Here is a 184,245-nt window from a genome sequence, read left to right as displayed (position 1 = left end):
TTGGCGCCGGCCCCCTTCGGCATCAGCGCTTCCACAAAGCTCGGCTGTCCCGTCTGCTTAACCGCCATCGCTACCCTCCAAGGCTTTGCCCGAGGGAATCACAATTGACGAATTACGCAACAGGCCCACAAGGGGAGAAGGAAGGAGTCCTGGAACGACGATGCTTCGTTTACGGCTTCGGCGGGTGAATGAACGCCCAGGGGCTGACCTCCGAATCCCGCGTCACCTCGATCGAAATCAGATACGGCCCGTCATGGGCCAGCGCCTTTTCCATCGCTGCCTTGAACTGGTCCGGCGCGGTGACGCGCGCAGCAGCCACACCAAAGGACTCCGCGAGCTTGACGAAATCCGGATTGACCAGATCGGACGCCACCACGCGGCCGTTAAAGCGCTCGCGCTGGTCGCGGCGGACATTGCCGTAGGCGTTGTTGTTGAACACCAGCGTCACTACGCCGATGTTGAACTGCACGGCGGTGGCAAGCTCCTGCACGCCGAACATGAAGCCGCCGTCGCCGGTGATCGCCACCACCGGCTTGTCGGGGTTGGCGACCTTGGCCCCAAGCGCTGTGGGAAAGCCCGAGCCGAGCGTGCCCTGATACCCTGACGTGATGAAGGTGCGCGGCTCGTAGATCGGAAAGCCGTACCAGGACGCGAAGCCGAATTGCGACAATTCATCGGTGACGATCGCGTTGGCCGGCAGCACCTCGCGCAGGATGTTGAGATACGCCATCTGCGGCTGGATGCTCTGGATATCCGCCAGCGCGGTCGCGGTGGCCTCGCGGATCGCGGCGCGGCGGCCGGCGGTCTTGCTGTAGCCGGCCTTGCTGACCGCTTCGATCAGATCGGCGGTCGCGGTCTTGGCATCGGCGACGATGGCGGTGTCGGAGATGAAGCGCCGCATCTCGACGGGATCTATGTCGATCCGGATGCTCTTCAACCCGTCGGGCCGATACGGCCAGCGCGACATGGTCGGCAGCTCCAGCCGCGAACCGATGCCGATCATGAGATCGGTCTTCGGCCATAGTTTGTAGGCGGCAGCCATCGTGAGCCCCAGCTCATGCGCGTTGGAGACGATGCCGCGCCCGCTGCGGAAGGCGACGACGGGTGCATCGATCATCTCGGCGAGCTCGAGGATTTCGTCGCGCGCCTCGATCGCGCCGCTGCCGACAAAGATCATCGGCGCCTTGCTGCTCCTGATCACCGCAGCCGCCTGCGTGATCAGATCCGGATCGGGCAGCGGCGCGGGCAGCGGCTCCAGCACCTTTGCGTCACATGTGTCCGCGCGCTGGGTGAAGACGTCCCAGGGCATTTCGACAGAGGCAGGGCCACGACGGCCGGACGTCATCTCCTGGAAGGCGCGCGACACGGTGGTCGGCGCGTTGCCGGGCGTTTCGATGCGATCGGCCCATTTGACATAGGTGCGCAAGGTGGCGAGCTGGTCCGGCATCTCGTGCAGATGGCCGCGGCCCTTGCCCAGAAACTGCGTCGGCACCTGGCCGGTCACGCACAGCACCGGCTCGTTGCAGCCATAGGCGGTCAGCAGCGCCGCGCTGGCGTTGAGCACGCCGGGGCCGGGCACCACGCTGAACACGCCGGGCCTGCCGCTGGAGCGTGCGTAACCAAACGCCATGTAGCCGCAGGCCTGCTCGTGCCGCGCGCCGATCACGTTGAGCCGGGCCTGGTGGAAGGCGTCGAACAGACCGTAGACCTGCGCGCCGGGCAGGCCGAACACGGTGTCGACGCCATGGGCGACAAGGCCGCTTACGATCGCTTCGCCGCCGGTGAGGGTGGTCATTGCACTATTCCATTTCGATTGTTGTTCAGGCTTCGTCGACGACGCCATTTCGTAGCATGCCGATGCCTTCGGCTTCGACCTCGATGACATCGCCGGGCTTCAGATAGCGCGGCGGATCGAACCGCGCGCCGGCGCCGGTCGGCGTGCCCGTCACAATGATGTCACCGGGGACAAGCGTCGCGAAGGTCGAGATATAGCTGATGAGATAGCGGAACGGAAACATCAGCCGGCTGGTCCGGTCCTCCTGCCTGAGCTCGCCGTTGACATGCGTGGTCAGACGAATGTCGGCGATCTGCGCTTCCTTGGTGTAGGGCACGAGCCACGGGCCGAGGCTGCCGCTGGAATCAAAGTTCTTGCCCTGCGTGACGTTGAACTTGGCGTGGCGCAGCCAGTCGCGCACCGAGCCTTCGTTGCAGAGCGTGAGGGCCGCGACGTGATCTAGCGCGGCGCTTTCCGCGATGTGCCGGCCGGGCTTGCCGATCACCAGCACGATCTCGCCTTCGTAGTCGAGCTGCGCCGATGCGCGCGGGCGCACCAAAGGCGTGTCGTGGCCGACGAAGGAGCGGGGCGAGCGCATGAACATGCTCGGATATTTCGGCGCCTCCTGGCCGTCCTTGTACTCGGCATTGCGGTCGGGATAGTTGACGCCGATGCAGATGATCTTTTCCGGCGCGGGCACCGGCGGCAGCCAGGTGATCTCGCCGAGCGCGTGAACCGGCGTGCGGCCGGCGGCCTCTTCGGCGAGGCTCACGAGCTTCCCGGCCGCGATCACCTCGCGCAGCGTTGGATAGTCTTTTGCGTGGCGTGCGGAGAGATCGACGATGCCGCCCTCCAGGACGGCGCCGTAGCGGATTTCACCCTTGACGGAATAGGTGGCGAGGCGAGGGAGCTTCATCTCTTAATCCGCCACCAGCACGTCGGCCACGAACTTCGGCTCGCGCACGGCTTGCCCGCTGAACGGCGAACCCTGCTCGAACCACGAGCGCGGCGCCGGCGCGCCCCACAGCGTCTGGCGGCGCGGATCGCGCAGCGACCAGCGCAGCGGCTCGTGGTCGTGATCGCCCGTAAAGTAGTCGCTGGTGTAGAGCTCGAGACGGTGCCCGTCGGGGTCGCGCACGTAGAGGAAGAACGCATTCGAGATGCCGTGGCGTCCCGGGCCGCGCTCGATGTTCTTGACGAAGCCTTGCGAGGCCATCACGTCGCAGAGATGGATGATGTTCATCGCCGTCGGCGTCCAGTAGGCGAAGTGGTGCAGGCGAGGGCCCTTGCCGTTTGTGATGGCGAAATCGTGGACGTTGCCCTTGCGGTGCATCCAGGCCGCGGCGATGCGCCCGTTCGGTCCGTCCTCCTCGGCATATTCGGTCAGGCGGAAGCCGAGCCGCGCGTAGAACTCGACGGTGTCCTGCACCTCGGCGGCGAAGACGTTGAAATGGTCGAGCCGCTGCGGGTGGCATCCTCTGTAGAGGTCGTAGCGGCGAAGCAGATGCGGCCGCCGGTCCATCGCGGCGTACAGCTCGATCTGGAAGCCGAAGGGATCGGTGAACTGCAGCGTGCGGCCCTGGAAGGGCTGGTCGACGAAGGCGTAAGAGAGACCGTTCTCCGAAAGAAAGGAGGCGGCCTTGTCGAGGTCTTTGTCGTTACCGACCTTGAAGCCGAGCCTGTTACAGGCGGGTACCGACGCCTTGCGCAACACCAGCGAGTGATGCTGGTGCTCCTCGGCTGCGCGCAGATAGACGACCTTGTCGTCGGCATCCTCGACATGCAGCCCGACGGTGGTCTCGTAGAACGCGCGGCTGAGCTTCAGGTCGGTCACGTCGAGCACGACGTGGCTGGAGCGGATGATGTTGAACGGCGGTTCGAAGATGTGTTGCGGTACGGGCATTGGCGTTTCCCCTCTCGGCTCGACGGGCGTCAGATTCCCAATTTCTGAATCTTGTGCGTGCCCCGCGCCAGCGAGACGTGCTTGGTTTCCATGTAGAAGTCGAACGAGTAGTCGCCGCCGTCGCGGCCGATGCCTGAGGCCTTCATGCCGCCGAACGGCGTCGGCAGATGGCGAACGTTTTCCGAGTTGAGCCAGATCATGCCGGCCTCCAGCGCGTCGGCAACGCGCAGCGCGCGGCCGACGTCGTTGGTCCAGACATAGCCGGTCAGGCCGTAGCGGATGTCGTTGGCGATCTCGATCGCGTCGGCCTCGTCCTTGAAGGGCAGCACGGTGAGGAAGGGGCCGAACACCTCCTCCTGCGCCACGCGCATCTTGCCGGTCGCGCCGGTCACCAGCGTCGGCTCGACGTAGTGTCCGCCTCCCGGACCATCGAAAGCTTTGCCGCCGACGGCAATCGTCGCGCCGTCCTGTCGCGCGACGTCGAAATAGGAGCACACCTTTGCCAGGTGCCGTTCGTGGATCAGCGGTCCGATCTCGGTGGCGGGGTCGAGGGGATGGCCGACCCTCAGCGTTTTCACGCGGGCGGTCAGCTTCTCAATGAATTTCTCCGCAATGCTGGCCTGGATCAACAGGCGGCTTGACGATGTGCAGCGCTCGCCGTTGAGCGAGTAGATCATGAACACGACCGCATCGAGGGCGCGGTCGAGATCGGCGTCGTCGAACACGATCACCGGGTTCTTGCCGCCGAGCTCGAAATGCACGCGCTTCAAGGTCGGCGCGCCCTGAACCATGATCGCCGAGCCCGTCGCGCTCTCGCCGACGAAGCCGATCGCCTTGATCGCGGGATGCTCGGTCAGGGCCTTGCCGGCCTCCTCGCCAAAACCGTGCACGGTGTTGAGCACGCCGTCGGGAACGCCGGCTTCCTTGACGAGCCTTGCCAGAACGGCGGCGGTCACCGGCGACCATTCGGCCGGCTTGTGCACGACGGTGCAGCCCGCGGCCAGCGCCGGCGCGATCTTCCAGGTCGAGAGCATGAACGGTGTGTTCCACGGCGTGATCACGCCGACCGGGCCTATCGGCACGCGGGTCGAGACGTTCCAGTGCTCGTCGCTCGGCGTGTTCTGGCCGTCGCGCGCCTCGGCGCATTTGTCGGCGAAGAAGCGGAAATTCTCGGCGGCGCGGATCGCGGCCTTGGCCATGAAGCGATAGGCCTGACCGGTGTCGATGCATTCGAGCACGGCGATGTCGTCGGCATTGTCCTCGATCGCGTCGGCGACGCGGTGCAGCAGCTTCTTCCGCATCGCCGGCCCCATGTCGCGCCACGACTTGAAGGCCAGCGCAGCGGCCGTGGCCGCGGCGTCGATGTCCTCGGCGCTGCCGCGCGCGACGCTCGCGAGCGTGGCGCCATCGACCGGGGACTTCGTCTCGAAGGTCTCACCGGAGATGGAGGGGACGATCTTGCCGTCGATCATGTGGCCGATGCCGTCGCCCCGCAGCGTCTTCAGCAGCGGTGCTGCGCGGTCGCGATTGGCCTGGAACACATCGGCTTTCGGCGTGGGCTTATCCATGGGCAGCCTCCACTTTCAGGGCGTCGTGGATGTTGTTGCGCTTCCAGCTGGTGTCCTTGTCGTTGATCTGCATGTCGAACGACAGGGCGAACTTGCTGGCGGCGAAGACGGGATCGAGATGTTTTGAAAGCGCCTGGAAGACGTGCTCGCCTGCCTTCTGGCGCGTGGGAAGGTCGCGTCCTTCGCCGATGCGCAGCACCATGTCGAGAAAGCCGTAGTCCTGTCGCGCGTCGGCGATCGCATAGTGCTCGCACCTGACAGCGCGGACGCGGATGCCGCCGAGCGGGAAGATGCCGGTCTCGACCGCTGCCTTCCGCACCACCTCGCAGACGGCGCCGATGTCGAGGCGGCCGTCGAGATTGGCCGAATATTCGATCGTGAAATGCGGCATCGCGGTTTCACTCCCTGTCTTTTTGTTCGTCTAAGCGAAGTAGCAGCTCACCGAGCCGTAGGCGCCATAATCGGCCTGAATTGTGTCGCCCTTGCGGGTCTCGATCGGACGGATGAAGGAGCCGGCAAGCACGATCTGGCCGGGCTCCAGCGCAAGGCCGAGCGGCGCGATCTTGTTGGCGAGCCAGGCCACCGCAGTCGCGGGATGATTGAGCACGCCGGCGGCAAGGCCCGTCTCTTCGAGCTGGCCATTCTTGAAACAAAGCGCGCCGATCCAGCGCAAATCTGCGTCCAGCGGGCGGATCGGCCGTCCACCGAGCACGATGCCGGCATTCGCCGCATTGTCGGCGATGGTGTCGAAGATTTTTCGCGTCGCCTTGGTGCTGGGGTCGACACGTTCGATGCGCGTGTCCAGGATCTCCAGCGCCGGCACCACGAAATCGGTGGCGTTGAGCACGTCGAACATCGTGCAATCCGGCCCCGCGAGGCGCCTGCTCATGACGAAGGCGAGCTCGGCCTCGACGCGCGTGGCGATGAAGCGCTCGGTCGGGACGAGGCCGCCATCGGCAAAGAACATGTCGTCGAGCAGCACGCCGGAATCCGGCTCGTCGATATTGAGCGCGCTCTGCATCGCCTTCGATGTCAAGCCGATCTTGTGGCCCTTGACGATGCGGCCCTCCGCGAGCTTGAGGTCGACCCAGGCCTTCTGAATCGCGTAGGCGTCAGCGATGGTAATGCCTGGAAAATCCTGCGAGAGCTGCCGGATCTGAGTGCGGGTCTTCTCCGCCTGATGCAGACGGCTCGCACAAGCTTGGATATCGTCGTTGGAAAGCGCCATCTGTGATCTTACAAATCGTGGTGCCTGGAGATACTTAACATGTTAAGTGAACGCGTCAAACACAATTTGGGCTTGCTGCACTGCAAACATTTTGCGGCTTGAAAGGGCGGCTTTGAAAGGACGACATGGCGAAGAGACCGGCTGACCCCGCGAACGGAAGTGAGCCCGCCGCACGGCAGGTGCCGATGCGCGACTTCTCGCGCTCGCTGCCGATGTCGCTGCTCAGGGCACGTGAAGCGGTGATGCGGCAATTTCGTCCCAAGCTGCGCGAGCACGGCCTGACCGAGCAGCAATGGCGCATCCTCCGCGCATTGGCAGCCATCGAGGCCGCGGAGGTGACCGAGCTCGCGCGCACGGCATTTCTCCTCGGGCCGAGCCTGTCCCGCATCCTGCGCGATCTCGAGGCGCGGAATCTGATCGAGCGCAGGACGGCGAAGGCGGACCAGCGCCGCAGCATGGTCTCGATCTCGAAAGAGGGCGTCAAGCTGATGGCCGCGGTCGCCCCATCCTCGGAAGCGATCTACGCCGAGATCACGCAGCGCTTCGGCGCGCGCAAGCTCGCTGAGTTGCAGGAAATGCTCGGTCAGTTGGAATTGTGTCTCGCTTCCACGGACGCGAGTGACGAGGTCACGGATGAAACGTAACGGCAAATTTGCATGATCACTTTCCAACTACGCATGACTGTCGTCATTGCATAACGCGTGGGCAGCGCGGTCGCCGCGAAATGCGTGAAAATGCCGTGAAAAATCGCTGAGAATAGACAGCCGTCGCGGGTGTTGATCACTATTGGGTGCGCGCTCTGCGCAGTTAGTCGATGTTGGCGCAATATCAATTTACTCGTATCGGCAGAATTCGTAAGTAGCATCCGGTTCTGTATTCAGCGATAGAGCCAAGACATAGATCCAAGACAAAGAAGGGCCGACAAGGATGCCCGGCCCCAGGGAGGAATGAATGAGACTGACGAGACGCGACTTCGCTGCCGGAATTGCTGCCGGCATTGCCGCGCCATACCTCATCAAGAGCGCGCATGCGCAAGGCGCCACCATCAAGATCGGCATGTGCGCGCCCGTCACCGGTCCCGCCGCCGAGTCCGGCGGCTACGCCGTCAAGGGCGCCAGGCTCGCGCTCGAAGCCGTCAACAAGGCCGGCGGTATCCTGGGAAAACAAGGCGAGTTGATCGTCGAGGACGACCAGACCACCAATCCCGGCATCGTGCTCGCCTTCTCGAAACTCGCCGCGCAGTCCGACATCGTCGGGTTCCTTGGCTCGATTCGTTCGACCCAGGTCCATGCGATGGCGCCCGACGTCACCAAGCTCGGCAAGCCCGTGATGATCGGCGGCACCGATCCGAATCTCACCCATATGGGCAATCAGTGGCTGTTCCGCTGCCGCCCCAATGACAGCTATTCCGGCCGCGTGATCGCCGAATACGGCGTCACCACGCTCGCCAAGAAGAAATGGGCCGTGCTGCACTCGACCGATGCGTTCGGCACCGCAGGCGGCAAGGCGCTGACCGCCGCGCTCGAAAAGCTCGGCGCGCCGCCGGTGCTCGATCAGGGCTATGCCAACCAGAGCCAGGACTTCACCCCGGTCGTGCTCGCGATCAAGCAGTCCGGCGCCGACATCCTCGGTTCCTACTTCACGTTCGAGAACGATCTCGGCATCTTTGCTCGCCAGCTCCGTCAGCTCGGCGTCAGCATCCCGTGGGTCGGCTCGCCCTCGATCGTCAACATCACCGCGCTGAAGCTCGCAGGTCCCGCGCTCTACAATACGTATGGCGTGGCCGACTATGCCGAGGATTCCAGCGCAGGCTCGCAGGCGTTCGGCAAGATCTACCGCGACGCGGTCAAGGTCGCGCCCGACAACCAGAGCTCCTGGACCTTCGACGCGATCAACGTGCTCGCGCAGGGCATCAACAAGGCCGGCACGACCGATCCGGCCAAGGTCCGCGAGGCCATTCTCGCGATCAAGAAGTTCGCGGGCGCCGAGGGCGAATACAATTTCGACCAGAACGGCGACGGTCTGCACGGCTACAACATCGTGAAGAACGACAAGGGCAAGATCGTCTTCGACAAGCACATCGAGTTCAACGACTGACGTTTCAACGGCCTCCCCGATTTCGATCGGGGAGGTCGAACCGTCTTTCGGCGAATGCATCCGACCTCCAACAGAAGCTTGTCATGGATCTCGCCCTGCAACTCCTTTTTACCGGCATCGGCATCGGCGCCGTCTACGCGCTCGTCGCGCTCGGCTTCGTGCTGATCTTCCGTGCCACCAATGTGGTGAATTTCGCCCAGGGCGAATTCTCCATGGTCGCGGCCTATCTGATGGTCGTCGCGGTCGAGGCAGGTCTGCCCTATTGGGCGGCCTTCATCGTCGCGCTGCTCGGCATGGCGCTGCTCGGCGTCATCTTCAATCTCGGCGTCTATTATCCGCTGCGCCACCGCACCTATCTGCCTGTCATCATCGCCACCATCGGCGCCTCGATCCTGCTCGCCAATTCCGTGCTCGCGATCTACGGCCCGCAGCCGCAGGTGCTGGAAGGCTGGTTTGAGACGCCGGGCATCCAGGTCGGCCCGGTCTATCTCGACAGCCAGTATCTGCTGATCATCGGCGTCACCATCTGTCTCGTGATCTTCAATTTCTGGTTCTTCGAGAAGACGTTGCTCGGCAAGAAGCTGCAGGCGACCTCGCAGGACAAGGAGATGGCCTCGCTGCTCGGCATATCCGTCTCCACCATGATCATGATCACTTTCATCTATTCGGCGGTGCTCGGCGGCCTTGCCGGTATTCTGGTCGCACCGGTGCTGTTCGTCTCGATCCAGATGGGCTCGACGATCGCGCTGAAGGCGTTCGCGGCCACCATCATCGGCGGCTTCGGCGACGTGGCCGGCGCCATCATCGGCGGGCTCTCGCTTGGGGTCATCGAAACCTTTGGCGCAGCCTATATCTCGGTGCCCTATAAGGACGGCTTCGCCTTCCTGGTGCTGATCGCCTTCCTGATCTTCCGGCCGCAGGGCATCTTCGGCGAACGCGTGGCGGAAAAAGCATGAGCGCTCCCAGCGACAACATGCCGATTCCGGCGCCCGGCATCCATTCGAAACCGCTGCTGGTCCGGCACCTGCCGTACTTCATCGGCGCGGCGATCCTGGTCTGGCTCGCGGCGACCATGCGCTTCGACGGATACGTCCACAACATCCTGCTGCAGGCCACCACGTTCTCGATCGCGGTGTTCGGCCTCTCGGTCGTGCTCGGCCTGTGCGGCCAGATCAATCTGGCGCAGGCCGCGTTCTTCGGCCTCGGCGCCTATGCGGTCGGCATCGGCACGACGGACCTGCAGGTCAGCTTCTGGGTGTGCCTCGTCGGCGGCTGCCTGATCTCGCTGCTCGCCGGCGCGTTCCTGGGCATGTCGACGCTGCGGCTCGGCGGTCATTATCTTGCGATGGTGACGATCTCGTTCCAGCAGATCGTCACGCTGGTGATGATCAACGCGATCTGGCTGACGCGCGGCCCCGACGGCGTCCCCAACATCAAGCGACCCGAGCTGTTCCAGTCGTCGCAGAGCTATCTCGCTTTCTGCGTCGCGATGCTGGCGATCGTCGGCTACCTGGTCTGGCATCTCGCGGATACAAAACTCGGCCGCGCCATGCGTGCGGTGCGCGACAACGAGCTTGCGGCCGGCGTCAACGGCATCGACGTCTTCCGCACCAAGATCTACGCGTTTGCGCTCTGTGCGCTGCTCGGCGGTCTCGCGGGCGGATTGTTCGCCGGCGGCTTCGCCTATGTCAGCCCCGATCAGTTCTCCTTTGCGGAATCGATCGTGTTCCTGACCATGTCGCTGCTCGGCGGCGTGGCCTCGCCGATCGGTTCTGCCATCGGCACGGGTCTCTTGATCCTGATCCCGGAATGGCTGCGCTTCCTCAAGAGCGTGCCGGGCCTGTATCTCGCAATCTACGGCCTGTTCGTGATCCTGATCATCCGCTTCATGCCCGACGGCATCTGGGGCTTTGTCGCGGACGCCTTCACGCGTTGGCGCGCCAAGATCAAGGCGCCGCCGGCAGCGGCTGCCCTGCAATTGAAGCCGGCGACGATCGGCGGCGACACGGTGCTGGAAGTCACCGGCCTGTCGAAGCATTTCGGTGGCCTCAAGGCCGTCGACGGCGTCGACATCGCCGTGAAGCGCGGCGGCGTGCATGCGCTGATCGGGCCGAACGGCTCGGGCAAGACCACGACGCTCAATGTGCTCTCGGGCCTCTATGAGGCAACGTCCGGCAGGATCGTGCTCGACGGCACCGACATCACGCATATGGCGCCGCATCAGCGCACGGCTGCGGGCCTCGGCCGCACGTTCCAGAACATTCGCCTGTTCCGTTCGATGACGGCGCTGGAGAATGTCGAGATCGGCGCCGAGCGGCCCGGCAACACCATGGTCGGGAAGGGCGACGACGCCCTGACCGAGCGGGCGATGGAGGCGCTGACCTTCGTCGGCCTCGGCAGCCGCGCCAACGAGCTGATCTCGAGCTTCTCCTACGGCCATCAGCGGCTGATCGAGATCGCCCGTGCGCTCGCGTCGAACCCGACGCTGCTGCTGCTCGACGAGCCGGCGGCCGGCCTCAACTCGACCGAGAAGCTGGAATTGCACGAGCTGCTCAAGCGCATCGCGGCGCAGGGCCTGACCATCCTGATCATCGATCACGACATGACGCTGGTCTCGGAAGCGGCCCAGCACATCACCGTGCTCAACTTCGGACGCCGTATCGCGGACGGCGAATCCATGGCCGTGCTGCGTCATCCCGACGTCGTCTCCGCCTATCTCGGGAGCGAATGATGCCGTTGCTCGAAATCCGCAATCTGGTGGTGCGCTACGGCGAGATCGAAGCGCTGCGCGGGGTGACCTGCGCGGTGGAGCAGGGGCAGGTGGTGACGCTGCTCGGGGCCAACGGCGCCGGCAAGTCCACGACCTTGCGCGCCATCTCCGGCCTCGCCAAGCCGACCTCCGGCGACATCCTGTTCGACGGCAAGTCGATCGCAGGTCTTGGTCCGGAAGCGATCGTCCGCATGGGCATCTCGCACGTGCCGGAAGGCCGCAGGGTATTCCCGGGTCTCACCGTGAAAGAGAACATCATGCTCGGCGCGTCCAATCGCCGGGCGCCGACCTCGGAGATTTCGCGGGAGGCGGACGCGATGTTCGACCTGTTCCCCGACATCCGGAAGTTCACCAACGCGCTCGGCTGGACTCTTTCCGGCGGCCAGCTGCAGATGGTGGCGGTCGCGCGCGGCTTGATGGCCAAGCCGCGGCTGCTGCTGCTCGACGAGCCCTCGCTTGGGCTAGCGCCCGTCATCGTGCAGGCCGTGTTCAAGATCATCTCGGAGATCCGGCGCAACACGACGGTGCTGCTCGTCGAGCAGAATGCGCGCATGGGCCTGTCGGTGGCCGATTACGGCTATGTGCTCGAAACCGGCCGCATCGTGCTCGGCGGCAAGCCCGACGCGCTCTGGGGCAACGAAGCGATCCGCGCCGCCTATCTCGGCGGCCATGCCAAGGTGAGTGCTTAAACGGGAGATATTTCGCGATGGTCACGATCCAGGTCCAGAACCTCATCGATTTCGTCGGCGAGGTGTTCGGCCACGCAGACTCCTCGCCGGAGGAGGCCAAGCGGATCGCGACCTATCTCACCACGGCCAATCTCACCGGCCATGACAGCCACGGCGTGATCCGCGTGCCCGTCTACATCCGCTGGCTGAAGACGGGTTTCGTGGTCCCGAACCAGACCGCGGAGGTCGTGGTCGACACGCCTTCGCTCGCGGTGGTCGACGGCAAGTTCGGCTACGGCCAGACCGTGACGCCGCAGGCGGTCCGGATCGGCATCGAGAAATGCAAGAAGGCGGGCCTTGCCGCTGTTGCGCTGCGCAATGCCGGCCATATCGGCCGCGTCGGCGACTGGGCCGAGATGGCCGCCGCCGAAGGGGTGGTCTCCGTGCATTTCGTCAATGCCGCGGGCTCGCTTTTGGTGGCGCCGTTCGGCGGCGTCGAGAAGCGGCTCTCCACCGCGCCTTATTGCGTCGGCATCCCGCGCACGGGGCAGGATCCGATCGTGCTGGATTTCGCAACCTCGGTCGTCGCCGAAGGCAAGGTGCTGGTCGCAAGCCGCGGTGGCAAGAAGCTGCCGAAGGGCGCGCTGGTCGATGCCGACGGGACCCTCAGCGAGGACCCGACCGTGCTCTACGGGCCGTTCACGCCGGAAGGGCCGCGCGATCACACCAAGGGGACGGGGGCCATCCGCGCTTTCGGCGATCACAAGGGCTCGGGCCTTGCGTTCATGTGCGAGCTGCTCGGCGGCGCGCTGACCGGAACCGGGGCCACCTCGGGCGGCCGACGCTTCGCCAACGGCATGCTGGCGTTCTATGTCGATCCGAAGGTGATCGATACCTCCCATGTGTTCGATGCAGAGGTGTCGCGCTATACCGACTTCATCCGCGCCACCAAGCCGATGGCGGGGGTCGATCAGGTGCTGATTCCAGGCGATCCCGAGCGGAAAACCCGGGCCGAGCGCACCAAGAGCGGCATCCCCTTGCCGGATGACACCTGGGCGGCGATAGTGAACACCGCCCGCGAGGTCGGCGTCAGCGAAGTCAGCATCCAGCGGGCGACCGCATAGGTCTTGCGTCATTGCGAGCGTAGCGCGGAGCCCCGGTTCGCGGTAACAGCAGAGCCGTGCGGTCGCGGCGCTCGTCATGGTGACGAAGGTCCAAACAACGGTCCAAGCAACAAAAGAAGGAAGGCAACGTGGCGAACAAGGTCAAGGAAATCTGGAAGTCGGGCAAGGCCGTGGTCAACGCGTGGCTCGCGATTCCCTCCGGCTTCTCGGCCGAGATGATCGCGCAATGCGGCTTCGACAGCGTCACCGTGGACATGCAGCACGGCGTGCAGGACTATCTCTCGATGGTGCAGTGCTTCCAGGCGATGGATAAGCATCCCGTGACCCCGATGGTCCGCGTGCCCTGGAACGAGCCCGGCATCATCGGCAAGGTGCTCGACGGCGGCGCCTATGGCGTGATCTGCCCGATGGTCAACACGGCGCAGGAGGCCAAGAACCTCGTCTCGTATTCCAAGTATCCGCCGCAGGGCGTCCGCTCCAACGGCCCGATCCGCGCCGGCATGTACGGCACCGCAGGCTCCTACCAGAAGACCGCGAATGCCGACACCATCCTGCTGCCGATGATGGAGACCAGGACCGCGGTCGAGAACATGGAAGCGATCCTCGACGTCGAGGGCATCGACGGCGTCTATATCGGCCCGTCCGATCTCGGCTTCTCCTACGGCCTCGAGCCGAAGCTCGACCGCACCGAGCCGGAGATCCTCGCGATCTACGACAAGATCATCAAGGAATGCGCCAAGCGCGGTCTCAACCCGGGCATCCATTGCAGCGGCGCGGAAGGCGCGGCGCGCGCGATCAACATGGGCTTCAAGCTGGTGACGTTGTCCAACGAAGTCGGCCTGATGACGACCTACGCCAAGATGCAGGTCAACGCGACCCGCAAGGATTCGGCCGGGAAGGCCTAAGACACTCGCGAATGGCGGATGGGGAGTAGCGAATAGTGCTGCTCCCCTTTTTCCATTCGCCACTCACCAACTCGCTATTCGCCTCCGAAGGAGACCTGCCATGACCATCAGCCCCGTCATTCGCCTCCATCCCGATGATGGCGTGCTGATCGCGCGCGCGAGCCTGCCGCCGGGAACATTGGTTGCCGACGGCGTGACCACGGTCGAGCGCATTCCCTCCGGCCACAAGGTCGCGATCAAGCCGATCGCATTGGGCGAGCCGGTGATACGCTACGGCCAGATCATCGGCTTTGCGACGGTGCCGATCGCACCGGGCCAGCACGTGCACGTGCAGAATTGCGGCATGGGTGATTTCTCGAAGGACTACGCCTATTGCGCCGACGTCAAGCCGACGCCGAATTTCGATCTGCCGGCGACCTTCGAAGGCATCCGCCGCCCGGACGGCCGCGTCGCCACGCGCAACTATATCGGCATCCTCACCTCGGTGAATTGCAGCGCGCATGTCGCAAGCCTCGTCGCCGACGTCTTCAAGAAGAATCCGTTCACCGGCGACAATCCGCTGGCCGACTTTCCCAATGTCGACGGCGTGGTCGCGCTGACCCACAAGACCGGCTGCGGCATGACGCAGAACGAGCCCCTGGCGCTGCTCCGCCGCACGCTCGGCGGCTATGCGCGTCACGTCAATTTCTCCCACGTCATCGTGCTCGGTCTCGGCTGCGAGGTGAACCAGATCGGCGGGCTGATGGAGGAGCAGAAGCTCGCCGGCCGCCTCCGCGCGATGGACATCCAGGAGGTCGGCGGCACCCGCAAGACGGTGGAGGCCGGCATTGCGTTCGTGCGTGAAGCTCTCGCAGACTCCAACAAGGTCAAGCGCGAATCCGTACCGGTGAGCGAACTCACCGTGGCCCTACAATGCGGCGGCTCGGACGGCTATTCCGGCGTATCCGCAAATCCGGCGCTGGGGGCCGCCAGCGATCTCATCGTCCGTCACGGCGGCACCGTGATCCTGTCCGAGACGCCGGAGACCTACGGCGCCGAGCATCTGCTCACGCGCCGCGCCGTCAGCCGCGAGGTCGGCGAAAAGCTGGTCGATCTCATGCGCTGGTGGGACGAATACACCGAGCGCGAAGGCGCCGAGATGAATGCCAATCCGAGCCCCGGCAACAAGGCCGGCGGCCTCACCACCATTTTGGAAAAGTCGCTCGGCGCGATGGCCAAGGCCGGCACCACCAACCTCGTCGACGTGCTGCGCTACGCCGAGCCCGTCACGAAGCGCGGTTTCGTGTTCATGGACACGCCCGGCTATGATCCGGTCGCCGCGACCGGTCAGGTCGCCGGCGGTGCCAATCTGGTCTGCTTCACCACCGGCCGTGGCAGCGTGTTCGGCTGCAAGCCGGCGCCGTCGATCAAGCTCGCCACCAACACGCCCATGTACAAGCGCATGGAAGAGGACATGGACGTCAATTGCGGCACCATCCTCGAAGGCGAGGAGAGCGTCCAAGAGTGCGGCCAGCGCATCTTCGAGCTCATCCTGAAGACGGCTTCGGGACAGCCGACCAAAAGCGAGAGCTTCGATTTCGGCGGCGCCGAGTTCGCGCCCTGGGTGCTCGGGGCGACGATGTGAGGCTACGCGGCAGCTACGGAATGGTGACCGACAACGCCCGGAAGTAGCTTGCCGGAACATGGTCGCGCACGACGCCGGGCAGTATGTCGGATTGGTCGAGCGTCCGCGGGTCGATGTCGCGGAGCTCCTCGATGCTTGGGATCTTCAGGTGGAAAATGTCCGCGGCACCAAGGGTACGAAGCCCGATTTGGATGAGGCTGGGGTCGTTTCCCTCTTTCGACTCCGGCACCTGACCTGCGAAGGTCGAGCCAGACCCGCAACGCACCATTTGGCCGACGTGGCGGAAATTGCCTAGCGGCAGGCTGGGTGGAACGGCCGGGACGATGTCGTTACCGTTGACGAGCCGGAACGTGCTTTCGCCGAGAGGCTCGTAGGCTTCAAAGAAACGCTGACCGCCGGTTCGCGGCCCGCCAAACGTGTAAATGGCGGTTGCCCGCAAGCCAGCATCCAACGCCCGCAGTGCTGCGATATTTGCCAAGGCGCCGCCCATGCTGTGTCCGGTAAAGAAGAGCGGCTGTCCGGCGCCGCCGCTCCTGATAGCAGCTTCGATGTCTGATCGGACTGCACCGACGGCTTCGGCAAATCCCTTGTGAAAAACATTTGGACTTGGTTCGAGGGTGAAGTCGGTGATCCAATCCTTGATACTGAGCGGATCGGTGCCGGACAGTGTGACGAATGTCGCGTCGCGTCCGACGGCGACAATGAAGCGGGCTTTTGGTGGCACCAAACCTGTAGCGGGGGTGTCGGCACCGAAGCCGCGCATCTCCAGCCCCAGTGCCTTCAGAATATTGTCTACCTTGTCGCGGTCGTCGGTCTCGTAGGCGAGCTGCGACAGCCACATCATGGCTTGCGCGTTTCCCGGTGTGAAACCTGGAGTGACCGTGAAACCATCGAGCGCGTCGGCGCGATAGGAAGCCTGCGGGAATCTGACCAGAAAGCTCATCGGAAACATCTCCTCTTTCAGGCCGCGCCACGCGTCGATACGTTGCGCGGCAACCATTACGAACGGGAGAGTCCATCATGCGCAAAGCGGCGCGTCGGGCGCGGCTTGTGCAGGCAATGGTTCATTCGATCATAGGTAGATTACTTCGGCAAGTGTAACTCGCAGATCAGCCCGCGGCGTAGGCAACCCGTGCCCGTTGTTAGTGCTTGATCCCACCCGGAACCGGTGTTCTGCTCAAAAAAGCTGCTGGAGCACCGCACCCCGTGTCGATCTACGTCGCACTACATCACGTCACGCACTACAAATACGACCGCCCGATCGATCTTGGCCCGCAGACCATCCGGCTGCGGCCGGCGCCGCATACGCGCACGCCGGTTCTGAGCTATTCGCTCAAGGTCACTCCGGCCAATCATTTCGTGAACTGGCAGCAGGACCCGCAAGGCAATTGGCTGGCGCGCTACGTCTTTCCGGAGAAGACGACCGAGCTGAAATTCGAGGTCGACTTCACGGCGCAGATGACCGTGGTCAACCCGTTCGACTTCTTCGTCGAGCCCTATGCCGACAGCTTTCCGTTCGAATATCCGAAGGACCTGAAGACGGAGCTTGCGCCTTATCTCGAGACCATCAAGCCCGATCGCCTGTTCGCGAAATTTCTCGATACGATCCCGCACGAAGCCCCGAACACCGTCAACTTCCTGGTCGATCTCAACCGCGAGCTTCAGAAGCACGTCCGTTACATCATCCGCATGGAGCCCGGCGTGCAGACGCCGGAGGAGACGCTCTCCTCCGGGGCCGGCTCGTGCCGCGACTCTGCCTGGCTGCTGATCCAGACCCTGCGTCATCTCGGCCTCGCGGCGCGCTTCGTCTCCGGTTACCTGATCCAGATCCGTCCCGACATCGATCCGATCGAGGGACCACCCGAGGTGGAAAGCGATTTCACCGATCTGCACGCCTGGGCCGAGGTCTATCTGCCGGGCGCGGGCTGGATCGGATTTGACGCGACGTCCGGCATGCTCGCGGGCGAGGGGCACATCCCGGTTGCGGCCACGCCGCATTATCGCTCGGCCGCGCCGATTTCCGGCGGCGCCGGCTTTGCCGAAGTCGAGTTCGCCTTCGACATGAGCGTCAAGCGCATCCGCGAGGCGCCGCGCATCACAAAGCCGTTCTCCGACGAATCCTGGACGCGGCTCAATGACCTCGGCGAGCAGGTCGACGGCGATCTCGCCGCGCAGGATGTCCGGCTGACCATGGGCGGCGAACCGACCTTCGTCTCCGTCGATGATCTCGAAGCGGCGGAGTGGAACACCGAGGCCGTCGGCCCGACCAAGCGCGCATTGGCCGACGATCTGATCCGCCGCCTGCGCACGCGTTTCGGGCCGGGCGGCCTGCTGCATTACGGCCAGGGCAAATGGTATCCCGGCGAGAGCCTGCCGCGCTGGGCCTTTGGGCTTTATTGGCGCAAGGACGGCGTGCCGATCTGGAAGAACGCCGACCTCATTGCCAGCATCGAAAATCCGCGCCGCGCCGAGGCCAAGGACGCCAAAGCGTTCGTGGAAGGCGCGGCGGCACGGCTCGGGCTCGATCCCGGCTACATCATGCCGGCCTACGAGGACACCGCGCTCTGGCTTCAGAAGGAAGCCGAGCTTCCCGTCAATGTCGATCCGTCCGACTCCAAATTGTCCGATCCGGAGGCGCGCGTGCGGATCGCGCGGGTGTTCGAGCAGGGCCTCGACACCCCGCGCGGATTCGTGCTGCCGGTGCAGCGCTGGAACGCGCCGCCGCGCTGGCGCAGCGAGCGCTGGCAACTCCGGCGCAATCATCTGTTCCTGATGCCGGGCGATTCCCCGCTCGGCCTGCGCCTGCCGATCGGTTCGCTCGGCTACGTTCCACCCGATCAATATCCCTACATCGTCGAACGCGACCCGATGGAGGGGCGCGGCAAGCTGCCGGTGTTCAGCCTTCCGGCGCGTCCGGAAGCGCCGCCGCGGGCCGCGCCCGAGAAACTCAACACGTCGGTCCCGGTCCGCACCGCGATGTCGGTCGAAGTCCGCGACGGCGTGCTCTGCGCCTTCATGCCGCCGGTCGAGCGCATCGAGGATTATCTCGAACTGGTCGCGGCGCTCGAAGCCACCGCCGAGGAGATGCAGCTCCAGGTCCATGTCGAGGGCTACCCGCCGCCGTTCGACCCGCGCGTCGAGGTCATCAAGGTGACGCCGGATCCCGGCGTCATCGAGATCAACATCCAGCCGGCCAAGAGCTGGCGCGACGCGGTCGACATCACCTCCGGTCTCTATGAGGACGCCGGCAAGGTGCGCCTCGGTGCCAACCGCTTCCTGGTCGACGGCCGCCACACCGGTACCGGCGGCGGCAACCACGTCGTGGTCGGCGGCTCCTCGCCACAGGACTCGCCGTTCCTGCGCCGTCCCGATCTGTTGAAGAGCCTGGTGCTGCACTGGCAGCGGCATCCGTCGCTGTCCTATTTCTTCTCGGGCCTGTTCATCGGCCCGACCAGCCAGGCGCCGCGCATCGACGAAGCCCGGCACGACAGCATCTACGAGCTCGAGATCGCGCTCGCGCACGTGCCGCCGCCGGGTTACCAGACGCCGCTCTGGCTGGTCGACCGGCTATTCCGGCATCTGCTCGTCGACATCACCGGCAACACCCATCGCGCCGAGATCTGCATCGACAAGCTCTATTCGCCGGATGGGACCACAGGGCGGCTCGGCCTCGTCGAATTCCGCGCGCTCGAAATGCCGCCCGACCCGCGCATGTCGCTGGCGCAGCAGCTCCTGATCCGCGCGCTGATCGCAAAATTCTGGCGCGAGCCGCAGACCGGCAAATTCGTGCGCTGGGGCACCGCGCTGCATGATCGCTTCATGCTGCCTCACTTCATCTGGCAGGATTTTCTTGATGTGCTTTCTGAGTTGAAGCAATCCGGCTATCCCTTTGAGCCGGAATGGTATCTGGCCCAGCTCGAATTCCGCTTCCCCGCTTTCGGCCGTATCCATCATGGCGGCGTGACGCTGGAGCTGCGCCAGGCGCTGGAGCCCTGGCATGTGCTCGGCGAGGAGGGCTCGGCCGGCGGCACGGTGCGTTATGTCGACAGTTCGGTCGAACGGCTTCAAGTGAAAGCTGAGGGCTTTGTCGAGGGCCGCCACGTCGTGACCTGCAACGGCCGCCGCCTGCCGATGACGTCGACCGGCCGCTCCGGGGAGGCCGTGGCCGGCGTCCGCTTCAAGGCCTGGCAGCCGGCCTCCGGCCTGCACCCGACCATCCCCGTTCACGCGCCCCTGACCTTCGACCTGATCGACACCTGGAACGGCCGCTCGCTGGGCGGCTGCGTCTATCACGTCGCCCATCCCGGCGGCCGCAGCTACGACACCAAGCCCGTCAACACCTACGAGGCCGAGGCGCGGCGGCTGGCGCGCTTCCAGGACCACGGCCATACGCCGGGTCCGATGCAGCTCCCGCCCGAGGAACGCACAAATGAGTTTCCGCTGACCCTCGACTTGCGGACCCCGCTCCTGCAATGAGAATGATGGTGGGGCAGGGAGAGGCGCATGGGCGAGGGCGCAGCCGAACAGGACGACAAGACGGGTAAGGCGCAAGGTCAGCGCGAAGGCCAGCGCCGCCTCGCGCAATGGGTCCGCGACTATAGCCGCCTGCCTGGCATCCCCGACGAGTTCCTGGGGCCCGACGGCGCCCCCCGCGCGGTCTGGAGCCGCTTCTTCGACGCCTTCGGCGCGCTCGCGCCGGACGAGATCGAGCGGCGGTTCGGCATGGCCGACCGCCATTTGCGCGAAGCCGGCGTCACCTACCGTGCGCCCGGTGACAGCGCCGACCGGCCGTGGTCGATCAGCCATCTGCCGCTGCTGATCGACGAGGCCGACTGGAAGCAGCTGTCTGCCGGCATCACCCAGCGCGCCGAGCTGCTCGAGCTCGTGCTGCGCGACATCTATGGCGAGGGACGGCTGGTCGCGGAAGGCGCGCTGCCGGCCGCCGCGATCGCCGGCAGTCCCGAATATCTCCGCCCCGTCTGCGGCGTGCCGCCGCCGGGCGGGCGCTATCTCTCGCTCTATGCCGCCGATGTCGGCCGCGGGCCGGACGGGCGCTGGTGGGTGCTCGGCGACCGCACGCAGGCGCCGTCGGGGGCGGGCTATGCGCTGGAGAACCGCCTGGTGCTCTCGCGCGCCTTCTCCGATCTCTACAAGTCGATGAACGTGCCGCGCGTTGCGCCGTTCTTCGAGGCGTTTCGCGACAGCCTGCGCGCGCGCGCCGATCGCGACGAGCCGCGCATCGGCGTGCTCACCCCGGGCAGCTTCAGCGAGACCTATTTCGAGCACGCGACCCTGGCGCGCTATCTCGGCTTTCTGCTGGTCGAGGGCGACGATCTCGCCGTCAGCGACAACCGCATCCACATCCGCACTGTTGCCGGCCTGAAGCGGCTCGACGTGCTGCTCCGCCGGGTCGATTCCAATTCGCTCGATCCGCTCGAGCTCGATGCGTCCTCGCATCTCGGCGTGCCCGGCCTGATCGACGTGCTGCGCAAGGACGGTGTCGTCGTCGCCAACATGCCGGGCTCGGGCGTGCTGGAGGCGCGCGCGATGCTCGGCTTCCTGCCGGCGCTGAGCCGTCGCCTGCTCGGCGAGGAGCTCAAGATGCCGCATATCGCGACCTGGTGGTGCGGCCAGCGCATCGCCCGCGACGAGGTGCTGTCACGGCTCGATGAGGTCGCGATCGAGGGCGCCTATCGGCGCGGCGTTCCCGGCTTCGACAGCAATGGCCCGGTGCTCGCGAGCGAGCTCGACGCCGCCGGGCGCCAGCGTCTCGTCGACGCCATCAGCACGCGCGGCATGGATTATGTCGGCCAGGAGGTGGTGCGGCTTTCGACCATGCCGGTGTGGGAGCAGGGCCAGCTCACGCCGCGTCCCTTCGTGCTGCGCGTGTTCGCGGCCGCGACCCCCGACGGCTGGGCCATCATGCCCGGCGGCTTCTGCCGGATCGCCGAGCAGGCGGACGCGCGCGCGGTGTCGATGGGCGACGGCGCGCGCGCCGCCGATGTCTGGGTGGTCTCGGACAAGAAGGTCTCGGTCGCGACGCTGCTGCCCGCGACCGACAAGGTGCGGATCCGCCGCATCGCCGGCGTGCTGCCGAGCCGCGCCGCGGACAATCTGTTCTGGCTCGGCCGCTATCTCGAACGCGCCGAGGCAACGCTGCGGCTGGTGCGCGCGCTGGGTTCGCCGAGCGGGCCCAACAAGGGCACCGCGGCCTCGCTGCAATCGGCCGACCGCATCCAGCGCCTGCTGGTGGCCTGGGGCGCGATCTCGCAGGCCTCGCGCACCGCGCCGGGGCGTATCGTCGCCGAAGCGCTGCAGAGCCCGGAGCGTTTCGGCTCGGCGCTGTCGCTGGTGCGCGCGGCGCAGCGTACGGCGACATCCTTGCGCGAGCGGCTGTCGCCCGACGCCTGGCAGGTCATCACCGAGATGGCCGATCGGCTGGCCTACGAGGTCGAGGACGACGACGATGTGCTGAGCGCGGCCGAGCTGACCTTGCAGGAGCTGGCGAGCTTTGCGGGGCTGGCGCAGGAGAACATGAACCGCGCCGCCGGCTGGCGCTTCCTCGATATCGGCCGCCGCACCGAGCGCGCCATCAACACCACGCGCTTCGCGCGCCAGTTCGCCTATGACGAGGCCTGCGACGAGGATCTCGATATCCTGCTGACGCTGGTGGATTCCCAGATCACCTACCGCTCGCGCTATCTGCTGGCGCCGATCCTCGCGCCGGTGCGCGACCTCGCGGTGCTCGACAGCTACAATCCGCGTTCGGTCGCATTCCAGGTGACGACGCTGAACGAGCACATCGCGTCGCTCCCGAGCCTGAAGGAGCACGGCCTGATCGAGCAGCCGCAGCGGCTCGCGGTGGCGGTGCAGTCCATGCTGGCCACTGCCGAGGCCGAGAAGCTCGAGGTCAAGACCCTGTTCTCGCTGGAGCAGGACCTGCTCAGCCTCGCCGAGGCGATCGGGCTGCACTACTTCCCGCACGGCCCCAATGCGAGCCGGCCGGAAAAGCTGACGGGGCTGGCGTGATCTACGACATCCGTCACGTCACGACTTACGAATACGAGAGTCCGGTCAGCTTCGCCCGCTGCACGCTGCGGCTGGAGCCGAAGAGCGGCCACGGCCAGGAGCTGATCTCGCACAAGGTCGAGATCCGGCCGCGCCCGTCCGAGCGCCACGTCCGCCGCGACTTCTTCGGCACGCTCACCGAGAGCGTCGTGATCGAAACCGCACACCGAAACTTGCGCATCGACTCGCGCTCGCGCGTCTCCGTCTCGCGACAGCCGCCGGCGCGCGATGCCGTCAGCCCGCCCTGGGAGAGCATCCGCGACATCGCGTTTGAAGCGACGAGCCTCGGGCCGTCCTCGCCGGTCGGCTACGTCTTTGCGAGCCCGCTGGTGCCGGTGCTGCACCCCGTCAGCGCCTATGCGGGCACGAGCTTTGCGCCCGGCGCAGGGATCCTGGCCGGCGCGGCCGATCTCATGCATCGCATCCGCACCGAATTCCGCTACGATCCGAAGGCGACGGTGATCTCGACGCCGCTTGGCGAGGTCTTCGACAAGCGCCATGGCGTTTGCCAGGACTTTGCCCATGTGATGATCGCAGGGCTGCGCGGGCTCGGCCTTCCGGCAGCCTATGTCAGCGGCTATCTCCGTACCATCCCGCCGCCGGGCCAGCCGCGTTTGCAGGGCGCCGATGCCACCCATGCCTGGGTGTCGCTGTGGTGCGGGGCTGAGCTTGGCTGGGTCGATTTCGATCCGACCAATGATTTGCTGGTCGCCAACGATCACATCGTGCTCGCGGTCGGCCGCGACTTCTCCGACGTCTCGCCGGTCGACGGCATCATCGTCGGCTCGCCGAAGCAGAAGCTCGGCGTCGCCGTGGACGTGCTGCTGGTGGAATAAAAGCGGTCTTGCCGGCCCGGCGCCCGCTGCCGCCAAGCTGTGTCGCGCCCCGACCGCAACCGTGATGTCGCAGGGCACAACAGCAACATATTTCCGTAAATTCGTCCCGGCGTTTGGTCAGGTGGCCCAAGATGGGCTATGCTGGCCGTTGCGTCGAGGACACGAATGAGACGTCGGGAGCTGGCGTGGGACACCACCGACGAGCGGGGCTGCATCCATGATGACGTTACCGAGACTGGCGGCTGAATCCCTGGAGAAGGTGCTGGGCTCGTTCATGCGTCGCAGGTACGGCGAGGCTCCCGCGAACATCGTCGAAAGCGCGACGCGCACCGCGATGGAGTGCATTGGCAATAGCGACGCGCTCTACCACAATGTCGAGCACACGATGCTGGTGACGCTGGCGGGCCATTCCATCCTCAGCGGCCGATATCTCCACACCCACCTCGAGGCCGCGGATTACGTCCACATTCTGATCGCGTGCCTCGCCCACGACATCGGCTATGTCCGGGGCCTGTTCGAGGAGGATGACAATGACGGCTTCGTGATCGACGCGGCGGGCACCAAGGTTTCATTGCCCCGCGGCGCCTCGGATGCCAGCCTGATGATGTATCATGTCGACCGGTCGAAGCTCTATGTCATGCGGCGGTTGCAACATATCCCGGGGCTGGACCCGGAACGCATCGCCAGCGCCATCGAGGGCACCCGCTTCCCGGCCCGTGAAGGGCAGGAGTATGACGACGAAGCCTCGATCCTGCGCGCCGCGGACTTCATCGGCCAGCTCGGCGATCCCAACTATCTGCGCAAGGCCAACGCGCTCTATTACGAATTCGAAGAGGTCGGCATCAATCGCCAGCTCGGCTACGACTCGCCCGCCGACATCGTGAACCGCTATCCACAATTCTACTGGAACAGCGTCGCACCGCACATCCAGACCGAGATCGGCTATCTCAACAAGACCGAGATCGGTCGGCAGTGGATCGCCAACCTCTACAGCAACGTGTTCCGCGCCGAACGCGAGATCTCGCTGTCAGGCCCGCAGAAATAGGCCCCGTAGCCCGCATGGAGCGAAGCGGAATGCGGGGACGCCTGCATCCGCGAATCCCGGATTGCGCTGCGCTTCATCCAGGCTACGGCCTCTCAACTCCGTGAGCAAATCATGCAACAAAAAACCATCACCACGGATATCCTCGACATCGCCTATCTCGAATACGGCGCGCCGGATGGTTGGCCCTGCATCATGGGCCACGGCTTTCCCTACGATGTGAGCGCCTATGCCGAGACCGCGCCTCTGATCGCGGAAGCGGGCGCGCGGGTGCTTGTGCCGTGGCTGCGCGGCTACGGGCCGACGCGGTTCCGGTCCGCCGCGACGCTGCGCTCCGGCGAGCAGGCGGCGCTCGGCGCCGATCTGCTGGCCTTCATGGATGCGCTTCACATCGGGCGCGCGGTCGTCGGCGGTTACGATTGGGGCGGGCGGGCGGCCTGCGTGGTCTCGGTGCTGCATCCCGAGCGCGTGATCGCCCTCGTCTCCGGCAATTCCTACAACATCCAGAACATTGCGCGCGCGCTGGAGCCGGCTTCGCCACCGGAGGAAGCGGCGCTCTGGTATCAATATCTCTTCCACAACGAGCGCGGCCGCCGCGCGCTGGAGCGCAACCGGCGCGGCTTTGCGCGCCAGCTCTGGGCGATGTGGTCGCCGAAATGGGGCTTCGACGACGCCACGTTCGAGACAAGTGCGGCGTCGTTCGACAATCCTGATTTCGTCGATGTCGTGATCCATTCCTACCGTCACCGTTATGGGCTGGTCGAAGGCGATCCCGCCTATGCCGCGATCGAGGCCAAGCTCGCCGCGCAGCCGCCGATCCGTGTCCCGACGATCGCGATCGACGGCGACAGCGACGGCGTCAATCCCGGCACCATCAGTCACGCGCCCAGGTTCGAAGGCTTCTTCGAGCGGCGTGTCTTCGCTGGGGCCGGCCACAACCTGCCGCAGGAGCGGCCTGCCGAATGGGCGCAAGCCGTGCTCGACGTTCGCAAGGCGGCCGCCTGACCCCGATTTTCGACGTCGCGGGGAACTTTTCGCTGACGGCGCCGTCCAAGTCCTGAGCGAGAGCTGTGAAGGAGTTGATCATGGGCGAGGAAAGCAAGCCGAGCGGGCCGGACCTGACCAAGGGCGTATCGCTCAACCAGTTCAAGGACGGCAAGCTGCTCGGCCATGTCGGCGAGGAAGACGTCTTGCTGGTGCAAGCCGGCAGCGAAATCTTCGCGATCGAGCCGTCTTGCAGCCACTACCACGGCCCGCTCGCCGAAGGGCTGGTGGTCGGCGACACGATCCGCTGTCCCTGGCATCACGCCTGCTTCTCCTTGCGCACCGGCGAAGCCACCCGACCGCCGGCGCTGAACGCGCTCGCGGTGTGGGAGGTGACGCGCGATCGGGACAAGGTCATCGTTCAGCGCAAGCGCGAGATGCCGCAGCCTGCAGCGTCACATCGCAGCGCGCCGACGCCGGAAAAATTCGTCATCGTCGGCGGCGGTGCGGCCGGCTTTGCGGCCGCCGAGACGCTGCGGCGCGAGGGCTTTGCCGGCGCCATCACCATGTTGAGTAATGACGCCGCGATGCCGGTCGATCGGCCGAACCTTTCCAAGGATTACCTCGCCGGCAATGCACCGGAGGATTGGCTGCCGCTGCGGGGCGAGGACTACTATCAGGACGCGGGCATCGATCTCAGGCTCAACACGAATGTTGCCGCAATCGATCCGAAGGCGCGCAGCGTCACGCTCGGCAATGGCGACACGCTGCCGTTCGACCGGCTGCTGCTTGCAACCGGCGCCGAACCGGTCAAGTTGCAGATTCCGGGCGCGGACCAGCCACATGTCCATACCTTGCGCAGCGTTGCCGACAGCCGCGCCATCATCAAGGCGGCCGGCAGCGCGAAGCGCGCGCTGGTGATCGGCGCCAGCTTCATCGGCCTCGAAGTCGCGGCCTCCTTGCGGGCGCGCAAGCTGGAGGTGCATGTGGTTGCCCCCGAGGAGCGGCCGATGCAGCGCGTGCTCGGCTCCGAGATGGGTGATTTCGTCCGCGCGCTGCATGAAGACAACGGCGTCCACTTTCACCTCGAGGACACCGTCGAAAAGCTCGACGGCAAACGCGCCACGCTGAAGAGCGGCAGTGTGATCGAGGCCGATCTGGTCGTGGTCGGGATCGGCGTCAAGCCGCGCCTTGCGCTCGCCGAGCAGGCGGGGCTCGCCATCGATCGCGGCGTCAGCGTGAACGAGTATCTCGAGACCAGCGCATCAGGCATCTTCGCGGCCGGCGACATCGCGCGCTGGCCCGATCCGCATTCGGGCCAGAACATCCGCGTCGAGCACTGGGTAGTGGCGGAGCGGCAGGGCCAGACCGCGGCGCGTAACATGCTCGGCAAGCGCGAACGCTTCGACGCCGTGCCGTTCTTCTGGTCGCAGCACTACGACGTTCCGATCAACTATGTCGGCCATGCCGAGAGCTTCGACGAGATCGCGATCGACGGCAGCATCGACGGCAAGGACTGCGTGCTGAGGTACCGCCAGGGCGGGCGCGTGCTGGCGGTCGCTTCAATCTATCGGGACCTCGACAACCTCAAGGCCGAGCTCGAGATGGAGCGGTCGGGCGGCTGACGCGCCGCATTCGATCTTGATTTACGTCAATGTTGCTGCGGCTGCGGCTGCTTTGCTGGCTGTCGTCCCAAGGTGGCCCGTGCTATCCTGAATTGTGCCTCCGGGCTCCGCATGCAGGAGTGGCGTCATGACAAGTGCCTCGGATACGTCTCCTCAATCAAGCCTCGGCTCGGGCATTGCGGCGTTGCATCCCAAATGGGGCTGGATCGTCGCGCTCGGTGTCGTCTACCTCATCGCCGGATTCGTCGCGCTCGGCAGCGTGATGTTGGCGACAGTGGCGAGCGTGATCGTGGTCGGCGCCATGATGATCGTGGCTGGTGCCACCGAGATCATCGGCGCATTCCAGATGAAGAGCTGGGGCAAGTTCCTGATCTGGGCCTTGCTCGGCGTGCTCTATGTCATCGCGGGTTTCCTGACCTTCGAGAACCCGCTGTTCGCGGCAGTGCTGCTGACGTTGTTCCTGGGCGCGTCGCTGATCGCCTCGGGGGCCGTCCGGCTGTTTCTCGCCTTCAGCATGAAGCGCGAAAGCCCGTGGGTATGGGTCGCGCTATCTGCCGTCATCACACTGCTGCTTGGTTTCTTGATTCTGGCGCGCTGGCCGGTGAACAGCGTCTACATCCTCGGCCTGTTCCTCGGCATCGACCTGATCATGGCGGGCGCCGGCTGGGTCAGCCTGGGCTTCAGCCTGCGGCGGCGCCACTAGCTGACCAGCAACTCGACGCAAGACCGTCTCGCGGAACTCCGCTGAGCTGACGCGCTGACAAAAAGGCAGCACGCCGCGCGGTCGCCTCGCGCGGACGATCATCACCGGGGAGAAACCATGAGAGCCGCTTTGGCCCTGGCCGCAGCGCTGGCTGCCGCCTGTCTGTCCACGCCCGCATCAGCGCAAAGATCCTACGGCCCTGGTGTCAGCGACACCGAGATCAAGATCGGCAACACGATGCCCTATAGCGGCCCCGCATCGCCGCTCGGCATCACCGGCAGGGTCATCTCCGCTTATTTCGACGAGGTCAACGAGAAGGGCGGCGTCAATGGCCGCAAGCTCAATCTGTTGTCGCTCGACGACGCCTTCTCGCCGCCGAAGACCATGGAAGCCGCGCGACGCCTGGTCGAGGGCGACGGCGTCGCCTTCATCTTCGCGACCATGGGCACCGCGCCGAGCTCGGCGATCGCAAAATATCTCAACAGCAACAAGGTGCCGCAGATCTTCCTGATCAGCTCGGCCTCGAAGTGGAACGATCCCGCCAACATGCCGTGGTCGATGGCGCTGCCCTGGGCGCCGAACTACACCAGCGAGGCCGCGATCGACGTCGCCTATGCCCGCGCCAAGAACCCGAACGCGCGTTTCGCGGTGCTCTATCAGAACGATGACGCGGGCAAGGAATATTTTCGCGGTGTCAAGGAAGCGCTTGGTGCCGACGCCGACAAGGCGCTCGCGATGGCCTCGAGCTTCGAGGTCACCGATCCCACCGTCGATTCCCAGGTGCTGACGCTGGCCAACACCAAGGCCGATGTCTTCATGATCTATTCGGTGACGCCGCGCGCTTGCGCGCAGGCGATCCGCAAGGCCCATGAGGTCGGCTGGCAGCCGACGCGCTTCCTCGCCAGCGGCTGCGCCAACAAGGCGACCGTGATGGTGCCGGCAGGTCTCGATGCCGGCAAGGGCGTGCTGTCGCTCGGCTCGCTCAAGCCGTTTGTCGAGCAGCCGAAGGACGACCCGTCGATGACGGCCTATATCGACTTCATGAAGAAGCGCCTGCCCAATGCCGACATCAACAACGTCGCCGGTCTCTACGGCTACACCGTCGCCGAGGCGTTGGTGGTCCTGCTCAAGCAGTGCAAGGACAACCTGACGCGCGAGAACATCATGGCGCAGGCGGCGAACCTCAAGAACGTGCCACTGTCGCTGTTGCTGCCCGGTATCACCCTCAACACCACACCGCAGGATTTCCGCCCGATCAAGGACGGCTACATGCTCCAGTTCGACGGCAACGACTGGATCGTGGCGAGCGAGCTCTTGCGCGGAACCTAACGTGCGGCAGAGACAGTGCACCCTCTCCCCTTGTGGGAGAGGGTGGATCGCCGCGAAGCGGCGAGCCGGGTGAGGGGTTTCTCTCCGCGAGTCGTCTCTACATTTGAACTCGCGGATACAACCCCTCATCCGGCGCTTCGCGCCACCTTCTCCCACAAGGGGAGAAGGGAAGAGCTAAGCGCAGCGAACAGGAGACCACCATGGACTTTCAACACTCCGCCCGTTCGCTGGAGCTGCAGGAGCGCGTCCGCCAGTTCATGCTTGCGCATGTCGAGCCGGTCGAGGAGCTCTACTACGAGCAGGTCAAGCCGGAGGCCACGCGCTACAAGACGCCGCAGGTGCTCCAGGACCTGAAGCGGCTGGCGCGGGAGCAGGGGCTCTGGAACCTGTTTCTCTCCGGCGAGCACGGCCAAGACCCTAACAACATTGGCCTGACCAATCTCGAATATGCGCCGGTGAAGGAGATCATGGGCCGTATCCTCTGGGCGCCCGAAATCTTCAACTGCTCCGCCCCTGATGTCGGCAACATGGAAGTGCTGGCGAATTACGGCACGCCGGCACAGCAGGAGCGCTGGCTGAAGCCGCTGCTGGAGGGGCGCATCCGCTCAGGCTTCTCGATGACGGAGCCGCAGGTCGCCTCCAGCGATGCCACCAACATCCAGTGCGAGATCAAACGCGACGGCGGCGACTACGTCATCAACGGCCGCAAATGGTTCACGTCGGGCGCGATGAACGAGGATTGCGAGATCCTGATCGTGATGGGCAAGACCGCGCCCGACCATCCCGACCGCCATCGCCAGCAGTCCATGATCCTGGTGCCCAAGGCGACGCCCGGCGTGCGCATCGTCCGCGACATGCTGACCTACGGCTACGACGACGCGCCGGTCGGCCATCCCGAAATCGTCTACGAGAATGTCCGTGTACCGGCGGAGAACATCCTGCTCGGCGAAGGCCGCGGCTTCGAGATCGCGCAGGGCCGGCTCGGCCCCGGCCGCATCCATCACTGCATGCGGTTGATCGGCTGCGCCCAGCGTGCGCTGGAATTGATGTGCCAGCGCTCCGTGTCGCGCACAGCCTTCGGCAAGCCGCTCGCCGAGCAGGGCTCTGTGAAGGAGGACATCGCGCACTCCTTCTGCGAGATCGCGCAGGCGCGGCTCCTGACGCTGCAAGCCGCCGACAAGATGGACCGCGAAGGCAACAAGTCGGCGCGCGACCTGATCGCCGCCGCCAAGATCGTGGTTCCCAGCATGGCCGCGCGCGTCATCGACCGCGCCATCCAGATCCACGGCGCCGCCGGCGTCTCGCAGGATACTTTCCTCGCGCGAGCCTATGTCTATGCCCGCTTCATCCGCATCGGCGACGGGCCGGACCAGGTGCATCTGGCAGCGGTCGGCAAGGAGCTGATCAAGCGCGGCGGACAGTTTTGAATTTGGTTGCGTTGCTTCCTTCAGTACGCACGCCATTGGGCAATGGAACTACTGCCGCGGAACCCACTACGGTGTTACCCATACGCATTTTGCAATTGTCTGCGGCCTCACAAATCTTGCTAACTCTTTCAGCGGCCCGCGCAGAATAATTGCACTGGTGTTGTAAGCGTTTGGAGTTTCATTGTTGAGATTAATAACGACTGCAAGCGAATTCGGCTGCGTTGCGCCTAGGGAACACAGGTTCAAACAACCCCTGAAGCCGCCTTTCCGGCCGGAATGGACAAGCCGGGAGATGCCTTGTCCAAGAGGCTTCCTGACGTGATTTCCCCGGGGCGAATTCGCAACCGCCTCCTGGCGGCAGTGCCGCCAGCGGACTTCGCGTCGCTTGCATCCGACCTGGAGACGGTAGCACTCGACCAGGACGCGGTTCTCTCGCGCACGGGCGATCGTCTTGAGCACATTCTCTTCCCCGATAGCGGGGCCGTTTCGCTGATGGTCAACATGGCAAGCGGGCAGACGGTTGCCACGGCCGCTGTCGGCCGCGAGGGCGCTGTCGGCATGCTTTCGGTGCTTGGACCGTCGCCTTCGGCAATCACCGCCATCGTCCGCGTGACGGGCACCGCCTCGCGGATTTCGGCCTCGCGGTTTCACGCTGCCTTCAATCGAAGCCCCGCGATACGGCAGGTCGTCCAGCTTCACGTCAGGGCGATGCTTGCGCAGTTTCAACTCGGCGTGGCATGCAATGCGTTACATCCGGTCCAGGCTCGGATCGCCCGCTGGCTGCTCCAGTTTCGCAATCGGACCGACCACGACGTCCTTCCGCTCACCCAGGAGGCGCTGTCGCAGATACTCGGCGTGCGACGAACCACGGTGACTCTCCTGATGCGCAGTCTGCGCGCGTCCGGAGCGATCCGATCGGAGCGACGAGGTCAAATCGAAGTCGACCCAATGCGGCTTGCTGCGGCCGCTTGCGAATGCCACAGCACCATGTCAAGCGAACTCGAGGAGATTTTGTCGATCGGCGTGCCCGGATCCCGCGTTCCGGTCGCCACCTGATGTGATATCGCGGTGATTCCTTGTGAGCAGCTGATGCTTCGCGTCGGTCAGCTTGTCTTCGCTCGACCAGGGCCCGGCACGGAGTCAGCCTCAAGCTCCGCAATTTCGCGCAGCACGCGCGCCGTCTCACGCAATTCGTTGCGGGCAGGGCCCGGCTTCAGCCGTCGTGCCTCGATAAGAAATTCCTTTGCCTGCAAGAGCCAAGCGGACGTTTCCCGCGAAATTTGCATGTGCGCCATGGTGTCCCTCCATCGCGATCATCGATGCATGTTTGGTCGATCATGCCTGCAAGCGGGCGATCCGAGGCGCAAAGGTGCCGGCCTCGTCGACCCAGGCTTCCCGAGCGAACCAGTTGTGATTGGACCGGCAAATCGGGCAGCGGGTGTGCGCAAAGAAAACGGGGCTGCGCCGAAAGCTCTCGCGATCGGTCTTGATGCCGGTAGGGATCGCGCGTCCGGTCTGCGGACACTTGATCATGATCATGCCCATGTAAGCCTCCCCTGAACTTGATTTTTCAAAAACAACCCGGCCGATTGGATTGCGCCTCTTGTTGGTGCGGTGGGCTTGGGGGGCATCGCGCACCTGCCTGTTCTTCGACCGAGCATGAGGTGGGCATGCTCGTGGCGGAGCTTGGTCCAACCGGCCGGATCTCCCTCTTGAACGAACCTGGATGTAGTTGACTGCGGCTTAGCTGCCCTGGTGAAGCACCTTGGCGACGCGCCTCCTGAGCGGCTCGCCAGTTTCTGTCGCGAACTTCTGCGTCAGAACCCACAGGTCCTTGCTCTGGGCGGATGCGGTATCGAAAGTCCTGCGCGCCTGTTCAGTCGACACGGCAACGACATCGCTCGTCGACCTGCTACCCAGGAGGTGAATGAAGAAATCGATCGCGGAGGCGGTATTGGCGTTCGAGATCTCGATCATCTTGAGGCCGTAGTCGGTCGCGCTCCTTGCGTTGGTCGAATAAGTCTCGCGCAGTGCTTCGGCCATCTCTTCGGTCGCAGCTTTGATCTTCTCGCAGCCTTCCCGCGCGCGGGTCACGCCCTGGTCGGAAACTTCCCTAAGCACGCCGTGCAGAGCAAACTTCGGGAATTCGAACGACGGCATCGCAAAGCCGTTCCTTCCGTTCGGTTCAGCTTTCATTTCACTTTCACTCACGACTATCCCCATACTCAAGTGACACCGTTTCCCGCGACGCTGGTTTGCGCCGCAGGAGTTCGTGGAGGCGGGATGCCCGCTTCCGTATCCGATCGATTTTTGATGAGCTTCTGTCCAGCCCGGTTACCACTATGTCCCAAGTGATATGAGGTGTCCGTTCGCTTTGCGACTCTCGACAAAAATTCTTGGGACGATGTCAAGTCACACAATTGTCATATCAACAGAAGGTGCTGTGCAAATATCCGAAGCACGGAATAGATCGGCAGCAGTAGCGGACAGGATTATCCCAATCGCTCCCCAATTTCGGCTTGACCGGCCGCTTGCAGCGCAGCGCCGGTCGGTGGCTGCGCGGCCTCGTCGAAAAATTTCGTCGGCGCAAGCCGCGTAGTAGCCGACGACATCGTGGAATTGCTGCGGCTCGACGCATTTGTTGAGGTCGATGTCTGCGTAGGCGATGCCTTCTTCGTCTTGCAGCGTGTCGCCGAAAACGTCACCGGTCGGATCGACGAAAAAGCTCGCCGCGCACTTGGTGGGTCATGGTGATGTCGTTGCTCCTTGAACATGGACAAGCGGCGAGCCTTGTCACGGCGGACGGACATCGGTGGCTGGCGCTCGCCTACACAGTCTTCATCGGACGAAGCGCTTGGGGGGAGAAATGTGGCTCCGCGGCCTCAATTTGGAAGACCGTACCGGTGCGACGGCGCGCAGGATGCCGCGCGCAGCCCCCGGCGTCTCGCCATTCGACCTGACATTTAACCATGAAACGGCACTGTTTCAGGTCGCTGCGGTATTGTTTCAGATCATTGTAGCACAATAGTAACGACTCTCGATTGAAAGTGGCGCTGAGTGCGCGCTGCGGCAGGTCCGCGCACGGGTGAGAGAATAGACCGCTTCCGTCGAGGAGAGGGCCTTTGCCGGCGTCAAGAGAGGCGGTCACGCCCCTGGCCATGTCAGGAAGCACGTTTAGCATGAGCTACCGCTGGATCATCGTGTCGGCGATCCTGCTGATGGCCTTGCTCGTTCAAATGCCTGTCGTTCTCAACGCGGATTTGAGCTGCCTGCTGACCGAAGGCGAGAAAGTTCTCGATGGCGGAAGGCTCGGCGTCGACGTCTTCGAGCTGAATCCACCGCTGTCGGTCTATTTGTACATGCCGGCGTTGCAGCTTGCGCGCGTCACCGGCATTGCCCCCGAGATCATCGTGATCATCCTGGTGATGATCGAGATCGTTGCCGCGCTCGCCATCATCGATCGCGCCGCTGCGGCGGCAAAGCTGGAAGCCGACGAGAGGAGCATTACGGCGTGCGTGCTCGCATTCCTGTTCGCGATTTTTCCCGGCGCCGTATTCGGACAGCGTGAACACATCGCCGTCATTGCGATGACGCCGTTCGTCGCCATCGCTGCGATCCGCTGGCGCGGGCTTGCGCCCGGACCGGTTGCGATCCTGGCGGGACTGGGTGCCGGGTTGGCCATGAGCCTGAAGCCCTACCTGACCCTCGTGGTCGGTCTGCCGATCATCATCTGCGTCCTCCGTCAACGCTCCATCAGACCCTTGTTCACCCCCGAAGCGTGTGCGGCCGCTGCCGTCGTCATCGGCTACGGAGCGGTGCTCGCCATCTTCTTTCCGGCTTATCTGTTGACCTTTGCCCCGATGGTCACTGCCGCCTATGTGCCATTGAGGATGGATTTCGGCGGTCTGCTGTTTTTCCCGGCCGTTATGCTGGTCGCTTCCGTCGGCCTCGTGCGCCTGTTGGCTCCGCACGACTTCAAATGGGAAGGCGGCGCAACGCCGTGGCTGGCCGCAGCGGTTGGCGGAGCGGCGAGTTTCATCATCCAGGGCAAGGGCTGGACCTACACCGCATTTGCGCTTTGCATGTTTGCGAGTGCCGCGCCATTGCTGCAGGCTCGCACGAAGACGTTGCGCCTGCCTGTGATGATCTGCGCTCTTGCTGCGATTGTGTGCATCGGCTCCCGTTTATCCCTTCAGGTGCGGCCGTTCCCGCCACTGGAGGGGCGTATCCTGGCCCTTGCAAAGCATCCGCGGCTGATCACGATCGGCGATCACGTCGCTCTCGGGCATCCGCTCGTCCGTCAGATCAATGCGACCTGGGCGGGCAACACGTGTGGGCAGGCGTTGGCGGCCGGCTCGATGCTTCAACAGAAGAGCTCGCAACTGCCCGAGGATGAGCGAGCGAAACTGGACGGCATCATCAATTTCGAGCGGCGGCTGCTGCTCGCGGACCTGCGAGCCGGTCGGCCGAACGTGATTCTCGTGGATACCTATCTGCTGAGCTCAATGCCGTTCGATTGGCTGGCCTGGGCCAAATCGGACCCCGACCTCAAGGCGGAGTTGAGCCGTTATCGTGAAGTCGAGGATGCCGACGGCCGCGTTCGCATATTGGTCGATCCATCGAGTTCGGAATGATAGTCCCGTCTCGCTTGGGGGCTGAATGCGCCATGATGACATCATGCCAGTGTTTTGCCCGACGCGTCAAACACATTTCGTAAAATCAGCAGGCGTTCGCGCCGGCGATCAAGCCATTGATTCAGCTATCCCTGCCTACTGTGCATGGGGTTGTTTTCCGGATTTTTGTTGGGCAGACCCCACCGCCGCCTTCGGCCGCGGTGGACGCGCCGTCACCCGGCCTTGGCGACGCGGCTGTCCGCCGCGCCCGAACGCAGGTTCTGGAAGAACTTTTCCACCTCGCGCGACAGCGTGTCCGCCGTGTCCGTCAGGCTGCTCGCCGCCGTCAGCACGGAGGTTGCCGCCGTGTCGGTCTCGCCGATGGCGTCGCGCAGCGAGGTGATGTTGGCGACCAGGGTCTCGTTGCCCTGCGCGGCGCTTTGCGCGTTGGACGAGATCTCGCGCGTGGCGGCGTCCTGCTGGCCGATGGCGCCGGCGATTGCCGAGGTGACGTCGTTGATCTCGCGCACGGCGCCGCCGATCTCGCGCACGGCATCGACCGCGTTGCGAGTGGACGCCTGGATCATCGAGACGTTCTCGCCGATCTCGGCGGTCGCCTTGGCGGTCTGACCCGCCAGCGCCTTCACTTCGTGCGCGACCACGGCAAAGCCGCGGCCGGCGTCACCGGCGCGCGCGGCTTCGATGGTGGCGTTGAGCGCGAGCAGATTGGTCTGCTCGGCGATCGCCTGGATCAGATTGAGCACGCCGTCGATGCGCTGGGTGGCGGCCGCGAGGCTTTCGATCTCGGAGATCGACTTCTCGGTGCGCTGGCCGGTCTGCTCGACGGCGCCTGCGGACTGCCGGACCTGGCGGCCGATCTCCACCACCGACGCGGACAGCTCCTCGGCCGCGCCTGCCACCGCCGTGACGTTGCGCGAGGCCTGCTCGGTGGCGTTCGCCGCGGTGCCGGCGCGGCTGCTGGCATCCGCCGTGACACGGGTGATGGTCTGTGCCGTCTCGCGCATGACGGAGGCGTTGTCGCTGAGGCCGCGCATGATCGCGCCGATCGCCTCGCGAAACGCCTCGACGGATTGCTCGATGTGGCGGGCGCGCTGCTCGCGGGCCGCGGAGTCCTGCGAGACCTGCGAGGCGAGATTGCGGTTGCGGCCCATCGCGTCCTGGAAGATCTGGATGGCGCGTGCCAACGCGCCGATCTCGTCGGCGCGGTCGGAGTGCGGCACCACGACATTCTCGGCGCCGTCCGCGACCTGCTCGATGGTCGCGGTGATGGCGGAGAGGGGACGGGCGATCGAGCGGGCGATGATGACGATGCCGATCACGACGAGGGCCAGCGCGACGCCGCCGAGGCAGGTCAGCACGAAGGAGAGGGTGCGATTGGTCTCGGTCTCGTGCGCGATCTGCCTGGCGCGTTCGGCATAGACCTTGGACAGCGCCTCGAGATCCTTGTTCAGCGCCGAGCGCACGGCGCGATTGGCGTCGTTGTCGCCCCATTCGCGGCCCGCGGCCGCATTGATCTCGACGCCGCGGCGCACCAGCTCTTTGCGGAATTCGACGAACTGCTCGATGCGCTTCTTGAACGTGGCGAACTGCTCGGCATCGTCGGCTTTGACGATGGTCTCCCAGCGCTTCACGACGTCGAGGATCTGGGCGTTGAACTTGAGCAGGCCTTCGCCGTATTTCTTCACGACGGCCGGTTCGGTCGTCATGTAGACGCCGCGCGATTCCATCACGACCGCGTAGACCAGCGAGTTGACCCGCTCGACATTGAGGGCTGCGGCGTTCGCCGTCTCGATCGCGCTCGTCAACTCGGCGCTGCGGCGGCTGTTGTAGTCGGACAGCAGCGCGATCGCCGCCGTGAGCAGCGCGAACAGCGCGAAGATCGCATAGAGCTTGGTCGCAAGCGTGAAACGGCCTGCCAGCCCCGTGGCATTCCCAGAACGGTCGGTTGTCATGCTTTTCAGAGGCCCCAATGGCCGGCAGCGGCCGGAGAGCGCGGTCGTATAGAATTGATGCAAAACTATGCAGAATGAAGATGGACGCCGTCTTAACGCCGTGGCCCGGCCCCTTCGTCCTTAGTCGAAAGAAAAGTAAGATATTTCAGTGTCTTGATCTGGGTATAGTTTGGGATCGCGCTGATGTCGGCCACTGGCCGATGAACCCCGGAGGGGCCTTTGGTCTACCGCCACACAATCGACGCCACGACCTACACATTCCCGGACCTGCGCGACCTGCTCGCCAAGGCGACACCGCCGCGCTCCGGCGACCGGCTGGCCGGGATTTCCGCCGCAAGCGCCGAGCAGATGATCGCGGCGCGGATGGCGCTCGCCGACGTCCCGCTCGGGCAGTTCTTGCAGGAAGCGGTCATCCCCTACGAAGCCGACGAGGTCACCCGCCTCGTGATCGACAGCCACGATGCCAAGGCATTCGCGCCGGTGGCTTCGCTGACGGTCGGCGCCTTTCGCGACTGGCTGCTGTCGGACGTGGCGACATCAGAGGTTTTGCGCGGGCTGGCGGGCGGCATCACCCCGGAGATGGCGGCCGCGGTCTCAAAGCTGATGCGCAACCAGGACCTGATCCTGGCGGCGCGGAAATGCGAGGTCACCACCGCCTTCCGCAACACCATCGGCCTGAAGGGGCGGATGAGCACGCGGCTCCAGCCCAACCATCCCTTCGACGATGCCAGGGGCATCACCGCCTCGATCCTCGACGGCATCCTGTTGGGGGCCGGCGATGCCTGCATCGGCATCAATCCGGCGAGCGACGATCCCGCTGTCATCGCGCAATTGCTGCGGCTGCTCGACGAGATCATCGCCCGGCTGAAGATCCCGACGCAAGCTTGCGTGCTGACCCATGTCACGACGACGCTGTCGCTGATCGGGCAGGGCGTGCCGGTCGACCTCGTCTTCCAGTCGGTCGCCGGCACCGAGGCCGCCAATCGCAGCTTTGGCGTCGACCTCGCGCTCCTGAAGGAGGCGCAGCAGGCCGGCCTGTCGCAGAAGCGCGGCACGGTCGGCGAGAACGTGATGTATTTCGAGACCGGCCAGGGCTCGGCGCTGTCGGCGGGCGCCCATCATGGCGTCGACCAGCAGACCTGCGAGGCGCGGGCCTATGCGGTCGCCCGCGCCTATGCGCCATTGCTGGTCAACAGCGTGGTCGGCTTCATCGGGCCGGAATATCTCTACGACGGCAAGGAAATCATCCGCGCCGGGCTGGAGGATCATTTTTGCGGCAAGCTGCTCGGCCTGCCGCTCGGGATCGACATCTGCTACACCAACCACGCCGAGGCGGACCAGGACGACATGGACAATCTGCTGACGCTGCTGGCGGCCGCCGGCGTCACCTTCATCATGGGTGTCCCCGGGGCCGACGACGTCATGCTGAACTACCAGTCGACCTCTTTTCACGACGCGCTCTATGTCCGCGACGTCTTCGGGCTGCGCCGCGCGCCGGAATTCGACGACTGGCTGGTGCAGTCGGGGATTGCGGGCGCCGATTTCCGTCTTGCCGGCGATGCAGGCCTGCTCCCCGATTTTGCCTCGCGTCTGATCGCCTGACGCGGCGGGAGCGCCCGGGCTCATAGGAAACCATTGGTCCCTCTCGGAATTATCGTCCTGCCACAATATTGAGAAATTCCGCCGACAGCATTACGCTATGGTCTGGCTGGCAATTTCCGCAGCTATGTCGACCGTGGCGGGGGAGCTTTGATGCGAGCTGAAAGTAACGGTACGGCCCGGCGGATTCTGTGCGTGTTTCCGCGGTACACCTCGTCGTTCGGGACGTTCGAGCATTCCTATCCATTGACCGACGGCGTCCGCGCCTTCATGCCCCCGCAGGGGCTTTTGCTGCTCGCGGCCTATCTGCCCGAGGACTGGGAGGTCAAGTTCGTCGACGAGAATCTCCGTCGCGCGACCAACGAAGAGTTCGCGTGGGCGGAGGCGGTCTTCGTCAGCGGCATGCACATCCAGCGCCAGCAGATGAACGACATCTGCCGCCGCGCCCATGAATTCGATCTCCCGGTCGCGCTCGGCGGTCCCTCCGTCAGCGCCTGCCCGGACTATTATCCGTCGTTCGACTATCTCCATGTCGGCGAGCTCGGCGACGCCACCAATCAGTTGCTCGAGATGTTGGCGCGCGACACGTCGCGTCCCGGGGAGCAGGTGGTGCTCACCACCAAGGACCGCGTGCCGATGACGGAGTTTCCGATCCCGGCCTACGAACTCGCCGACGTGAAGAAGTACTTCCTCGGCAGCATCCAGTATTCCAGCGGCTGCCCCTATCAGTGCGAGTTCTGCGACATCCCCGGCCTCTACGGCCGCAATCCACGCCTTAAGTCGCCCGAGCAGATCATCGCCGAGCTCGACCGCCTGCGCGAATGCGGCATGACCGACACGGTCTATTTCGTCGACGACAATTTCATCGGCAACCGCAAGGCGGCGATGGACCTGCTGCCGCATCTGATCGAATGGCAGAAGCGGACCGGCTATGTGGTGCGGCTCGCCTGCGAGGCGACGCTCAACATCGCCAAGCGGCCCGAGATCCTCGAGAAGATGCGCGAGGCCTATTTCATCACCATCTTCTGCGGCATCGAGACGCCCGATCCCGACGCGCTGAAGGCGATGCACAAGGACCACAACATGATGGTCCCGATCCTCGAGGGCGTGCAAACGATCAATTCCTACGGCATGGAGGTCGTGTCCGGCATCATCATGGGGCTCGACACCGACAAGCCGAACACCTCGGAGGCGCTGCTGGCCTTCGTCGAGGAGTCCCGGATTCCGCTGCTCACGATCAACCTGCTCCAGGCGCTGCCGAAGACGCCGCTGTGGGACCGTCTGGAGCGCGAGGGACGCCTGATCGAGGATGACGGCCGCGATTCCAACGTCGACTTCCTGTTGCCCTATGACGAGGTCGTCGCATCCTGGAAGCACGCCATGAGCGTCGCCTACGAGCCCGAGAAGGTCTACGCGCGCTTCCAATATCAATGCGACAACGTCTATGTGCACCGCCTGAAGATGCCGACACCGGACGAGATGAAGACCTGGCCCAACATCCGGCGCGGTCTCGTCATGCTACGCAACATCTTCTGGAAGGTCGGCGTGCTCGGCGACTACAGGCGCGTGTTCTGGAAGTTTGCGCTCGGACGCATCAAGCGCGGCGACCTCGAAGGGCTGATTGGCTGCACCTTGATCGCGCACCATCTCATCACCTTTGCGCGCGCGGCCTCCAGCGGCAAGCAGAACGCCTCGAACTATTCGCTGCGGCTGCGCGAGGCCTCCGTTCCCGCCGAATGACGCGACATGTCTGACCCGGCCGTCCCGCGCCGCCCGACCCTCGATCTGCGGTCGCTCACGCCCGCGCGCGTCGCGCTCGGCCGAAGCGGCGCGAGCGTGCCGACAAGGGCCTTGCTGGATTTCACGCTGGACCATGCCCGCGCCCGCGATGCCGTGCATGCAGTGTTCGACGCGCCGCGTCTGGTCGCCGATCTCCGCGCGCTTGGCCTCATCGTCACCGAGACGCGGAGCCAGGCGGTCGAGCGCAGGGATTATTTGCGGCGGCCGGATCTGGGACGACAACTCGATGCCGGCTCGGCCGAACTGTTGGCACGACATGGCTCGGAGCCGTGCCAGCTCGCGGTCGTGATCGGCGACGGCCTGTCGGCGGCGGCGGTCCATGCCCATGCGGTGGCGCTGGTGTCTCACCTGCTGCCGCTGCTCGCGGAAGGCGACGACGTCGCGATCGGACATGTCGTTGTCGCCTCAGGCGCGCGCGTCGCGCTCGGCGACGAGATCGGCGCCATTCTCGGCGCGCGCATGGTGGTGACACTGATCGGCGAGCGGCCGGGCCTGTCCGCGCCCGACAGCCTCGGCGCCTATCTGACCTTCGCGCCGAAGCCGGGCCGTACCGATGCCGAACGCAATTGCGTCTCGAACATCCACAAGGCCGGGTTGAGCCATGACGAGGCCGCCTTCAAGATCGCCTGGCTGGTCCGTGAGGGGATGGCCCGGGAGGTCACCGGCGTGGCGCTGAAAGACGAGAGCGGCGATCCTCCCGCTCGAATCGGGACGATTCGGCCGGAATGACCGATATCAAGGGTCGAAATCGCCGCATGTTGATCCAATTTGTGCGCTTGCGCGCGCTTGCGAGAGGGCGTTTGGACCTGCTAAACCCCTCGCGGCGATTTTCCGCGCATTTTCAAAGGGCAAGCCTCCCATTGGTATGGCATTTTCAAGCCGTTCGCGGGACGCAATAAGCTCACAGACCCGAGCCGATTTAGGAACTGGACAAGGCATGCTCGAAAAGCACCGCGAGAATGAGGTTCATGTCGACAAGGTCGAGCAGGGACCGACGTCCTCGATCGCCTTCGGGCTCGAGCGCATCGGGCTGATCGCCGTCCGGGCCCCGATCGTCTCCTGCATCGTTCTGCTCGCCCTGATCGTCGGTGCCGTGTTCGGCATTCACCGGATCAAGATCGACGATTCGCTGTCGCAGCTGTTCCGGTCCAACACGCCGGAATTCCGCCAGTATGAAGCGGTGACAAAGAAGTTTCCGGCCGAGGAATTCGACGTCCTCGTCGTGGTCGAGGGCAAGACCCTCCTGGCGCGGAATAACCTCGAGAAGCTGCGCGACTTCGTCACCGACATGCAGCTGGTCGAAGGCACGCGTGGCCTCGTCTCGCTGTTCTCGGCGCGCCAAGCGCCGGCGCCGGGCAAGCTGCCGGCGGCGCTGTTCCCGCCCGAACTGCCCGAGGGCGCGGCCTATGACAAGTTCATCGAGACCGTCAAGAACAACGAGATCATCCGCGGCAAGCTGTTGTCGGAGGACGGCACGCTGGCGCTGATCGTGCTCTCGCTCGATCCGGAGGTGGTCGCCTCCAGCAAGCTGACCAAGACCGTCGGCGACATCCGTGCGCTGATGAAGGAAGACCTCGGCGATACCGGCCTCAACGTGCAGCTCTCCGGCGTGCCGGTGATGCAGCTCGAGATCCGCAACGCGGTCGAGCGTGACGGGCTGACCTACAACATCCTCGGCATCCTGGCCGGCTGCGTTATCGCCATCATCTTCTTCCGCAAGATCTCGTTCATGGTCGCGGCGGCGTTTCCGCCGATGATCGCGATCCTGCTGGCGCTCGGTGCGCTCGGCTGGGCCAATTTCAATCTCAATATGTTCCTGAACGTGATGACGCCGCTCATCATGGTGATCAGCTTCTCGGACTCGATGCAGTTGACGTTCGCCGCGCGCGACCGGCTGATCGCAGGCCAGGACAAGTTCACCGCGTTCAAGAACGCGGTGCTGGTGGTGGGCCCGGCCTGCGTGCTGACGCACGGCACCGCCGGCATTTCCTTCATTGCGTTGCAATTCTCGGACTCCGACCTGATCCGCAAATTCGGCGAGGCGGGCCTCGCCGCCACCATCATCGCGCTGGTCGCGGTGCTGTCGCTGGTGCCGGTGTTCGGCGTGCTGCTCGTGCGCAACGAGAAAGTCTTTGCTTCCAAGTTCCAGAGCGCGGATGCCGGCGTGCAGGCGCTGCGCAATTTCTGCTACTGGATCGCGGTCCGCATGGTGGGCCGTCCCGGCCTGTTCAGCCTGATCGCGGTGCTGTTCGTCGCCGGCCTCGGCGTCATCTACGCCAATCTGGAGCCGCGCTACCGGCTCGCGGATCAGGTGCCGGACAAGCGCCAGGCCGTTGCCGCCAGCGACCGGCTCGATGCCAAGCTCACCGGTGCCAATCCGGTCAACGTGCTGGTCCAGTTCCCCAAGGGTGAGACGCTCTACTCGCCGGAGACGCTCCAGACCATCGCGGACGTACATGCGACCGTCGAGAAAGCCGCCGGTGTCGGCAACGTCTGGTCACTGGAGACCCTGCGCCGCTGGCTTGCGGACAAGGCCGGCAGCGCCGACGTCGCGACGCTGGAGGAATATGTCAACGTCATCCCCGAGCATCTGGTCCGGCGCTTCATCGACGCCGAGCAGGATGCCGTCGTAGTCGCAGGCCGCGTGCCGGACAAGGATTCCAGTCAGCTGCTACCGATCGTCGACAAGCTCGATTCCGAACTTGACGCCGTCCGCAAGAAGCATCCCGGCTACGAGATCGCGGTAACGGGTCTTGCCGCGATTGCCGCGCGCAATTCGGCCGGCATGATCGAGAAGCTCAACCGCGGCCTCACCGTCGAATTCGCGCTGGTCGCGATCTTCATCGGCCTGGCCTTCCGCTCCTGGGTCGTGATGTTCGCCTGCATCCTGCCGGGTATCTTCCCGGTGGTGATGTCGGGAACGGTGCTGTGGGCGATGGGCGAGGGCCTGCAATTTGCCAGTGTCGTGGCGCTGACCGTTTCGTTCGGCCTGGGCTTGAGCGCGACGATCCACTTCCTCAATCGCCTCAGGCTGGAGAGCAAGCCGGGCGTCGGCGCGGCGCTCGCGGTGGAGCGCGCGACAGTGCTGGTCGGCCCGGCGCTGATCCTGACCACGCTGGTGCTGGCCTGCGGTCTTGTCGTCACCGTGTTCTCCGACCTGCCGTCGCTGCGGCTGTTCGGCTGGCTCAGCGCCTTCTCGATGGTGATGGCGCTCGTCGCCGACCTCTTCATCCTGCGGCCGACGGCGATGTGGCTGATCAATTTGCACGCCAGGCTTCAGGGCCCCGACAAGCCGGCGATCTGAGCGGGCGGCGGCATACGCCGCCCTTTGATCACGCCTCGACGCGGACGATCCCGCACGGATTGAACTTGAAATCGTCCTCGGCGTAGTCCTGCTCCCGCGAGAGCGTAAGCTTGCGATCGCGTAGCGTCGCTTCGATGCCGTGTTCGGCCATGGCGTTGGCAATCTCCTCCATGAGCATCACCGCCGACCATTCGTTGCCGCGCGATTTCGCGACATAGATCTCCGGCAAGCCGACGAGGTGATAGCCGACGGTCTCGTAATAGCGATCGCCGCCGAGCGGACGCTTGGCGAAAGCAAGACGACACGCCTTGGCGACGGCGAGGGTCATGCCAAGGCCCTGACTGGTCTTTGCGCCCTTGCGTGCCTGATCGCCGAGACTGCGCCACCGCTCGAGGCCGTGGGCAACGCCTGCGCTTTCGCCCTTCACGGCGGTGGCGCCGGCCTCGATCATCTCCTCGACGATGCGCAAGGCCGCCGCCGAAAAGGCGACTGCCTTCTGCTGTTCCAGCGTCGGGCTCAGCAAATAGAGCACCGCTTTGTGGTTGGCCACGGCCGCTTCGTCCGCGGCAGACCAGGCTTTCGGGAAGACGCGATCCCAGCACACGCCGAACGACCGCTCCATGTGCGGATCGGGTTTGGCCTGCGAATAGGTGTGGTCGATCTCGAAGTTGAAATCCGCGATCGTCTTGGCCACCGCCTTCGGCGGATGCAGCAGGCTCTCGTCCTTGCCGAGGAAGCAGAGCACGTGACGCGGTTTCACCGACGAAGGCTGCATGCTCGCTCCCGGCTGGTCATTGGCGAAGGCGCGACTGGCTACGAAGAGCCCGGCGGCCTTGAGCAGATGTCTGCGAATTGGGTCCATGTCCGTGTCAGCAAAAAGCCCCCGGCTCGCGAGAACCGGAGGCGTATTCCTCTCGAAGCGGGAAGGGCGTCAGCCCTTCGTCATCGTGATGTTGACGCCGCGGATCTCGCCCTTCGAGCTGATCTGCACCGTCTGCTTGGTGCCGTTTGTGCGCAGCGACAGGTTGGCGGCGAAGCCGTTGGCCTCGACGAACACCTCGATCTGGCCGCCGCCGGCGGTGCCCTGGAGGTTGCCGAAGATGTTGCGGTTGGTCTCGCTCCAGTTGCCGGAGATTCGCTCGCCCTGGCTCGTCACGTCGCTGGTGAGGTCGAACTTGTAGCTGTCGGACGCGCAGTGCAGGGCCTGCTTGAGGCTGAGGCCGGTGCCTGCGACCTTGTAGTCGGCCTTGCAGCGGATGCGCTCAGTGCTGCCATCGGACAGCGACACCGTGCCAGTGCCGCTCCATGCACCGTCGAAACCTGCAAACGGTCCGGACGACTGAGCATGGCTTGTCGAGACTGAGAAGAGCAGCGCAGCCCCGATGCCGGCCGCCTTGATTGCCTGTCCAGATCGCCCAAAGAATTGCATTTTTGAATATCCCGTTTTCGAACGACGTTCGCTTAGGATGAACGTCTCGCCACATCGAAAGTTTAGTGTTCCGAGCCTGTGTCTGGTTCAAAGCCTGACAGCCAGGGACGGCGGTTCACGACGCCCTCGCGCCAGGTCAAGCTGCGCGATTCTCTCTGTTTCGCTGTGTTTCTGGCGGGAAAAGCAGGGCGGAGAGATGCAGCTCTGCAACAGGTGCGCATCAAAACGCGGTGTGCCAGAATTATGACGTAGTATCAAACTCTTACATCTGCCAATGAAGAGCGAGGGAAGACCTGATTTGGTGGCTGTGGCGCCAATTTGGCCGCATTTGCCAGTGCTTGTGCCTTCTCCGAGGCCGCACGTTCCGCGGCGACTTGCCATCAGAACAATCCGTTCCGGTCGTCCGCCTGTGCTGTCCGGGATCGGTGCGGTTCTGCCGTCAGAATGAAGGAATACAATGCGTAAGCTTCTCGTCGCTCTCACCCTGCTGTCGGCCTCCCTTTCGACGGCGGCATTCGCCCAGGCAGGACGCGGCACGGACGCGGAACAGAAGGCCTGCACGCGCGATGTGCAGAAGTTCTGCCGTCCGGTCATCGACCAGGGCGATTTCACCATCTTGGCCTGCCTCAAGGAGAACCGGGCCAAGATCTCGCAGGCCTGCGACCAGGTCCTGAAGACCCACAACCAGTAAGCTCGGCCACTGGCCCACCGAGGGCGGCCCCGGGGCCGCCTTTTCGGGCCGGATCCGGAAGGGCAGCCATCGAGAGACAGGATTGGTTTTGCGGCCGTATTCCCCTATATGGGGGCCGCGGCGGCATCGCCGGCATGAGCCCGCGCGAGCGAAAAAGCCCTTCCTGTCCAAACGATTGTAAACCAGCCCTCGATGACCTCTGCGAGCGAATTGCGATCCGGCAAGGGTGACCGCGACGAGAATTTTCCCGTCGCGTCCTGGATCATTCATCCGCGCCATCGCGCGCTGATCCTGGCGTACTACAATTTCGTCCGCACCGCCGACGACATCGCCGATCACGCGACGCTGCCGCCCGACCAGAAGCTCGCTTATCTCGACCTGCTCGAGGCGGAACTGCTCGGCGAGGGCGACACCCAGGCCGAAGCCGTCATTCTGCGGCGGGCGCTGGCCGAGCGAGGCATGGCGCCGCGCCACGCGCTCGACGTGCTCATCGCGTTCCGCATGGATGTCACCAAGCTGCGCTACGAAAACTGGGACGAGGTCATCCACTATTGCCGCTACTCGGCGATGCCGGTCGGCCGTTTCATGCTCGACGTCCACGGCGAGAGCACGTCGACCTGGGCGGCCTCGGACGCGCTCTGCGCGGCGCTCCAGATCAACAACCACCTCCAGGATTGCGGCAAGGATTTTCGCGAGCTCAATCGCGTCTATCTGCCGCGCGACGCGCTGGCCGCGAGTGGCGCCTCGGTCGAGCAGCTCGGGCTGACGCAGTCGCCGCCGGCGATGCTGGCCTGCCTTCATGCGCTCGCCGTGCGCAACGCAGCCCTGCTCGACGAGGGCAGGTCGTTAGCTGCGGAGATCCGCGATGTCCGTCTCGGCGTCGACGTTGCGGTGATCCAGGCCTATGCCGACCGCATCGTGCGCCTGCTCAAGGTGCGCGATCCCCTGCGCGAGCGCGTGCATCTGAACAAGTTCGAACTTCTCACTTTCAGCCTCGCCGGCATGATCGGCGAAGTCGGCCGCCGCGCGATCGGACGCAAGGCCATTTCAAGACCGGGGACTGCACATGACGCTTGAGGCGACCTCGCCCAGCGCCAATTACGGCTCGACGGCATCGAACAGCTCCTTCTACGCTGCGATGCGCATCCTGCCGCATGACCAGCGCGAAGCGATGTTTCAGATCTACAGCTTCTGCCGACAGGTCGACGACATCGCCGATTCCGACGGCCCCCGCGACGAGCGGCTTGCCGCGCTTCAGGAGTGGCGCAACGATATCGACGCGCTCTATCAGGGCCATCCGCCGCCGCGGCTGAAGGACTACGTCGGCTCGGTGAAGACATTTGGGCTGAAGCGCGAGGATTTCCTCGCGATCGTCGATGGCATGGAGATGGACGTACCGCAGGACATCCGCGCGCCCGACATGGCGACGCTCGATCTTTACTGCGATCGCGTCGCCAGCGCCGTGGGACGGCTGTCGGTGCGGGTGTTCGGCCTGCCCGAGGAAGACGGCATCCAGCTCGCCTACCATCTCGGCCGCGCGCTCCAGCTCACCAACATCCTGCGCGACATCGACGAGGACGCTGGCCTCGGCCGGCTCTATCTGCCGCGCGAGGCGCTGCTCCACGCCGGCATCACATCGAACGACCCGAACCGCGTGATCACCGAGCGCGCGCTGCCGAAGGTCTGCCAGCCGCTGACGCAGCGTGCGAAGGCGCATTTCGAGAAGTCTGACGAGATCATGAACCGCAACAAGCGCCGCGCCGTGCGCGCGCCGCGGATCATGTCGAAGTACTACCATTCCATCCTGGACCTCCTGATCGCGCGCGGCTTCAACGCGCCGCGCGAGCCCGTGCGTGTGTCGAAGGTCACGCGCATCCTGATCCTGCTCCGTTACGCTTTCATCTGATGCAAAAGACAGCTCACATCATCGGTGCTGGAATTTCCGGCCTCTCCGCCGCCGTGCGGCTCGCCAATGCGGGCTTCAAGGTCGCCGTCTACGAGGCGACGCACCAGGCCGGCGGCCGCTGCCGCTCCTATTTCGACGGCGCCACCAATCTCACCATCGACAACGGCAATCATCTGCTGCTGTCGGGCAACAGCCATGCGCGCACCTATGCCCGCTCGATCGGCACCGAGGCGGGCCTCGTCGGCCCCGAACGTGCGCAGTTTCCGTTCGTCGACATCAAGACCGGGCAACGCTGGCAGATCGATCTCGGCGATGGCCGGCTGCCGACCTGGGTGCTCGACGAGAGCCGCCGCGTTCCCGATACCGGCCTCGGCGATTATCTAAAGCTGGCGCCGCTGATCTGGGCGTCGGAGGAGACGCTGGTCGGCAAGTCCATTCCCTGCGAAGGCATCCTGTATCAACGGCTGGTGCAGCCGCTGCTGCTTGCGGCACTCAACGTCGATCCGCCCGAGGGCTCGGCCGGGCTTGCCGGCGCGATCGTGCGCGAGACGCTGCTTGCCGGCGGACAGGCGTGCCGGCCGCTGATCGCGCGCGACGGCCTGAGCGCCGTGCTGATCGAGCCTGCCGTCAAGTTCTTGCAGGAGCGCGGCCACACCGTTCAGCTCGGCCATGAGCTGCGTTCGTTTACGACCGGTGACGGCAAGGCCAGCGCGCTGAATTTCGGCGGCGAGGATGTGATCCAGCTCGGTGAGGGCGACGTCGTCGTGATGGCGGTGCCGCCGCGTGCCGCCGCGAGCCTGCTGCCCGGGCTGAAGACGCCGACCGAATTCCGCGCCATCGTGAACGCGCATTTCCGGTTCGAGCCGCCGCCGGGCTCGGCGCCGATCCTCGGCGTGATCGGCGGCGTCGTGGAATGGCTGTTCGCGTTCCCGAACCGGCTGTCCGTGACCATCAGCAATGGCGACCGCCTGGTCGACATGCCGCGCGAGGAACTCGCGCAGGCGATCTGGAACGACGTCTGCAAGGCGGGCGGGGTTTCCGGCGAGCTGCCCCCCTGGCAGATCGTTCGCGAGCGCCGTGCCACATTTGCGGCGACGCCGGCCCAGAATGCCCTGCGTCCGGGGCCGGCGACTGCGCTGAAAAACCTGTTTCTTGCCGGCGACTGGACTGCTACGGGATTGCCTGCAACCATCGAGGGATCGGTACGGTCCGGTGATCGCGCCGCCGATCTGGTTTTGGCCGCAAAGCGGCCCTGACGGGCAAAGTCCCGGTCAATTTCAATCGACTATCGGAGCAATCGAGCGACATGGATGCCGTGAACGCGACCAGCCGCGAAGCCCAAGAATCCGGGGCCTTGGAATCGAGCATTGCGTCGGCGACGGATGGCGTTCTCGGCTTCCAGCAATCCGACGGCCATTGGGTGTTCGAGCTCGAGGCCGACTGCACGATTCCGGCCGAATACGTCCTGCTGCGCCATTATCTCGCAGAGCCCGTGGACGCCGTGCTCGAGGCCAAGATCGGCAATTATCTCCGCCGCGTGCAGGGCGCCCATGGCGGCTGGCCGCTCGTGCATGACGGCGAGTTCGACATGAGCGCGAGCGTGAAGTCCTACTTCGCGCTCAAGATGATCGGCGATTCCGTCGACGCCCCGCACATGGTGCGTGCGCGCGAGGCGATCCATGCCCGCGGCGGCGCGATCAACAGCAACGTCTTCACGCGCTTCCTGCTTGCGATGTTCGGCGTGGTGACCTGGCGCGCGGTGCCGGTGCTGCCGATCGAGATCGTGCTGCTGCCGTTCTGGTCGCCGTTCCACCTCAACAAGATTTCCTACTGGGCGCGCACCACCATGGTGCCGCTGATGGTTCTCGCCGCGCTGAAGCCGCTGGCGAAGAATCCGAAGGGCGTCGGGATCGACGAGCTGTTTCTCCAGGATCCGCGCTCGATCGGCATGACCGCGAAGGCGCCGCACCAGAGCATGGCCTGGTTCGTGCTGTTCCGCGCGCTCGACGGCATTTTGCGCGTGATCGAGCCGATGTTTCCGAAGAGCCTGCGCCAGCGCGCGATCGATGCGGCGCTCGCCTTCACCGAGGAACGCCTCAACGGCGAGGACGGCATGGGTGCGATCTATCCGCCCATGGCCAACATCGTCATGATGTATGACGCGCTCGGCAAGGACGAGAATTATCCGCCGCGCGCGGTCACGCGCCGGGGTATCGACAAGCTGCTCGTGATCAAGGGCGACGAGGCCTATTGCCAGCCCTGCGTCTCGCCGGTGTGGGATACGACGCTGACCGCCCACGCGCTGCTCGAAGCCGGCGGTGACAAGGCCGTGCCTGCGGCCAAGCAGGGCCTCGACTGGCTGATCCCGAAGCAGGAGCTCGAGGTGAAGGGCGACTGGGCGGTGAAGCGGCCCGACGTGCGCCCGGGCGGCTGGGCCTTCCAGTACAACAATGCCTATTACCCCGATCTCGACGACACCGCGGTGGTGGTGATGTCGATGGACCGCATGCGACGCGAGCACGGTGCGACCGGCTATGACGTCGCGATCGACCGCGCCCGGGAGTGGATCGAGGGCATGCAGAGCGACGACGGCGGCTGGGCCGCCTTCGACGTGAACAACCTCGAATACTATCTGAACAACATCCCGTTCTCGGACCATGGCGCGCTGCTCGATCCGCCGACCGAGGACGTCACCGCGCGCTGCATCTCCATGCTGGCCGAACTCGGCGAGACCGAGAAGACCAGCAAGCATGTGGCCGACGGGGTCGCCTATCTCAGGAAGACCCAACACCCGGAAGGGTCCTGGTACGGCCGCTGGGGCATGAACTTCATCTACGGAACCTGGTCGGTGCTCTGTGCCCTCAACATGGCCGGCGTCCGCCATGACGACCCCATGATTCGGAAAGCCGCCGACTGGCTGGCCTCGATCCAGAACAAGGACGGCGGCTGGGGCGAGGACGCGGTCAGCTACCGCCTCGACTACAAGGGCTGGGAGGCCGCTCCCTCGACCGCCTCGCAAACGGCATGGGCCTTGCTTGCCCTGATGGCTGCTGGCGAGGTTGATCACCCGGCCGTCGCCCGCGGGGTGGAGTACCTGATTGCAACACAGAACAAAAAAGGACTGTGGGACGAGCAGCGGTACACCGCCACAGGCTTTCCCCGTGTATTCTATCTACGGTATCATGGTTACCCGAAGTTCTTCCCGCTGTGGGCGTTGGCGCGGTATCGGAACTTGCGGAGCACCAACAGCAGGGTGGTAGGGGTCGGGATGTGACTTTGGGGACGGGGGACTATCTTACCGTGGGTAATGCCATCGACCCGCGGCCGATATTGATCGTGACTGGACTGGTTCAGGAGGCCCGTATCGCGGCTGGGCCCGGAATGGCGGTCATTTGCTCGTCGAGCAGCCCGGCCCAGTTGCGGGCGCTGCTGACGGTGGTGGATCCCGAGACGATTCGCGGTGTGATCTCGTTCGGCGTAGCCGGCGGGCTCGACCCGACGCTGCGCTCCGGCGACGTCGTGCTGGCGACCGAGGTGCTCTCCGGCGATACCCGCTGGGCCGCAGGCCTCTCGCTCGGCGACGACCTGATCGACCGCCTGACGTCGGGACGCCGCCGTGTGGTGCGCGGCAGCCTTGCCGGCGCCGAGGAGGTGGTCACGAAGCGGTCCTGCAAGGCAGCGCTGCATTCGGAAACCGGAGCTTCTGCCGTCGACATGGAGAGCCACATCGCGGCCGCCTACGCCGCCGAGGCCGGGCTGCCCTTTGCCGCGGTCCGCGTCATCAGCGATCCCGCCCATCGCGCGCTGCCGGCGCTCGCCCGAGCCGCCATCAAGCCGAACGGCCAGATTGATCTCGCAGCCGTGCTGCGTGGCATCGTGCGCAATCCGACCACGCTGCATGCGCTGGTCTCGACCGGCATCGACTTCAACCGCGCGCTGCGTTCGCTGCGCGGCTGCCGCGACTATTTGATCGGCACCGAGCTCGTCGACAGCGAGGCCCTGGTCTCCAAGGCGGCCTGACCTCCTGATGCGATAAAACAAAGGGCCCGGTCGCCATTGGCGACCGGGCCCTTTGCGTTTTGGTGCCTGCTCACTCGGTCGCCTCCATGCGGTTTCGGTCCACGACCCACAGCGTCCGTCGCATCATGCCCTCGACGATTGCCGCCGACTCACTTGGACGCAGATAGATCGCCGTGGACTTGAGCAGCCATGGCAACACCGCTTGCTCGAGCCGCTCCTCATAGGCGCGGCGCATCATGTCGAATGCCTGCAGGCCGGGTCCCGCCAGGATCACATGGTGTGGGCGCAGCACGGATATCGTTGCCGCGACCGCCTCGGCAAGCGCACGACCTGCCTGCTGGAATACGTGCTCGAGACGGGGATCGCCGCCCCGCGCCCGCTCGCGCAGGAGGGCCATCTGCGCCTCGGAAGGCTGCTGCGACGCCGCCGGCGGCAAGTCGAGAAAGGTGCGGGCGTCGCGGTAGAGCGCGTAGTCGGCGAGATGGGCCTCGATGCAGCCGCGCTGGCCGCAGCGGCATTGCGGCCCGTTCGATCCCAATTTGATATGGCCAATCTCGCTGCCGGCGCCGGCGCCCCAGCGCGCTTCACCGTCGACAACGACGCCCATGCCGACGCCGTGGCCGACCATGATCGTTGCCGAGAGGCCCTGCGCCAGTGACGGCTCCGCGGCGGAGAGGGCGAGCGCAACCGCGACGGCATCATTCGCCATCACGACTTCAGCGCCGAAGGCCTCGCGCACCGGCTTCACCAGATCGATATCGGTGACGGACAGCGCCGGACTCCACAGATGCCGGCCGGTGTCCGCGTTCACGATGCCTTGGAGGGCAATTCCTATTCCCAGCAGGCGATGGCGCGGTGTGGCCGTCGCCTCGAGCATCGCATCGATCTGCGCGATCACGAGATCGCACAATGCGCCTGCATCGAGAGCCCGCGTCGCGATTTCGAGCCGCGATTGCGCCAGGCTGGAGCCGCTGAAATCCGCGATCAGTGTTTCAATCAGATTCATGCGCAGCGAGACCGCGATGATGCGGCCGAACTCCGGGTTGAGGGTCAGCAGCACGGCGGGCCGGCCCCGGCGGCGGCTGTTCAGCCCGTCCGCATCGTCTTCGTCCGTGTCGTCGGGCCACGAGCTTGCCGGTGTCTCGGTCTCGCACAGCAACTCTTCCGCGATCAGTCGCGACGTCAGGCCGGAAACGGCGGGGAAGCTCAATCCCGTACTCCGGGCGAGCTCCACACGCGGCAACGGCCCCTGGCGTCGCAAGACTTCGACGAGGCGGCCGCGGTTCGAGCCGCGGGCGATGCTTGAGGTACGTCTCGGCGGCTCAATTTGGTCAACCATGTTGTCTCTTTAATTTATTACGTGAAGTTAATGAGCGGGTGGTCGGGTGATGTGATCGAAAAAGCACAACCGGAAGACGTTGTCTGCGAGCCATATTTACTATTATCATACCTCATGTACTATCTCCGCTTGAAGAAGGAGCCAGTACATCCCGATTTCGATGTTTTTGCTCTGCGACATTTCTTCGCTACGTAAATAAAATAAGGCGCAGAAGCGCCCTGAAGGCCCCATCCGGGGTGACCCAAGGGAGGTGAACATGAACGGATCGATGAAGAAATTGCTAGTGCCGCTGCTCGCGACTGCCGCGTTCGCGATGGCGACGGGGGTGGCGCAGGCCCAACAGAAAAAGACCATCGCGCTGGTCACCAATGTTGCGGCCGACTTCTGGACCATCGCCGGCCGCGGGCTCGAAAAGGCGCAGAAGGAGCACCCGGAATACAATATCGAATTGATCGTCACCAACGAAGGCACGGCGGCGGGCCAGCGGCGCGAGCTGGACGACCTGCTGGTACGCGGCGTCGCCGGCATCTCCATCTCGGTCGACGATGCGCCGCACGCGACCGAACAGCTCAACAAGGTTGCGGCCAAGACCGTGTTGATCACGACGGACAGCGACGCCCCGCAGAGCAAGCGTCTCGCCTATATCGGCACCGACAACGTCGCGGCCGGGCGGCAGGCAGGCGAGGAGATCAAGAAGGCGCTGCCGAACGGCGGCAAGATCGCACTGTTCGTCGGCACGATGGACGCCGACAATGCCCGCGAGCGGGTGCAGGGGATCAAGGAAGCGATCGCCGGCACCAAGGTCGAGCTGGTCGACGTGTTCACCGACCAGGTGGACTTCGCCAAGGCCAAGGCGAACATGGAGAACGTGCTCGTCAAATATCCGGACATCGCGCTGTTGTCCGGCCTTTGGAGCTACGAGACACCGCTGATCTATGACGCGGTCAAGGCGGCGGGCAAGGCCGGCAAGGTGAAGATCGTCGGCTTCGACGAGGACCAGCGCACGCTGCGGGGAATATCCGACGGCACGATCGAATCCACTGTCGTGCAGCAGCCGTACGAATTCGGGTATCTCTCCGCCACCAACATCATCAAGACGCTGAACGGCGACAAATCCTGGATTCCGGCTGACAGCAAGCTGATCGTGCCAACCCAAGTGATCAGCAAGTCGAACGTCGCCGAATTCACCGCAAATCTGAAGGGGCTGCTGAAGAAGTGACTTTCAGCGCCTTTCGACGCCCGGCTGGCACAGTCGGGCGTCGTGCGGGAGGAAATGAATGGCGGAAATCCTGTTCGAACTCGCCGGGATCAGCAAGTCCTATCCCGGGGTCATGGCCCTCGACGACGTCAGCCTGCGTGTGTACCGCGGCGAGGTGTTGGGCCTGATCGGCGAGAACGGCGCCGGCAAATCGACGCTGATGCGCGTGCTGGGTGGCGTGATCGCGCCGAGCGAGGGCGTGATCCGCATCGGCGGCATCGACCATGCCGGTATGACGGTGAACGAGGCGACGCAGGCCGGCATCGCCTTCGTGCATCAGGAACTGAACCTTTTCGAAAATCTCGACGTCGCCGCAAACGTCTTCATTGGGCGCGAGCGGGTTGTCGGCGGCCCGCTGAAGCTGGTGGACAATGTGGAGATGCGCGCTCGCGTGACGCCGCTGCTGGAGCGGCTGGGCGCCGATTTCACCCCGGACACGCTGGTCGACAATTTGTCGATCGCCGAGCGTCAGTTGGTGGAGATCGCCAAGGCGCTCTCGATCGATGCCCGCGTGATCATCATGGACGAGCCGACCTCCAGCCTGACGATTTCGGAAACTGAACGGTTGCTGGAGGTGATTGCCGATCTGAAGGCGCATGGCATATCGGTGATCTATATCTCTCACCGGCTCTGCGAGATCATGACCTGCGCCGACCGCGTCGTGGTGCTCCGCGACGGGCGCACGGTGGGAGAGCTGGCGCGCGACAGGCTGAGCCATGCCGCAATGATCCGGCTGATGATCGGTCGCGACCTGAAAGCGCTGCATACGCCGCCGAAGCGGCCGCCGCAGCCGGGTGGCTGCGACATTGTCGGCCTCGTGACATCGGCCTTTCCCGACCGGCAGATCGATCTTTCCGTGCGGCATGGCGAGATACTCGGACTGGCAGGGCTCGTGGGCGCCGGTCGCACCTCCTTGGCTCGCGCGGCTTTCGGCATTGACCCGCTGCTGGGCGGCGAGATCAGGCTCGACAACGCGCCGGTCGATGTCGCCTCGCCACAGGACGCGATCAGGCAAGGCATCTATCTGATGCCGGAGGATCGCAAGAAATCCGGGCTCGTGCTGGAGCTGCCGATCCGGGAGAACGTGACGCTGGCCAGCCTGCTGAATTATGCGCGGATGTGGCTGGTCAGCGGCCCGGCCGAGCGCAAGGTCGCGAAAGAGCAGGTGAGGCGGCTCTCCATCAAGGTGCCGAGCATCGATATGGAGGCCGTGACGCTCTCCGGCGGCAACCAGCAGAAGGTGGTGCTGGGCAAGTGGCTCTCCATGCAGCCGCGCGTGATGTTCTTCGACGAGCCGACCCGTGGCGTCGATGTCGGTGCCAAGAGCGAGATCTACGCGCTGATGCGCGAGCTCGCCGACCAGGGCGTCGCGATCGTGATGATTTCTTCGGACATGGAGGAGGTCATCGGCGTCTCCGACCGGATCGCGGTGATGCATGAAGGGAGCGTCAGCGGCGTGCTGGAGCGCCCGCAGTTCAGCGAATACAACGTGTTGCAGCTTGCAATCGGCCAGGCGCCAGAAACCGTGGAAGCCGCTGCGCCATGAACAAGAAGGAACTCGGCCTCGGCCTGCTGCTCCTGGTGATTTCCGCCGTCACGGGCGCGATCAATCCGGCCTTCCTGTCGCTGGTGAACTTGCTGAACATGGCCAATCTGATCGGCCTGTTCGGTGTGTTTGCGCTTGGCGAGGGGCTCGTGATCATCACCGGCGGCATCGACCTCTCGCTCGGCTCGATGTTCGCGCTGCTCGGCGTCGTCTTCATCGACCTTCTGACGACTTATCAGGTTCCCTGGCCCCTGGCGCTGCTGGCGGTGTTGCTGGGCGGGCTGGTGCTGGGAGGCATTCAGGGTTTCCTCGTCACCCGGCTGAAGATGCAGCCCTTCATCGTGACGCTGTGCGGGTTGCTGATCTATCGCGGCGCCGCCCGCTACTATACGAGCGACTCGACACGCGGCTTCGGCTACGGCGACGAGGCCGGGACGCTGAGCAGCATTGCCTCCGGCAATGTGGCGGGCATCCCGAATACGTTCATCCTTCTGATCATCCTTGCGCTCGTCCTCGGCGTGCTGCTGCACCGCTCGGTCTACGGGCGCTGGCTTTATGCCGTCGGCAAGAACGAGGAAGCGGCGCGCTTCTCGGGCATCAACACGAATGTCGTGATCGCAACCGCCTACATCATCAGCGGTGGGCTCGCCGGCGTTTCGACAGTCTTGTTCGTGTTCTACACGAACTCGGTGTCGCCGAGCTCCTTCGGCAATTTCTATGAGCTCTACGCGATCGCGGCTGCCGTCCTGGGCGGGTGCAGTCTGCGCGGTGGCGAAGGCTCCATTCTCGGCATCGTGCTGGGGACTGCGCTGCTGCAGGTGCTGCAGAACCTCGTGAATATCCTGGGCATCCCCAATTCCCTGAACTTTGCGGTGATGGGGACGGTGATTTTGATCGGCGTGTTGGCGGATCATCAGTTGCAGGCCCGGCGGCGACGAAAGCAGGCGCTGGCCGGCCTCGCCCGTACGGCGCCGAGATCGACGTTTGAAGGACAGCAGGGCGCAGCACCGCGCGGCGTGGACGCGCTGCCGGTGAGAACGGGCGACCAGGCATGACGGATCCAGGCTCCAGTTGACACAAGGCAGCTTCGTGGGTGGGCGGCTGCGACGGTGTGTGCTGGGGAAGGAGCGCGTTCCAGGCTCGAGGGCTTGGCAGGAACGCGAGGCAAGAATGACAAAGCCTGAGACGGCGGGAGGACGAAGAAGATGTTGCGCAGGTTTGTGAACACCGCACGCGCGTGCGGTGTGGGGATTGCTTTGTCATCGCTGTTGGGCGGTGCGGTACATGCGGCCGATTTTTCAACGAAAGCTGCGCCTCTGCCTTATGCGCAGGCCGACGACTTCTGGACGAGACCGTATCTGTTTGGCGATCTCGGCAGAACGAGGCTGAAGGAGCAGGGCATCGATCTGGGCTTGACGCTGGGTAATGAAACCGTCGGCAACCTGTCGGGAGGAGATAGGAACACCGCGGCCAACGCTGGACAATTGTGGTTCGGTGCCAAGCTCGATATGGCGAAGCTTGCCGGCATCCCGGGCGGCACGGTCGGCCTCACGCTGGTCCAGCGTTTCGGCGACAACCTGAATACCGAGGCAGGCATTCCGGCCTTGCAGCTGACCAACGAAGTTTTCGGCCGCGGAAATATCTTTCGCCTGACCCAACTCTATTACTCGCAGAAACTTTTCGATGATCGCCTCGAACTCAAGGGCGGCCGTCTTCCGGTCGGCTCCGACTTCTTCTTCGGTCTGTGCGAGTTCATCAACCTGACCTTCTGCGGCGGTCAGCCCGGCAACATCCAGGGTGGGTACATCTATAACTGGCCGGTGAGCCAGTGGGCCGGTGTCGTCCACTACAAGCTGGCCCCGGAATTCACGATCTCGGTCGGCGTCTACGACGCCAATCCGAATTATCTGACGACGTCAGACTCGACCGTCTACTTCTTGCCGGGGATTCCCGCCTCAACCCCCGCCAGCGGCGTGATGGTGCCGGTGGAGTTGGTCTGGGCGCCGAAGGGGCCCTTGAACGGGACCTGGAGATTTGGCGGCTGGTACGACAGCGCATCGACCATTGATGGTGGCCTTCCCGGTGTTGTCTCCACCATCCCCGGCATTGGAGGCGTCCCGGATCAAAATCTCGGGGATCAACGCGGCCGCTACGGCGTCTACGAGTCCATCCTTCAGCGCTTGACCGTCGACGGTCCGGACGCGCAGGGTTGGTACACCTTCCTCAATACGACCGTTGCCGATCACCGGACGTCGTACCAGGACTACCAGATCGCCGGAGGCTTCCGGCATACCGGAACGTTCAGCTGGCGCCCCCAGGACGAAGTCGGCTTCGCGGTGGGCACGACACATGTGAATTCGGCGGCGCTCAGCCCCAATGCCGGCGGCAACGAAGTTCCGATCGAAGTCTGGTACGGCTGGCAGGCAACCGGCTGGCTGAACCTCAAGTTCGACGCGCAATATGTGATCAATCCCGGCGGGCGCGGCTATAACGCCGCGGGCGTGAAGACCGACAATGCCGTGGTTCTCGGCATGCGCACCGAGGTCCACTTCTGATGTGACGCTAACCGGTCTGATGCGTGAGGGCGGAGCGTAGCCCCGCGCATCACTCCGCTCTTCCTCCCGGCGCGTGAGCTGAACAAAAGAAAAGGCCCGGTCGCGGTGGCGACCGGGCCTTTTTCGTTCGTACCGACTCGCGTGCTTACGCGGCAGTCGAAGCCTTCCGAGCGGCCTTCTCCTGCGCGGCGGCGGCCTCGTCCTTGCGGATCTCCGACAGGCGCTTCTGCACTTCCGCCGAGAAGATGTACTGCGCCGGGCGCTGCTTGCTCATGTCGATCTCGGGCGCCATCGGACCCGTGGTCCTGATGCCGCGCAGCGACACCCACATCGCCTTCAGCGGGTTGTTGAAGGCTGCGGTCGCCGCCGTCGGCTCGTAGCCGCAATGGGCCATACAGTCGGCGCATTTCTCGTACTTGCCGGTGCCGTAGGTCTCCCAGTCGGTGGTGTCCATCAGCTCCTTGAAGGTCTTGGCGTAGCCTTCACCGAGCAGATAGCAGGGCTTCTGCCAGCCGAAGATGTTGCGCGCGGGCATGCCCCACGGCGTGCACTCGTATTCCTGGTTGCCGGCGAGGAAGTCCAGGAACAGGCCGGAATGCATGAAGTTCCACTTCTTGCCCTTGCCCATCGCGAAGACGTCGCGGAACAGCTTCTTGGTCTTGGTGCGGTTGAGGAAGTGCTCCTGGTCCGGCGCACGCTCATAGGCATAGCCCGGCGACATCGAGACGCCGACACCAAGCTCGACGGTGAGGTCGAGGAACTTCGCGATCTCCTCGGCCGGATGGCCGTCGAAGATGGTGGCGTTGACGTTGACGGTGAAGCCGCGCGCCTTGGCCGCCTTGATCGCGGAGACGGCGCGGTCGAACACGCCCTTCTGCGACACGGCCTTGTCGTGATGGTCCTTCAGGCCGTCGAGATGCACCGAGAAGAACAGGTACGGGGAGGGCGTGAACAGGTCGAGCTTCTTCTCGAGAAGCAGCGCGTTGGTGCAGAGCGAGACGAACTTCTTGCGTTCGACGAGGCCACGCACGATCTCGCCGATCTCCTTGTGGATCAGCGGCTCGCCGCCGGGAATCGCGACCATCGGCGCGCCGCACTCGTCGGCCGCGTCCCAGCACTCCTGTGCGGTCATGCGGCGGTTGAGGATCGCATCCGGATAATCGATCTTGCCGCAGCCGACGCAGGCGAGGTTGCAGCGGAACAGCGGCTCCAGCATCAGCACGAGCGGATAGCGCTTGCGGCCAAGCAGTTTCTGCTTGAGCAAATAGCCGCCGATACGCATTTCCTTGAAGAAGGGGATAGCCATTACAAGTTTCTTTCTGGGCTTGGAATTCGGGTGGGTCAGCTCGCAGCCAGTTCGGCCGGAAGCCGGAATTCAATGTTTTCCTCGCGGCCCGGCAGCACCGAGACCTTGACTGGTCCGATCCGCCGCATCGCTTCGATCACGTCATCCACGAGTACCTCAGGCGCCGAAGCGCCGGCCGTGACGCCGACGGTCTTGGCATCTTTCAACCACTCCGGATTGAGCGCGCTGCCGTCGGCAATCAAATAACTCGCGACGCCGGCCTCAGTGCCGATTTCGCGGAGCCGGTTCGAGTTCGAGCTATTAGCGGCGCCCACCACCAAGATCACGTCGACCAGCTTGCTCAAGTCCCTTACCGCAGATTGGCGGTTCTGTGTCGCATAGCAGATATCCCGGATATCCGGACCTTGAATATCTGTAAAGCGGGCCTGGAGGGCCGCAATAATGTCCTTGGTGTCGTCGACCGACAGGGTGGTCTGGGTGATGTAGGCCACTGGCGTATCCGCCTGCAGCGTCAAGGCCTTAACCTCTTCAACGCTTTGGACAAGCAGCACCGGGGCGGGAACCTGGCCCATCGTACCCTCGACTTCGGGGTGGCCGGCATGGCCGATCAGGATCAGGGTGCGGCCCCTGGCGATGTAGCGCTTCCCCTGATTGTGAACTTTCGTGACCAGGGGGCAGGTGGCATTGAGCACCGGTAGGTCGCGCGCGGCAGCCTCTTCCTCGACGCTGCGGGCGACGCCATGGGCACTGAAAACGGTCACGGCCTTCGGCGGAACCTCGGATAATTCCTCGACAAAGATCGCGCCCTTGTTCTTCAGGCTCTCGACCACGTACTTGTTGTGCACGATCTCGTGGCGCACGTAGACGGGCGGGCCGTACTTCTCCAGCGCCCGTTCCACGATCTCGATCGCACGCACCACGCCTGCGCAAAAGCCGCGCGGCTGCGCTAGATAAACTTCCATAGGACGCCCATCACGCAAGTTGCACCAATCCGCTTCTCAAGTCCCCGGCGGCACCTCGATACTGCCCAATGAGTTGCAATAACCGCACCATTGGTTTCGCGCACGCGGTAACCGCCCACCCCAGTTGGGGCCCGGCGCATGGAGGCACAGCACTTTGTGTCAAAAAATCGGCAAAAAGGAAAGACCGGATGAAACCCTGGTTCCGTGACGGTACGAATCCACGGTATTATAATAGGGTATTCGCCCTGAGCAAAATGGCGACATTTGTGCTCAGCTCTTCGCCACTTTCCCGCCTCAAGTCACCGGCTATACCGACCGCCCCGCATGATTTTGCCACGGTCTGTCGCCGTTTACCTCGAACCTTCGTGCGGCGAGAACCACTCAAAACAGCAATAGGTTTCGCTGGGGAACTCCGATAAACAGCGGGCGTTTCCGGCAAGCTGTTAACCGCAGAAAGAAAAGATGCTGCAAAGCGTAGTCGTTGCCATCGTCAGGGCCTGCACCCGGTTTGCCTCCCTCGTCGTCGTTCTCGGGCTCCTGCTTTCGGTGGGGGCGGGCTATTACACGTCTAAGCATTTCGCCATCAACACCGACATCAATTCGCTGATTGCCCAGAATTTGGACTGGCGCCAGCGCGACCAGCAATTCGACCGTGCCTTCGACCGCGACGCGACGATTCTCGCGGTCGTCGAGGCCAGGACGCCGGAGATGGCGACCGCGGCGGCGGATGCGCTCTTCGCCAAGCTGAAGGACAACAAGACCGACTTCCAGTCGATGCAGCAGCTCGGCACCGGCGAGTTCTTCGAGAAGAACGGCTTGCTGTTCCTGCCGACCGAAGAGGTCGGCAAGATCACCAGCCAGTTCGAATCCGCAGCGCCCCTGATCGAGATCATGGCCGGTGATCCCTCGATCCGCGGCCTGACCGGCGCGCTGGAGACGGGACTTGCCGGCGTCAAGCGCGGCCAGGTCAAGCTCGACAATACCGCGCGGCCCTTCAATCAGATTGCGCAGACGGTCGAGACCGTGCTCAACAAGGGCAAAGCGAGCTTCTCCTGGCGTGAGCTCGTCAGCGACGAGCCGCTGACGGATTCCGATAAGCGCGCCTTCATCGAGTTCAAGCCGATCCTCGACTACAACGCGCTGGAGCCCGGCAAGGGCGCCACCGACGCGATCCGCAAGGCGGCAGTTGATCTGGATTTTGCGAACAAATACCAGGCCCGAGTGCGACTGACCGGTCCGGTCCCGATCGCCAACGAGGAATACGCCACCGTCCAGGAAGGCGCCGTCGTCAACGGCGTCGGGACTGTGCTGGTCGTGCTGCTTATCTTGTGGATGGCGCTGCACTCGTCGAAGATCATTTTCGCGGTGTTCGTCAATCTCTTCGTCGGCCTTGCGCTGACGACCGCTGCCGGCCTGATGATGGTCGGCTCGTTCAATTTGCTGTCGATCGCGTTCGCCGTGCTGTTCGTGGGACTGGGCGTCGATTTTGGTATCCAGTATAGCGTCCGCTACCGCTCAGAGCGCTACAAGCACAACGATCTCTCCGGCGCGCTGGTGCTTGCCGCCAAGCGCTCCGCGGTGCCGCTGTCGCTGGCGGCCATGGCGACCGCCGCCGGCTTCCTCTGTTTCCTGCCCACCGATTACAAGGGCATCTCCGAGCTCGGCCAGATCGCCGGCGTCGGCATGCTGGTGGCGTTCCTCTCCAGCATCACCGTACTGCCCGCAATGCTGAAGCTGTTGAATCCGCCCGGTGAGCAGGAACCCGTCGGTTATGCCTTCCTGGCGCCGCTCGATTACTTTCTGGAGAAGCACCGTGTGCTGGTCGTGGGCGGCACGTTGCTGCTGGCGCTCGCCGGCCTGCCGCTGCTCTACTTCCTGAAGTTCGACTTCAACCCGATGAACCTGCGCAACCCGCACGCGGAGTCGATCGCGACGTTCCTCGATTTGCGCAAGGATCCGAACACCGGCGCCAATGCCATCAACGTGATGACCACGTCCGAGGAGCAGGCGAGGCAGGTCGAGGCGAAGCTGGAGAAGGTGCCTGAGGTGCTGCGCGTGATGTCGCTCGACAGCTTCGTGCCGCAAGACCAGCCGCCGAAGCTGAAGCTGCTCGCGCAGGGCGCCAAGGTGCTGAATCCCGCGCTCAACCCTGATCAGGTCGACGCGGCGCCGACCGACAAGGAGAACGTCGATTCGCTGAAATCCTCGGTCGACAATCTGCGCCGGACCGCCGGTGACGCGAAGGGCCCGGGCGCCGTCGCCTCGCGCCGGCTGGCGGACGTGCTCGAGAAGCTCGCCAATGGCGACGAGGCGACGCGGAACAAGGCTCAGGACGTGTTCGTCACGCCGCTGAAGATCGTGTTCGACCAGCTCAGGAACGCGATGCAGGCCGGGCCGGTCACCCTGGCCTCACTGCCCCCCGAGCTCGTCAGCGCCTGGAAGAGCAAGGACGGGATCATCCGCGTCGAGGTGCAGCCGAAGGGCGATCCCAACGACAACGACACGCTGCGTAAGTTTGCAGCCGCCGTGCTCGCTGCCGAGCCGACCGCGATCGGCGGGCCGGTCTCGATCCTGAAATCCGGTGACACCGTGGTGAAGGCGTTCATCCACGCCGGCATCTACGCGTTGCTGGTGATCGGCCTGTTGCTTTGGATCACGCTGCGGCGGTTCGTCGACGTGCTGATGACGCTGGTGCCGCTGCTGGTCGCCGGCGCGGTCACGCTCGAAATCTGCGTGTTGATCGGCCTGCCGCTCAACTTCGCCAACATCGTCGCGTTCCCGCTGCTGCTCGGCGTCGGCGTCGCCTTCAAGATCTATTATGTCGTGGCCTGGCGCTCGGGCAGGACAAACCTGCTCCAGACCAGCCTGACGCGCGCGATCTTTTTCAGCGCGCTGACGACGGCGACCGCGTTCGGCAGCCTGTGGCTGTCGAGCCACCCTGGAACGTCCAGCATGGGCAAGCTGCTCGCACTCTCGCTGGTGACGACGCTTGCCGCAGTGCTGCTGTTCCAGCCGGCCCTAATGGGCAAACCCCGCAATCTCAGGGAGTAGGCAGATGTCGCCGACCAGGTCGGCGGCGTTCTTCTGACCGGGCTTGGCGGTGGTCGCGGTCTTCTGGGCCGCGGGGGCAGGGGCAGGCGCTGTGGCGCTGGCGGCGGTCGTGCCGCCTGTTGTGGCGCCGCCTGTGGTGCCTGGGGCTTTCGGCGCCGCGCCGGTGGGCTTCGGCGCGCCCTTGGCCATGGCGTTGGCGGTGCTCAAAGGAATCGGCGGGGCGACGCGGGTCCAGGTCTCGCCGCCGCAGAGGAAGCCCATCACGCAGCCCTTGATTTCGAGCTGGTCGGTGCCGACGGGCGTGATGGTTGCGCTGTAGAGCTGGCCGTCCTTGGCGTTGTAGACCTGCCCTTCCCACTGATCGACGCCGGGCTTCTTCTTCATGTCGATCAGGGTCGCCATGCCCAGCGTCGGCCTGGTCTTTTTCGACTGATCCGGATTGTATTCATCGCGGCCGCCGGGCTGCTTTTCCCAGGAAACCGCGCCCCACATGCTGCCATTGCATTGGGCGACACGAATATTGGCGACGGCGTCGGCGACCCGCCAGTCGCCGGTCGGATCGGCGGCGAGCGCGGGTGTCAGGCAGGTGTAACCACCAGCCAGTATTAGTCCGGTGTAAAGGGCTAAACGCATGATAGTTCCTTGGCAGTGCAACATGGTTTAAAGCTGTGCTTGCGAAGATGGTCCGAAAAAGGGCAAAAGGCCGCACAGACCGTTTTCAGCAACGGTCCCTTTTCAGTTGACGAGCCGGCCCTCAAGCGAAGTATGTAGCGGATGCACAGCCCAAATCCAGACATGTCTCAGCTATTCGCGGACCGTCAGGCCCAGCGCAGCACCCTGCATAATCGGTATCTGAACGAGCAGTTCGTTCGGGTTCTCAAGACCATCGGCTACGATGTCGGCTTCCAGAAGGGGCAGGGGCAGTACCTCTACGATCGCGAGGGGGCGCGCTATCTCGACCTGTTGTCCGGCTTTGGCGTGTTCGCGATCGGGCGCAATCACCCTGTCATGCGCGAGGCGCTCAAGAGCGTGCTCGATGCCGACCTGCCCAATCTCGTCCAGTTCGACGTCTCGGTGCTCGCCGGCGTGCTCGCCGAGCGGCTGCTGAAATACGTCCCCTATCTCGACAAGGCGTTCTTCGCCAATTCCGGGGCCGAATGCGTCGAAGCGGCGATCAAGTTCGCCCGCGGCGCCACCGGCCGTCCCGGCATCGTCTATTGCGCCCACGGCTATCATGGCCTGACCTACGGCGCGCTGTCGCTGACGGGTGATTCGAACTTCCGCACCGGCTTCGAGCCGCTGCTGCCCGGCTGCACCTCGATTCCGTTCAACGACCTCGCCGCGCTCGAAAAGGCGCTGGCCTCGCGCGAGGTCGCGGCCTTCGTCGTCGAGCCGATCCAGGGCAAGGGCGTCAACATGCCCACCGACGAGTTCCTGCCGGGTGCTGCCGCACTCTGCAAGAAATACGGCACGCTGTTCGTCGCCGACGAGATCCAGACCGGCATGGGCCGCACCGGCCGCTTCCTGGCGGTCGAGCACTGGAACGTCGAGCCCGACATGGTGCTGCTGTCGAAGTCGCTGTCCGGCGGCCACGTGCCGGTCGGCGCCGTGCTGACGCGCAAGAGCATCTTCGACAAGATTTTTAATCAGATGGACCGCGCTGTGGTGCACGGTTCGACCTTCTCGAAAAATGACCTCGCCATGGCCGCGGGCATTGCCACGCTCGACGTCATGGAGTCCGAGAAGCTGATCGAGTCCGCCGCCAAGCGCGGCGCCGAGCTGCGCCTGGCGCTGACGCGCATGGTCCCCGGCTACGAGTTGATGAAGGAAGTGCGCGGCAAGGGCCTGATGATCGGCGTCGAGTTCGGCCCGCCGAAGTCGCTGCGGCTGCGGGCATCCTGGAACGTGCTGGAAGCTGCCAACAAGGGCCTGTTCTGCCAGCTCATCACCGTGCCGCTGTTCAAGGACCACAAGATCCTCACCCAAGTCGCCGGTCACGGCAGCCACACCATCAAGCTGTTGCCGCCGCTCACCATCACCGAGGAAGATTGCGGCTGGATCGAGCGCGCCTTCGACGACGTCATCGCCGGCAGCCACAAGGTCCCCGGCGCGATCTGGTCGCTCGGCAAGACGCTGGTGGACAACGCGGTGCGGCGGTCGGCGTAAATTCGCCGATCTATCTCAGCGATCGTCATTGCGAGCGAAGCAATCCAGTATCCCTCTGCGGATGCGGGCTGGATTGCTTCGCTTCGCTGGCAATGACGGTGATGCCAGCTACCCCTCCACATTCGCCTTCATCGCCGCCTCGAACTTGTCGACGAACTCGGCGAGCTCGTCGGCGCCGATATCGCTGACGGCCCAGAAGTTCAGGCCGCGATTGCCCCAGCGGCGGCAGTTGAAGCCCTGCATGGTCTCGGTCTTCGGCGCGCGATATTCCGCGTTCGATGTCTGCGATACGAACAAATTGATCACATGCTGCCGGCGCTTGTAGACGACGGCACCGATGGCGCGGGCGTCGATATAGTCGAGCCGGCCGCCGACCAGCGTGAAGCCTTGCGCGGTGAGATCGATCACGGGCGGGGCGACGTCGAGCTTGCCGTTGAACCACGGCTTCACGGTGTGCTGGTCGGTCGAGACCACGTCGATGAGATGGCCGGCCTGGAGCGAGCGCAGATGCGCGGAGACGACCTCCGACAGGATGCGCTGCTGGTCGTCCTGGCGCAGCACCACGGCGACGACGCCGGAGGCGGCGAGCGCGGAGACGGCAGAGCCCATCGCGAAGCCGCGCAGCACGGAGCGGCGGGTCGGTTGCCGGCGCTGCGGCTGCGGCAGCGCGGCTTCAATCCGGGCGCGCAGGCTTGCCGGCGCGGTATAGCGCAAATCGGTGTCGGCGAGCACGCGCTGCATCTCGCGTTGTGCGGCAAACTCCGCGGCGCAGTCCGGGCAGCTGGCAATGTGGGCTTCGACCTCGCGCGCGTGGCCGGCATCCAGCTCGTTGTCGAGCAGCGCGTGAAGCAGGATTTTTGCTTCGTCGCAGGTCATCTCGAGTGCTCCTCTTCCGCCGTCCAGGCCGCGCGCAGCATGGCGCGGGCGCGGGCGAGGCGGGACATCACGGTGCCGACGGGGGCGCCGACGGCCTCGGCGATTTCACGATAGGACAGGTTGTTGATCTCCCGCAGCACGAATGTTTCCTTGAACGGTTCGGCGAGCGCGTCGATCAGCTTGCGGATGGCGCCAGCATCGCGGCTGCGCAGCACCTCGGTCTCGGGGCTCGCCTCGCTCTCCTGCCAGATCGGCGTCTGCTCGGCGGCGCCGGGCGTATCCTCGATCGCGCTGGGCCTGTGTGCGCGGCGCGCATATTCGGCGTTGCAGACGTTGCGCAGGATCGCGAACAGCCAGGGCTTCATCGCCGGCCCGCGATAGCTGTCAAAATGCTTCAGCGCGCGCAGATAGCACTCCTGCACCGCATCCTCAGCGTCGGAGGCATCGCGCAGCAGATAGCGCGCGAGCGTGTAGACGTCGTCGAGATAGGGCAGCGCGGCTTCGCGGAAGCGCTGCGCCTTCTGCAAATCGTCGTTGGCGGGCATCGCTCCTCGCTTTGCCTCTTGTTCTGCGCGTCGCGTTGTTTCGTCCCTGTTCGTTTCGTCGGGGTGTGTGACCGAAGGCACACGAGCCCGGCCGGCGTGGGACCACCGGCCGGGCAAGACGTTGATGCCTTGGTTCGAGACGTTACTCAACCTTGATCATCCCCGTCATGTGCGGGTGCAACGAACAAAAATATTTGTAGTCGCCCGCATTGGTGAAGGTGAACGAGAACTTGTCGTCGGTGTCCAGGGTCTTCGACCTGAACTTGCCGGCCGAAACGATCGTGTGCGGGATGTCGTCCCTGTTGGTCCAGGTCACGGTGGTGCCGAGCTTGATCTTGAGCTCGGCCGGCTGGAAAACGAAATTGTCGATATGCACTTCCATGTCGTCGGCACGGGCCGTCGTTGCGGGCAACAGGATGGCTGCGACCAAAGCGAGACCGAAGTCGACACCGAAGTCGCGGCGATTGAGTGTTTTCATTGTCAGCTTCCGTTCAGCCTTTTTCGGTTCACTCTTGGATCAACCCTGCAGCGGCGTGTCGATGATCGCGAGCCGCTGCTCGTTCTGCTTGAAGTTGACGCTGGCGACGCCGAGCATGGAGCGCAGTCTTGCGTCCTCGACCTTCATTGGTCCGGGCGAGGGCGCGGCCCCCGGCGCCGGCTGCGGGAACGCAGTCGACCGCGCGGTGTGGAAGGTGACGTTGCCCTCGACCTTCTGCATCACCTGATGGATATGGCCGTTCAGCACGGTGACGGAGCCGAAACCTTTCACCTGTTCCAGCGCGCGGCCGCCGTCCTCGGTGCCCCAGCCCCATTCGGGATAGACCGTCCAGAGCGGGATGTGCGCGAACAGCACGATCGGTGTCGATTTCGACCTGCCGCGCAGATCGTCCTCGAGCCAGGCGAGTTGCTCGGCGCCGAGATTGCCGAGGCCGCCGGCCTTGAGGTCGACGACGTTGACGAGGCCGATGAAGTGTACGCCGCCGGCGTCGAACGAATACCAGCCTGCACCCTTGGTGCCGCGGCCGTAACGCTCGCGATAGAACTTCACCTCCTCGTCGAGGAAGTCATGCTCGCCCGGCACATAGTGCACGTCGAGCTTGCTCTGCGAGATGATGCGGTCGGCATTGTCGAACTCGGCGGCCTTCGACAGATGCGTGATGTCGCCGGTGTGGATCATGAAGGAGGGTTTTGCCGGCATCGCGTTGATCTTGTTGACGGCTTCCTCCAGCGTGCCGAGCGCGTTGGGATTGGCCGGCTTGTCGAAGCCGACATGGCTGTCGCTGATCTGGAGGAAGGTCATGCCGGGCGCAGCTGCCGTGGCGGCCTGCGCGGAATCGATGATACCGAGCGAGCGCGGGACGCCGCCCGTGATGGTCCAGAGCACCCCGGTGCCGGCCCAGGTCATGCATTCCAGCACCTTGCGGCGGCTGACGCCGTCCCCGTGATCGTGTCCGCTCATCGCACGTCTCCACTTCGCCCGGAATTGGGCTTCGGGGAGTTGATTGGGGGAGGGCGAGGCTTATTCCCGGATGCGATGACGTTTTCGTGAGGTCGAGATTGGAGCGCAGCGGAATGCGGGGGCGCGGCTATCCCCGGATTACGCTTCGCTCCATCCGGGCTACGCAGGGGATTTGGCGAACTCCCGCACGGCGGCCACCACGCGCTCCGGCACTTCCTGCGCCACGCAGTGCCCGGCGCCCTCGAAGACCATCGTGCTGACGCGCGGAATCAGCGACACGGCGCGTGACGCCATCTCCTTGTAGATCGGTCCCGATTTCGCGGCAGTCGCGACGCGGACGGGGCATTCGATCTCGGTGAGCCCTGCAAACGGGTTGCCGCGGGCATCGCCAACGTAAACCTGCTCCATCGCCTCGTAGATCGGACGCAGCATCGCGTACTCGATCTCGGGCGTGCAACAGAGCCGGACACGGCCATCGTCGAGCGGCACGAAGCCGTGCTGCACATAGGCCCGGAGCGAGGTCTCGGTCCAATCGGCAAACGCCGGCGCAGCGCGGTAGCGCTCGAACACCGTGTAGGCACTGTCGAACTCGGCCCGCCTGCGCAGCGTGCCCTGCACGCGGGACAAGGAGTCTTCGCTCAAGCCTCCGGGCCGCGCCGCGCGCGGATCCATCGCCGTCGGCTCCATCACGAACAGGCGTGTGAAGCATCCGGGCAAGAGTTTTGCCGCAAGCAGAAGATCGGTCGCACCTGCGCTGTGGCCGATGCCGTAGACGTCGCGCAGATCGAGCGCATCGATCACCCGGCAGACATCCTCGGCATAATCAAGGAAATGATAGGCATCGGGCTTGTGGCTCGCGCCATGGCCGCGGCGGTTGAGCGCATAGACGGTGTAGGTCGATACAAGCTCGCGCGCGACCTCGTCCCAGACGTCGGCGACGAAACCGGTGCCGTGCACGAGCAGCGCGGGCGGCCTCCCGCTCTCGCCCCATTGCAGCATCGCGATCTGCGCGTCAGTGGGGCCGATGGAGAAGCGATGTGGATTGATCATGGGGACAGGATGCTACTTCGCATCCTCCAAAATCATCGTCGCGCCCTTCTCGGCGATCATCGCGGTCGGCGTGTTGGTATTGCCTGACGTTATCGTCGGCATGATCGACGCGTCGATAATGCGCAGGCCGCTCAGGCCGTAGAACCGCAACCGCTCGTCCACCACCGCCATCGGATCATTCGCCGCGCCCATCTTCGCGGTGCCGACGGGATGGAAGATGGTGGTGCCTATGTCACCGGCGGCCTTGGCGAGAGAGGCGTCGTCGTCGCCGACGGTGGGACCGGGCAGATATTCGCTCGGGCGATATTTCGCGAGCGCCTTCTGCTGCATCAGCCGCCGCGTGGTGCGGATGGCGTCGGCGCCGACCTGGCGATCGTCGTCGGTCGACAGATAGTTCGGCGCGATGATCGGCTTCTCGTCCGGGCTTGCCGAGCGCAGCCGTATCGTGCCGCGTGAGGTCGGCTGCAGATTGCAGGCGCTCACCGTGATCGCGGGGAAGCGGTGCAGGGGATCGCCGAACTTGTCGAGCGACAACGGCTGCACGTGGAACTGGATGTTGGCGCGGGCGCGCGTCGCGTCGGAGCGCGTGAAGATGCCGAGCTGCGACGGCGCCATGGTCAGCGGGCCGCGGCGGCGGAAGGCGTAGTCGAGCCCCATCAAGCCACGGCGGAACAGGTTGTAATAGGTCTCGTTCAGCGTGCGGACACCCTCGACCTTGTAGATCGCGCGCTGCTGGAGATGGTCCTGGAGGTTGCGGCCGATTCCAGGCTTGTCCATCACGATGTCGATGCCGAGCGGCGACAGCCAGTCGGCGGGGCCGATGCCGGAGCGATGCAGCACCTGCACTGAGCCGATGGAGCCTGCCGAGAGGATCACTTCGCGCTTGGCACGCGCCTCGATGACCTCGCCATTCTGGATGAAGCGTACGCCGACGGCGCGGCCCTGCTCGATGATGAGACGATCGACCAGCACGTTCTTCTCGAGCCGCAGATTTTGGCGGTTCAGCGCCGGCTTGAGGAAGCCGCGCGCCGACGACCAGCGCCGGCCGCGCTTCTGGTTGACGTGGAAATAGCTGGTGCCTTCGTTGTCACCGGTGTTGAAATCCGGGATGCGCTTGATGCCCATCTCCTCGGCGGCGTCGCCGACGGCGTCGAGAACGGCCCATGACAGCCGTGGCGCCTCGATGCGCCAGCCGCCGCCGGTGCCGTGATGTTCGCTCGCGCCGAGGAAATGATCCTCGAGCCGCTTAAACAGCGGCAGCACGTCGTCATAGCCCCAGCCGGTCATGCCGAGCTGGCGCCAGTGGTCGTAATCGGCGGCCTGTCCGCGCATGGAGATCATGGCGTTGATCGCCGATGAGCCGCCAATCACCTTGCCGCGGGGATAGGCCAGCGAGCGGCCGTTCAGGCCCGGCTCGGCCTCGGTCTTGAACATCCAGTCCGAGCGCGGATTGCCGATCGCGAAGAGATAGCCGACCGGAATGTGGAACCAGATCCAGTTGTCGTCGCCGCCGGCTTCGAGGATGAGGACGCGATTCCCTGGCTCGGCCGAGAGGCGGTTGGCGATGATGCAGCCGGCCGTGCCGGCTCCGACGACAATGTAGTCAAACTCACCTTCGAGCCGCCTCGGCATTCTGCTGCTTCCACCCAAACAGGCGTCATGCCCGGGCTTGTCCCGGGCATCCACGCGCTTTCCGTCCTAATAGTCAGACGTGGATGGCCAAGACAAGCCGGTGACAGGCCCGGCCATGACGAGAGCACAGGGGACCCTCGATCCGCGGGAGTTAGGTGGACTGGTGCTTGCATGGTAGACAGTCCTGTATTCCCAACAAAGCTTGAGACCCTCCATGCCCATCGTGAACCGCGTCGCCGACCTCCAACCCGATATTCAGGCCTGGCGCCGGGACATCCACCAGCACCCGGAGCTGCTGTACGACGTTCACCGCACCGCAGCATTCGTGGCGGACCGACTGCGCGAGTTCGGCTGCGACGAGGTCGTGACCGGCCTCGGGCAGACCGGCGTGGTTGGCGTGATCAAGGGCAGCAAGCCGGCCGGCGATGGGCTCAAGGTGATCGGCATGCGTGCCGATATGGACGCGCTGCCCGTCGACGAGCAGACCAACCTGCCTTACGCCTCCAAGATTCCGGGCAAGATGCACGCCTGTGGCCATGACGGCCACACCGCGATGCTGCTCGGTGCGGCCCGCTATCTCGCCGAGACCCGCAACTTCGCCGGCGATGCTGTCGTGATCTTCCAGCCGGCCGAGGAGGGCGGCGCCGGCGGCGCGGCCATGGTCAAGGACGGCCTGATGGAGCGCTTCGGCATCGAGCAGGTCTACGGCATGCACAACGGCCCGGGCATTCCGATCGGCTCGTTCGCGATCCGGCCGGGCCCGATAATGGCGGCGACCGACGAGGTCGACATCATGATCGAGGGCCTCGGCGGCCACGCCGCGCGACCGCACAAATGCATCGATTCCGTGCTGGTCGGCGCGCAGGTGATCACCGCGCTGCAGTCGATCGTCGCCCGCAGCGTCGATCCGCTGGAATCGGCCGTGATCTCGATCTGCGAATTCCACGCCGGCAATGCCCGCAACGTCATTCCGCAGACCGCGACGCTGAGGGGCACCATCCGCACGTTGTCGCCGGAGGTGCGCAAGCTGGTCGAGAAGCGCGTGCACGAAGTGGTGGCGGGCGTGGCGCAGATCACCGGTGCCAGGATCGACCTGCACTACAAGCGCAACTACCCTGTCGTGAACAACCACGCCGCGGAGACCGAGGTGGCGCGGCGCATCGCCAGGAACGTTGCCGGCGAGGCCAATGTGCACGAGATGCCGCCGCTGATGGGTGGCGAGGATTTCGCCTACATGCTGGAAGCGCGGCCCGGCGCGTTCATCTTCTGCGGCAACGGCGACAGCGCCGGCCTGCATCACCCCGCCTACAATTTCAACGACGAGGCGATCGTGTTCGGCACGTCCTATTGGGTCAAGCTGGTCGAGGAGTCGCTCGCGGCGTCTTAACGCCGAACCGAAGCACAAACGAAGAGGGCCCGTGCATCGCACGGGCCCTTTGTCTTTGCGGAATGATCGGCTCAGAAAATCCGCGAGAAGATCACATACAGCGTGGCCGACAGCGCGATCGCGCAGGGCAGCGTCAGCACCCAGGCCATCAGCAGGTTGCGGATGGTCGCCATCTGCAGGCCCGAGCCGTTCGCGGCCATGGTGCCGGCGACGCCGGACGACAGCACGTGGGTGGTCGAGACCGGCAGGCCGAACACGTCGGCGGCGCCGATCGTGGCGGCGGCGACCAGCTCGGCGGAGGCGCCCTGTGCGTAGGTGAGATGGGTCTTGCCGATCTTCTCACCGACGGTGACGACGATGCGCTTCCAGCCGACCATGGTGCCGAGGCCGAGCGCGATGGCGACGGCGACCTTCACCCAGGTCGGGATGAACTTCGTGGCGCTATCGAGGCCGCCCTTGTAGGCGTTCAAGGTCGCGACCTCTTCCTTGTTGAGGTCGTTTTCCTTGTCCTTCATCAGGAAGCGGATCGCTTCCGAGGTCAGGTACATGTCGTTACGGGTGTTGCCGACCACTTCCGCCGGCACCTTGTTGAGCGAGCCGTACTTCGCGACCTGGTCGCCGACATCCTTCACCAGCACCGACAGCGAGGGGTAGGTGCCTTCGCTGATGTGGTGCGAGGTGATGTACTGTGTCACCGCAGGACGGGGATCGCCGATGATCGAGTGACCGGCGCCCTTGGCCGCGATCACCTTGGAGGCGGCCTCCGAGACCTTCTGGAACTGGGCGACCTGGCTCTCCGGCAGCGCGCGGTTGAGCGCGTAAGCCGTCGGCACGGTGCCGATCAGGATCAGCATGATCAGGCCCATGCCCTTCTGGCCGTCGTTCGAGCCGTGGGCGAAGCTGACGCCGGTGCAGGTCGCGATCAGCAGGCCGCGGATCCACAGCGGCGGCGCCTTGTTGCCTTCGGGCGCGGCGTACAGGGCGGGGTTGCGCACGATGAACTTGAGCAGCAGCAGCAGCACGGCGGCACAGATGAAGCCGAACAGCGGCGACAGCAGGAGCGCGTAGCCGATCTCGGTGGCCTTGCTCCAGTCGACGCCCGAGGTGCCGTCGCGGCCGCGCATCATTGCGTTGGCAATGCCGACGCCGATGATCGAGCCGATCAGCGTGTGCGAGGAGGAGGCGGGCAGGCCGAAATACCAGGTACCGAGGTTCCAGATGATCGCGGCGATCAGCAGTGCGAACACCATGGCGAAGCCGGCGCTCGAGCCGACCTGGAGGATCAGCTCGACCGGCAGCAGCGAGACGATGCCGAAGGCGACTGCGCCGGAGGACAGCAGCACGCCGAGGAAGTTGAAGAAGCCCGACCACATCACCGCGACTTCGGCCGGCAGCGAGTGGGTGTAGATCACGGTCGCCACCGCGTTGGCGGTGTCGTGGAAGCCGTTGACGAACTCGAAGCCGAGCGCGATCAGCAGCGCGACGAACAGGAGGATGTAGGGCAGGAAGGTCGTCACCTTCGTGCCGGTCGCGTTGACGTCGACATAGATGCTGTAGGCAACGAACAGCAGGCCTGCGGCAAGGATGCCGAAGAACAGGATCATCGTTAGCGGGTTAAAACCCTTGTCGAGATTTGGCCTGGAAGCCGGCTGGACAGGCGTCGGATCGCCTACCGCACGGTCGAATGCAATATCTGTCATTTTTGGACGCCCCTTAACTAATTTGAAGGGCTATTGTCCGCGATGGATTTGAAGGCTGGATGACAACTGCGTCGTAAAGTCGCTTTCCCTCCAGTATTTGCCAGTATTTAGGCGGCGCGCGGGGCTTTCTTCTGCAAGCCGGCGGCAATCTTCAGGTCATCGACAAAGCGCTGATATTCCAGCACCTTGGCTTCCGGATCGGGCAGTCGCAGCAGATAGGACGGGTGCACCGTCACCAGCGCCTTGCGTCCGTCGGGCAGGTCTATGAGCCGGCCGCGGGTCTTGCCGATCGGGGTGATCTTGCCGAACACGCTTTGCGCGGCGGTGGCGCCCATCGCCACGATGAGCTCGGGCTGGATTGCCGAAACTTCCCGCTCGTACCATTGCCGGCACGCCCGGATCTCCGGCGTCGCCGGCTTCTGGTGCAGGCGGATCTTTCCGCGCGGCACGAATTTGAAGTGCTTGACCGCGTTGGTGACATAGACCTTGTTGCGGTCGACGCCGGCTTCCGCCAGCGCACGGTCGAGCATCTGGCCGGCCGGGCCGACGAACGGATGGCCGGCCAGGTCTTCCTTGTCGCCGGGCTGCTCGCCGACCAGCATGATGGTCGCGTCTTTCGGGCCCTCGCCGAACACGGTCTGCGTGGCATCCTTGTAGAGCGGGCAGGCGCGGCAATGTGCGGCCTCCTCGCGGAGCGCTTCGAGATCGTCGGCAGCCAGCTTGCGTGGCATCGGAGCCTCCGGCCGCTTCTGGGGCTTGTGCGGATCGGTTGCGGCATTGGCGATCATGGCGCCGGTCATGCGCTCGGCGTCTTCGATCAAGGGCTTAATGATCGACGCCTCGGGCAGGTTCCTCCAGTATTTCTTCGGCATCTCCGTCTGCATTGCCTTCACCTTCAGCCGCGCCGGGTTGAAGATGCTGGCGTAGTAGCGCCGCCAGGTTTCCTCCAGCCGGTCTTCGCCGGGTGCTTCGCTCTTGCTCACGCCCGACGTGAACGAGAGCGCGTGGCCATCCCAATGCGCACACAGATCGGGTGTCAGGATCGACCAGGGCATGTCGGCGAAGCGCTTGGCGAAGAACGGCGCGGCAAGCTCGACGATGTGATGCTCCGGCTCGAACCAGGCGACGTAATGCGCCGCGCGCTCGCGTCCGATCTCGCGGAAGCGCACGAAGGCATGCATCTTGTGCTCGTCGCGATGGACTGCTCTTGCCATGGCGGTGATCTGCGCGACATCGGGATCGGTCGCGACCTCGATGAGATCGTGATTGTCCTTCAAGCGCCAGAGCAGGCGATAGAGGATCGCAAAGCGCTCGCCGTCGCGATGCAGGATCGCGGCCTTGGCGAGCTCGACGAATTTTGCGGACACATTGAAGGTGCCGTCGTTCACCTCAAATATCGGAGACGGCGCGGGTGGCGCGAACAACTCCGCTTCGCCGCCTTGTACGGTCCAGGTGACATCGCTTGGCTGCACATGATGCAGCACGAGCGACCGTGCGGCTTTGCGCCAGCCGTCGAAATCGGTTTCGGTGTCGAGGGTGATGTACTGCATCAGAAGCCAAACCCCAGTTGTGTTGCCTTCGGCTTGAACCGTTCGATCAGCCCGGCGGCATCGAGACGATGCGGGGCGGGCCGGTGATCGCTGAGGACGATGAATGGCAGCGCCTTGTTGCGGGGCACGTGCAGCCGCGCGAGATCGGAGAGGCGGATCGTGGTGGTGCGCCGCGTCGCGATGATGCGTTCGACCGCCTTGGTGCCGAAGCCGGGCACGCGCAGCAGTTCCTCGCGGCTGGCGCGGTTGACGTCGAGCGGGAAGCGGTCGCGATGGCGCAGCGCCCAGGCGAGTTTTGGATCGATGTCGAGCGGCAGCATCGCGCTGTCGTCGACGATCTCGCCGACGTCAAAACCGTAAAAGCGCATCAGCCAGTCGGCTTGGTAGAGCCGGTGCTCGCGCAGCAAGGGCGGTGCACGCAGGGGCAGGGCGCGGCTCGCATCGGGGATCGGGCTGAAGGCGGAGTAGTAGACGCGCCGCAGCCTGTATGAGCCGTAGAGATTGGCGCTGGTGTGCAGGATGGTGTGATCGGAGGCCGCGTCGGCGCCGACGATCATCTGCGTGCTTTGCCCGGCCGGTGCGAAGCGCTGCGGCCTGGCCTTCGTCTTCGCGTTGCGGCCTTCCTCGGCCTCGTCGAGCTTCAGCCGCAGCCGGCCCATGGTGCGGCGGATCGCACGGACGTCTTTCTCCGGCGCGAATTGCTGCAGGCTCGTCTCCTCAGGCATTTCGATGTTGATGGAGAGACGGTCGGCATATTTGCCGGCTTCCGCGATCAGCGCGTCGTCGGCCTCGGGAATGGTCTTGAGATGGATGTAGCCGCGGAAGTGATGCTCCTCGCGCAGTTTGCGCGCGACGCTGACCACCTGCTCCATGGTGTAGTCGGGGCTGCGGATGATGCCGGAGGAGAGAAACAGGCCCTCGATGTAATTGCGCCGGTAGAAGTCGAGCGTGAGCTTGACCACTTCGTCGATGGTGAAGCGGGCCCGCGGCACGTTGGAAGAGGCGCGGTTGACGCAATAAAGGCAGTCGTAGTTGCAGGCGTTGGTCAGGAGCACTTTGAGCAGCGAGATACAGCGTCCGTCCGGCGCGTAGGAATGGCAGATGCCCATGCCCGGCGCGGTCGAGCCCATGCCCTTGCCATCGCTGGAATCCCGCTTCTCGGTGCCGCTGGAGGCGCACGACGCATCGTATTTGGCGGCATCGGCCAGAATCTCCAGCTTGCGTTGTACGTCCATCGTGGGATCCCTTTGATTCAGCTTACGAATCCGGATGAGCACCAATTCGATTGACTCCCCGGCCGCTGTTAGCTTTATATTAGAACATATCATGAACAAATGAGCCAGCCGCAGGTTCTTATTTTTGAGACCCTCGGCAATCACCTCTGAAGGAGCGGCGTATATGAGCGGCGCACGGATGAACGCGCTTGCGACCTTGCGCGGCCAGATCGAGCGCATCGAGACGGCGGAGGTCGTGCATCAGCACGATCGCGTCGCGCTCGGCCACGGCGAGGTCGACAGCGCGCTGAAGGGCGGGCTCGCGCGCGCGGTGATCCACGAGGTGTTTTGCGAAGGCCGGCAGGGAACCGCCGCGACGGGTTTTGTCATGGGGCTTGCGGGGCGTGTCTCGCGGCGCCGGCCGCTGCTGTGGGTGCGGCAGGATTTTTCGGAAATTGAAACCGGCGCACTGTCGATGAGCGGGCTTGCCGAGATCGGTCTCGATCCGCGCCGCGTGGTGATGGTGCGCGCCGCCGATGTCGAGAGCGCGCTGCGGACCTCGGCCGATGCGCTGGCCTGCGACGCGCTTGGCGCCGTCGTGCTCGAGCTCTGGGGTGAGACGCGGCAATTCGATCTCGTGGCGAGCCGCAAGCTGACACTGGCCGCGCAAGGCTCCGGTGTCACCGGCTTGCTGCTGCGGATGGCGGCGCAGCCTTTGCCCTCGACCGCGGAGACACGATGGATGCTGCGCGCGGCGCATTCGCCGCCGGGCCCTGCTTCAATGCCTGCGGCGCCTTTGAGCTCCTGGGGTGCGCCGCGCTTCGATGCCGAGCTCTTGCGCAATCGTCATGGCCCGTGCGGCCGGTGGATCATGGAATGGAAATGTGATGAGTGCCAGTTCAGTGAACCGTCGGCGTATCCTCAGCCTGTGGCTGCCGCGCCTGCCCATCGATCGGATTCAGCGGTTTTTCGGCGCGCTGGGTAAGGCCAATGATCCGAGCATCGTTGTCATCAAGGACAACAATGCGCTGGTGATCCATGCGCTCAATGAAGCCGCCGAGCGCCTCGGCTTGCACATCGGCCAGCCCCTGGCCAATGCACGGGCGATGTGTCCGGACTTGAAAGTGTTCGACGCCGATGTCGTGGCCGATGCGAAGACGCTCAGCGACGTCGCCGACTGGTGCGACCGCTTCACGCCGCTGGTGGCGCTCGATCCGCCGCACGGGCTGTTTCTGGACATCACCGGTTGCGCGCATCTGTTCGGTGGCGAGGCCGCGCTGTTGCAGACGCTGGTCCGCGCGCTCGCCCGTCAGGGTTTTGCCGTCAGCGCGGCGATCGCGGGCACCTCGGTCTGCGCGCGCACGCTGACGCGGCAGGCTTCCGGAACCATCGTCGCCGATGGCGGGGAGGCGGCGGCGATCAGCCGGCTGCCGGTGTCCGCGCTCGGTGCGGGCGAGGCCATCACCACGGGTCTGCGCCGCGCCGGCCTGAAAACCATCGGCGATGTCGCCTCGCGCGAGCCGCATGAGATCACGGCGCGGTTTGGCGCCCGGTTCTCCACGCTGCTCGCGCATGCGCAGGGGCATGGCGATGCCCCGATCAATCCGCGCAAACCGCTGCCGGATTACATCGTGGAGAAGCGCTTTGCCGAACCGATCGCCACCGACACCATGATCGCGATGACGCTGTCGCGGCTGGCCGACACGCTGATCGCGTCCATGGAGAAACAGGGCAAGGGCGCGCGGCGCCTGGAAGCCGCCTTCTTTCGCACCGACGGCGTGGTGCGTGCGATCATGGTCGAGACCGGGCGGCCGGTCACGCAAAGCAAAGTCATCGACCGTCTCTTTCGCGAACGTCTCGATGCGCTCGCCGATCCGCTGGATCCCGGCTTCGGCTTCGACATGGTGCGGCTGTCGGCAAGCCGCACGGAGGTCGTGGTGCAGGAGCAGCGCGATCTCGACGCCCATGTCCACGACAATGACGAGCTCGCCGCGCTGATCGACCGCATCGCCGCGCGCATCGGCGGAAAGCGCGTCGTCGTGCATTTGCCTGAGGATACCCATATCCCCGAATGTGCGGTGCTGGCCGCGCCGGCGCAGCACCATCTCGCCGTGGCCATGCAGGCCGTATGGCCGGCGCGCGCCGAGAGCGAGCCGCCGCTGCGCCCCCTGCGGCTGTTCGACAGACCGGAGCCGATCAAGGTGCCGTTCGCGACCGTGCCCGACGGCCCGCCGCATCAATTCACCTGGCGACGCGCGCTGCATGCGGTGGTGCGGGTGGAAGGGCCCGAGCGCATCGCGATGGAATGGTGGCGGCAGGACGGCAAGCAATTGACGCGGGATTATTTCCGCATCGAGGATGCCGAAGGCCTGCGCTTCTGGATCTTTCGCGACGGTCTTTACGAAGGAGAGGTGTTCGACGACGAAGGCAAACCCATTCCCCCCAACTGGTATGTCCACGGTCTCTTCGCATGAACACGCCTGCTTATGCCGAGATCGGCATCACCACCAACTTCTCCTTCCTGCGCGGCGGCTCGGATCCGCGCGCCTATGTGCATCAGGCGAGCATCCTCGGCATTCCCGTGATCGGCATTGCCGACCACAACACGCTCGCCGGCGTGGTGCGCGCCTACAAGGAGCTCGACAATGACAAGGTGCTGCACAAGCCGAAATTGCTGATCGGCGCGCGCATCGTCTTCATCGACGGCACGCCCGACATTTTTGTCTATCCGCGCGACCGCGCCGCCTATGGCCGGCTGTGCCAGCTCCTCACCAGGGGCAAGCGCGGCGACGACATCACGCGGATCGAGAAGGGCGAATGCCATCTCACTTTTGCCGACCTTCTCGAGTTTTCCGAGGGACAGCTCCTGGTCCTGACGCTGCCGCATCGCTTCGAGCCCGCGCAGGCGCTGGATGTTCTCGCAAAGCTTAAGGACAGCCGCGCCGAGGGCGTGTGGCTGGCGGCGAGCCTGGTCTACCGCGGCGACGACCGCCGCCGCCTGGCGCGGCTCGATGATCTCGCCGCCAAAGCAAACGTGCCGCTGCTCGCGACCAACGAGGTGCTCTATCACGATCCCGGCCGCCGCCCCCTCCAGGACGTGCTCACCTGCATCCGGGAAAAAACCACGATCGAGGCGGTCGGACGGAAGCTGGAAGCCAATGCCGAGCGCTTCCTGAAGACGCCGCGCGAAATGTCGCGGCTGTTTCGCGACTTTCCCGAGGCGATCGCGGAGACCATGCGCTTTGCGGGTAAGATCGATTTCACGCTCGACCAGCTCAAATACCAGTATCCGGACGAGCCGGTGCCGCGAGGCAAGACCGCGCAGGGGCATCTGGAGGATCTGACCTGGGCGGGCGTGCAGACATATTTCGGCGGCAACATCGATGACAAGCTTCGCGCGACCCTGAAGAAAGAGCTCGCGCTGATCGCCGAGCTGAAATACGCGCACTACTTCCTCACCGTGCACGACATCGTGCACTACGCGCGCAGCCAGAACATCCTGTGCCAGGGGCGGGGGTCGGCGGCGAACTCGGCCGTCTGCTACGTGCTCGGCATCACCTCGGTCGACCCGACCAAGGTCGATCTGCTGTTCGAGCGCTTCATCTCCAAGGAGCGGCTGGAGCCGCCTGACATCGACGTCGATTTCGAGCATTCGCGGCGCGAGGAGGTGATGCAATATGTCTATCGCCGCTACGGCCGCCACCGCGCCGCGATCATCGCCACCGTCATCCATTACCGCCCGCGCAGCGCCATTCGCGACGTCGGCAAGGCGCTGGGCCTGACCGAGGACGTCACCGCCGCGCTCGCCGACACCGTGTGGGGAAGCTGGGGCAAGGGTCTCAACGACATGCAGGTCAGGCAGGCCGGGCTCGATCCCAACAATCCCATGATCAACCTCGCGGTCGAGCTGGCGACCGAGCTGATCGAATTCCCGCGCCATCTCTCCCAGCATGTCGGCGGCTATGTGCTCACCCAGGACCGGCTCGACACCTATGTGCCGATCGGCAACGCCGCGATGGACGACCGCACCTTCATCGAATGGGACAAGGACGACGTCGACGCGCTCAACATGATGAAGGTCGACGTGCTCGCGCTGGGCATGCTGACCTGCATCAGGAAATGTTTTGATTTGATCGACCACCACAAGGGCAAGCGCTGGGTGTTGGCGAGCGTTCCGCAGGACGATCCCAAGGTCTACGACATGCTGTGTGACGGGGAGTCGCTAGGCGTATTCCAGGTCGAAAGCCGCGCCCAGATGAATATGCTGCCGCGCCTGAGGCCGCGGACCTTCTACGATCTCGTCATCGAAGTCGCGATCGTGCGCCCCGGGCCGATCCAGGGCGACATGGTGCACCCATATCTGCGACGGCGAAACCGTCTGGAAAAAGTGAGCTATCCGTCTCCGTCGCCGGATCACGGCGACAAGGACGAGCTTTACAATGTGCTGCACAAAACGTTGGGCGTGCCTTTGTTCCAGGAGCAAGCCATGCGCATCGCGATCGAGGCGGCGAAATTCACCTCCGAGGAGGCTAACGGCCTGCGCCGCTCGATGGCGACCTTCCGCAATGTCGGCACCATCGGCCAATACGAGGAGAAGCTGATCGGCAACATGGTCGCGCGCGGCTACGATGCCAACTTCGCCAGAAGCTGCTTTGACCAGATCAAGGGCTTTGGTTCCTACGGTTTTCCGGAGAGCCATGCCGCGAGCTTCGCGCAGCTCGTCTACATCTCGTCATGGCTGAAATATCATCACCCCGATGCATTCTGTTGCGGCCTGCTGAACTCGCAGCCCATGGGCTTTTACGCACCGGCGCAGATCGTCGGCGACGCCCGCAAGAATGGCGTCGAGGTGCGCGACATCGACGTATCCTACAGCTTTGCGCAAAACACGCTGGAGAACACCGACGGCAAATACTGCGCCGTGCGCCTCGGCTTCCGCCAGATCGACGGCTTTCACTGGCTGGATGAAGACGAAGAACGGCTGAAAAGGGATCAGGCGCTGCGCAAGCGAAGCGTGGATGAACCTGAGTCAGGAACGCGCCAGCGGATGGGTTCCCTCCCCCGCAAGGGGGGAGAGAGCCCTGCCACCATCTCTGTGGCTTTGGACCAGATTGAACTCGACTGGGCCGACCGCATCGTTGCCGCCCGCAACCGCCATCCGTTCACCTCGCTCGAAGACTTCGCCCGCGACACCGGGCTGCCCAAGCGTGCGCTGATCCTGCTCGCGGATGCCGACGCCTTCCGCTCGCTCGGCCTCGACCGCCGCGAGGCGCTGTGGCAGGTGCGGCGGCTGCCCGACGACGTGCCGCTGCCGCTGTTCGAAGCCGCGACCGCGCGCGAGCAGCCGGACGAGCATGCAAAACCATTGCCGGAGATGCCGCGGGCCGAGCAGGTGGTCGCGGACTACCAGACCATCCGGCTATCGCTGAAGGGCCATCCGATGGAGTTTTTGCGCGAGATGTTTTCGCGCGAGCGTGTCGTGGCCTGCAGGGACATCAGCCATGAGAACGAGCGGCGCCGCGTCCGCTGTGCCGGCGTGGTGCTGGTCCGGCAGCGGCCAGGTAGCGCCAGCGGCGTCGTGTTCATGACGCTGGAGGACGAGACCGGCATCGCCAATGTCGTGGTGTGGCCCAAGATCATGGAGCAGTACCGCAAGGAGGTAATGGGCGCACGCCTCATCGAGGTCGAGGGCTATATCCAGAGCAGCCCCGAAAAGGTGACGCATCTCATCGCCCAGCGCATGGTCGACCGCTCGCACGATCTGGTCGGTCTCGCCAACGACGCGCTGAGCCGCAAGCATCCGGTGCCGGCAGGCGCCGACCTGATCGAGCCCCTCAACGACGATCCCCGCGCCCACGCGGACATGCCGGCGCAAAAAATCCGCCACCCCCGCAACGTCCGCATCCTGCCGCCGTCGCGGGATTTTCATTGAGGGGTCATGACAACCGCTTGGATCGGCTAATCCCGCCCAACGATCGATACGATTTGAATTAAGTCTCTAAGCAACCTGAAAGCGAGATACCTATACACTTGGTTGTGCCCGATTTGGACATGACGGGGTGATGTTTGCAGCAACTGGAACCGCCGCAACGATCGCGCGGCCTCGCCGTCGCCGTAAAGCCGGATCGAAGACCCTCCCGTGTTGATAGGCTGAGTCTCTGGTTATCCAAGGGCAGCACGATCGACGGGCTTTGGATCGGGACGACCGAAAGCAAGCCTTACCCGGCGTTGCGCCGCGTGAAAGAGGCCCTCCAGCTCATCAAGCGCCACGACACACTCAACTATTCCCGTATCACCCGCAATCTCGACCGCATATGGGTGCACCTGCTCCCCAGCGCCCAGGCGCACTATGACGGGTCATTGAACGCTTGCGCCCTCGATGAACGTTACGTTCTCAACGAGACAACGACGCTTGAGCGGATCGCCTCAACCATCGTCCATGAAGCGACCCATGCACGGTTGGAGGGCTGGGGATCATCTATGAAGAAAAGAGCCGCTATCGGATCGAATCGACCTGTCTTCGACGCGAGCTCAACTTCCTCACGAAGCTGCCTGACAGCGGACCCATGCAGGAAGAAATTGTTCGTACATTGGAGTGGTGCGAAAGCGACCAGATTTACCTTTCCGACGCGAGCTTTCGGGACCGCGAAGAACAGGGCCAGATTGATACATTGCGCTATTTGAAAGTGCCGGACTGGCTCGTGCAATTTGCAATGTGGGTCATTCGCAGGCGGCGTTCGCGTCTACCCGCACCATGAGTGCCTGAGCCTCCGCGAGGAACGAAGCGACGAAGCGATCCAGACTGTATCTGCGACAATCTGGATTGCTTCGCTGCGCTCGCAATGACGAGCTTGTTGAGCCGGGCCGTGTCACACTCTCGGTGTCATACCCCGCGACCCGGCTACGCCAAGGCTTCGCCGGGGCTGAGGTCCAGGGCCGCCGAAGCTTTAGCGTAGGCGGCAAGCGGGGTATCCAGTACGCTGCGGCCCCTCGGCTCTAGCCGAGCCGTCTCTGGAATACTGGGTCGCCCGGTCAAGCCGGGCGATGACAGAGTGCCCCCTCTAGAAATTCACCCGGTTCGAAATCGCGCCATCCACGACGAGATTGGAGCCGGTGGTGAAGCCCGACACCGGGCTCGCCAGAAACACCGCCGCGCTTGCGATCTCCTGCGGCGTTGCCATGCGGCCCGTCGGATTGCGCTTCATCGCGTCATTGTAGCGCTCCGGCATGTTCTGCTCGATCATGTTCCAGACGCCGCCCTTGAAATAGACCGTGCCCGGCGACACCACGTTGACGCGGATCTTCTTCTTGGCGTATTGCCGCGCCAATCCCTTGGCCATGTGGATCAGCGCCGCCTTGATCGGGCCGTAGGAGCTGGCGAGATCGGCCTGCGCCGCCGAAATCGAGGAGATGATGACGAAGGCGGCGTCGCCGCTCTTTTCGCCGCTGGCCTCGAGGAATGGCCGCGCGGCGTCGAACGCATGCACGGCGCCGAGCACGTCGAGCCGGAAGTTCTGCTCCCAGGACGCCGCATCATGGCCCTGCGCCATCGCGCCGGCATTGGCGAACAGCAGGTCGACACCGCCAAGCTCCTTTGCAGCAGTCTCGATCCAGGATTTCAGCGCCGCGCCGTCGGTGACGTCGACCGGTCCGCCGCTGGCGCGGATCCCGCTTGCCTTGAGTTCAGTGACGGTCGCCGCAACCTGATCCGCGTTGCGCGCGCACACCGCGACATTGGCGCCTTCGCCGGCCAGCGTCGTTGCAATCGCCCGCCCGATGCCGCGTGTGCCGCCGAGGACGATGGCGTTTTTGTTTTTGAGACCGAGATCCATTGTTTGGTTTTCCTTTTTGTTGGTAGCCGGGAGTGTAGCCGTTTCAAACGAGACGCAGAAGCCTCCACGCCGTCATTGCGAGGAGCGAAGCGACGAAGCAATCCAGACTGTCTCCATGGAAAGACTCTGGATTGCTTCGCTGCGCTCGCAATGACGGCTGTGGAATCAGCGCCCCCTCACTCCGGTGCCGCTCCCACCGGCGGGCCGCCGGGCGGGCGGTGCAGGAAGGTCAGCGAGGCGTAGGCGCCGGCCCAGGAGCCGATCGCCGCGAAAGCGACATAGAACGGGTTTTCGGTGTAGCTGATCACGGCGTAGGAGGAGAGCAGGTACCAGACCGCGCTCCAGTTCGCCGCCGGCACGCGCTTGCGCGCGATCACGGCCGAGGTGAACATGACATAGACTGCGTCGGTGGCCGCCGTTGCGATGAACACGGCGCCTGCGGTGAGGGGATCTACGGCGGCCATTGCATTCCTTTCTGCGATCATGACATGGTCGCGAAAACTACAGCATGATCCGAAAAATGCGCAGCGGATTTCCGAAAGGATCATGCTCAAATCTGAAAGGGAGAGAAGCGGTCATGCAAAGCCCCGCCGATATTCTCAAGGATCTCTGGACCTCCATCGGCGGCGACAAGGCCGCGCTCGAACGCGTGCGGCTGACCGGCGAGGAGCCGCAAATTCCGTCCTCGTTTCGCGTCGCCGTCGCCGGACAGACGACGATCGCCGCCGCCGGTCTTGCCGCGGCCGAAATCTGGAGACTGCGCAGCGGTGAGACGCAGGACGTCTCCGTCGACATGCGTCACGCCGTCGCCGAATGCCGTTCGGAGCGCTATTTGCGCCTCGACGACAAGCCGCCGCCGCCGGCCTGGGACGCCATCGCCGGCGTCTACAAAACCGGCGACAACCGCTTCGTCCGCTGCCACACCAATTTCCCGCATCATCGCGACGCCGTCTGCAAGGTCCTCGGCTGCGAGCCCGAGCGCGACAAGGTTCAGGCCGCGTTGATGCAATGGAAGGGCGAGGATTTTGAAACTGCGGCCTATGCCGCGGGCGGCGTCGTCGCCCTGATGCGCTCCTACGACGAATGGTCCGCGCTGCCACAGGCGCGCGCGCTCGCCGAACTGCCGCTGGTCTCGATCGAGAAGATCGGCGAGGCCCCGCCCAAGCCATGGCCGCAGGGATTGTCGAACGGCGATCGTCCGCTGTCCGGCCTGCGCGTGCTCGATCTTTCGCGCGTCATCGCAGGCCCCGTTGCCGGCCGCACGCTCGCCGCGCACGGCGCGGATGTGCTGCTCGTCTCGGGGCCGGAGTTGCCGGCAATTCCCTGGCTCACCATCGACACCGGCCGCGGCAAGCTCACCACGTTGGTCGAGCTGAAGAGCGAGGCGGGCAGGGCGCAGCTGCGCGAGCTGGTGAAGGGCGCCGACATCTTCTCGCAAGGCTATCGCCCGCGCGCGCTCGCCGCTCTCGGGTTTGCGCCGGAGGATGCAGCGAGCATCAATCCCGGCATCGTCTATGTCACGCTCTCGGCCTATGGCCATGCCGGCCCCTGGGCGGAGCGGCGCGGTTTCGATTCACTGGTGCAGACCACGACGGGCTTCAACCACGCCGAGGGGCAGGCCGCCGGCATCGACGGTCCCAAGGAATTGCCGGCGCAGATGCTCGATCATGCCACCGGCTATCTGATGGCGTTCGGCGCGATGATGGCCAAGGCACGCCAGGCCCGCGAGGGCGGGAGCTGGCACGTGCGCGTATCGCTGGCGCAGACCGGACGCTGGCTGTGGAATCTCGGCCGGCTCGATGGCGGCCTGGACACCCCGGATCTTACGGGCGAGGCCGTACATGCTGCATTCATCGAGCCCATGCCATCTGGCTTCGGCACGTTGAAGGCGGTGCGCCATTCCGCGCTGCTGTCGACCACGCCGGCGCGATGGAGCCGCCCGGCGATGCCGCTCGGCAGTCATCCGCCACAGTGGCCGGCTCGAAACTGACGTGAAGCTGACGCGATGCAATATTTTAACGCAAACGGAAAGGTGGCTGGCGTTTTTTAGGTTGTTTGAAATCCCAATTCAGCACTATTAGCGCGACCGATAAGGCAGGCGTCTGCCGAGATCGTCGCAGACTTGACCGGGCCCCATGGTAGTTGAAAATACCAAGCGATTGCAGGTGTTTACAAAACAACGGATGATCACATCCGTAGTTTTACTGGCACTCGCCTGCGCCGGTGCCTATGGCTTCATGCGCGTGGGGGCCAAGGAGAAGAGCCACTCCGAGATCTCCAGCCAGTCGCGCAGGAATGCGCAGAATTTCACGCCGACGCCGTCCGAATGGGCGACGCTGACGATCGAGCCGGTCAAGGCCAAGACCTTCCGGGCCGAATATGTCACCGAGGGCAAGGTCGCGGTCGATGAGGATCGCTCGACGCCGGTGTTCTCGCCCTATGCGGGCCGGGTGACCAAGCTGCTCGCCAAGCCGGGCGAGATGCTGAAGCAAGGCCAACCGCTGTTCACAATCGAGGCCGCCGACACCGTGCAGGCCCAGAACGATTTCATCGCGGCGATGACCGCGCAGAACAAGGCGAAGTCTGCGATCGATCTTGCCGACATCCAGTTCAGGCGCGCCAAGGACCTCTATGAGGGCCGCGCCATCCCGCTGAAGGACTATCAGCAGGCCGAAACGACCCAGGTCCAGGCGCAGAACGACGTGCGCTCCTCGGGGACGGCGCTGGAGGCCGCGCGCAACAAGCTGCGCATCCTCGGCTTCACCGACGAGACCATCAAGGCATTCCAGGACAAGGGCGTCATCGATCGGGAGATCACGATCTACTCGCCGATCTCCGGCACCGTCGTGCAGCGCAAGATCGGTCCGGGCCAGTACGTCAATTCCGGCGCCAGCGACCCGGTGTTCGTGATCGGCGACCTCTCCACGGTCTGGCTCACCGCCTTCGTGCGCGAGAGCGATGCGGCCGCGGTGTGCATCGGGCAGGACATCAGCGTCAACGTGATGGCGCTGCCGGGCCACCCCCTGACCGCCAAGATCAACTACGTCGCCGCCGCAATCGATCCCAACACGCGCCGCCTGCTGGTTCGCGCCACCATCGACAACAAGGACGGCCTGCTCAAGCCGGAAATGTTCGCCAACGTCACGATCTATTCGGCCGGCGACCGTGCCGCGCCGGCGGTGCCGAAGCAGGCGCTGATCTACGAGGCCGACAAGGTCCGCATCTGGGTCGCGCGCGAGGACAAGTCGGTCGAGCTGCGCCAGATCAAGACCGGCCTCATCAATGGCAATTTCGTCGAGGTCACCAGCAATCTGAAGCCAGGCGAGCAGGTCGTCACCAAGGGCAGCCTGTTCATCGACCGCGCGGCGTCCGGTAGCTGATTGACGACCCAAGAAAATTGAAGACCTGAATGGATCGTCTCGTCGCCCTTGCCGTCAACCGGCGCTTCCTGATGGTCGGGATGTTCTTCGCCGTGCTGATCGGCGGCCTGATCGCGTTCAACCAGCTCAACATCGAGGCCTATCCCGATCCGACGCCGCCGATGGTCGACATCGTGACGCAGAGCCCGGGCCTGTCGGCGGAAGAGATCGAGCGCTACATCACGATTCCAATCGAGACCCAGGTCGCGGGTCTGAAGAACCTCACGACGATCCGCACCATCTCGCTCTACGGCCTCTCCGACATCAAACTGCAGTTCTCCTTCGCCTACACCTATGACGAGGCGCAGCAGCAGGTCTTGAACCGCCTGGCGCAGCTCGCGCCGCTGCCGGGCAATGTGCAGCCGCAGATCTCGCCGCTCAGCCCGATCGGCGAAATCTTCCGCTACCGCCTCGTCGGTCCGCCGAACTACAGCGTGCTCGATCTCAAGACCATCCAGGACTGGATCCTGCAGCGCCGCTTCCGCGCCGTGCCCGGCGTCATCGACGTCACCGGCTGGGGCGGCAAGAGCAAGACCTACGAGCTCCAGGTCGATTTCAACAAGCTGGTCGCCAACGGCCTGACACTGCCGCAATTGCTCCAGGCGGTCAGCAACTCCAACGTCAATGTCGGCGGCAACACCGTCAATATCGGCCAGCAATCGGCCGTGGTACGCGGCGTCGGCCTGATCCGTTCCATCGACGACCTCGCCAACACCATGGTCTCGCAGACCAACGGCAATCCGGTGCTGGTCAAGGACGTCGCCACCGTTACTGTCGGTCAAAAGCCCCGTCTCGGCATTGCCGGCATCGACGATTCCGACGACATCGTGCAGGGCATCGTCCTGATGCGCCGCGGTGAGCAAAGCTCGCCAACCATCAAGCGCGTCCACCAGCTCGTTCAAACCATCAACAACTCCAGCATCCTGCCGCCCGGCGTGCGCATCGAGCGCATCTACGATCGCGGGGACCTGATCGAACTCACCACCCACACCGTGTTGCACAACATGGTGGTCGGCATCCTGCTCATCGTGCTGTTGCAGTGGATGTTCCTCGGCGATCTCCGCAGCGCGCTGATCGTCGGCGCCACGATTCCGTTCGCGCTGTTCTTCGCCGTGATCATCCTGGTGCTACGCGGGGAATCCGCGAATCTGCTGTCGGTCGGCGCCATCGATTTCGGCCTCATCGTCGACGCCACCGTCATCATGGTGGAAGCGATCTTCCGCCGCCTGACGCAGACGACGCCGGTGTCGGAATCCGAGCAGATGTCGCCCGAGACGCTGTTCGGCATGAAGAGTCACGCCATCCTCAGCGCCGCCGCCGACGTGTCGCGCTCGATCTTCTTTGCCGCTGCGATCATCATCGCGGCCTTCATACCGCTGTTCACGCTGTCCGGCGTCGAGGGCAACATCTTCGGACCCATGGCGCGCACCTATGCCTATGCGCTCGCCGGCGGACTGCTCGCGACCTTCACGGTGACCCCGGCGCTGTCCGCGATCATCCTGCCCGCGCATGTCGAGGAGACCGAGACGAGGGTCATGCGGATCCTGCATCGGATCTACATGCCGGTGCTGAATTGGGCCGTCGCCAACCGCGGTATCATGCTCGGCGGCGCGGTCGGTCTGGTGCTGATGACGGTGGCGCTCAGCCGCCTGCTCGGACTGGAATTCCTGCCCAAGCTCGAAGAGGGCAATCTCTGGATCCGCGCCACGCTGCCGCCGACCATCTCGCTCCAGGAAGGCAACACCTACGTCAACGAGATGCGCAAGCTGATCCGTGCCCGGCCCGAGGTAGAATCCGTGGTGTCGCAGCATGGCCGCCCCGATGACGGCACCGACGCGGCCGGCTTCTTCAACGCCGAGTTCTTCGCCCCCCTCAAGCCCGCGAGCCAATGGCCGGGAACGCACGACAAGGAAGAGTTGACCGCGCAGCTGTTGAAGCAGCTCGACGACCGCTTCCCCGGCGTCGAATTCAACTTCTCGCAATATCTCCAGGACAACGTCTCCGAAGCGGTCTCGGGCGTGAAGGGCGAGAACTCCATCAAGCTGTTCGGCAGCGATCTCCAGGCGCTCACCGACACCGCCAACAAGATCAAGTCGGTGCTGGCGACGGTGCAGGGCGTCACCGACCTTGCGGTGTTCACCTCGCTCGGGCAGCCGACCATTCAGATTGACATCGACCGTGCCAAGGCCGCGCGCTATGGGCTCGCGCCCGGCGACATCAACGCCACCATCAAGGTCGCGATCGGCGGCGATACCGCGGGCGATCTCTACGAGCCGGGCTCCGATCGTCACTTCCCGATCATCGTCCGCCTCGCGCCGGAATATCGCAGGAGCGCGGAGGCGATCCAGAATTTGCGCATCGGCGCGCCCGGCCCCAACGGCACCGTCACGCAGATCCCCCTGAGCGAGGTCGCCACCATCAGCCTCGTCTCCGGCGCCGCCTACATCTATCGCGAGCAGCAGGAACGCTATCTTCCGATCAAGTTCTCGGTGCGCGAGCGCGACCTCGGCAGCGCGATCCGCGAGGCGCAGCAGAAGATCGCCGAGCAGGTGCAGCTGCCGCCCGGCGCGCACATGGACTGGGTCGGCGAGTTCGGCAATCTCCAGGACGCGATTCGCCGGCTGTCGATCGTGGTGCCGATCTCGCTGACGCTGATCGGCGTGCTGCTCTGGTTCAATTTCGGCTCGATGACCGACACGCTGCTCGCCATGAGCGTGATCCCGATGGCGATCTTCGGCGGCGTGCTCGGCCTGTTGATCACCGGCACCGCCTTCAGCGTCTCCGCCGCGATCGGATTCATCGCGCTGTTCGGCATCGCCGTGATGGATGGCATCATCATCCTGTCGCAGTTCAATCAGCTGATCGAAGAAGGCATGGACCGCATGAGCGCGGTGATACGCACCGGCGAGTTGCAGCTCCGTCCGGTGCTGATGACCTGCGTCGTCGCCGGCGTCGGCCTGCTGCCGGCGGCGCTGTCGGAAGGCATCGGCTCGCAGGTGCAGAAGCCGCTCGCCGTCGTCGTCGTCACCGGCATGATGCTCGCGCCGGTCGTGATCCTGGTGACCTTGCCGGTCCTGATTTCCTTCTTCTCCCGCCGCGCGCGCTGATCGCGCGCGGCCGCCGCGCCTCAGAATCCGTAGAGCCGCGCGGGATTGTCGACCAGGATCTTCTTGCGCACCTCCGCATCCGGCGCCCACACCGGAAGCTGGTTGAGCAGCCGGCCGTCGTCGATCCGATAGAGCGGCGCTATGTCGGTGGGCTTGCGTCCCTCGACGCGGCTGGAATCCGGATGCGGCCAGTCGGTGCCCCAGACGATGCGGTCCGGGTTCGCCGCGATCAGCGCGCGGGCATAGGGCACCATGTCCTGATAGTCGGGCGCGAGCTTCGACGAGCGATAGGCCCCTGAGACCTTCACATAGGCCTTGCCGGATTTGACGAGCGCGATCAGGTCGGAAAATCCCGGCTGCTCCAGTCCGAGCGACGCCTCGAGGCCGCCGAAATGGTCGAATACGGCCGGCACGGGCGAAGCCAGCACGAGCTCCTTGATCGCCGAGATCATCGGCAGGGTGGTGTAGAGCTGCACGTGCCAGCCGCGAGCCTTCATGCGCTCGACGGCGGCCGAAAAACGCGCGCGGCCGACATTTCGGATCGCTGACGCCGCCGGTGGCGAGATTGATGCGACTGCCGCGAAAACCGTCCGCCTGCATCGCGTCGAGCTGGGCTTCCGTCGTCTCGTCATCGATCACGGCGACCCCGCGGGCTGTCGCGCCGCGCGCCTTCATGCCGAACAAGGTGGAGGAGTTGTCAGTGCCGTAGACACTCGGTGTCACGATCACCACGCGCTCGATATGCAGCGCCTTGTGCAGCGCCGCCATTTCCTCGGGGCTTGCCGGTTCCGGCGTATAAACGCGCCCCGCGAAGAACGGAAACTTTTCGACGTCACCGTGGATGTGAGTGTGGCAGTCGCAGGCATGGGCCGGAACGTCGAAATCGACCGGCGTCGCGGGTTGCGCCGCACGGGCGTGAGCTTTGTTGGTCATGGCTACTCCGGCGGCAAGGGAGGCAAGCAGGACGCTGCGTCGGTTGAGCATGGTTTCTCTCCCTGCTTCGTTATTTTTAAGGTGGGACCGGAACAATATCACATCAGCCGGGTAACCGCTCCGCTTCGCTGCATAGCTGCTCGACAAGATCCGCAAGCGGGCGTGAGCCGTCGATGCGCACGACCGGGCAGGGCAGGCCCGCGAGCCACGCCTCATCTTTTGCGAGACTGCGGCCCTCGCGTTCGCCGGCTTCGTAGCGCGAGGCCCAATCGACAAAAGACTCCGTCTCCTCATGACGCCAGCCGCCCTGTGCGACGGCATCAGCTCCGAAATGCGTAGCCTCGCGGCCACGCAGGCGCTGCAAGCGAAGCTCGCGCGGCGTCGTCACAAAGCCGACAAGGTCGAACAACGGGACGAGTTCGTCGCCCCAGCCGGTGACGGTTCCGCTCAGCACCCAATCGAGACGCGGCAGAAACATTTCGCCCATCAGGCGCAGACGATCTGCGGCAGGGCGCGTCGTCTGGTAGGGCGGGGCGGTCGGCAGCCAGAAATAATCGTCGGTGTCGTGATGCGGCAGCGCAAGCCGGTCGGCGAGCGCGCGACCGATCGTCGTCACGCCGGAGCCCGAAGCTCCCATCAGGTGGATGCGGCGGCTCTTCATCGGCATCAGGCCAGACGATTTGAAGCTACTGCCCCGACGGCGTGCGCAGTCCGTGCCAAGCGTCGCGGACCTGCTGGTAATGCACCTCGGGCAGATAGTCCGGCGTGTTGAGGCTAAGCGTCTTGACGTCGAGATGGCCGACTGCGCTGAGCAGCGTGTAGGAGGCGATCACGCGGTCGCGCAGTGCGCCGATCAGGCGGGCCTTGGCCTGGATCAGATCGGCCTGCGAGTTCAGCACGTCGACCGTCGTGCGCTGCCCGCCGGCGGCTTCGCGCTGCACGCCCTGGAGCGCGACGGTCGCCGCCTTCACCTCGGACTCCGAGGCCGAGACCGCGATCTTGGCGCCCTCGTTGGCGACCCAGGCGCTGGTCGCCGCCGTGCGCGCCTGGTTCCGCACCTGGTCGAGCACCAGCCGGCTCTGCGCCGTGACTTCCTTGGCCTGCCGGGTTTGCGAGGCGGCCGTGCCGCCGTCGTAGATCGGCGCGGTAACGTTGGCGACGATCGAGGCCTGGTCGGTGGCGAAGGTGCCGAGCGTCGGGTCGTTGTCGCGGCTCTTGCTGGCGCTGCCCTGGACGCTGGCGCTCGGCAGCAGCGCGCCCTCGGCGACGCGGATATTTGTCGAGGCGACATCGACGTCGAAGCCTGCCGCCATCACCGCCGGATGCTGGCGGATCGCCATCGTCATCGCGTCCTCGCGGCTCTTCGGCAGATAGCGATCGACCACGTCGGCCGGCTTCAGCTGCGATGGCGGATTGCCGATCACCTGCGCATAGGTCGCCTGGCTGACCGCGAGCGCGACCTCGGCGGCATTGAGATCGGAAAGGCCACGGTTGAGACGGGCTTCGGCCTGCGCGGTATCGGTCGGCGTGACGTCGCCCGCGTTGAGGCGGCGCTGGGTGACCGCGAGGGTCTCGCGGAGGAACGCCACGTTGGAGCGCTGCGCCTCGACCAGCGACTGGTTCGCCAGCACGTTGGTATAGGCGGTGACGGCGTCGAGCAGTACGCCTTGGCCGACATTGCGCAGCGCCTCGCGGCCAGACTGTACCTGCAACTCGGCGGCCCGCACGTTGTTGGCGGTGCGGAAGCCGTTGAACAGGGTCTGCGTCACCGTGACGCCGATGATCCACGGCTTCAGATCGGCGGTCTGGATGGTGTTGTTGGGCAAAAGGTTGCGAACCGATTGCAGGCCGGCGCTGAGGCTCGCCACGATCTGCGGTCGGTAGCCGGCGAGCGCCTGCGGCACGTTTTCGTCGGTGGCGCGCTGCCGCGAACGCTCGGCATTGAGCTGCGGATTGGTCTGATAGGCCTTTGCGAGCGCCTCGGGCAAAGCTTCAGCCCATGCAGCCGAGGGCAGGGCGCAACAGAGCGCCAGCGCGGTCCATGTCGCAAGCACGGGACCCACGCCCGATCGATGTCGCGTCATCACGCGACCAGCTCTGGCGGCACGCCCAATCATGTAATCCCGCTAAACCCCGGCTGTCCGCCCCCGCCGACGGTGGCCTCTTAACTGTTTAACCAGCCGGGGTCCCGCAGGCAAACTGCCGCGGGGGAAACCCCCATCTATTCCGTGCTTGTTGCAGGTGCGTCACAGGGCTTCCGCGGGAGAGCGGCGAAGCCTTACACCAGCCTGACCGCTCGCGGGTCTTACCGGTTCTTGTTCACCGGCTTGCGCTTCTCGATGAACGCCGCCATGCCCTCGGAGCGGTCCTCCAGCGCGAAGGTCGCGTGAAACAGGTTGCGCTCGACGCTCATGCCCTCGGCGAGCGTGGTCTCGAAGGCGCGGTTGACCGCTTCCTTGGCCATGGCGACGGCGGGCCGCGACATCGATGCGATCTTGTCGGCGGCGGCCAAGACTTCGTCCATGAGCTTGTCGGCGGGCACGATGCGGCTGACGAGGCCTGAGCGCTCCGCTTCCGCCGCATCCATCATGCGGCCGGTGAGGCAGAGGTCCATCGCCTTCGACTTGCCGATCGCGCGGGTCAGGCGCTGGGTGCCGCCGATGCCTGGAATGGTGCCGAGCGTGATTTCGGGCTGGCCGAATTTAGCGGTGTCGGCGGCGATGATGAAGTCGCACATCATGGCGAGCTCGCAACCGCCGCCGAGCGCATAGCCCGCGACCGCAGCGATGGTCGGCTTGCGGCAGCGCGCGACGCGGTCGCCGCCGATCGCGGCGAAATCCTCGGAGAACATGTCGATGAAGCCTTTCGGCTGCATCTCCTTGATGTCGGCGCCGGCGGCAAAGGCCTTCTCGCTGCCGGTCACGACGATGCAGCCGATGGCGTCATCGGCCTCGAGATCGTCGACGGCCGCGGCGATCTCGCGGAAGACGCCGAAGGAGAGCGCATTGAGCATTTTCGGCCGGTTCAGCTTGATGATGCCGACCGCGCCTTTGCTCTCGACGATGATGTGTTCGAACGTGCTCATGCTCCACCCACGCGTTTGATTGGGCGGGCAATGTGCCCGCTGGCGCGGTGGGCTTCAAGGGCCGAAAAGCTGTCGGAACGGGGCCGTCCGGAACGCGCGGCGAGACGCGCGTTCCGGGCGAGGTCCCTCAGGCCAAGATCACCCGAGAATCAGGCGAAGAACATGCGCGCGGCAGAGGCCAGCGTCAGCAGCGTGCCGACGCCGATGAAGATCTTGCCGATCAGCGAGCTCTGGTCCCAGGCCGAGCTGTGGCTGCTCGCCATCACCGGCGCCGGCCGCGCGTCGGTTGCGGCGATCACCGCCTTCTGTGCCGGCGGGTCCTGTTGCAGCGCGCGATCGATGTCGTTGAGCTGATCGGGCGCCACCACCTGAGCCTCGTCATTCGGCGCGGTGGTATTATCGGCTGCAGCCTGGACATTGTCATTGGCGCGGCCGGTCATCGCGGAGGCCGCGGCAGCCATCGGCGTATCGGCTGCGGCGATCTGCGCGTTGGCGTTGGCGACGGCCGGCGGCATCTGGCTCAAGGCTGGCACGTCGTTTTGGGCCTTCGTTGCGTCGTCCTTCTTGTCGGCCTTGTCGTCGGATTTCTGCGCCGTCTTGCCGCTGTCGCGGTGGCGCGATGCATGGCGCCGCTGCTTGCTCGGCTTGACTGCCTCGTCCTGGTTGCTCGCGCTGTCCGATTTGCTGCTTGTGGCTGAACTCGGTGCCGCCTGTGCAGCGGCTCCGACCAGCACGAAAAGGCCGGCAAGGAGAATCAGTGCGGCGCGCCCGCTGGCTTTCATCATGTTGACGATCTCCCCAATTCCCCTGTCCCGGGACCGAACAGAGCCCCTGGGGCGTGACCACAGCGGGGCAAAAAATGGGATTCTTCGGGCCACACTAGGCAAAAGCGGGGCAAACCGCCGCCGCGCAACCGGCCGCGGGATGCGGACGGGACCGATCGGTGTTATGAGCCGTCGCGGGTTTTTACGGTCGCTTCGCGTGGCGAGGCGCGGCGCAGATCACGAAGTCGTGATCTTGCTGGTGCCGGCGTAACAAACTGAAAGAGCTGCCGAATTGCATGGTGAGGGCGCGTGCGCGGACGTGAGGACGAGTGGACCGGCCTGATGCGGTCGGCCATGGCAGGCGATGATGCGGCGTATCATCGCCTGTTGAAGGCGGTCACGCCTGTGCTGCGCGCTGCCGCGAGGCGGGGTCTGGCGCGGGCCGGGCAGCCTCCCGACCAGGCCGAGGATATCGTGCAGGAGATTTTGTTGGCGGTCCATCTGAAGCGGCACACCTGGGACAGCGAAGCCCCCTTCGCCCCGTGGCTGTTTGCGATCGCGCGCAACAAGCTGATCGATGCGCTCCGGCGGCGGGGCAGGCGGGTCTTCGTCAACATCGACGATTTCGCCGAGACGCTGCCGGGCGAGACGCCGCAGGAGACGGCCTCGGCGGCCGAGGTCGCAACGCAGCTCGACACGCTGCCGCAGCGCCAGCGCGACGTGCTGCAGTCGATCGCCGTCGACAGCGCTTCGATCAAGGACACGGCGTCAAAGTTTTCGATGAGCGAAGGTGCGGTGCGGGTCGCGCTGCATCGCGGACTTGCGGCGCTGACTGCCAAACTGCGGGACCACTAGTCATGGATACCGATCAACTCATTCGTTCGCTCGCGGCCGACAACGCCCATCGCGCGCCGCGCGTCGGCGCCGTGCTGACGATGGCGCTGCTGGTGGCGGCACCGTTCTCGATCCTGATCTTCGCCAGCTTCCTTGGCGTGCGGCCCGACGTGATGACCGCCATGCACAATCCGTTCTTCGACACGAAGTTCGCGGTCACGCTGTCGCTTGCGATTCCCGCGATCATCGTCAGCCTGCATCTGTCGCGGCCCGAAGCCTTGATGCGCGGCTGGGGATGGCTGCTGCTGCTTCCCGTCGGCCTGCTTGCGGTTGCGATCGGCAGCGAGACCATGATGGCCCCGGCGATGCCGATGACGATGCGGCTGGTGGGCAAGAACTCCCGGGTGTGCATGCTCGCGATCCCGGCGATGTCGCTGCCGCTGCTTGCGGGCGCGCTGTTCGGCCTGCGCCACGGCGCGCCGTCGCATCCTGCACTCGCCGGCGCGCTCGCGGGCCTGCTGTCGGCCGGCCTTGCCGCAACGCTCTACGCCTCGCATTGCACCGACGACTCGCCGCTGTTCGTCGCGACCTGGTACACGATCGCGACGGCACTTGTGACCGCGATCGGCGCCTACGCAGGTTCGAAAGTTTTGCGCTACTAGTGCGCCGGCTTCACGCCGCCGGCGTCGTGCCCTGCTGCATGCGGTGGAAGCGCAGCACCTGCTGCGCGGTCGATGAGCGGAGGGCCTCGTAGGCATCGCGCAGCGTCAGCATGTCGGTCTTCGAGTCGCCTGAGAGCTTTTCGCGCATGGCGATGATCGCGCGGACGCTCGACCATTGCATGCCCGCGACCTTGGCGAGGATCATCACGCCCTCGTTGCGGCTCTCGATCATCATGTTCTCGGCGGTCTCGACCGCCACGCCCGCGAGCGCCGCGAGTCCTGCATTGGTCTCGTCGAACTTGCCCTGCTCGGCGAAGCTGGTGACCTGGAACTCGTTGAGACGACCGTCCTCGTGCAGCGATCTCACCAGTGCGCGCGCCATTTCGGTCTGCCTGGTCATGGCGGCGGCGCGGACCCGCTGGGTCGCTTCCTGGACCACGCTGGACACTTCGTCCGCGAGCTCCGGATGCGCGGCCTCGAGCTTCCTGCGCACGCTCAGGGACGCCTTGGCGACCAGCTTCAAGTAGTGATGGCGCGGCAGGTCGGGCCGCAGGCCGATGCAGGCGGCGAGGTCATCGTCGCGTTCGGCGCGCGTGACGAGGTCGCTGAGACTTCCCTCGGAGAGCTGCGCGCCCGGATTGCTGACGGTCGATTGCACGACGTCTTCGTTGCCGCGCGCCACCAGCACGTCGGTCAGCGCTGCCGACAGCACCCGCCGCAGCGAGATCGCCTTGAGATGTGCCTGGCTCCTGGTGCGCGCGATCTCGATCAGGGTCGCCTCGTCCAGCCGTTCCGATTTCGTGAGCACGGGTCCGGAGACCTCGATCACCTCGTCGAGCGCAAGCGTGCGGATGATCTTGGGCGGCGCGGCCGCGATCGGCGCGAGACGGTTGGCGAGCAGCGCTCTCGCCGAGGCCTCGATCTGCTCGATCAGGCACTGGAACACGTCGTCGAACACCCTGACGTGCTCGTCGGAATAATCCACCGCATTGTTGATGAACAGATCGGTGACGCGGCGCAGGGCCTCGACCCGGCGCGCGACGGTGCCGTGCGAGAGCGCGGCCTGCAATTCCTCAAGCAGGTTCTCGGATGGTTTTTCGGATTTCGATCTCATGGCCCTGTCCTGGAGCGTTCGGTCCGGCTGCGGCTTCTGCGCAGCCAGGAAAAAATGGATTAGTCAGCTCGTTGCAATACGATTGCGCCCTTGCGCCTTGGCGGAATAAAGCGCGCTGTCGGCGCGTGCGAGAAACGTGTCGGCAGTATCAACGTCGCGCAGCGTCACGACGCCCGCGGAAATCGTCACCCGCATGCCGGGCGAAAATGCGCTCCAGTCGAGATCGGCGACGATGCCGCGCAGCCGCTCGAGCATGCGCCCCGCCGCGCCGCCGTCGGTGCCCGGCAGCAGCAGCAGGAATTCCTCGCCGCCATAGCGGCCGAAAAAGTCGGCCGGGCGGATATTGGCAAAAATGGTGATGGCGAAGGTGCGCAGCACCTCGTCGCCGACGGGGTGGCCGTGGGCGTCGTTGATGCGCTTGAACCAGTCGAGGTCGATCAGCGCGATGGCGCAAGGTGCGGACGCCAGCTGCGACTTTTCGACCTCTGCATCGAGCAGCCGCATGATGCAGCGGCGATTGTAGGAGCCGGTCAGCTCGTCGAGCTCGGCGAGCTCCTCGATGCGCTGATAGGCGGCCTTCAGCTCGATGCTGCGCCGGTACAGGACCTTTCGCAGCGTGGCGCCGAACAGGCCGAGGAAGGCGCACTGGCCGATCACCAGGACGAAGCACAGCATCGAGGCGGTCCGCTGGAGCCTCGTGGCGACTGGCATGCCGATCGGCAGGTCGGAGGCGAGGAAGACGGCCGCGAGGCAGGTCGTCGCGATCGCCCAGGTGAACATCGCCTGCGCCGAGGTCATGCGCAGCGTGCCGAAGGCGAAGATCAGGAACAGCACGCTGATGAAGGCGATGCCGAGGGTCGGCACCGACACCAGGAAGATGAACTGCAGCGCCATGTGCGCCGAGATCTGGAAGACGGTGAGATAGTGGTCGCTGTGCCTGTCGCCGACGCCGGCTTCCGACATCACGACGAAGATGCCGATGATCATCAGGCCGCCGACCCAGAACAGCGACGGAACGTTCATCCGGACGACGCCGTCATGGGCATAGATCAGCAGCACGAAGGCGCCGAGCGAGTAGCTTGCGACCTGGCCGACATACATCTGCCGGCGTTGCCGGACCCGGCGCGCTCGCACCTCGGGCGCAGCCGCGTCGGGCATGAGAACGAGATCCGCGACCTGAGCGGCATTCCTCTCCGGTAAGGTCGTCGCGGCCGTGCTCATTGTCCCGCCAAGGGTGGATGTCAGCTCAAAAATCTACGCGGCAAGCCTTTAGGTTTGGTATCCTTCGCAATCGAATCCAAACGGTGCAGCGCGCAACAGGGTGACAGCGGCCGGCGGGGAAATTTGCCGGCGATTAGGCATCGTTGGCGACGGGGTCGAGCCAAAGCAGGGCTTGGTGAGACATACGTCGTGCAGGGCTGCTATGGTTCCATCACGTCGGGCCGTCCGCGCCGGACGGCATTGCGCAGGGAATGCATCATTACTATGTTACCGTTATCGAGCGAGCCGGCCAACCGCCACGGGTGGCAAAAGGAAAATTCGCGTATGTGGGGTAGATCACACAGACCCCCGTGTGACTGCGGTACGCTGAAGAATTTCGCCCCGCCCGTCGAACCGTCCGCCGCGCCGACCCGACCAACTTTGCGAGACGGGCATTGAGCGTGACACAGGCGGCTTCGGACGAGGTCCTGATCGCCAGGATCGCTCAAGGTGACCGGCTCGCCATGCAGGTGCTGTACGGGCGGCACCATGTCAGGGTCTACAGGTTCGGGCTGAGGCTCGTGCGGGATGAGCAGGCGGCGGAGGACCTCATCAGCGAGGTGTTTCTCGACGTCTGGCGTCAAGCCGGCAAGTTCGAGGGGCGATCCGCCGTCTCCACCTGGCTGCTGGCAATCACCCGATTCAAGGCCCTGTCTGCGCTCCGGCGCAGGAAGGACGTTGGGTTGGACGACGAAGCTGCCAACGCGATCGAGGATTCGTCTGACGATCCGGAAATCGCGGTGCAGAAGAAGGATACCAGTGAAGCGTTGCGCGAGTGTCTGACGGGCCTCTCGCCGGACCATCGGGAAATCGTCGATCTCGTCTACTACCACGAGAAATCCGTGGAAGAAGTGGCCGAAATCGTCGGTATTCCGGAGAACACTGTGAAGACGCGCTTGTTTTATGCGCGCAAGAAACTGGCCGAACTGCTGAAGGCAGCCGGCGTTGAGCGAGGCTGGCCATGATGGCATTGAGCAAGAAGATGCTGGAGCAAGAGCCCAGTGAAATTGAACTGCTGCTGCCCTGGCACGCCGCCGGCACGCTGAACGCGCGTGACGCTCGCCGCGTCGAGGAAGCGCTGGCGGGTGATCCGGCGCTTGCAAAGCAATATGCCGCGATCCGCGGCGAGTACGAAGAGACCATCCATCTGAACGAGAGCTTAGGGGCTCCGTCGGCGCGGGCGATGCAGAAGCTGTTCGCCGCGATCGACGCCGAGCCTGCGCGGCCGGTCGGTTCGCTGCCGCTCTCGGCGCGCATCGCGACCTTCTTCTCGAGCCTGTCGCCGCGTACGCTGGCCTGGTCGGCGAGCCTGGGTGCCATCGCGCTGCTGCTCCAGGCCGGCATCATCGGCGCCGTGCTGATGAAGACCCAGCCCGCGACCTTCGAGACCGCTTCGCTGTCGGTCGGCGCGCCGATCACGCGCGAGCTTGGAGCTGCACCTGCGCGCGCGCTGGTGCGCTTCACGCCCGAGGCGCGCGTCGCCGACATCACCGCGCTGCTCGACAGTTACCAGGCTTCAATTATCGGTGATGCCAAGGGCGGCATGTTCCGTCTCCAGTTCGACAAGGCGATGAGCCGGGACGAGCTCGCCTCGCTGCTCGGCAGGATGTCGCGCGAGAAGTTCGTCAACCTCGCCGTCGCGGCGCCGTAAGGCGCCGCTGCACCGATGACGCGCAAGTCCGAGAGTAAGTCGCGAGCCGGGGCCTACGTTTCATCGGTCGGAGCTGCACTCCTGCTCGCCGGCCTCGGCGTCGAGGTTGCGCAGGCGCAGGCGATCATGCGCACGCCGACGATCAGCGTCCCCACGCGCACCCCGACCATCTCTCCCAGCATCGCCGCGCGCGTCAGCCCCGGTGTTGGCGCGCGGGCTGTCGGCGTCGGCCCCGGCCCGCGTTCTATCCCTGCTATCCCGCGTACCACCACCACGGCGCGGATGCGACCGACCCCGGTGCTGCCCTATGCGCGCTATTCGCCGAACCTGTACCCCGCCTGCACGGCCCCCTATCGCGACGCCGACGGCGAATGCCTGGCGCAGCCGGGCGCAGGTGGCGATGGCACAGGCAAATCGGGCAAGAAGAGCGCCGGCAAGGGGCGGGGTAACAGCACGCCGGCCGCCGTCGACTTGCGTAGCTTCGCCAACGAATTCGTGGCCGAGATCGACGGCGCCCTGTCGGCGACCGAAGCCGACGAGCTTGCGCGCCGCCACGGCTTGACGCGTGTCTCATCCGAGAATTTCCCGCTGATCGGGGCGACGTTCGGCCTGTTCCGCATCACGGACGGCCGGCCTTCCGAGACGGTGCGGCGTGAGTTCGCCGCCGATGGCAGCGTGCGTTCGGTCCAGCCGAACTTCCGCTACGTGCTCCAGGATCAGAAATCGTCGGTGCCGACCGAGGGTGATCCCGCGCAATATGCGCTGGCCAGGCTTCGCCTGCCGCAGGCGCATACACTGGCACACGGTGCCAACGTGACGGTTGCCGTGATCGACTCCGGCATCGACGCCCAACATCCCGAGCTCGCCCATTCCATCGCCGACAACTTTGATGCGCTCGGCAGCGCCGAGGGCCCGCATGTCCATGGCACCGGCATTGCCGGCGCCATCGTGGCTCATGCCAGGCTGATGGGCAGCGCGCCCGAGGCGCGCATCATTGCCATCCGCGCCTTTGGCGGCACGACGGGCGGCGCCCAGAGCTCGTCCTACATCGTCTTGCGCTCGCTGAATTACGCCGCCGAGCACGGCGCGCAGATCATCAATATGAGCTTTGCCGGTCCGAAGGACGCCGTGATCGAGCGCGCCATCGCGGCGACCGCCGCCCGCGGGCTGGTGCTGATCGCGGCCGCCGGCAATGCCGGCGCGAAATCGCCGCCGCTTTATCCTGCCGCCAATCCCAACGTGATCGCGGTCAGCGCGACCGATCAGCAGGACAAGCTGTTCTCGGCGTCCAACCGCGGCAATTACATCGCGCTGGCGGCGCCCGGCGTCGACATCTTCCTGCCCGCGCCCGACGGCAAGTACCAGATGACCTCGGGGACCTCGTTCTCGGCCGCCTATGTCTCGGGCGTCGCCGCGCTGCTGCTCGAGCGCAATTACACGCTCAAGCCGGAGGCGCTGCGCATGACGCTGGCGAAGACCGCGCGCGACCTCGGTTCACCCGGCCGTGATGATCTCTTCGGCGACGGTGAGGCCGACGCGTTTGCCGCAGTCATGGCCGTTCCCGCCGACAGCGCGACGCCTGTCGCGGCTGCGTCCGGTACAACAAAACGTGAAGATGCCGAGAAGCGTCGCGACGAGCCTGGCATCCGCGCGATCGAACAACCCTCGCTGTCGAGCGCAGAGGATAAATCCACGATTTCTCAGGCGGATAGGCCGGCGACGCGATAGCGGCTGCGACAACTTTGCGCGCGGTGCGAAGGCCAAGAAATCGAACGCCGCATTGAACGTTCAGCCGGCTGCCACGACCAAATTATGTGGGAGCGGTCATCCCTCCCCATAAGTCATATCAGGCGCGAGCGCCCATCCACCCCAAGCGCCCATATGGCTCGACCCGTCCGGTTGTCCCCCCGGACGGGTCTTTTCTTTTCAGGGGCTGATTTCTTGAACCGCTCGGCGCGATCAGCTTCCGGTTGAGCGAACGTGGCGGCGCCCATTGTCGGCGCCCGGGAGTCGCCCCGCAGGCCGGTTATGCTTGTGCGAAGCTTGACTCGAAAACACAGCAATTCTCCGCACGACTACCGTTATTGACGACGACCGGCGTGTCGTTGCTGGACAAGTCAAAACTTTTCCACAAAATATTCATGTCACGTCTAAATTGATTCGTGTGCGTTGCGTCGCGTCCGTATTTTTCACCTGACGGGCTGGTTTATGACACATCGCCAAGAGGCTGTTCGCGACGTGGCGCGTGGCCGCGACATTGCGGCACGCTGGTGCACTCTCGCCGAGCAGCGGCTGGAACATCTCTCCGAAATGTTCGAGACCGGACGCTGGCGCCGCTACCACTCCGAGATCGCATTCCTCGAAAACATCCAGGAAGCCAAGCGCGCCGTTCAGACCTGGCGCGCGCTCGCGACCGGTGCCGACGTGGCTGCGGCGGCCGCGAGTGTCTCGCCCGTATTCGGCTGGTCGCCGGCGACCATGCCCCGCGTGTTTCCGCGCGAGCAACAGGCGCAGACCGTGCAGCCGAAGGCCGTCCACATCGCCGCGGAGACCGCCGTTCCGGTCAGGCTCGCGCCCAAGCCGGAGGTCCTTGCCGAAATCCCCGAAGCCCCGCTCGTGCCGCGAGCGACGCCGGCTGCGGCGGCATTGTTCACTGCGCCTGCCGCTGTCGCTCCGCTCAAGGCTCCCGCTGCGCGGGCGCCGGTCGCCGCGCCCGCTGTGAGGTCGCCGGTCGCCCCGCCTGCCGCAATGGCGGCGTTCACCGCACCTGCCGTGAAGGCGCCGCAGGCCACGCCTGCTGCAATGGCAACGCTCCTGCCGCAGTTCGCCCCGCCCGCCGCCGAAATCGTCGCCGCTCCCGAGCGCGTCGTCGAATTCACCTTCAGCCTCGACGGCCTGCAAGCGAAGTACCCGCTGCTGAGGAACGCGTTTTAAGGGCGAATGTTCAAGAGGACCACCGCGTCCTCCCGATCCCCGTCATCCTGAGGTGCGAGGCATGGGACGCTGCGCGTCCCATGGGGAGCCTCGAAGGATGCACGGCCGCTCTGGCGTCGCACACCTACCGCCGCACCGCATTGCCGCCGACCACCAGCTGCGCGAAGCGCTGTGCGCCGTCCGCCGACAGATCCGACGTCACCGCACGGGCATGATCGAGCCCAACCACGGCGCCGCGCGGGGTTTCCGAGATCATGTTGTTGTTGACGAGCGCGGTGCCTGCGCCGGACACCACGGAGACGCCGACGCCGGCCAGCGCCTTGCGGATCACGTTGCCCGTGATCGCGACGTCGCGCAGATATTTGCCCCAGCCGGCGACGATGCCATAGGACGGCGCGTTCTCGATCACATTGCCAGTCACGGAGCTGTCAGCCTCGACGTAGATGCCGACACCGGCATCGTCGTCGGGGGCGGTGCCGATCGGCCGCTTCGGGATCAGATTGCGGATGATGTTGCCCTGGACCACCGCGATGCGGCCGCCTTCGTTGAAATTGCAGACGGAGACGCCGACGGCGGCACCATCGACCGTGTTGTTGGCGATCACCGCGGCCTCGAACGCGAACTCCGAATAGAGCGCGACCTCGCGCACGTCGCTGACGCTGTTGCCTGATATGTGGATGTTCGAGGCCGAATTGCCGCGCACCGCCGAGTAATCGCAGTTCCTGATGCGATTGCCGCGCACGATCACGTTGCCGGCGCGAAACGCGTTGATGGCGTTGCCGTACTGGCCCGAGCCGCCGGGACCGGCCTTGATGTCCTCGATGCGGTTATCAGTGACCAGCGTGCCGTCATCGCCGATCGTGGTGCGCAGGATCTCGATGCCGTTGTCGTTGGTGCCGATGATGGTGTTGCGCGAGACGCTGAGGCCCCTGGCGTCGAATGAGACGACCGCCGTCACCGCAATGCTGGTAAAGATGTTGCCGGAGATGTCGCCCGTGACCTGCTCGAGCCAGATGCCGCTGCCGCCGGAGCCGGTGATCTCGCAATCGGTGATGCGGACGTCACGCCCGCCGAGGACATGGATCAGTCCGCGCCGCGTCGGAAGCGGAATGCCACCGCCATCGAAGCTGATGCCGGTCAGGCCGATCGAGTCCGACCGGTCACTCTGGATTGCCGCGGCTCCGCCGGTGAAGACGAATTTTGTCGCGCCGCGCACGCCGATCAGCTGGGCACCATTCGGCAATCGCAGCAATCCGCTCCGATAGATGCCGGGTGGCAGCGCCAGCGGCATCTGTGCCCGTGCAGCTTCGTCGATGGCGCGCTGGAGCACGCGGGTCTGGTCCTCGCTGCTGCCGGGCCGCACGCCGAATTGCGTGGCATCACGGCCGAGCAGGGATGTCAGCGGCGCCGCGCGCGCGGCGTCGGCCGGCACGGCGAGTGCGCCCGCGATGCCTGCGGTCGAAGCTCCGATGAGACGACGGCGGTTGAGGTCCATGACGCATCCTTCGGCGGACGCGGGAGGTCCGCGACCGACTAGGTAGCGCAGGGTGGCCGACGGCGCGGGGATTGTTCGCGGTAGGGTTAAATGTTTACCGCGGAGGCGGTGCCGTAGGGTGGGCAAAGCGCAAGCGTGCCCAACAAAGCCTATTCGAGGCGAAGTCGTGGGCACGGCGCAAGGGCGCCTTTGCCCACCCTACGAGACCTGCGGGTTCCGCCGCTTCCTCGCGAGCCCCACTATCTCCATCAGCATGGCCTCGCCGGCGTCCACCAGTTCTTCCAGCGTGATCCGCGGCGAACCCATGCGCCGAACAGCGCCGCTACGCGCGAGCAGGGGAATGTGGATGAACGCGGCAAGCTGCGGTCCGCCCGCCCTGACATTCTCGATCGCGCGCCAGCTGAGATAATTGCAGAGATAGGCCCCGGCATCGCGCGAGCGCGCGCGTCGATGCCGGTGAGGCGCGCGGCGCGCAGCAGTCTTGCCGTATGCGGACCGAACGTCATCGCGTCCGTATGGCCGGCGATGCCGCGCTTGCTGGAGCGGGTGTTGGCGGCATCGGGCCAGAGCATGGTGACGGCATTGCGGGCGCGGGTCTCGATGCGGAGGTAAGGCGTGCGCGCGGCGAGGCCGAACATCAGCAGCGCATCCGGCTTCTCTTTCGCGAGCACATCAGGCAATTGCCGGTCGACCGCGGCGTAGGTGACCGGGAAGATGTGGCTCGCGAGCGCGACATCGTCGAGGGCCGGACGGCGCAATTGCGCCAGCCGCGCGACCAGCGGCTGGGTCGGGTTATAGGGCGCGCCGGGAAACGGTCCGAAGCCGGTGAGGAGAATGCGGAGCTTTTCGCTCATTGCAGCAACTCCAGAATCTGCTCGGCGGCGAGTGCCGGCGTGAGATGGCCTTCAGCCACCTCAGCCTCGATCTTCCTGACTTTCGTACGCACCGACGCCTCGCTGCGCAGCCGCGCCAGCATGCGCTGCTCCAGCATCGACCACATCCATTTCACCTGCTGCTCGCGCCGCCGTGCAGCGAAATCGCCGGATGCATTCATCGCCTTGCGGTGATCCAGAACCTTCTGCCAGAGTTTTGCGATGCCGTCGCCGGTCAGCGCCGAATAGGTCTCGACCGGCGGGTGCCAATGCTCGGACCGGGGGCTGAGGATATGCAGCGCGCCGCGATAGTCGGCGGCGGTGATGTTGGCGCGCTTGAGATTGTCGCCGTCGGCCTTGTTGATCGCGATCATGTCGGCGAGCTCGACCAGGCCCTTCTTGATGCCTTGCAACTCGTCGCCGCCGCCCGGCAGCATCAGCGCGAGGAAGAAATCGGTCATGTCACAGACCGCGGTCTCGGACTGGCCGATGCCGACGGTCTCGACCAGCACGACGTCGAAGCCGGCGGCCTCGCACAACAGCATGGCCTCGCGCGTCTTGGCGGCGACGCCGCCGAGCGTGCCTGACGATGGCGAGGGGCGGATGAAGGCGTCATTGGAGGCCGATAGCCGCGCCATCCGCGTCTTGTCGCCGAGGATCGAGCCGCCGCTGCGCGCCGAGGACGGATCGACCGCGAGCACCGCGACCTTGTTGCCCTGTTCGATCAGGTACGTCCCGAGCACGTCGATGGTGGTGGACTTGCCGACCCCGGGGGAGCCGGTGATGCCGACGCGAACCGCCTTGCCGGTGTCGGGCAGCAGCATCTGCACCAGCTCGCGCGCCAGCGCCTGGTGGTCGCCGCGCCGGCTTTCCACCAGAGTGATGGCCCGGGCGAGGGCCGCGCGACTGCCGGAGCGCAAGTCGCGGGCGAGGGTTTTGATGTCGATGGATTTGCTACCGGTCATGATTGTCTTCGCGTCCAGCCGCTAGCGGCCCGACATGCGAATGTGTCTTTCAGCGCAAGATTTCAAAGGTGGAAGGTGGATTTGAATGATGTCCCAAACGATCTCGGCCTTCGTCATGTGGTAGGCATGACGAAGTAGATTTCCGAAGTCGATCATCTTGCGCCAATCGATCGCCGGCTCGGTTCGTTTTATCTCATCCGGGATGAATCTTGATGCCTCGCAGATGATCTCGAGAAGTCGTTCGATTGCCAGCCGGGCGGTTTTTTCAGAGACGAATTGATCGAATGTGAGGCCCTTCACGACACTTTCGATGTCAGTGATAGCTTCCAGAATATCTCGCAGCCGGTCTTCCACGGTCGGCGGCATTCAGAAGACCTCGACCAGATCATCCGCGATACGCTCGGCCATGCGCGGCTTCAGCAGGTCCCGTATCGATATCTGCGCTCGTAGGCCGACATGGTCCTCGATCAAATGCAGGACTCTAAAGTAGTCGAACCGCGGCGTTTCCTCGCGCGAGGTTGTCTCGACCAGCACGTCGAGGTCGCTGTCTGGCCGAGCGTCGCCGCGCGCGCGGGACCCGAACAGGTAAAGCCGGATGACACCTGCAGCCCTCAGGGCGGGAGCAAGCTCTCGGAGCTTCCCGACAAGCGTCTGGAGCGGAATGTCTGCGACGTCGGTCATGACCGGACACTAGCACAAGGCGACCGTCTGGCCCAGCATGGCGGAGCCGGCTGGACCCGCCCCCGGCGGGGCAGGCGAGGGCTGCCCGCCCCCTATCACCCGGGTGTTGCCGCCGCCGTCTGCACCGGCTTCACCTTGCGCCAGACCCACACCATCACCGGCCACAGCAGCGCGCCGATCGCCATGGCGGCGAGGATGGCGGCGACGGGGCGCTCGAAGAACGGCAGGATGCTGCCGTCCGACTTGATCAGCGAGGTCACGAAAGCCTGCTCGACCATGGTGCCCATGACGATGCCGAGCACCATTGCGGCGACGGGATAGCCGTTGGCCTCCATCACATAGCCGATCACGCCGAAGGCGGCGACGGTGACGACGCCGAACATGTTGTTGCCGATCGCGAACGAGCCGACCGCGCAGCAGAGCATGATGATCGGCATGATGGCGGAGCGCGGCGCCAGCAGGATGTAGGCGGCGATCCGGATCATGGCGATGCCGAGCGGGATCATCAGGATGTTCGCGATGATGAACATCAGATAGATCGCGTACATGCTCGACGCCTTCTCGGTGAACAGCGTCGGGCCGGGATTGAGGCCCTTCATGTAGAGCACGCCGATCGCGATCGCGGCGATGGTGTCACCGGGAATGCCGAACAGCAGCGACGGCACCCAGCCCGAGGCGATGCTGGCGTTGTTGCTGGCGCCGGCCTCGACCAGGCCCTCGACATGGCCGGTGCCGAATTTCTCCGGCTCCCTGGAGAAGCGCTTCGACATCGCGTAGGAGACCCAGGCGGCCATGTCGGCGCCGGCGCCGGGCAGCACGCCGATGATGATGCCGATGATGTTTCCACGCGTCATCTGCCAGTGATACTTCTTGGTCAGCTTCCACTGGCCGGCCATGATGCTTCCGAATTTTCGTCGCGGCAGCGGCGGCGGCTCGGGCGTCAGCATCGCGCGCATCACCTGCGCCACCGCGAACACGCCGACCAGCGCCGGGATCGGCTCGATGCCGCCGAACAAATCGGTGATGCCGAAGGTGAAGCGCGGCACGCCGCCGGGATTCTCGATGCCGATGCAGGACACCAGCAGGCCGAGGAACATGCCCGCGATCGCCTTCACCGGCGAGGAGCGCGCGACCAAGGTGGCGCACATCAGGCCGAGCAGCGCCAGCCAGAAATATTCGAAGGTCGAGAACGACAGCGCGATCTCGGCGAGCGGCGGCGCCAAGATCATCAGCGACAGCACGCCGGCGATGCCGCCGACGGCGGAGAACCAGACGCCGGCTCCCAGCGCCAGCTCGGCCTGGCCCTTGCGTGTCATGGCGTAGGCCTCGTCGGCATAGGCTGCCGAGGCCGGCGTGCCGGGAATGCGCAGCAGCGCGCCGGGAATGTCGCCGGAGAAGATCGCCATCGAGGAGGCCGCGACGATGGTCGCGATCGCCGCGATCGGCGACAGGTAGAAGGTGACGGGGACGAGCAGGGCGGTCGCCATCGTCGCCGACAGGCCCGGCAGCGAGCCGATGACGAGCCCGTACACGGAGGCTGCGAACATCGCGATGATGACCTCCCAGGTGGAGATCAGGGCGAATGCTTCAATCAGGGTCTTCAGCATGGGATCACCAGGGCGTCGGCAGCAGGCCGGCGGGGAGCGGCACGCGCAGCAGCTTGCCGAAGATGAGGTGGATGGCGAAGGGCGACAGCGCTGCGAGCGGCAGCGCCAGCTTCCACTTCGCCCCGAGCGCGGTCGAGGTGACATAGACCATGATCGCCGCGGTGATGATGAAGCCGAGCCGGTCGGCGGCGGCGACGTAGAACAGCAGCAGCGCCGGCGGCAGCAGGGCGCGCAGGCCGTAGAGCTTGCCCTGCGGCAGCGGTGCGGCGGCTTGGCCGTCTTCCAGTGGGATCAGCTCTTCCTCCTCCTCGAAGGAATGGCCGATGCCGAACACGATCGCGAGCCCGCACAGCGCAAGCCCGATACCGATCACGAGCGGAAATACGTTGGGGCCGACCGGCTGCCCCGGCACCGGCGGCAGGATCCAGCCGCCATAGGCTGAAGCCGCGCCGAGCACGACGAGAAACGATCCCGTGACGGAGTCGGGAAGACGCATGAGAGAGGTCCTGTCAGAATTCCGGGAAGTGCGCTCCCTCTCCCCGCATCCGCCTTCGCTGAAGCTTCGGCGGACAAGCGCGAGGAGAGGTGAAACGTCACGCCTTGCTCAGGCCGGCGGCCTTCATCGCCTCGCCCATCTGGGCGTCGCCCTTGTCCATGAAGCTTGCGAACTGACCGGCATCGCCCCACACCGTGCCGAAGCCGCGGTTGCTCATGAAGTCCTTGAACTCGGCGGAGTCGTAGACCTTCTTCAGCGCCGCGGTGAGCTTCGTTGCGATTTCCGGCGGCAGGTTCTTCGGTGCGCCGATGCCGCGCCAGGCGCCGGTCGCGTAGTCGATGCCCATCGCCTCCTTCAGCGTCGGCACATCCTTGAAGATCGGGTTGCGGGCGGGCGCCATGATGGCGAGGCTCCTCGCCTTGCCCGCCTCGATGATGGCGCGCGCTTCCGGCACCGAGCACGTCGTGAGGTCGAGGCCGCCGGCGGCAAGATCCTGCATCGCGGGCGCAGCTCCATTCGACGGTACCCAGGCGACTTGGTTGGCGGGCAGGCCCATCGCCTGCATCCAGCCGACCAGCGCGAGATGCCAGATGCCGCCCTGGCCGGTGCCCGACGCCTTGAACTTGCCGGGGGGCGCCGCCTTGATGGCTTCGGCGAGCTCCTTGACGGTCTTGTAGGGCGAGGAGGAGGAGACCTGGATGCCCGGCGGGTCCTCGTTCATCAGCGCCAGCGGCGTGTAGCTCTTCGGCGTCAGCTCGGTAAGGCCCTGCCAGTGCATCATCGAGATTTCGACGGTGAGCATGCCGATCGTGTAGCCGTCCGGTTGCGCGGTCGCGATCGCGCTATGGCCGACCACGCCTGAACCGCCGGTGCGGTTGACGACGTTGAAGGGCTGGCCGAGATCCTTTTCCAGCAGGGCTGCGACAATGCGCGCAGTCGCGTCGGTGCCGCCACCGGCGCCCCAGGGCACGATCACGGTGACCGGGCGCGCCGGATAGGCCTGTGCGCGTGCTGGTGTGAGACCGAATGCTGCGGATGCGGCAATCGCGGCGGAAGAGGCCGCAAAAGTGCGGCGCGAGATCTTGGACATGAATGCCTCCCAGCGGCGCCCGTGACATCGGGCGCTCTTGTCAATGAAGGCATTCTAGTCGGCTTTGCGGCGCCGCTGCAAGGTAGCGCTACCACAGCGCTGTGAGCAATCTGTCGCTGCTCAAAACATCATCACTGCGGCTCTTCCGCATCGCCCTTCGGCCGCGCGCCGCCGAAGATGCGCATGCCTTCCGCCGTGAGATAGGTCTTCAGCGTTCCCCACGGCACGAAGGCGACATATTCGCCCTCGGCGTAGGGGCCGACCGCGTAAGGCGGATAGTGGTAGGTGAGCCCGGAACTCTTGCCCGCTTCGGTTGAAGGCGCAAGCGTCACCGCGCCGATCTTGAGCAGGCTCGGCTCGACGCTCTTGAACCATTCGTCGGTCGCGGTCTCGCTGGTGTCGCGCTTCTTCTTCTCGGCTCTCAGCGAGGCGATCACGGCTTTCACCATCGCCTTCATGGTCGCGCCGTTGTCGACGGTCTCGGTGAAGAACGGGCGGATCGAGATGCGCTTGTGCTGGGTCTTGTCCCAAAGGATCGTGTTCACGTCCGAATTGGGATGCGCGCCATGGGTGTCCATGTAGTCGTTGCGCAGGACGCTGACATAGCGATCGGCGACAACGGAGCGGATCGCATATTTGCGTTCGAAATCCCAGCCGCCGTCCTTGAAGAACTGCGGATCTTCCTTGCGCGAGGCGGCAGCCTCGGCCGCGTTCTTGTCGAGCCACTTCCTGCCGTCTGAAAGGCAATCCGCCGCCAGCGCCGCATCAGCCTTGATCCTGTCGTCGAGGAAGACGCGGGCGTCGATGCTCTTGGTCTTGACGACGGCGTCGGGCTTGGGGTCCGCGGCGAGGGCGGAGACGACGCACGTTGCGCTAAGCGCCATGGCGACGCTCAAACCGATCATGAACTTCAAGGGGAGTGCTCCTTACGTGAGCGTCAGAATATTTCGAGGATGTGGTCTGCGATCTGCTGCGCAGAGTGGGGGGAGGCGGAGCGCCGGACGGTCGCCTGCGCCTGCAAGCCGGTCGCATCCTCGATGATCTGCTCGACATCGATCAGGTTGAGCAGCGAGAAAGAGGCCTCCGGTTCGACCTCGACCAGGACATCGATGTCGCTGTGCGGGTGATAATCGTCGCCGGCCCGCGTGCCGAGGATGGCGAGCTTCGAGACGCCCTTGGCTTTGATGGCATCAGCGTTCTGGCGTATCGCAGCGATGAGCTCATCACGTGTCATGGAGACAATCCGGCCGGTGATGCGGCCAGCGTATCATCTACTCCGCCGCCTCGCTATGCCCGAGCCGGGCATTCAGCTTGCGGATCAGCTCCTCGGCGGCTTCCGCGATCACCGTGCCCGGCGGGAAGATCGCCTCGGCCCCGGCGGCGTAGAGCGCATCGTAATCCTGCGGCGGCACCACGCCGCCGATGATGATCATGATGTCGTCGCGGCCCTGTTTCTTCAGCGCGGCCTTGAGTTCAGGCACTGCGGTGAGATGGGCGGCGGCGAGCGAGGAAACGCCGAGGATGTGCACGTCGTTCTCGACCGCCTGCCGCGCAGCTTCGTCGGCAGTTGCAAACAGCGGCCCGATGTCGACGTCGAAGCCGATGTCGGCGAAGGCCGAGGCAATCACCTTCTGGCCGCGGTCGTGGCCGTCCTGGCCGATCTTGGCGACCAGGATGCGCGGCCGGCGGCCTTCCGCCTCCTCGAAGGCGTCGATCAGCGCCTGAACCTTCTCGACCTGGTTACCCATGCTGGACGCCTCCCGCTTGTAGACGCCGGTGATGGATTTGATCTCGGCGCGGTGCCGGCCGAACACCTTTTCCATCGCGTCCGAGATTTCGCCGACGGTCGCCTTCGCCCGTGCCGCGTCGATTGCGAGCGCGAGCAGATTGCCGTTGCCTTCGCCGGCCGAGCGCGTCAGCGCGGCAAGCGCCGCGTCGACGTCGGTCTGGTTGCGCTCGGATTTCAGCCGCGTCAGCTTGTCGATCTGGAGGCGGCGGACATTGGTGTTGTCGACCTTGAGGATGTCGATGGGAGCCTCATCCGTCGGCTTGTACTTGTTGACGCCGATCACCGCCTGCTTGCCGGCATCAATGCGGGCCTGGGTTTTGGCCGAGGCCTCCTCGATGCGCAGCTTCGGCACGCCGGCCTCGATGGCCTTGGCCATGCCGCCAAGCTCCTCGACCTCCTGGATGTGGCCCCACGCCTTCGCGGCGAGATCACGCGTCAGCCGCTCGACATAATACGAGCCGCCCCAGGGATCGATGATGCGGGTGGTGCCGCTCTCCTGCTGCAGGAAGAGCTGGGTGTTGCGGGCGATGCGCGCCGAGAAGTCGGTCGGCAGCGCCAAGGCCTCGTCGAGCGCGTTGGTGTGCAGCGACTGGGTGTGGCCTTGCGTCGCCGCCATCGCCTCCACCGTCGTGCGCATCACATTGTTGAACACGTCCTGCGCGGTCAGCGACCAGCCGGAGGTCTGACAATGCGTGCGCAGCGAGAGCGAGCGCGGATCCCTAGGGTTGAAAGGCTTCAAGAGCTTCGCCCAGAGCAGGCGCGCGGCGCGCATCTTGGCGACTTCCATGAAGAAGTTCATGCCGATCGCCCAGAAGAATGACAGGCGCGGCGCGAAGCGGTCGACATCCAGGCCCGCGGCAAGGCCGGCGCGGAGATATTCGACGCCGTCGGCGAGCGTATAGGCGAGCTCGAGATCCTGCGTCGCGCCGGCCTCCTGCATGTGATAGCCGGAGATCGAGATCGAATTGTACTTCGGCATCTTCGTGGAGGTGTAGGCGAAGATGTCCGAGATGATCCGCATCGAGGGCGCGGGCGGATAGATATAGGTGTTGCGCACCATGAACTCTTTCAGAATGTCGTTCTGAATCGTCCCTGAGAGCTTCTCCGGCGGCACACCCTGTTCGCCGGCGGCGGCCACATATAGCGCGAGGATCGGCAGCACCGCGCCGTTCATGGTCATGGACACGCTCATCTGGTCGAGCGGAATGCCTGCGAACAGCGTGCGCATGTCGTAGATGGAATCGATCGCAACACCGGCCATGCCGACGTCGCCGCCGACGCGCGGATGATCAGAGTCATAGCCGCGGTGGGTGGCGAGGTCGAAGGCGACTGAGAGGCCCTTCTGTCCTGCCGCGAGATTGCGGCGGTAGAACGCGTTGGAATCCTCCGCCGTGGAGAAGCCGGCATATTGCCTGACGGTCCAGGGCTGGTTGACATACATGGTCGGGTAGGGGCCGCGCAGGTAGGGCGCGATGCCCGGATAGGTCTCGAGGAAATCGAGCCCGGCAAGATCGGCCTCGCCATAGGCGGGTTTCACCAGAATGCCTTCAGGCGTCAGCCACGGCTCGGCGCTGCCTGATGGCGCGGCGGTCGCGGCGCGCTCGAAGGCGACGTCGGCGAAATTGGGAATGCGGCTCATTCCTTGGATTCCTCAAACCTGCGATTGCGCTCGATCAGTCTCTGCACATTTTTCTTGTAGATGGGATCGTCGATGCGGCTCTTGGTCATCGCACCAGTTCCGGCCCAGAGCAGCCGCGCGAGTTCGACCTTCCACTCTATCAAAGCCCGCAACAGTCCTCCGAGCACCCGCAGCATGTTATAGCCTATCATAGTTGCAGCCTCGACGCGGCGGCCATCAATCATGATCCGGATGCTGATGGCTGACGATGGTCGCCATCTTCTCCGGTCCGTAATTCTGCTGCGTGGTCTGGCTCGGCAGGTTGGCGATGCCGACCACCCAGCCGAGACGGGACTCGGTGCCGAACTGTCGCGCCGGTATGATCTGGTCGGGCCGGTCGAAGGCGCCGGTCATGATCTCGATCCGGTCACCGTCGATGCGGCCAAAGCTCAGCGGCGTGCCGCAGGCGGCGCAATAGCCGCGATCGGCGATCGAGGAAGAGCGGAAGAACGACGGCTGCCCCTTGGTCCAGGCGAAATCCGTCCGGTTGATGTCGGCGAAGGACGCGAACGGCGCGCCGCTCGCCTTCTGGCACATCCGGCAATGGCAGATCGAAACCCGGTTCGGGGTTGCCGAAATCGCAAAGCGCACCGCGCCGCATTGGCAGCCGCCGGTGAAAACTGGTTTGCCCGCTTCGCTCATGCCTGCTCCATCCGTCGGTAAGCGTCTTGCAGTGTCGCAAGCGCATCGCCTCCGGCGAAGACAAAACCCGTGACGCCGGCCGCACGGAGTGCCGCCTCGGCATCAGTCGGACGGCCTGCCAGATAGATATGTCGCGCGCCTGCCGTTTGCAGGGCCTTCGCCGCGGCGTCGGCGTGTTCCGCATAGACCTTGTCGCTGGAACAAAGACAGGCAAGCTCGGCGCCGGAGGCATTGAATGCGGCGGCCAATTTGGCCGGATCGGCAAAACCCTCGCTGTCGACGGCCTGGATGCCGCCGGCCTCGAACAAGCTCTTGGCAAAGGTCGCCCGTGCCGTGAAATCGGCGGGCGTGCCGAGATTGGCCAGAAACACCTTTGGCCGCGCGCCGCGCGCCTTCAGCGCCGCATCGGATTTGTCGCGCAGCGCCTCGAACGGTTCCGCCAGCCGGATCGGCGGCAGCGCATCGAACTTGTACTTCTGCTCGCCATAAGGCGCGAGCGCGACCGGCGTCGCCTTCAGCACGGCCGTTTCGCTCTCATGCAGGTTGGGAAACTCGCTGGCGCCTGTCAGCACGTCGCGGCGCTTTGCGATATTGGCGTCGCGCGCCTTTCGAGCGGCTGCGACCTTGCTCTGGAACAGGCCTTGCTGAAGCGCGGCGAAGGCGCCGCCGGCTTTCTCGCTGTCCTGGAACAGCGCCCAGGCGGCCTCGCAAAGCTGCGCCGTCAATGTCTCGATGCCGCCTGCGCCGGCGGCGGGATCGCTGACCTTGGCGAGGTTGCTTTCCTCCAGCAGCAGGGCTTGCGTATTCCGCGCCACGCGCCGCGCGAACGGATCGGGCAGCCCGAGCGCCAGCGTATGCGGCAGCACGGTGATCGCGTTGGCGCCGGCGAGACCGGCCGCGAACGTCGCGATGGTCGCGCGCAGCATGTTCACGTAGGGATCGCGCTGCGTCAGCATGCGCCAGGCCGTATCGGCGGCAATGAAGAGCGGCTTCGGCGTCAGCCCGCACGCCGTCTCGACGCGCGCCCACAGCAGCCGCAGCGCGCGGAATTTTGCCATGGTCAAGAATTGGTCGGCATCCGCGGCCAGCCGCGCGTAGACCATCCCCTGTGCCTGCTCCAGCGGAACGCCGGCGCCTTCGATCGCGCGCAGATAGGCCACGCCGCAGGCGAGCACGAACGCGAGCTCCTGCACCTCGGAGCCGCCGGCATCGTGGATCACGCGCCCGTCGGCGGACGCGAACGGGCCCTTGAAGCCGAGCGCGGCGAGACCCTTGATGGCGCCGGTGACAGCCGGAACGATCTCGTCCCATGTGTAGGGGCTGTGACCCCACACCGCGCCGGCCGCGAGCGGATCGAGCCCGAAGCGGATGTTGCAGGCGGCGGGATCGAGGCCGCTGCTCTTCACATATTCCGCGACATGGATCGCCGCCATCCGCGATTGCGGACCGATCTGGAGTTCGACGTCGATGCCGGCATCGAGATGAATATCCTTGAAGACCTTTGCGACCGCATCGGCCGAAGGTTCCAGCCCGAACCCGTGAGCGCCACTGCCGCCGGCGAACACCAGCGCGAGACCCGTCGCGCCATTTTCGAGATCGGTCAGCGCCTGCGCGTTCGCGGCCACCGCATCGGGATGGTCGATCCGCTGCATGATCTGCCACGGCGCGGCGGCAGGCCGTCCCACCACGGGCGCAACGCCCTTGGCGCGGGGATAGAGCGGGTCGATCTTGAGGCCGTCATAAGTCTTGCCGACCAGCTTCTCGAACGGCGCGCCCTTCAGCACGCCGTCGACCAGCTTGCGCCAGTCGTCGACGGTCGCCTTGGGAAAATCGGCCGCCAGCGGCAGGTCGTCAGTCACGGAGGTCATACGGCCAAGGGCTCCCAAAAATCTTGTTGTTCGCAGGCGAAATTGCCACGACCGGCCGTCGCTGCAAACGGTTGTTTTTGGTTAACCGGTATCCGGAAGCCGCTCAATGCCTTGCGTCGAGACGCTGGCAAGCCCGTCACGCACACGAATGCCCGAGATCACGCGGTCGGGCGCGATTTCAGCCAGCGGCACCAGCACGAAGGCGCGCTCGAACAGGCGCGGATGCGGCAAGGTCAGGTCGGGCTTCTGGAGCGACACATCGTCATAGGCGATCATGTCGAGATCGAGCGTGCGCGGGCCCCATTGCCGCTCCTTGTCCCGCGTGCGGCCGAATTTCTGCTCGACCTTCTGCATCACGAACAAGAGCGCATGCGGATCGAGGCTGGTCTCGATCTCGACGCAGGCATTGATGAAGGGATCCTGGTCCTCATCGCCCCAGGGCGGCGTCGCATAGTCCGAGGAGCGCGCGATCAGCGCGGCTTGCGCCATGCCTGAGATGTGCGCGATCGCCTTCCGGAACGTCGCGCGGACATCGCCGACATTGCCGCCGAGTGCGATCAGCACGCTTGCCATATCAGGGATGCCGCGAGCGCGTCAGCATGATGCCGACGTCGTCGAAGATCGCGGCGATCGGCGCATGCGGCTTGTGCACGGTGATCTTCACGGCGCGGATGCGCGGAAAGTGCGACAGGATGGCATCGGCGACCGCACCGGCCGCCCGCTCCAGCAGCTTGTAGTTGGTGTTCTTGAACGCCGCCGTCGTGGTCGCCACGACTTCGGCGTAGGACACAGTATCGGCGAGCCGGTCGCTGCGCGACGGCTCCGACAAATCGGTATAGAGCTCGAGATCGATGACGAAGCGCTGGCCGACTTCGGTCTCGTGATCCATCACGCCGTGGCGGGCGTGGATCGACAGGCCGGTGACGAAGATCGTATCGGTCATTGCTTGCTCTCGATTGCGTTCGCGACCCGCAGGGCCTGCAAGGTCTCGGCGACGTCATGGGTGCGGATGATCTTGGCGCCGCGCTGTGCGGCGATCAGATGCGCGGCGATCGAGCCGGCGAGCCGTTCTTTCGGCTCCGAGGGCGACACCGAGGCGATGAAGCGTTTTCGCGAGGCACCAACGAGGATCGGCAGGCCGAACATGTCGAATTCGCGTAAGTGCGCCAGCGCAGTCATGCTCTGCTCGGCCGTCTTGCCGAAGCCGATGCCGGGATCGAGCACGATTTTGTCGCGCGCGATGCCGGCTTTTGCAGCGATATCCAGCGAGCGCAGGAAGAACGCCTTCATGTCCGCGATAATGTCGATGGCGGGATCGACGCTGTCGCGGTTGTGCATGACGATGACGGGGACGCCGCGTGCGGCGATGAGCTGCGCCATGCCGGTGTCGCGCTGCAGGCCCCAGACGTCGTTGGCGATCGCAGCGCCCTGGTCGAGCGCAAAGGCCACCACCTCCGCCTTCATGCTGTCGATCGATACGGGGACGCCCAGCGCCACCACGCCTGACAGCACCGGCTTCAGCCGGGCCAGCTCGTCCGCCGCCGTCACCGGCCGGGCGCCCGTGTAGGGCCGGGTGGACTCGGCGCCGATGTCGATGATGTCGACGCCGGCCTCGATCATCGCCCGCGCCCGCGCAAGCGCCAGCTCGGGCGCGATGAACTCGCCGCCGTCGGAGAAGGAATCCGGGGTGACGTTGAGCACGCCCATCACTGCCGGAAGAGGCCGCTCCAGCAGCGTCCGCAGCACGTCGGGCCCGGCCGAGCCGGCCGGCGGGACGGATGGGGAGGGCGAGGCATTCATGCGGCTCGCTTTAGCGGTCGGGGAGGGGGGATTCAAGGTGGGATTGGAGGCGAATGTCGGCCCGTTACCCCATCTACGCACTGAAATTGAGAGCTGCAGGTGTCGCGCTTCGCACCTCAGGATGACGGTGATGGAGCAGCGCGACTAATACGTAATCTTCGGCGGCAGCTTCTTCGCCTTGGCGATGATGTCGCCGACCGATTTTTCCGAGGGCAGGATGCGGACGAGCTTCTTCTTCTCGTTGGCTTCCCGCATGCTCTGGGCGAGCCGTGCCGGATTCCGATAGGCGAGCTCGCGCACGGTCGTGACGCCGGCGGCGCGGACGAGGCCGACCTTGGCCCGGCCCATCCCGGGAATGCGCATGTAGTCGGAGACGTTGGCCCATTCCAGCAGCTGCTGCTCGCTGATGCCGGTCTTGGCGGCGAGCGCCTTGCGGCCCTTCACGGTCGAGGCCGCCTCGAGCAGCGCGTCGGTCGTGCGGATTCCATGCGCCTTCAACTTGTTGGCGGCAAAGGCCGGCAGGCCCTCAATCTCGGTGATCGGATATGTCATGATGCTCGATATGAAAAGCGTCGCTCAGGCGAACTGGCTGAGGCCCGGCGTCCCCGCGATGATCTTGCCCATCTGATCCGCTCCGATTTTGTCTCGGCCGTAGCGGAAAAGTTCACGGGCAATGCTTTGAATCTCGGACATGCCAAGTCCCAGGCCCATCAGGCGCGTGCCGACGGCCATCAGGCCGCCGCCCATCAGCCGCGACAGTCCGCCGCCGCTCCTGGACGCCTCGATCGCCGCTTCCGCACCGGGAATCCGATCGATCAACGCTTCGACGTTCTCGGAAGGACCTTCGCTGCGGAGGAAGCCCAGGATAATGCCGACGGTCTTTTCAGCCACAGCACTGTCTATGCTGGCGTTCGACGCCAGCTGCCCGATCAGCTCGTCCATAAGGCCCGCCCCTCAGCCGGTTTGCATGCCGGAGTATTGCTTCCGAAATGATCTTGATCCGGAGCGATGTGAAATACAAGCGATGAACGCACGCAACGTCCCGATTCACTCCCGAAGGCGCGAAAAGTGTTGCAGCGATGCAAGAGCGGAGATGGATTTCTGCAAGAAATTGCCGCGGTGCGAACGCGTCATCCCTACTTTCGGCTGATGTCGCCGGTAAGTTTCCGACAATGTCGCATGCTCAGGGCGCGTTGAACGGTTTTAATCCGCACGCGACATGCGTTAAACTACGGAACAGGCGCATTCGAGTTTCAATACGCGAAACACGGCAGAGAGATCAGAGAGAAGCATGACCGCACAGGACAGCAAGCTCGGCGACACCGACGACAAGATCTTCGTCGGCAAGGGAGACGAGCAGGCATGGCTGACGCTCGCGCTCGCCAATCGCCACGGCCTCGTCACGGGTGCAACCGGAACCGGTAAAACGGTGACACTGCAGGTGATGGCGGAAGGATTTGCGCGCGCCGGCGTTCCGGTCTTCGCGTCCGACATCAAGGGTGATCTCTCCGGCATCTCCGAGGTCGGCGAGGCCAAGGATTTCATCGTCAAGCGTGCCACCGGGATGGGCCTGACGTTTCAACCCGATCAGTTCTCGACGGTGTTCTGGGACGTGTTCGGCGAACAGGGTCATCCGGTGCGGGCAACCGTCACGGAGATGGGGCCGCTGCTGCTCGCGCGCATGCTCGACCTGAACGACGTGCAGGAAGGCGTGCTCAACGTCGCCTTCCGCGTCGCCGACGACAATGGGCTGACCCTCATCGACATGAAGGATCTGCGCGCGCTGCTCGATGCCATCGTGCCGGATGCCGGCAAGAAGGGGGCGGACGCCGAGGAAAGCCCGCTTGCCGACATCAAGAAGGAGGCCCAGGGTTTTGGCAACGTCACCAAGGCCACCGTCGGCACCATCCAGCGCCAGCTTCTGGTGCTGGAGAACCAGGGCGGCACCAAATTCTTCGGCGAGCCGGCGCTGACGCTGAAGGACTTCATGAAGACCGACCGCGACGGCCGCGGCATGGTCAACATCCTTGTTGCCGACAAGCTGCTGCAGAGTCCACGGCTTTACGCGACGTTCCTGCTGTGGATGCTGTCAGAACTGTTCGAGGAGCTGCCCGAGGCCGGCGACCTGCCGAAGCCGAAGCTGGTGTTCTTCTTCGACGAGGCGCATCTGTTGTTCAACGACGCGCCGAAGGCGTTGATGGACAAGATCGAGCAGGTGGTGCGTTTGATCCGATCCAAGGGCGTCGGCGTCTATTTCGTGACGCAAAACCCCATCGACGTGCCCGACCGCGTGCTCGGGCAATTGGGCAACCGTGTCCAGCATGCGCTGCGTGCGTTCACCCCGCGCGACCAGAAAGCGGTCGCCGCCGCAGCCCAGACCTTCCGGCCCAACCCGAAGCTCGACACCGCCAAGGTGATCATGGAGCTCGGCAAGGGCGAGGCGCTGGTGTCCTTCCTCGAAGGCAACGGCACGCCGACGATGGTGGAGCGTGTCATGATCCGGCCGCCATCAGCCCGCATCGGATCGATCACGCCCGAAGAGCGCAAGGCGATCATGGATGCGAGCCCGGTGAAGGGCAAATACGACACCGCCGTCGATGCCGAATCCGCCTACGAGATGATCCAGAAGCGCATTGCCGGCACCGCCGCGACTGCGGATGCTCCGGCGGGCGGCGAAGGCGGCGGCATCCTCGGCCAGATCGGCTCGATGGTTGGCACCATCTTCGGCACCAACGTCAAGCGCGGCCGCCTGTCGACGGGCCAGGTCATTGCGCGCGACGTGACGCGATCGGTCACCAACCAGGTGATCGGGGGGATGGCGGCCAATCTCGGCAAGTCGGTCGCCGGCCAACTCGGTGGCTCGATCGGCCGCACCCTGGTGCGCGGCGCGCTCGGCGGGCTGCTGCGTCGTTAGGCAGAGAAGCCGGATTTGAGGCAGCCTCGCTCGACCACAAAAGGCCGTCATGCCCGGGCTTGTCCCGGGCATCCACGTTCTTTGTTGTCGCGGCAAGACCGTGGATGGCCGGGACAGGCCCAGCCATGACGCTGCGGAAGCTTTAGCGCTCAAATAGTCACCTGGTATCCGGTCGCCCTAGGTCATCACCACCACCACAAATTCAGGTGAAGGGGGCTCTCCAAGCGTCCGTCGGTCTGCTACGTGCTATTTGTTTCCAACGGGACATAATGTGACATCACCGAATCTATCAGACAAACTCGGCCCGCACAGAGCCTTGTCGCTACGTGCGCCGCTTGATCTGCTCTTCCTGCTCTGCTGCGTCCTCCTGACCGCCGACGTGCTCGTTCCCGAGATCTTCGGCCACGGCAAGACCAAGGATTATGGGCTGTGGTACTGGGCCGGGCAGCAGGTGCTGCACGGTGGATCGCTCTATCCCGACAAGATCGGCGAGTATTTCGAATTCATCTATCCACCGCTGCCGGCGATCCTGCTGGCGATCCCGAGCTGGTTCGGCAAGATCCCGCTCTATGTCGTGCTGTCGATCCTGAACGTGGCGGCATGGTGGTACACGGGCATATTCTCCAATGCCATGACGGGATCGGGCCGCAGGCCCGGCCCGTGGCTCGAAGCGCTGCCGGCCATCGTCACCGTGACCTTCGTGTTCGATCAGTTCGACCTCGGCCAGCCGAACCTCGTGCTGCTGGCGATGATGCTCTGGGGCTTCTGGTTGTTGCAGCATCAGCGCGCCTGGCTCGCAGGCTTCATGTTCGCGCTCGCCACCGCCATCAAGGTGTTTCCGATTGCGGTGCTGCCCTATCTGATCTGGCGCAGGAAGTGGGCGGCCGTCGTCGCGACGGTCGCCTTCACCGGCATCCTTCTCTATGTCGTGCCGGCACCGATCCGCGGCTTCGAGCGCAACGCGGCCGAGCTCAAGACTTGGTACCAGGGCATGGTCGGCACGAGCTCGGAAAAAGGCTTTGGCCAGCGCGACGAGCAGAACTGGTCGTGGGTCAACCAGTCCCTCATTGCCGTCACGCACCGTTTGGTCCGGCCGATCAACTACAATCAGGAAGATCCGAACAAGCCGCCGCGCACGATGAATGTCATCGACGTCGACTACAAGACGGCGAACTTGATCGTGCTGGCGTTGTCGGCGTTGCTCGGGCTCGGCTTCCTCGCGGTGATGCCGCCGCAAGCGCGGCGAACGGCGCGCTCGGATGCGGAGGAGCTCGGCATCCTGTTCTGCCTGATGACGGTGGCATCGCCGCTGGCGCGGCAATACTACTTCATGTGGCTGTTCTTCCCGTTGACGGTGCTGATGCATCGCGCCGCCTTCGACGCGCGACCGAACGTGCGGCTGGGAACCTGGCTCGCGCTGGGTGCCGCCGGCATCCTCATGCTGCTGGCGGTGCCGTGGTTTCCCAATGTCATCCAGGCCTGGGGCAATAACCTTGTCGCGACCGCCATTCTTGCAGGTAGCCTCGCATGGCACATCCGGCATCCGCCGGTTGCGACTGGCTCCGAGGCGGCGGCAGCGCTAAAATCCGGTACCTCTTGAGACTCAAAAGTCAGGAATACGACCATGGCCAATGCGCAGCTTCAATCGGTGCTCGATCACATCGACAAGGATTTCGACAACAGCCTGGAGCGTCTGTTCTCGCTATTGCGGATCAAGTCGATCTCTGCGGATCCGGCTTTTGCCGCCGACTGCAAGGCCGCGGCCGAGCATCTCGCCAAGGACATCGCGAGCCTCGGTGTCGCCACTGAAGTGCGCCCGACCGCCGGCCATCCCGCAATCGTCGGCAAGACCGGGGCGGGCGGACGGCCGCATGTGATTTTCTACGGCCATTACGACGTGCAGCCGGTCGATCCGCTCGATCTCTGGCACCGTCCGCCGTTCGAGCCTGTCGTCACCGACCATGCCGACGGCCGCAAGATCATCGTCGCGCGCGGCGCCGAGGACGACAAGGGCCAGGTGATGACCTTCGTCGAGGCCTGCCGCGCTTGGAAGAAAGTGACGGGCTCGCTGCCGATCGACATCACCTTCCTGATCGAAGGCGAGGAGGAGGTTGGCTCGAAGAACTTTGTCCCCTTCATCGAAGCCAACAAGGACGAGTTCAAGGCGGACTACGTGCTGGTCTGCGACACCGGCATGTGGGACCGCAACACGCCCGCGATCACGACGTCGCTGCGCGGTCTGCTCTATGAAGAGCTGAAGATCACCGCCGCCAATCGCGATTTGCATTCCGGCGTGTTCGGCGGCAGCGCCATGAACCCGATCCGGGTGCTGACGAAAATCCTGGGCGGCCTGTTCGACGACGACAACCGCATCACCATCCCCGGCTTCTATGACGGCGTGAAGGATCTGCCGCCTGACATCCTGGAGCAGTGGAAGAAGCTCAATCTCACGCCGGAGATGTTCCTCAAGCCGATCGGTCTGTCGATCCCCGCCGGCGAAAAGGGCCGGCTGCTGATCGAGCAGGCCTCGTCGCGTCCGACCTGCGATGTCAACGGCATCTGGGGCGGCTATATCGGCGAAGGCTCCAAGACGGTGATCCCGTCGCACGCCTCGGCCAAGGTCTCGTTCCGCCTGGTCGAGGGGCAGGATCCCCAGAAGATCCGCAAGGCCTTCCGCGACTACGTGACGGCGCGCATTCCCGGCGACTGCAAGGTCGAGTTCGGCGATCATTCCGCCGCGCCCGCGGTGGCGCTCGACTGGAACATGAAACCGCTCGCCGCCGCCAGCAAGGCGCTGACCGAGGAGTGGGGCAAGGAGACCGTGCTGATGGGTTCGGGCGCTTCGATCCCGATCGTCGCCGATTTCAAGCGGACGCTTGGGCTCGACTCGCTGCTGGTCGGCTTCGGCCTGGACGACGACAACATCCATTCGCCGAACGAGAAATACGACCTCCGCAGTTTCCAGAAGGGCATCCGCTCGTGGGCGCGGATCCTCGCGGCGCTCGCGGACGTGAAATAGGCACGGTGCCGTAGGGCGGGCAAAGGCGCAAAGCGCCGTGCCCACCATCCCTTCGCGATTGCGATAGAAGAGGTGGGCACGCGGACATAGTCTGGATTGCTTCGTCGCTTCGCTCCTCGCAATGACGGCGCAAATAAAAACGCCGCCCGGAATTGGGCGGCGTTTCATTCCGAAACGTGTAGAGGGTGTTGAGACCTACCTTACACGAAATCCGCAGAATCTCAAGACCGGTAGCCCGGAAGCTTGCGGTCGAGCTTGCGCAGCAGCGGCGGCCAGACCAGGTTGGTGGCGCGCAGCTCGGCGCGGTCGCGGTTGGCGAGCAGCTCGGTGTTCTTCTCGATCGCAATCTCCTCGACCGGATAGACCGGCGTGCCCAGCGCGCGCGTGCGCACCTGCATCGAGCAGGCGCGCTCGAGGTGGTACATGCGCTCGAACGCGGAGGCGACCGAGCGGCCGACCGTCAGCGTGCCGTGGTTACGCAGCAGCATGTGGTTATGGTCGCCGAGGTCCTTCTGCAGCCGCGGCCGCTCGTCGTGGTCGAGCGCGATGCCCTCATAGTCGTGATAAGCGAGGTCGTGGGTGACGAGCTGGGCGGTCTGGTTCAGCGGCAGCAGCCCTTCCGCGCTGCTCGACACCGCGGTGCCGTCGAGCGTGTGGAGATGCAGCACGCAGATCGCGTCCTCGCGCACCTCGTGGATCGCCGAATGGATGGTGAAGCCGGCCGGGTTGATGCTGTACTCGCTCTCGGAGAGCTGGTTGCCGTGCAGGTCGACCTTGACGAGGCTCGATGCCGTGATCTCGTCGAACATCAGTCCGTAGGGGTTGATGAGGAAGTGATGGTCGGGGCCGGGCACGCGCGCTGAAATGTGGGTGTCGACCAGATCGTCCCAACCGTACAGCGAGACGAGGCGGTAGCAGGCGGCGAGATTGACCCGTTGCTGCCACTCCGCCTCCGTCATGTTCGACGGCACTTCCTTCAGGCGCGCTTCCGCTGGCGACATGGCTTATCTCTCCGAACATCGTTGTTGCGGGGAGGGAGCGTAATCGCGGTCGGGGGCGGCAGCAAGGCGGACAAAGCGCGGCAGTTCAGCGTAGCCCGCATGGAGCGCAGCGTAATGCGGGGCCGCTATCCCGGATTTCGCTTCGCTCCATCCGGGCTACAAGGCAGGAGAAAGATATTACGGCGCCGGGATCGACAGCAGGCTGGAAATGCTGCGGCCGCGGATGTCGTAGACGCGGGCGAACACCACGTCGTCGCGCTTGATCTCGACCATCACGGGCGCGGTGAGGCCCTTGCAGTAGAACTCGCCGAGCGTCATCGCGAAATCGGCCGCGTTGGAATCCCAGCCGATGGTGAAGTCGGGCCCGAGCGCGACCTGGGCCGGGCGCTGCGGACCGCACACCGCGACCTTCCATTTGCGGTTGCCCGGCGCCACTTCCTGCCGCTCGACGATCTGCTCGCGCAGTTCGTCCGAGGCCTGCTTCAGCGCAAGGCCCCAATAGTCCAGCATGAAGCGGTCGTCGGCGCCGCGCACGGTGCCGGCGATGTGGTTGAAGTGCGTGTATTGATAGGGATGCAGCCGGATCATCTCGGCCAGCGAGAGCGCGAGGCCGAAGCAGAAGGTCGCGAGCACGACGGGCTGCCAGGTGCGGTGGTTGGTGCGCAGGCGCTCCATGGCCCAGGCAAAGGCGACGCCGCCGAGCACCGCCATCGGCGGGATCACGAAAACGAAGTGGCGGATGCCGTTGTACAGCGCCGGCCGCTTCACCATCGCGATCGCGAGCGGCAGGGTCGCCGCCAGCGTCAGCATTAAGAGGATGGTCTTGCGGCGCGCCGGAACCTCGCGGCGTGGCAGCATCGCGAAGGTGCTGACCACGGCGCCGCCCATCAGCACCAGCATCACCTCGGGAAGCTGCAGCGCGAACAGCGTCGGCAGATAGGACCAGGGCATGTCGGGCACGGACACGATCGCGCCGTCGAACATCTCCTTCCAGGGCTTCTCGAAGAAATGCGAGAAATAGGTCAGCGCCTCGAAGGGATTGCCGGGCTCCATGATCGACCACGGCCAGATCAGGCCCATCACGAGATAGCCGAACACGAGGCCGGGCAGCAGCACGTAGACGACATGGGCGAAGCGGCGGGCTGCTTCGCGGGCGCCTTCGGTGCGCAGTTCCTCCAGGAACAACGGCATGAAGCCGATCATGGCGTAGACCAACGCGAGGCCGCCGAGGACGCGGCAGCCGAGCGAGAGGCCGGCACCCAGGCCGACGATCAGGATCGTCCGCGGCGACGGCTGCGGATATTCCTCGGCGAGGCGTACGAGGCCCAGCATCAGGATGATCATGGCCACCGCGAAGGGCGCATCCTTCGGGTTCATGAACATGTGGCCGTAGAAGATCGGGCAGAGCGCGAGCAGCAGGAGTGCGGCAAGACCGGCAAGGGGCCCGCCGATGCGGCGGCCGAGCCGCCACGTCACCGCAAGCCCGATCACGCCGACCATGGCGCCGAGCAGGCGTCGCGTCTCGAACAGCTCGAGCGGAATGACCTTGTGCAGGAGAGCCGCGACCATGTCGAAGCCGCCGCCATACATATAGAGATTCGCGAAAGAGAGCGCCGCGGTGTCCCTGAAGCCGGAACCGAACATGCGCAGCAGCAGGTCGGCATATTCAGCGTGGGTGTAATCGTCCCAGCCGAGCCCGTAATCGCGGAAGGTCAAGCCTGCAGTCACGGCGACCGCAGCCAGCACCAGCATGGCGAGATCGTCGCAAGTCCGTTCAACCGAGCGCCGCAGAGGCGTGTCGATCGCCGAAGTCGTGATGGATGTCATGGCTATTGGTGACCCGGAATCCCCTCTTGGCCCTGCTGGTGCCCGCGGGCCACTTCCCCGGAATCCCTATAGCGCAGTTCCATTACCAAGTAATTGGGCATTATGGCTAAAATCCTGATGCGACGCAGCAAATCCAGACAGTTGAGAGCAGCTTAGAAGTAGCGGGCCTTAGCTGAAGGGAATGTGAATAAGTCCCTGATATCCTTCCCTTTAGGAACGCAGGCTCTAATTCGCCGTTGGCGTGGAACACCGTATGACGGTATCGTGGCGTAACGGGTGTCGCGCACGGCTGCGCGACCAGGGGTGAGTTCGATGAGCTTGGCATTGTTGATTGTGGGGATTTTCGCCGTCCTGGCGGGCCTCCTTACGATCCTGTTCGGCTTCACCGTCAGGGAGGCCAGCCTCGGCAGCACCCTCATAATCTCCGGCAGCATTGGCGTCTGCTCCGGAATGTTACTGGCCGGCCTCTACGTCGTGGTCGTGGAACTGAAGGGCATCGCCCGCCGGTTGGCCGGATCGGCCGCGCCGGGCGAGGTTCGGGTCAGGCCCGTGCTGCCGGGCCTCGCGGTGCCTGGCGCGCCAGCGTCCGAGCCGTTCCCGGCACCGGCCACGAAAACCGAGCCACCGCCGCCACCGGCCGCGGGTCCGCCGCCGTGGCAGAGCGAGGCCGCCACGCGCGAGCGTCCGCGCGCCGAGCTGCCGCCGGAGCCGGAAGCCTCGACACCGCCTGCGGCTCCGGAAGCGCCGCGCCGCCGCAACCTGTTGTTCGCATCGTCCTCCCGCAAGGAGCGCGAGCGCGCGGAGGCGAAGGCGACAGAGAGCTTGCCGCCGCAGCCTCATGATGAGCCCACGGAACCGGCCGGCCCGGAGAGTCAGCCGGCGAGCTTCGACGATGCCTGGCCGAGGCCGGACCGTATGCGGCCACCGGAACAGCCGGCCGCCGGGCGTCGCCCGCCGCCGCGCTCGCCGTCGATCTTTGCCGAGCCCGGCCCGCCGCCTCCGCCCGAACCGGCGCCGGCGGTCGAGCAGGCGCCCGTGACCGTGCTCAAATCGGGTATCGTCGACGGCATGGCCTATTCGCTCTATTCCGACGGCTCGATCGAAGCGCAGATGCCGGAAGGCATGATGCGCTTCGCCTCGATCGACGAACTGCGCGCCCATCTCGACCAGCGGTCGTGACACCGCCGCGTCCAAGTAGAGCGCCATCGTTCTTGTCACTTCGTCAGTAATCAGCTCATATTCGTCAGTCGTCTTATTTCGGCCGAATGTATTGTTGACACGGAATACTTAGGCGTCGTCTCTCCGGCGAGACGCAAGGTCAGGGAAAGGTCGGGCCCATGTCGGATAACGGGGCTAAGAATTTCATCGAGCTGACGGCGAGCATCGTGTCCGCCTATGTCGGCAACAACCCGACGCCGGCGGCCGATATCCCGAACCTGATCAGCCAGGTGCATGGCGCCCTGGTGCGCGTCTCGTCAGGCCGCACCGAGACCGCGCCGCTCGAGCCGGCCAAGCCGGCGGTGTCGCTGAAGAAGTCGATCGCGCCGGACTATCTGGTCTGTCTGGAAGACGGCAAGCGCTTCAAGTCGCTGAAGCGCCATCTGCGCACCCAGTACAACATGACGCCCGAGCAATATCGCGAGAAATGGGGCCTGCCGGCCGACTATCCCATGGTCGCGCCGAACTACGCGGTGGCGCGCTCGCAACTGGCAAAGCAGATGGGACTGGGGCAGCAGCAGCGGAAGCGGAAGTAGTCCGGCCTCGGATCTCGTAGGGTGGGCAAAGGCGCTCTTGCGCCGTGCCCACCAGCCTTCTTCGATTGCACTCAGAATGGTGGGCACGCTCCGCTTTGCCCACCCTACGATGCTGCTTCAGGACGCTTCCGCGAGCGCCTCTTTCGCGTCGGTCTTGATACGTTCGACCATCGAGCGCAGGCCGTTGGAGCGCTGCGGCGTCAGATGATCGCGAAAGCCGAACTCGTTGAACACCGCGATCGCGTCGGTCGCAAGAATCTCCTGCGGCGTGCGGCCGGAGTAAAGCGAGAGCACGATCGCGACCAGTCCGCGCACGATGTGGGCGTCACTGTCGCCACGATATTTCAGGATCGGCGCGCCGCCATCGCGATCGACCAGCTTCTGGAGCCAGACCTGGCTGACGCAGCCATTCACCTTGTTCTCGGCCGAATGCTCGGACTCGGGCATCGGTTCCAGGGTGCGGCCGAGCTCGATGACGTACCGGTAGCGGTCGTCCCACTCGTCCAGAAGCTCGAAATTATCCCTGATTTCGTCGATCGTCGTCATGCTGGCCCAATGTTCCCGTTCAGGCCAATATAAGGATGCGAGGACGTGAAATCGATAGGGTTTGGGCGCTAATTCGCCTGCGCCGCCGCAGGTCCCCGCCATTCCAGCGCGAGGTCGTCCTGGCTCAGGGTGTCGCGCGGCGCCTCGCTCGAGGCGGCATCGCCTTCGCCGGCCAGCGCGATCGAGCCGGTATGATCGGGCGCCTTCTTGTCGGTCTTCTCGAGCTGCTCTTTCTTGTCGTTGATGATCTGGTAGATCTTCTTCGCGCCGTCCTGTGCGCGCTGGCCGATGATGGTCGCGGCCTGGCCGCCGACCTCGCAGGCCGCCGGCTGGCGCTTGCAGAACTGGGTCACGTCGGAGACGGCCGCGGTCGCAGCCTGCACCGCATCGGCGGCGCCGATCTGCGGCAGCTTTTCCGATTCGGGCGTCTTGTCCCGTGGCAGGAGCACCAGCACCAGCCCGAGCCAGAATGTGATGCGGAGCAGAAAGCGCATCTTATCGACCTGTATGTTAGATCCCGCCGCGGCGATGCCCGCGAGGCGTCGGACCTAGCAACTCTCGATAAATCGCAAGTGATTGCCTTCCGCTTAATTCGCGGAAAATCTACGCAAGAATCTTCCCGAGCCGCCACGTCGTAAATTTTCGATTGACGCCGGAGCCCGTGATTGCGCTGGCGCCGCTTGTCCACCAATTCGAAACCATGCGGGGACTGGTGAAACCCTGTGTTCACCATCCCCGATGATGACGTGGTCAAATCGCTTAAAAATCTCCGCGATGACACAGTGTCCGGCGGTGGGCCGCATTGCCTTAGCACTCGTTTAAGGTCGCTCTGACACGGTGGCTCAACGATAAGGAGGCGTTCCGGCGCGTCTTCTCGACGAGTGGGCCGAAGCGCGAGACCCGTGACAGTTTTGAGTATCATCCGCGATTGTCTCGATGCACTGCTGCATCCCTCCGCGCGTTACGACGCGCTGACGCGAGCGCGCCATCGTGCCTTCATGGCGCCGCGGCTGCTCGGCAGCCTGGCAGCGTTTGCCGCATTCCCGGTCTATCTCGCCACGCGCGGCGCGCCCGGCGCAATCGAGGTCGCCGCCTTCGCGTGGCTGATCGCCCCCATTCTCCTGTCATGGTTCCTGTCGCGCACCGGTCGCTATGAAGGCGCCCACGTGCTGTCGTCGCTGGCGCTCGCCGGCCTGATCATGGCGGTTGCCGGCACCACCGGCGGCATCGAATCATTCGCCGCGATCTGGCTGGTCGTGGTTCCTCTGGAAGCCGCGTTGTCGGCCTCGCGCCGCGTCGCGGCCTTCGCCTCCCTGCTTGCGCTGTCCTGCGCCGGTGTCCTGATCCTTGCCGGCCAGCTCGGCTGGCTACCGGCTGGAGACGCCAGCGCCGCAGAACGCGGCGTGCTGATGGCGTTCGGCGTCGCATCGGCGACGCTCTATGCCGCGGGCCTCGCCTTCGGCGCTGAATCGCTCGCGCGCACCAGCGTTGCGCTGCTGTTGCGCGAGGAAGAGCGCTATCGCCTGCTGGCGCGCAACATGAGCGACGTCATCTCGCGGCATCGGCGCAACGGCGCGGTGCAGTTCATCTCGCCGGCGGTGGAAGCCATGCTCGGCATGCCTGTCGCGCAGCTGCTCGGCCACGGCCTGTTCGACCGCGTCCATGTCGCCGATCGTCCGGCCTATCTCACCGCGCTCTCCGATGCCGCGCGCGGCGACGTGCGCAGCGTCGAGTTCCGGCTGCGGCGGGAGCCGGCCGGATCGGAGCGTGGCCAGGTCGATTTCATCTGGGTCGAGATGCGCTGCCGGCCGCTCGACCAGGATATCGGCCGTCAGGATATTGACGGTGATGCCACGCGCGAGGCGGAAGTCGTCGGCGTGATGCGCGACGTCACCGATCGCAAGCTCGCGGAGCAGGCGCTCGATCAGGCCCGCAGCGCCGCGGAAGCGGCCGATGCCGCCAAGACGCGCTTCCTCGCCACCATGAGCCACGAGCTGCGCACGCCGCTCAACGCCATCATCGGCTTCTCCGAGATGATCGCGCAGGAGCAGACCCTGATGCTGGGCGCGGCCCAGCGCAAGGAATATGCCCAGCTCATCAACGATTCCGGCCAGCATCTGCTGTCGGTCGTCAACGGCATCCTCGACATGTCCAAGATGGAATCGGGCAATTTCGAGATTGCGTCGGAACCGTTCGCGCCGCGCGCCTCTCTGATGCATTGCTGCAATCTGCTGGCGCTGAAGGCGCGGGAGAACGGCATCGACCTCATCACCGATGCGCCGCAGGACCTGCCTGTCATGACCGGCGATCCGCGCGCCTTCAAGCAGATCGTGCTCAATCTCGTCGCCAACGCCATCAAGTTCACCGAGCGCGGCGGTCAGGTCACCGTATCCGCCGCGGTGTCCGGATCTCAGCTCACGCTGCGCATCAGCGACACCGGTGTCGGCATTGCGGCGGACGATCTCAAGCGCATCGGCGCACCGTTCTTCCAGGCCGGAAAGACCTATCAGCGCCGTCACGAAGGCACGGGTCTCGGACTTTCGATCGTGAAGAGTCTGGTGGCGTTGCATCTCGGCGAATTGACTGTACAAAGCAGGCTCGGCGAGGGCACCTCAGTCACCGTCAGGCTGCCGCTCGTCTACACGCCGCCGCAGGCCAAGACGTCTGATAGGATGGCGGCCGAGAGCAAGATCGCGACGCTGACGCCGGTGCCGCGCCAGGAGCTTCAGGACCAATCTCACGACCAACCAGCTCTGGTGAAGAAAAGTGCCTAAGAAGTCTGCCAAGGACGAAGCTGCTCCGCGCCGCCGTGGCGCGAAGGCCGCGGTCATCGATGTCGAGACCGAGCGCAATCTTGCGATGCGCATCCTGCTGCACAGTCCCAAGGATACGCTGGCCGGTCTCGTCGCCATCGCCGCAATCAGCGCGATCGTCGCCAATGCGCTGTTCCTTCAGACCGGGCGGCATCCGGCGCCGATGTTCGGCACCGTGATCAATCTTCCCGCGCCGTCGTCCGTGCCGTTGTCGAACCCCTTGCCGCGTCCGCGTCCGGTCGGCGCCGATACCTCGCCGCTGGAGCCGCGAGCGACGGAGTTCCGCGCCGAGCCCAAACCTGCCGAGCGCGCCGCCGAGAAGCCACCCGAAAAGCCCGTCGAGGCGACGGCATCGACGCAGCGCTCGGGCGATCCGATGACCAATCTGGTCAAGCAAACGACGTCGGCGCCGCCTTCCGTCGCCATCGCGCGTCCGCCGGCGCCGATTCCCGTGCAGCAGAGTCCGGCCGCGCGGCGTATCGCCGGCGTGCAGCGTGCGTTGTCAGAATACGGCTATGGCAATTTGAAGATCACGGGCACGATGGGCGCAGAGACGCAGTCGGCCATCCAGAAGTTCGAGCGCGAGCACAAGATGCAGGTGACGGGTCAGGTGTCCGACCGCCTGCTGCGCGAGCTCGGAGCCGCGATCGGCCATCCCGTCGAATAAGCGCTGCGCCGGCGCGCGTCGATATTCCGATCCAGCCTCACTGCCCTTTGCGCGGCGGGAACCGGTCACAATTGACTTCAGGTTATTTTGTAGTTACAAAATAACCTTGTGAAGATCGTTTGGGACGAGCCAAAGCGCCGAGCCAATCTCGACAAGCACGGGATGGATTTCGCGGATCTCAACGAGACCTTCTTCGACAACGCTTTGGTTTTGGCCACGTATCGCAACCGCTGGCGTGCGATCGGCATCAACATTCGTGGCGTCATCTCGGTCATCTTTGCAACTCGCGGAACCGAGGGCATCAGCATTGTCAGCATGCGTCCCGCCAGCAGGAAGGAAAGGGAACTCTATGAAGAGAGTCGCCGCTAAGAAGGGTTACACTGCGCGCGACGTGCGTGCGGTGAGTAATAATCCGGAATGGACCAAGGAGGACTTTGCTCGGGCGAAGACTTTTGATGAGATCTTCCCGGGCATGCGCAAGGGCCGCGGCCCCAATAAAGCCCCGACAAAACGACAGGTGACCTTGCGCCTGAGCCCTGTCGTGGTCGACTATTTCAAGGCGGAAGGGCCTGGTTGGCAGAGCCGGATTGATGAAGCTCTCGTCAAGGTGGTGAAGCGTAAGCGCAATTCTGCCACGGGTTAGTTCATGCGTTTGAAATCAAACATCTGGGTTTCCGCGTACCTGCGCCGGTGCCAGACCGAGGGCGTGTTCGGGGCGGTGCGCCGTCGCGGTGCCGAGGAGGCGGGGGCGGTATTCGTGAAGGTGTCGCTGCTCGACGGCAATGCGATGCTGTACGCGCCGGCGCCGCAGACCGTCTATGACGACGGCCGCCCGGTCGATCGCTTCTTCGTGCCGGTCGCGCAGCAGCCCTTGCCGGAGCACACCATCGAGGAGCGCCTGACCAAGGAAATCCGCTTCGATCCGGATGCCTGGATCGTCGAGACCGAGGACCGCGCAGGGCGCCACTTTCTCGAATTGGCGAAGACCTAGCGGTCCGATCCGTCGGTGCCCGTCCGCACCGCAGGCGCCGAGCCCGGCTGCACGCCCGGCCGCGTCTGGTTGGCGCCAGCACGCGCGCGCTGGCGTTCGCTGTCATGCAGCGACGACTGGTATTTTGCGCGCGTGACGGCGAGCGTCGAGCCGCGCCAGGCCGCCAGCATCACCAGCGCGGAGCGGTCGCTGAGCCGGTCGTAGAGCCGCGCCAACCGGTACACCGCATCGACCGACGTGCCGATCTCCGGCTTGAAGAACAGGAGGATGCGCTGGAAGTTCGGGCTCGGCATGTCGAGCGCCCGCGCGGCGACCGCGAGCGCTTCGCCGCCGGCATCGTCGACGATCTGCGCGGCGACGCGCGAGGGCAGGATCAGGCTGTCGCCGAGCTCGTAGGTGAAATTCTCGATGTCGTTGGCGATTGCCGCCATCTCCAGGATCTGGATCGCGCGCTTGGCACGCACGGTCGGAATCCGCGGCGCGGCTTTCAGCGGGGTCTGCGCCAGATTGTGCAGGACCAGCGCGCGCTGGGTCGCATCGGCGCGGAAGAACATGTCGTGGATCTCGGCCGCTTCCTTCGGCTGCATCGCCATGTTGGCGGCCATGCGCGACTCGGCGTCGGTCGGCGTGCGAGCAGGCGAAGCCGCCTGCGCCTGAGCCGCGATTTCGCGTGCGAGCGGAACCCTGCGGCCTTCCTGGGCGGCAACCAGCCCGAGTTTCTGCAGGACCGGGACGGGCGTCTGCGGATAGATCGCAAGCTTCGCCTTGACGGCCGCGCGCGTCGCATCGTCGACCTGGTCGATCAGCCGCGTCGCAAGCTCGATGAACTGGCGCTGCTCGTCGTCGCTGTGGGTGGGCGCCTGGACATAGAGGTCCGTCAGCACGCGCAGCAGCGTCGGGCGAACATCGACGCCTTCGCGACGGGAGAGGCTCATCAGCCCGTCGAATCCGGGAAACAGCGACTTGGTCATGGAGAGATACGCGACCTGGAAAAGATACTCGTCCGCGAGCCTAACGCAGGTTCCTTTAAAGGCTCGTTAAGGAAAACGAGGCGTGAAGTCGGCCCCATCATTTCAGGTGTTGTCGTCCCGCAACGGGACGCGGGAGCGCCGCCCGTGAGGTTACGGTCCGGCAGGCGCGTTTACATCCCGTTAACCATGAACTGATCTTAATGAACGCACGTTGCACCAGCGCGCTCGGTCGCGCGGCAATTGATAGAGAGCTGATATGGGGACCATTATCGAATTTCCGGCCGGTCGCCGGGCAGGCTCGTCGGGGGATGCCACGCCGCGCACGGAAACGGGAACGATTTTGATCCTCCCCGTGATCCGCATCGAACGCCAGACGGAAGAAACCAGCGGCGATCGCGGGCCGGAGCAGGGCACAGCGCCGGGGCGCCGTCGTCGCCGCCGCTAGCATCCGGCTTTTGCAATGCCGGATGCCATCCGCCAGATCCGGCCTGTCGTAACGGCCGTCCTGCTCGCGCTGATGGGCGCGAGCCTCGCTGCCTGTAGCGGCGGCGATTTCGGCCGCACCCGCGCTGACATGCGCAGCGACGACATGCATCGGTGGCTCGGGGCCGAGGCCACCGGCAGCCTCGGCCTGAGGCCGTCCCAATTCCAGCTCACCGACGCGGAGCGCCAGCTTCGCGATCTCGCCTATCCCATGATCGAGCCGCCGCTGTCGCGGCCGGCCTGGAAGAGCGTGTTCGGCGACTACAAGCCGCTGCCGTCACCCTGGCAGCAGAAGGTCGTGTTCGACCGCACCATGTATGGGCGCACGCTGATCGACGAGCCGCATCGCTCGCATTCCTCGCGCTATGCGCAGCTGATCGAGGACGTGCGCAACGACATCACCCGCTTCGAGCCGTTCTTCGCCTCCGCGATCCGCGTCATCGATCTCGACAGGAAGCGCGATGCCAGCATGGCGCGCGTCTCCGAACTCTCGCCAAGGGAGAGGGAGGATGCGGTCGCGCGCATGCGGGAGAACTCGCTGATCATCCAGTGGGTGCAGCTGTGCCTCGAGCAGCGCATCTCGTCCTATCGCTGGGCGCTGGAGCGTCTGGTGATCCAGGCGCCCGACGGCATGGCCGCCGATGCCGACCGCCTGATCGGCGAACTCGCAGCCCAGACCGCCAATCCGCCGGTCCAGGCGCAGCCTCCTTACGGTCGCGCGGTCATCTCGAAGGGTTAAGACTTCCTGCGTTTGTTACGCCGTGGGCCGGTCGGATCCGGCTTGCGCCGCTGCTTCTGAAGTTTTCCGACAAAATCCTTCAGCGCATCCGCCAGCGGCTCCGATGCGCGGTAGGCCAGGCCGACCTCGCGTTTGACCCTGACCTCGATGTCGCGCACCACGACATCAGGATTGCCGCGCGCCACGCCTTCCGGAACGATGGCGATGCCGACGCCGGCCGCGACCAGCGCCATTGCCCAATCCTCGGACTGCGCGATCGCCGCGGTCTGCCTTCGTCGTGACGTCCGGCCGAAGAATTCGCTCTGCTCGCAATGGCAGCGGTCGATCAGCGGAACGCCGGCGAGATCGGAGGTCCGCAGCTTCTCCTTCAGCGTCAGCGGATGCGCGGGCGGAAGTGCGGCGACATAGCGCTCGCTCCACAGCGCGACGAAATGCTCGTCGGCGCGCAGCATGCTCTTCGAGATGATGCGCGCATCGGCGCGCTCGTCGTGGCCGACGAGGCGGAGCGCGATGTCGGTGCGCGTCGTCAGCGGCTTCAGCAGCGCGATCGTTCGGGGTACGTCGAGCGTGCGCATCAGTCCCAGCGTCACCGTGGTCTTCGTATTCGGCTTCCTGAACAGGCTGCGTGCGGCGTCCGCCTCGTCGATGATGCGGCGGGCCAACGCATGAAACTGCTCGGCTGAGGCGGTCGGTGCGACACCCTTCTTGTGCCGGATGAACAGCGTGGTGCCGAGCTCGGCCTCCAGATGGGTGATCGCGGTCGAGATCGACGGCTGCGATACGAAACAGGCGCGCGCCGCCGCGGTCAGATTGCGCTCGCGGTACACGGCGGCGAAGTAGCGAAGCTCGCGGATGTCCATAGGATAAGCCTAGAGATAGTATCAATATTCGATATTTTACCTATAGATCGCCCGGTGGCAAGAACACCCTGCTCACAACAGCAGGAACGCGCCATGAAGATCCACCATCTCAACACCGGCACGATGTGTCCGATGGGCCGTCGCCTGGTGAACGGCACCGGCGGCCTGTTCCAGCGCGCGCGCCTGGTCTGCCATTGCCTGCTGGTCGAGACGAAGGACGGACTCGCTCTGGTCGACACCGGCATTGGTCTCGGCGATATCGCAACGCCCAATCGGCTGGGTGGCCGGTGGCTGCGCCAGACCGCGCCGAGGCTGGATCCGGCGGAGACGGCGGTCGAGCAGGTGAAAGCGCTCGGCTACTCACCCAGCGATGTGCGTCACGTGCTGCTGACGCATCTCGACCGCGACCACGCCGGCGGCGTGCCGGACTTTCCCCATGCCGCGATCCACGTCCACCGCGCCGAATACGACATGGCGGTGTTACGCAAGCCCGCGCCGCCCGAAGGGCGCTATGTCACGGGGCAGTGGAGCCACGGACCAAGCTGGAAGTTCTACGACGAGCCGGGCGAGGACTGGTTCGGCTTCAAGGGCGTGCGCGCGCTCGGTGACAAGGAAGCCGACATCCTGATGATCCCGCTCGCCGGCCACACGCTCGGCCATTGCGGCATCGCGGTGCGATCACGTGACAAATGGCTGCTGCATGCCGGCGACAGCTATTTCCACCACGCCCAGCTCGACCCGTCGCCGCGCGTGCCGCTGATGCTCGGCTATTTCCAGCGCAAGGGCGACATGGATCGCAAGATGCGGATCGCCAACCAGGCACGGCTGCGCGCGCTGAAGCTCAACCACGGCAACCGCGTGAGCATCGTCAACAGCCACGATCCCGTCGCCTATGAAAGCTGCCGCTGCGGTGCGCATTGATCGCGCCGTCCCGGCTGTGCCGCTATGTGCCCGAAGTCGCTGTTTGAGTCCGGAGCAAGCGGTGCTTCACCGTTCGGGCGATTGCCGCCGGCGCCTCCTCGGGGATCGCGAAGCAGGAGCTCGCGTTGATTTCGCACAAAACGTACGTATCCGCGCCGGCGGCGTTGCGGGGCCCGTACAGGAAGTCCGCGTCCCAGATCACCGGCAGCGACGGCTCGTCGATGCCGAGCGTGTCCATCAGCTGCGGCGTCCATTCGTCCTCCATCGACCTTCGGAGCGCCTGGAATTGCGAAGCATCGGGTCCGTGCATGATCCGTGGGCCCGGCTGCGCCTCAGGTGCGTCCGGGCCTTCCGGCGGCGGCGGGATCAGGGCCTTGATCAATTGATGCCCGAAGCCCGCGACCTTAGCGCCGCTCATGTAGCAGCGGATCATGCCGTCGGGCAGGCGGGGTTGGAACGCCTGGTCGATGATGCAGCCACCCCATCCGAAATACGGCTCGCAGCGGGCGAGGAAGGCATCGAGCGGCATGTCCTCGGGCAGGCTGCCGCGTTGGGCATGCAGCACCCGAACCATGGCGCCCGCGTTGGGCAGGGCCTCCACCTTCCACACCCCCTGGCCACCATTGCCGCGATTTTGCTTGAGCACGCGCGGACCGTTCGCCTGAAGGCGCGCGGGAAATTCGGCGCGGAAGCTTGCGGCGGTGTCATAGCGATGGGTGTCGGCTCCCCAGCCGAGATGACGGGTGCGGTAGAGCACGTCCTTGACGCCCATCTTCAGGATCACGTCGGGATGGGCGCTCACCCATGGCCCTTGCGCCGCAACGTCGCGAAGCAGCGGGTCGAGGGCCTCGCGCGTCTTGCCCTGATGGATCGGATCGACCCAGACGAGCACGCCATCGACGGCGAGCAGTTGATCGCGGACGGCGTCGGCGAAAATCTCGTCGTAGATCACCGGCCGGGCTTCGATGCCGACCGCGGCGAGAGCTTCGAAAACGCGGACGAAGCGGCTGTTTTGCGCCGTCGTGTCCCGGCGCGCGGCAGCGTCGCCGCGGGAGAGGATGGCAACGGTATGACGGAGAGGAGGGTGGCGTTCGGTATCCATGCGCAAGCTCCACGAATGGCGTGCTGCGCAGAGCTTGGACCGAGGTCTCACGGGGAGTCTGCTTCGCCCCCACGCCGATCAATCTACGTGAGATCGTCAGGCCGTTGCAAGATGGTGTTTGTGCGGTTCCATCCAGACGGCGAACGCTTGGCGCGCGCCGCTACGGCGGCGGAGGATAGCGGTCGAATGTCGGCAGCTCGTGCGCGCGCTCCATCCATCCAAGGCGCTCTGCGACCTGGATGTGCATCGTCGCCGGTACGGCATCGGGAACGTCGTAGGTCGCGCTCTGGACGTCGATGACCCCGGGCAACATGTCGGCATTGACGTAAAACAGGCCGGTTCCGCAGTCGCCGCAAAAGTGCCGCCGGGCATGTTCCGAGGAGTGATACACCTTGGGCTCGCCCTTGGTCACCTTGACGGCATCGTCCGCGTACATCGTCCAGCCGACGACGGGAGCGCCCGCGTGAAGCCTGCAATCGCGGCAGTGACACAGCGCGTGCACGATCGCTTCGCCCTCGACCTGATAGCGGATCGCGCCACAGTGACAGCCGCCGGTGATGGTGCTCATGCGATGCTCCCGATGAAAGGCAGGTTTCGTTGATCGATAGCTCTCGAGACCTGCGGCTTCAACGGCGTAATCGATTTGCGATTGCGTCCTACTGTCGCGTGACAACTCCCGCCACGGCGCGGGCGAACTGATCCGCGACTACCATTTGAACGAAGCCGCGACCTCGTAGCTGCGCGGCGCGCCCAGGATGATCTGGTCGGTGTAACCCGGATCGCCCCACGCCGCGTAGAGCTTGTTGGTCAGGTTCCTCACGCGAAAGCTGATCCGGGTCTGGTCGACGCCCGGGAAATACGCCTTTGGGATATCGACGAACGCGTATGCGTCGAAGATCGTGTAGGCGTTCATCGTGACCAGATTGTCCTGGAAGTTGAAGCGGTCGCCGACGTGACGGACGAGGCCGCCGATCTCCACCGGCAGTTTCGTATCGAAGCGATAGGAGGCGCCGGCGTTGGCGATGAAGTTGGGAACGTTGGGCGGCGTCTTGCCCGAATAGGACTGGAAGTCACCATTGCCGTCGACATAGGTGAAGTCGATGAAGCGCGACTGCACGAAGGCGACGTTGCCCCATAGTTTCAGGCCGGCGACCGGATTGACCGCGGCGGCAATCTCGACGCCCTTGGAGGCCATCTTGCCGGCGACGTTGAAGAGGATGCCGCTTTCCGGGACGTAGACGTTCTTGCGCTCGATGTCGAAGGCCGAGAACGTGGCCTCCGCGCGCTTGTCGGCCGACAGCAGCTTCACGCCGGTCTCGTAGGTCCGCGACGTCGTGAGCAGCAGCGGCGTCGTGGGCCTGAGGATGAAGATGTTCGCCACCGTCGGGTCGGCTGCCGTCGCGTACTGGCTGTAAAGCATCACGCCGGGCGCGATGTCCCAGGTGTAGCCGATGCGTCCGGTGACCGGATTGAACGTCTTCGAGAAAGGATAGTTGGCTTTCAGAAGGCCATTCTCGTCGAAGCGGGTCCGCGACAGCTCGATATTCTCAAAACGGATGCCGCCGATCAGCGCGAAGGTCGAGGTCAGCTTGAGCCGGTCCTCGAACGACAGCGAGGCGGTGTCGAGATGGGTGTAGATTTTCTCGTCGGCGCGTGGGCCATAGAACCCCCGATCCGGGTTGAGGAGGTCGACGTAGTCATTGAAGAACAGCGTGTCCTGCGAGACGTTGAACTGGTTGCTGCTCGCCGCCACGGTGGCGACGAAGCGATTGTCCATTCCGCCGACGTTGGAATTGACGGTGAGGTCGGTGATGTTGCCGTAGAGCCGCTGCGCGTGATCGAGCGCCAGGCGCTCGCGGTAGATGCTCTGCGCGCCTGCGAAATTGCCTACGGTCTGGTCAAACGACGAGATCTCGTTGTTGAACCAGTGCCGGTGGGCGTCATAGCCATAGACCTGGCTTTTCAGCGAGATGTTGTTGGTGATGTCCCATTGAAAGCCGCTGCGCAGCCAGAGCTCGTTGGCGCCGCTGTGATTGTCGAGCACATTGTAGTTCGTGGTCAGCGTGCGCGCGTCGATGGTGACCGGGACCGGCGTGCCGCCGCCGAGGTAATAGTTGCTCCAGAGGCCGGACACGATGCCGTACGTCGGCACGATGCCCGGCGCGTTCGCCGGCACGAGCGGCGTTCCCCAGTAGAAGCGGTCGTTGTCCTGCCTGTATTCGGTCGCGCCCCAGATCTTCAGGTTCTCGTTGACGCGATAGTTCAGCTGGCCCGATACGTTGCTGAGCTTCGAATAGGTGTCGTCGATAAAGCCCTTGTTGTTGAAATGGCTGATGTCGAAGCGGTAGTCGAGGCCGTTGATCAGCGTGCTGCCGCCCGATCCGTAACCGGCGCGATAGCCGTTGAAGGAATCGTAGGAGGTGAAGGCGTCGTTGACGATTGGTCCGGTGTGCGGCGCCTTGTTCACGTAGTTGATGGCGCCGCCGGTCGCACCGAGGCCCGCCACCAGCGAGTCCGGTCCCTTGATGATCTCGACCTGCTGGAGGCCAGCCACGTCCATGGGACGGCCGGTCATGGTCGACGGCCCGATCGGGATGCCGTTGTAGAGCGTGGAGATCTGGTCGCCGGAAAAGCCACGCATCGAGAAGATGGCGGGCGCGCCGGGCGCATCGCCGCCGGTGACGCCGACTGCAGCCTTGGCGATGTCGGTCGTGGTCCGGATGCCCAGGTCCTGCATCGTCTGATGACTGATGACCTCGACGGTCGCCGGCATCTCGCGCGCCGTGATCCCGAGCCGGGAGCCGACGTCGGTGACGGCGGCCGTGTTCAGCGGCGTCTGCACCGGGCCGCTCGGAGCTTGCGTGGCCGGAACGGCGACAGCAGGGGCGCCACGATTGCGTCCCGCGGCGCGCCGGGCCGCGCGCTGCTTCTGAGTGCCGGGGCTGACGGCAGGAGCCTGTCGCGGCGCAGGCGGCGACACGATCACCGGGCCGACCTCCCTGGAGCGGTTGTCCTCCGCCGCGCTTTGCGCGAGCGCCGCGGACGATAAGGACACCGACGCGAGCAGAGTAATCAGGAAAGCATGCGACAACGCTGGCCTCGCGCCAGCACGGAAATGAAGATCTTGCACGACAACGCTCTGCGGCGACGCAAACAAACCGTCACCGCGGTTGCCTTAGTCATCCACCTTCGCCCCAGGCGGCGGATGCACCGGCTACTTGTCCGACATCAGGGCACCCCGCCCAATGCGTTCGCGCGTGACCATGGCTGGCAGCAGGTTTCCTGGCTCGCGGGTCATCGCCTTCGACCGCCTTCCCAGAGGCCCAAACGGGGCTCCAGTGGTTCGTTTGGTCGTCGACTATCCGCCTACAGTTGCGGGGGCAGCCGCGGAATTGCCCACTGAGGTGGACGCACCGCATTCCCTTGAAGAGTCCTTGCGGACACTACCGATCACGAAACTGGCATCCGGGGGTGAGCGCGTCAACATCCGCGCGGGCTGTTGGACGGGCCGGTTGGTCGATGGTGGCCTTGTGTTGCTGTTTTGCACGATAGTCCGAAGGACCGCGTCGAAACGTCCAACCGGCCTCCGGACGAGCCTGGGTAACGTACCCTTGACCACGATCAATGACTGCCTTTGGTGTCCGAATATGCTACTGAGGCCGTGTTCCGGCCCGACAAGGCAAGTCGATATTGATGCAGTTCGTCCGTACCATCCTGGCAGTCGCCATCGCCATATCTCTGGCGATGCTGCCGGTCGGCGCGTCCGCGGCGAACCTCGCAATGTCGTCGGACGGCATGCAGACGGCCATGCACATGAGCGGCGACGCCGACATGTCGATGGACGAGTGTTGTCCCGACATGAAGGGAACGGGCTCCCATAGCGACGGCTACAAGTGCGGGATGGGTTTCTGCTGCGTTGGCGGGATCATCGCGCTCGGTGATGTCCGGCCCGTGGCGTTCGAACGTCTCGCCGTCATGGCCAGCACGATGGTTATTCCCCCGGATCAGGTCGTTTCCTTCCGCGGCGGCAGTCCTCCTTTCCGACCTCCTCGAATCTGATCTCGCAAAGCCCGAGACGCGAGCGGCATGCCTGCTCGCGACGACGACTGACGTGCGCGCTTCACGCGCCACGGCGAAAGATCAATTCATGAGGACAGGACAATGCTTTCCAAAATCAGCACCGCGGCTCTCGCCGCCACCCTTTCGCTTGCCGCTTCCACCGCGATGGCGGGCGCGGGCGACTACGCCTTCGAGCCCGTCACTCCGCAGATGAAGAAGGGCGAAGACGTCACGCTCGCCGTTCGCCTGACGAACAAGCAGACCGGCAAGCCGATACCGGATGCGGTCATCTTCAAGACCCGCCTCGACATGGCCCCGGACGGGATGGCCGAGATGGAATCGGCGGTCGCGCCGCTGCCGTCCAGGGAGCCGGGTGTGTACGCCTTCAAGACGGACCTGCCGATGGCCGGCCGCTACCAGATGACGCTGTCCGTGAAGGTGCAGGGCGAACCGGAGACCGTCACCGGCAAGGTGATCGTCACGGCGATCAAGTGAGCGTTCGGGCGCTGCCCGGCGGCGCCCGACATTCCCCTTTTTCCTTCACACGGACGCGCGCTCCCGGGCGCGCGGATACACGACATGAAAACGCTGCGTCTCCTGACGGCTCTTGCGCTGGGCGGTGGCCTGGTCCTGGCCGGTTACTACTGGCATTCGAACGGTGCGGGCTGGCTCGCCGAGGCCGACATGACGTCGGCTGCGGCTGCCGCGGAGCGAACGCCGCTCTACTACCGCGATCCAAGTGGTGCACCGCTCTGGTCTGCGGGTCCGAAGAAGGACGACCGCGCGCGGGACTATCTGCCGGTCTACGACGACGATGGAGCGGCCGTCGCGCCGGCGCTGCCGAAGGCGCAGGCGGCTTCGCCGCGAAAAATCCTTTACTACCGCAATCCCATGGGGCTGCCCGATACGTCGACCGTCCCAAAGAAGGATCCGATGGGGATGGACTATGTCGCCGTTTACGAAGGCGACGACACCGACGACGGCACCGTGAAGCTGTCGCCCGGCAAGATCCAGCGCGCGGGCGTGAAGTCCGAGCCCGTCGCGCGGCGCTCGATCCGGGTCTCGGTGAAGGCGCCCGGCACGATCCAGCTCGATGAACGCCGCGTGTCGGTGATCGCGATGCGCGCCGAAAGCTTCGTGCAGAAGGTTGCCGACGTGACCACCGGCACGCGCGTGAAGGCCGGCCAGCCGCTGATGGAAATCTACAGTTCGGCCGTGGCGTCCGCGGCTGCGGAATATCTCGCGACGATCACCTCCAAGACGGTCGGCGGTGTCGAGATGTACGGTCGCGGCTCGCGACAGCGGCTGGTCAATCTCGACGTTCCCGAGTCCGTCATCGCGGAGATGGACAAGACGCACACCGCGCCCGTCGCCATACGCTGGTCTGCGCCGCGCGACGGGGTCGTGCTCGAACGCAACGCGATCGAAGGTATGCGGGCCAATCCCGGCGACGTGCTGTTCCGGATCGCGGACACCTCGGTCGTCTGGGCGCTGGTCGACGTGGCCGAGCGCGATCTCGGCAACATCGCGGTGGGGCAGTCAGTCGCGGTGCGCGCGCGCAGTTTCCACGGCCGAAGCTTCACCGGGACAATCGCCGTCGTTTATCCGCAGGTGAACCGCGACACGCGAACCGTTCGCATCAGGATCGAGCTTGCCAATCCGGACGCGGTGCTGCTGCCCGACATGTACGTCGATGCCGACATCGACACGGCCGATGCCACGCCCGTCCTGGCGATACAGGACAGCGCGGTGCTCGACACCGGCAGCCGGCAGGCCGTCCTCGTCGACAAGGGGGAAGGGCGCTTCGAGCCGCGGGAAGTCAAGCTCGGCCGTCGCGGCGGCGGTTATGTCGAGGTGCGCCAGGGTCTCTCGGACGGCGAGGAGGTGGTGACCTCCGCCAACTTCCTGATCGATGCGGAAAGCAACCTGAAGGCGGCGCTGAAGGGGTTTGGTGAGGCGGCGTCCCAGGCCACCGACGCCGGCCCTGGCAATGCAACGGGAGATCAAAAATGATCGCCCGCGTCATCGCCTGGTCGGCGCGCAATCTGCTGCTCGTGCTATTCGGGACCGGCTTCGCGGCCGCCGCCGGCCTCTATGCCCTGGTTCACCTTCCGCTGGATGCGATTCCGGATCTCTCGGACACGCAGGTCATCGTCTATACCGAGTATCCCGGCCAGGCGCCGCAGGTGATCGAGGATCAGGTCACCTATCCGCTGACGACGGCGATGCTCACCGTGCCGAAATCGAAAGTCGTCCGCGGCTTCTCGTTCTTCGGCGTCTCCTTCGTCTATGTGATCTTCGAGGACGGCACCGACATCTATTGGGCGCGGTCGCGCGTCATGGAATTCCTGAACGGCGCGGCGTCCAGGCTTCCCGCCGGCGTCACCCCGACCATCGGGCCCGACGCGACCGGCGTCGGCTGGGTCTACCAATACGCCGTCGTATCGAAGGAATTGAACCTGGCGGACACGCGCACGATCCAGGACTGGAATCTGAAGTTCGCGCTGGCCAAGGCCGAAGGCGTCGCCGAGGTCGCCAGCGTTGGCGGCTTCGTCAAGCAGTACAACGTGGTCCTCGACCCGCAGCGGATGCGCGACCGCGGCATCAGCATGCAAAAAATACGTGAGGCGATCCGCGCCAGCAACGCCGACGTCGGCGGCCGCACCGTCGAGCTTTCCGAGTTCGAATACGTCATCCGCGGCAAGGGCTACATCAAGAGCATCAACGATCTCGGCAACATCGTGCTGAAGACGAGCAACGGCACCCCGGTGCTGCTGCGGGACGTCGCCAACGTCGAGCTCGGGCCCGACGAGCGGCGGGGCATCGCCGAATTGAACGGCGAGGGCGAGGTCGCAAGCGGCATCGTGCTGCAGCGGTTCGGCGTCAACGCCCTCGACGTGATCGAAAACGTCAAGAAGCGCTTCAGGGAGATCGCGAGCAGCCTGCCGAAATCGGTCGAGATCGTGCCGGTCTACGACCGGTCGAACCTGATCTATGCGGCCATCGATACCCTCAAGCATACCCTGTTCGAGGAGAGCATCGTCGTCGGGCTCGTCTGCATCGTGTTTCTCCTGCATGTCCGCAGCGCACTCGTCGCGATCCTGATGTTGCCGGTCGGCGTGTTGATGGCGTTTGGCGCCATGAAGCTGCTCGGGCTCGGATCGAACATCATGAGCCTCGGCGGCATCGCGATTGCGATCGGCGCCATGGTGGACGCCGCCATCGTCATGATCGAGAACGCACACAAGCACCTCGAACGGGCGAGGCCCGATCAGTCGCGCGTGCAGGTCCTGATCGACGCGGCATCCGAGGTCGGCCCCGCGCTCTTCTTCAGCCTGTTGATCATCACTGTGTCGTTCATGCCGATCTTCACGCTGGAATCGCAGGAGGGCCGATTGTTCAGCCCGCTGGCGTTCACGAAGACCTTCTCCATGGCCGCCGCGGCCTTGCTGTCCGTCACCCTGGTGCCGGCGCTGATGGTGATCTTCGTCCGCGGCAGGATCGTCCCGGAGAGCAGGAACGTCATCAATCGCGCCCTGATCTGGGTCTACCGTCCCGTGATCAAGGCGGTTCTGCGCGCCAAGACGCTGGTCATCCTGGCTTCGCTCGTCGTGCTTGCGGTGACGATCTGGCCGGCGCGCCAGCTCGGCACCGAGTTCATGCCGGCGCTGAATGAGGGGACGCTGCTCTACATGCCAACGACGCTGCCCGGCATTTCGGTCACCAAGGCGGCCGAGCTGATGCAGATGCAGGACCGCATCATCAAGTCGTTCCCGGAGGTCGCTTCGGTCTACGGCAAGGCGGGACGAGCCGCCACTGCCACCGATCCCGCTCCGACCGAGATGTTTGAGACGGTCGTCAACCTGAAGCCTAGGGAGCAGTGGCGTTCCGGCGTGACCGTCGACAGTCTCATCGCCGAGATGGACAAGGCGTTGCAGTTTCCGGGCGTCTCCAATGCCTGGACCATGCCGATCAAGGCGCGCATCGACATGCTCTCCACCGGAATCCGCACGCCGGTCGGCGTCAAGGTCATGGGCACGGACCTGGTCGAGATCGACCGGCTCGCGAAGCAGATCGAACGCGTCATCAAGACCGTGCCCGGCACGTCGTCGGCCTACGCCGAGCGCGGCATCGGCGGCTATTATCTCGAGATCGTTCCCGACCGTGAGGCGCTCGCCCGTTACGGCATCCTGATCCAGGACGTCCAGGACACCATCGCGGCTGCGCTCGGCGGTCAGACGGTCACGACGACCGTGGAGGGCCGGCGCCGGTTCACGGTGAACATGCGCTATCCGCGTGACCTCAGAGACAACCCCAAGGCCATCGCCAGCGACATCCTGGTGCCGATGCCGTCGGGCGGCGCCGTGCCGCTCGGCGAGGTGGCGAAGGTCGAACCCGCGCGCGGGCCGACGTCGATCCGAACGGAGAACGGCCAGCTTGCGACCTACATCTATGTCGATATCCGGGATCGCGACATCGGAAGCTACGTCACTGATGCGCAACGCGCCGTGACGGAGAGCGTCCGGTTTCCCGCCGGCACCTACGTCGTGTGGAGCGGCCAGTACGAATATCTGCAGCGCGCCGCGGCCCGGCTGAAGATCGTGGTGCCCGTGACGCTCACGATCATCTTCCTGCTGCTGTACCTGAACTTCCGGGCGATGACCGAGACGCTGATCGTGATGCTGTCGCTGCCGTTCGCGCTGGTCGGCGGCATCTGGATGATGTGGTGGCTCGGCTTCAACCTGTCCGTTGCCGTCGCGGTCGGCTTCATCGCGCTCGCAGGCGTCGCCGCCGAGACGGGTGTCGTCATGCTGATCTACCTCGATCATGCGCTGGCCGAGGTGAAGTCCAGGTGCAGCGCCGAGGCGAGGCCACTGACGCGCCGGGATCTCCACGACGCCATCATGGTGGGCGCGGTCGAGCGCGTGCGGCCCAAGATGATGACGGTGGTTGCCATCATGGCCGGTCTGCTGCCGATCATGTGGAGCACCGGGGCCGGATCGGAGATCATGCAGCGCATTGCGGTGCCGATGATCGGCGGCATGACGTCATCGACACTGCTGACGCTGGTCGTGATCCCCGCAATTTTCGGCTTGGTGAAGGGACGGGGGCTTCCATCGGGCGAACGATCGGCTCCTGCGGATGAATGGACCGGGCGCGTTTCGCAAGCCGCCGAATAGGCCGGGCAGCGGAGCTTGCCCGGCACCGGCAGATGAGACCGCAGGAACGATGGTTACCCAGATGGGTTGATCGCTGTGTTCAACCACCCAGAGCATATTGAATGCAGTTTTGTCCCAGTCGGCTGCTCGTCCTCTGGAGCTTGCCGATCGCCATGTCTCTCAGTGGCTGCGACGCAAGGCCCGAGTGCGATTCGCCTGAGACACGGAAGGCCGTGCTCGATATCGTTTCGGACGATCATCGCAATCCGCTGGTCGAATTCGCCGCCAGGACCTCGACTGCAAAAGCGAGCCTGGAAAACAACAAGCCGCTCTACCTTCTCGGGCGAGAAGATCGTGACGACCTCGTCCAGCAACGGCAAGCGGACCCTGCAATGCAGCGGCGCGATATCAGTCACCGTAGGCGATGTGAAGGCCTCGAAAGAGGTCGAGTTTGCCGTGCAAAAATCGGCCGACGGCAAACTCTCTGTGTCGGTCACGCCCTTTCAGTTTTAAGGCGTCGCGCGGGTTTGCAGGCTTACTGCCGCGCTGCGCCACTGGCTCCCGGAATTTGTCCGCCGAACTTCGACAAGCCGGTACCGCTGAGGCTTGTCGGGCCACCGGCCGTTCCGTTCGGGTCGGTCCTCGCCGCCGTCCGGCCGGGGCCGTGCATCATGTTCATCGAATTGAACCAGCCGTGATGGTGGTGGCGTTTGGCGCTGTGGGCCGAGGCATAGCTCGTCGAGCAAGCCAGCAAGATCGCTAAAGTCAGGGTTGTTGTTTTCATCGGCGTTTCCTCCAGTTGAGGAAACTGCGCGGGCAGGCGACTGTTCCTTGGTGAGTGCAGCACCGCTTCGCGATAGAATCTGCGATGTCGGTTGTCCACACCCACGACACGCAGTGTCAAATTGCGGATCGGACCCACTAGCCATCGATAATTTGCCAACGCTGTCGGGCACAGCTTTGGTGACGGCATGGGCACCAAATCGCGGGAAGTCATCTGGAGCGGCCGGATCATGGGGGCGGAGATTTCCGCCAGGCACGCCCGCGAAGAAGCCAGGAAGGCCGTCCGTGAAGCCGATCGGGCCGAGGCCGAAGCCTGGTCGGTCCGCATGGAAGGCTACGGTGGCCCCTCGCAGCCGTCCCCGACGATCGCTCAATGTCTCAACGGCGGCATGGGCTGGCTCGAGGTCGAATGCAACAGGTGCAAGGCGCGTGCGAGCCTGCCGCTCGATGCGATCCGCCGTCCGCGCGATACGCCGATCTGGAAGCTGGAAGCGTCGCTCAAGTGCCGGTCATGCCGAAAGGGGCGTTCCGCACCGCCCGTCCACATGATCAAGCTGACCGCGACGCAAAGCATCACGCCGTACAAATGGGTGCATCCGACTGAGGATCGCTAGGGCACGATCCGGACCCGATTGGAGTCGCCGAAGGCAAGTTGCCGTGCAATCGACGTCGTTCCATCCGATCGGCGAAATCTCGTGACGTGCCTCCGATGACTTCTGCATTCCCGGACATGAGCAGATTGACAGTTCGGCCATCTGGGCTTTAATTCGCCGCTACGGGGATGTGCGATCTCCCCGTGAGGCGACATGCCAAAGTATCGCGTCCTTAACCACCAAGGGCGCAACATGTCAGCATCATACATTTCTTCCGACAGATTATCTGGACTGATCGGCACGGCGAATGCGCCGGCGCTTATCGATGCACGCATTGACGGGGACGTCTCAGCCGATTCCCGGCTGTGGGGCGCTCGCGCCGAAGCTGCTTCAAGACTTGGGAGCACATCAATGAGAAGCACACTCTTCGCGTTCATCGGTCTCGGCGCCAGCCTCCTTGGCTCGGTCTCGGCGGCTCGAGCGCAGAACGTCGACTGGCAGAAGGTTGACGAGACGCTGGGCCGCAAGCCCGCCGTCTCGGATGACGTCCACCGCTACGGCTTTCCCCGCAGTGATCTCTCCGTGACGTTGGACGGCGTGACGATCAAGCCGGCGCTGGCGCTCGGCGGCTGGGTCGCGTTCAAACCTGCACACGGCGGCGCCATGGTCATGGGCGACCTCGTGCTGCTCGAAACCGAGATCAATCCCGTGATGGCGAAGATGATCGCGAACGGCCTCGAGATCACCGCCATCCACAATCATCTGCTGCGCGCGAGTCCGGCGACGTTCTACATGCATGTTGCCGGGCACGGGGACCCGGTCAAGCTCGCCTCTGCGATCCACGATGCACTTGCCGAAAGCAAGACTCCGTTGACTGTCGCAGCGCCGGCGAGCCCGCCGCCGGCCGTGGACCTCGACACCGCGAAGCTCGACCAGATCATCGGCGTCAAAGGCCAGGCCAACGGAGGCGTCTACCAATTCAACGTGAAGCGACGTGATCCAATCACGCAGGACGGCATGGCATTGACCCCCGTCGCTCCAATGGGCGTTGCGATCGGAATCAACTTCCAGCCGACCGGGGGCGGGAAGGCGGCCATCACGGGCGACTTCGTCCTGACGGGTGACGAGGTCAACCCTGTCATTCTGGCGCTGCGCACGCACGGCATCGAGGTGACCGCGCTGCACAGCCACATGCTGGATGAGCAGCCGCGACTTTTCTTCATGCACTTCTGGGCGAACGACGACGCCGTCAAGCTCGCCGAAGGCTTGCGCGCGGCCCTGGACAAGACTGCCAGCACGAAGAGTTGAGCCAAAGATTGCGGGGACCCGCGACCTCCCCATCAGATGGATATCCATCCAAGTGCTCGCCTGCATTGTTCTTGGGGAGACGACCCATGGATGGACCTGTCTTCGCTCTCTTCGCACTTGCCGCGCTCGCCGGCGGCTTCGTCAGCGGCTTTTCCGGATTCGCCATGGGCCTCGTGGTGTCGGGCGTATGGCTGCACATCATCACGCCGATGCAGACCGCTACCTTGATCGCAGGCTACGGCTTGCTCACGCAGGGCTACGGCATCTTCAAGCTGCGACATCTCCTCGACCTTCGGAAGGCCTGGCCGCTCGCGCTCGGAACCGTCATCGGCATCCCGATCGGCGTCAGCATTCTCGCTTACCTGAACCCCAGCTACCTCCGATTCGGTGTGGGGCTCCTGCTGGTGCTCTACGCAGTCTATGGCCTGACGAAGCCCGTATTCGCTCCGGTGAAGATCGGAGTCGGGGCCGATATCGCCATTGGCGTCTCCAACGGCTTGCTTGGCGGCCTGACGGGGCTCGGCGGCGTGATCTCGACGATTTCCTGCCAATGGCGCGGCTGGCCCAAGGACGTGCAGCGCGCGGTGTTTCAGCCAGTGCTGTTCGTGGCGTTCGTTGTCATCTCGAGCTCTCAGGCCGTAGCCGGCACCATTACGAAGGAAACGCTGACGCTGTACGCATCAGGCATTCCCTTCATGGTCGCGGGCCTTTGGTCCGGCTTCAAACTCTTCGGCAAGATCAACGACGAGACCTTCCGCAACACGGTGCTGGCTCTCTTGCTGCTCGCGGGATTGTCACTGGTGGCGTCAGTGGTGCAACTCGCCCTCCGATAATGCCGGTCGACCGGCCCGAAGAGCGTTGGGGACGGTGAGTTGCGCTATCGCGCTTCGACCACCTCGCCATCCTCCTTTACGAACCTGCCGACCGGATTGTCGAGGAGATCGGCGACGGCCTCGGAAGGGCGGCACAAGCGCGTGCCCTTCGAGGTCACGACGATCGGGCGGTTGATGAGAATGGGATGCGCGAGCATCTGATCGATCAACTGGTCGTCCGTCCATTTGGGATCGGCGAGGCCCAGCTCCTTGTACGGCGTGCCTTTCTCGCGCAGCAATGCGCGAACCGGAATGCCCATCGCAGCGATCAGTTGCTTGAGCGTTTCGCGCGACGGCGGGGTCTCGAGATATTCGATGACAGTGGGCTCCGCGCCGCTCTGCCGGATCATCGCCAGCGTGTTGCGCGAGGTGCCGCAGTCGGGGTTGTGGTAGATCGTCACGCTCATCGGGTGGTCTCCGCAATTTGTACGGGGCCGCGGGCCCTGGAGTGCCCGAGCAGCCAGTTCATCAACAGCATGCCGGCGAATGCTCCGCAGAGCTCCGCAAGAATGAATCCGGGCAGGTCGGTCGGACGAATGCCGGAGAACGTGTTTGTCAGCGACCGCGCGATGGCCACCGCCGGATTTGCAAACGACGTGGAGGCCGTGAACCAGTAGGCTGCCGTGATGTAGAGGCCCACCAGCCAGGGAACCGCGGTCCGCTGAAATCGGATGCCGGCCAGGATCGTCGCGACCAGACCGAAGGCGGCGACCGCTTCGGCGAACCATTGCGGCCCTCCCGTTCGAACCTTCGTCGAGAAATCGAGCAGGGGAAGTCCGAACATCAGATGCGCGGCCATCGTTCCCGCGATGCCACCGGCGATCTGCGCGACCACGTAGAGCACGGCCTCGTTTGCCGGAAGCTCGCGCTTGCCGGCGAAGACGAGGGTCACAGCGGGATTGAAATGCGCGCCGGAGATCGGACCGAGCACGGTGATCAGGACGACCAGAATGGCTCCGGTCGGCAAGGTATTGCACAGAAGCGCAAGGGCGACATCCTTGGTCAGGGTCTCGGCCATGATGCCGGAGCCGACGACGGTGGCGACGAGAATCCCGGTGCCGAGCGCTTCGGCCGCGAGGCGTCGCGAGAGGTCGAAATTGTCCATCAGCCGGCCTTCGGCGTTGAATGTGTGGCGCCCCCGGAGCGTCCGATCTCCTTGCGAAGGATCGACTCGGCGAGGATCGAGCGCGCCGAATTGCCGGTGCACAGGAACAAAACATTGTACATCTGGTCAGGCACGGCTTCGCTCCTTTCGCTTTGGCGAGCAGCAGGCTTGAAGGCTCTCGACGACCGGTTCGCAGATCTCCGGCCGGCCGCCGCAGCAATCCCGAAGCAGGAAAACCGCAACGTCCCTGAACTCCGCAAGGTTGGCGCGATAGACGATTGAACGGCTGTGTCGCTCGGAGGTCACCAGACGCGCGCGAGTCAGAATCGACAGATGAGCCGAAAGCGTATTCGCCGGGACTTCCAGCAGGCGTGCGAGGTCGCCGGCCGCAAGGCCGTCGGGCTCGTGTCGGACCAGCGTCCGGAACGCCTCCAGACGGGTCGATTGTGACAGGGCGGCGAGCGCGAGGACTGCTTCTTCTGTTTCCATATATCCAGATTTATAGAAATGATGATGAAGCGTCAATTGAATTTCCGAACTGGGCGCGTCTAGAATGCGTCGTGGCTTGCGATCGAGGAAAGCCGGCAATGCAAACGCAATCGATAATCACGTGTCCGGTCTGTCATCACGCGTCAGCCGAAACCATGCCGACTGACGCCTGTCAGTTCTTCTACGATTGCAAGGGATGCGGCACCCGGCTCAAGCCGACGAGCGGCGATTGCTGCGTCTTCTGTTCGTACGGATCGGTTCCTTGTCCGCCGATCCAGCAAAACGGAAAGTGCTGCTGAAGCCGCTCTCGTCGGGGAGGGGTCTCTCCTATATTTCCAATATTCTAGAAATACGGTTGACGACGAGGGCCGATCGGCGCATCTTATGGTCATGAAGATCGACGAGGCAGCAGCACGCTTGGAAGCCCTGGGTAACCGGACGCGGCTTCAGATCTACAGGGCCCTGGTCCGCGCTGGACGATCGGGCATGCCCGTCGGCCGCTTGCAGGACAAGCTGAAGATCCCGGCATCGACGCTGTCTCATCACATCAAGTCTCTGGTTGCGGTCGGGCTGATTAGTCAGGTCCGCGAATCCACGACGCTCGTCTGCCACGCGAACTACGACGGGATGCGGGGCCTGGTGGATTTCCTGGTGTCGGAGTGCTGTGCCGACGAAACCGAGTGCAAGGATGCCAAGACGGCGGCCTGACTTTTTTGGCCGACTTATTCGATGATTCTAGAAAGATGGGATAAGCCGAATGAGTGAGAAGACGGTAGCCATCATCGGGGCAGGACCCGTCGGTCTCGCTGCGGCAGCCCACGTGCTCGAACGAGGCATGTCCGCCATTGTGCTGGAGGCCGGACCCGAAGCCGGACACGCGGTCCGCCAGTGGCAGCAGGTCCAGCTGTTCTCGCCGTGGGAGTACAATGTCGACAAGGCCGCCGCGCGGATGCTTGCGCCGACGGGATGGAATTCGCCGGACCCGCAATCCTATCCGACCGGCGGCGAACTGCTCGATCGATACCTGACGCCGCTCGCGACGCGCACGCCGCTGCGCGAGGTGATCCGGACCGCCAGCCGCGTCTCGGCCATCAGCCGCGTCGGCTTCGACAAGGCAAAGACCAAGGGCAGAGAGCAGGCGCCTTTTGAAATCCGCTATCAGAACGGCAAGGGGCCCGAGGTTCTGCGTGCAGATGCTGTGATCGATACCTCAGGCACATGGTTCTCCCCCAATCCGGCCGGACGCAACGGCCTGCCGGCGATCGGCGAACATGAATGTGCTGGCCGAGTTGCCTACGGCATGCCGGATGTGTGGGGTGCCAGCCGTTCCAAATATGCCGGGAAGACTGTTGCGGTGCTCGGCGCGGGCCATTCAGCGGTGGGCACGCTGATCAATCTTGTGCATCTCGCCGACGAAGTGCCGGGCACGCAGCCGGTCTGGCTGTTGCGCGGCGCCGATCCCGCGAAGGCTTTTGGCGGCGGCCGCAACGATAAACTCGCCGCACGTGGCGAACTCGGCAGCGCCTTCGCCGCGCTTGTTGCCTCCGGAAAGATCAGGGTCGAGACCGAATTCGGCGTCACGCACCTCTTGGACTCCGAGGGTCGCCTCAAGATCGCGGCAGGGGCCTGTTGCGGTGGGCGAAGCGTGGTCGTGGACGAACTGATCGTATCGACGGGTTTCCGTCCAGACTTCTCCTTTCTGTCTGAACTGCGTTTGCGGCTCGATCCCGCCATCGAGGCACCGGTCGCTCTCGCACCGCTGATCGATCCCAACGAGCATAGCTGCGGCACGGTGCGTCCACACGGTGCGCGCGAGCTCGCGCATGATGAGCCGGGCTTCTACATGGCGGGCATGAAGTCGTATGGCCGTGCGCCGACGTTCCTGATGATGACGGGTTATGAGCAGGTTCGCTCGATTGCGGCCGACCTCGCCGGCGACAAGGAGGCGGCGGCGAGGGTGGAGCTTGTGCTGCCGGAGACCGGCGTCTGCACGCGTGGTGGTGTCGAGGCAGCCGGAGCTGCATCGGGATGTTGCGGCGGCAGTGCGAAGGAGGATTTGTCCACCTGCTGTGCCGCCGACGAAACGGCGAAGAAGGCCGGTGCTTCGGGGTGCGGTTGTTCATGACGCAACTTCCTGCGGGCCAAGCCCGAGGTCCGCTCGCCATCGTGCTCGCGCTCGGCACCGCGCAAACGGTTGCATGGGCGTCGAGCTATTATCTCCCGGCCATCCTGGCCGCGCCGATTGCGCGCGATCTCGGTCTCGCGCCGACTTACGTGTTCGGCGCGCTGTCGGGAGCGCTCGTCATCTCTGGCCTGCTCGGCCCGCGCGTGGGGCATGCGATCGATACGTTTGGCGGACGCAGCCTGCTTGCCATTTCGAACCTCGTGCTTGTGGCGGGCCTGCTCCTGCTGTCCGTGGCCCATGGCGTGGCGGTGCTGATTGCGGCCTGGGCGTTGCTCGGGATCGGCATGGGCATGGGCCTCTATGAAGCGGCCTTCGCGACGCTTGCGCGCATCTACGGTACCCATGCACGGCGAACCATCGCCGGCATCACGCTGATCGCCGGTTTCGCCAGCACGCTCGGCTGGCCCCTCACGACCTGGCTCGCGTCGGAGTACGGCTGGCGCGTCGCCTGCCAGGTATGGGCGGCGATCCATATCGCTGTTGCGTTGCCGCTCAATCTCTCGCTGCCGCGCGCCGTTCCGTTGGACCAGCAGGCTCGACCGGGGCCGGGTGCAATCCAGCAATCCGGACGCCAGAGCGAGACCTTCGCGATGGTGCTGCTGGCTTACATGTTCGCGGCAGCAAGCTTCGTCAGTTCGGGAATCTCGGCCATTCTCCCGACCATGCTGGTTGCGTTTGGCGCGACACCCGCTCAGGCCTTGCTCGCGGGAGCGTTGGTTGGGCCTGCGCAAGTCGGCGCGCGCCTTCTGGAGGCAGGATGGCTCGCCCGGTTTCACCCGCTGCTCTCGGCGAGGCTGGCCATGCTGATGAATCCGATCGGTGTCGTTGCGCTGGTGGTAGGCGGCCCCTTGCTCGCGTCGACTTTCACGGTGTTGTACGGAGCGGGCAACGGCATCATCACCATTGCCCGTGATACACTTCCATTGGCGCTGTTTGGGCCGGCCGGATTCGGCAAGCGCGTCGGCGTGATCTCGCTGCCTTCTAGACTGACGGGTGCCGCCGCGCCGCTCGCACTGGGGCTGATGGTGGAGCACATCGGCAGCAGTGCGCTGTGGATCAGCGCGCTCGTCTCGGTCTCGGCCTTCTTCGCGCTCTTGCTGCTTCGCACGGAGCAGGCAACATCAACGCCGCTTCAGGTGGGAGAACAAAATTCGTAAGCTCGGCGGCCGGTCTCTGATTGCGGTGATGTGCATAGGGCAGGTCGGCAACCTGCTGCCGCATGTGACCTTGTCCGCAAATCTGGCGCAGCATTTGATGCCGGAGTGGGGGCCTCTCCGCCGCCGAAGGCGGCCTGATGGCGAGCGGTTACGCGTTCGGTTACATGCTCGCGGTACCCGTGCTGACGACGTTGACCGACCGGATCGACGCGCGGATTGTCCTGCTCTGGGGCTCGATCGTCAGCGGGCTCGCGACCGCAGCGTTCGGAATCTTCGCGCAAGGGTTCTGGTCGGCGACCGCGATCTGGTCCCTTGCAGGGCTTGGATTTGCCGGCGCCTACATGCCGGGCCTGAAGGCGCTGACGGACCGGCTTCCCGCCGGCGACACCTCGCGCGCCGTTACGTTGTACACTTCGAGCTTCTCGGTCGGCGTTGGTCTCTCGTTCCTGGTGGCGCAACTGATCGCCGACCGCTGGGGGTGGCGCACCGCCTTCCTCGTCACCGGCTTTGGTCCCGTCGCCATGGTCATCGCGTGCCCTCTGATGCGGGAGCAGCGGCCCGCGCCGAAGGCGGGGCGTCTGCTCAACTTCGCACCCGTCTTCGCCAACCGCGAGGCGCTCGGTTACATCCTCGGCTACGGCGCGCACTGCTTCGAGCTTTACGGCATCCGCACCTGGCTCGTCGGATTCTGGACCTTCGTCGTTGCGCACCAGGGCGCGCCGTCCTGGTTGAGTCCCGTCGTGCTGAGCTTCTGCTTCGCGGTGATCTCGATGCCCGCAAGCATCCTCGGCAACGAGGCCGCGCTGAAATTCGGCCGCCATCGCGCGATCACGATCGTCATGATCGCATCGGCCTGCGTCGCACTTATCATCGGGCTCAACGCGACGGCGCCGGCATGGGTGCTCGCACTGCTACTGCTCGCCTATGGCCTGACCGTGCCCGCCGATTCAGGTGCGTTGACTGCCGGCATGTCTGCCGCGGCGACTTCCGAATATCGTGGTGCAACTCTGGCTCTGCACTCGACGGTCGGCTTCGGTCTGTCGGCGGTTGGAGCCTGGGGAACCGGCGCCGCGCTCGACGCGGCCGGCGGCCCGCAGAGCGCGACCGGCTGGCTGCTGGCGTTCATCGTTCTTGCGGCGGGAATCGCGTTGGGGCCGTTCGCGCTGCTGTGGGCGCGGGCGGCTCACCCGGAGAAGCGGCGACCGTGAGCGCGCGAGGGAAGTGCCAACTTTACTCGGCGGCGTGGTCGTGGACGAGGGCCGGCGGCGCATTGCTGCGTTTTGTCGGCGTGCGCGGTACGGCGAAGCGAGCGTACAGCGCCGGCAGCACGACCAGCGTGAGCAGTGTCGCGGTCAGCAGGCCGCCGATCACGACGGTCGCCAGCGGCTTCTGAACCTCGGCGCCAGTACCGGTCGCAAGCGCCATCGGGACGAAGCCGAGCGAGGCCACGAGCGCAGTCATCGCGACGGGACGAAATCGCGTCAACGCGCCTTCGCCAATGGCGGTCTTCGGCTCGACGCCTTCGGCGATCAGCTTGCGGATTTGCGTCAGCATGACGAGCCCGTTGAGAACGGCGACGCCAGAAAGCGCGATGAAGCCGACGGCCGCGGAGATCGAGAACGGCATGCCGCGCAGCCACAGTGCCGCGATCCCTCCGGTGAGCGCGAGCGGCACGGCACTGAAGACGAGCAGAGCATCACGCACCGAGCCAAGTGCGCCGAATAGCAGCAGATAGATCAGGGCGAACACCCCGGGCACCACGAACACCAGCCGTTGCCGGGCGACCGCGAAATTCTCGAACTGGCCGCCCCAGGCGAGATAGCTGCCGGCCGGCAGCTTCACCTGATCGACGACTTTCGCCTGTGCTTCCGACACCAGCGAGCCGATGTCGCGGCCGCGGACCTCGGCTGTTGCGACGACACGCCGTTTGCCGTTCTCTCGGCTGATCTGGTTGTAGCCGGTGGTCTGCTCGAACGAGGCGATCGTCCGCAGCGGGATCGAGGCGGCCGGCGCGTCGGGATTGGCGTGGGGAAGGGGAATCGGCAGTTCTTCCAAGGTTGGAATGTCGTTCCGCAATGGATCGGCAAGGCGCACCACGATCTTGAAGCGGCGGTCGCCCTCGAACACCAGACCGGCATCCGTGCCGCCGATGGCGGTCTGCATCAGATCCTGCACGGCCGCCAGGCTGAGGCCGCGCCGCGCGATCTCCGCCTTGTCGATCTTGATCTCGAGGAAGGGCAGACCCGAGGTTTCCTCGACCTTGACGTTCTCGGCGCCGTCGATCTTGCGGACCACATCGGCGATCTGGCCCGCGGTCCGTTGCATCTGGACGAAGTCGTCGCCGAAAACCTTGACGGCCAGGTCCTCGCGGACGCCCGCAATCAGCTCGTTGAACCGCATCTCGATCGGCTGCGAAAATCCCACCTTGTTGCCCGGCAGCTTTCCGGCCTCGGCCTCGATCTTCTTGATCAGGTCATCCTTCGACATGGCGGGATCGGGCCATTCGTCCTGGGACTTGACGATGATGTAGGTGTCCGATGCGTTTGGCGGCATAGGATCGGCGGCGAGATCGGGCGTGCCGGTGCGCGAGAACACAAAGGCGACCTCGGGAAACTTGCTGATCTGCCGCTCGATGAGGAGCTGCATGGCCTGCGATTGCGCAAGCGCAGTGCTTGGGATGCGCTTCACTTCCATGACGATGTTCTTTTCGTCCAGGGTCGGTGTGAACTCCTGACCGAGCCGCATGAACAACAGCGCGGCGCCGACGAAGAGCAGGGCCGCGGCGGCAACGACGGGCAGTGGCCTCGCGATCGCACCCGAAAGCAGGGGTGCATACCAGCGCTTGAGCGTCCGGACGAGGATGTTCTCGCGCTCGTTGACCTTGCCGGTGATCGCGATCGCCACGGCGGCCGGCACGAAAGTCAGCGAGATGACGAAGGCGACGGCCAGCGCGATCATCACCGTCAAGGCCATGGGCTCGAAGGTCTTGCCCTCGACTCCGGTGAAGGCGAGCAACGGCGTGTAGACCAGGATGATGATGATCTGGCCGTAGACCGATGGGCGGATCATCTCCGATGTCGAGACCTTCACGGTGTCGAGGCGCTCGTCCAGAGACAACGCGCGGCCAAGCTCCCTCTGGCGCTCGGCGAGATGACGCAGGCTGTTCTCGGCGATGATGACGGCGCCGTCGACGATCAGGCCGAAGTCGAGCGCACCGAGGCTCATCAGGTTGGCGCTGATGCGCCCTTGCAGCATCCCCGTTGCGGTGATGAGCATGGTGATGGGAATGACGCAGGCGGTAACGAGCGCGGCGCGGAAGTTGCCGAGCAGCAGGAACAGCACGGCGATGACGAGCAGCGCGCCCTCGGCCAAATTCTTGGCAACGGTGTGGATCGTCGCATCCACGAGTTGCGTCCGGTTGAGGACGGTACGGGCAAAAATGCCCGGCGGCAGGGTCTTGCTGATGTCCTTGATCTTGGCGTCGGCCGCCGCGGCCACGGTCCGGCTGTTGCCGCCGATCAGCATCAAGGCGGTGCCGAGCACGACCTCGCGCCCGTTGACACTTGCACTGCCGGTTCGCAATTCCTTTCCGATCGAGACCTCGCCAAGGTCCCTGATGCGAACGGGAACGCCGCCGCGCGTCGTCACGACGATCTGCTCGATGTCTTCCAGATTTTCGACGCGGCCGGCGGCCCGCACGACGAGGCCTTCGCCGTTCTGCTCGATGTAGTTCGCCCCGCGGCTGGTGTTGTTGGCCTCGATGGCATCGACGACCTGCTTGAAGGACAGCCCATAACCGACCAGCCTTGCGGGGTCCGGCTGCACCTGGAACTGCTTGACGAAGCCGCCGATCGCGTCCGCACCGGCGACGCCGGGAACGGTCTTCATCTGTGGCCGGACGATCCAGTCCTGCACCGTGCGCAGGTAAACGGTGCGCTGGAAATCGTCGGTCAGCCGCTCACCCTCCGGTGTGAGATAGCTGCCGTCGCTCTGCCATCCCGGTCGTCCGTCGCGAACCGGCGCGGACGCGCCGGGCTTCTCGTACTCGACGGCCCACCAGTAGATCTCGCCGAGGCCGGTCGAAACCGGTCCCATCCGGACATCGACGCCAGGCGGCAGGCTGGCCTTGGCCTCGTTGAGACGCTCCGCGACCAGCTGGCGCGCGAAGTAGATATTGGTGCGGTCGGCGAACACGGCGGTGATCTGCGCAAAACCGTTGCGCGAGAATGAGCGCGTCGACTCCAGCCCCGGCATGCCGGCGAGCGCCGTTTCGAGCGCAACGGTCACCTGCTTCTCGATCTCGACGGGCGTCAGCGCCGGCGCGGCCGCGTTGATCTGGACCTGGATATTGGTGACATCCGGTACGGCGTCGATGGGGAGCCTGGTCAGAGACCAGAATCCGGAGGCCGCCGCGACGAGCGTCACCAGCAGGACCAGCCAACGCCGACGGACGGAGAATTCGACGATCCGTTCGATCATCGCTCAGTCCTCATCGCCGGGCTTGGAAAGCTCGGCCTTGAGGGAGAAGGTATTCGAGCTGGCGACGGTCTCGCCGGCGGAAAGTCCCGAGACGATCTCGACGACGGCACCATCGCGCCGCCCCGGCACGACGTCGCGCTTCTCGAAACCTTGCCTGGTCCGGACGAAGACCGCCTTGCGGCCATCGACGGTCTGGACGGCGGCAAACGGGACGGCGACGGCCACGTCGCGGCGCTCGACCGCAATGCCCGCGGTGACGAATGATCCCGGTCGCCAGCGACCATCGGGATTGGGCAGCGAGGCCACGACGCGAGCAGAGCGCGTCTCCCTGTCGAGCAAGGGACTGACGAACACGATCTTGCCGGCGCCGGTCTCCGAGAGGCCCCGCAGCGCGATATCGACCGGCTGGCCTTCCTTCACCAGGGGCAGGTCGGTCGAGGAGACCGCCAACTCGACCCAGACGCGGCTGAGGTCGACGATGACGAACAGCTCCGTTTCGAGACTGTCGCGCCCCACCGCCGTGCCGGATTCGACCTTGCGTTCGGCGACGCGCCCGGAGATCGGCGCCCGGATGTTCTGACTGCGCAGCGATCCGTCGGGCGCCTGCGGCAGACCGGCGATTTCGGCATCGGTGACGCCCAGCGCCATCAGCTTCTGGCGTGCGATGCCGAAGCGCATTTCAGTCTGCGCCGCCGCGTTGCGCGACTTGATGTATTGCTGCTCGGGAACCGCGCGCCCCTCCCAAAGCGACTTGTCGCGCGCCGTCAGTTCCTGTTGCAATTCGTTGGACAGTCTTGCCGAGAGGTATTCACTCTTGGCGTCGGCAACCTCGCGGCTTTCCAGAACGCCAAGGACCTCGTCCTTGACCACATCGTCTCCGATGTTCTTGCGCAGTTCGGCGACCGTGCCGGAGAGCTTGACCGAGACATGGGCGACCCGCCCGGCGTCAGGCACGATGGTGCCGGGCACCATCAGACGCCTCGCGATTGGAGCGGGGCCCGCCTCGCGCAGTTCGATCTCGGCGAGCTTGATGCGCTCGTCGTCCATGACGATCACAGCCGGCTTTCCTTCCGGCTTTGCCGGTGCGGACTGTGCGAACGCCTGCGAGGTGACGTTGGTGACGGCGAGCAAAACCGACAGGATCGCTGCAGCGGAACCGTGGGCCAAAAACATCGAAAGCTCCGCGCTACAAGTATCGCGAAATCGCCTTGAACTCGGCGAGAACGCTTTTCGTCGACTTGCCTGAGCCGCCGTTGGCGGCTGCATCCAGGCAATGGTCGACGTGATCGTGGATCAGGGCCTTCTTGGCCTCGGAGATCGCCTTCTCGACAGCATGGAGCTGCTGGGCGAGGTCCAGGCAGGATCGTCCGTCGTCGAACATCGCGATGACCGTGCGCAGGTGTCCTTCGGCGCGCTTCAGGCGCTTGACGATGTGCGAATGACTCTCGTGTACGTGTTGCGTCATGGTTTATCCTATCCCCTGGGAGGGGATAATCCATAACGACTGCGCAGCCAAGGCCTCCCGCTGGGCGGATTGCCGCAGCACGGGAGGTTGCGCTCCGCAGGAACCTGTTTGCCGGGTGAACGCCCCAGTGACAGCTAAGCTAGTTGATGCTTGTCGAACACGCGCAAACTCGGGTTGACGGCCTGAGGGTCTGACGGCTCGGCAATATTTTGGTTCGAAAGGGAGGCTTGGTTCCGGTGGCTTGCCAATCCGGAGCATCCATCCGCGGGTGAGAAAATCGCCGGAAACGAGGGCCTTATCGCCGCTTCGCTGCCTTTGAAGTCCCGGTGAAGGATTTAAGCAGGCGCAGGTCGCTCGCGGCCTCCGCGAGCAGCCAGTCACGAAATGTCGCAATCTTCGGAAGTGACGCGGTCGCCTTGGGGCAGACGATCCAATAGCTCTTCGACAATGGCACTGACTCCGGGAAGGGCAGCGCCAGCCGTCCATTGATCAGGTCCCAGGCGCCCAATGTCGTGCGGGCCAGGGCGATGCCCTGGCCGTTGATTGCGGCATCGATGACCATGCTGGCGCGATTGAGCACCGGACCATGCGTGACATCGGCGTCGTCAATGCCGACGCCACGTAGCCAATCTGCCCAGTCGGATCTGCTGTCGAGGTGGATCAGGGGAAATCTCAGGATATCCGCGACCCCGCCGATGCGGCGGCGTCCCGACAGCAGCTTGGGACTGCATACGGCGAAGAGCCGTTCCGTGCAGAGCCTTGTGGCATCGAGGCCCGGCCAGTTTCCATCGCCATGGCGGACCGCAAGATCGACCTCCTCACGCGCAAAATCGACGTGATGCATCGTTGCCGAGACGCGGAGATCGATTTCCGAATGCGCTTCCGCGAAATGGCCGAGGCGATGCACCAGCCATTTGGCGGCAAAATCCGGGGACGTGCTGACCGTGAGCACGCCTGCGTTCTGTCGCTGCAACAGCCGCTCCGTACCCGCGGCAATTCGGTCCAGCGCATCGCGTATCACCGCGAGATAGTCGCGACCCGCTTCCGTGATGATCAGGCGCTGGCGCTCGCGGCTGAACAGCTTGATGGCGAGCTCCGTTTCCAACGCCTTGACCTGATGGCTCACCGCACCTTGCGTGACGCACAGCTCTTCGGCGGCCCGCGTGAAGCTCTCGTGGCGGGCTGCGGCTTCGAAGGCCTTTAGTGCGTTCAGCGGTGGCAAACGCGGGCGCATGACGAACCTTCCTGAGGGACTTCATGAGAAAAATTGGGGCTGGCCCGAGAAACGATGCTTTGCGAACTTTGCCCTGCCGGCCCTATGCAGGCGGGCCACGACACGAAATCATGGGATTTGGAGGCAATAAATGTCAATACCTATTGCCGATCGCGGTTTTCCGGCGCGAGTTCGACGCAGTGCGGCGGCCGCGGATCATAAACAAAATTCATGGCAGCCGTTGATCGGCAGATGGCTTGCCCGTATCGAGCGGATAAATCAGCGCGACGATCTTCGCGCGATTGCCGACAATCCCCATCTCCTTGCCGATCTCGGGCTCACTCGGGAAGAGGCCTTGGAGCAAGCGAACAAGCCGTTCTGGCGCTGATCGAACCCGATCGACAGCAAGCGAACCGGGAGGAGAAAACATGTCCGAGACCATCGTTTACGGCTTTCCCCGCAGCACGTTCGTCAACATCGTGCGGCTCGTCCTCACCCACAAGGACGTGGCCTACCGCTTCGAGGACCTCGAGCCCGTGATGGGCAGGAGCGAGCATCTCGCGCTCCATCCGTTCAACCGCGTTCCGATCTTCCGGCACGGCGACTTCACCGTCTACGAGACGCGCGCCATCGTCGGCTACATCGACGAGGTGTTCGCGGGAGCACGGCTGACGCCGCAGAACCCGCACGCGCGGGCTCGCATGAATCAATGGATCGGTGTCGTCGATTCCTACGTCTATCCCTACATGATCTACCATGTGACCCACGAGCGGCTGGTGTTTCCCGAGCTCGGGATTGCATCCGACGAGAAGGTGGTGGCGCACGCACTGCCCAAGGTCGAGACCGCACTCGTGGCCATCGAGCGCGAGCTCGCCAATGGTCGGGACTACCTCCTCGGTCCAGAACTCTCGATCGCGGATTTCTACCTTTTGCCAAGCACCTTTGCGTTCAGCCTGACGGAGGAAGGCAAAGCCATGTACCCGAAATATCCGGCCTTCTGTCGATGGCGGGAGCGCATGGAGAGCCTGCCGACGACGCAGAAGCTGCGCGCGATCCTGCCGCCGCGCGCGCCCATTGCGCATGCCCGCGAGTGGGCGAAGTCGCACCGCCCGAGATATTGATCTAGGCTTGGACTGACACTGGGGGCAGGGACTTTCCGCCAGCTACCCGACGCAGTGGATTGCGTTTTCGAGCGGCGGGGGACGACGGTGATCCTTAGATCACGGTAACCTGTGCTACGACATGAAAAAAGCGCGGCGGATTGCTCCGCCGCGGGTGTTACGAACTTTCGATGTTGCCATCATGCCAGTGTTTTGCCCGACGTGTCAAAGGCGGCCAAAATGGTCTCGCTGCTGAGGTCGCGCTGCTGCTGATCGGTCGTTCAAATTAGCTAGCAGTCTCAATGCCCCCACTACTGTGCATGGGGTTGTTTTTCATGTTTTTGTTTTGAGCGTGCCCAAACGGCCGGGCGTCAACGCCGTCCGCGCGGTGCCTCGGCCTTGGCCGGCGCTTCTGTCTGCGGTGCGCAGGTCGCAGCCTGGAGCGAGCTTTGCGCCTGCTGCATCAGGCCGGGCTCGGCGGCGAGCGCCTTCATCACGATCAGGCCGGTGGTAGCAGGGGAATCGATGATCAGGCGGTCGGCCGCGGTGATCTCTTCGTCCTCGGGCAGCTCGTTGTGCTGCGGCTCGGTCATGAGGTCGAGCTCGATCACCTTCTTGCCGGCGGAGCGGTCGTTGATGGCGTAATAGGCGATCTCGTTGCGGGTGTAGAACGACACCGAGGTGTAGGCCTGGCTCACCGGCACCGTGAGCTTGAGCGGCCCGCTTGTGAGGTCGTAGCGGCAGATCGCGATCGCGAAGGCCGGGTCCATGAACGGCATCGGCGAATTGTTGGGATCGGCGAGGGGAAGCTGCGTCACGGCGTTGAGCTTGGTCATCGGCGTCAGCCGCGAATAGGCGTCCTGTGTCGCGATCCGCGGCAGCGCCAGCACGCTGACGAGATGGACCACGAGGCCCAGCACCACGCCCGCGACGATTGTGAACAGCAGGCGGATCATGAGCAGCCCACCGTCTTGATCGTGGGCATCGGCGCATCGCGCTGGGTGCGCGTCGCAACCCCGACAGGGGTGTCGTAGAGGCGCAGCATCAGCGCGTAGCGCTCGATGCCGCCGGTCGGCAGCCAGTTGCCGGCGCGCGAGCGCGAGGCGATGCGGATCTCGAACGAGCCGTCGGACTGCCGCACGATCTCCTGGCTGGTGAAGCCATAGCGCTGCAGCGAATTGGCGACGAGGTGGCCCTTGCGGTCGTACAGCGTCAACGTCCAGAACCGCGCCGGCGGCGTCACGCCGGAGACGACGACGTCGCAGCGGCCGTCGAGCGCCTTTTTCTTCTCGTCGGCGGTCGCGGTGAAGGCGACGCCGTCGCCGGTGCCGATCGGCAGCTCGCCGTTGCGCACGATGGTGGCGCGCGAATAGGGATCGACGTCGGCGGTGCCGGTGCGGGGGCGGGCGGTCCAGGGGCCGATGGTCAGCGCGCCGATCTCGGTGCCGCGCGTCGTCGTCATCCAGGTCGCGCCGACGCCGACCACGCTCGCGAGCAGAAGGGCCGTCAATGTGATCAGGATCAGCCGCACGGGTTTCGATCAGTTCTTGCGCGGGACGGATGCATTCGCATTCTCTTCCGCATAGTTCTGCGGGAAGGCGAGCGCGCTCGTCGACGAGGCCGGCTTGGCCGCGTTGGCGTCGTTGCTGGTTGATTTGGTCGCGGTCCTGGCGGCGTCATCGAGCAGCTTCTCGACGCGCACCAGGACGTCGGCGCCGCGCTTGGTCAGCACGGGCGGCGGGCCGGGCTTGGTCTCCAGCACCTTCGGTGCCGCATTGGCCTGCGCTGCCACCGGCTGCGGCGGCAGCTTCTGGCCCATGCCGATGCCGGGGATTTCCCGGACCTCGACGCCCTGATGCGCGGCGACCATGATGTCGTGCCAGGTCTGCGCCGGCAGCGAGCCGCCGGTCATGCGATTGGTCGGCGAATAGTCGTCATTGCCGTACCACACCGCGCAGGTGAAATTGCCGGTGTACCCGACGAACCAGGCGTCGCGATACGCATTGGTCGTGCCGGTCTTGCCGGCGGTCGGAATGCCGTCGAGCGCGGCGCGGCGCGCGGTGCCTTCGCTGACGACGTGACTCATCATGCCGGCCATGTCGGCGGCAACGGAGGCCGGGATCGCCTGTCGCGGCTTCGGACCGTCGCGGTCCCAGCGCCAGACCGGATCACCGGCGCCGGTGCGCACTTCCAGCACCGAATGCGGCGTCACCGCCTTGCCCCGGTTGGGGAAGGTGGCGTAGGCGACGGCGTGCTCGAGCACGGTGACTTCGTCCGAGCCGATCGGCAGCGACGGCGTATCGGGCAGCGGCGCCTTGAGGCCGAAGCGGCGGGCGACCTCGACGATCTTGGCGCGGCCGAGCTTGGCCGGGTTCGGCGCCTTCGGCTGTTCCTTCTGGCCGATCGCGATCGACAGCTTGACGGGCACGACGTTGATCGAGCGCGTGATCGCCTGCGTCAGCGTCACCGCGCCGGAATAGGAATGGCCATAGTTCTGCGGACACCAATTGCCGATGCAGACCGGACCGTCGACCACGATCGAGTTCGGCGTGAAGCCGTTGAGGAGCGCGGTGGTGTAGACGTAAGGCTTGAACGACGAGCCGGGCTGGCGGTAGGCGTCGGTGGCGCGGTTGAACTGGCTCGCGCCGTAGTCGCGGCCGCCGACCATGGCGCGGATGCCGCCGTCGAGATCGGAGACGACGGTCGCGGCCTGCGTCGCGTGATAGTCGCGGCCGAACTGGCGCAGCTGGTTCTCGATCGCGTCTTCCGCGGCCTTCTGCACGTTGGCGTCCATCGCAAGGCGCACCACGAAGACGCGCTCGGTGTACGACTTCGGGAAGGTGTCGACCAGCTTGCGCATCTCGTCGAAGGCGTAGTCGAGATAGTAATTCGGCGAGGCCTCGTCGCGGCGATCGACTGCGAAGGCCGGGTTGCGGCGGGCGCCGAACACCTGTCCCTCGGTCATGAAGCCGGCATCGACGAGATTGTCGAGCACGACGTTGGCGCGGGCACGCGCCGCGGGCAGGTTGATGTGCGGGGCGTATTTTGTCGGCGCCTTGAACAATCCGGCGAGCATCGCGGCTTCCGCCAGCGTCACGTCGCGCGCGGATTTGTTGAAATAGAAGTGGGCCGCGCCGTCGACGCCGAACGTGCCGCCGCCCATATAGGCGCGGTCGAGATACAGCTTGAGGATCTCGTTCTTGGTCAGGCGCCATTCCAGCCAGACCGCGAGGAAGGCCTCGTTGACCTTGCGCTCGATGGTGCGCTCGTTGCTCAAGAACAGGTTCTTGGCGAGTTGCTGGGTGATCGAGGAGCCGCCCTGGCGGACGCCGCCGGCCTGGGCGTTGGTGACGAGCGCGCGCGCGGTGCCGGCGATGTCGATGCCGAAATGCTCGTAGAAGCGGCGGTCTTCGGTTGCGAGCGTCGCCTTGATCAGCACGTCCGGAAAGTCTTCCAGCGGGATCGAGTCGTTGTGCTTGATGCCGCGGCTGCCGATCGGGTTGCCGTAGCGGTCGAGGAACGACACCGCGAGGTCGGACTTCTTCAGCCAGTCCTCGTCCGCGGTCTCGCGGAAGGCGGGGATGGCGAGCGTGAGCATCACGACCAGGCCGCCGAGGCCCAGCGTCGCGGCCTCCGACAGCGGCTCGATGAACACCCAGCGCTTCCACCGCCCGACATAGAAGCGGTCCATGAAGGTCGAGTAGCGCTCGTAGAGCTCGCGGATACCCTTGGCGGAGGAGAACAGCGAGGAATCGATGCGCGCGTCGAGATCCAGAAAGAAATTCCGGATGCGGCTCTTCCAGTTGGATGGTGTGTTCTGGACCACCTAGAACCCTTGAGGCTCGGTTCGACAGCGTTCAGGCACCCGGCCGGGCGGCACCGAGACGTCTTGAGGGAATGTTACGGCAAACCCAAGGCGCCGGTTTCGCGTCCGAGGGGACTTGCTGTTCCTTCTAGCCGAGCAGGGCCTATAAACCAATGGTCAGGCTCGCGATTTTGAACAACAGGCCTAATTGACCCCGGTTCATTACGGGCCTCAATTGGGCGTTGCTTGCAGCGTCCCGGCCGCACGCCGTAGATGGAACGAGCCGTAGCTCTTTCGAACCCTTGTTGAGACGCATGACCGCAGCTCCCAAACGACCTTCAGGCCAGGAAGGATTCTTCTGGAAAACCAAGACGTTGGAAGAGCTGTCGACGGCCGAATGGGAGAGCCTGTGCGACGGCTGCGGCCGCTGCTGCCTGAACAAGCTCGAGGACGAGGATACCGGCGATATCTATTTCACCCATGTCGGCTGCAAGCTGCTCGATGCCGGGACCTGCGGGTGCAAGGACTATCCGAATCGGTCGGCCAAGGTTCCCGACTGTGTCCGGCTGACCCCGGCCAATGTCCGCACCCTGAACTGGCTGCCGCCGAGCTGCGGCTACAAGCTGGTCGCGGAAGGGCGCGACCTCTATTGGTGGCATCCGCTGGTCTCGGGCGATCCCGACTCCGTTCATGAAGCCGGCGTCTCCGTCCGCGGCCGGGTCGAGGGCAGCGAGGAGGAGATCCCGGACGAGGAGCTCGAGGACCACATCGTGCAATGGCCGGCGCAGCTGCCGAAACGGGCACGCCTGAAGCGACGTCCGAAGGACTGACCCGCCTGCGACGTCGGATCACGTCATCGCGATGACCCCGCGGCGGGATGCACCCATGCGCCGCGGTGCCTGCCTGAGAAGAACTTTCCTCTCTACATTGCCTGCATAGAACGAATCCTTCGCGGCGTTGCGCCGCCTCACGGCTTCCGATCGAGATGAACAAGTTCGACCGGCAGAGCAGTTCTGCCGACATTCAGGCGTTGCCTGACGACATTGCCGAAGAGCTGTCCCGCCTTCCCAGCGAGGTCTTGAGCGTCGACGACGCGCCCTCGCTCGCGCCGCCGGCGCCGTTGTCGCAGGACGAGGTCCGGACCATCGTGATCAGCCTGATGCTGACGATGTTCCTGGCTGCGCTCGACCAGACCATCGTCGCGACCGCGCTGCCGACCATCGGGCGCCAGTTTCACGACGTCTCCAATCTCTCCTGGGTCATCACCGCCTATCTGCTCGCCTCGACCGCGGTCGCGCCGGTGTTCGGGACGCTGAGCGACATCTACGGCCGGCGCGTGATGATCATCATTTCGCTCAGCCTGTTCGTCGCCGGCTCCGTGCTGTGCGCGATCGCGCCGAGCATGCCGATGCTGATCCTGGCGCGCGGCCTTCAGGGCCTCGGTGGCGGCGGCATCATGCCTGTCGTGCAGACCGTGATCTCCGATATCGTCTCCCCGCGCGAGCGCGGCCAGTACCAGGCCTATTTCTCCAGCGTCTGGATGGTCGGCGGCATCCTGGGCCCGGTCATCGGCGGCGTGTTCGCCGAGCATCTGCATTGGTCGATGATCTTCTGGATCAATCTCCCGCTCGCGGCCGCAGCGATCGCGATGCTGCTGCCGAAGATGAAGAAGATTCCGGTGTTCCACCGCAAGCGCAAGGTCGACTGGCTCGGCGGCGTGCTGCTGATGGCCTCTGCGGTTGTCTTCATGCTGGTCCTGACCTGGGGCGGCACGCGTTATCCGTGGCTCTCGCCGACGGTGCTTGCGATGGTGGGCGGCGCCGTCGCGCTCGCGGTCACCTTCGTCTGGCACGCACGGCGGGCCGACGAGCCGTTCCTGCCGTTGAAGCTATTGACGGGTTCGGTGGCGCCTTTCGCCATGACAGCCGGGGGCTGCGGGCTCGGTGCGATCACGGGCCTCACCGTGCAGCTGCCACTCTATTACGAGTCGGTCTACCATCTCAGCGCCAGCGAGGCGGGGCTCGCATTGATTCCGCTCGCGGCAGTCTCGACCTGCGGCGCGGCGATTGCCGGCCGCACCATGGCGCGCGCGAAACACTACAAGCGCGTTGCCATCATCGGCACGTCCTGGGCCGCGCTGTGCGGCCTCGGCCTCACGGTCACCACCTTGCCGCTGTGGGGCTTGCTGACGCTGATGGCCGCGTTCGCGCTCGGGCTCGGCACGACCTTCCCGGTCTGCGTGGTCTCGCTGCAGAATTCGGTCGCGCGCCCGCAAGTCGGCACCATCACCGGCGCGATGAACTTCTTCCGCTCGCTGATGTCCTCATTCACGGTCGCGGCGTTCGCGGCGATCCTGCTGATCGCGCTCGGCGCCGACGTCCCGCTGGCCGGCGAGCATCATGCCGCCGGCGCCGTCGTCATTCCCGCCGACGACATGCGGCACGCCTTCCGCTACGTCTTCGGCGCCGCCACCGCGCTGATGACCACCGCTGCGCTCTGCCTGATCATGATGGAGGAGCGGCCGCTCGCCGGCCCCTCCGTCACGCAGCAGGTGGAGATGGCGGAGTAGGGGTTAGCCGCCGCGATCGGGATCGTCGTCGGCATCACCCGCGCTCGTCTTTCGCGCCTTCGCCGCAAGCTGTTCCTTGAGCCGCGCGAGTGCTTCGGCGGACCAATCATTGACATCTGTCACCGCGACCCAGGCATCGACGTAATGCTCGGGCGCGTAGACGTGGCCAAAGCCCATCGGCGTCGCGGTCGCGACCGCCATGTCGAGGGCGAGCTGCAGCATCGTCACGACAGGATACCATCGCAGCTCCGGCGAAACGTCAGGCCCGCGCGGCGCATTCATCCAGGCCGGCGCCCGATAGGCGTCGCGGTACGCGAAGAAGGTAATCGCGTCGCTGGCATATTGCAGATAGACGACGCGCATCGGCCCCCAGGGCGTATCCCGCGGCACCGTCGGTCCGTTCTGGTTCATGAAGCGGACGAGGCGGCCGTCGCGAAATTCCGGCAGCCAGGCCGGCGATCCCGGATTGCGGTTCGCGGTGACCGAGCGCCAGATGCGGCTCTCGAACGGCGCCCCGCTCCACAGCGCGCCGCCAATGGGATCCCCGATCGTCTCGAACAGCTCCGCGGATTTCTCCGAGTTCATGGCGCCGAGGCTCAGTCCGTGCAGATACAGCATCGGCCGCTTGTCCTTCGGCAGCGTCGTCCAGTAGCCGTAGATTTCCGCGAACAACGCGCGCGACGCTTCGGCGCCGTATTCGGGCTGAAACAGCAGCGACAGCGGGCTGTTGAGATAGGAATACTGCATCGCGACGCTCGCGACATCGCCATGGTGGAGATATTCGACCGTATCCATCGCCGCCGGATCGATCCAGCCCGTGCCGGTCGGCGTGATGACGATCAGGATTTTGCGGTCGAAGCCGTGCTGGCGCTTGAGCTCCTCGAGCGCGAGCCTAGCGCGCGCTTGCGCGGTGTCGCGGCTGCCGAGCCCCACATAGACGCGCACGGGATTCTGCGCGGACCTTTCCGTGACGGCGCTGATCTCGGCTGCGGTCGGGCCTGAGGCAATGAACCGGCGTCCCATGCGCCCGAGCTCCGTCCATTTCACCAGCGACGCAGAACTCCCCGTCCGACCGGGATCGGTCGGCTGCGGCCGCTCGGGCTCGAACAGAACATCGAGTTCGCGGAAGGAGGAGTCGAGTGCGTTGAACGCCGTGCGGATCAGGACATTGCTGGCGATCGACCAGAACAGCAGGGCCGCGGCGAGCAGGCCGATCACGTTCGCGACCTTCCGTGGAACGAGGCGTCGTATGCGCGCGGCGAGAAAGCGGGCGACAAACGCGAACAGCCGCCCCAGCGCCAGCAGCACGACGAACGTGATCAGGGCGATGGCGCAGACCTTGAGCGGATGGGCCGTCTCCACCGGCGCCATCTTCATCACGGTGCGGATCGAGTTCTGCCATTCGGCGGTGCGCCCGAGGGCGAGGATGACGACGAGCAGGCAGCCGACTGCGACAAGCGCATTCGCAATTGATCTTGCGCGCGCCGAAGGCTCGGGCAGTTCGAGATAGTGCCACAGCCGGCGCCACAGGACACCGGCGAAATAGCCGATCGCAAAGCAGCCGCCGGCGAGGGCGCCTTGCGTGAGATAGCTGCGCGGGATCAGCGTCGGCGTCAGCGCGGCCGCGAAGAACAGCGCACCCAGCGTGAGGCCGACGCCGGACAGCGACAGCAATTGTCGCCGAATGAGCCGCGCTGGATTCATGAAACCACCTCGCGTCCCTTGCCGCGACACCTCGGACTAGTTGCTGGCAAAGAACCCCAGCAGCACCGGCGCGCCTTCTTTCGTCTCCTGGATGCCGCAACGGATCGCGGGCACGATTTCCCCGGCGTCGTCACCCCCTCGCCATAACCGCCGAAGGCGCGCACCATCATAGTTGCAGGAGATGTTGGTCGAGCCAAGTTTTTCGATGTTGGCGGGATAGCCGGAGAGGATCGCGATCCCTGCGCCTCATGATTTCCGCGATCGCGGTGCTGAGCTTCATGGTGTCACTCTCCCCGGACGAGCCGGTTGATCCGGTCGATTGCTCTCTAGAGGGGCAGGAATCGGAGAGACGGTAAAGCTCGGCCCAATGCGTAGGGGGTAGGTCAGCCATGCCCAGGTGGCCGCCCGCTGCGGCAAGCAGCGCGGCGTCGGCGACGCGCGCGCTACTTACCTGACCAAGATTATCCAGCGGCTACGATGTCCGTACCACCCCGGGAAGCGAAGCCTGGGGCTGCGGTTCCTTCTTGAGCGCAAACTGTGCCGCAAGCGCCAAACCAAAGGCTGTGAAAAACGTCGTGCCGGTAGCAATGAATTGTAACTTGCTCGCAACCCAGACCGCATCGGGTGGCGCAGTCAGGGACAATAGGTTCGGAAGCAACAGGAAGACCGTTCCGACCGCAAAGGCGAAGCAGTTCAGCAATCGTCGCCGCAGGGTCGCAGCAGAACTGTCGATGTCCGGCAGATCGGAGCAGGACTGTCTGTCCAGATAATAAGAGATATAGACCGAGACGAGCGCCGGCCCCAGCCCCCATTGCAGCATTTTGAAGTAGAGGTCGGGATACGGCAACTGGCTCAGCGATGCCTGGCCGAAATAATGAACCGCAACGGTCAAGCCCGTTGGCCCGATGACAAACGACACCAGGAAGGTCCAGCAATATGTAACCAGATGCGACTGGTTGGCATCGACTCCCAATGCACTCAAGATCCATCGCAGAAGCAGCACCACGATGATCGCGAGCCCGTAGTTGCAGAGTGCATACAGCACCCACGCCAGCAGGCGGTTCGGGTCCTGTCTCAGAACGATGCCCTGGCCGTCGATGAGGTCATAAGCGACGGCCGAAACGATGACTCCGATGTAGACCGAGAAGATCAGCGCAATGGCGTAGATGATCCAGTACCGCAAGGGATTGGTTTGAGCCGTGGCGTCGACGTCTATTCCAAACTCCTTGGCTTCGGCGCACAAATTGTTTCTAGCGCCGTTGCGGTAGATCAGATAGCAGGCAACGAGTCGGGCACAATTGTCGTGAAGTTCCGTGACGGTCTGAGGGAACGTTGTTAGATCCAGGTCCGGCGCAGTGCCGGACTTCCATCGACCCATCGTATACGACGCCCACTGAGATTTTTGAATGAGCTGGTCGAAGCCGAAGCTGTCCTCGGTGAAGAAGATCGCATCCTTTCCGGCTTCGCGGCGCTGCATCAGCCACCACTTCATGTAGCAGATCTCCGCCCACATCCGGTCGGGCGTCGGCAGACTTTTATGAAAGTCCGCCGCTGCCACTTCCGGCGCGCTCGCGATGACTTCAGCAATTGCTGCAGCTGGTACGCGCAGCGAGAATCGTATCTGCGTTATGATCTGCTTGACGAGTTGGGGAACGCTGATCCAGATACGGATGACGTCGCGCATCATCAGAAGCGCGTTCCACTCGGCCTCCTTGGTGAGAAGGTACAGGAAGACGGCGCCCATAGCGGCGACGACGATCAAGTAGGGCGGTGATTGGGCCTTGACTGCCTCGAGGATGACGTCCGGAATTGCCGGCACCAGCGGGGCCAGCATGATCACTTGCCGATTCTCGTGAACGAGCAGTAGGAAGAAGCCGCAGGCGAACACGACGAAGGCCGAGCTTCCGAGCAGGTATTGCCGGTGGCTCGTCATGTACTTCGGAAATGTAGGGACGTCGGCAACGCGAACGGCTCGGCCGAATGCTTGCCATGCCAGTCGGGCCGCCACGATCAATCCCAGCAACGTGATCGCCCATTGTGCCACTTGGGGAAGCAAGTCGCCGGCGGAGTCGCCCCCCTGATCGGCGAGGGCAGGGCTACAAACCAAAATAAAAATAGATGTAATGATGAAAAGAACAGAACCTGCCATTTCCGAAACTCCCCTATTGCAATGAGGCGCAGTCTCGAACTGGTGGACCCTTAAGGACCTGCCGGGACGCTACACCCAAACGCGGGGGTAGTGTGTGAGGCAGTTCACACGCATCACGTCGTCGCATCCCACAGCCGGTGCCACAGGACACCGGCGAAATAGCCGATCGCAAATGAGCCGCCGGCGAGGGCGCCTTGCGTGAGATAGCTGCGCGGGATCAGCGTCGGCGTCAGCGCAGCCGCGAAGAACAGCGCACCCAGCGTGAGGCCGACGCCGGATAGCGACAGCAATTGTCGCCGGATGAGCCCGGCTGGATACATGAAACCACCTCCCGGGCGACGCTATCCTCTGGTCGGGTCCGGAAAGCTGCTCTTTCGCGGCAACACGATCGTGAACTCGGTGAACGCGCCGGGCTCTGTCGTGACGTCGATCGTGCCGCCGTGCTGCTTCACGATGATGTCGTGGCTCATCGACAGCCCGAGACCGGTACCTTCGCCGGCCGGCTTGGTCGTGAAGAACGGATTGAACATCTTCGCCTTCACCTCTTCCGGAATGCCGGTGCCGTTGTCGCGGATGCGGATCTCGATGCTGTCGCCGCGGTCGCGGGTCGCGGCGATCACCACCGGCTCGTAACCGGCGCCGCTGCCCATCTGGCGCCTGGTCACCGCATAGAAGCCGTTCGAGATCAGGTTCAAGAGCACCCGGGAAATCTCCTGCGGAAACACCTCGGCTGAACCTGCCGCCGGGTCGAGCTCGCTCTTCAGCGTCACGTCGAACAGCGGCTTCTCGGCACGCGCGCCGTGATAGGCGAGGTTGAGACTCTCCTCGACCAGCGCGTTGATGTCGCTCAGCCGATGCTCGCCGCCGCCCTCGCGCGAATGCAGCAGCATGTTCTTGACGATGGAATCGGCGCGCCTTCCGTGCTGCACGACCTTTCCAAGATTGTCCCTCAGCAGCCCCGTCAGCTCGTCGACCTCCGCGCGCAGATCGGCGGCGAGCGGGACGGGCGCAAGCACCTCGTTCAGCTCGTCGGTCAGCTCGGCCGAGAGCGAGGCAAAATTGTTGACGAAGTTGAGCGGGTTCTTGATCTCGTGCGCGATGCCGGCGGTGAGCTGGCCGAGCGAGGCCAGCTTTTCGGTCTGGACCAGACGGTCTTGCGCCGCGCGCAAATCGTCGAGCGATCTGGCGAGCTCCCGCGTGCGGTCCTGCACCTCGTTGAACAGGCGGGTGTTCTCGACCGCGATCACGGCCTGGTCGGCAAAGGTCTTGAGCAGGCTGATCGCCTTGTCCGGGAAAGGGCCGGCCTCGGGGCGCGTCACGCCGATGGTTCCGATTGCAATCCCGTCGCGCAGCATCGGAATCACGAGGATGCTGCGATAGCCGCGCGTCCGCGCCAGCTCCCGCATCGCCTCCGTGAGGTCGGGCTCGTTCTGCATGTCGCTGCGGAAGGCGTATTCACCACTCGTCGCCACCCGGCTGTGAATGCCCGATGCCGCAAGCGGCGCCGGGAACGAGCTGCGCAGCTCCGCGTTGCCGGCCTCGTTGTCGGTGGTGAAGGCGGCCAGATGCAGCATGCCGTTGATGACGCGGGTGACGGTGGAGGAATGTCCGCCGACCAGCGCCTTGGCACTGTCGGAGATCGCCTGGAACACCGGCGTGACGTCGGCCGGCGAGGCCGCGATCACCTTGAGGATGTCGGCGGTCGCGGTCTGCCGTTCCAGCGCTTCCCGTGTGGCGTTGAACAGGCTGACATTCTTGACCGCGATCACCGCCTGGTCGGCGAAGGTCTGCAGCAGCCGCACATGATGCTCGGCGAACGCGCCGGTCGTCCGCCGCGTGGCGATGATGACGCCTTTGGCCTCGCCCTCGCTCATCAGCGGCGTGAACAGCATGCTGCGAAAGCCGCGGGCGCGCGCGATGTCGCGTGCCGCCGGCTCGAGCTCGGTATCCGGCAGCTGCGCCGATTCACCATGGGCCGTGAGCTGGTACGCCGGGAACTGCGCGAACGGCACCGGGAACGAGGCCTGGAGCACGCGGTCGCCGGCCGGATCGCCCGGCGTGAATGCCACGAGGTGCGCGGCGCCGTCGATGTAGCGGAGCACGGCGGTGGTGAAGCCCCCGATCAGCCGGTTGGCGCTGGCGGCGATGGCGTCGAACACCGGCTGCACGTCGGAGGGCGAGCTCGCCAGCACTTTCAGAATGTCGGCGGTCGCGGTCTGCCGTTCCAGTGATTCCCGTGTCTCGTTGAACAGGCGCGCGTTCTCGATCGCGATCGCGGCCTGGTCGGCAAAGCTCTGTTGCAGCGCCATCTCGTCATCGGTGAAGGGCGCGAGGCGGTCGCGGTAGACGATCAACGCGCCGATCGCCTTGCCTTCAAGCCGCAGCGGCGAGCCGGACATCGAACGCGTGCCGGCGGCGCGAACGTGAGGCATGCCGGGCCAGTCGGAGATGGCCGGATCGACATTGTCGAGATCGGGGACATGAACCTGCCGGTTCTCGGCCACGATGGTGCCGGGCATGTTGCGGCCGCCGATCTTGAGCTGGGCGAGCGGCACGCCGGCGCCGACGCGCATGGAGCTGTCGCCGACCCGGATGACCCTGGACCACCCGTCGCCTTCCGCAATGTGAATGGTGGCGCTCGGCGCGCCGAACAGATGCATGGTCGCTTCCGCGATCTGTTGCAGCGAGCCCTCCGCATCGCCCGAGGAGTTAGCGATGGTGCGCAGGATCTCCATGCTGGCGTTCTGGCGGTCGCGCGCAATGGCAAGCTCGGCTTGCAGGCGGGCATTCTCGGCCGCTTGGGATCGCAATTGCCGTTCGAGCTCGGCGGCCTTGTCCTGGGGAGGCGCGGTCATTGATAATCCGGCTAAGCGCCGCGGCGTATGCGGTACCAAGCCCGATTATCACATCTCTTGCGGCTGGAGCCAGCGCCGAGCCCCCGCCTTAGTGCAAACGGCTCAAGTCCCCGGCCGCGACACCTCGGTCTCCTTGCTGGTGATGAACTCCAGCAGCACCGGCACGCCTTCCTTCGTCTTCTGGATGCCGCGCTTGATCGCGGGGATGATGTCCTCCGGCCTCGTCACCCGCTCGCCATGGCCGCCGAAGGCGCGCGCCATCGCGGCATAGTCGCCGGAGATGTCGGTCGAACGATATTTCTCGGTCGAGATCGGCATCACCTTCAACTCGATCGCCATCGAGAAATTGTTCAGCAGGATCGACATGATCGGGATGCGCTCGCGCACCGCGGTCTCGAAATCCATGCCGGTGAACCCGATGGCTGCATCGCCCCACACATTGATGCAGAGCTTGTCGGGCTTTGCGAGCTTTGCGCCCATCGCCAGCCCAAGGCCGTAGCCGAGCTGCGTCGTCTTGCCCCAGCCGAGATAGGTGAGGGGCTCGACCGCCTTCCAGAACGGCGAGAGCTGGTCGCGCGGACTGCCGGCATCATGGGTGATGATGGTGTTCTTGATGTCAACGGTGTGCTGGAGGTCCCAGAGCACGCGATAGGGGCTAAGCGGCGCGTCATTGCTGGTGAGTTTCGGCATCCATTTCGCCAGCCACTCCTTGTGCGAAGCGGCGATCTCGGCCGCGACCGCAGATGCATCGCGATCCTTCGTGACCGTCTTGCCGATCTCCTCCAGCAGCGCATCGAGCACGAGCCCGGCATCGCCGACGAGGCCGATCCTGGCTTCCACATCTTTGTTGAGATGGTTCGGATCGAGCGTGGAGTGGATGATGGTTTTTCCCTTGGGCATCGCGATGCCAAAGCTGGTCTCGGTGAAGGAACAGCCGATGCCGAAAATGACATCGGCCTCAGCGAGGAATTTTGGAACAGCGCGCGGCACCGCAAGGCCGCCCGAGCCCAGCGACAGCGGATGCGTTTCCGGGAACGATGATTTGCCCCCTAAGCTGGTGGTGACGGGAATGGCGAGCCGCTCGGCGAGCCGCTTCAGTTGCGGCCAGGCCTGCGCGTAGTGCACGCCCTGGCCGGCATAGATCACGGGGCGCTTCGCGTTGACGAGCAGGCCCGCTGCCTCCTTCACATGAACAGGATCGGCGCCGTAGCGCGTGCGCAGCACCGGCGTGTAGTTCAGCGGCTCCGGCACCTCCTCGTTCCACATGTCGGCGGGGATCTCGACAATGACGGGCCCGCCGCGGCCGTTCTTGAGCTTGGTGAAGGCGCGGCGGAAAATGTTGGTGACCTCCGCAGCCAGGATGATCGGCTCGGACGATTTCGAAAACGCCTTCATTGCCTCGCTGGAACTGAAGTTCGGCTCGATATGCGCAAGCCGCCTCTGATAGCCCATCGGCAGCACCAGCACGGGCACGGATTCGCCATAGCATTGCGCAACGCCGCCCATCGCGTTCTCCGCGCCGGGCCCGTGCTGCATGCAGAACGCGCCGATCGAACGCCCCGACGTCACCCGCGAGATCGCATCCGCCATGTGCACCCCGACGCGCTCCTGCCGCACCATCACCGGCCGGATCTCCGCCTTGGCCGCGTGCTCGATCAGATGGTTGACTGGATAGCCGCAGAGGATCTCGATCCCCTCGCGCTTCATGATTTCCGCAATGGCGGTGCCGAGCTTCATGGCGTCTCTCTCCTCAGGCGCAGGCCGGTTGGTCCGGCCGATTGGGGAGAGAGGATCAGGAATTTGCGGGAGGGTAAAGCACGGGCAGGCGACAGTCGCGGTAGGTCAGCCATGCAGCGCGCTGCCGCAGCCGCTACGGCCGCCGGTCGGCTTCGCCAATGGCTGGCAAACGTCCTATTTGCAGTTTTTGCAGATCGTCAGCTTTCGTTTCAACGCCTCATCTTCCTGATCGACCGACGACTGCCCGGTAGTATCCGGATTGGACTTGGAGGCCTTTGCTGCGCGTGACCTCACATGCGGCGTCACCTGGCTCGAGGCGTCGTTGTCGTCCACGGTGCCTACGCTGAAGCCATCGTAGTCGGCGGCCGGATTCGGCACCAGCGGAGGGCCGCCGATCACGGGTGGCGAAGCCTCCCTGCCGGATGTCGCCGGCGGAATTCTGGAGGTTTTGGCGCTCGCGCGCGGCGGCGATGCATTGGGCGGAGCAAGCGAAACCGGAGGCGCGACCGAAGTCTGTCCTCTCGCGCTGTCGTGCGACCAGGCGCCGACAAACATGAGGCTGAGAGCCAAGACCGTCACGCTTCGCATCCGCATCCTTCAAACAGCTCCGGTCCAATGATTGAGCATGGCCCGTCGAACCACGCCGGGCCGAAGACTATCAGGACTCAAAAGGCCGTCAAAGCGCGGGAGCGCAAAGATGTGGTTGCTTGAAGGACGTTGCGTAGCGTCCGGGACACGAGTTTGAGTGCGCTACGGGCCACCCACCGCTATTGCGAGCGCTGCGAGGTAATCCAGAATTCCTCCGCGGAAGGACCCTGGATTGCGTCGCTATCGCTCGCAGTGACGAGATCCGGGAGGAAGCGTGCGCCGACGGCCGCGCCGGGTCGGCGCGTGCAGGGACGTCGCCTCAGGCCAGGGCAGCCGTTACGAGGCGGCCTTTACTTCAGCGACGAGCTGATCGAGTTGAACTTGTTGTTGAGGAGCTGGCTGCCCGTGTTGTTCACGACGGTCACGATCGCCAGCGCAATGCCGGCGGCAATCAGGCCGTATTCGATGGCGGTGGCGCCAGTCTCATCGGCAAGGAAAGACCTAAGCAAAGTCATTGCCAACTCCTCTTCATCCGATCCAATGTGTGGCAGCGTCGTTTTCGGACTGGTAAATAGATCGAATAGATTTTTCTGCGCGGGGGAAGAATGAAGCCCGGGCGGCCGCGTCTCCGTCACATACGATGGCATCCATTAAATTAAGGTTCCATCGATCCATCCAAATGGATTCAAATCGACGGCCCTCCGCAAGGACGCGCGGGAGCCGGTGCGCCTGTCAGGGCGTGATGGTCGGGCCTGGTGCGGCGGGAAGGCGGCGTTTCAGCACGGTCGCGAGACGGCCGACGAAGTCCTTCATCGTGCCCGGCTGCGGCCGCGGCGCCGTGCTCGCCGCGCGCTCGTGATCAGGCGCGTCGTTCACGATGCTGATGTAGTTCTTTCTGACGTCCTGCTGCACGGGGGCACGCGAACCTTGGCTCGATCGGAGCCGGAACCATGCTGCGCATAAGGGGAACCAACGGTTAATTTTGTCGCCCGTAGGAATACCCTGTCGTGCTGGACACGAGGGCGCCGATTAACGGTTTATTGAGCCTGTTCGTCACGGTCGGCACGGATAGCCAGGGACGACAACCAAGGATGAGAACCAAGGCGCTCATCGGCCGCGGCCGTCCGCATTCAGCGCCCGCAACATCGCGATGCGGGCGAACATCACCCAGCCGCCGCCCGTCTCGGCTGCGTTGATCAAGGTCTCGATGGCGGTCTGCCAGTGCGCCTCGTGTTGCGCGTCATCAGGCAGCTGCATGATGTAGTCCGCCGCGTCTTGCAGCGTCAGCAGCTTGCGCTTGTGACTTGCGCGAACGGGATCGTCGAACGCGGTCGACCAGGGCATGTCAGGCCGGCCGATCGGCGAGGGGAGACATCACGGCGCGATTGCAGACGCGGATTGCGTCTAACCGGCCTTCTTCGCCCGCGCCGGCGCGCGCACTGGCTTGTCGGCCTTCTTGGGGGGCGCTTCCTTGGCTGTTGCTGTCTTGCCGCCCTTGCCGGCGATCGGCAGCAGCATCTCGCGCTGGCCCTCGACGCGCTTCTTCGGCTTCTTGCCCTTGACGGTCTCCCTGACGGCCTCTTTTGTGGCCTTGGCCGCGGGCGCCATGTCCTTTTCGCTGGCGATGCTCTTCTTCAGCGCGTCCATCAGGTTGATGACATTGCCGCCGGTCTTCGGCGCGGCCTTCGCTGCGATGGGTGCACCGCTGCGCTTCTTGTTGATGAGGTCGATCAGCGCCGTCTCGTAATGGTCCTCGAACAGCTCGGGCTCGAACGCGCCGGACTTCTTCTCGACGATGTGCTTGGCAAGGTCGAGCATGTCCCTGGTCAGCTTCACGTCCTGGATGTCGTCGAAATATTCCTTCTCGCTGCGGACCTCGTAGGGATAGCGCAGCAGCGTGCCCATCAGGCCGCTCTCGAGCGGCTCCAGCGCGATGATGTGCTCGCGGTTGGTCAGCACGACCCGGCCGATCGCGACCTTGTCCATGCTGCGGATGGTCTCGCGGATCACCGCGAAAGCGTCGTGGCCGACCTTGCCGTCAGGCACGAGATAATAGGGGCGGATCAAATAGCGGCTGTC

General features: G+C 64.7%; 159 protein-coding genes, 7 pseudogenes and 1 riboswitch (1 of these 167 cut by a window edge). Of the genes and pseudogenes, 80 read left to right on the top strand and 86 right to left on the bottom strand.

Translation table 11 applies throughout. The features are described from left to right. Positions 1–169: 169 nt before the first annotated feature. From OWC48_RS05000 to hpaH, 6 genes are read right to left on the bottom strand one after another with little or no spacing between them, the layout of a single operon-like run. On the bottom strand, positions 170–1,795 hold the full coding sequence (locus OWC48_RS05000) for a thiamine pyrophosphate-dependent enzyme (protein WP_282518937.1): 1,626 nt from the start codon (positions 1,793–1,795) through the stop codon (positions 170–172). A 25-nt stretch (positions 1,796–1,820) separates the two neighbouring features. Then, a complete protein-coding gene (locus tag OWC48_RS04995) occupies positions 1,821–2,690 on the bottom strand; it encodes a fumarylacetoacetate hydrolase family protein (protein ID WP_282518936.1) in 870 nt (289 codons plus the stop codon). A 3-nt stretch (positions 2,691–2,693) separates the two neighbouring features. Continuing rightward, a complete protein-coding gene (hpaD, locus tag OWC48_RS04990; protein WP_282518935.1) occupies positions 2,694–3,677 on the bottom strand; it encodes a 3,4-dihydroxyphenylacetate 2,3-dioxygenase in 984 nt (327 codons plus the stop codon). A gap of 29 nt (positions 3,678–3,706) precedes the next feature. Further along, the gene (gene hpaE, locus OWC48_RS04985) at positions 3,707–5,245 is read right to left on the bottom strand and encodes a 5-carboxymethyl-2-hydroxymuconate semialdehyde dehydrogenase (protein ID WP_282518934.1); all 1,539 of its coding nucleotides are present in this window, start codon (positions 5,243–5,245) and stop codon (positions 3,707–3,709) included. Next, positions 5,238–5,636 (bottom strand): 5-carboxymethyl-2-hydroxymuconate Delta-isomerase, encoded by a 399-nt coding sequence (locus OWC48_RS04980; protein WP_028146923.1) that lies wholly within the window; start codon positions 5,634–5,636, stop codon positions 5,238–5,240. The genes hpaE and OWC48_RS04980 overlap by 8 nt, the downstream gene beginning before the upstream one ends. Before the next feature lie 30 nt (positions 5,637–5,666). Next, positions 5,667–6,473 carry a 2-oxo-hept-4-ene-1,7-dioate hydratase gene (hpaH, locus tag OWC48_RS04975; RefSeq protein ID WP_282518933.1) on the bottom strand — a complete coding sequence of 269 codons (807 nt, stop codon included), beginning with the start codon at positions 6,471–6,473 and terminating at the stop codon, positions 5,667–5,669. Positions 6,474–6,598: 125 nt separating this feature from the next. On the opposite strand from hpaH, the gene hpaR reads away from it, so the two are divergent. The 8 genes from hpaR to OWC48_RS04935 all read left to right on the top strand — a co-directional run bounded on the left by hpaR (position 6,599) and on the right by OWC48_RS04935 (position 15,661). Continuing rightward, entirely contained in the window at positions 6,599–7,117 is a 519-nt protein-coding gene (gene hpaR / locus OWC48_RS04970) for a homoprotocatechuate degradation operon regulator HpaR (protein WP_282518932.1), read from the top strand. Positions 7,118–7,424: 307 nt separating this feature from the next. After that, positions 7,425–8,570: an ABC transporter substrate-binding protein gene (locus tag OWC48_RS04965; protein ID WP_282518931.1), complete on the top strand. Its 1,146-nt coding sequence runs from the start codon at positions 7,425–7,427 to the stop codon at positions 8,568–8,570. A gap of 83 nt (positions 8,571–8,653) precedes the next feature. Beyond that, positions 8,654–9,526 (top strand): branched-chain amino acid ABC transporter permease, encoded by an 873-nt coding sequence (locus OWC48_RS04960; protein WP_282518930.1) that lies wholly within the window; start codon positions 8,654–8,656, stop codon positions 9,524–9,526. Further along, entirely contained in the window at positions 9,523–11,301 is a 1,779-nt protein-coding gene (locus tag OWC48_RS04955) for a branched-chain amino acid ABC transporter ATP-binding protein/permease (protein ID WP_282518929.1), read from the top strand. The genes OWC48_RS04960 and OWC48_RS04955 overlap by 4 nt, the downstream gene beginning before the upstream one ends. After that, positions 11,301–12,029: an ABC transporter ATP-binding protein gene (locus OWC48_RS04950; protein WP_071917611.1), complete on the top strand. Its 729-nt coding sequence runs from the start codon at positions 11,301–11,303 to the stop codon at positions 12,027–12,029. The genes OWC48_RS04955 and OWC48_RS04950 overlap by 1 nt, the downstream gene beginning before the upstream one ends. A 17-nt stretch (positions 12,030–12,046) precedes the next feature. Then, positions 12,047–13,132 carry a malate/lactate/ureidoglycolate dehydrogenase gene (locus OWC48_RS04945; RefSeq protein ID WP_282518928.1) on the top strand — a complete coding sequence of 362 codons (1,086 nt, stop codon included), beginning with the start codon at positions 12,047–12,049 and terminating at the stop codon, positions 13,130–13,132. A 128-nt stretch (positions 13,133–13,260) separates the two neighbouring features. Further along, the gene (locus tag OWC48_RS04940; protein WP_028157190.1) at positions 13,261–14,037 is read left to right on the top strand and encodes an HpcH/HpaI aldolase/citrate lyase family protein; all 777 of its coding nucleotides are present in this window, start codon (positions 13,261–13,263) and stop codon (positions 14,035–14,037) included. 100 nt (positions 14,038–14,137) lie between these two features. Further along, positions 14,138–15,661, top strand: coding sequence for a UxaA family hydrolase (locus tag OWC48_RS04935; protein ID WP_282518927.1), 1,524 nt, complete (start codon positions 14,138–14,140; stop codon positions 15,659–15,661). A gap of 13 nt (positions 15,662–15,674) precedes the next feature. Here the strand turns inward: OWC48_RS04935 and OWC48_RS04930 are convergent, their stop codons facing one another. Further along, complete coding sequence (locus OWC48_RS04930; RefSeq protein ID WP_282518926.1) at positions 15,675–16,661, bottom strand: lipase family protein; 987 nt, start codon at positions 16,659–16,661, stop codon at positions 15,675–15,677. Between the two features lie 206 nt (positions 16,662–16,867). Here OWC48_RS04930 and OWC48_RS04925 point away from each other — a divergent pair, with 206 nt between their 5' ends. The 10 genes from OWC48_RS04925 (at position 16,868) to OWC48_RS04880 (ending at position 31,731) form a co-directional block, all read left to right on the top strand. Continuing rightward, positions 16,868–20,137, top strand: coding sequence for a transglutaminase family protein (locus OWC48_RS04925; protein WP_282518925.1), 3,270 nt, complete (start codon positions 16,868–16,870; stop codon positions 20,135–20,137). Between the two features lie 27 nt (positions 20,138–20,164). Next, positions 20,165–22,690: a circularly permuted type 2 ATP-grasp protein gene (locus tag OWC48_RS04920; protein WP_282518924.1), complete on the top strand. Its 2,526-nt coding sequence runs from the start codon at positions 20,165–20,167 to the stop codon at positions 22,688–22,690. Further along, positions 22,687–23,565: a transglutaminase family protein gene (locus OWC48_RS04915; protein ID WP_282518923.1), complete on the top strand. Its 879-nt coding sequence runs from the start codon at positions 22,687–22,689 to the stop codon at positions 23,563–23,565. Before OWC48_RS04920 ends, OWC48_RS04915 begins: the two co-directional genes overlap by 4 nt. Positions 23,566–23,782: 217 nt before the next feature. Further along, complete coding sequence (locus tag OWC48_RS04910; protein ID WP_282518922.1) at positions 23,783–24,610, top strand: metal-dependent phosphohydrolase; 828 nt, start codon at positions 23,783–23,785, stop codon at positions 24,608–24,610. A gap of 111 nt (positions 24,611–24,721) precedes the next feature. Beyond that, the gene (locus OWC48_RS04905) at positions 24,722–25,612 is read left to right on the top strand and encodes an alpha/beta fold hydrolase (protein WP_282518921.1); all 891 of its coding nucleotides are present in this window, start codon (positions 24,722–24,724) and stop codon (positions 25,610–25,612) included. A gap of 80 nt (positions 25,613–25,692) precedes the next feature. Next, complete coding sequence (locus OWC48_RS04900) at positions 25,693–27,216, top strand: FAD-dependent oxidoreductase (protein WP_282518920.1); 1,524 nt, start codon at positions 25,693–25,695, stop codon at positions 27,214–27,216. Between the two features lie 127 nt (positions 27,217–27,343). Continuing rightward, the gene (locus OWC48_RS04895; RefSeq protein WP_282518919.1) at positions 27,344–27,919 is read left to right on the top strand and encodes an HdeD family acid-resistance protein; all 576 of its coding nucleotides are present in this window, start codon (positions 27,344–27,346) and stop codon (positions 27,917–27,919) included. Between the two features lie 117 nt (positions 27,920–28,036). Further along, on the top strand, positions 28,037–29,248 hold the full coding sequence (locus OWC48_RS04890; protein WP_282518918.1) for an ABC transporter substrate-binding protein: 1,212 nt from the start codon (positions 28,037–28,039) through the stop codon (positions 29,246–29,248). Positions 29,249–29,448: 200 nt separating this feature from the next. Continuing rightward, complete coding sequence (locus tag OWC48_RS04885; protein WP_282518917.1) at positions 29,449–30,675, top strand: acyl-CoA dehydrogenase family protein; 1,227 nt, start codon at positions 29,449–29,451, stop codon at positions 30,673–30,675. Positions 30,676–30,972: 297 nt separating this feature from the next. Further along, entirely contained in the window at positions 30,973–31,731 is a 759-nt protein-coding gene (locus OWC48_RS04880) for a Crp/Fnr family transcriptional regulator (RefSeq protein ID WP_282518916.1), read from the top strand. Between the two features lie 47 nt (positions 31,732–31,778). Here OWC48_RS04880 and OWC48_RS04875 read toward each other — a convergent pair whose 3' ends face one another. From OWC48_RS04875 to OWC48_RS04860, 4 genes and pseudogenes are all read right to left on the bottom strand, one after another. Next, positions 31,779–31,970 (bottom strand): hypothetical protein, encoded by a 192-nt coding sequence (locus OWC48_RS04875; protein WP_028157199.1) that lies wholly within the window; start codon positions 31,968–31,970, stop codon positions 31,779–31,781. A 40-nt stretch (positions 31,971–32,010) separates the two neighbouring features. Further along, the gene (locus OWC48_RS04870) at positions 32,011–32,220 is read right to left on the bottom strand and encodes a hypothetical protein (protein ID WP_028157200.1); all 210 of its coding nucleotides are present in this window, start codon (positions 32,218–32,220) and stop codon (positions 32,011–32,013) included. Between the two features lie 198 nt (positions 32,221–32,418). Next, complete coding sequence (locus tag OWC48_RS04865) at positions 32,419–32,871, bottom strand: phasin family protein (RefSeq protein ID WP_282518915.1); 453 nt, start codon at positions 32,869–32,871, stop codon at positions 32,419–32,421. 399 nt (positions 32,872–33,270) lie between these two features. Further along, positions 33,271–33,417: pseudogene (locus OWC48_RS04860) on the bottom strand (carbon-nitrogen hydrolase family protein); the annotation flags it as partial. A 2-nt stretch (positions 33,418–33,419) separates the two neighbouring features. Between OWC48_RS04860 and OWC48_RS04855 the strand changes: the two are divergent. Both OWC48_RS04855 and OWC48_RS04850 read left to right on the top strand, forming a co-directional pair. Beyond that, positions 33,420–33,521, top strand: a pseudogene (locus OWC48_RS04855) (EamA family transporter); the annotation flags it as partial. Positions 33,522–34,085: 564 nt separating this feature from the next. Next, complete coding sequence (locus OWC48_RS04850) at positions 34,086–35,309, top strand: hypothetical protein (protein ID WP_282518914.1); 1,224 nt, start codon at positions 34,086–34,088, stop codon at positions 35,307–35,309. Positions 35,310–35,521: 212 nt separating this feature from the next. Here the strand turns inward: OWC48_RS04850 and OWC48_RS04845 are convergent, their stop codons facing one another. Further along, entirely contained in the window at positions 35,522–37,261 is a 1,740-nt protein-coding gene (locus OWC48_RS04845; protein WP_282518913.1) for a methyl-accepting chemotaxis protein, read from the bottom strand. A 219-nt stretch (positions 37,262–37,480) separates the two neighbouring features. Here OWC48_RS04845 and OWC48_RS04840 point away from each other — a divergent pair, with 219 nt between their 5' ends. The 4 genes from OWC48_RS04840 to OWC48_RS04825 all read left to right on the top strand — a co-directional run bounded on the left by OWC48_RS04840 (position 37,481) and on the right by OWC48_RS04825 (position 43,964). After that, positions 37,481–38,863 (top strand): ethanolamine ammonia-lyase subunit EutB, encoded by a 1,383-nt coding sequence (locus tag OWC48_RS04840; RefSeq protein ID WP_282518912.1) that lies wholly within the window; start codon positions 37,481–37,483, stop codon positions 38,861–38,863. A gap of 150 nt (positions 38,864–39,013) precedes the next feature. Further along, the gene (locus OWC48_RS04835) at positions 39,014–40,600 is read left to right on the top strand and encodes a B12-binding domain-containing radical SAM protein (RefSeq protein ID WP_282518911.1); all 1,587 of its coding nucleotides are present in this window, start codon (positions 39,014–39,016) and stop codon (positions 40,598–40,600) included. A 6-nt stretch (positions 40,601–40,606) separates the two neighbouring features. Beyond that, positions 40,607–41,389 (top strand): ethanolamine ammonia-lyase subunit EutC, encoded by a 783-nt coding sequence (eutC, locus tag OWC48_RS04830; protein ID WP_282518910.1) that lies wholly within the window; start codon positions 40,607–40,609, stop codon positions 41,387–41,389. A 208-nt stretch (positions 41,390–41,597) separates the two neighbouring features. After that, entirely contained in the window at positions 41,598–43,964 is a 2,367-nt protein-coding gene (locus tag OWC48_RS04825; protein WP_282518909.1) for an RND family transporter, read from the top strand. A 28-nt stretch (positions 43,965–43,992) separates the two neighbouring features. On the opposite strand, the gene OWC48_RS04820 is transcribed toward OWC48_RS04825, so the two are convergent. Together OWC48_RS04820 and OWC48_RS04815 are read right to left on the bottom strand one after the other, a co-directional pair. Next, positions 43,993–44,826, bottom strand: a complete 834-nt coding sequence (locus OWC48_RS04820) for a hypothetical protein (RefSeq protein WP_282518908.1) — start codon at positions 44,824–44,826, stop codon at positions 43,993–43,995. Positions 44,827–44,895: 69 nt separating this feature from the next. Further along, positions 44,896–45,393 (bottom strand): hypothetical protein, encoded by a 498-nt coding sequence (locus tag OWC48_RS04815; RefSeq protein ID WP_282518907.1) that lies wholly within the window; start codon positions 45,391–45,393, stop codon positions 44,896–44,898. A 457-nt stretch (positions 45,394–45,850) separates the two neighbouring features. Here OWC48_RS04815 and OWC48_RS04810 point away from each other — a divergent pair, with 457 nt between their 5' ends. From OWC48_RS04810 to OWC48_RS04785, 6 genes are all read left to right on the top strand, one after another. Further along, a complete protein-coding gene (locus OWC48_RS04810) occupies positions 45,851–46,084 on the top strand; it encodes a hypothetical protein (protein ID WP_028143219.1) in 234 nt (77 codons plus the stop codon). 192 nt (positions 46,085–46,276) lie between these two features. Next, complete coding sequence (hpnC, locus tag OWC48_RS04805; RefSeq protein WP_282518906.1) at positions 46,277–47,161, top strand: squalene synthase HpnC; 885 nt, start codon at positions 46,277–46,279, stop codon at positions 47,159–47,161. Further along, positions 47,151–47,990 (top strand): presqualene diphosphate synthase HpnD, encoded by an 840-nt coding sequence (gene hpnD / locus OWC48_RS04800; RefSeq protein WP_282518905.1) that lies wholly within the window; start codon positions 47,151–47,153, stop codon positions 47,988–47,990. Before hpnC ends, hpnD begins: the two co-directional genes overlap by 11 nt. Continuing rightward, a complete protein-coding gene (gene hpnE / locus OWC48_RS04795) occupies positions 47,990–49,246 on the top strand; it encodes a hydroxysqualene dehydroxylase HpnE (protein ID WP_282518904.1) in 1,257 nt (418 codons plus the stop codon). Before hpnD ends, hpnE begins: the two co-directional genes overlap by 1 nt. A gap of 50 nt (positions 49,247–49,296) precedes the next feature. Then, a complete protein-coding gene (shc, locus tag OWC48_RS04790) occupies positions 49,297–51,264 on the top strand; it encodes a squalene--hopene cyclase (RefSeq protein ID WP_282518903.1) in 1,968 nt (655 codons plus the stop codon). After that, positions 51,261–52,010, top strand: coding sequence for a phosphorylase (locus OWC48_RS04785; protein WP_282518902.1), 750 nt, complete (start codon positions 51,261–51,263; stop codon positions 52,008–52,010). Before shc ends, OWC48_RS04785 begins: the two co-directional genes overlap by 4 nt. Positions 52,011–52,080: 70 nt before the next feature. On the opposite strand, the gene OWC48_RS04780 is transcribed toward OWC48_RS04785, so the two are convergent. Continuing rightward, on the bottom strand, positions 52,081–53,349 hold the full coding sequence (locus OWC48_RS04780; RefSeq protein ID WP_282518901.1) for an ROK family protein: 1,269 nt from the start codon (positions 53,347–53,349) through the stop codon (positions 52,081–52,083). A 256-nt stretch (positions 53,350–53,605) separates the two neighbouring features. Here OWC48_RS04780 and OWC48_RS04775 point away from each other — a divergent pair, with 256 nt between their 5' ends. The 4 genes from OWC48_RS04775 to OWC48_RS04760 all read left to right on the top strand — a co-directional run bounded on the left by OWC48_RS04775 (position 53,606) and on the right by OWC48_RS04760 (position 58,708). Beyond that, positions 53,606–54,568, top strand: a complete 963-nt coding sequence (locus tag OWC48_RS04775) for a sugar-binding protein (RefSeq protein WP_282518900.1) — start codon at positions 53,606–53,608, stop codon at positions 54,566–54,568. A gap of 58 nt (positions 54,569–54,626) precedes the next feature. Next, positions 54,627–56,153, top strand: coding sequence for a sugar ABC transporter ATP-binding protein (locus OWC48_RS04770; protein WP_282518899.1), 1,527 nt, complete (start codon positions 54,627–54,629; stop codon positions 56,151–56,153). Next, on the top strand, positions 56,150–57,208 hold the full coding sequence (locus OWC48_RS04765) for an ABC transporter permease (RefSeq protein ID WP_282518898.1): 1,059 nt from the start codon (positions 56,150–56,152) through the stop codon (positions 57,206–57,208). The genes OWC48_RS04770 and OWC48_RS04765 overlap by 4 nt, the downstream gene beginning before the upstream one ends. A gap of 150 nt (positions 57,209–57,358) precedes the next feature. Continuing rightward, positions 57,359–58,708, top strand: a complete 1,350-nt coding sequence (locus OWC48_RS04760) for a carbohydrate porin (protein ID WP_282518897.1) — start codon at positions 57,359–57,361, stop codon at positions 58,706–58,708. Positions 58,709–58,853: 145 nt separating this feature from the next. Here OWC48_RS04760 and hpnH read toward each other — a convergent pair whose 3' ends face one another. Both hpnH and ispH read right to left on the bottom strand, forming a co-directional pair. Further along, positions 58,854–60,014 carry an adenosyl-hopene transferase HpnH gene (hpnH, locus tag OWC48_RS04755; RefSeq protein WP_282518896.1) on the bottom strand — a complete coding sequence of 387 codons (1,161 nt, stop codon included), beginning with the start codon at positions 60,012–60,014 and terminating at the stop codon, positions 58,854–58,856. Positions 60,015–60,049: 35 nt separating this feature from the next. Further along, positions 60,050–60,976, bottom strand: a complete 927-nt coding sequence (gene ispH / locus OWC48_RS04750) for a 4-hydroxy-3-methylbut-2-enyl diphosphate reductase (protein WP_028159756.1) — start codon at positions 60,974–60,976, stop codon at positions 60,050–60,052. Between the two features lie 462 nt (positions 60,977–61,438). Between ispH and OWC48_RS04745 the strand changes: the two genes are divergently transcribed. Continuing rightward, on the top strand, positions 61,439–64,027 hold the full coding sequence (locus OWC48_RS04745) for an MMPL family transporter (protein WP_282518895.1): 2,589 nt from the start codon (positions 61,439–61,441) through the stop codon (positions 64,025–64,027). On the opposite strand, the gene OWC48_RS04740 is transcribed toward OWC48_RS04745, so the two are convergent. Then, positions 63,995–64,660 (bottom strand): DUF2147 domain-containing protein, encoded by a 666-nt coding sequence (locus OWC48_RS04740; RefSeq protein WP_282518894.1) that lies wholly within the window; start codon positions 64,658–64,660, stop codon positions 63,995–63,997. The genes OWC48_RS04745 and OWC48_RS04740 overlap by 33 nt on opposite strands. A gap of 141 nt (positions 64,661–64,801) precedes the next feature. Here OWC48_RS04740 and hpnO point away from each other — a divergent pair, with 141 nt between their 5' ends. Beyond that, on the top strand, positions 64,802–66,193 hold the full coding sequence (gene hpnO, locus OWC48_RS04735; protein WP_028146959.1) for an aminobacteriohopanetriol synthase HpnO: 1,392 nt from the start codon (positions 64,802–64,804) through the stop codon (positions 66,191–66,193). Positions 66,194–66,301: 108 nt separating this feature from the next. On the opposite strand, the gene OWC48_RS04730 is transcribed toward hpnO, so the two are convergent. The 6 genes from OWC48_RS04730 to OWC48_RS04705 form a co-directional block, all read right to left on the bottom strand. Continuing rightward, positions 66,302–67,069 carry an anti-sigma factor gene (locus OWC48_RS04730; protein ID WP_282518893.1) on the bottom strand — a complete coding sequence of 256 codons (768 nt, stop codon included), beginning with the start codon at positions 67,067–67,069 and terminating at the stop codon, positions 66,302–66,304. Further along, on the bottom strand, positions 67,066–67,614 hold the full coding sequence (locus OWC48_RS04725; RefSeq protein WP_028146963.1) for a sigma-70 family RNA polymerase sigma factor: 549 nt from the start codon (positions 67,612–67,614) through the stop codon (positions 67,066–67,068). The genes OWC48_RS04730 and OWC48_RS04725 overlap by 4 nt, the downstream gene beginning before the upstream one ends. 142 nt (positions 67,615–67,756) lie before the next feature. Continuing rightward, entirely contained in the window at positions 67,757–68,092 is a 336-nt protein-coding gene (locus tag OWC48_RS04720) for a cupredoxin family copper-binding protein (protein WP_282518892.1), read from the bottom strand. Between the two features lie 39 nt (positions 68,093–68,131). Beyond that, positions 68,132–69,073, bottom strand: a complete 942-nt coding sequence (locus OWC48_RS04715; RefSeq protein WP_282518891.1) for a metallophosphoesterase — start codon at positions 69,071–69,073, stop codon at positions 68,132–68,134. 159 nt (positions 69,074–69,232) lie between these two features. Next, on the bottom strand, positions 69,233–70,123 hold the full coding sequence (locus tag OWC48_RS04710) for an alpha/beta fold hydrolase (RefSeq protein WP_282518890.1): 891 nt from the start codon (positions 70,121–70,123) through the stop codon (positions 69,233–69,235). 12 nt (positions 70,124–70,135) lie between these two features. Continuing rightward, positions 70,136–71,755, bottom strand: coding sequence for a GMC family oxidoreductase (locus OWC48_RS04705; RefSeq protein ID WP_282518889.1), 1,620 nt, complete (start codon positions 71,753–71,755; stop codon positions 70,136–70,138). A 214-nt stretch (positions 71,756–71,969) separates the two neighbouring features. Between OWC48_RS04705 and OWC48_RS04700 the strand changes: the two genes are divergently transcribed. After that, complete coding sequence (locus tag OWC48_RS04700) at positions 71,970–73,142, top strand: M20 aminoacylase family protein (RefSeq protein ID WP_282518888.1); 1,173 nt, start codon at positions 71,970–71,972, stop codon at positions 73,140–73,142. 71 nt (positions 73,143–73,213) lie between these two features. On the opposite strand, the gene OWC48_RS04695 is transcribed toward OWC48_RS04700, so the two are convergent. The 3 genes from OWC48_RS04695 to OWC48_RS04685 form a co-directional block, all read right to left on the bottom strand. After that, positions 73,214–74,842: an inorganic phosphate transporter gene (locus OWC48_RS04695; protein ID WP_282518887.1), complete on the bottom strand. Its 1,629-nt coding sequence runs from the start codon at positions 74,840–74,842 to the stop codon at positions 73,214–73,216. Positions 74,843–74,949: 107 nt separating this feature from the next. After that, positions 74,950–76,392, bottom strand: a complete 1,443-nt coding sequence (locus tag OWC48_RS04690) for a UdgX family uracil-DNA binding protein (RefSeq protein WP_282518886.1) — start codon at positions 76,390–76,392, stop codon at positions 74,950–74,952. Continuing rightward, a complete protein-coding gene (locus OWC48_RS04685; protein WP_282518885.1) occupies positions 76,392–77,627 on the bottom strand; it encodes a putative DNA modification/repair radical SAM protein in 1,236 nt (411 codons plus the stop codon). Before OWC48_RS04685 ends, OWC48_RS04690 begins: the two co-directional genes overlap by 1 nt. A gap of 163 nt (positions 77,628–77,790) precedes the next feature. Between OWC48_RS04685 and OWC48_RS04680 the strand changes: the two genes are divergently transcribed. From OWC48_RS04680 to OWC48_RS04665, 4 genes are all read left to right on the top strand, one after another. Continuing rightward, on the top strand, positions 77,791–78,591 hold the full coding sequence (locus tag OWC48_RS04680) for an ImuA family protein (RefSeq protein WP_282518884.1): 801 nt from the start codon (positions 77,791–77,793) through the stop codon (positions 78,589–78,591). Then, on the top strand, positions 78,494–80,080 hold the full coding sequence (locus OWC48_RS04675; protein WP_282518883.1) for a DNA polymerase Y family protein: 1,587 nt from the start codon (positions 78,494–78,496) through the stop codon (positions 80,078–80,080). Before OWC48_RS04680 ends, OWC48_RS04675 begins: the two co-directional genes overlap by 98 nt. Further along, positions 80,077–83,538: an error-prone DNA polymerase gene (locus tag OWC48_RS04670; RefSeq protein ID WP_282518882.1), complete on the top strand. Its 3,462-nt coding sequence runs from the start codon at positions 80,077–80,079 to the stop codon at positions 83,536–83,538. Before OWC48_RS04675 ends, OWC48_RS04670 begins: the two co-directional genes overlap by 4 nt. Before the next feature lie 634 nt (positions 83,539–84,172). After that, the gene (locus OWC48_RS04665) at positions 84,173–84,364 is read left to right on the top strand and encodes a hypothetical protein (RefSeq protein WP_282518881.1); all 192 of its coding nucleotides are present in this window, start codon (positions 84,173–84,175) and stop codon (positions 84,362–84,364) included. Between the two features lie 303 nt (positions 84,365–84,667). On the opposite strand, the gene OWC48_RS04660 is transcribed toward OWC48_RS04665, so the two are convergent. Together OWC48_RS04660 and OWC48_RS04655 are read right to left on the bottom strand one after the other, a co-directional pair. After that, positions 84,668–85,438 carry an SDR family NAD(P)-dependent oxidoreductase gene (locus OWC48_RS04660; RefSeq protein WP_282518880.1) on the bottom strand — a complete coding sequence of 257 codons (771 nt, stop codon included), beginning with the start codon at positions 85,436–85,438 and terminating at the stop codon, positions 84,668–84,670. 176 nt (positions 85,439–85,614) lie between these two features. Beyond that, positions 85,615–85,902: a hypothetical protein gene (locus tag OWC48_RS04655; RefSeq protein WP_063984616.1), complete on the bottom strand. Its 288-nt coding sequence runs from the start codon at positions 85,900–85,902 to the stop codon at positions 85,615–85,617. Between the two features lie 113 nt (positions 85,903–86,015). Here OWC48_RS04655 and OWC48_RS04650 point away from each other — a divergent pair, with 113 nt between their 5' ends. The 3 genes from OWC48_RS04650 (at position 86,016) to OWC48_RS04640 (ending at position 91,964) form a co-directional block, all read left to right on the top strand. Next, positions 86,016–87,428, top strand: a complete 1,413-nt coding sequence (locus tag OWC48_RS04650) for a CoA transferase (RefSeq protein ID WP_282518879.1) — start codon at positions 86,016–86,018, stop codon at positions 87,426–87,428. A 145-nt stretch (positions 87,429–87,573) separates the two neighbouring features. Beyond that, the gene (locus OWC48_RS04645; RefSeq protein WP_282518878.1) at positions 87,574–88,818 is read left to right on the top strand and encodes an efflux RND transporter periplasmic adaptor subunit; all 1,245 of its coding nucleotides are present in this window, start codon (positions 87,574–87,576) and stop codon (positions 88,816–88,818) included. 29 nt (positions 88,819–88,847) lie between these two features. Further along, positions 88,848–91,964 (top strand): efflux RND transporter permease subunit, encoded by a 3,117-nt coding sequence (locus OWC48_RS04640; RefSeq protein ID WP_282518877.1) that lies wholly within the window; start codon positions 88,848–88,850, stop codon positions 91,962–91,964. Positions 91,965–91,984: 20 nt separating this feature from the next. Here the strand turns inward: OWC48_RS04640 and OWC48_RS04635 are convergent. From OWC48_RS04635 to OWC48_RS04615, 5 genes and pseudogenes are all read right to left on the bottom strand, one after another. After that, positions 91,985–92,948 (bottom strand): annotated as a pseudogene (locus OWC48_RS04635) (amidohydrolase family protein). A 52-nt stretch (positions 92,949–93,000) separates the two neighbouring features. Continuing rightward, positions 93,001–93,558, bottom strand: a complete 558-nt coding sequence (locus tag OWC48_RS04630; protein WP_282518974.1) for a hypothetical protein — start codon at positions 93,556–93,558, stop codon at positions 93,001–93,003. Between the two features lie 25 nt (positions 93,559–93,583). Continuing rightward, positions 93,584–95,014: a TolC family outer membrane protein gene (locus OWC48_RS04625; protein WP_404979692.1), complete on the bottom strand. Its 1,431-nt coding sequence runs from the start codon at positions 95,012–95,014 to the stop codon at positions 93,584–93,586. Positions 95,015–95,202: 188 nt separating this feature from the next. After that, positions 95,203–95,982 carry an enoyl-CoA hydratase gene (locus tag OWC48_RS04620; RefSeq protein ID WP_282518875.1) on the bottom strand — a complete coding sequence of 260 codons (780 nt, stop codon included), beginning with the start codon at positions 95,980–95,982 and terminating at the stop codon, positions 95,203–95,205. Positions 95,983–96,131: 149 nt separating this feature from the next. Continuing rightward, entirely contained in the window at positions 96,132–96,767 is a 636-nt protein-coding gene (locus tag OWC48_RS04615; protein WP_282518874.1) for a hypothetical protein, read from the bottom strand. Positions 96,768–97,055: 288 nt separating this feature from the next. On the opposite strand from OWC48_RS04615, the gene OWC48_RS04610 reads away from it, so the two are divergent. Together OWC48_RS04610 and OWC48_RS04605 are read left to right on the top strand one after the other, a co-directional pair. Further along, a complete protein-coding gene (locus tag OWC48_RS04610) occupies positions 97,056–97,601 on the top strand; it encodes a sigma-70 family RNA polymerase sigma factor (RefSeq protein ID WP_282518873.1) in 546 nt (181 codons plus the stop codon). A gap of 2 nt (positions 97,602–97,603) precedes the next feature. Then, on the top strand, positions 97,604–98,242 hold the full coding sequence (locus OWC48_RS04605; protein ID WP_014496784.1) for an NrsF family protein: 639 nt from the start codon (positions 97,604–97,606) through the stop codon (positions 98,240–98,242). Positions 98,243–98,252: 10 nt separating this feature from the next. On the opposite strand, the gene OWC48_RS04600 is transcribed toward OWC48_RS04605, so the two are convergent. Continuing rightward, a complete protein-coding gene (locus tag OWC48_RS04600; protein WP_282518872.1) occupies positions 98,253–99,356 on the bottom strand; it encodes a DUF2336 domain-containing protein in 1,104 nt (367 codons plus the stop codon). Positions 99,357–99,419: 63 nt separating this feature from the next. Beyond that, positions 99,420–100,577: a GGDEF domain-containing protein gene (locus tag OWC48_RS04595; protein WP_282518871.1), complete on the bottom strand. Its 1,158-nt coding sequence runs from the start codon at positions 100,575–100,577 to the stop codon at positions 99,420–99,422. A 434-nt stretch (positions 100,578–101,011) separates the two neighbouring features. Between OWC48_RS04595 and OWC48_RS04590 the strand changes: the two genes are divergently transcribed. The 4 genes from OWC48_RS04590 to OWC48_RS04575 all read left to right on the top strand — a co-directional run bounded on the left by OWC48_RS04590 (position 101,012) and on the right by OWC48_RS04575 (position 105,201). Next, a complete protein-coding gene (locus OWC48_RS04590; protein ID WP_008140099.1) occupies positions 101,012–101,581 on the top strand; it encodes a sigma-70 family RNA polymerase sigma factor in 570 nt (189 codons plus the stop codon). Then, positions 101,578–102,267, top strand: a complete 690-nt coding sequence (locus tag OWC48_RS04585; RefSeq protein WP_282518870.1) for a hypothetical protein — start codon at positions 101,578–101,580, stop codon at positions 102,265–102,267. The genes OWC48_RS04590 and OWC48_RS04585 overlap by 4 nt, the downstream gene beginning before the upstream one ends. 15 nt (positions 102,268–102,282) lie before the next feature. After that, a complete protein-coding gene (locus OWC48_RS04580; RefSeq protein WP_282518869.1) occupies positions 102,283–103,995 on the top strand; it encodes a S8 family serine peptidase in 1,713 nt (570 codons plus the stop codon). A gap of 480 nt (positions 103,996–104,475) precedes the next feature. Continuing rightward, complete coding sequence (locus OWC48_RS04575; RefSeq protein ID WP_306664162.1) at positions 104,476–105,201, top strand: TIGR03809 family protein; 726 nt, start codon at positions 104,476–104,478, stop codon at positions 105,199–105,201. 124 nt (positions 105,202–105,325) lie between these two features. On the opposite strand, the gene OWC48_RS04570 is transcribed toward OWC48_RS04575, so the two are convergent. The 19 genes and pseudogenes from OWC48_RS04570 to OWC48_RS04480 form a co-directional block, all read right to left on the bottom strand. Continuing rightward, a complete protein-coding gene (locus OWC48_RS04570; RefSeq protein WP_282518868.1) occupies positions 105,326–106,696 on the bottom strand; it encodes a TIGR03808 family TAT-translocated repetitive protein in 1,371 nt (456 codons plus the stop codon). Between the two features lie 198 nt (positions 106,697–106,894). After that, a pseudogene (locus OWC48_RS04565) lies at positions 106,895–107,550 on the bottom strand (pyroglutamyl-peptidase I). After that, positions 107,547–108,533: a methylmalonyl Co-A mutase-associated GTPase MeaB gene (gene meaB, locus OWC48_RS04560; protein ID WP_282518867.1), complete on the bottom strand. Its 987-nt coding sequence runs from the start codon at positions 108,531–108,533 to the stop codon at positions 107,547–107,549. Before meaB ends, OWC48_RS04565 begins: the two are co-directional and overlap by 4 nt. A 21-nt stretch (positions 108,534–108,554) precedes the next feature. After that, positions 108,555–108,899: a DUF86 domain-containing protein gene (locus OWC48_RS04555; RefSeq protein ID WP_282518866.1), complete on the bottom strand. Its 345-nt coding sequence runs from the start codon at positions 108,897–108,899 to the stop codon at positions 108,555–108,557. Further along, on the bottom strand, positions 108,900–109,214 hold the full coding sequence (locus OWC48_RS04550) for a nucleotidyltransferase family protein (RefSeq protein WP_282518865.1): 315 nt from the start codon (positions 109,212–109,214) through the stop codon (positions 108,900–108,902). Positions 109,215–109,309: 95 nt separating this feature from the next. Continuing rightward, the gene (locus tag OWC48_RS04545) at positions 109,310–110,821 is read right to left on the bottom strand and encodes a tripartite tricarboxylate transporter permease (RefSeq protein WP_282518864.1); all 1,512 of its coding nucleotides are present in this window, start codon (positions 110,819–110,821) and stop codon (positions 109,310–109,312) included. A gap of 4 nt (positions 110,822–110,825) precedes the next feature. Continuing rightward, positions 110,826–111,317: a tripartite tricarboxylate transporter TctB family protein gene (locus OWC48_RS04540; RefSeq protein ID WP_282518863.1), complete on the bottom strand. Its 492-nt coding sequence runs from the start codon at positions 111,315–111,317 to the stop codon at positions 110,826–110,828. A 97-nt stretch (positions 111,318–111,414) separates the two neighbouring features. After that, positions 111,415–112,407 carry a tripartite tricarboxylate transporter substrate binding protein gene (locus OWC48_RS04535; RefSeq protein WP_028146998.1) on the bottom strand — a complete coding sequence of 331 codons (993 nt, stop codon included), beginning with the start codon at positions 112,405–112,407 and terminating at the stop codon, positions 111,415–111,417. A 131-nt stretch (positions 112,408–112,538) separates the two neighbouring features. Further along, positions 112,539–113,312 (bottom strand): RsiV family protein, encoded by a 774-nt coding sequence (locus OWC48_RS04530; protein ID WP_282518972.1) that lies wholly within the window; start codon positions 113,310–113,312, stop codon positions 112,539–112,541. Between the two features lie 32 nt (positions 113,313–113,344). Continuing rightward, positions 113,345–113,641 (bottom strand): nucleotidyltransferase family protein, encoded by a 297-nt coding sequence (locus OWC48_RS04525; RefSeq protein WP_282518862.1) that lies wholly within the window; start codon positions 113,639–113,641, stop codon positions 113,345–113,347. A gap of 37 nt (positions 113,642–113,678) precedes the next feature. Beyond that, positions 113,679–115,835: a methylmalonyl-CoA mutase gene (scpA, locus tag OWC48_RS04520; protein WP_282518861.1), complete on the bottom strand. Its 2,157-nt coding sequence runs from the start codon at positions 115,833–115,835 to the stop codon at positions 113,679–113,681. Further along, positions 115,832–116,059, bottom strand: coding sequence for a hypothetical protein (locus tag OWC48_RS04515; protein WP_282518860.1), 228 nt, complete (start codon positions 116,057–116,059; stop codon positions 115,832–115,834). The genes scpA and OWC48_RS04515 overlap by 4 nt, the downstream gene beginning before the upstream one ends. After that, entirely contained in the window at positions 116,052–116,516 is a 465-nt protein-coding gene (locus tag OWC48_RS04510; protein WP_282518859.1) for a GFA family protein, read from the bottom strand. Before OWC48_RS04510 ends, OWC48_RS04515 begins: the two co-directional genes overlap by 8 nt. After that, positions 116,513–118,384: a methylmalonyl-CoA mutase family protein gene (locus OWC48_RS04505; protein WP_282518858.1), complete on the bottom strand. Its 1,872-nt coding sequence runs from the start codon at positions 118,382–118,384 to the stop codon at positions 116,513–116,515. Before OWC48_RS04505 ends, OWC48_RS04510 begins: the two co-directional genes overlap by 4 nt. 81 nt (positions 118,385–118,465) lie before the next feature. Beyond that, the gene (gene folK, locus OWC48_RS04500) at positions 118,466–118,957 is read right to left on the bottom strand and encodes a 2-amino-4-hydroxy-6-hydroxymethyldihydropteridine diphosphokinase (protein ID WP_282518857.1); all 492 of its coding nucleotides are present in this window, start codon (positions 118,955–118,957) and stop codon (positions 118,466–118,468) included. Position 118,958: 1 nt separating this feature from the next. Then, positions 118,959–119,327, bottom strand: a complete 369-nt coding sequence (folB, locus tag OWC48_RS04495) for a dihydroneopterin aldolase (protein ID WP_008553485.1) — start codon at positions 119,325–119,327, stop codon at positions 118,959–118,961. After that, on the bottom strand, positions 119,324–120,184 hold the full coding sequence (gene folP / locus OWC48_RS04490; RefSeq protein WP_282518856.1) for a dihydropteroate synthase: 861 nt from the start codon (positions 120,182–120,184) through the stop codon (positions 119,324–119,326). Before folP ends, folB begins: the two co-directional genes overlap by 4 nt. A gap of 144 nt (positions 120,185–120,328) precedes the next feature. After that, positions 120,329–120,736, bottom strand: coding sequence for a DUF4332 domain-containing protein (locus OWC48_RS04485; protein ID WP_282518855.1), 408 nt, complete (start codon positions 120,734–120,736; stop codon positions 120,329–120,331). Between the two features lie 24 nt (positions 120,737–120,760). After that, positions 120,761–121,126, bottom strand: a complete 366-nt coding sequence (locus OWC48_RS04480; RefSeq protein WP_282518854.1) for a DUF2267 domain-containing protein — start codon at positions 121,124–121,126, stop codon at positions 120,761–120,763. 349 nt (positions 121,127–121,475) lie between these two features. Between OWC48_RS04480 and OWC48_RS04475 the strand changes: the two genes are divergently transcribed. The 3 genes from OWC48_RS04475 to OWC48_RS04465 all read left to right on the top strand — a co-directional run bounded on the left by OWC48_RS04475 (position 121,476) and on the right by OWC48_RS04465 (position 126,117). Beyond that, positions 121,476–123,098 (top strand): helicase HerA-like domain-containing protein, encoded by a 1,623-nt coding sequence (locus tag OWC48_RS04475; protein ID WP_282518853.1) that lies wholly within the window; start codon positions 121,476–121,478, stop codon positions 123,096–123,098. 316 nt (positions 123,099–123,414) lie between these two features. Then, positions 123,415–124,698 carry a glycosyltransferase family 87 protein gene (locus OWC48_RS04470; RefSeq protein WP_282518852.1) on the top strand — a complete coding sequence of 428 codons (1,284 nt, stop codon included), beginning with the start codon at positions 123,415–123,417 and terminating at the stop codon, positions 124,696–124,698. A gap of 24 nt (positions 124,699–124,722) precedes the next feature. Continuing rightward, positions 124,723–126,117 (top strand): M20/M25/M40 family metallo-hydrolase, encoded by a 1,395-nt coding sequence (locus OWC48_RS04465; protein ID WP_085402705.1) that lies wholly within the window; start codon positions 124,723–124,725, stop codon positions 126,115–126,117. A gap of 221 nt (positions 126,118–126,338) precedes the next feature. Here OWC48_RS04465 and OWC48_RS04460 read toward each other — a convergent pair whose 3' ends face one another. Further along, on the bottom strand, positions 126,339–127,118 hold the full coding sequence (locus tag OWC48_RS04460; RefSeq protein ID WP_282518851.1) for a class II aldolase/adducin family protein: 780 nt from the start codon (positions 127,116–127,118) through the stop codon (positions 126,339–126,341). Positions 127,119–127,295: 177 nt separating this feature from the next. Continuing rightward, positions 127,296–128,945 (bottom strand): glycosyltransferase family 39 protein, encoded by a 1,650-nt coding sequence (locus tag OWC48_RS04455; RefSeq protein WP_212481824.1) that lies wholly within the window; start codon positions 128,943–128,945, stop codon positions 127,296–127,298. Between the two features lie 312 nt (positions 128,946–129,257). Between OWC48_RS04455 and OWC48_RS04450 the strand changes: the two genes are divergently transcribed. Together OWC48_RS04450 and OWC48_RS04445 are read left to right on the top strand one after the other, a co-directional pair. Next, the gene (locus OWC48_RS04450; RefSeq protein WP_282518850.1) at positions 129,258–130,124 is read left to right on the top strand and encodes a DUF308 domain-containing protein; all 867 of its coding nucleotides are present in this window, start codon (positions 129,258–129,260) and stop codon (positions 130,122–130,124) included. 158 nt (positions 130,125–130,282) lie between these two features. Then, the gene (locus OWC48_RS04445) at positions 130,283–130,699 is read left to right on the top strand and encodes a MucR family transcriptional regulator (RefSeq protein WP_063984587.1); all 417 of its coding nucleotides are present in this window, start codon (positions 130,283–130,285) and stop codon (positions 130,697–130,699) included. A 117-nt stretch (positions 130,700–130,816) separates the two neighbouring features. Here OWC48_RS04445 and OWC48_RS04440 read toward each other — a convergent pair whose 3' ends face one another. Together OWC48_RS04440 and OWC48_RS04435 are read right to left on the bottom strand one after the other, a co-directional pair. Beyond that, positions 130,817–131,245, bottom strand: coding sequence for a SufE family protein (locus OWC48_RS04440; protein ID WP_282518849.1), 429 nt, complete (start codon positions 131,243–131,245; stop codon positions 130,817–130,819). A gap of 68 nt (positions 131,246–131,313) precedes the next feature. Next, complete coding sequence (locus OWC48_RS04435; RefSeq protein ID WP_282518848.1) at positions 131,314–131,739, bottom strand: DUF5330 domain-containing protein; 426 nt, start codon at positions 131,737–131,739, stop codon at positions 131,314–131,316. Positions 131,740–132,147: 408 nt separating this feature from the next. On the opposite strand from OWC48_RS04435, the gene OWC48_RS04430 reads away from it, so the two are divergent. The 5 genes from OWC48_RS04430 to OWC48_RS04410 all read left to right on the top strand — a co-directional run bounded on the left by OWC48_RS04430 (position 132,148) and on the right by OWC48_RS04410 (position 135,716). Further along, positions 132,148–134,019: a PAS domain-containing sensor histidine kinase gene (locus OWC48_RS04430; protein WP_282518847.1), complete on the top strand. Its 1,872-nt coding sequence runs from the start codon at positions 132,148–132,150 to the stop codon at positions 134,017–134,019. Then, positions 134,012–134,725 carry a peptidoglycan-binding protein gene (locus tag OWC48_RS04425; RefSeq protein WP_282518846.1) on the top strand — a complete coding sequence of 238 codons (714 nt, stop codon included), beginning with the start codon at positions 134,012–134,014 and terminating at the stop codon, positions 134,723–134,725. Before OWC48_RS04430 ends, OWC48_RS04425 begins: the two co-directional genes overlap by 8 nt. Positions 134,726–134,833: 108 nt before the next feature. Next, positions 134,834–135,094 (top strand): BrnT family toxin, encoded by a 261-nt coding sequence (locus OWC48_RS04420; RefSeq protein ID WP_282518845.1) that lies wholly within the window; start codon positions 134,834–134,836, stop codon positions 135,092–135,094. Further along, entirely contained in the window at positions 135,075–135,368 is a 294-nt protein-coding gene (locus OWC48_RS04415; RefSeq protein ID WP_282518844.1) for a BrnA antitoxin family protein, read from the top strand. Before OWC48_RS04420 ends, OWC48_RS04415 begins: the two co-directional genes overlap by 20 nt. Before the next feature lie 3 nt (positions 135,369–135,371). After that, positions 135,372–135,716, top strand: a complete 345-nt coding sequence (locus OWC48_RS04410) for a DUF1491 family protein (protein WP_028159699.1) — start codon at positions 135,372–135,374, stop codon at positions 135,714–135,716. Here the strand turns inward: OWC48_RS04410 and OWC48_RS04405 are convergent. Further along, positions 135,713–136,687 (bottom strand): DUF2336 domain-containing protein, encoded by a 975-nt coding sequence (locus OWC48_RS04405; protein ID WP_282518843.1) that lies wholly within the window; start codon positions 136,685–136,687, stop codon positions 135,713–135,715. The two genes, OWC48_RS04410 and OWC48_RS04405, sit on opposite strands and share 4 nt — an antisense overlap. A 256-nt stretch (positions 136,688–136,943) precedes the next feature. On the opposite strand from OWC48_RS04405, the gene OWC48_RS04400 reads away from it, so the two are divergent. Both OWC48_RS04400 and OWC48_RS04395 read left to right on the top strand, forming a co-directional pair. Next, complete coding sequence (locus OWC48_RS04400; protein ID WP_014496746.1) at positions 136,944–137,132, top strand: hypothetical protein; 189 nt, start codon at positions 136,944–136,946, stop codon at positions 137,130–137,132. Between the two features lie 15 nt (positions 137,133–137,147). Next, the gene (locus OWC48_RS04395) at positions 137,148–137,909 is read left to right on the top strand and encodes a hypothetical protein (RefSeq protein WP_282518842.1); all 762 of its coding nucleotides are present in this window, start codon (positions 137,148–137,150) and stop codon (positions 137,907–137,909) included. On the opposite strand, the gene OWC48_RS04390 is transcribed toward OWC48_RS04395, so the two are convergent. After that, complete coding sequence (locus tag OWC48_RS04390; RefSeq protein WP_282518841.1) at positions 137,906–138,769, bottom strand: LysR family transcriptional regulator; 864 nt, start codon at positions 138,767–138,769, stop codon at positions 137,906–137,908. The two genes, OWC48_RS04395 and OWC48_RS04390, sit on opposite strands and share 4 nt — an antisense overlap. A 93-nt stretch (positions 138,770–138,862) precedes the next feature. Between OWC48_RS04390 and OWC48_RS04385 the strand changes: the two genes are divergently transcribed. Continuing rightward, entirely contained in the window at positions 138,863–139,690 is an 828-nt protein-coding gene (locus tag OWC48_RS04385; protein ID WP_282518840.1) for an MBL fold metallo-hydrolase, read from the top strand. 22 nt (positions 139,691–139,712) lie between these two features. On the opposite strand, the gene OWC48_RS04380 is transcribed toward OWC48_RS04385, so the two are convergent. The 3 genes from OWC48_RS04380 to OWC48_RS04370 form a co-directional block, all read right to left on the bottom strand. After that, a complete protein-coding gene (locus tag OWC48_RS04380; protein WP_282518839.1) occupies positions 139,713–140,792 on the bottom strand; it encodes a Cj0069 family protein in 1,080 nt (359 codons plus the stop codon). A gap of 160 nt (positions 140,793–140,952) precedes the next feature. Next, positions 140,953–141,360 (bottom strand): GFA family protein, encoded by a 408-nt coding sequence (locus OWC48_RS04375; protein ID WP_282518838.1) that lies wholly within the window; start codon positions 141,358–141,360, stop codon positions 140,953–140,955. Positions 141,361–141,498: 138 nt separating this feature from the next. Next, on the bottom strand, positions 141,499–143,883 hold the full coding sequence (locus OWC48_RS04370; protein ID WP_282518837.1) for a TonB-dependent siderophore receptor: 2,385 nt from the start codon (positions 143,881–143,883) through the stop codon (positions 141,499–141,501). Between the two features lie 163 nt (positions 143,884–144,046). After that, positions 144,047–144,255, bottom strand: a riboswitch (cobalamin riboswitch). Between the two features lie 230 nt (positions 144,256–144,485). Between OWC48_RS04370 and OWC48_RS04365 the strand changes: the two genes are divergently transcribed. The 5 genes from OWC48_RS04365 (at position 144,486) to OWC48_RS04345 (ending at position 150,523) form a co-directional block, all read left to right on the top strand. Continuing rightward, a complete protein-coding gene (locus tag OWC48_RS04365) occupies positions 144,486–144,851 on the top strand; it encodes a hypothetical protein (protein ID WP_282518971.1) in 366 nt (121 codons plus the stop codon). Positions 144,852–144,953: 102 nt separating this feature from the next. Further along, positions 144,954–145,346: a FixH family protein gene (locus tag OWC48_RS04360; RefSeq protein WP_282518836.1), complete on the top strand. Its 393-nt coding sequence runs from the start codon at positions 144,954–144,956 to the stop codon at positions 145,344–145,346. Positions 145,347–145,430: 84 nt separating this feature from the next. After that, positions 145,431–146,864, top strand: a complete 1,434-nt coding sequence (locus OWC48_RS04355; RefSeq protein WP_282518835.1) for an efflux RND transporter periplasmic adaptor subunit — start codon at positions 145,431–145,433, stop codon at positions 146,862–146,864. Continuing rightward, a complete protein-coding gene (locus tag OWC48_RS04350; RefSeq protein WP_282518834.1) occupies positions 146,861–150,031 on the top strand; it encodes an efflux RND transporter permease subunit in 3,171 nt (1,056 codons plus the stop codon). The genes OWC48_RS04355 and OWC48_RS04350 overlap by 4 nt, the downstream gene beginning before the upstream one ends. 333 nt (positions 150,032–150,364) lie before the next feature. Then, positions 150,365–150,523: a hypothetical protein gene (locus OWC48_RS04345; RefSeq protein WP_282518833.1), complete on the top strand. Its 159-nt coding sequence runs from the start codon at positions 150,365–150,367 to the stop codon at positions 150,521–150,523. Between the two features lie 22 nt (positions 150,524–150,545). Here OWC48_RS04345 and OWC48_RS04340 read toward each other — a convergent pair whose 3' ends face one another. Then, complete coding sequence (locus tag OWC48_RS04340) at positions 150,546–150,794, bottom strand: hypothetical protein (protein ID WP_282518832.1); 249 nt, start codon at positions 150,792–150,794, stop codon at positions 150,546–150,548. A 187-nt stretch (positions 150,795–150,981) separates the two neighbouring features. Between OWC48_RS04340 and OWC48_RS04335 the strand changes: the two genes are divergently transcribed. The 3 genes from OWC48_RS04335 to OWC48_RS04325 all read left to right on the top strand — a co-directional run bounded on the left by OWC48_RS04335 (position 150,982) and on the right by OWC48_RS04325 (position 153,527). Further along, a complete protein-coding gene (locus OWC48_RS04335; RefSeq protein ID WP_282518831.1) occupies positions 150,982–151,407 on the top strand; it encodes a hypothetical protein in 426 nt (141 codons plus the stop codon). Between the two features lie 390 nt (positions 151,408–151,797). Beyond that, on the top strand, positions 151,798–152,694 hold the full coding sequence (locus tag OWC48_RS04330) for a DUF1259 domain-containing protein (RefSeq protein WP_282518830.1): 897 nt from the start codon (positions 151,798–151,800) through the stop codon (positions 152,692–152,694). 86 nt (positions 152,695–152,780) lie between these two features. After that, positions 152,781–153,527, top strand: coding sequence for a sulfite exporter TauE/SafE family protein (locus tag OWC48_RS04325; RefSeq protein ID WP_282518829.1), 747 nt, complete (start codon positions 152,781–152,783; stop codon positions 153,525–153,527). A 44-nt stretch (positions 153,528–153,571) separates the two neighbouring features. Here the strand turns inward: OWC48_RS04325 and arsC are convergent, their stop codons facing one another. The 4 genes and pseudogenes from arsC to OWC48_RS04305 form a co-directional block, all read right to left on the bottom strand. Then, on the bottom strand, positions 153,572–153,973 hold the full coding sequence (arsC, locus tag OWC48_RS04320) for an arsenate reductase (glutaredoxin) (RefSeq protein ID WP_282518828.1): 402 nt from the start codon (positions 153,971–153,973) through the stop codon (positions 153,572–153,574). Continuing rightward, on the bottom strand, positions 153,970–154,671 hold the full coding sequence (locus tag OWC48_RS04315) for an MIP/aquaporin family protein (RefSeq protein WP_282518827.1): 702 nt from the start codon (positions 154,669–154,671) through the stop codon (positions 153,970–153,972). Before OWC48_RS04315 ends, arsC begins: the two co-directional genes overlap by 4 nt. Before the next feature lie 47 nt (positions 154,672–154,718). Next, positions 154,719–154,805 (bottom strand): annotated as a pseudogene (locus tag OWC48_RS04310) (arsenate reductase ArsC); the annotation flags it as partial. Continuing rightward, positions 154,798–155,160, bottom strand: coding sequence for a helix-turn-helix transcriptional regulator (locus tag OWC48_RS04305; RefSeq protein ID WP_282518970.1), 363 nt, complete (start codon positions 155,158–155,160; stop codon positions 154,798–154,800). The gene OWC48_RS04305 and the pseudogene OWC48_RS04310, both read right to left, overlap by 8 nt. 98 nt (positions 155,161–155,258) lie before the next feature. Here OWC48_RS04305 and OWC48_RS04300 point away from each other — a divergent pair, with 98 nt between their 5' ends. The 5 genes and pseudogenes from OWC48_RS04300 to OWC48_RS04280 all read left to right on the top strand — a co-directional run bounded on the left by OWC48_RS04300 (position 155,259) and on the right by OWC48_RS04280 (position 159,710). Then, entirely contained in the window at positions 155,259–155,459 is a 201-nt protein-coding gene (locus OWC48_RS04300) for a GDCCVxC domain-containing (seleno)protein (protein ID WP_282518826.1), read from the top strand. A 91-nt stretch (positions 155,460–155,550) separates the two neighbouring features. Beyond that, entirely contained in the window at positions 155,551–155,868 is a 318-nt protein-coding gene (locus OWC48_RS04295; RefSeq protein ID WP_282518969.1) for a helix-turn-helix transcriptional regulator, read from the top strand. Positions 155,869–155,917: 49 nt separating this feature from the next. Continuing rightward, positions 155,918–157,285, top strand: a complete 1,368-nt coding sequence (locus OWC48_RS04290) for an NAD(P)-binding domain-containing protein (protein ID WP_282518825.1) — start codon at positions 155,918–155,920, stop codon at positions 157,283–157,285. Then, positions 157,282–158,502, top strand: coding sequence for an MFS transporter (locus tag OWC48_RS04285; protein WP_282518968.1), 1,221 nt, complete (start codon positions 157,282–157,284; stop codon positions 158,500–158,502). The genes OWC48_RS04290 and OWC48_RS04285 overlap by 4 nt, the downstream gene beginning before the upstream one ends. 28 nt (positions 158,503–158,530) lie before the next feature. Continuing rightward, positions 158,531–159,710: pseudogene (locus tag OWC48_RS04280) on the top strand (MFS transporter). 22 nt (positions 159,711–159,732) lie between these two features. Here the strand turns inward: OWC48_RS04280 and OWC48_RS04275 are convergent. The 4 genes from OWC48_RS04275 to OWC48_RS04260 all read right to left on the bottom strand — a co-directional run bounded on the left by OWC48_RS04275 (position 159,733) and on the right by OWC48_RS04260 (position 165,680). Next, positions 159,733–162,981, bottom strand: a complete 3,249-nt coding sequence (locus OWC48_RS04275; RefSeq protein WP_282518824.1) for an efflux RND transporter permease subunit — start codon at positions 162,979–162,981, stop codon at positions 159,733–159,735. Between the two features lie 3 nt (positions 162,982–162,984). Then, a complete protein-coding gene (locus OWC48_RS04270; RefSeq protein ID WP_282518823.1) occupies positions 162,985–164,154 on the bottom strand; it encodes an efflux RND transporter periplasmic adaptor subunit in 1,170 nt (389 codons plus the stop codon). A 13-nt stretch (positions 164,155–164,167) separates the two neighbouring features. Next, a complete protein-coding gene (locus OWC48_RS04265; protein ID WP_282518822.1) occupies positions 164,168–164,446 on the bottom strand; it encodes a metal-sensing transcriptional repressor in 279 nt (92 codons plus the stop codon). Positions 164,447–164,741: 295 nt separating this feature from the next. Next, positions 164,742–165,680 (bottom strand): transcriptional regulator GcvA, encoded by a 939-nt coding sequence (locus OWC48_RS04260; RefSeq protein ID WP_282518821.1) that lies wholly within the window; start codon positions 165,678–165,680, stop codon positions 164,742–164,744. A 130-nt stretch (positions 165,681–165,810) separates the two neighbouring features. On the opposite strand from OWC48_RS04260, the gene OWC48_RS04255 reads away from it, so the two are divergent. Together OWC48_RS04255 and OWC48_RS04250 are read left to right on the top strand one after the other, a co-directional pair. Next, positions 165,811–166,047, top strand: a complete 237-nt coding sequence (locus tag OWC48_RS04255) for a DUF1127 domain-containing protein (protein WP_282518820.1) — start codon at positions 165,811–165,813, stop codon at positions 166,045–166,047. Positions 166,048–166,087: 40 nt separating this feature from the next. Beyond that, positions 166,088–166,780 carry a glutathione S-transferase family protein gene (locus tag OWC48_RS04250; protein WP_282518819.1) on the top strand — a complete coding sequence of 231 codons (693 nt, stop codon included), beginning with the start codon at positions 166,088–166,090 and terminating at the stop codon, positions 166,778–166,780. Between the two features lie 350 nt (positions 166,781–167,130). Here the strand turns inward: OWC48_RS04250 and OWC48_RS04245 are convergent, their stop codons facing one another. Genes OWC48_RS04245 through OWC48_RS04235 form a run of 3 tightly spaced genes read right to left on the bottom strand, consistent with a single transcriptional unit; the run spans position 167,131 to position 170,585 of the window. Next, on the bottom strand, positions 167,131–167,715 hold the full coding sequence (locus OWC48_RS04245; protein ID WP_282518818.1) for a DUF1254 domain-containing protein: 585 nt from the start codon (positions 167,713–167,715) through the stop codon (positions 167,131–167,133). Continuing rightward, on the bottom strand, positions 167,712–168,290 hold the full coding sequence (locus OWC48_RS04240) for a DUF1214 domain-containing protein (protein ID WP_212482826.1): 579 nt from the start codon (positions 168,288–168,290) through the stop codon (positions 167,712–167,714). Before OWC48_RS04240 ends, OWC48_RS04245 begins: the two co-directional genes overlap by 4 nt. Before the next feature lie 9 nt (positions 168,291–168,299). After that, positions 168,300–170,585, bottom strand: coding sequence for a PBP1A family penicillin-binding protein (locus OWC48_RS04235; protein ID WP_282518817.1), 2,286 nt, complete (start codon positions 170,583–170,585; stop codon positions 168,300–168,302). A gap of 293 nt (positions 170,586–170,878) precedes the next feature. On the opposite strand from OWC48_RS04235, the gene OWC48_RS04230 reads away from it, so the two are divergent. Together OWC48_RS04230 and OWC48_RS04225 are read left to right on the top strand one after the other, a co-directional pair. After that, complete coding sequence (locus OWC48_RS04230; RefSeq protein WP_282518816.1) at positions 170,879–171,394, top strand: YcgN family cysteine cluster protein; 516 nt, start codon at positions 170,879–170,881, stop codon at positions 171,392–171,394. Between the two features lie 155 nt (positions 171,395–171,549). After that, entirely contained in the window at positions 171,550–173,133 is a 1,584-nt protein-coding gene (locus tag OWC48_RS04225) for an MDR family MFS transporter (protein ID WP_282518815.1), read from the top strand. Between the two features lie 3 nt (positions 173,134–173,136). On the opposite strand, the gene OWC48_RS04220 is transcribed toward OWC48_RS04225, so the two are convergent. From OWC48_RS04220 to OWC48_RS04175, 10 genes and pseudogenes are all read right to left on the bottom strand, one after another. Beyond that, complete coding sequence (locus tag OWC48_RS04220; RefSeq protein ID WP_282518814.1) at positions 173,137–174,837, bottom strand: alpha/beta-hydrolase family protein; 1,701 nt, start codon at positions 174,835–174,837, stop codon at positions 173,137–173,139. A gap of 472 nt (positions 174,838–175,309) precedes the next feature. Beyond that, positions 175,310–176,986, bottom strand: coding sequence for a hypothetical protein (locus OWC48_RS04215; protein ID WP_282518813.1), 1,677 nt, complete (start codon positions 176,984–176,986; stop codon positions 175,310–175,312). Positions 176,987–177,114: 128 nt separating this feature from the next. Then, positions 177,115–177,306, bottom strand: a pseudogene (locus OWC48_RS04210) (alpha/beta-hydrolase N-terminal domain-containing protein); the annotation flags it as partial. 21 nt (positions 177,307–177,327) lie between these two features. Beyond that, positions 177,328–179,841, bottom strand: coding sequence for a GAF domain-containing protein (locus tag OWC48_RS04205; protein ID WP_282518812.1), 2,514 nt, complete (start codon positions 179,839–179,841; stop codon positions 177,328–177,330). 102 nt (positions 179,842–179,943) lie between these two features. Further along, a complete protein-coding gene (locus OWC48_RS04200) occupies positions 179,944–181,620 on the bottom strand; it encodes a thiamine pyrophosphate-requiring protein (protein ID WP_282518967.1) in 1,677 nt (558 codons plus the stop codon). Positions 181,621–181,752: 132 nt separating this feature from the next. After that, positions 181,753–182,166 (bottom strand): hypothetical protein, encoded by a 414-nt coding sequence (locus OWC48_RS04195; RefSeq protein ID WP_282518811.1) that lies wholly within the window; start codon positions 182,164–182,166, stop codon positions 181,753–181,755. Positions 182,167–182,516: 350 nt separating this feature from the next. After that, positions 182,517–182,681 (bottom strand): Flp family type IVb pilin, encoded by a 165-nt coding sequence (locus tag OWC48_RS04190; protein WP_014496710.1) that lies wholly within the window; start codon positions 182,679–182,681, stop codon positions 182,517–182,519. A gap of 217 nt (positions 182,682–182,898) precedes the next feature. Then, on the bottom strand, positions 182,899–183,078 hold the full coding sequence (locus tag OWC48_RS04185) for a hypothetical protein (protein ID WP_282518810.1): 180 nt from the start codon (positions 183,076–183,078) through the stop codon (positions 182,899–182,901). Between the two features lie 195 nt (positions 183,079–183,273). Continuing rightward, entirely contained in the window at positions 183,274–183,510 is a 237-nt protein-coding gene (locus tag OWC48_RS04180) for a hypothetical protein (RefSeq protein WP_282518809.1), read from the bottom strand. Positions 183,511–183,570: 60 nt separating this feature from the next. Further along, positions 183,571–184,245, bottom strand: partial view of a Ku protein gene (locus OWC48_RS04175; protein WP_282518808.1) — the 3' portion only. Its footprint extends 312 nt past the window's final position; only the last 675 of its 987 coding nucleotides appear in the window; its start codon lies off the right edge, out of view; it ends in the stop codon at positions 183,571–183,573.

Origin of the sequence: Bradyrhizobium sp. Arg816, assembly GCF_029989365.1 — a bacterium.
In the GTDB taxonomy this organism is placed as follows: Bacteria; Pseudomonadota; Alphaproteobacteria; order Rhizobiales; family Xanthobacteraceae; genus Bradyrhizobium.
This window is presented reverse-complemented; position numbering and strand designations above follow the sequence as displayed.

Excerpts from the sequence above, each read along its gene's own strand:
- OWC48_RS04340 (WP_282518832.1), bottom strand. The coding sequence starts at position 150,794 with ATGAAAACAACAACCCTGACTTTAGCGATCTTGCTGGCTTGCTCGACG.
- OWC48_RS04730 (WP_282518893.1), bottom strand. The coding sequence starts at position 67,069 with ATGACCTGCGACGAAGCAAAAATCCTGCTTCACGCGCTGCTCGACAAC.
- OWC48_RS04365 (WP_282518971.1), top strand. The coding sequence starts at position 144,486 with ATGCAGTTCGTCCGTACCATCCTGGCAGTCGCCATCGCCATATCTCTG.
- hpnH (WP_282518896.1), bottom strand. The coding sequence starts at position 60,014 with ATGGCTATCCCCTTCTTCAAGGAAATGCGTATCGGCGGCTATTTGCTC.
- OWC48_RS04180 (WP_282518809.1), bottom strand. The coding sequence starts at position 183,510 with ATGCCCTGGTCGACCGCGTTCGACGATCCCGTTCGCGCAAGTCACAAG.
- OWC48_RS04330 (WP_282518830.1), top strand. The coding sequence starts at position 151,798 with ATGAGAAGCACACTCTTCGCGTTCATCGGTCTCGGCGCCAGCCTCCTT.
- OWC48_RS04745 (WP_282518895.1), top strand. The coding sequence starts at position 61,439 with ATGCTGCAAAGCGTAGTCGTTGCCATCGTCAGGGCCTGCACCCGGTTT.
- OWC48_RS04285 (WP_282518968.1), top strand. The coding sequence starts at position 157,282 with ATGACGCAACTTCCTGCGGGCCAAGCCCGAGGTCCGCTCGCCATCGTG.
- OWC48_RS04445 (WP_063984587.1), top strand. The coding sequence starts at position 130,283 with ATGTCGGATAACGGGGCTAAGAATTTCATCGAGCTGACGGCGAGCATC.
- hpnO (WP_028146959.1), top strand. The coding sequence starts at position 64,802 with ATGCACAGCCCAAATCCAGACATGTCTCAGCTATTCGCGGACCGTCAG.
- hpaD (WP_282518935.1), bottom strand. The coding sequence starts at position 3,677 with ATGCCCGTACCGCAACACATCTTCGAACCGCCGTTCAACATCATCCGC.
- OWC48_RS04770 (WP_282518899.1), top strand. The coding sequence starts at position 54,627 with ATGGCGGAAATCCTGTTCGAACTCGCCGGGATCAGCAAGTCCTATCCC.
- OWC48_RS04680 (WP_282518884.1), top strand. The coding sequence starts at position 77,791 with ATGAGCGGCGCACGGATGAACGCGCTTGCGACCTTGCGCGGCCAGATC.
- OWC48_RS04700 (WP_282518888.1), top strand. The coding sequence starts at position 71,970 with ATGCCCATCGTGAACCGCGTCGCCGACCTCCAACCCGATATTCAGGCC.
- OWC48_RS04300 (WP_282518826.1), top strand. The coding sequence starts at position 155,259 with ATGCAAACGCAATCGATAATCACGTGTCCGGTCTGTCATCACGCGTCA.
- OWC48_RS04290 (WP_282518825.1), top strand. The coding sequence starts at position 155,918 with ATGAGTGAGAAGACGGTAGCCATCATCGGGGCAGGACCCGTCGGTCTC.
- OWC48_RS04650 (WP_282518879.1), top strand. The coding sequence starts at position 86,016 with ATGCAAAGCCCCGCCGATATTCTCAAGGATCTCTGGACCTCCATCGGC.
- OWC48_RS04190 (WP_014496710.1), bottom strand. The coding sequence starts at position 182,681 with ATGACTTTGCTTAGGTCTTTCCTTGCCGATGAGACTGGCGCCACCGCC.
- OWC48_RS04715 (WP_282518891.1), bottom strand. The coding sequence starts at position 69,073 with ATGAGCGGACACGATCACGGGGACGGCGTCAGCCGCCGCAAGGTGCTG.
- scpA (WP_282518861.1), bottom strand. The coding sequence starts at position 115,835 with ATGAGCCGCATTCCCAATTTCGCCGACGTCGCCTTCGAGCGCGCCGCG.
- OWC48_RS04415 (WP_282518844.1), top strand. The coding sequence starts at position 135,075 with ATGAAGAGAGTCGCCGCTAAGAAGGGTTACACTGCGCGCGACGTGCGT.
- OWC48_RS04220 (WP_282518814.1), bottom strand. The coding sequence starts at position 174,837 with ATGAATCCAGCGCGGCTCATTCGGCGACAATTGCTGTCGCTGTCCGGC.
- OWC48_RS04810 (WP_028143219.1), top strand. The coding sequence starts at position 45,851 with ATGCGTAAGCTTCTCGTCGCTCTCACCCTGCTGTCGGCCTCCCTTTCG.
- hpnC (WP_282518906.1), top strand. The coding sequence starts at position 46,277 with ATGACCTCTGCGAGCGAATTGCGATCCGGCAAGGGTGACCGCGACGAG.
- folB (WP_008553485.1), bottom strand. The coding sequence starts at position 119,327 with ATGACCGATACGATCTTCGTCACCGGCCTGTCGATCCACGCCCGCCAC.
- OWC48_RS04510 (WP_282518859.1), bottom strand. The coding sequence starts at position 116,516 with ATGAGCGAAGCGGGCAAACCAGTTTTCACCGGCGGCTGCCAATGCGGC.
- OWC48_RS04865 (WP_282518915.1), bottom strand. The coding sequence starts at position 32,871 with ATGAAAGCTGAACCGAACGGAAGGAACGGCTTTGCGATGCCGTCGTTC.
- OWC48_RS04820 (WP_282518908.1), bottom strand. The coding sequence starts at position 44,826 with ATGGACCCAATTCGCAGACATCTGCTCAAGGCCGCCGGGCTCTTCGTA.
- OWC48_RS04410 (WP_028159699.1), top strand. The coding sequence starts at position 135,372 with ATGCGTTTGAAATCAAACATCTGGGTTTCCGCGTACCTGCGCCGGTGC.
- OWC48_RS04815 (WP_282518907.1), bottom strand. The coding sequence starts at position 45,393 with ATGCAATTCTTTGGGCGATCTGGACAGGCAATCAAGGCGGCCGGCATC.
- OWC48_RS04765 (WP_282518898.1), top strand. The coding sequence starts at position 56,150 with ATGAACAAGAAGGAACTCGGCCTCGGCCTGCTGCTCCTGGTGATTTCC.
- OWC48_RS04725 (WP_028146963.1), bottom strand. The coding sequence starts at position 67,614 with ATGCCCGCCAACGACGATTTGCAGAAGGCGCAGCGCTTCCGCGAAGCC.
- OWC48_RS04515 (WP_282518860.1), bottom strand. The coding sequence starts at position 116,059 with ATGATTGATGGCCGCCGCGTCGAGGCTGCAACTATGATAGGCTATAAC.
- OWC48_RS04250 (WP_282518819.1), top strand. The coding sequence starts at position 166,088 with ATGTCCGAGACCATCGTTTACGGCTTTCCCCGCAGCACGTTCGTCAAC.
- OWC48_RS04705 (WP_282518889.1), bottom strand. The coding sequence starts at position 71,755 with ATGCCGAGGCGGCTCGAAGGTGAGTTTGACTACATTGTCGTCGGAGCC.
- OWC48_RS04625 (WP_404979692.1), bottom strand. The coding sequence starts at position 95,014 with ATGATTGGGCGTGCCGCCAGAGCTGGTCGCGTGATGACGCGACATCGA.
- OWC48_RS04570 (WP_282518868.1), bottom strand. The coding sequence starts at position 106,696 with ATGGACCTCAACCGCCGTCGTCTCATCGGAGCTTCGACCGCAGGCATC.
- OWC48_RS04665 (WP_282518881.1), top strand. The coding sequence starts at position 84,173 with ATGCAGGAAGAAATTGTTCGTACATTGGAGTGGTGCGAAAGCGACCAG.
- OWC48_RS04385 (WP_282518840.1), top strand. The coding sequence starts at position 138,863 with ATGAAGATCCACCATCTCAACACCGGCACGATGTGTCCGATGGGCCGT.
- OWC48_RS04265 (WP_282518822.1), bottom strand. The coding sequence starts at position 164,446 with ATGACGCAACACGTACACGAGAGTCATTCGCACATCGTCAAGCGCCTG.
- OWC48_RS04270 (WP_282518823.1), bottom strand. The coding sequence starts at position 164,154 with ATGTTTTTGGCCCACGGTTCCGCTGCAGCGATCCTGTCGGTTTTGCTC.
- OWC48_RS04920 (WP_282518924.1), top strand. The coding sequence starts at position 20,165 with ATGGGCGAGGGCGCAGCCGAACAGGACGACAAGACGGGTAAGGCGCAA.
- OWC48_RS04595 (WP_282518871.1), bottom strand. The coding sequence starts at position 100,577 with ATGAGCACGGCCGCGACGACCTTACCGGAGAGGAATGCCGCTCAGGTC.
- OWC48_RS04395 (WP_282518842.1), top strand. The coding sequence starts at position 137,148 with ATGCCGGATGCCATCCGCCAGATCCGGCCTGTCGTAACGGCCGTCCTG.
- OWC48_RS04205 (WP_282518812.1), bottom strand. The coding sequence starts at position 179,841 with ATGACCGCGCCTCCCCAGGACAAGGCCGCCGAGCTCGAACGGCAATTG.
- OWC48_RS04245 (WP_282518818.1), bottom strand. The coding sequence starts at position 167,715 with ATGATCCGCCTGCTGTTCACAATCGTCGCGGGCGTGGTGCTGGGCCTC.
- shc (WP_282518903.1), top strand. The coding sequence starts at position 49,297 with ATGGATGCCGTGAACGCGACCAGCCGCGAAGCCCAAGAATCCGGGGCC.
- OWC48_RS04295 (WP_282518969.1), top strand. The coding sequence starts at position 155,551 with ATGAAGATCGACGAGGCAGCAGCACGCTTGGAAGCCCTGGGTAACCGG.
- hpaE (WP_282518934.1), bottom strand. The coding sequence starts at position 5,245 with ATGGATAAGCCCACGCCGAAAGCCGATGTGTTCCAGGCCAATCGCGAC.
- OWC48_RS04355 (WP_282518835.1), top strand. The coding sequence starts at position 145,431 with ATGAAAACGCTGCGTCTCCTGACGGCTCTTGCGCTGGGCGGTGGCCTG.
- OWC48_RS04435 (WP_282518848.1), bottom strand. The coding sequence starts at position 131,739 with ATGCGCTTTCTGCTCCGCATCACATTCTGGCTCGGGCTGGTGCTGGTG.
- OWC48_RS04450 (WP_282518850.1), top strand. The coding sequence starts at position 129,258 with ATGAGCTTGGCATTGTTGATTGTGGGGATTTTCGCCGTCCTGGCGGGC.
- OWC48_RS04485 (WP_282518855.1), bottom strand. The coding sequence starts at position 120,736 with ATGACATATCCGATCACCGAGATTGAGGGCCTGCCGGCCTTTGCCGCC.
- OWC48_RS04965 (WP_282518931.1), top strand. The coding sequence starts at position 7,425 with ATGAGACTGACGAGACGCGACTTCGCTGCCGGAATTGCTGCCGGCATT.
- OWC48_RS04670 (WP_282518882.1), top strand. The coding sequence starts at position 80,077 with ATGAACACGCCTGCTTATGCCGAGATCGGCATCACCACCAACTTCTCC.
- hpaR (WP_282518932.1), top strand. The coding sequence starts at position 6,599 with ATGGCGAAGAGACCGGCTGACCCCGCGAACGGAAGTGAGCCCGCCGCA.
- OWC48_RS04480 (WP_282518854.1), bottom strand. The coding sequence starts at position 121,126 with ATGGACGAGCTGATCGGGCAGCTGGCGTCGAACGCCAGCATAGACAGT.
- OWC48_RS04215 (WP_282518813.1), bottom strand. The coding sequence starts at position 176,986 with ATGGCAGGTTCTGTTCTTTTCATCATTACATCTATTTTTATTTTGGTT.
- OWC48_RS04460 (WP_282518851.1), bottom strand. The coding sequence starts at position 127,118 with ATGTCGCCAGCGGAAGCGCGCCTGAAGGAAGTGCCGTCGAACATGACG.
- OWC48_RS04305 (WP_282518970.1), bottom strand. The coding sequence starts at position 155,160 with ATGGAAACAGAAGAAGCAGTCCTCGCGCTCGCCGCCCTGTCACAATCG.
- OWC48_RS04980 (WP_028146923.1), bottom strand. The coding sequence starts at position 5,636 with ATGCCGCATTTCACGATCGAATATTCGGCCAATCTCGACGGCCGCCTC.
- OWC48_RS04550 (WP_282518865.1), bottom strand. The coding sequence starts at position 109,214 with ATGACCGACGTCGCAGACATTCCGCTCCAGACGCTTGTCGGGAAGCTC.
- OWC48_RS04615 (WP_282518874.1), bottom strand. The coding sequence starts at position 96,767 with ATGATGAAAGCCAGCGGGCGCGCCGCACTGATTCTCCTTGCCGGCCTT.
- OWC48_RS04315 (WP_282518827.1), bottom strand. The coding sequence starts at position 154,671 with ATGGACAATTTCGACCTCTCGCGACGCCTCGCGGCCGAAGCGCTCGGC.
- OWC48_RS04835 (WP_282518911.1), top strand. The coding sequence starts at position 39,014 with ATGCGAGCTGAAAGTAACGGTACGGCCCGGCGGATTCTGTGCGTGTTT.
- OWC48_RS04230 (WP_282518816.1), top strand. The coding sequence starts at position 170,879 with ATGACCGCAGCTCCCAAACGACCTTCAGGCCAGGAAGGATTCTTCTGG.
- OWC48_RS04930 (WP_282518926.1), bottom strand. The coding sequence starts at position 16,661 with ATGGTTGCCGCGCAACGTATCGACGCGTGGCGCGGCCTGAAAGAGGAG.
- OWC48_RS04535 (WP_028146998.1), bottom strand. The coding sequence starts at position 112,407 with ATGTCCAAGATCTCGCGCCGCACTTTTGCGGCCTCTTCCGCCGCGATT.
- OWC48_RS04720 (WP_282518892.1), bottom strand. The coding sequence starts at position 68,092 with ATGAAAACACTCAATCGCCGCGACTTCGGTGTCGACTTCGGTCTCGCT.
- OWC48_RS04710 (WP_282518890.1), bottom strand. The coding sequence starts at position 70,123 with ATGATCAATCCACATCGCTTCTCCATCGGCCCCACTGACGCGCAGATC.
- OWC48_RS04525 (WP_282518862.1), bottom strand. The coding sequence starts at position 113,641 with ATGACACGTGATGAGCTCATCGCTGCGATACGCCAGAACGCTGATGCC.
- OWC48_RS04775 (WP_282518900.1), top strand. The coding sequence starts at position 53,606 with ATGAACGGATCGATGAAGAAATTGCTAGTGCCGCTGCTCGCGACTGCC.
- hpaH (WP_282518933.1), bottom strand. The coding sequence starts at position 6,473 with ATGGCGCTTTCCAACGACGATATCCAAGCTTGTGCGAGCCGTCTGCAT.
- OWC48_RS04465 (WP_085402705.1), top strand. The coding sequence starts at position 124,723 with ATGGCCAATGCGCAGCTTCAATCGGTGCTCGATCACATCGACAAGGAT.
- OWC48_RS05000 (WP_282518937.1), bottom strand. The coding sequence starts at position 1,795 with ATGACCACCCTCACCGGCGGCGAAGCGATCGTAAGCGGCCTTGTCGCC.
- OWC48_RS04640 (WP_282518877.1), top strand. The coding sequence starts at position 88,848 with ATGGATCGTCTCGTCGCCCTTGCCGTCAACCGGCGCTTCCTGATGGTC.
- folP (WP_282518856.1), bottom strand. The coding sequence starts at position 120,184 with ATGAATGCCTCGCCCTCCCCATCCGTCCCGCCGGCCGGCTCGGCCGGG.
- OWC48_RS04875 (WP_028157199.1), bottom strand. The coding sequence starts at position 31,970 with ATGGCGCACATGCAAATTTCGCGGGAAACGTCCGCTTGGCTCTTGCAG.
- OWC48_RS04605 (WP_014496784.1), top strand. The coding sequence starts at position 97,604 with ATGGATACCGATCAACTCATTCGTTCGCTCGCGGCCGACAACGCCCAT.
- OWC48_RS04545 (WP_282518864.1), bottom strand. The coding sequence starts at position 110,821 with ATGCTGAAGACCCTGATTGAAGCATTCGCCCTGATCTCCACCTGGGAG.
- OWC48_RS04630 (WP_282518974.1), bottom strand. The coding sequence starts at position 93,558 with ATGAAGAGCCGCCGCATCCACCTGATGGGAGCTTCGGGCTCCGGCGTG.
- OWC48_RS04540 (WP_282518863.1), bottom strand. The coding sequence starts at position 111,317 with ATGCGTCTTCCCGACTCCGTCACGGGATCGTTTCTCGTCGTGCTCGGC.
- OWC48_RS04475 (WP_282518853.1), top strand. The coding sequence starts at position 121,476 with ATGACCGCACAGGACAGCAAGCTCGGCGACACCGACGACAAGATCTTC.
- OWC48_RS04380 (WP_282518839.1), bottom strand. The coding sequence starts at position 140,792 with ATGGATACCGAACGCCACCCTCCTCTCCGTCATACCGTTGCCATCCTC.
- OWC48_RS04660 (WP_282518880.1), bottom strand. The coding sequence starts at position 85,438 with ATGGATCTCGGTCTCAAAAACAAAAACGCCATCGTCCTCGGCGGCACA.
- OWC48_RS04845 (WP_282518913.1), bottom strand. The coding sequence starts at position 37,261 with ATGACAACCGACCGTTCTGGGAATGCCACGGGGCTGGCAGGCCGTTTC.
- OWC48_RS04390 (WP_282518841.1), bottom strand. The coding sequence starts at position 138,769 with ATGGACATCCGCGAGCTTCGCTACTTCGCCGCCGTGTACCGCGAGCGC.
- OWC48_RS04955 (WP_282518929.1), top strand. The coding sequence starts at position 9,523 with ATGAGCGCTCCCAGCGACAACATGCCGATTCCGGCGCCCGGCATCCAT.
- OWC48_RS04195 (WP_282518811.1), bottom strand. The coding sequence starts at position 182,166 with ATGCGAAGCGTGACGGTCTTGGCTCTCAGCCTCATGTTTGTCGGCGCC.
- OWC48_RS04935 (WP_282518927.1), top strand. The coding sequence starts at position 14,138 with ATGACCATCAGCCCCGTCATTCGCCTCCATCCCGATGATGGCGTGCTG.
- OWC48_RS04405 (WP_282518843.1), bottom strand. The coding sequence starts at position 136,687 with ATGACCAAGTCGCTGTTTCCCGGATTCGACGGGCTGATGAGCCTCTCC.
- OWC48_RS04360 (WP_282518836.1), top strand. The coding sequence starts at position 144,954 with ATGCTTTCCAAAATCAGCACCGCGGCTCTCGCCGCCACCCTTTCGCTT.
- meaB (WP_282518867.1), bottom strand. The coding sequence starts at position 108,533 with ATGACCGGTAGCAAATCCATCGACATCAAAACCCTCGCCCGCGACTTG.
- OWC48_RS04600 (WP_282518872.1), bottom strand. The coding sequence starts at position 99,356 with ATGAGATCGAAATCCGAAAAACCATCCGAGAACCTGCTTGAGGAATTG.
- OWC48_RS04740 (WP_282518894.1), bottom strand. The coding sequence starts at position 64,660 with ATGCGTTTAGCCCTTTACACCGGACTAATACTGGCTGGTGGTTACACC.
- OWC48_RS04335 (WP_282518831.1), top strand. The coding sequence starts at position 150,982 with ATGGGCACCAAATCGCGGGAAGTCATCTGGAGCGGCCGGATCATGGGG.
- OWC48_RS04760 (WP_282518897.1), top strand. The coding sequence starts at position 57,359 with ATGTTGCGCAGGTTTGTGAACACCGCACGCGCGTGCGGTGTGGGGATT.
- OWC48_RS04645 (WP_282518878.1), top strand. The coding sequence starts at position 87,574 with ATGGTAGTTGAAAATACCAAGCGATTGCAGGTGTTTACAAAACAACGG.
- OWC48_RS04440 (WP_282518849.1), bottom strand. The coding sequence starts at position 131,245 with ATGACGACGATCGACGAAATCAGGGATAATTTCGAGCTTCTGGACGAG.
- OWC48_RS04325 (WP_282518829.1), top strand. The coding sequence starts at position 152,781 with ATGGATGGACCTGTCTTCGCTCTCTTCGCACTTGCCGCGCTCGCCGGC.
- OWC48_RS04455 (WP_212481824.1), bottom strand. The coding sequence starts at position 128,945 with ATGACATCCATCACGACTTCGGCGATCGACACGCCTCTGCGGCGCTCG.
- OWC48_RS04530 (WP_282518972.1), bottom strand. The coding sequence starts at position 113,312 with ATGATCGGTTTGAGCGTCGCCATGGCGCTTAGCGCAACGTGCGTCGTC.
- OWC48_RS04780 (WP_282518901.1), bottom strand. The coding sequence starts at position 53,349 with ATGGTTGACCAAATTGAGCCGCCGAGACGTACCTCAAGCATCGCCCGC.
- OWC48_RS04675 (WP_282518883.1), top strand. The coding sequence starts at position 78,494 with ATGAGTGCCAGTTCAGTGAACCGTCGGCGTATCCTCAGCCTGTGGCTG.
- OWC48_RS04555 (WP_282518866.1), bottom strand. The coding sequence starts at position 108,899 with ATGCCGCCGACCGTGGAAGACCGGCTGCGAGATATTCTGGAAGCTATC.
- OWC48_RS04950 (WP_071917611.1), top strand. The coding sequence starts at position 11,301 with ATGCCGTTGCTCGAAATCCGCAATCTGGTGGTGCGCTACGGCGAGATC.
- arsC (WP_282518828.1), bottom strand. The coding sequence starts at position 153,973 with ATGAGCGTGACGATCTACCACAACCCCGACTGCGGCACCTCGCGCAAC.
- OWC48_RS04260 (WP_282518821.1), bottom strand. The coding sequence starts at position 165,680 with ATGCGCCCGCGTTTGCCACCGCTGAACGCACTAAAGGCCTTCGAAGCC.
- eutC (WP_282518910.1), top strand. The coding sequence starts at position 40,607 with ATGTCTGACCCGGCCGTCCCGCGCCGCCCGACCCTCGATCTGCGGTCG.
- OWC48_RS04580 (WP_282518869.1), top strand. The coding sequence starts at position 102,283 with ATGACGCGCAAGTCCGAGAGTAAGTCGCGAGCCGGGGCCTACGTTTCA.
- OWC48_RS04995 (WP_282518936.1), bottom strand. The coding sequence starts at position 2,690 with ATGAAGCTCCCTCGCCTCGCCACCTATTCCGTCAAGGGTGAAATCCGC.
- OWC48_RS04900 (WP_282518920.1), top strand. The coding sequence starts at position 25,693 with ATGGGCGAGGAAAGCAAGCCGAGCGGGCCGGACCTGACCAAGGGCGTA.
- OWC48_RS04255 (WP_282518820.1), top strand. The coding sequence starts at position 165,811 with ATGTCAATACCTATTGCCGATCGCGGTTTTCCGGCGCGAGTTCGACGC.
- OWC48_RS04585 (WP_282518870.1), top strand. The coding sequence starts at position 101,578 with ATGATGGCATTGAGCAAGAAGATGCTGGAGCAAGAGCCCAGTGAAATT.
- OWC48_RS04895 (WP_282518919.1), top strand. The coding sequence starts at position 27,344 with ATGACAAGTGCCTCGGATACGTCTCCTCAATCAAGCCTCGGCTCGGGC.
- OWC48_RS04910 (WP_282518922.1), top strand. The coding sequence starts at position 23,783 with ATGATGACGTTACCGAGACTGGCGGCTGAATCCCTGGAGAAGGTGCTG.
- OWC48_RS04375 (WP_282518838.1), bottom strand. The coding sequence starts at position 141,360 with ATGAGCACCATCACCGGCGGCTGTCACTGTGGCGCGATCCGCTATCAG.
- OWC48_RS04890 (WP_282518918.1), top strand. The coding sequence starts at position 28,037 with ATGAGAGCCGCTTTGGCCCTGGCCGCAGCGCTGGCTGCCGCCTGTCTG.
- OWC48_RS04870 (WP_028157200.1), bottom strand. The coding sequence starts at position 32,220 with ATGGGCATGATCATGATCAAGTGTCCGCAGACCGGACGCGCGATCCCT.
- folK (WP_282518857.1), bottom strand. The coding sequence starts at position 118,957 with ATGGCAAGCGTGCTGATCGCACTCGGCGGCAATGTCGGCGATGTCCGC.
- OWC48_RS04825 (WP_282518909.1), top strand. The coding sequence starts at position 41,598 with ATGCTCGAAAAGCACCGCGAGAATGAGGTTCATGTCGACAAGGTCGAG.
- OWC48_RS04655 (WP_063984616.1), bottom strand. The coding sequence starts at position 85,902 with ATGGCCGCCGTAGATCCCCTCACCGCAGGCGCCGTGTTCATCGCAACG.
- OWC48_RS04505 (WP_282518858.1), bottom strand. The coding sequence starts at position 118,384 with ATGACCTCCGTGACTGACGACCTGCCGCTGGCGGCCGATTTTCCCAAG.
- OWC48_RS04945 (WP_282518928.1), top strand. The coding sequence starts at position 12,047 with ATGGTCACGATCCAGGTCCAGAACCTCATCGATTTCGTCGGCGAGGTG.
- OWC48_RS04620 (WP_282518875.1), bottom strand. The coding sequence starts at position 95,982 with ATGAGCACGTTCGAACACATCATCGTCGAGAGCAAAGGCGCGGTCGGC.
- OWC48_RS04400 (WP_014496746.1), top strand. The coding sequence starts at position 136,944 with ATGGGGACCATTATCGAATTTCCGGCCGGTCGCCGGGCAGGCTCGTCG.
- hpnE (WP_282518904.1), top strand. The coding sequence starts at position 47,990 with ATGCAAAAGACAGCTCACATCATCGGTGCTGGAATTTCCGGCCTCTCC.
- OWC48_RS04225 (WP_282518815.1), top strand. The coding sequence starts at position 171,550 with ATGAACAAGTTCGACCGGCAGAGCAGTTCTGCCGACATTCAGGCGTTG.
- ispH (WP_028159756.1), bottom strand. The coding sequence starts at position 60,976 with ATGGAAGTTTATCTAGCGCAGCCGCGCGGCTTTTGCGCAGGCGTGGTG.
- OWC48_RS04695 (WP_282518887.1), bottom strand. The coding sequence starts at position 74,842 with ATGACAGATATTGCATTCGACCGTGCGGTAGGCGATCCGACGCCTGTC.
- hpnD (WP_282518905.1), top strand. The coding sequence starts at position 47,151 with ATGACGCTTGAGGCGACCTCGCCCAGCGCCAATTACGGCTCGACGGCA.
- OWC48_RS04575 (WP_306664162.1), top strand. The coding sequence starts at position 104,476 with ATGACACATCGCCAAGAGGCTGTTCGCGACGTGGCGCGTGGCCGCGAC.
- OWC48_RS04690 (WP_282518886.1), bottom strand. The coding sequence starts at position 76,392 with ATGCAGTACATCACCCTCGACACCGAAACCGATTTCGACGGCTGGCGC.
- OWC48_RS04885 (WP_282518917.1), top strand. The coding sequence starts at position 29,449 with ATGGACTTTCAACACTCCGCCCGTTCGCTGGAGCTGCAGGAGCGCGTC.
- OWC48_RS04960 (WP_282518930.1), top strand. The coding sequence starts at position 8,654 with ATGGATCTCGCCCTGCAACTCCTTTTTACCGGCATCGGCATCGGCGCC.
- OWC48_RS04685 (WP_282518885.1), bottom strand. The coding sequence starts at position 77,627 with ATGGACGTACAACGCAAGCTGGAGATTCTGGCCGATGCCGCCAAATAC.
- OWC48_RS04905 (WP_282518921.1), top strand. The coding sequence starts at position 24,722 with ATGCAACAAAAAACCATCACCACGGATATCCTCGACATCGCCTATCTC.
- OWC48_RS04350 (WP_282518834.1), top strand. The coding sequence starts at position 146,861 with ATGATCGCCCGCGTCATCGCCTGGTCGGCGCGCAATCTGCTGCTCGTG.
- OWC48_RS04275 (WP_282518824.1), bottom strand. The coding sequence starts at position 162,981 with ATGATCGAACGGATCGTCGAATTCTCCGTCCGTCGGCGTTGGCTGGTC.